Here is a 230,686-nt window from a genome sequence, read left to right on the forward strand (position 1 = left end):
CATTTTGAACGCAAAGTAAGCCCGCAGCGCGTACGGCAGATCCGCGCAGTCCGGATCGAGCACCGGCGCGTCGGGCCCTGCGTCGTCCTCGCCGCGGCCGAGGTGATCGTGCAGCAAATTCCGCTTCGGATCGCGGAGCGCCTCGTGCAGCGCCGGGAACGTGAGCGGCTCGCCGAGCGGCGCATCGAAGAGCGCCTCGATCCACGCCGCATACAGGTTCTCCGTCGCCTTCCCCCACGCCGTGGAGATCGGCCACATCCCGCGCGCGGCGCGCGGCGGCTCGTCCGCGTCGTCGATCGTCACGTCCTTGCATGCGCGCGCCGCCTGCGCCTCCGCGAGCACCACGCGCAGCGTCCCTGCCGCGGGCGCGGGCACGGTCACGTTCCAGAAGTACGGCCCTGCGCCGCGCCGCTCGTCCGCGCGAACGACCGTTTTTCCGCTCCCGTCCTGCACGACGAGCGCCCCCGCGCTCGCTTCGTCTGCGACCGCGATGATCCGCAGCGGCGTCCCAGGGCGCGGCTTGCGCGGCGAGACGAAGAGCGCGAACGCGGGCGAATCCGCGCACGTTTCGATCACCGGCGGCGGATCGTTCGTCGGGACAACCGCTGCGGCGGAGGCTTTCGGCAGCGCCGTCACGGCGAGCCCGCGGGCTGCCGTGAGCGGCGAGGCGCGCCCATCGGGCTCACCACAACCGGTGAGCGCCGTGAGCACGACGAAGGCCCCAAGCCGCAGCATGGCCGACACTTACCGCGGCGGAAAGTCGGGAAGCAATAACCTAGAAGCTATATTTGGCCCGGGTGAACACGGTCGACCCGCCCGTCTCCGGGGAGCCGAACTTCGTGTAGGGCTTGCCGAGCTGGAGCAGGGCGCCGGCCGCGAGCTCCAGGCCATTGCCGAAGTTGTAATCGAGCTCCGGGAAGATGACCATCGAGAACCCTTCCGCGCTGAGCGGCGAGATCGTCCGACGCACGCGTTTCCCCTGCTCGTCGTCCCACGTCTCCTCGACGAGCGGCGTCGCGTCGAGGATCGTGAACAGCCGGAACATGCCCGCCTGGTTCGCGAACTTGAAATCGGCCCCGAGCACCACGTAATCGCCGAGCCGCGGCCGCAGGATCTCCCGCGAGCACGTCTCGCCGTTTTTCGAGAGCGCGCAGGCGAGCACGTTCGACCCGTCGAGCGTGCCGCTTTGCCGGACCACGTACCCTTCCTTGATCCAGTCGCCCGCGCCGTACTCGTCGACGAGCCCGTGCACCCACATCGCGTTCACGTACACGTGCTCACCGAACGTATAATCGAGGCCGAGCACCCATTTCAAGAACGGTGTGTCGTCCACCACGAGCGGCTCTCGCCCGCCGGGCCCGCCGGGCTGCCCGTCGCCGTCGTAATCGTATTCGCCGGCGGCCTGCGGGATCCCGAGCGCGAGCTCGTCGTTCGTCAGCCGGATCGACTGGCTCTGCGGCACCACGAGCGCGCCCTCGAAGCGATACCCGATGCCGTTGATCTCCTCCGAGATCCACGAGAACGGGTTCACCTCGCCCGTGGCGTTCAGCCCGTAGACGTGCATCCGCGGATACTCGAGCGTCACGTCGGTGAGCAAAAGCCCCTCGACGCAATCGTTCGCATCGGTCGGGTTACAGCGCCGCCCGAGCGCCTGCCGCGTGTGGTTGCTCCGCGGCTGCGGGAAATCGGTGCGGCCGTTGTAATACGAGAGCGCGATGTCGTGCTCCTTGATCGTGCCCGCGATCCGGTAGGCGACCTGCATGTTGTCGAACGTCGGATCGGGCATCACGGGCGTCACGTTGCCGATGATCGTCGGATGCCCGAACAACGTCTGCGCCGCGGCCTGCTCGGCGACCACGCGCTGCCGGAGCGAATCCGAGACGAACGGCAATCGATCGAGCTGCGCCACCGCGAGCGAGCCGGAGAGCGGCAGCATCGCGGGCTTGAAGATCGGCACGACCACGCCGGAGATCGACCAGTCCTCCGAGATCCAGTAATCGGCCTTCACCATGAAATTGGCGATCTGCCGGCCGAAGAGCAGCGGATCACGCAGATCGTCGGAGTTCAGATTGTTCGTCGGGTTGAACTGGTCGCCGACGCCCCAGGACACGACCTGCTGGCCGATGCGCAGATCGAGCCCCTTCACGAAGAGGCCCTCGGCCTCCATGTAGACCGCGCGCGCTTCGAGGCGGTACGGGTCGGCCTTCTCGATCCGCGAGAGATCGCCGACGGCCGTCATTCGCTCGGGATAACCGCTCCACACGAAATCGACTGCCGCGACGCCGTGGAACCGCCCGTAATCCGCCTCGAGCTTCAGGCCGAGCGTATTCCAGTTGCGCTCGACGCCTGCCGGCAGCTCCTGCCGTGAATACCAGTCGCCCACGCCCACGGGCTGCATGCGGAAGCGCAGATCGCTCTGGATGCGGCCGCTCCAATCGAGCTCGAGCTCGTCGGCCTGGGCGCTCGGCGCTATGCCGAGCAGGAGGGCGAGAGCGCAGGCGATCGCGCTGCCCCGACGAACGTGGCGGTACATGCTTCGTTTGACCTCGGGTCCTTGAAATGCGTCGCGCCGCCCATCCCGTGAAGGGAGGAGGCGGCGCGGGTATCTACTCTATCTCGGGCGGGGCGAAATCTACTTTTCGAGGCTGCGCTTCGAGAAGAGGTCGTCGCCCATCTCCTCGTTCACCTTCCACGCCTTGCGGATCATCTTCGTCCAGTGGCCGCCCTTCGTGTGGTCGACCATCTTCAGCTCCTGCGGGCTGCAAACATTACCCTGGCAGTCGTAGGTCGTGCGCGTCTCGGTCTTCACGTGGTTGCCGGCCGCGTTGAAGTACTTGATCTCCGTCGGCAGGTTCTTGTCCTTCGCGACCTTGAACTCGATCTTGCCGTGGGGGACCGTTTGCCCCGCCTTCGCGGTAGCCACGAGCTTCATCTCGGCGGCCGCGTCGGACGCGAGCTGGGCGTCGTAGAGCGGCGCGTAACTCTGATTCGCGAGGTCGTCCTGGCTGAAGGCGAGGCCCATGAAGCCCTGGTCGGTCACGTGGCTCGCGATGCGTCGGATCTTCCCGAACGCCGGCAGGTACACGTACATCTGCGTGGGCGAGAGGATGAGGACCTTGGTCCCCTTCATGTCGGCCGGAGCGGTGAACTCCGTGAGGCGCTTTTCGCCCTTGATCCAGACCTTGAGCGCGAGCTTCTTCTCGGGCTTGCCGGGCTCCTGGTTCACGACCTCGTACTCGTAGTACTGGGTCTTGGCGCGGTTCATCGCCTCGTCCATCCCCTTCAAGGCCTTGTCGCCCGGGGGATCGGCGCTCGCGTGGCCCGCCCAGAGCAGGGCGGCGGCGAGGAGGGGGGCAGAGGCAGGAAGCCAGCTACGGAAGATTCTGCTCATCTCGAACCTCATTACGTTCAGGGGCTCGTGCTCGTGTCGAGAACTGCGTCCGACGCCTCGGACGAGGGAACGGCGGAAGGTATTCTAGATCCATCGCCGTAGTAGCGCGTTTTGCGCGCGAAAAGGGGGATCACCAGCATGGTCGCGAGGGCCGCCGTGACCATCGCCGCCGCGGTCAGGCCCCCGACGTTCTGCAGCGGACGCGCGTCGCCGAGGGTCAGCACGAAGAAGCCCGCCGCGACCATCAAGGCGTTCACCCAGATCGCCGGGCCCGTCTGCCGCGCGGCCGCCGTGGCCGACTCCGTCAGTGGGGACTTTTCGGGGGCGCTCCACGCGACCATCAGGTGCACCGCATAGTCCACTCCGGCCCCGATGATCAAGCTCGCCAGCATCGACGTGCCGATGTCGAGCCGCACGCCGACGAGGCCCATCCCGCCGTAGATCACCGCCATCGTCAGCACGATCGGCAGGATGCCGAGCAGGCCGCTCCAGAACGACCGGAACAGCGCCGCCATGATGACGAGCACGCAGCCGAGCGCGAAAAACAGGCTCTTCCACTGGTTCGACTCGACGCTTCGCGACAGGCCCGCATGCATCACGGGCAGGCCCGTCACCGAGACCACGAGCTTCTGCGCCGCGTCTCCCGCGGCCGGCGGGAGCGCGACCGACGGGGCGTCGAGGTCCATCAGCGCCATCGCGATCGCCGTATGAAAACGCTCGCCCTTCGGCCCCTCGGGCGCCGTGATCTTCGCCGCGGCGACGAACTCCTTCGCCCGCGCCATCGCCTCGCTCCGGCGCCAGATTTCCTCGAGCGGACGATCGACCGTGTCGGCGAGGTCGGTCACGAGCGTATCGCTCGTGGGTTTGCCCATGGCCTGCGCGATCGCTTCCGTGAGCTTTTCCGCCTCCGGGTGCGGGCCGAGCGCGGTGAGCGCGCTCGCGACCTTGTCGATCGCCTCAGGGCCTTCGAGCTCCACGCTGCACTCCTCCGAGCCGAGGAACCGCGTGAGCGCCGCCTTCGTGGCCGGAGGCGCGTCGGGTGCCTTCCCCGATCCGAGGTGCTCGCCGAGCTTCGGCTCCTCGGGCACGGAAACCTCGAATTGCCGGCCGATGGCCGTGATGCGGCTCGTCACGAGCGCCCGCGCCCGCGCCGCGACCTCGTCCTTCCGCGGCCCCTTCGCCTCGGCCACCGCGTACGTGGCCGCGATCGCCGTGCTCGTGACCGCGCGGATCTGCTCGATCAGCGGCTCGGTCTCCGCGGCGAGGTTCGTGTCGAGCTTGACCTGCAAGAGCGCCCTTTGCCGATCGTCCGTGACGAGCTGCGTGACGGCCTTTTTCCCTTCGAGGAAGCCGTAGAGCAGCTTCACCTTGGCGGCCGTGTCCGGGACGCGCCGGTCGCCTTCCATCGCCTCGTTGAGCTGCGCGATCACGGCGCCCACGTGGTTCACCGAGCTCACGTGGGGCAAGAGCGCGATGCGATCGGCGAGGATCCGGAGCTCGCGCAGCACGACCGGGTCGGTCATGTCGCCCTCGACCTGGATCTGCACGAACGAAGAGCCGCCGAAATGGTCGCGCAGAAACGTCTCGGCCTGATCGGGCGGGCTGTTCTTCGAGAAGAACGCCGCGTTGTCCATGCGGCTGTCGACCTTGCTCACGAAGATGCCGCTCGCGATCGCCACGGCCGCGAGCGCCGCGCCGACGACCATGCGCTGCCGCTGCGGCAGCGTCGTGAGCCACACGTGGAACCGCGCGGGGCCCTGCGCTTCGGCCGGCTTTCCCTTGAGCCGCACGAGGTAAATCACCGCGGGCACGAAGGTGAGCGAGAGGATGAGCGTGATCAGGATGCCGAGCGCCGTGAAAATGCCGAACGTGCGCAGCGGTGCGATGTCCATCACGAGGAAGGACAGAAGGCCCACCACGGTCGTCAGGCCGCTGGCGATGACCGGCGGTCCCACCTCGCAGAGCGTCCGGACGATGGCCGTCGCCGGATCTTTTTGCTCGTGGGCGACGGGATAATAGCGGGCGAGAATGTGCACGGCATACGCGCTACCGAGGGCGAACAGAATGACCGGCAAAGAGCCGAGCACGACGTTCACCGACACGCCGAGCGCGCCCATGAGCCCGAGGGACATCACGATGCCGAGCCCTGTCGAGAGCAGCGCGAGGCCGGCGCCGATGAAGTCGCGGAACGAGAGCACCGTGATGAGCACGATGACGAGCACCGCCCACGGCGCGAGCTTCCGCATGTCCTCCTGCGTGACGTCGTAGATGTACGTCGAAATGAACGGCGCCCCGCCCCAGTATTTCGCCTCGCGCGGAAAAGCCTCCTCCACCGCGGTGCGGACCTTCTGCGCCACGACCTTCGGCTCCGCCCCGTAGCCCGCGAAGCAATAGAGGAGCGTGGCCTTTCCGTCCGCCGAGATCAGGTTGCCCACCACGTGATCCCGCGAAAGCACCTTCTCGCGCAGCGCCGCTTGCTCCTCGGGCGTCTCCGGGATCTTGGCGATCAGGTAATCGGTCGTGATGCCGCCCTTCTGCGGATCCGCCACGAAATCGTCCACGTTCGTGAGGGTCATCGCGTAGCCGATGCCGTCCGTCTCGTTCAGCCGCTTCGTCAGGTCGCGCAGGCGCGTCAGGAAGGCGGGAGAGAGCGCATCGTCCGTGCTGATTCCGACGAGCGCAACGTCGAGGCTGCCAAAGCGCTTGCTCACGTCGTAGAAGACGCCGACCTCCGGGTTTTCCCGAGGCAGGAACGAAAGCACGTCGTCGTCGCGATCGACCCGAGACGCAAAAAACAGGCTCGCGAGCGAGAGCAATACGACCGCGAGGACGATGGTCCACGCCGTCGCTCGACGAACGAGAAGATGTGCGAAGGCTTGCATTGAGAGGGACTTCCTGGCTTCGGGGCGGTCGCGGAGCAAACCCAAGCCAAAAGGGGATGTCAAGCGCGCAAAGCGCCCAGGACGTGCGCATCGCGTGCTCACACGTGGTTGATGCAATGCAGCGTTATCGCGCTGCTATCGCAATGCAAGTGTCAGCGAGATGCCGGTGCGGCCGAAGGGGAAGGCGGCGCAGGGGTCGCCGTGCGTTTCGCGGACCAAGCGATGCCCCCGAGCACGCCCACGAGCGCAAGGACGCCGATCGCGAGGATCACGAAGCCGATCCATCGTCGCTCGGGCGGCGCCGGCTGCGCGGGCGGATAGGGCATGGCGACCTGATTCGGCCCCGTCATGGCTTGCCAGCTCGGCGGCGGCGCCTGCGGATTCGGCGCGCCCCACGCCCCCATGTGCGCCTCGGGCAAACGCTGCAAGGGCGCCGTTCCCTGCGGGCTCGGCATGCCGAGCGGCGCTGTCTGGTGCGGTCCGCCAGGCCAGCCGCTCTTCGGAGGCTCGGGCTGCGAAGGCGGCCCGCCCTGCGGATACGAGGGCGGCGGCCCCGGCATCTCCTTCATCGGCGCCGGCGCGCCCGGCATGGGGTTTCCCGTGAACGCCGCGAGCGGGATCGTCTTCGTCACCTTGTGGCTCGCCGGCGGCGACGCCGACGGCGGCCCCGACATCCCCGGCCGATACACCATCGTCACCGCGAGCCCGCCCTCGTCCCCGTCGTCCAAGGACGCATGAGACGGCGCGTTTCGCATTCGCTCGGTGAGCGTCTCCAGACGCGCGACGATCTCCGCGGCCGAGGCGATCCGCGCCCGTTTGTCGCGGACGATGCACCCGGCGACGAGCTCGTCGAGGGCCGGATCGATCCCGGGCATGATGTCGCGGAGCCGCGGGATCGGGGCCGTGAGCACGGCGTGGATCAGATCCGGGCCGCGGCCCGCGAACGGCCGCTGACCCGCGAAGAGCTCGAAGATGAGCACGCCGTACGACCAGATGTCCGTGCGTGGATCGAGGTCGGGCGCGCCGGCGATCTGCTCGGGGCTCATGTACGCGGGCGATCCGAGCAGGCCTCCGGGCGCGGTGAGCATCTCGTCGGCGCCCATCGGCTTGCAGAGGCCGAAATCGAGCACCTTCACGAGGTCCTCCGACGCGCCCGCCTCGCGGTGCAGGAAGACGTTCGCGGGCTTGAGATCGCGATGGATGATCCCCTGCGCATGCGCGGCGGCGAGCGCGCGGCCGACGTCCCGCGCGATGGGCAAAGCGCGCGCGAGATCCATGCGGCCGTCGCGCTTCACGTAGCCATACAGCGTGTCGCCCGAGAGCAGTTGCATGACGAGGAAGGGATCTTCCTCCGCGGTTTGCCCGACGTCGTAGACCTCGACCACGTTCCGGTGCGCGATCTGCCCGGCCGCGCGGGCCTCGCGCAAGAGGCGGGCCCGGAGGTTGTCCGTCGCGTTCACGATGAGCTTCACCGCGACGTGGCGGGAGGTCATCTCGTGCACGGCCTCCCAGACGACGCCCATCGCGCCCTGGCCGAGCCTACGAGCGAGGCGGTACTTGCCGCCGACCAGGTCACCGGCCTTCATGCGAGGCAGGCATCGTACCACCGCGACGACGTCCTCCGTGAGGAATCCGTCTTCGCCACTTCGGGATCCACTCGTCGTACAGTAGGCGACCATGCCGTCCCTGATCCGCCGTGTGGGCCCTTCAGCCCTCCTCGTATCGTTCGTCCTTGCCGCCGGCTGCCGCGACGAGCCGTCTCCCACCCCGGAGGGCCGTGCGTCCCAGGTGCCCGCGAACGAAAAGCCCGCGCCTACGTCCGTGTCTTCGGCGCGTCCGAAGGCCACGGCGCCTCCGCGTCCCACGCTCGTCGCCCCGCCCCCCGCGAGCGCGAGCGCCGCGCCCGCGCCGAGCGCCTCCGCGGCCGTCGTCGAGCCCCCGGCCTTGCCGCCCGATCCGCCCCTCGACTGTGACGTGATTCTCACGCCCGAGGAGATCAAGGACGCGTGCGGGATTGTGGTCGAGGCCGATTCGAAGCAACCCACCGAGGACATCGGTCCCGAGCGCACCTGCAGCCGTCGTTGGAACAGCAAGGATGCGGGTACGCTGAGCCTGCTCGTCGTGCGCCACGGGAGCGACGCCGAGGCGAAGGAGCGCTACAAGGACATCGAGGGCGAGGTGAGCGGGATCGAGGCGATCTCGGGCCTCGGCGACATCGCGCGTCGCTACGTGAAGAAGGGCGCGGGCGGGCACCCGATCTTCAACGTCGAGGTCGTGAAGGGTCGCTTCGATGTGCAGGTCTTCAACCCGAAGATCACGCTCGGCGACACGACCGTCGGCCCGGTGTGTGATCACGCGGGGCTCGAGAAGCTGCTCGCCAAGGCGGTCACACGCCTGCCTTGAGCGAGATCAGCCGCCGGTGCTCCGGATCGGCTGAACGAGCCCGTCCGCGCCGATGCGGATCGCCTTGATGCCGCTCACCGCGTGGAGGAGCAGGAGGGCCGCATCTCCCCGCGGAAAGAGCCGCATCGCGTGCAGCCTTCCCGCGCCGTTCACGTCCTGGCTCGCCTCGTCGTAGATCACGATGTCGGGCGCGGTCATGATCGACGCGGGCGTGGCGATCCGCGCGCGCACGCCCGCGTCCGGTGTCCGCCACACGACGAGGAGACGCTCGCCGAAGGACGCCGCGAGCACGGGGCTCTCGTCGTTCGCGGGCGGCGCAGGGCGCGACATCGGATCTCGACCCCGGAAGAGCTCGTCGAGAGCGAGGACGATCGGCTTGCACATGTCCTTCGTGCACGACGCGCGCCGCACCTCGTGGGTCGCGGTATCGCCGACGCCGTTCCGCAAGACGAGCGTCGTCTGCGCCGCGCGGTCGTCGCACGTGACGAGCTCGGAGACCACGACCGCGCCCGCGGGACGCGGCAGCTCGTCGGCGCGCACGACCGGAGATCCGCCGCGGGCATCTCGCCGCGTCATCCACACGGTTCCGCCGTCCCGCGCGACGATCACGAGGCCGTTCGGCGCGCGGCACGCCGCGAGGTGCACGGTGTCGTGTGGGAGCGCGCCGGCATCCTCGATCGCGCCCGGCGCGCCCTTGGCGGCGCCGAGCCTGCGCAAAAGAAGGTGCGGTTTGCCCGCGCGCGGCTCGATCCACACGAGCGCGTCGCCGAGGACGAACACGCTGGAGAACCGCACGCGCGGCGGCGGATCGATCCGCACGCGATCGAGCCGCCGCGTGCCCTCGCTCCGATCGATCCAGAGCGCGCGCTCCTCGCCCCGCTTGCCGAGCTCCATCTCGACGACGCCCACGACCTCCTTCGCGGCCGAAAATCCGCCGATCACGTGGTACGGCTCGCCGAACACTTGCCCCGTGTCCGCCCGGTAAAACGTCGATCGGGCCGAGCTCCGATCCGCGACCAGCGCCGGCCCCTCATCGTCGGCCGCGGGCCAGAGGTGTGGCCGCGGCAAACGGGCGCGCGGCGCGAGCGGCGTGCACGAGGCCGCGCCGAGGCCTTCCGGAAACGCGCACGCCATGGGCGGCCCGCCTCGATCGCCGCGGAACACGAGACGCAAGGTTCGTCCGGGAACGGCATCCGCCGAGTGGTCCCCGAACGCGATGCGCTCGGCGAGGTTCGGCGCGTCGAGATCCGCCGGGGACGCGGGCGCGGGCGGCAGCGGCACCTCCATCGGCCCGCCGTCCGAATCGCAGAGGCTCCAGAGCGACGGGAGCGGGAGGTCCGAGCGGGTATACATGTCCCGCGCTTTTTCGATCACGCGCGTCGCGAGATCGGGCGGCGGCGCGAACGCGGGGCGTCCCCTGCGTCGCTCGGCATCCGCGAGCGCTTCGGCGTGCGCGGCGCATCGTCCCGGCCATCCCGGGCCTGTCGTCGAGAGTCGCTCCGGATCCGACAACGAAACGGCCGTGAGCAGGATCCTCCGCAGCCGCTCGTCCGGCGTCTCGCTTGCGGTGGGCGGCTCGCCGAAGAGGCAACGGAAGAGCGCGGCGCCCGAGCGTTTCGCGTCCCGGGCTGCCGTGAAGCGCGGCACGCCGTATCGGATTCCCGCGACGGCCGCGGCGAGGCCGAGCATGCCGAGCGTGGCGAGCACGAGCTTCCGCCGCCGGCTCGTCCCGCCCTCGGGTTTGGCTTTGGCTGGGGTGGCTTCGCCCTCGGGTTTGTCTTCGCTCACGGCACGCGGCCCGCCCGCGGCAGGGGGCCTTCCAGGGACGGAGAATAGCCGGGAAACTGGACGAGATGGGAGGTCTCGTGCGCCAACCGTGGTGGGGGCCGGCCCAAGGCCCGCCGTTTGCGCGGGGCCCGATGATTACAATGCCATCATTGTTGCTCACGCGTCGGCCATCATTGTTATGAGCAAGAGGGGCGGCTCGCTGACCACCATGACGTGAGCCGTCGAGAGCGCACCGCCGAGCCGTTTCGGGGTCCGGCTTGACGCCCGACGTTTTTTGGCACTAATGCTGGGGGGGCAGCTCCCCCAGAAATCTCCGCACCGAGAGGTCGCTCATGACCGACCCCCGCATGGATCCGTACGAGGCCGTTGCTTATGGCCGCTTCACCGCGGCGCAGATCAACACGCTCTTGCTCGGGCTCGATCTCGAGCTCGACGGGACGCTCCGGCTCGTGGCCAGCCGCGTGGCCACGACCACCGAAACGCTCGAAGCCGCGCTCCTCCGCGCGGGTGTCCCCGAGCTCTTCCTCCACCGCGCCCCCGAAGGCAGCCCCGATCCGGTGCAGGCCGCGCGCGAGACGCTGCGGAGCCTGGTCCACTATGCCGAGCCCCTCCGCGAGGGCTACATGATCACTTCGCGCCTTTTGCAAGGAGAATCGCTCAGCACGGCGGTGCGTCGGACGCCGATGAAGCTGCTCGCGCGGCTGGAGCACGTGCGCGAGGCGATCGACAAGATGAACGACATGCTGCCCGAGTACGCGTCCTGGTCAGCCCGCGTGGAGCAAGCACGCGCAGCGCTCGAAGCGTTCGACGGCGAGGTGCACGCGGGGAGGGCGGAGCGACGGTCGATGACAGCAGACGTCGCCGCGGCGTGGAACGGGTGGCAGCGGGCGTACGCGTCCGCGAAGCACGTGGTGCTCGGGGTGCTGGCAGGCGTCGACAAGGTGGGGCTGATCCGGGAGGTATTCGACGACCTCGCGGAGGAGAGTCCGTCGCGGCTTAGTCAGCTTCCGCCCGTGCCCGTGATGTATTGACGGGAGCGGAGGCGGAGGCGGAGGCGGAAGCGGAGGCGGAGGCGCACGCGGAGGCGCACGCGCACGCGCAAACGCACGCGCGGACGGGGAACGGGACGCAGAGGCCATGCATAGCGTCGCGCTGAACCTGGCGGAGGGAATGGGCAATCACGCCGGGACGAAGCGCCAGCGCTACGCCTCCGCCCTCGGCTCGGCCCGGGAGGTGCTGGCCTGCGTCCAGGTCGCCCAGGCCATGCGGTACATCGGCGCAGCCGATGCGCGGGCGCTCGATCGAATGGACCACGTCATCGCCACCCTGAGCCGCCTCGTCTACCGGCGCGCCTCGTAAGGCAAAGCCGCCCTCGCCCCTCTCCCGGGACGGGAGAGGGGTTGGGGGTGAGGGACTTTCAGCCGCGCAGGATCACGGCTCCCATTCCAACGCCCCTCGCTCCATTCCCGGCGGATCGTGGGTTCTCCCGCGACGAACCAACCGGCAAACTTTACGGCGGCGCCCGCCCTCCTCGGGCGCCTTTACCTCGAACACCGCGATTTCTTGCGCCGCCTTCTTCTCGGCCAGGCCATCCCTCCCCGCGACGTCGAGGACGTGGTGCAAGATCTTCATCACGGCTGGAAGATCGGCCCACGCATCCGGGCGGTGGTGGTGCCGTACCTGGAGGGCCGTTCGATTCGGGAGATGGCAATCGCTCGGGCTGAACACGAAGACCGTCCACGGCCGCCTGCACCTCGCCCGGGAGCACCTGAAGACGCACGCGCTCGCGTAACTCCGCGTGCGCGTGCGCGTGCGCCTCCGCGTGCGCCTCCGCGTGCGCGTGCGCCTCCGCTTCCGCTCCCGCTCCCGCTTCCGCTTCCGCTTCCGCTTCCGCTCCCGCTCATGACCCCGCCCCCTCGCCGCCTGTCAATGTTGGCGGTCGCGGCTCAGCACACCCCTAGAAGCAACAAATCTCACCAATTCTCCCCTCCGCGCCCCCCGCGACGCCTCCACATCCCAAAAAATCCGCCTCTCGACGCCCGCGAAGCCGTCCTCTTCGAAGCGATCTCCCCGATCGACCCCCGCGCCTCCGCCGTGCCGGTACGAAAGCTCCGATCGACCCTCGCGATGCCGCCGATGCGTGAACGAACGTCCCGATCGAGCCCCGCGAAGCCGCCGTTTTGTGTACGGAACCACGGATCGGACCCCGCGACGCCGCCGTTTCAGTTGCGGAACGCCATCGCGACCGTCGCGATCGTGCCTCCCTTTTTGCGGGACGCGTCCGCGGCACGTCCAGGCTGGACAAGTGTAGGCTGCGTCGCGTAAGGTCTCTCGCTTCTGTGCCCGGTCGGGGGGCTCGGGGGCATTTCGTGAGGGAGGTCGTTCGTGGCGAAGAAGTCCAAGGTGATCGACAATCGGGTTCAATCGAGCGCGCACGTCATCGGCGCGGCGAAGACACACGCGGAGCAGGTCGCCGAGAGGCTCGCGGCGCGCGCGGTCTCCGTGCAAGGGGCGAATACGAAGGCAACGAAGGAGGTTTTTCTCGTCCTCCTCGCATACTTGACGGATACCCTCGCCGCCTCGGCCGCTTCCCTCGACGAGGCAGAGCATCGTGTCCTCGCGGAGCGCGCCGACGATGTGGGCCTGCGCGAGCAGCGCGACGCGGCCGCGAGCGACCTCGTCCGCTCCGCCGTGCGTATCAAATCAATGGTGTCGGATGCGCTCGGCCCGGAGGGCCTCGGCTCCTATGGCCTCGAGGGAGATACGCCGCGCGCGCCCCGCGAGCTCGTGAGCCACGTGCAGAGCGTCTCCAAGCTGATGAAGAAGAAGCCATTCCTCGTCACCGTCGAGGGCGTCACCTTCGACAGCGCCGCCATTGCGCAGACGCTCGACAAGAAGGCCGAGACCCTCGACAAGGCGCTCGTCACCATGCAACGCGAGGAGCAGGAGCTCGCCGATGAGATCGGCCGCCGCGAGCAGCAAGTGCTCGCGTGGATCGAGGACCACCAGGGCATCGCCGATACCCTCGTCGGCCTCTTCCGCCTGGCCGGTCGAAAAGACCTCTCCGAGCGTGTACGCCCGACGAGCCGCGCGCTCACGGGCGAAGAGGTCACGCCACCCGTCGGCACGACGAGTGAAGACCCGGGCGGGCCGGTCCTCGGCTGATACGCCTCCGAGAGCTCTCGACCTTCACGACAGCGTTCGTTTTCGATTCATCACCTGGGCGACGGTCGCGACGAACCCGAGCGGATCGATCGGCTTCGTCACGTGCGCGTCGTAGCCGGCCTCGAGCGATCGGGCCTTGTCCTCGGGGCGCGCGAATGCCGTCACCGCGACGGCGGGCAGATCGCCGAGCCCTGCGGCGCGGCGCGCGCGCACCTCTCGGATGAGGGCGAATCCATCCATCCCAGGCATCCCGAGGTCGCTCACCATCACATCCGGCTCGTTCTCGGGGTTCGCCAGCATTTCGAGCGCCTCGAATGCCGAGGCCGCCGTGATGACCTTCGCCTGGCTATCCTCCAGCAATCGCTCGACGAGCTCCCGCGCGTCTGGCTCGTCGTCCACGACGAGGACACGAATCCCCTCCAGGTTCGTCGTATCGGCGACTTGCGGGCGGGAGAGGCTCGGCCAGGGGTGCGAGAGCTCCTCGTGCTCGGGCCCCGGGGCATAGGCGCGCATCGTCGGCAGGTCGACCACGAATGTCGCCCCTTTCCCGAGCCCGGCGCTCTCCGCGTGCACGCACCCGCCGTGAAGCTCGACCAGGTGTTTGACGATCGAGAGCCCGAGGCCGAGCCCGCCATACCGGCGCGACGTGGACGAGTCGGCTTGACGGAAGCGGTCGAAGAGCAGCGGGAGAAACTCGGGCGTGATGCCTTGTCCCGTATCCGCGACCATGAGCCGCAAATGGCCATTCGACCGCGATAGCATGATGTCCACGCGGCCTTTCTGGGGCGTGAATTTGATCGCGTTCGCGACCAGATTCCACACGACCTGCTGCAGGCGATCCGGGTCCCCCATCACCGTCGTATCCGCTGGCTCGTACGTCGCGCGAAGCGCGATTCCTTTCACCTCGGCGGCGTGACGAACGGACTCGATCGCGGAATCGATCACCTTCGGCAGATCGACCCGCTGCACGTTGAGGCGCAGCTTCCCGGAGACGATCCGGCTCACGTCCAGGAGATCCGAGATGAGCTGTAGCTGCAGGCGCGCGTTCCGCTCGATCACGGACAAACCTTTTTCGACGTTCCCGGGGGCCTGCTGGGAGGTGCGGAGCAGCTCGATCCAGCCGAGGATGGGGGTGAGCGGCGTCCGGAGCTCGTGCGACATCGTGGCCAGGAATTCGTCTTTCATCCGGTTTGCTCGCTCGGCCTCGCTCCGCGCGGCCCGCTCGCTCACGAGGAGTGATTCGCGTTCCGCCTCCGCCGCCTCTCGCTCCGTGATGTCGCGGATGACGCCTGCAAAAAGCCTCCGCTCGCCCACGAAAAACTCGCTGACGGCGAGCTCGAGGGGAAACTCCGTCCCCTCCTTTCGCCGCCCGCGCACCTTGCGTCCGATTCCGATGATCTTTCGCACCCCCGTGCGCAGATAGTTCGCGAGGTACATGTCGTGCCCGCTTCGGTAGGGGTCGGGCATGACCATCTTGATGTTGTGGCCGATGAGCTCGTCCGCGCCGTAGCCGAACATCCGCTCGGCTGCGGGGTTCATCGTCTCGATCGTGCCGCGTTCGTCGATGGTGATGATGCCATCGACGGCGGTGTCCACGATGGCCCGGAGGCGCGCCGCGGCGGCCCGCGCCGCCTCGACGGCCTGTTTTCGTTCGGTCACGTCGCGCGTCAGATTCGCGAATCCGCGGAGCGCGCCGGTCTCGTCCCGCAGAGCCGTCAAGACGACGTTCGCCCAGAAGCGCGTGCCGTCCTTGCGAAGGTGCATCCCCTCGTCCTCGAAGCGCCCGTGCTTCGCCGCCAGGATGAGCAATCGATCCGGTTTGCCCTGCGCGACATCCTCGGCGGGGTAAAACTGCGAGAAATGCTGGCCGATGACCTCCGCGGCCGTATACCCTTTGAACCGCTCGGCGCCGGCGTTCCAGCTCTCCACGCGGCCCTCGGCGTCGAGCATGTAGATCGCGTAATCGCGCACGCTCTCGACCAGCAGGCGATACCGCTCCTCGCCCTCGCGCAGGGCCCGCTCGACCTGCCGTTGCCGCAGCGAGGCCGCCAGGATGTTCGCGATCGATTCGAGAAAGATGATGTCGTCGCGGGTGAAGATCCGCTTTCGCCGCGTGTGCGCGCCGAGCACGCCGAAAGGCCGGTCTTCTTCGCCGGCGATCGTCACGCTCATCCCGCTGACGACGCCGTGATCGAAGAGGAGCGGCGGCCCGCGGAATCGCTTCTCGGTCCGGAGGTCCTCCACGAGGATGGGCCCCTTCGATTGCAGCGTGTATCCGGCTTGCGAGTCCAGATCGGTCCCCACCGTCCCGTGCCCGACGAGGCCCGTCGCCCATCCCACGCCGGCGCGCAGCAGGAATCGTTTCTCGCCGGGCAACAATTCCAGGACCTTGCAGAGCTCGATGTCCAGCGTCTCGGTGACGAGCTCGACCGCGCGATCCATGAGGCGCTGGATGTTTCTTTCCACGAGCGCCATGTGCCCGAGCGCGGCCACGGCCGCCTGCTGGCGCGCCCGCGCGCGCGCTTGCTCTTCGGCCCGCTTCATCCCGGTGACCTCCAGGACGACGCAACCGACCGAGGCGACCGTTCCATCGGGCGCCTGGACCGGAAAACTCGCGGTCAGCCAATGCCGGCGTTCTCCGGGCTGGGCCGCGGTCTCTCCGCTGACCTCCACGCCCGCGACCGGCTCACCGGTCCGGAAGACGTCTTCCAGCGTCGTCATGACGGTGATGTTGGGCAGGATCTCGGCAATGGGACGGCCGAGGTGAGCCTCGACGGGCAGGCCATTGTTCGCGGCGAGCCACTCGTTGATGCGGAGGAATCGAGTTTCCCGATCGAAAAAGGCGAAGCCCACAGGCGCATGCAAAAACAGGGATTCGAGCTCGGCCGTGCGTCCGCTGAGACGCTGCTCGAGGGCGTCATTCTCCCGGCGGCTCGCCGCGAGGGCCCGGCGCATACGTTCGCCGAGGGTCGAAAGGACGAGGCCGACCGCGACGAACAGGGCGACGACGAGGCCTTCGAGCGGCTTGAAGAAATACGCTCCGGCGAGCGCTGCCATGGCCGTCGCGGCGAGCCCGGGGCCAAAACCGCCGTGCGCCGCGACGGTCACCCCGAGGACGAGCAGGAGCAGGAGCGCAGGAGCGCCCAGGACGGCCTGCAAGCTCAGGCAGAGCGACACGGCGGCCGCGGTCGCGGCGATTGCGACGCCGTAGCGGTACAGAAAACCCCGATTGTACATTTCCGATTTCAACGATGACGGCTCGTATTTCCGATCCGCCGTGATGGCGCGCCCCACCCGACGCGCTGGCCCTCTCCGCGATCCTCGTACGACAGATTGATTGAACGTACGATCTCGTACGACGACGAGCACGAAATTCGCGGGCGCGCGGGCGAGCTCCGGCGCGACGCGGCCGAGGACGTTCGGACGGGTATCAATGCAGCGGCGCCGGCACCCCGCCGAGCGGCAATCGCGCCACGGCCTCGTAACGCGCGCCCGCCGCCGAGAGTACGCTCTCGTAAAGCACGAGCTCTCGCACGTTCACCTCGCCGAACGATTCTCCGGCGAGCGCTCGGGCCGCGGCCCAGAGCCCCGCGTCCGTGCCGCCGAACCCGGCGCGGGCCAGGGTGAGGTGCGGCGAAAAGAGCCGCTCCTCCGGCACGTACCCGACTTCCGTGAGCGCCTCGGAGAGCTCTTTATGCACGAGCCCGAGCGCCGGCACGTCGCCCTCGACCCCGATCCACAAGACGCGCGGCTTTCGCCCGCCGAAGCACCCGGCGCCCTCGAATCGCAGCGTGAGCGGCGCGTGCCGGACCGCGACGCCTTCCACCTTCGCCACGACCGCGGGCACGAGCGATTCCTCCACCGCGCCGAGGAACACGAGCGTCACGTGAATGCCCTCGGTGCGTACCCATCGCGCCCGCGGGGCGTGCACGCGCGCCCGGCTCACGGCCTCGGCAATACGCGTGTGGCATTCGTCGCCGGGATCGACGGCGAGAAAGAGGCGCCTCGTCCCGAGGGCCACGTCATTCCCCCATGGCCTTGACCACCAGGCGCTTTCTGCGCTGGCCGTCGAATTCGGCGTAAAAGATCTGCTGCCAGGGGCCGAGGTCGAGCTTGCCTTTCGTGATGGGGACGATCACCTGGTGGTGGACGAGGATCGACTTGAGGTGCGCGTCGCCGTTGTCCTCGCCGGTACGGTGGTGCTTGTAATCGGGGCCGGCCGGGGCGAGCGTTTGCAGCCACGACCAGATGTCCTCCCAGAGCCCGGGCTCGTGGTCGTTCACGAAGACGCCCGCCGTGATGTGCATCGCGCTGACGAGGACCATGCCCTCGGCGATGTTGCTACCGGAGACGATGGTCTCGACGCGGTCCGTGATGTTGACGAGCTCGCGCCGCTGCTTGGTCTCGAACCAGAGGTATTCGGTGACGGATCGCATGTGCGGCGATCGTCGTCGCGCGGAGGGCGGGGAGCGTCAAGGGGCGTTTTTCGAACTTACTTCACGAACTTCGACAGCAGCCGGATGTACGCCACCTGGTAGCCGTTCGAGTTCTCGGTGACGGACCACGAGTTCAGCGGCCAGCTCGTGTTGAAGTCCTTGTACGACTTCTGCGCCGGCTGTCCCTTCGGCGGCGTGATCGTCTCCGACGAGCATGCGGCGTTGTTCTCGGCGCTGCCGCAGTTGTTCGGGCAGCAGCCGTCCCAGTCGTAGCTCGGGTTCGCGCCGCCCGTCAAAAAGCCCGGGGCCGGCCCGTACGTCGAGACGCCCACGCGATCCCATTGCGCGCTGCCGTTGTCGAACCACGTGTGATAGAACTCGTTCACGCTGTTCTCCGCGCCGACGTCGCCCATGTTCGAGAGGTAGACGAGCCCGAGCGGGTTCGTCCCGTGGATGTAATGGATGTACCGCGCCGCCGCCCGCTCCGCGGCCGTGTTTTTCGCCGGGTCGATGCCGTAGACGATGATGTCCTGGAACATGTTGCCCTGGTGCGACTTCGTCCCGTTGCTCCCCCAGACGTAGTCCTTCAGGGAAGCGCGATAGGGATCCGACTCGCCATTGATCGCCCCGAAGTTGTCGGTCCCGTTCATCGCGTCGTTGTAGGTGCTCCGGATGGCGGTCACGACGGCCTGCGTGGCGCCCGGCACCTTCGTGTAATAAAGGAGCGCGTCCTGCTGCTCGGCCTCGAACGGGTAGGCGTAGTTCCACTGGAACAGGTGGATCTGCGTGTAGTTCTGGTCGAAGAACTGGCGGTAGGTCGCCTTGTTGGTCGCGTGGAAGAGATACGCGGCGGCCTCGATCTTCTTGGAGAGACGGCCATAATCGTCCGTCTCCTGCTGGCCCGCGCCGAGGCCCTGCGAGCCGTTCGAGCTGTCGTTGTTGTTGAACGTGACGTTCGGGTTCGCGTTTGCCCAGGACCAGGCATTCTCGGCGCGCGCAACGAGATCGTCCGCATAGGCCGTGAACGCTCCGCCGAGCGAGCGGAAGACGATCGAGCCATACGCGAACGCCGCGGCGGCGCTCAGCGTGGACGAGGTGCTCGCCGTGCCGTACCGGCTCGGGCCCGTCGCCGCGGACGGCGGGCTCGCGTGCCCGACGCCCACGATGCTCAGCACCGAGCCGTTCGAGCTTTGCATCTTGATGAGCCAGTCCATGCCGAATTTCGCCTCGTCCACGACGTCGGGGACGCCGTTGCCGGATTCGGGGATCCCGTAATCGTCGGTGAACGCGGCCTTCGACTCGTCGTAGGCCATGAGCAGGCTGGTCACGTAGCGCGCGTGCCAGTTCGTGTACTTGTTGTAATCGCCCGCGTCGTACCAGCCGCCGGAGAGATCCCGCTCCGTCGACGCATCGTTCGGCGCATTGTAACGCCGGGCGTTCTTGTCCTGCCCCGAGCCCACGTGGCTCGCGCCGTCCGCCCAGCCCGCGCCCGCGTGCTCTGCGCTCTTCGCGACCCCGGCGCGTTGATAGAAGAACGTGCGCACCGCCGCCTTGAGCACGTCGCGGTACACGCTCGTCGCGATGCGGAACTCGTGCGAGCGCAGGTCCTTGCCCGTGTCGTGCACGTAATAGGTGCCAGGCGTCTGCACGGACGAAAAATCGAAATGCCAGGCCCGATCGCCCGACGAGGCGTCGACCATGCCGTTCTTCCACGCCGCCGGGGTCGCCGTGAGGACCTGCGCGCCCGTCTGCGCATTCACGAGCGCATACGTGCCCCCGGGCGAGAACGACTCCGCGGCGTCGAATCCAGTCTCCGGATCCCGGATCACCGCAACTTTCTGTCCATTCGGCAGATAGCCGAATTGATCAACGACGATGTACGGGGTCACGGGGGGCTTCACCTGGTTCATTCCACCACCGGCACCGCCGGCGCCGCCCGAACCGCCCGCCCCACCCGCGCCGCCCATTCCACCGGCGCCGCCCGAGCCCCCCGCGCCGCCGGAACCACCGACGCCGCCCATTCCACCGGTGCCACCGACGCCGCCCATTCCACCGGTGCCGCCAGAACCACCGATGCCGCCCGTGCCGCCGGTGCCACCCGTGCCGCCGGTCGCGCCCGCGCCGCCCGTTCCACCGGTCGCGCCTGCGCCTCCGCCGCCGGTGTTTCCCGAGGGATTCGAGCTCCCGTCGCTGCTGCAGGCGGCGAGCACGGCGAGGGAGAGCGCGGGAATCGAAGCCAAGAGCAAACGTCTCATGGTAAGACCTCCGCGCGCGATGGTACCTCAGAAGGGCGGCTCGGGAAGCTCGAACTCGGCGAGCGCGCTCCGGTCCTCGACCTCTCGTTTCTTGTTGCGCAAATATACCGCCTCGCGCCAGCCGTGATCGAGCACGGTCCAGGCCGCGAGCGTCGCCTTCGTGATCACGTCGATCCGCTTGCCGAAGCGCGCGACGACCTCCCAGTCGATCTCCACGCCGAGCCCCGGCTCGTCCGGAATCCGGATCCGGCCCTCGTCGTCCCGCGCGAAGCCATTGCGAAGGAACCGCGCCCATTGCGGCATTTGCCAATGGCGGTCGTGCGGCAGCTCGAAGAGGCCCCGCTCCTCCTGCGGGAGCAGGCCGAAGAGATGGAGGTTCACCGCAAAGCCGAGTCCGTTCGTCCAGGTGTGCGGCGTGTATCGAAGCGGCCGCGTTTCCGGCCCGCGGGCGGCGTTGCGCCGCCGGATCTCACGCACGAGCCAGCGGACGACGCTCACGCCGCCCGCATACGTGCCGCCCGCGAGCACCGCGTCGGGCTGGTAGATATCGAGGCTTCCGGCGTCGAGCATCGATCGGAATTCGCGCCACGAGGGCGTGATCTCGCCGCCCGCGATCGGGATCTTCGAGCGCGCGCGGAGCCGCGCGAGCCCCTCGTGATCGGCCCGGTGGAGCGGCTCTTCGAGCCAAGAGACTTGATACGGCTCGATCCTTTCGCTGAAGCGGGCCACAAAGTCCTCGTCCCAGCGCAGGCTCGGTTCGAGGAGCTCGACGGGCCAGCCGAGATTGGCGTCGACCATGAGCTCCATCGAATCGCCCGCCGCCTCGCGCGCGGCCGCGACGACGTCGACCATCTTCGCGAGCTCGTCGCTCTTCACGCGGATCTTGACGCCCGCGAAACCCTCGTTCCGGCGCTCGGTGACGAGCTCTGCCACGACGCGTGGATCGTGATCGTGGTTCGAGCCGAGCGAAGCATACGGCACGGCGAAGCCGCCCGTGCCGCCGAGGACTTTCCACAAGGGCTCGCGCCGATACTTGCCGACGAGATCCCAGAACGCGGCGTCGATCCATCCATTTCGCATGCCGAGGATCGAGAACTCCTCGATGCGCTGGTTCACGAGGCGCATGTCGAGCGGGTTCAATCCGAGCAGGTAGGCGCCGAGCAAGGCGCCGAGCGACTCGCGCTCGCGGCCCATCGCCGGGATCGCCGCGACGCCGTCGAGCCCCGCGTCGGTCACGAGGCGCAGGAGGTAAAAGCGCAGGTCGATCTGGTGGTAGCCGGGGATCCAGTTCGGTTCGAAGACGACCCGATCATCGAAGAACCCCGGCCGGTCTCCGGAGAGCGGGATCTTGACGTAGTAGAGCTCGATCCGCTCGATCTTCATGGTGGGCTCCTGCCTTTCCGGACAACGGCGGCTGCCCCTGGTTTCTGACACTTCTTCTTGGCGGCGCGCGGGCCCTTGGGCAAGATCCACGCGCTCGATCTCGTGCCTCGGAAGGTCTTCTTGCGCGTGTCCCTCGCCGCCCGCCTCGGGCTCCCTTTCGTGCTCCTTGCCTGCGGCAACGCCCCGCCGCCCGAGCCCATGCCCGTGCCGCGGCCGGTGCCCCCGGCTCTGCCCGGGGCGGCGAAGACGATGGCCGCGCCGCGGGTCGATCCTTCACGCCCGCTCGAAGGCCGCGCGCTCGAGAACGTGGTCGCATTCACGCAGCTCTACAATGACGTGCGTTTCTTCCATCCGAGCGACGAGGCCTTGCGGGCCGATTGGAACGCGATCGCCGTGGACGGCGCGAAACGCGTCGAAGGGGCCACGTCGGCCGAGGAGCTCGCGCAGATCCTCGGGGAGATCTTCACCCCCGTGGCGCCGACGCTCCGCGTCTTCCCGACGGGCCTGCGTCAAGACCTGCCCGAGGCGATCCTGCCGCCGAAGGACGGTTCGAAGCCAAAGATCGTCGCGTGGCGGCACGACGGGGTCGATCTGCGGATGGGAGTTCCGGTCTATCGGAGCGAGCGCGTGAACGACGCGGATCGGCTTCCGAGCGAGGTCTACGAGGCCGAGCTCGGCGGTGGTGTGTCGTGCCGGATGCCGATCACGCTGTATGCCGACGACCGCGGGACGTTGCCGCATGGAAATGCCGCGCCCTCCGAGCCGCCGCCGGGCGGCATTCCCCCGACGCTCGTGTATTCGCTGCGGGACCGGGAGACGCGCCTCGCCGACATCACGATCGCGTGGGGCGTCCTGCAGCATTTTTATCCCTACTTCGACATCGTCGGGACGGACTGGCCCGCGGTCCTGCGAAAGAGTTTGTCCGAGGCGGCCACGGCCCTCGACGAGCAGGGTATGGTCGCGGCCATGGAGCGCATGATCGCGAAGCTCCACGACGGCCACGGCCATGTGGTGCGGATGCTGAAGCAGCCCGAGGGACCGCCCATTCCCGAGGCGTCGACCCGCGGGTTCTTGCCGCTCGAGTTCGCCTGGGTCGAGGGGCAGCTCGTCGTGACGAACGTGCACCCGAGCGCGGGCGCCGAGGTTCGTCCGGGCGATATCGTGCTCGCGATCGACAACAAGCCGGTCGACGCGTGGATGGCCGTGTTCGAGCCGCGGACGTCGGCCGCGACGCCGGGCTGGAGGAGGCGCGTTGCGACGACGCAATTGCGCGCGGGGAAAAAGGGCGAGGTCGCCACCGTGACGCTGAAGCACCCGATCGGCGAGCCCGTGACGGTGCGCCTCGAGCGCTCGCTCGGATGGACGGATCGATTGCCGCAGGAGAAGAAGCCAGAGCCGGTCGCGGAAGTCGCGCCGGGGGTTTCGTACGTCGATCTCGAGCGGGTGAAGCCGGAGCAGTTCGACGCGGCTTTGCCGACGCTGGCGAAGGCGAGGGGCGTGATCTTCGATCTGCGCGGGGATCCGAAGATCGAGCCCGAGAAGCTCGGTCACCTTTCGTCGACGAAGCTCGTGGGCCCGGAATGGAAGGTCCCGCGGGTCGTCCGGCCAAACCGCGAGGGGATGACGTTCGAGGTGGAGCGGTGGTTCGTCGAGCCAAAGGCGCCGCGTATCCGCGGCCGGGTCGTGTTCCTGACGGACGAGCGGGCGATGAGCCAGGCCGAGACGTGGCTGAGCATGGTCGACCATGACAAGCTCGGCAAGATCGTGGGTGCGTCGACGGCGGGCACGAATGGGAACGTCAATTCGTTTGCCGTGCCCGGCGGGCTCGTGATCCACTGGACCGGGATGCGCGTCGATCGTTACGACGGCTCGCGTTTTCACGGCGTGGGCGTGCGACCGAACATCCCCGCGACGCGGACGGTGAAGGGCATCCGCGAGGGGCGCGACGAGGTTTTGGAGGTGGGGATCGAGGTCGTGACCGGAACGTCGAAATGACGGCTCAGGGATGGAGCCGCTCGCAGCGCCACCCGGCGCCTTCGCGGACGTAGACGAAGCGGTCGTGCAGGCGGCTGTCCTTGCCAAACCAGAATTCGATCCGGTCGGGGATCACGCGATACCCGCTCCAGTGCGGCGGCCTCGGGACGGGGCCGCCCTCGAAGCGCGTGGTCAACTCGGCGACGCGCGCTTCGAGCTCCTCGCGCGAGTGGAGCGGGCGGCTCTGCTCGGAGGCCCAGGCGCCGATCTGGCTGCCGCGCACGCGTGAGGCGAAGTAGGCGTCCGCTTCCTCGGCGGAGACGAGCTCGACGCGGCCCTCGACGCGGATCTGCTCGGCGGCCTTCGGCCAGTGAATGCAGAGCGCGGCGTAAGGGTTTTTCGCGAGCGCCTGGCCTTTGCGGCTCTCCAGGTTCGTGTAGAAAGAAAAGCCGCGCTCGTCCACGCCCTTCAAGAGCACCATACGCGCCGAGGGACGGCCGTTCTCGTCGACGGTGGCGAGGGTCATGGCCGTGGGATCGTGGTCCTCGTGGTCCTGGGCGCGGGCGAACGCCTCGCGGAACGCGGCAATGGGGTCCGATGCGGGATGACTCATCGCGGCGCAGCATAGGGGCCGGGTGCCCGTTGGAAAAGGGCGAAACGTCGCCCTCCCCCTGACAGGTGTGTCTCCCCGGAACGATGTGTTCGGAGGCGGGGAGGGCGTCATGATGTGGAAGGACCGAGAAGAGGCAGGCGAGCTGCTCGGGCAGCACCTGCGGGGCATCGGGGGGCTCGAGGGCGCGGTGGTGCTCGGCATTCCGCGCGGCGGCGTGGTCGTCGCAGCGGACGTGGCCGACGCGCTCGGGGGCGAGCTCGGCGTGATCGTGGCGCGCAAGCTGCGCGCGCCGCACCAGCCCGAGCTCGCGATTGGCGCGGTCACCTCCGACGGCTCGGTCTGGGTCGAGCCGCGCGCGCTCCGGGTGCTCGGCGTGGACCCGGAGTACCTCGAAGCCGAGCAAATGTATCAATCGGAAGAGGCGCGGCGGCGGGAGGCGCTCTTCGGCGGGCACCGGCCCTCGCTCGCCGGGCGGTCGGTGATCGTGGTGGACGACGGCATCGCGACAGGCGCGACGGCGATGGCGGCGCTGCGGGCCGCGCGGGCGGCGGGGGCGACGACGGTCGTGCTGGCGGCGCCGGTGGCCTCGCCCGAGCGGGCGGACATGCTCCGTGGGGAGGCGGATCTCGTGGTTTGCCTGATCGAGGATCCGAACCTCTATGCGGTGGGCCAGTATTACGAGGATTTCCGGGCCATCGAGGACGACGAGGTCATGAGCCTGCTTGAGAGCCACGGCAGGACGCCCTCGACGGAAAGGCGGACGTCGACGCGGGGCATGGCGCGTCGGCCGAGCGGCGCGTGAGGGCTCGCCTCGCCGCTCTGGTGGGGGTGCGGAAAGGAAATGTTCAGGAAAATGACGATTCGAAACGTGGGGGCCGACATCGCCCTTACCGTCATATCATTGCCGCGTCCGTTTTCCTTGTCGGGAGGGTCCGCAACCGGGTGCTCCGTTACACCCGAACGCTGTCCGGCGGCCCTGCATCCGTGGCGCACGAAACGCCCTTGACGCGGCGCTTCCCTGAACGGCGGGGCTGGGGTAGGGTGCGGGCCTTCGTGGAGGTCCGTCGATGAGGTTCGTTGCGCTCGCCGTGGTCACGCTCGCTGTGGCGTGGCCCGTCGTGAGCTACGCCGAAGCCTGAGGCGCTTGAAGCAATCCGAACCTGCCGGTCGGCGGGTCCGAAGTGCGAGCGTTCGAGCCCGGGAGGCTCGAAGTGCGCCTGGGTGCGTCCGGGCTCGCCGGTTCGGCGGGGCATCTCGCGGAGTGCCCCGACCTCGGGCCGGCGTGCGCCGAGACGCCGCCGCCCGTGCCGTACCACCACCACGTGGCGCTCTGGATGACGGACGTGACGGCGGACGTGTCGTACCAAATCACGCCGTGGCTCGCGGCCGAGGCGCGTTTGCTGCTGCGCGTCGTGGATACGTATCCCACGTACACGGAGCTCGATGGCACGCCGAAGCTCGTCCCCGACGACATTCACCATCACGATCGGACGATCGTGGGGCCCGGGGATCCGTGGCTCATCGCGCGCTTTTCGGGCAGCACGGGCAAGCTCTCGTCGGCGGCGCGGCTCGGACTATCGTTTCCGCTGGGGCGAACGGAGCCGGATCCGTATCGGCTCGGCGCGGCGGGGGAATGGCACGAGCATACACAGCTCGGGACGGGGACGTTTGTCCCCATCGTGGGCGTCGGGCTCACGTATGCGCTGGATCCCGTGGAGATTTCAGCCTCGGCGCTGGGGCTCTTCAGCGTGTACGAGAATGACCAGGGGTTTCGCGCCCCGACCCGCATTTTTGGCGGCGCGCGCGTGGGCGTGCCGCTGCTCGAAGGGAAGGTCACGCCGTATGCGACGGTGGATCTCGCCCACGAGAGCGCGGAGATCTGGAATGGCGCGTACGCGCTCGAAGGATTCAATGCGCGCACCGACCTGCTCGTCGGCGTGGGCGCGACGTGGGCGATCACGCCTGCGTGGAGGCTCGAAGGCAGCGTGCGGGCGCGGGTCTTGCGGCTGACGGACGCAGCGGCGTTCAATTATCCGGGAATGGCGCAAATCTCGATTTCACGTGCCTGGGATCTCGGCGGCGAAGACGAGGACGAACACGGGCACGGACACGAGGGCGAGGACGAACACGGGCACGGACACGGGCACTGAGCGGGCATTTCCACGGAGCGGGTACGCAGCCGCACGCCTAGCGCTTTTCGCCCTTCGCACCGCGTGCTCGCCGTGCTTCGCTCCGTCCGAGGAGGCCGAAAGACCCATGAAAGCCATGTCGCTCGTGCTCGTCGCCCTTGCAGCGCTTGCCCTCGCCGGTTGCGGAGACCAAGCCAAACCCTCGGCGGATACTGCCGCGGCGAAGCCCGCGCAGAGCGCCGCGCCGGCGGCGAGCGCCGCGCCCGCGGCCAAGCCCGCCTCGACGGGGGAGAGCGGCGGCTGGTAGGAATCGAAGCGCGGGTGATGCGCCGGCGTCTCGCGCTGCTCCTCCTTGGCCTCGCGCTCGGCGCGGGGTGCAAGCGGGAGGATCCGCCCGCCGAGGCGACGAGCGCAGCCGATCCGGATCCGCTGCCGGCGCTGCGCGCCTACGAGGCGGAGCGAAGGGCCGCGACCGATTTCGCGGCCCTGCCGCCGAGCGACGCCACGTTCGGCGCCGATCCGTACGCGCTCGCCGCGCTGCCGGGCGGCGAGCGGTTCGTGGCGCTGCTCCGCGGGCGGGACGCGATCGTGGTGCTCGACGCGTCGATGCGGGAGCTCGCGCGTTTGCCCGCGCCCGCTTCGCCGAGCGGGCTCGCGGTGACGCCCGATGGCCGCAGCGTGTTCGTCGTGGGCGAGCGCGACGCTGGCGTCCGGTGGTTCGAGATCCAGGAGACCGCGCCGTACCTCGCGCGGAGGTACGACGACCTGGTCACGAGTACGCGGGGGCTGCGGGACGTCGCCGCGGGGCCCGAGGGAGCGGTGTACGCGATCGAGGAGGACAAGGGGCGGCTCTTCACGCTCTGGCCCAACGTCCCAAACACGCAGGGAGAGGTCGCGACGATCGGCGGCGGGCCGATCCACGTCGAGCGCGTGGGCTCGTTCGTCGTGATCGACGCGCTCCACGCGCATGCGCTCGTGATCCGGCCCGTGGACGAGACAGGTCGCGTCCTGGAAGCGGGCGAAGCGCGCATCGTCCACGACGGCCCGATCTGGGGTTTTTCCGCGGTGCCCGACGGCGAGGGGCTGTTCGTGCTCGCGGGCGGCGTCGAGGATCGGCCGCTCGATCGGAAGGGCGGGTTCTTCGGCTACATCGACTCGTTCGTCTTCCTGTACCGCGTCGAGCGCGGCGCTGCGCGGCTGCTCTCCGCGGTGAACGTGGGCGAGCTCGGCGTGGTCACGCCGAAGGCGCTCGACCTCGCGAAGGAGAAGGACGGCACGCTCGCGGCGCTCGTCACGGGGTACGGCGGCGAGGCATCGGCGCGACTCGTGTTCGACGCGAGCGGGAAAACGCTCGCCATCCCGGCGAAAACGAGCCCCACGGTGCCGGGCATCCGAGACCTCGTGACGCTGCCCGGAGGCGGGTTCGTCGGGGCGAACCCTCTGCTCGATGCGTTCGTGCTCGTGCGTCCGGACGAACCACGCGAGACGATCGTGCCCGTCGTGGATCGGGGTGGCCCTGCGCCGCCGAGCCCGGAGGCGCGGCTCGGCGAGGCGCTCTTCTTCACGACGCTGATGGCCCCGGAGAACGGCACGGAGGACGCGCACAGCCGCTTCACCTGCGAAACGTGCCACTTCGAGGGCTACGTCGACGGGCGCATCCATCACACGGGCCGGGGCGAGGTGCGTGTCGTGACGAAGCCGCTCGTCGGCCTCTTCAACAATCGCCCGCATTTCTCGCGCGCGCTCGATCCGGATCTGTCCTCGGTCGCGCACGCCGAGTTCCGCGTGGCAGGCGCGGGGAGCGGGCATTCGCCTTGGTTTTCGCTCGACGCCCGGACGCATCCGGTGCTCGCCGCGCTTGGTCGATCGGAGGCCGAAGTCATCGAGCCGCTCGCGCTTCGCCGCGCACTCATGACGTTCCTCATGGGCTTCTCGCACCGGCAGAACCCGACGACCGTGAGGCGAACCTCGTTCTCGGAGCTCGAGCACGAGGGCGCGAAGCTCTTCGAGGCGCGCTGCGAGGGCTGCCACGAGGCGCGTCTCTCGGCCGACGAGAAGGGCAGTCGTGTGCCCTTCGACCGCTGGGAAAGCCTGATTTTCACGCCCGCGGGGCCGATCGTTTGGGGCTCGAACGAATACCGGAAGACGGGCGTCGTCCCGTACGTGCACGAGCGCGGCGCGCGTGTGCCGTCCTTGCGCAGGCTCGGCAAGAAACGCCCGTACCTGACGAGCGGCGCGGCGAAGGATCTCGCGGATCTGCTGACGCGGGCGCGCTGGGCCGCGGATGGCGTGTTCTTCCACGACGGCGCGTCCGAGGGCGCGTCGGGGCTCGAAGCGCGCGAGCGCGAGGCACTGCGGGCGTTCCTGGAGCTGCTCTAGGCCGCGTCTTCGAGCGGCAACGTGAACCAGAAACGCGTGCCCACGCCGGGCTCGCTCTCGACGTGGATCGTGCCGCCGTGCGCGCGCACGAGGCCGTCGGCGATGAAGAGGCCGAGCCCGGTGCCGGAGGCCTTGTTCGTCTCGGCGTGGAAGTACCGATCGAAGACGTGCGGCAGGTGATCACTCCGGATGCCCGGCCCGCTGTCGGCGACGTCGATGCGCACGCGCGCTCCTTCCCGCGCGAGGCGCAGGGTCACGAGGCCTCCCTCGGGCGTGAACTTGATCGCGTTGCCCACGAGGTTCCACAGAACCTGCAGCACGCGCTCGCGATCGATCTGCGCAAAGAGCGCCTCGTCCGGCAGCGACTCCTCGATCTGGATCCCCTTCGGCGTCGCGAGCGGCTTGAAGTGCTCGATCGCCTCACGCACGACCGCGCGCACGTCCTCGCGCCCGACCGAGAGCGCGAGCCCGCCCGTCTCGATCCGCGAGGCGTCGAGCAGGTCGCGGATCATGCGATCCATGCGGTCCGCCGAGCGCAGGATGAGCGCGGTCTTGTTCAGGATCCGCGCGTTATCCCCCGCATCCCGCCCGATCTGCGTGGCGCCGAGCTTGATGGCGACGAGCGGGTTTCGGAGATCGTGCGACACGATCGCGAGCAGGTCCTCGCGCGCCCGCACGGCCGCCTGCGACGCACGGTAGAGCCTATCGTTGTCCTCCCGCGCGCGTCGCTCGACGTCGTAGAGGCGCGCGCGTTCGAGCGCCTGCGCGCAGTGCTCCGCCACCGACTCCAAGAAGCGCTGCTCCGCCTCGTCGAGCCGCCGTGTCCCCGCGAGCGAGAGCCCGATCGCCCCGAGCACGCGATCGTGCGCGATGAGCGGGAGCGCCGCGAAGGCGAGGCTCTTCTGCTCGCGCTCCACCTGGCCGAGGATCGGGTAACGCGTGAGGAGCTCCTCGACCGTCGCGAGAAAGATCGGCTGGCGGGCCCGTACGACGTCCGTGAGCGGAACGCGCATCTCGAGCGGGATCACCTGGAAGGGCTCGACGATGTTGCCCGCATACCCCGCGGCACGCGCGACCACGAGCGCCCCGCGATCCTCGTCGAGCAGGCACACCGAGCCTGCATGCGCGCCCATCTCGGTGCGCGCCTGCTCCACGACCACCTCGGCCACCTGCGCGGTCGTGAGTGCGAGCGAGAGCCGCCGCGTGATCGAGTGCAGCCGCTTCGTCCGATCCATCGCCGCGCGCGCTGCCTGCGCCGCCTCGCGCTCGTCCCGCGTCGCTCGATCCGTCACCACGGCAAGCGCGATCCTTCGCGCGAGTTCCTCGGCGACCTTCACATCCGTGCTCACGACCCGCCGCTCCTTGCGGCTCGCCGCGAGCGTGAGGGCCCCGAGCGCTCGCCCCTGCCATACGATCGGCACGAGCATCCCCGCCGTGATGGTGACCGCGCGCAGAACCGCGAGCGCCTCGTCGTCGTCGATGGTCGCGGCGAGCATCGCGTCGGACGCCTCGGGCATGACCTGCGCCACGCCGCTGCGCATCACGTGCGCGAGCGGGCTTTTCGTCGAGTCGAGCGCCGGGCTCTTTTGCATGCACGGCTGCCGGAGGAGCGCCGACTTCACCGGGTCCTCGTGATCCACCGCGGCGAGCCGCGCGCCGCCTGCTTCGAGCAGGTGAACCAGGCAAAACCCTCGGATCCAGCGCGCTGCGCGCGAGGCCACCGCCGTGAGCCGCGACCCGAGCTCCGTCACGCTCCCGAGCGCTTGCCCCGCGTCGAGCAGGAGATCGAGCGATTCATCCACGCGGCCTCGCTCCTCGGCGCCGGAGATGCGCGCGAGACCGAGCGCGAGCGGCGCTTCGAGGGCGGCCATCACCCCGAGCTCCGGCGCATCCGGGACGCGCGTCTTTCGATCGTAGAGCTCGAGCACCCCGATGACCTCGCCGCCGAGGTGGATCGGGACCGCCACCGCCGTCCGGAGTCCTGCGGGCTCCGCGGCCGCGCGGCGCAGGAACAGCGGCTCGGCGGCGAGCTCGGGCACGAACGCCGTCGCGCCGCGCGCCCAGGTGAACCCGGGCAAACCCTCGCCGTATCCGAACGTGCGCCGCGACGAATCCGCCTCGAACGCGGGCGCGACGGGCCGATCCGGATCCTGCCACGCCCCGGCCCAGCGCAGCACGAAGGCCTCGCGATCGAGGCGCCACGCGATGGCCACCTCGAAGCCCGAGGTGATCACGGCCTCACGCAGGATCGATCGGATCGCGACATCGGGCGCCTCTTCGGAGAGGGCGCGCAGGGCTGCGATGGGCAGCTCGCGTGGCTCGACGTCGGCATTCAGCATGCGGAGGGAGGGATGGCATCGACGAAGCTGCGGGCCTTGCGAAGACGCAGCGCCCCTCGGCTACCGGGATCTCTTCCTAAGCTGGCCTTCTCCGCGTCGCAACCCGTTTCACCCGCCAACCGGTCGACGCGTGCCCGAATGCTTTGATCTGCAACAACTTAGCTCTGCCCGGCTGCTCGTCGTCAAGGCACCTTGGGGTGCAGGACGGCGATCGCGTCGAGATCGAATCCCGCATTCGGCGCCGCGCCGATGCCCTGGAGATCCCGGATGCGGACGAACCGAGCCTCGCCCACCCCGAGCTCCCCGAGGTCGAACGTATCACCTCCCGAAACGCTGGGATCGAGGGAGGAGACGCCCAGATCGCCGTTCGCGAAGACCGGCGAATACCCGGCGCATCCCGTGGGTGGCTTCGCGTCTTCCGCGCAAGGGAACGCGTGCCAGGTCTCCCCCTCGGCGCTCACGGAGACCTCGGCGAGCTCGGCGTACACGTTGTTCGGGTCGTCCGACACGTAGAACGGATTCTCGAACACCACGAAGTCCGGGCCTTCGCCATCGATGATCGCGTTTCCCCCGAAGCCGAGCACGATCGAGCCGCCTCGGCCGAGCGAGAGCACGTCGAGCCCGCCCGACGTCGTGCCGTTCCCGAGCGGCTCGCCGTAGACGACCTCGGGGAACCGATCCTCACCGAACCCTGCGTCATCGCCGGGCTCGAACGCGACCACGCACGACGCCGCTCGGGTCGGCGCGGCGTCCGCGGAGCAGCCGTACGGCTCGTTCGTGGTGCCCGCCTCGCTCGCGGGCCCCTCGTCCCCACACCCCACGCCGGCGAGGCCCAGCGCGCCCAGGAAGACAACCATGACGCGATGCACGGCCCCTCGATACCAGGCCGCACAGGGCGTGCAAAGGGGAGCGTCGCCGCGGCCCGAGATCCGTACTAGAAATCGATCGTGCTTCGTCGCGCGCCTTTCCCCCGACCCTCCGCAGCCGCCGTCGACAAGGCGCGGCGCTTGCTCGAGCGTGCCCTCGGGCCCTCGAAGGTGATCACCTCGCCCGACGGCTGTGAGGCGTACGCGGGCGACGAGTCCGATCAGGAGCCCGTGATCCCCGACGCGGTCGTCGTCGCCGAGACACCTGACGACATTCTCCGCGCGCTCGCGGCCGCAAGCGAAGCCGAGGTCCCGATCGTCCCGCGTGGCGCCGGCAGCGGCAAATCGGGCGGGGCGGTGCCCGTCGGCGGCGGCATCGTCGTCACCACGCTCGGCATGCGCAGCATCAAAGAGATCGATCGCGAGGAGCTCGTCGCGGTCGTCGAGCCGGGCGTGATCCTCGGCGACTTCCACGCCGCGGTCGAGGCCGAGGGCCTCTTCTATCCGCCCGATCCGAACTCGCTCAAGATGTGCGCCCTCGGCGGCAACCTCGCCGAGAACGCGGGCGGGCCGCGCGCCTTCAAGTACGGCGTCACGCGCGAATACGTGCTCGGCCTCGAAGCGCTGCTCGTCGATGGCACGCGCCTTCGCACCGGCCGCCGCACGGTCAAGGGCGTCACGGGCTACGACGTCACGAGCCTCCTCGTCGGCAGCGAGGGCACGCTCGCCGTCTTCACGGAGGCCACGCTCCAGCTCATCCCAAAGCCGCCGAGCGTCGCCACGCTCCTCGGCCTCTTCGACACCGCGCTCGCCTCCGGCCGCGCCGTCTCCGCCATCATCGCGGCAGGCCTCGTCCCGCGTTGCCTCGAACTCCTCGACGCGGGCGCCCTCTCTGCCGTCCGCGCCCGCGGCGTCCCTGTCGATGAACGCGCCGGCGCGCTCCTCCTCATCGAGGTCGACGGCGATCCCGCCTCGTGCGAGGCCGCGATGGAGCGCATCGGCGAGGCGTGTGTCGTCGAGGGCGCGCTCGACGTCCTCGTCGCACAGGACGCCGCGCAACGCGAACGCCTTTGGGAAGCGCGCCGTGCCCTCTCCCCGGCGACCCGTGCGATGGCCCGCTACAAGATCTCCGAGGACGTCGTCGTCCCTCGCACGCGCCTGCCCGACCTCCTTCGCGAGATCGATCGCATCAGCGAGGAGACCTCGATCCGCATGCTCTCCTACGGCCACGCGGGCGACGGCAACCTCCACGTGAACTTCCTCTGGGACGACCCCGACGCTGGCCCGCGTGTCGAGCGTGGCCTCGATCGTCTCTTCCGCGCCGTCGTTGGCATGCGCGGCACGCTCACGGGCGAGCATGGCGTCGGCACCTCCAAGGCCGAGTACCTCCCGCTCGAACAGGGCCCGGAGCTCATCGAGCTGCAGCGCCGCTTGAAGGCCGTCTTCGATCCGAAGCACCTCCTGAACCCCCACAAGATCTTCCCCCGCCGCGGCCACGGGGTCTGCTAGAACGCCCCGCGTGCGTGTCCTCGGCATCGATCCTGGCAGCCGTCACCTCGGGTGGGGCGTGCTCGAACGCGTCGGCACGCGGGTCGAGCATGTCGCCCACGGCGTCATCGACGTCGACCTCGACGGCACCTTCGCCGACCGCCTCGTCGACATCGACGACCGCCTCGGCGAGGTCATCGCAGCGCACGCGCCCTCGCACGCCGCGGTCGAAAGCATCTTTTTCTCCAAGGACGCGCAGAGCGCGGCCAAGCTCGGCCATGCGCGCGGCGTCGTCCTGCTCCGGCTCGCCCGCGCGTCACTCCAGACGTTCGAGTACCCGCCTGCGCTCGTGAAGCGCACCGTTGCGGGCAAGGGCGCGGCGGACAAGCGCCAGGTGGCCATGGTCGTGACGGCCATCCTCCGGCTCGGCACGCCGCCTCGGTCGGACGCCGCCGACGCCCTCGCCATCGCGCTCACGCACTGCAACGTCGTCGGTTTCCAGGCAGCCCTTGCCGCGTCCGCGCCCGCCCGCCCGCGTCGACGTCGTGCGAACGTCCCTTGATCTTGCATCGCCTGGGGGCGCCCTGCGTCCAACCCCGCGGCACCCTCGGTCCGGCCAACTACGCGGAACAGGAAGAAAATGATGCGTAAGGTAAGGTTCCTCTCGATCCCCTCCCTCCTCGCGGCGTGCGCGGTGGTCCCTGCTCTCCTGCTCTGCTCGACCGACGGCCACACCCAGGCCGCCGCGCCTGCCGCGCCTGCTGCGGCGCCTGCGAAGGGGCCTTCGGCCGAGGAGATCGGCCGCCGCGTCCAGGCGTTCTACGACTCCACGAAGACCTTCAAGGCCACGTTCGCGCAGACCTATACGATCAAGGTCCAGAACGTGAAGAAGGAGTCGAAGGGCACGGTCACCTTCGAGAAGCCCGGCAAGATGAGCTGGGCGTACGACGCGCCGAACGGCAACCGCGTCGTGTCCGACGGCAAGGTGATCCGCGTCTACGAGAAAGAAAACGAGCAGATGTTCGAGACGCCGGTCAAAAACTCGCAATACCCGGCGGCGCTCGCTTTCTTGATGGGCACGGGCCAGCTCGTGAAGGATTTCAACCTCAAGCTGCTCGACGCCGCGCAGATGAAGTTCGAGGGCGGATACGTGCTCGAGGGCACGCCCAAGGACGCGACGCCCGCTTACCAGAAGGTCCTCCTTTACGTCGACGCGCAGACGAACCAGGTTCGCCGCGTGCTCATCCTCGACGCGCAGGGCAACAAGAACCGGTTCGACTTCAGCGCGCCCGTCGTCAACCAGCCCGTCCCCAAGGGCGAGTTCGACTTCACGCCGCCGCCGGGCACGCGCGTCGTCAAGCCCTGAGCTCGCGACGTCGGAAAGAATGCAAGGGGGCGGAAAGTCTGGTAGATCGACAGGTGCTTGGAGGTGCGATGAACGCGCATAGCTGGATGGGTCGCGGGATGCTTTCGGTCGCCTTTGCGCTGCTCTTCGCGGCGTGTGGCGGCCCGCTCGAATACATGGCCAAGGGCACGCCGCGCGCGCCCGACGCCGACGCGAAGATCGTGGCCGAGGTCAACAGCAGCACGGTTCTGACCACCGTGAGCATCGAGGCGGAGCACCTCGCTCCCCCGGATCGGCTCATGCCGGGCGCCACGGCGTATGTCGTGTGGGCCCGCAAGGACTCGAGCAGCCAGTGGCAGCGCATCGGGTCGCTCGCGTACAACACGGACAAGCGGACGGGCTCGCTGCCCACGGCGACCGTGCCGCTCACGAGCTTCGAGCTCATCGTGAGCGCCGAGCAACAGAACGCGCCGACCTCGCCTTCGCCGCACGTGGTGATCCAGCAGAAGGTCGCCGACTGACCTCGCGCTCGCGGCGGCACAGACGGTAGGATGAGCGAACGCCCGGCCCTCGTGTCGGGCGTTCCGCCATGAACAACCCCTACGGACCGCCGCCCGGGCCCTACGGCCACGCTCCCTACCCGCAGCAGCAACCTCCGTATCCCGGCCAGGCGCCGTATCCACCGCAAGGCTACCGCGCGCCCCAGCCTCCCGTGACCACGGAGCCCGACCCGGACAAGCGCCGGCGCGCGGCGGGGCTCGCGATTTGGATCCTCGGCATGATCGCCGGCGTCGTGCTGAACATCCTGTTCACGCTGGCCGAGATCTTCCTGTCGAAGGCGCCGGGGCAGATGATGTCGGCGGTCCTGAAGGGCGCGCTCTTCGCGTTCCTGCCGCTCGGCTTCTACCTCTTCGTGCCCATGGTGCTCGATCGGTACGATCCCGAGCCGTGGTGGTGCCTCGCGATGGCGTTCCTCTGGGGCGCGGTCGTGGCGACGGGCTTCGCCGGCATGATCAACACGGGCGTGCACATCGTGTTCGCGGGCCTGTTCGGGCCCGCCGTCGGCAATTTCGTGACGACCGTCATGAGCGCGCCGCTCTCGGAAGAGTTCTTCAAAGGGCTCGCCATCCTGGGCTTTTTCTACTTCCTAAGGCGCGAGTTCGACGGCGTCGTCGACGGCATCATCTACGCGACATTCTGCGCGCTCGGGTTCGCGGCGGTCGAGAACGTCAGTTATTACGCCCGCGCGGACATGGCCGACCAGCTCGGCACGACCTTCTTCCTCCGCGGCGTCCTCGCGCCGTGGGGACACCCGCTCTACACGTCGATGACCGGCATCGGGTTCGGCATCGCGCGCGAGTCGAGCAAGACGTGGGTGCGGTGGCTCGCGCCGATCGGCGGGTTTTTCGCGGGCGTCTTCCTGCACGCGCTCTGGAACTTCGTGCCCACGGTCATCCCCGACGCGTTCGTCATCATGCTGCTCTTCTGGTTGCTCTTCGTGGCGATGTTCTTCTGCATCATCATCGCCCTCGTCATCCGCAAGGGCCGCACGATCCGCCAATTCCTCCGCGACGAGGTGCTGATCGGCAACCTGACGAACGAGGAGCTCGAGCTCGTCTGCTCGCCCGTCGGCCGCATCCAGTGCACGTTCTCGTGGCGCGGCGCCGAGGGGCGCGCGTTCATCCGCGCCGCGTCGCGGCTCGCGCTCAGCAAGTGGCACACCGCGCGCGCGATGAAAGGGCAGAAGCGCACCATCAGCGCCGATTTCATCGCCCCGCTCCGCCGCGAGCTCGCCACCTTGCGCGTCGCGCTCCTCGCCAAAGCTCCTCGCTGAAAAGCCCCCGACACGTCGCATTCACGAATTCGTCACGCGCGGGACGCGCCTCGCCGTTTCGACACGTCGCATTCACGAATTCGTCACGCACGCCGCATTTTCCCGCCAACCTGCAACACGGGCTTCATCGGGTCGTAACAGGAAGAGGATAAACACGGGTGCGATGGCACGCATCCTGGTCGTCGAGGACGAGCCCGCGCTCCTCAAGGTGCTCGATTACAACTTCCGGCAGGCGGGGCACGAGGTGCTGCTCGCGGCGCGCGGCGAGGAGGGGATCCGGCTCGCGCGCGAGCGGCGCCCGGACGTCATCCTGCTCGATATGATGCTCCCCGACATCCAGGGCACCGAGGTCTGCCGGAGCCTGCAGCAAAGCGAGGAGACCCGCGAGACCCCCGTCGTCATCGTGTCGGCGCGGGGCGACGAGGTCGACCGCGTCGTCGGCTTCGAGCTCGGCGCCGTCGATTACGTGGTCAAGCCCTTCAGCGTGCGCGAGCTCCTGCTCCGGGTGCAGGCGATCTTGCGGCGGGTGAAGGCGCGGACGACCGAGCGGCGTGTGCTCCAGTTCGGCCGGCTGCGCATCGACGACGAGGCGCACCGGGTATGGGTCGACGGCGTCGAGATCGAGCTCACGTTGCTCGAGTTCAAGCTCCTGCTCGCCCTTTACGAGAATCGCGAGCGCGTCCAGACACGCGGCGCGCTGCTCGAGGGCGTGTGGGGCATGGATGTCGATATCACGACCCGCACGGTGGACACGCACGTGAAGCGGCTGCGCGACAAGCTCGGGCCTGCCGGCGACTACGTGCAGACGGTGCGGGGGATCGGGTATCGATTCGGCGGTTCTCCCGATCTGTCCGGCTCGCATCCCGATTGAAAAATGCGTCATGCGGCGCGCACGTGAACGTTTCCCGACGTTCACGAGGTTGTCACGAACGATCGTCAAGGTGGGGGCCGAGGAAAGACGGCAATGGGCTTCGAGGCGTGGAGCGTCGGGGAGACCGATCCCGGGCGTGGCAAGAGGCTTCTGATCGGATACGCGACGGCGATTGCCATTTGCACGGCCGTCGGCGTCGTCGGGGCGACGATCAAATCGAGCGCGCCCGCCGTGGAAGAAGAGGAGGAGGAGGTCGTCGCCGTCGAGCTCACGCCCACCGTGGAGCCGCCGAAACCGCCGCCTCCGCCGCCGCCCGTGGACGCGGCTCCCAAAGCGCCGGAGCCGCCCGGGCCGAAACACAAGCCGATCGCGGTGCCCGTGGAAGTGCCGACGGAAATGCCCAAGGAGGCGGATCCGAGCAAGGCAAAGGCGAGCGACGACGATTATGGCGAGGGCTCGGGTGAGGGCTCGGGCGGTACACCCGGTGGAACGGGCACTGCAATGGCCGCAGCGCCCTCACCTCCGCCCCCGCCGCCTCCACCGCCGCCGCCTCCGCCGCCCAAAGCGGCGGGACCCATCGTCCTCGGCGAGGACGGCACGCCGCCTTCGCCGATATCGAAGCCGCAGCCTCCTTATCCCGAGGACCTGAAGAGCCAGGGGGTCGAGGGCACGATCATCGTACGGTTTGTCGTGACCGAATCGGGAGACGTCTCGAACGTGACCGTGGTGCGAGGGGATCCGCGGCTCGCCGCGCACGTGGTCGCGACCGTGAAGACCTGGCGCTTCAAGCCGGCCATGGTCGAGGGCCGCCCCGTGGCCACGTATCAGAACGCAAGGTTCAATTTCAAGATCAAGACCTAGTTCGTCGGGCATTACCGTTCGACAAGGAGCAAAACCATGCAATTCGATCTCGCGCACATCTGGGCGAGCATGGGCCTCGTCTCGAAGCTCATCGCCTTCGTGCTCGTGCTCATGTCGATCGCGACCATCGCGGTCGTCGTCGAGCGGGTGATCGCGCTCGCGCGCATGAACGCCGAGACGCGCGCCTTCGTGAAGGAAGCGCAGCCGCTGCTCGACGCCTGGGATACGGAGGCGCTCCTCCGGGTCTCGGACCGATATCGACTCTCGGCGCTTGCGCGGCTCGTCTCCTCGGCGATGCGGCGGTTTCTCCGCGCGGAGAGCGAGGGTGAAGGGAATCTGACGCCGGTCGAGCTCGCGCGGCGCGAGGTCGAGCGCAGGCGCGAGGCTCTTTCGGCGGATTTGCGCCGTGGGCTTTCGGTGCTCGCTTCGGTCGGATCGGTGGCGCCGTTCGTGGGGCTGCTCGGCACGGTCGTCGGTATCATCACGGCGTTCCAGAGCATCGCGACGACGGGCTCCGGCGGGCTCGGCGCGGTGAGCGCGGGCATTTCGGAGGCGCTCATCGAGACGGCGCTCGGCCTCTCGGTGGCCATTCCGTCGGTGCTCTTCTTCAATTACCTGACCGGCAAGATCACGGCGGTCGAGGCGGCGCTCGAGCGGAGCGCTGGCGAATTGCTCGACGACATGGAGAACCAGCATGGGCGCGCAAGTGAAGAGCGGCTCCTCGAAGAAGCAGCCTGAGCCGGACATCAATATCACGCCGCTCGTCGACGTGGTCCTGGTGCTGCTCATCATCTTCATGGTCATCGCGCCGGAGCTTGAGCACGGCGAGCGCGTGGAGCTGCCGACCGTGATTCAGCCGGACGAGAACAAATCGAAGCTCGACCCGATCACGGTGACGCTCACGGCGCGCGGCAACCTCTTCATTGAAAAAGAGGTCCTCGCGGACGTGCCGGCGCTCGAAGCGCGATTGAAAGCGATGCACGGGACGGAGCCGGATCGGCGTGTCGTCCTGAAGGGTGACGCGACGGTGCAATACGCGAAGATGCGTGACGCGTTCGCCGCCTGCCAGCGCGCCGGCTACACGGGCGTCGCGCTCAGCGTGAGCCAAAAAGGCAAGGGCGCGGGGGAGGAGAGCTAGCCATGGCGATGAACGTCTCCTCGGGCGGAAAAAACGGCGCCATCGCGCCGGCGATGAACGTCACGCCGCTCGTCGACGTGGTCCTCGTGCTGCTCATCATCTTCATGGTGGTGACGCCGCTGCTGAACAAGCAGCTATGGCTGAACCTGCCGAAGAAGGACGAAGACGCGAAGAACGAGCCGCCGCCGCCGGACGCGGACAAACCCGTGGTGGTCACGGTGGACGCGAAGGGCGCGATCCGCATCAACCAGACCGAGGTCTCGCGCGCCGAGCTGCGAGATCGGCTCACACGGATCTTCGCGGCCCGTGGCGACAAGCTCCTCTACTTCGACGCGGCCGACGACGCGCCGTACGGGATCACCGTCGAGGTGATGGATATCGCGAAGAGGGGCGGGGCCAAGGGCATTGCAATCTTGACCGAGAAGCTCGGCGGCTGACTTTTTCCCATGCGAAAAACCATTGCGACACTCGCCTCTGCGCTCACGCTCTTCTTGCCGGCGCTCTCGCTGGCCCAGGAAGGGGCGGACGAAGCGCTCCTCGGCGAGGAGGATCCGTCCCGCCCCGCGCCCGCCGGAAAAGGCGTCATCTGGGGCGTCGTGACGGACGCGAAGACGAAGGAGCCCGTGATCGACGCGCAAGTCTCGGTCGTCGGGACGAACAAGAAGGCGATCGCGGATTTCGACGGTCGATACCGGCTGGAGCTCGCGCCGGGTACCTACGAACTTCGCGTCTTTTATCAGCTCTACAAGGCGCAACGCGTGCAGAACGTGCGCGTCACGGCCGGCACGGTCGAGAAGGTCGACGTCACGCTATCGACGGAGGAGAGCAAGCAGGAGATCGTGGTCGAGATCGAGGCGGACCCGGACCGGGCCTCGGCCGCGGCGCAGACGCTCCTCCGAAAGAACGCGGCGCACACGGGCGACGCGGTGAGCGCACAGGAGATCGCGCGGACGCCGGATCGCAATGCGGCAGACGCGGCGCGGCGCGTGGTCGGCGCGTCCGTCGTCGGGCAGAGGTACGTGTACGTGCGTGGCCTCGGCGATCGGTACACGAATGCGCTCTTGAATGGCGTGCCGCTGCCGAGCCCCGAGCCGGATCGGCAGGCGGTGCCGTTCGATCTCTTCCCGACGACGGTCCTCAGCGATCTGACGATCGTCAAGACGTTCACGCCCGACATGCCGGGCGATTTCACGGGCGGTTCGGTGCGCGTGTCGACGCGCGAGCTGCCCGAGAAGTTCACGATCAGCGGTACGTTTTACCTCGGGGCCAACTCGGAGACGACGTTCCGGAGTCGGCTCACGTATGCGGGTGGCGGGACCGATTTCCTCGGCATCGATGACGGGACGCGGGCGCTGCCGCCGGGCATCCCCACCGATTACAAGGTCGGGAAGGGCGATGTGAAGCCGGATGGATCACTCGTCACCCAGCGCGAGGCCGACGAGTTCGGACGCATGCTCAATCGCCCGATGACGACCTCGCGCACGACCGCGTTGCCGAACATGAGCGGTAACTTCACGATCGGCAATACGCACCGGTTCGGCGACGAGCATGAGTTCGGCTACATGGCGGCGCTGACGTACGGGCGGCGATTCCAGGTCCGGAGCGGCGAGATCCTTCGGACGTTCACGATCGATACCAACATATCGAACGAGCTGGACCTGCAGAACGATTACCGCGTGGAGACGGGCCTCGACGTCGTGTCCTGGGGCGGCTTTGCGGGGCTCACCTACCGATATGCGAAGGACCACAAGGTCTCGCTCATCGGCTTGCACAGCCGTTCGTCGGAGAACGAGGCGCGCGAGATCGCTGGGCGCGCCGAGGAGGGCGGCCCGGGGCGCACTGCCTACGATACGCGCCTCCGCTTCGTGAGCCGCTCGCTCACGTTCGGTCAGCTCGCGGGCGAGCACAAGATTCGCAAGGCGAATGACGCGACGCTCGAATGGAACCTGACAGCGTCCGCCGCGACGAGCGACGAGCCGGATACGCGGGAGAACGTGTACCTGGCGGACGACGGGCGGAAGGCGTGGCAAAGCACGACGCTCTCCGGAATGCATTTCTACGCGAGCCAGGCCGAGACGGCCCTCGGCGGAGCCGTGCATTACACGCAGCCCATCCGGAAGGGAGATTCGCCGACGCGCGTGAAGGTGGGCGGCCTCGTGCAGGTTCGCAGCCGCGCCTTCGACGCGCGGCGCTTCCGGTACATCCCGACGCCGGAGACGACGGAAGAGGCCGCGGCGCTTTCGCTGCCGCCGGATCAGCTCTTCACGAACGAATACATCGGGAGCTCCCTCTCCCTGACGGAGTACACGCGGACGACGGACTCGTACGACGCGACGCAGCGCATGTTTTCGGGGTACTTCATGGCGGACACCTCGATCCGTCCGTGGATGCGCGTCGTGCTCGGCGCGCGGGTCGAGGCGTCGTCCCAGCGGCTCGATACGATCGATCCGTCGAAGCTCGTGCCCCAGCACGTCGAGCTCTCCACGACGGACCTGCTTCCCTCGCTCGGGCTCGTTTTCAAGACGAACGAGCGGTCGAACCTGCGCGCCTCCGTGACGCGCACGGTCGCGCGTCCGCAGCTACGCGAGCTCGCGCCGTTCTCGTTCACCGATTACTTCGGCGCCCGCGAGAACCAGGGCAACCCCGATCTCGACCGCACCACGATCGTGAACGCTGACCTGCGCTTCGAGTTTTTCCCGACGCTCGCCGAGGTCGCGGCGATCAGCGTGTTCTACAAGGATTTCACGAAGCCAATCGAGCAGATCATCATGCCGTCGAGCCGCGGCATCGTGTCGTACCGGAACGCGAAGGGGGCGCAGAACGCCGGCATCGAGCTCGAATTGCGGAAAAACCTCGCGTTCGTGAGCCCGATCCTCGCCGATCTCGGCGTGCTTGCGAATTTGACGCTCGTGCATTCGCGTGTCTCCCTCGAAGAAGGCGAGGGGGTGCAGACGAGCAACGTCCGCCCGCTCGCCGGGCAATCGCCGTACGTGGTGAACGCGGGGCTCGATTACGCGAGCGACAAGCGCGGGACGCGCGTCCGCGTGCTCTATAACGTCTACGGTCGGCGCATCGCGCAAGTGGGCATGGACGGACTCCCGGACGTCTACGAGCAGCCGCGCCACCTGCTCGACGTGACCGTGGCCCAGCGCGTCGGTAAATACGTGGACCTGAAGCTCTCGGCGGAGAATCTCCTGCTCGCGCCCGTCGTGTTCACGCAGGGGCCAAGCCAAGAAAACGTCGCCCACGAGGACATTCCCAACTTGACGAACGTCGTGCAGCAATTCCAGCCCGGTGCGACGTTCACCTTGAGCGCTACCTTCCAGAATTGACGGGTTGTCGCGAGATCGTTACGCGCGCCCTGCAATGGCGTCACGCAGTACCACCAGAATGCGCGGCCGGAGGAATCACCGACCATGCGATCGAAGGTATTGCTTGCGACGAGCGCGCTTTTGGCGGCCAGTCTGATCGGCTGCGGCGGGGACGAGAACGGACAAACCCCGGCGCCTCCCGCGAAGGGCAATGAGATCCCGGCGAACATCACGTCGGATCTGACGCTCACGGCCGACCAGGATTGGCTCCTGCGGGGAATCGTGCACGTGCGCGCGGGCGCGACGCTCACGATCGAGCCGGGCACCACGATCAAGGGCGACAAGTCCACGCTCGGCACGCTCGTCATCGACCCGGGCGCTCGTATCCACGCCGAGGGCACGAAGGACGAGCCCATCGTCTTCACGAGCCGCAGCGAGCCCGGCGACCGCTCTGCCGGCGATTGGGGCGGCGTCATCCTGCTCGGCAAAGCGCCGATCAACGTGACCGGCGGAAAAGCGAACGTCGAGGGAATCGAGGCGAGCGCGGAGACCGAATACGGCGGGACCGACCCGGCAGACAACAGCGGCGTGCTGAAATATGTGCGGATCGAATTCGGCGGAATTCTCCTTTCGACGGACAATGAGATCAACGGGCTCACGCTCGCCGGCGTCGGCAGCGGAACGACGATCGATTACGTCCAGGTCCGCTACACGCTCGACGATTGTTTCGAGTTCTTCGGCGGCACGGTGAACGCGAAGCACCTGGTTTGCACGTACAATCAGGACGACGGGATCGACTGGGATCTCGGGTATACCGGAAAACTCCAGTTCGTCGTGGTCCAGCAGGATCCGGCCGCGGTGGACGACACGAACGCCTTCGAGGGTGACAACGACGCGATGGGCACGACGAACGCGCCGATCTCGGAGCCCACGATCTACAACGCCACGCTCGTCGGCAAGAACGTGGACGTCGACAAGCAGCAGTACGCGATGCTTCTGCGCCGCGCGACGAAGGCGAGTCTGTACAACATCGTCGCCACGGGCTTCGAGGCCGGCATCGATGTCCGCGACGCGTCGACCGTGTCGCTCGAAGGGGCCATCTTCCACGGAAATCTCGCGCAAAACGTCGCGTACGTGGAGACGCCCGAAGGCGAAGGTTCCGAGAAGGACGACGATATGGGCTTCGACGAGGTCAAGTGGTTCACCGACAGCGGCAACGTCGAGGTCGACCCGATGCTTGTCGCTCCCTACGATCGCGAGGCGCCTGATTTCCGGCCGAAGGCGACGCTCACGACGGGCGCCGTGACGCCGCCGAGCGACGGCTTCTTCGACACGAAGGCGAGCTACGCGGGCGCGTTCTCGCAGGACGACACGTGGCTCGACGGCGCCTGGATCTCGTTCACGCCGAACTAGCCGAAAAAGCTCCGTAGAGTCCGCCCGCCAAACCGCCGCGCCCGCACGACCGCGCGTGATCGCGCCGTGGATCGCTCTTTGCGTGCGCGCCCCCGAGTGCGTTCGGCGATCATGAAGTGGCGCGCCCTCACCCGAGGGCGCGCGCCAATGGGACATGCTGGCAAGCCCTCTGGGCGCGCGGTGCACAGCGAGCAGCGCCTCAGGGTCGAGGTGGCTGGGCTCTTCGGAGAGCCCGTGCGCGCGAGGCGGATCGAGCGCGCCCTGGGCGAGTTGCCGGGCGTGACCGAGGCGCGAGCAAACGAGCATGCGGGCACCGTGCTCTGCGTGCTCGCGCCGAACGCGGAGACGTCACGCGCGGAGGTGCTCGCGCTCCTCGCGCAGCACGAGGACTCGCAGGGGCCGCCGCCGCCCTCGCTGTCACGGCTCGCCGAGAGCGCGGCCGCTTCGGTGCGCGACGTGATGCGCACGTACGGGGCGAACGGCAGCGCCGAGGACGAGGAGGAAGCGACCCCGACGACGCCATGGCACGCGCGCTCGATCGACGAGCTCACGCAGGCGTTTTCGGTGGATCTGGAGCGCGGCCTTTCGGCGATCGAGGCGCACCGGATCCTGCGCGAGGTCGGTCCGAACGTGCTCGCGGGCGTCGCACCGCGCACGTCGCTCGAGATCCTCGCGGGCCAGGTCTTCACGGTGCCGACGGCGCTGCTCGCAGGCGCCGCGGGCCTGTCCGTGCTGCTCGGCGATCTGCTCGAAGCAGGCGCGATCCTGCTCGTCGTGGGCTCGAACGTGGTCGTCGGATATTTTACGGAGTCGCGTGCGGAGGAGCTGCTCGACGCGTGGAGCAAGTTCCGCGTGGAGTGGGCGCGCGTGCTGCGCGACGGCGTGGAGACGACCGTCGCGGCGAGCGAGGTCGTTCCAGGCGACGTGCTCTGCGTGCGCGCCGGCGATGCGATCGCGGCGGACGCGCGGATCGTGGAAGCCTCGGATCTGTCGATCGACGAGAGCACGCTGACGGGCGAGAGCGAGCCCGCGGAGAAGGATACGGCCGCGGTGGCCGAGAGCGCTCCGCTCGCCGATCGGGACGACATGCTCTATGCGGGCACGGTCGTGGCGACGGGGAGCGCGCGCGCGATCGTCGTGGCGACGGGCAGGGCGACGGAGCTCGGCGCGATCCAGCGCGCGCTGTCGCACACGGCCGATCGTGCAGCGCCGCTCGAGCAGCAGCTCGATCAGCTCGGGCGCAGGGTCGCGACGCTCGCGTTCGGGAGCTCGATCGCGGTGACGGCGCTCGGCCTTCTGCGTGGTCAGCCTCTCGCGGCGCTCGCGCGCTCGGCCGTGGCGCTCGGCGTTGCGGCGATCCCCGAAGGTTTTCCCGCGGTGGGGACGACGGCGCTCGCACTCGCGAGCCAGCGGCTGAACCGCAAGGGCATCGTGATCCGCAGGCTCGCGGCGGCCGAGACGCTCGGCGCGGTGAGCGTGGTTTGCGCGGACAAGACGGGGACGCTCACCGAGAACCGCATGCGCGTCGCGGAGGTGTTCCTACCGGGCGAGGGGCTCGTGCGGGTCGAGTACGGCGCGACGTCGGTCGAGAACGGCGCGCCTCCGTCGCTCGGGCTCATCGGAGAAGACGGCCGGCGCGTGTCGGTCTCGTCGCTGCGGGAGATCGGGCGCATCGCGGCGTTGAACGCGGATGTGGAGCTCGACGAGCGGGACGAGATCACGAGCGGCAGCGGCACGGAGCGCGCGCTCGTCGAGTTCGCGATGGCGATCGGCTACCCGGTGCGGCGCCGAAGGGGCGCGGCGAAGCGGGTGCGCGAGGAGCGACGCAGCGCGGATCGGCCGTTCATGGTGACGGTGCACGAGCACCCGGATCTCGGCCGGATCGAGCTCGTGAAGGGCGCGCCCGAGCCGGTGATCGAGCGCGCGAGCGTGGACCCTGCCGAGCGCGCGCGGCTCCTCACGATGAACGAAGAGATGGCGTCGCGGGGCCTCCGCGTGCTCGCGCTCGCGTGGCGGAAGGACGGCGATCCGAAGAGGACCCACGAAGCGCCGCTCGTGCTCGCGGGCCTCGTGGGGATGCGTGATCCGCCGCGGCGCGGGGTACGTGAGGCGCTCGCGGTGCTCGCCGGTGCGGGCGTGCGGACGATGATGCTGACGGGCGATCAGGCGCGGACCGCGCAGGCGATCGGCGCCGAGCTCGGGATCAGCCCGGCCGATGTCTACAGCCGCGTGACACCCGAGGCGAAGCTCGACGTCGTGCGCGAGCTGCAGGACGCCGGCGCGATCGTGGCGATGACGGGCGACGGCGTGAACGACGGGCCGGCGCTGAAGGCCGCGGACGTCGGCGTGGCGATGGGCGAGCGCGGGACGGACATCGCGCGCGCGGTCGCGGACGTGGTGCTCGCGCACGACGATCTCGGCAGCCTCGCGGACGCGGTGAGCGAGGGCCGGAGGCTCTACGACAACGTGCGGCGCGCGATCGAGTACCTCGTCGCGACGAACGCGAGCGAGGTGATGGTCATGCTCGCCGGCTCGGTCGTCGGCGCCGAGCCGCTCGGCCCGCTGCAGCTCCTCTGGATCAACATGCTGACGGACGTCGCGCCCGCGCTCGCGCTGGCGATCGAGCCTGCGGACGCGGACGTGATGCGCAGGCCCCCGCGTGATCCGCAAGCGCCGCTCTTCGGGCCGGCGCGTGGAAAGAAGCTCGCGCGCGAGGCCGCGAAGATGGCGACGATCTCGCTCGCCGCGTATGGCATCGGGGCCGTCGGGCCCGGCGCGAGCTTGCCGCGGGCTCGCACGATGTCGTTCGCGTCGCTCGTCGTGGCGCAGCTCCTTCACGCGCGGTCGTGTCGATCGAGCGGATCGCTGCCGAACCCAGAGCTCCAGCGCGCGCTCGTGGCGAGCCTCGGCCTGCAGGCGGCGGCGCTCGGCCTGCCCGGCTTGCGTCGCGTGCTCGGCACGACGCCGCTCGGTCCGATCGATCTCTCGATCGCGGTGCTGCTCGGGCTGCTCCCGACGCTCGCGCGGGAAGGGAAAGCACTGTTCAACCCGGAGGCTCCGATCGTCGTGGAGCGACGCGACATGCCGGCGGGATCGACCCTGATCCAAGGGGCCGATCGGTACGCGCCGGGATCATGGGCGTCGTCGCCCGTGATGTTCGAGGAGGAGGCTCGTCGATGAAGTTTCACACGCCATCGTTCATTCTCGGATTCGGCAGCGCGGTCGTCGTGCTGGGGACCGCGCAGCGGCTCAAGCCTGCGGTCGTGGAGATCGCGGCGCTTGGCCTGCACCTCGCGCGGCTCGGTCGCGCCGTCGTGGAGCGGCAACGCGAGCACGCCGAGGACCTGTGGGCCGAGGTGGAAGAGCGCGCGCGTCACCTGCGCGAGGCGCCGCGTCGCCGTCGCGCGGGCGCGACCACGGGCAACGGCAAACACGTGCCGGGCGCGGCGAACGCGCAGCCCGGATCCGCGTCGCACTGAGTGAAGTCGAGCGAGAGGGAAGGGGAGGAGAGACGTGATACCCAGCGAGCAGTGGAGTGAGCTCGTCCATAGCCTTCCGCGCCGCGTGCGGCTGCGATCCCGGGCGATCGTGGGCCACCGCGACGCGTGCCTGCGCGTCGCGGAGAAGCTCGCGATGATGGATCCGAGCTGCGAGCGCGTGGAGATTCGTCCGTGGACGGGCTCGGTGATCGTGGAGCGCGAGGAAGGGACGCTCGACGCCGAGGCGGTGCGCGCGATGCTGGCGCGGCTCGTGGCCGAGGAGCGCGACGAGCAAGGCCGCAAGCTGACGGACCTCGGCCACGACGCGCTGCCGGGCCCGACGCGCGTGGCGAAGGCCGTGGCGCACGCGTTCGCCGAGATCAACAGCGACGTGCGGAGCGCGCTCGATCACCGCGCGGACCTCGGGACGCTGATGCCGGTGCTGTTCTTCTCACTCGGCCTGGTGGAGATCGGCGTGACGCGGAAGCTGCCGGCGCCGGCCTGGTTCAACCTGGTGTGGTGGTCGATCCGGTCGTTCATGACGTTCAACGCCGGAGCGGTGGAGCAGGAGGGAAGGGCGGTCGCTACGGATGGGGGGCTGGATTAGCGGCGAGCGGGCGGGGAGGGCGATGGACAAGGATGTCGCCCTTCCGCATACTCGCGCCGTGACGAGCCGCCTGAAGACGTTCCGGGAGTACATGGCGCGGCTGGATGCCGCGGCGAACCCGGAGCGCGCGCTGGAGCGTGGGTTTTACGTGGAGCGCCCCGGGCGGTCGGTGGGCAAGGAGATCACGGACCGGGTTGGGCTGCGGCCGGCTTCGACGCATCTACTCGTAGGTGGAGTTGGGTCGGGGAAAACCACGCAACTCCTTGTTGCCTGCAACCAACTGAACGAGCTCGAAGATACGTGGGCGAAGTACATTGACGTCAGCGAAACCTACGACCTCGAGATGCTCCGGCCGGGAGCGCTGCTTGACCTTGCGGAGTGCGCCCTCGGGGGCATGCCCGACGACAGCATCAATTACGGGCTGCCGGAGCAGGTCGATGAATTGCGCAAACTCCATGCGCGGCTGGCCCAAGAAAAGCCACACCAAACCATCTTCTTTGACTCGCTCGATCGCCTCGCGGATCCGGCCATGTTCGAGCAGATCGCGGAGCATGTCATCCGGGTGATCCGTTCGATAGGAATCGGCGTCGTCGTCGCGGGGCCGCTGCGCGCCCTCTACGGCCTCGATCGTCCCATCGCGGACCGCTTCGACTACTTTTACCACCAACCACCGGTCGACGTGCAGCAGGACCCCGACGGCCGTTCATTCCTCGTGAGCATCCTGCGCGCCCGCCTCTCAGCCAAAGTTCTCCCCGACGACACGTGTTTCCGCCTCGCCGCATGGTCCGGCGGCGTGCTCCGAGACCTCGTAGCCCTCGCTCAGTCAGCCTGCGAGGAGGCTTATGTCTCGGGCTCGGATACCATCACCGCCGCCGAAGCCGACCGCGCCGCTGATGCCTTCGGCCGCAAGCACCTGCTCGGCCTCGGGCCCGACGAGATCGAGGTCCTCCAGCGCGTCCGCAAGACGGGCAACTTCATCCAAGCCTCGGAGAAAGATCTCGCGCTGCTCGTCACGCGCCGCGTGCTCGAATATTCGGGCGGGCGCACGCGCTACGCCGTGCACCCGACCCTCGAACCGCTGCTCGCGCAGCTCGCGACCACTCCATGAGCACCACGCCGAACCCCATGGGCGCGGACGAGCTCGCCATGCGTGTCGTCGCGCGCTCGGTGCCCGGCGCGTTCTTCACGCTGCTCGCGCCCGACGCCGACGTTGCCCGCGCGGCGGCGGTGGTGAGCGAGGAGATTTCGTCATTCGGTGACGAAGCGGCTCTGCGCGTCGAGCCCAAGGACGCGCTGGCCTTCACGCGGCGCATCCAGGAACACGCGAGCGGGCCGGTCGTCGTCTCGGGCGTCGATGGGTTCACCGGGACAGAGTGGGCGCACCTCGATCTGTTGCGATCCCGTCTCGCGCACGACGGCGCGATCGTCCTCGTGATGGGCGAGCAATCCTTCGCGCGCCTGATGCGGGCTGCGCCGAACTTTGCGAGTTTCCTTGGAGGCTCTCTCTGGCGCTGGGATCGGTCCTCGTCGATCCTCTCGCACGAGGAGCGAGAAGCACGGCTGCGGGCCTTGCAGGCGTGGTCCGGCAGGACCAACGACGATGTCGTCAGCCTCGCGCAGCGAGGAGAGCTCCCGCGCGACCCCGAGTACGCCGAGTGGCTGGTCCTTCTCGACCGAGGGGATCTCCTTGAGCGCTGAGCTCCGCGAACGAAGGCATGCGCTCCAGGAACGGGTGACGGGGCTCGTGCCGCCCTTGCCAGAGAGCCCGGATGCGCTCTTCAAGGAGATTCGCCAGCACCTCTGGCAAGCCGCCGACCAGGGCGCGCTGAGGACGCCGCCGCAAGGGATCATGCGGCTCCTGAAGCGCACGTCGGAGGGCCAGCCGAGAGGACAGGTGGCCATCACGGGCGGCGAAAAGAACGAGAAGCGCACGAGGGATCGCGCGCACTTCGAGCGGGACGACGGAGCCTGGTTCGATTTCGCCATCACGGTTGCGTACGAGCCCGGAGTGCCGCTCGTCCTCCTCGGCTACAACTTCGAGATCCGCTTTCCGGACCTCCAGAGCCCCCTGTTCGTGCGCTTCGACGTGAACCTTCCGGGGCACGAGAACGAGGCGCTGGGCATTCGCTCGCACTTGCACCCGGGATCAGACGATTTGCAGGTCCCTGCGCCGTTCATGAGCCCTCTCGAAGTGCTCGATGACGTCGTCTACGGTTTGCGGCTGCGCGAAGGAAGAAAGCCGCGCGCGACCCGCGGCGCTTCGGCTTAGCCTCGAACCGTTTCGATCGCTGATGTGGCCCCGGCGAGGTGCCTTCAGAGCTTGGAGACGGCCCCTTCACCCGCCGTCCCCTCTTCGAGCCACTTCCCAACACCCCTTTCAAAACAAAACCGCCCTTCCAAACTCGTGAGCCCGTGTACACTCCCGCCCTGAAACGAAAGGACCCTCCATGGCTGAAGTCTCCAAGCTCGTCTCCGACCGGGTTGCGATCACGCGCACTTTGACCTCGGCGGTCTCCGTGCATGGCAATGAGACCGCCGAGCAGATCGAGCGGGCGTTGTTTCCGGAGGGCACGCCGCCCGGCTTTCAGATGTGCGTGTTCCTCCAGGCGCTCGGCGCGCTCGCGCAGCGCTCCGTGGACGAGCTCTCCGCGGCGAACCAGGCGCACGCGACCGAGCTCGCCGACGACGCCGAGCCGCGGGCCACGCGGGACTCGGCCAAGGACGAGCTCCGCGCGCGCATGATCGGCATCCGCAGCACGCTCTCGGGCGTGTACGGCGCGGCCATCCTGAGCGCGTATGGGCTCTCGGGCGAGACGCCGAGCGAAGCGGAGCACCTCATCGAGGCCGCCTGCACCACCGAGCGCCTCTTGCGCAACCGCCCTCTCACCGAGGCGCCGAAGCAGGAGGGCGTCTCGGTGGACCCGAAGGCGCTCGCCGACAGCCTGAAGGCGCGCGTCGACGCGCTTCGTACGGCGCTCGGCGACGTGCGCCGGGAGGAGCGCGAGGCCCAGGTGACGCTGCAGCGGCGGAACGCGGCGACCGCAGCTTGGAACGGGGTTTATCAGGGGGTCGCAGACACCCTGACGGGGCTCTTCGAGCTCGCGGGAAAGGGGGAGCTCGCAGACCGGGTGAGGCCCACGGCGCGCAGGCGGGCAGGTTTGACCGAGGCGGAGGACGTCGAGGGCGGAGCGGCAGGCGAGGGGTGACTTCGCGCTTGCGTCCCGCCGCCTCCCCACGCAGATCGCGTACGATGTCAAGCGGAACTTGCGCATGCGCCTCGTGATCGTCGCCGCCTGCGCTGTCACGCTCCTCCCCGCCTGCGGCTCCCACGCCGAATCCCAGCCTCTCGTCATCGACCCGCTCCCCCCGCGCCGCGGACGCTCCTCCGTCCCCGTCGTCGCTTCCGCCTCCGCCTCCGCGCCTGCCTCCGCCGCTGCCACAGCGCCCGCGCCCGTCCCCGATCCCGAGGCCACGCGCCTCTTCCTCGAGCGTTACGCCGCGCCGTCGCTTCCGCTCCTCCCTGACCTCAAGCCTTCACGCGTCCTCGCGCTTGCCTTTGATGGATCGGTGCGTGGCGAAACGGCGGGCATGTCCGCGGAGGGAGCCCGGTTCGGCGCGACGCTTGCCGAGGGAGAGCGCGCGTGGGTGCCCGTCTCGTATCCGGTTGGCGCTTGCGTCACCGTCGTCGCGCAGGGCGGCCTCGGCGTCGTCGAGGTCGACGCCTTCCTCACCACGGGCGAACCTGCGCCCGTGAAGATCGTCGCGCAGGACGTGCGCGATGGGCCCACCGCCGTCATCGGCGGCAGGGACGACTGCTTCCCCTTGCTCGAGCCCTTCATCGGCAACCTCTCGGTCACCGTGCGCAAGGGCTCCGGCATGGTCCTCGTCCAGCAGTTTCGACCGATCACGCGTGATCGTTGAGAGGGTGTTCCCCAAGCTGCTGCGCGGCTCGATGCGTCGGTCGGCCTCGCTCGACGTACGATGTACGCCTCGCTCGACCTTCCTAGCCTCGAGCCGCTCGCGACGCCTGGAGAACACCCTCTGCACGATTCCACGCAACTCGCGAGCGCCTGATGTCGATGGATGCGCGTGCCTCCCTCCATCGTCCTCGCGCCCGACGCGCCCGCGTACCCCGCTGTCCTCCGTGCCCTCGCCACCCCCGAGCGCGCTCCGCCGACCTTGTACCTGCGCGGCGCTCTTCCTACCTTGCCCGGCGTCGCCGTCGTCGGCCGCCGCGCGGCCAGCGCCGACGCTCGTGCTTTCACCCGCGTGCTCGTCCGCGACCTCGTCTCCGCTGGCTTCGCGATCTGGTCTGGCGGCGCGTTCGGCATCGACGCCGCTGCGCACGAGGCCGCGCTCGAAGCTTCCGGCCGCACCGTCGTCGTCACCGGCGCCGGGCTCGACTGCCCGTATCCCCTCGAGCACGTGCCCCTCTTCGATCGTGTCCTCGCCGCGGGCGGCGCGCTCCTCTCGCGCTTGCCTGATACGAGCCCCCCGCGTCCTCAGCATTTTCTCGCGCGAAACCACGTCCTTGCCGCGCTCACGCTCGCGACCGTCGTCGTCGAGGCGGGCCTGAAGAGCGGCGCTCGTTCGGCGGCTGCGGCGGCGCGCAAGCTCGGTCGGCCGCTCGGCGTTGTCCCGCATCCTCCGTGGTCCGAGGCTGGCGCGGGCTGCGCCGAGGAGCTAGCCATGGGGGCCCGCGCGGTCACTTGTGCGGCGGACGTCCTCGGCGCCGTGGGTCACGGCCCCTCTCCTCGCCGAAAGCGTACGGAGACGGAGCCCAGGCCCCCTGCTCGGGACCTCCCCCTTCCCTTCGAGGGGACCTTCGGCCCTCTCGAAAAAGCCGTTCTTGGTGTTTTGGGGGATACCCCTACGCACCTGGACGTGATCTGCGATACGGTCAGGGCGCCTCTTCCTGCGGTCGCTGGGGCGCTCTTGACGTTGACACTACAGGCCGTAGTAGTAGAGGGCCCCGCCGGCTCCTACCGGCGGGGCAAGCGCTAGATGGGCCCACCTGCTCGTTGTCGAGCGGAGCGGACCCACGGGTTTTCCCCTCGTCCTCACGCAATTTGCTCATCAGAAGGTGGTGATGGCCAAGACGCTCGTCATCGTGGAGTCGCCGGCCAAGGCGAAGACGATCAAGAAGTACCTCGGCTCGGGGTACGACGTCGTCGCCTCCAAGGGGCATTTGAAGGATCTGCCCAAGAACCAGAACGCCGTCGACGTCGCGAACGACTTCACCGAGAAGTACGAGGTCATCGTCGGGAAGGAGAAAGTCCTCCAGGAGCTGAAGGACGCGGCCAAGAAGGTGGACGCGGTGCTCCTGGCGACCGACCCTGATCGCGAGGGCGAGGCGATCGCTTGGCACATCCTCGAGGAGATCCAGGACGACAAGCTCCGGGTCGAGCGGGTGGAGTTCCACGAGATCACGAAGAAGGGCGTCGACCACGGCGTCCAGCACCCCCGGCCGCTCGACATCAACCTCTACGACGCCCAGCGCGCTCGCCGCGTGCTCGATCGCATCGTCGGCTACGACGTGTCCGCGCTCGTCTGGTCGAAGCTCGCCTTCGGTCTGTCCGCCGGCCGCGTGCAGTCCGTGGCGCTCCGGCTGATCGTCGATCGCGAGCGTGAGATCGAGGCGTTCGTCCCCGAGGAGTACTGGAACGTCTCGGCCGGACTCTCGGCGCCGAGCGGCGCGGCCTTCGTGGCCAAGCTCGCCGCGGCCGAGGGCGAGAAGATCGAGGTGAAGAACGGCGAGACCGCCGCCTTCGTGCGCGCCGATCTCGAGAGCGCGAGCTGCAAGGTCGCGAAGGTCACGCGCCGCGAGCAGAAGCGCAACCCGCCCGCGCCGTACACGACCTCGAAGCTCCAGCAGGACGCGACGAACATCCTGCATTTCGGCACGAAGCGCACGATGCAGGTCGCGCAGGGGCTCTACGAAGGCGTCGACCTCAAGCAGGACGGCGGCCCCGTCGGTCTCATCACCTACATCCGTACCGACTCGACGCGCGTCAGCGACGACGCCATCGCCGAGGTGCGCCAGGCGATCGAGAAGCGTTACGGCAAGTCCTTCGTCCCGGACAAACCGAACGTCTACAAGTCCAAGAAGAACGCGCAGGACGCACACGAGGCGATCCGACCGACGGACGTCAACATCCACCCGGACTCGGTCAAGAAGCACCTCAAGGACGAGCAGTACAAGCTGTACAAGCTCATCTGGAACCGCTTCGTCGCCTCGCAGATGACGCCCGCCGTCTACGATCGGACGACGGTCGAGATCCAGGCCGAGCCCACGCGCGGCGATGCCTCGCGCAAGTCGTACATGCTCCGCTCGACGGGGCGCGTGCTCAAGGACAAGGGCTGGCTCGAGGTCACCGAAGGGCAGCGTGATTTCGCGGGCGAGGAAGAGGCAGGGGCGGACGGTGAGGCCCCGGAGCCCACGGCCGCGGCGAAGGCCGCGCCGGTCGAGGAGGACAGCGACGCGCTCCTGCCCGAGATGAACGAGGGCGACGTGATCCGCCTCGCGACGCCGCCCGGCGTGGTGACGGAGCAGAAGTTCACGCAGCCGCCGGCGCGCTACAACGAAGGCTCGCTCGTGCGTGAGCTCGAGAAGCGCGGCATCGGCCGTCCTTCGACGTACGCCGAGATCATCAGCAAGGTGCAGCAGCGCGCGTACGTGGAGAAGCTGCCCGGCGGCGCGTTCCAGCCGACGCAGCTCGGCAAGTTCGTGGTCGAGGGCCTCGTGCGCTCGAACCTCGACTTCATGGATCCGAACTTCACCGCGCAGATGGAGGAGGAGCTCGACGAGGTCGGCGCCGGCAAGATCAAGCGCGAGCAGCTCCTCAAGCGGTTCTACAAGCGCTTCCGCCAGCAGCTCGAGCCGGCGAAGAAGCTCGCCTCGTGGAAGCCGCCGTCGGAGAAGACGGGCATCCCCTGCGAGGAGTGCGGCGAAGGGGAGATGATCAAGAAGTGGGGCAAAAACGGCTACTTCTTGAGCTGCAGCCGCTACCCCAAGTGCAAGGCCACGCGCGACCTTTCGAACAGCGCGCAGGCCGTGCGCGAGACGGACATCACCTGCGACAAGTGCGGCAAGCCCATGGTGATCCGCACCGGCCGCTACGGTGACTTCCTCTCCTGCACGGGCTACCCGGCCTGCAAGAACGCGCGCCCCGTGCCCCTCGGCGTCGCCTGCCCGCAGTGCGGCGGCGACATCATCGAGGTCCGGCCGCGCAAGAAGGGCGGGCGCACGTTCTACGGCTGCTCGAACTTCAACGCCGAGCAGAAGTGTGACTTCAAGCTCTGGGCGAAGCCCATCGCCACCCCGTGCCCGACCTGCGGCGCCAAGTTCCTGACCCGCACGGCCGGCAAGAAGCCGATGCTCGTCTGCGCGACGAAGGACTGCGGCTTCAAGCAAGAGGTGCCCGAGGAGGACGAGGCCGGCCTCGCCGGCGCCGCGCCCGAGGGCGCCGCGGGTGACGACGGGTCGGCCGAGGCCGACGCGCCGTCCGAGCCCAAGTCCCCGCCCAAGGCCAAGGCCGAGCCCAAGCCCGCGGCGAAGGCCGAGGAGAAGCCCAAGGCCGCGGCGAAGACCGCCGACAAGAAGGGCGCCACGAAGACGGCGTCGAAGTCGAAGAGCAACGGCCGAGCCTCGGCCTAATCAACCCCTCCCTCCCCCAAGGCGCGCCCGTTCGTCGCGGCGCGCCTCTTATTCCCCGACACCATGACCGAAGCTCGCTCCCACGACGTCACCATCGTCGGCGCCGGCCTTGCCGGCTGCGAGGCCGCCTTCCAGCTCGCCGAGCGCGGCCACCACGTGCGCCTGCTCGAAATGAAGCCCGCGCGCCGCACGCCCGCGCAGACGAGCGACTTCTTCGCCGAGCTCGTCTGTTCGAACTCCCTCCGCGGCGCGGCGCTCGCGAACGCTGTCGGCTTGCTCAAGGAGGAGCTCCGCCGCGTCGGATCGCTCGTCATGCGCGTCGCCGATCGAACGGCCGTGCCTGCGGGCGGCGCGCTCGCCGTGGATCGCGAGCGCTTCGGCGCCGAGATCACGACGACCATGCGCGAGCACCCGCGCATCACGGTCGAGACGCGCGAGGTCACGGAGATCCCGCAAGAGCGTCCCGTCATCCTCGCGACCGGCCCGCTCACCGCGGACGCGCTCGCCGCCGCGATCGCCGAGGCCGTCGGCACAAAGCACCTCGCGTACTACGACGCGATCGCGCCCATCCTGAGCGCCGAATCGATCAACTGGTCGAAGGTCTGGAAGCAGTCGCGCTGGGGCAAGGGCACGGCCGAGCGTGCGCAGGAGCCTGGCCGCAAGATGATGGCCGAGGACGCCGAGGAGAGTGGCGACGAGGCGTACGTCAACTGCCCGTTCGACGAGGAGACGTACCGCGCGTTTGTCGCGGCGCTCGTCGCGGCGGAGAAGGTCGCGCCGCGCGAGTTCGAGGACGTGCGTTACTTCGAGGGCTGCTTGCCTTGCGAGGTCATGGCCGAGCGCGGCGAGCGCACGCTCGCGTACGGGCCGATGAAGCCCGTCGGGCTCGTCGATCCGCGCACGGGAAGGCGGCCGTACGCCGTGATCCAGCTCCGGGCCGAGGACGCGGCCGCGACGGCGTACAACATGGTCGGCTTCCAGACGCGCATGAAGTACCCCGAACAGCTCCGCGTCTTCCGCATGGTCCCGGGCCTCGAAGAGGCGGAGTTCTTGCGGTTCGGCTCGGTGCATCGCAACACGTTCGTCGACGCGCCGAAGGTGCTTGGTCCGGGCATGGAGATGCGCGCGATGCCGGGCGTCTTCCTCGCGGGGCAGGTCGCGGGCGTCGAGGGCTACGTGGAGAGCGCGGCGGCGGGGTTTGTCTGCGCGGTGCTGCTCGCGCAGCGGCTCGCGGGCAAACCGCTCGTGCCGCCGCCGAAGACGACGGCGCTCGGCGGCATCCTCACGCACCTCGGCCGCGAGCAACCCTCGTATCAGCCCTCGAACATCACGTGGGCGCACGTGCCGCCGCTCGAAGGCACGAAGTCGAAGCTCACGAAGCGCGCGCGCTACGAGGCGATGGCCGAGCGCGCGCTCGCCGATCTCGATCCCTGGAAAAACACGGCGCTCTGATCGCCCCCGGATCATGCCTGGGCATACGCGCGTTTGGCGCGGGCGCATCCGTGTATCGTCCGGGCGTATCGCCGTATGAGCTGGGCATATTCGCGCCATTCAACCAGGGCGAACCATCGTTCGAACCCTTAGACGAAAAACCAAGAGATTTCCGCGGAATGGCGGGTTCATCCGGGAAATGCCGTCGGGGCTCTGGCATTCTACCTCCGGCGATCCGGAACCTCCTGAATCGATAACACTGGCGCAACCGACAGACAGGCGGCGACGACCCGCGTAGTGTCCTTTCTCGTCGCGGTCGCGGCGAATCGGAAATGCGCGAGGTGGCGCGTTTCTGCGCACTTCGGCGCGTCTCGGCGGGCGTTTGGGCGCCCCGGACGGCCATCGCGGCTTCATCTTGGAGGGGACGACCGATGTTGAACGTGGAGCAGGCAATCGCCGAGGTCGCGGGCGTGTATCAATCGATCACCGGGCGCGCCATCAAGCCGGGACGTTATGAGCTTCCGCCGGAGGTGGATCCCGCGTCCCATGCCGAGAGCAATTATCGGCAGTTCAAGGTGCTCCTCGAGCAGAAGGCGCGCGCCTCGGCGGAGCCGCGCGGCAAGAGTGAGCCTGCGTTCGCGCCTCCGGTCGACGTCGTCGAGCTCGAGCGCGAAGTGCGCGTGATGGTGGACGTGCCCGGCGTGACGCGCGAGCAGCTCGTCGTATCGATGACCGGCGACGCGCTCACGATTCGTGGCGAGCGTGGCGCATTGCGATCGGCAGCGGGCATGATGCGGCTGGAAGAGCGGCGCAAGGGGCCGATTCTCCGGACGATCGCGCTGCCGCCGCGGGCGCGGCGCGACGGGATCGAGGCGACGCTGCGGGACGGCGTCCTCACGGTCGTGATTCCCACGGACGGCCATGGGAACGACGTGACCGAGGTCCCGATCGACGTGAAATGAAGGTTTTCGGGTGCGGCGCCTGCGAGCGTTCCGCACCCGGCGAGAATTTCTGGCGCAGAGCGCTGGAAAGGTAGTGCCGCGTCGGGGCATAGGGCCTCGAGGCGGAGATTGTGCACGAGCCCTGATTCAAGGGGGGTATGACCATGGATCCCAAGACCTACGAGATCAACAACCTGCGCATCCTCAACGATTACCTCGCCCAGACGTGTGAGGTGCTGGCGCGCACGCAGCGGATCAGCCTCAATCGCGACTTCAACCGCGAGATGGCCGGCCTCTCCCATACCCCGTTCGGCGCGACCCCGTTCGGCACGACCCCGTTCGGGTTCGGCGTGCCGGTGCAGGGCATGGATCCGCGGACCGTGGATTACACGGGCGGCCTCGGGCACTCGCCGTACGGCGTGTATCCGTACAACTACGGGATGCAGTCGGTCCCGACGTGGACCGGCCCGCAGCACGTGGGCGGCCTGCCGACGAGCATCGACCCGTTCTACGCGCAGCGTAGCGGCCTGAGCCACACAACGGCCACACCGTGGACGGGGTGGAATCCCTTCACGGCCGAGATCGTGCGGCAGCGCGAGATCGCTCGTCAGCAGTACGAAGCCTGGTGTCGCTCCTGCGGCTTCTGATCGGATGCCATTGAGCGGGAGATCGGTCCTCCTCGGCCGGTCTCCCGGCGCGTCTCCACGCGCCATTGGGGTCTAGGCCGCCGTCGCCTTTCGCGTGACGGCGGCCGAGACCTTTTTTGTTTTCGCGTAGCGGCGTTCCATCGCGTGGCGATACGCCTCGGCTCGAAATGCCTCAAACCAGCTCGGGAAAAATCGCTTCGAGGACCTCGTCGAGCGTCCGCGCGAAGACGACCATGTGCTCGGCGATCTTGCGTGGCACGCGCTCGGCGTGTGTCACGTCGTCCCGGTTTTGCGCGGGCAGCACGATCCGCGAGAGGCGACGCTCGTAGGCGCCCTCGATTTTCGCGTCGACGTCGCCGATGCGGCCGAGCGACAGGACGTCGTGCGCGTCGCAGATCATGGCGCCCGAGAATGCGACGTCGGCCGGCGCGGAGAACCCGAGCATCACGCTCGCGAAAGCGACGGCTATCGGCAGGCCGGCGCTGTCGCCGGACGAGGGCTCGTCGTCTTTCGTGAAACGGAGGAGAAACCGGCGATCGTCGAGCTCGGGATCGACGCGGTGAGGATAACGGGCCCGGACGAAGGCGCGCACCGCCTGGAAAATGGAGACCGCGCGGGCGCGGAGGTCCGGCGCGACCGAGCCGAGCACGTCCTTTTCGTCGAGGCCGCCGCGGCCGCGTTTCGTGCGTCGGCTGTCGGCCCAGAGCTCGTGAATCACGCCGCGCACTTCGCCGCCGCGGCGCAATGCGGCGGCCGCGAGCACGTAGGGGCGCGGCGTGCGCGCGGCGTCCGCGAGGGCGCGGGCGTGGGCCTCGTATCGCGCCTTCGCGTCGAGCTCACCTTTCGCCTCGGCCACGCGCGCGAGCGCGAGCACGGCCGCGTGATCCTCCGGATGCGCTTTTCGCCGCGCCCGGAGCACCGATCCCGCCTCCGCGAGCCGCTCCGGCGATCCGAGCGCCTCGCGCGCATCCTCGAGACGCGCGTCCTCGTGCCCGAGCAGCCGCGTCAGCGCTGCGGCGTCCGGCCGTTCGAGCCCCGCGACCCCGCGCCGCCGCGCCAAACGCGCCCGCTCGTGCTCCCCGATCGCCTCCAGCGCATCCGCATAATAAAGCAAATCGACGGCCGTGGTTCGTCCTTCTCGATCGAGCTCCGCGTACATCGCCTCGGCGCGCGCCGGCTCGCCGGCCCAGAGCGACAGCGCGGCGGCGCGCCGGCGGTGCTCGGGGCGCTTTCGATCCCGGATTCGATCGAAGAGGTGCTGGACGGCGCGGTGTCCAAAGGGCAAGACGGACAAACCCTCGGGGGGCACGTACGCGGTCGGCAAGGCCCGCGCGGCCTCCCGGAGCGAGAGCACGTGCATGCGGCGGCGGAAGACTTCCAGATAACGCGCCTCGAACAGCTCCGCGAGGCGTGTATGCCCAAGCTTGCCCACGAGCCGCGCGACGCGCCGGAGCAGCGAGGGGCGCCGCGTGACGAGGTAGGCATATCGCACGGCCCGGAGCGCGCGGCGGATCCGCTCCGGCGTCCCTTCTCGTTCGTACAGGAGCGACAGGCAAAGCAATCGCTCCGCGTCGTTCGCGAGCCCGGGCTCGTCGGCGAGGCGCTCCAGCGTGGTGATCGCGCCCCGCACGTCCTGCGCCTGCTCCAGCAAAAAAGCGCGCTCCAGCATCGCGAGCTTGTACACGCTGCGCGCCTCGGTGCGCGCCCGCGCCGCGACCCGATCCACGATGCGCAGCGCCCCCTGCAAATTGCCTCCGAACGCCACGCGAAACGCGTGCTCGAGCTCCGACAAACCCGTCGTCGCTCCCGCCTCGGGGGCGACGTGCGGTCCGCGCGCGGATTGCGACTCTTCCCGCAAGCTCGCCTCGAAGAGCCGTCCGAGCGTTGCCAGCGCCGAAGGCTCGCCGCCCGCGCGGGCCGCCATTTCGGTGTGCAGCGTGATTGCAGCGCCGAGCTCGCCGCGCGCGTGGTGAATCGCCGCGAGCAGCCCCAGGGCCGCCTCGTCGTCGGGCGCGAGCGCGAGCGCCGCGTGCGCCTCCACCTCGGCCCGATCCGAGAGCCGCGCCTCGAACGACAGCCGCGCGATCACGATGTGCGCCGCGGCGCGCCGCCGCAGCGGCTCTTTGCGCGCGCGCCGCGGCGGATCCACGAGCTCCATGTCGAGCAGATGGCCGAGCTGGCGCAAGAGCTCGTCGTCGAGGCCTTCGGAGGCCAGGGCGGCGTCGAGCTCTCCTGCCCCGCCGGACTCCGAAGGGGGCCCGGCTGCCTGGTGTTTGTCCCGCGACATCCTGCTTTCAGCGCTCGTGGCTCGTCACGGACGCGCCGATCACGCCGTATGCATCCTGGGCCCCGAGGGCACCTTCCGGGGCTCGTTTCCGCGCTCCGCGACGCGCGGTTTCTCGATGACGCGGTCGATCGCGGCCAGCAACGTTTGCTCCGACGAACCCTTGGGCACCCATCCCACGCCGAGCTGCGCGAGCCGCTCCTCCAGCGCGCGCGAAATCGGCCCGCTCGTGACGACCGCGGGCACGCCGAGCGAGGCCGCGTCGAGGATCAGGCGAAAGCCGCCCTGAGAATGCCCCGACAAACCCAGATCGGCGACGACGAGATCGGGGTGCCGGACGAGCAGGGCTTCGAGCGCGGTGGGCACGCAGGAGGCTTCGAGGGCGACCGCGGGGGCGTATTTCTCGACGAGAAGGGCGCCGATGAGGCGCCTGCGGGTCGCGTCGTCGTCGGCCACGAGGATGCGCCGCACGTCTTTCGTCGCGCCGTCGCGATTCGTGGGAAGTCCCGGTCGGATACCAGAAGCAGAACGCATGGTCCCCCCTGCGAGCTTGCCGGATACCGAGTACGCCACGCACCGGGCCCCCTTGCCATCGGGGGCCCCGGTCAAGGGTCGTCGGGGCGAGTCCGAGGGAGAGAAGGGTTGGGACCGGGCGGATCACGCCCAAGCTGCATTCTTTGGAGACGCGCGCACACGCCTTGGAGACGCCTGCACGCGACTTCGAGACGCGCGCAGGCGACTTCGAGACGCGGCGCACGCGACTTCGAGGCGCGCGCACGCGACTTCGAGACGCCTTCAACCGACCCCACGCCGCGCGCAGGCGACTTCGAGACACGGCGCAGGCGACTTCGAGACGTGCGCAGGCGACTTCGAGACGTGCGCAGGCGACTTCGAGACGCGCACAGGCGACTTCGAGACGCGCGCAGGCGACTTCGAGACGCGCGCAGGCGACTTCGAGACGCGCGCAGGCGACTTCGAGACGCGCCTGTTTGTGGCTAGACCCACCAAAGGTGGGCGCTCACACCCCCGAAAGGTCGATCAGGCCGCCCGCCGTGCGAGCGCCTCGTCCAGAATCGCGAGGCACCCTTCCAGCGAGTCACACGCATTCAGCGCGCGCCGGAGCGCCGCCGCGCCCGGCAGACCGTGCAGATATCCCGCGAGGTGCCTTCGGGTCACGCGCACCCCGTGGGGCTCGCCGCGCTCCTCCGTGTTCATCACGAGGTGCTTCTTGCAGAGCGCGATCCGCTCCTCGGGCGTCGGCGCATCGATCCGCCGACCCTCTTCGAGCAGCGCCTTCGCCTCGCGGAAGATCCACGGGTGCTCGATCGCCCGGCGGCCGACCATCACGCCCTCGCAGCCCGTCTCCGCGAGCGCGCGCTCGGCGTCCTCCGCGCTCTTGATGTCGCCGTTCACGATCACCGGGATCCCGACCACGCTCCTCGCGCGCGCCGCCCAGGTCCAGTCCGCCGCCCCCGAGTGGCCCATCTGCGCCGTCCGGCAATGAATGGTCAATGCCGACACGCCCGCGCCTTCCAGCCGCTTCGCGAGCTCCACGATCGGCATCTCCGACTCCGGGCCCCAGCCGATCCGCGTCTTCACGGTCACCGGCATGGACACGCGGCGCACGACCATCGCGGCCATCTCGACCATCGCCGTCGGGTTCCGGAGCCAGCCCGCGCCTGCGCCGCGGCCCGCGATCTTCGGCACCCAGCAGCCGCAGTTGATGTCGACGAACGAAGGGCCCGCCGCCGCGGCGATCTCGGCGGCCTCGGCGAGGCGATCCGGATCCGAGCCGTAGATTTGGATGGCGGTCGGCTGATCGTCCGCGCCGAGCGTGATCTTGCGGCGCGCGTTGCGGCAGCCGCGCAAGAGGCCCTCGACGTTCACGAACTCCGTCACGCAGAGCTCGGCGCCGAGCTCGCGGCAGAGCTTGCGGAAGACGGCGTCGGAGACGTCCTCCATCGGCGCGAGGATCACGGGGCGGGACGAGAAGAGCTTCTGGAAAAGCGTTCGGTCGGGGGACACGGGGGGGAGAGGTTAGAGCACGCGGCAGACGGACGCGCCAGCGATCCAGCGCGTGATTGCGGGTAGACTCGCCGCCCCATGGCGAAACTCCAGCCCCTCCCGCTTCTGCTCGGTCTCCTCGCCACCGCGTGCGGCTCCGCCGGCGTCCCCGAGCCGAGCGCGCCTTCGCTCCTCTCGAGCGCGTCGTACGGGAGCGCCTCCTCGTTCTCCGCGCCGAGCGGCCCCTCGATCCCGAGCCACGGCGACGCGCGCGGCGCCCTCGTCGTGCGCCCGGACCTCGCGTGTGTTCCTTTCGTCCTGCGCGTCGAGCTCGGCGATCCGAAGGCCGGGCTCGATCTTCTGGAGAAAGCCACGCTCGCCCTCAAGGAGCGCTTCGGCGCGGCCACGGGCGGCGCGGCCACGATCGCCATGCTCGGCGCGAACACCACGGCCGCGGCCGAGTATTCGAAGGTGAAGGACGACGAGCCGCGGAAGACGCGCTTCGTCGTGACCGTGGACGGCGCCGTCGAGGTCCCGCTCGCCGCGGAGGCGGGTTACTGGGCGCGCGCGAAGATCGTCGCGGGGCTCGTCGAGGCCTCGAAGAAGCATGACGCGCTCGTGCCTTCGTCCGGGGAAGGCGCGCCCGAGATCGAGACCGCGTTCGGCTCGCCCGAGATCAAGCTCCGCGACCCCGAGTCGTTCCGACCCGAGCTCGTCAAGCGCTGGGTCGAGCGCGCGCGCGCCTTCGCCCGCGTCGCCGAGTCGCAGACCGTGCCCCTCCACCTCATCTCGTGCGAGCCGCCGAGCGCCATCACGCAGACGCCCATCTCCCTCGAGCAGGTCGGCCTCGCGCTCCCCGTCTCCTGCCGCATCGACGTGGCCCCGCCCGCACGTTGAGGAAAGCCCCGGGGCGCCCTCGCCCTGTGTGGCTCACTCTGGCGCAGCGTATTCCCTGAAAAAGGCGGCAATCGGGTCGGCATCGCTTTTGCTGAACCCGCCCGCGCCTTGGCTTGCTTTTCTTAAGGCTCCTACCCGAGAGGAGATCTTCCCCATGCGCTTCGGCTTCGTTGTCCCAGTTCTTGCCGCCACCCTTCTTGCTTCTCTTACGGCGACGAACGAAGCCGAGGCGTGTGGGGGATGCTTCGCGCCGCCGAGCCAGAGCACCGTCGTCTCGGCGCATCGCATGGCGCTCTCGATCTCGCCGAAGCAGACGGTGCTCTGGGATCAGATCCAGTACAACGGCGATCCCGAGAGCTTCGCGTGGGTCTTGCCGGTCAAGCCGGGCGCGGTGATCGAGGTCTCCACCGACGCCTGGTTCGACACGCTCGACGCCGCGACGACCACGCAGATCTTCCAGGCGCCCGTCGACTGCGGCAACGGAAGCAGCGGCGGCTTCGGCTGCAGCGAATCGCTCGCGGGCCGCGCGTTTTCGGACGCGGAGGGGGGCAGCAACGGCGGCGGCGGCCCGAGCGTCACGGTCGTCCACCGCGGCACCGTGGGCCCGTATCAGACCGTCACGCTGAGCACGGACACGCCCGGCGCGCTGAACACGTGGCTCGACGTCGCGGGCTACGACATCGATCCCTCGACGCAGCCGGTGATCGACGCCTACATCGCGGAGAAGTTCGACTTCATCGCGATCAAGCTCGTGCCGGGCAAGGACGTGAAGGCGATGACGCCCGTGCGTGTCGTGCAGCCAGGCATCAGCCCCACGCTGCCCCTGCGCATGGTGGCGATCGGCAGCGGCGCGAACGTGGCGATCACGCTCTTCATGATCACCGAGGGTCGCTGGGAGGCGAAGAACTTCAACAACGTCGTCGCGCCCGTCGACCTACTCTCGTGGGACTTCAAGACGCAGTCGTCGAACTACGGCGAGCTCCGCACGAAGGTGCTCGAGCAGAACGGCGGCGCGTCGTGGCTCACGGCGTTCGCGTTCGAGGGCGGCCTGCTCTCGCAGCTCCCCGGTCTCTTCAGCTTCCAGGGCTTCCGCACGTACACGACCGCCGGCAACGGCAACTTCGCCGACTCGATCGCGGCGGCCTACGTGCAGCAGGGCATCGCGAACGGCGAGACGGCAGACGGCTTCTGCTCGGAGTCCTTCGCGAACGTCGGCAAGAGCGGCCTCATGGTCTCGAACCCGTGCCCCGCGGGCGTGCCGCTCGACGATCCGTCCTGCGGCGAGGTCGCGTCGGGCGAGATCGACGCACGCACGCTGGCCTGCGGCCCGCTCGACGACCTCGCGGTCGCGCTGAACGGCCTGCATCCGAAGGACGTTTGGCTCACGCGGCTCGAAGCGAACCTGCCGCGCGCGGCGCTCGAGAGCGATCTCGTCCTGCAGCCCGCGGCCTCGCAGGAGACCGTCGACAACATGCACCAGGCCCGCATCGGCACGAACGTCGACGTGTTCTGCGGCGACGGCTCGGCCGCTCCGATCCCGGGCGGTGGCAAGAAGACCGGCGACGGACGCGGCCCGCTCGTCGTCGCGTTCGGCATGGCGCTCGCCGCGCTCGCCGCGGCTGCTCGCCGGCGCATGGGCATCACGAGGGCCTGAGCTCTCCTCTTTTCGATATGCTAGGCGCGAGAGCGCCATGGCAACCGTCCGCCCCTTCTCGTCCCCACCCCAGGCAAACCTCATCAAGCGCGTCGCCGTCGCGGCCATCGGGCTCGTGATCCTGGCGATCGCCCTCTCGTCGTGCGTCACGCGCGTCGACGCAGGGCACGTCGGCATCAAGGTCAAGCTCGCCGGCGACGAGCGCGGCGTCGACAAGAGCCCCACGGTGCAGGGCTGGGTGTTCTTCAACCCGCTGACCGAGCAAATCATCCTGTTCCCGACGAGCGTGCAGAACATCGTCTGGACGAAGGATCCGCACGAGGGCAACGCGCGCGACAGCTCGATCACGTTCTCGTCGCAGGAGGGCGTGAACATCAACGCGGACGTCGGGCTCTCGTTCCACATCGAGCCCACGCTCGCGCCCAAGCTCTACGGGCGGTTTCGCAAGTCGGACCTGATGGACCTCGCGAACGGCTACGTGCGCAACGCGATGCGCGAGAGCTTCAACATGCAAGCCTCGCAGATGCCGGTGCAGGAGATCTACGGCGCGGGCAAGGGCAAGCTCGTGGAGAACGTCGCGAAGCGCATGCAGGAGCAGCTCGGCCCGGACGGGTTCGTGATCGATCAGCTGACGATCAACGGCGCGCTGCGGTTGCCGGAGAACGTGGCGAACGCGATCAACCGCGCGATGGAGGCGACGCAGCAGGCGATCCAGGCGGAGAACCGGGTGCGCCAGGTGAAGGCAGAGGCGGAGCAGGCGGTCACGCAGGCCGAGGGGCAAGCGAAGGCGGCGCGGGCGCGCGCGCAAGGCGAGGCGGACGCGAAGCTCATCACGGCGAAGGCCGAGGCGCGGTCGAACCTGATCCTCAAGTACTCGATGACGCCGTCAGTGCTGCAGTACCGCGCGCTCGAGCGCTGGAACGGCAGGCTGCCCGTGATGAACGGCGGCGGCGCGATGCCGATGCTCACGTTCGACGCGTCGAAGCTCGGCAAGGGCGGCGACGACGACGAGAAGAAGCTTCTCGAGCTGCTCGGTCAGGAAGAGGAGTTGGAGCGCAAGGACGCCGAGCGCGAGAAGGCCGAGAAGGATGAGAAGGCCGACACCGGGAAAGCGCCCCCGGCGTCAACGCCGCCGGCCGAGCCATCGAAGCCGTAGTCTCATGTCGACGCCGCTGCGCTGGGGCGTTGCCCCAGGCCCCAGCGGGGGCTGTCCGCCCCTGCACCCGGACCAGCGCAAGCGCTGGACTCGTGGTCGATTAACTGCGCCCCCGCCCAGTTCATCGAACGGGCCCGGTCGAGACCGGCGACAGCAGCGCTGACGTCTCGACGGGCGGGGCGGTCCCACCGGCCTGCTGGGAGAACTGCGCACCGCGCAGTTCTCCCACAAAAGGTCCAGGGCTTGCCCTGGTTCGGGTCGAGGGGCGAATAGCCCCCGCGGGGCCCGGGGCAGCGCCCCGGCGCGGCGGGTGAGGGAGTCGAACTACAAACGCACGTCGAGGTGCGTGCGCTTCTTCAGCTCGTCGAGCCACTTGCGCTTCGCCTTCTCGAGGATCTCCGTCTGCAGGCGCTGCACCATCTCGCCCTTCGCCGCCTCGTATGTCGTGTACCGGGAGGGCTGACGCGAGACGAGCTTCATGATCACGAGGCCCTTCTCCACCTGGATCACATCGCTTACCTGACCGGGGTCGAGCGGCATCACCGCGTTCTCGAAATCGGGCGCGAGCGCCGGGCGCTGGCCCTGCTGGGCCTGCGGCGAGCCGGCCGGCGCGCGGATCCCGAGGTCGCCGCCCGCGTCGCGCGTGTTCGCCTCGTCCGAGTAGGCGCGCGCGAGCGCCGCGAAGTCCTCGCCGGCGCGGGCCCGCGTCACGAGCTCGGCCGCGAGCTTCTTTCGCTCGGCGATCGCCTCCGGGCTCGATCCCGGCATGATCTGCAGCACGATCCACGCGGCACGGTAGTCGCGGCGCTTGCGCTCCTCGCGAAGCGTGCGCTCGTACATCGCCTTCACGTCGTCCTCGGTGATGCGCACGCGCCCCTTCACGCGGAGCTGCAGCATCTTTCCTTCGAGGATCTGCCGCCGGATCTCGTCGCGGTACTCCTGCTCCGTGAGGCCCAAGCGCGCCTTCGCCTCGCGGAACATCTCGGCCGTCGTGAGACCTTGGGCGTTCGCGATGTTGCGGAAGGCGTTCTCGACCTCGTCGGGCGTCACCGTGATTCCCGCGCGCTCGGCGGCCTGCGCTTCGAGCCTCTGATCGATCATCACCTCGAGCGTGTCCTTGAAGACCTGCGACTCTGCGGCCGCTTGCTCGGCGCCGGGACGCACGCGCTGCTGGACCTGCAGGAGGGAGGGCTTGGCGCGGGCGCGGAGATCGGAGAGCAGGATCGGGTCGTCGCCTACGACCGCGACGATTCGCTCGACGACGATGGCTTCGGCCGGCTGCTGGGCGAGGGCGGCGGCGAGCACGAGACCAAGAGCGACGAGCCTTTGACGAGAGCGCATGCCGGGCACGACGTAGCACAAGTGCGGCCGTGGGTCCGCGGGCGAATCACCCGAGATCGTCCGTCCCCGTTGCGGCAGCCGTCGCCCTGGTTTATTGCGCGGCCATGCGCGAGTTCCCGAAGCCCACTGCGGGCGAAGCGATCACGATGTCCGCGTCCGGCCAGCTCCAGGTGCCGGACCAACCCATCATCCCGTTCATCGAAGGCGATGGCACCGGCCCCGACATCTGGCGGGCGAGCCAGCGCGTACTCGATGCGGCCGTGGAGAAGGCCTACGGCGGCAAGAGGAAGATCGCCTGGTACGAGGTGTACGCGGGCGAGAAGGCGTTCAACACGTTCGGCGAGTGGCTGCCCCAGGGTACGGTCGAGGCGTATCGCCAGTACCTCGTGGGCATCAAGGGCCCGCTGACGACCCCGATCGGCAAGGGCATCCGTTCGTTGAACGTGGCCCTCAGGCAGATGCTCGACCTCTACGTCTGCCTGCGCCCGGTGCGCTGGTACAAGGGCGTTCCTTCGCCGGTGAAGGATCCGGGCGCGGTCGACATGGTGATCTTCCGTGAGAACACGGAGGACATCTACGCCGGCATCGAGTGGGAGGCCGAGAGCCCCGAGGCGAAGAAGGTGATCGACTTCCTCCAGAACGAGATGGGGGTGAAGAAGATCCGCTTCCCGGCGACGAGCGGCATCGGCATCAAGCCGGTGAGCCGCGAGGGCACGGAGCGCCTGGTGCGCGCGGCGATCGAGTACGCGCTCCGGTTCAACCGGAAGAGCGTCACGTTCGTGCACAAGGGCAACATCATGAAGTTCACGGAAGGCGCGTTCAAGGCGTGGGGGTATTCGCTCGCGCAGCACGACTTCCGGAACAAGGTGGTGACCGAGCGCGAGACGTGGATCCTCGGGAACAAGGAGAAGAACCCGGAGATCACGGTCGAGCAGAACGCCAAGGAGATCGAGCCTGGCTACGACATGGCGCCGCCCGACATGCAGGCGGAGTTCCGCGCCGAGGTCGAGGAGGCGCTCAAGCTCTGGGACACGCACGGCGGCGGCAAGTGGAAGAAGATGCTCCGCGTCAAGGACTCGATCGCGGACATCACGCTGCAGCAGGTCCTCACGCGGCCGCGTGATTTCGACGTGATCGCGACCTTGAACCTGAACGGCGATTACCTCTCGGACGCGCTCGCCGCGCAGATCGGCGGCATCGGCATCGCGCCGGGCGGCAACATCAACTACGTGACGGGCCACGCGGTCTTCGAGGCCACGCACGGCACGGCGCCGAAGTACGCGAACCTCGACAAGGTGAACCCCGGCTCGGTCATCCTCTCGGGCGAGATGATGCTGCGGCACATGGGCTGGATCGAGGCCGCGGACCTCATCAACAAGGGCATGGACGGCGCGATCGGCGCGAAGACCGTGACCTACGACTTCGCGCGCCTCATGGAGGGCGCGAAGGAAGTGAAGTGCTCCGAGTTCGGTGACGCGATCATCGCGAACATGGGCTGAGCGCTTTCCCGCGTGACGTGCTGAAGCCCCCTCTTCCGGATCGGAGGAGGGGGCTTCATACTGTCGAGGGTTCTCGACGGGTGCCTACCCATGGACAAGAGCGTTCTCGTATTCCACAGCTTCGAGGAAGCCGAGCGGGCCGACGAAGCCTATTACGCGAGCCTCACGCCACAGGAGCGCGTCGACCTCTTGCTGGATCTCGTGGCCAGCTACCGGGAGTCCATGGGTGAAGCTGCAGCAGGATTTGAGAGAGTTTGTCGGGTTGTTGAACTCGAGCGGTGTTGAGTTCATCGTCGTCGGGGGACACGCCGTCGCGTTCCACGGACATCCCCGGTTCACCGGGGACATCGATTTCTTCGTTCGGCCGACGCGGGCGAACGCCGACCGAATCCTTGGGGCGCTCGCGACGTTCGGTTTTGGACAGCTCGCGTTGTCTGCCGACGACTTCATGCGGCCTAACGCGGTCGTGCAGCTCGGCCGTCCGCCCAACCGTATCGATTTGCTGACGTCGATCTCCGGCGTCGACTTCGATGAGGCCTGGGACAGCCGGGTGAGCGGCTCGCTCGACGGGCTGCCGGTGGCTTTCCTCGGGCTCGAAGCGTTGCTCAAGAACAAACGGGCCTCTGGGCGTGAGAAGGACGTCGCAGACGTGGCGAAGTTGATGGCGATCAAAGCCAAGACGCCATGACCTCGGCCGTGACCGCCGGCTGGCCGGCCATTCTTTCGAGCCTGAAGACGCTGCTCGAAACCGGGCAGCCGATGCCCATGACCACGCGCCGCTGGGGGGCGTGACGCCGATCAGCGGAGGGCCAGCTTCAGCGCATGCTCGGCCTGGTCCACCTCCGCGCGTAAAAACCCTCCGAACACATAACGATCCGGCCGCACGACCGCGAGCGTGGCGTCATACCGGACAAACCACCGTTCGAGCGCGCCGTCCTCGTCGACGAGCGCGCCTTCGCGCGCCTCGCTCCCCGCGGGAAGGATCCGGAAACACCGCGCGCCGAGCCCCGCCCAGAAAGGTTCGTCCCGGACCACCTCGCGTGGATCGAGCCCGAAGCCGAGCACGGCGAATCCCGTCCCGAGCACGTCGTCGAGCCGCACGCGCGCGCCCGCGGCGTCACGCACGAACGGCTGCGGGAAATACGTTCCTTCCGGGTAACGCGGGGTCACGCCCGGCGCTCTGTCGAAGCGCCCGCGCCGACGCCGCCCGCCGCGCATCATTCCCGCGTCGCACGTAGGCTTCGGCTTGAACTCCATGTTCCGGATGAATTTGCGCACGCGGCCCACCCGATCGAGCCCACGGAACACGGCGTCCCGCACCGCCGCCGCGCGCGCGTCGCGCACCAGAAAGACGTGCCCGAGCCGGATGCTGATTTCCGTCATCGCGAGCAGGTGCGGCCGCCGCTCCTCTTCGTACGTATCGAGCAGCCGCTCGCTCGCGCGCCCGGAGGCGCAAAGCGCGAGCTTCCACGCGAGGTTCGCCGCATCCCGGAGTCCCGACACGAGCCCTTGCCCCATGAACGGCGGCATCGTGTGCGCCGCGTCTCCCAGGAGGAAGACCCGACCTTTGCGCCATTGCGCCGCCGTCTTCGCCTCGAACGTGTACACGCTCGCTCGTTGAATTCGGATCTTCGCGGGATCCACATACGGCGCGATCAGCCGCGCGACCGACTCCGGCCTCTCGATGGCCTCCCGCGTCTCGCCCGCCTGCAGCATGAATTCCAGGCGGCACTGGTTCTCCGTCCCGCGCGCGACGAAGCCGGGCCGCGCCGGATCACATACGAAACGCGCGAGCGGCATCGTGTCCGGGATCTCGTCCATCACGCCGGAGATGGCGATCCACGGCTCCTCGTACCGGCGGCCCTCGTAAGCAATGCCCGAGAGCTTGCGAATCGTACTCTTGCGCCCGTCGCACCCGAGCACGTAACGCGCCCGCAATGCGCGCGTCTGTCCGCTCGGATCCCGCACCCGCAGCCGCACCCGCTCCGCATCCTGATCGATCGCGAGGACCTCGTGCCCGAGTCGCAACGACACGCCCTCGAATCGCTCGAGCCCTCGCCGTAGGATGGCCTCCAGCGTGGGCTGGTGAAAGAAGTTCAGCGCCGGAAAACCATTGCCGAAATCGAGCCCGCGGAAGACGAGCTTCGCGAAGGCGCGCCCGCTTCCGTCGGTGAACTCGGCCTCCGGGCAGGCGTACATCGTCTGCGCGAGCTCCCGATCGAGCCCGGCCTGCTGATAGACGCGCATCGCCTCGTCGTCGCAGGAGAATGCGCGCGGGGTGCCATGGGGCGTCGTCTCGCGCTCGAGCACGGCCACGCGGAGCCCGCGCCCGCCGAGCAGATTGGCCATCAGCGTGCCCACGGGACCCGCCCCCACGATCGCGACGTCGACGTCTTCGAGCATGCCCGAGTATCGCGATGGCGAGATGGCGCGGCAACCGGGGAGAGCTTCGCAGGGAGAACGTGATCAGGAGTAGAACGCGCGAATGCGATCCACCACGAACTGCTGCTGCTCCGGCGTCAAGGTCGGCGAAATGGGGAGCGAGAGCACCTCGCGGCAGGCGCGCTCGGCCTCGGGGAAATCGCCCGGGTGGTGGCCGAGGTGCGCGAAACAAGGCTGGAGATGCAGCGGGACCGGGTAGTAGACGGCGGTGCCGACCCCGGCGGATTCGAGGAAGGCGCGGAGAGCGTCGCGACGAACGGCGCGAATCGTGAATTGGTGGTAGACGTGGCGGCCCTCGGGATCGTCCTCGGCGGGGCGGACGAATTCGGAGAGGCCCGCCTCGGCGAAGAGGGCGCGATATCGATCGGCGATGGCGCGTCGCGCCTCGGTCCAGCCGTCGAGGTAGGGGAGCTTGGCGCGTAAAACCGCGGCCTGGATCGCGTCGAGGCGGCTGTTCATGCCGACCTCGTCGTGCCGGTACATCTTCTCGCCGCCGTGCGTGCGGAGACGGCGAATCCGGAGGGCTTTTTCGGGGTCGTTCGTCAAGACGAGCCCACCGTCGCCGAACGCCCCGAGGTTCTTGCTCGGGAAAAACGAGAGGCAGCCAAACGTGCCGATCGTGCCGGCCGCGTGCCCACCCCGCCGCGCGTCGATCGCCTGCGCCGCGTCCTCGACGACCGCGATGCCACGCGCCCGCGCTTCGTCGAGCCACGCTTCCATCCGCGCCACGCGGCCGTAGAGATGCACGGGCACGATCGCGCGCGTGCGCGGGCCGAGCGCCGCGAGCGCGCGCGTGGGATCGAGGTTCCAGGAGTCGGGCTCGATGTCGACGAACACGGGCCGCGCGCCGAGCCGCGCGATCGCGCCCGCGGTCGCGAAGAACGTGAACGGCGTGGTCACGACCTCGTCGCCCGGGCCCACGCCCGAAGCGACGAGCGAGAGCAGGAGCGCGTCGCTGCCCGAGGCCACGCCGATCGCGTGCGCGGCACCGAGGCGCGCGGCGATCGCCTCCTCGAAGAGGCGAACCTCTTCTCCGAGGACGAACGCCTGCGCCTCGACGACACGGGCGATGGCTTGATCGATCTCTTCGCGGATCGCGCGATGGAGCGCGCGCAGATCGAGGAGCGGGACCGTGATGTCCCGCATGGGGACACTCACGCGGCCGGCGTGTTCTTCACGACGTCGGTGATGCCCTGCACGCTCTTCGCGCTCTTCGCGAGCATCGCCTTCTCGTCGTCCGTCAGCTTGATCTCGAGGATCTTCTCGACGCCGCGGCCGCCGATGATGACGGGCACGCCCATGAAGAGGTCCTTGTAGCCGTACTCGCCGTCGAGGTAGACGGCGCTCGGCAGGAGGCGCTTCTGGTCGAGGAGGAACGCCTCGGCCATCGCGACCGCGGCCGAAGCCGGGGCGTAGTAGGCGCTCGTGCCCATGAGCTTGACGATCTCGCCGCCGCCCGTGCGCGTGCGGGCGATGATCGCGTCGAGCTTCTCGCGCGCGATGAGCTCGGTCGCGGCGACGCCGTTGATCGTGGTCGCGCTGAGCACGGGGACCATGTCGTCGCCGTGGCCGCCGAGCACCATGGCGCGCACGTCCTTGATGCTGACGTTGGCCTCGCGCGCGAGGAAGAGCTGGAAGCGGGCGCTGTCGAGCACGCCGGCCATGCCGACGACGCGCTCGCGGGGCAGGCCCGTGGCGCGCTTGAGCTCGTAGACCATCGCGTCGAGCGGGTTCGAGATGACGATCACGAACGCGTCCGGACAGTGCTCCTTCACGCCCGCCGCGACGCTGCGGATGATGGGCAGGTTCGTCGCGACGAGGTCGTCGCGGCTCTGGCCGGGCTTGCGCGGGATGCCCGCGGTGACGATCACGACGTCGGCGCCGGCGCAGTCCTTCCAGTCGCTCGTGCCGGTGATCTTCGCGTCGTAGCCGATGACGCTCGAGTTCTGCTCGAGATCGAGGGCCTTGCCCTTGGCGAAGTCGCTCTTCGCCGGGATGTCGAAGAGGACGATGTCGCCGAGCTCCTTGCGGGCGCAGAGCGCCGCGAGCTCGCCGCCGATGTTGCCGGCCCCGATGAGTGCGATCTTCTTCCGAGTGCTCATGCGCGGCCCTTTAGCATCCCGACGAGCTGAAAAGAACCGGCTTGCTGCGCCGCGCAAATCTTGCGCTAAGGTCCGGGCGACATGGTGGACGAAGACACCCTCAAGCGAGCGCTCCGGACGACCCTCGACCGCACGGATTTCGAGGCGCTCGGCGCGAAATACGAGGGGAAAGTCCGGGACAATTACACCACGAGCGATGGTCGGCGTTTCCTCGTGGCCACCGACCGCATCAGCGCGTTCGACCGCGTGCTCGGCACGCTGCCGCTGAAGGGGCAGGTCCTGAACCTGCTCGCGGCGCACTGGTTCGAGGCGACGAAGCACATCGCGCCGAACCACGTGATCTCCGTGCCGGATCCGAACGTGGTCGAGGCCGTCGAGTGCACGCCGCTGCCCGTGGAGATGGTCGTGCGCGCGTACGTCACGGGCGTGACCTCCACGAGCATCTGGACCCACTACGCCCGCGGCGAGCGCGTCTTCTGCGGCCACCACCTGCCGGACGGGCTGCGCAAGAACGACCGCTTGCCGGCGCCGATCCTGACGCCGAGCACGAAGGCGCCGAAGGGCGGGCACGACGTGTCGGCGTCGCGCGAGGAGATCCTCGCCGAGGGCGTGATCAGCGCGCGCGATTTCGACGAGGCGGCCGAGATGGTGATGGCGCTCTTCGCGTTCGGGCAGAAGCGCTGCGAGGAGCGCGGGCTCATCCTGGTCGACACGAAGTACGAGCTCGGCAAGACGAAGGACGGGCGGATCGTGGTGATCGACGAGATCCACACGCCGGACTCGTCCCGCTTCTGGTTTGCCCGGACGTACGACGAACGCCGCGCGCGGGGCGAGGAGCCCGAGTCGTTCGACAAGGAGTACGTGCGCCGCTGGCTCGCGGGCACGGGGTTCACGGGCGACGGGCCGATTCCTACGATCCCGGACGAAGTGCGCGTCGAGGCGGCGCGGCGGTACATCGAGGCGTTCGAGACGATCACGGGACAGGCGTTCGTGCCGAACCTCGAGGATCCGCACGCGCGGATCCGGCGGAACCTGAAGATCGCGGGCTAGGCGCTCGCGCGCTCCTCGTGCAGCGGGGGCGGGGACCAGAGGAGCCACGCGATGCAGCCTGGGAGGACCCAGGCGCCGACCGCCAGGAACGGGATCCTGTAGCCACCCGTGATGTCGATGAGCCGGCCGAGGACCGGGCTCGCGACGATGAGCGCGAGTGACTGCGCGGCTGCGCAGACGCCGCTCGCCGCGGAGGCGATCGAGGGCGGTACACGCGTGAGCATGTCTGCGGTGAGCATGGCGAAGACCCCGCCGCCGCCGGCCAAGCCGAGCCCGCCGAGCACCATCGATTCGACCGGCGTACGCCCGAACGCCGTCAGCGCGAGCATGACGTGGAGCGCGATCCCGATCGCAAAGAGCGGACGATCAGGCGCGCCGCCCACGCGCGCTCGGCCTCGCACACTGGCGAAGTGACCAAAGAGGATCGCCCCGGCGTCGAAGAGTACGAGCGGGATGATGAGGTAGGGGCCCACCTTCGCCTGTGGGATGCCGTGTCCGGCGGCGAGATACTTGGAGGCCCAATTGAGCAGGAAGCCGGTCGCCGGCGCCGACGCCATGATCGCGAGCGTCGCACGCAGCACCGCGGGGTGCGTCAGGACCGATCGTGCACGCGGGCGGTTCGCAGAAGGCGCGTGTGCGGCGTCGAGCACCTCACGCGCCGGGCTCCGCCACGCGAAGAGGAGCCAGAGCGGCACCCACAAGAGCCCCACGAGAGCCGTGCCGAGAAACGCGATCCGGAGGCCCCAGGTTTTCTCCAGGAACGGCGCGAGCTGCGGCGCGACGATGGCACCGAGGGAGCTGCCCGTGAACAGGAACCCGAAGCCGCGCGCGCGATCGGCCGGCGGGAGCACGCGCTGGATGGTCTGCGCGGCGCCCGGAAACGAAGGCGATTCGGTGAGGCCGAGCGCGACGCGCAAAATGAGCAGGCCCGTGAAGCTCGGCGCGAGCGCGTGCGCGGCGGCGACGAGCGACCACGCGACCACGGCGCCGAGCAGGCCCCGGCGCGCGCCGAGGTGATCGACGAGCCAGCCCGCGAACGGAGCCCCCGCGAGGTAAGCAACCGAGAAGGCCGAGACGAGCCAGCCGTACTGCGTGTCCGAGAGATCGAAGACCTTCGAGACGGTGGGCGCGAGCGCGGCGAGGGCCTGGCGATCGACGTAACTCACGGCCATCGTCAGCGTCGCGGTCAAGGCGAGGGCCCAAGCGTGGGGCCGCGAGAGGGCAGGGGAGGCGGAGGAGCTCGGGGCGTTCGTCACGGGCGGCAGGATGCTCGCACGGATCACGCATCCTCGGGCGGTTCATGGACGCGGCGCGTCCTCGCAGGTACATCCCCGGCATGCGCCAGCCGATCGCGATCGGGGTGGATCTGGGCGGCACGAAGATCGAGGCCGTCGTGCTTCGGGAGGCGGAGAAAGCCGCGCCGGCGGTCGACCTCCGCCGCCGCATCCCCACGCCACGCGAGCGTGGCTACGAGGGAATCCTCGAGGCGGTCGCGACGCTCGTGCGGGACGTCGCCGCGGAGGCGGGCCTCGACGCAAAGACGATCCCGCTCGGCGTGGGCATGCCGGGCGGCGTGACGGGCGCGGGCCTCGTGAAGAACTCGAACACGACTTGCCTCAACGGCGGCCCTTTCCGCCCGGATCTCGAGCGCCTGCTCGATCGATCCATCGCCTTCGACAACGACGCGAATTGCTTCGCGCTCGCCGAGGCGCGGCTCGGCGCGGCCGCGGCGTACGTGGGCGGCGTCGTCTTCGGTGTGATCCTCGGGACCGGCGTCGGCGGCGGCCTCGTCATCCGCGGGCAGGTTTGGCCGGGCGAACACGGCATCGCCGGCGAGTGGGGCCACCACGCCGTGTTCCCCGACCGCGGGCCCGTCTGTTACTGCGGGCATCGCGGCTGCCTCGAGCTCTTCGCGAGCGGCCCCGCCGTCGAGGCGGACTATGCGCGCCGCGCGGGCCGCTCGCTTTCGGCCTCCGAGATCGCCGCACGTCGCGCCGAGGATATTCACGCCGCGGCCGCGATCGAGGGTCTCCTTGAAGCGTTCGCCCGGGGCCTCGCCAACGTGATCGACATCGTCGATCCGACCGCGATCGTGCTCGGCGGCGGTCTGTCGAATTTGAACCTTCTCTACGACGAGGGTCGCGATCGCGTGGCCGCGATCGTCTTCAACGACGAGCTCCGCACGCCGATCTTGAAGAACAAACTCGGCGACAGCGCGGGCGTGATCGGTGCAGCCTTGCTGGCGATCTAGCTGAAGCGCGACGCTTCGGTGGGCTTCACGCCGAGCGATTCGAGCGCCGAGGCGAGCTTCGATCGGTGGATCGACACGACCGTCGGCATGCCGCCGGAGATCCCGAACTTCTCCAGGAAATTGATCCCGCTGTCGAACGCGGCCGCGAACGTCACGTTGTCCCCGTCGATCACGGCCGACACGCTCGCTCGCTCCTGACCAACGAGCAGGAGAAGCGTCTTGTCGTACGGACCTTTCCGCGTCGTCGCGTCGACGATCACGATGCCCGGCTCGATCCGCGCGAACGACTTCGCAAGCCTGCGCGACTCCGCCTCGAGCGGCGCGAGCTCCGCGCCGGCGGCGTCGATCGGCTGCCATAGCGACGCGTCCGTCAGACCCGTCGAAAGGTGCCGCACGATGAGCCCGAAGAGCGCATGATCCCTCGGCCGCGCGCGGAGCGCCCGATCGATGCGCTGCGCGATCGGGCCCGGCGTACCGATCCGCGTGTCGATCGCCCGAGCGTCCGCGTCGCAGCCGGGATACGGCTCCTCACCGCCGCGCAGCCACTTGGCGCCGCTCGCCAGGCCGTCGAAATCCACGTGGCAGACGAGCGTGTCGATACGGCCGGCGCGCGCGACGATCTCCGGCGTGATCATCTCCGGGCAAGCGCCGTGCTCGGCCTTCGTGGAGAGCACGAATCGCGCGTCCTCGGCATAACGCGCGTGATGCAAGCTGTCGTGGTGATCGACCCAGGCACGAAGCCGCGATCCGAGCGCCTCGATGAAGGGCAACGTTACCGTTTCGAAGCTCTTGCCCCCCGCCTCCGAGGCGAAGGCGATGTCCAGGACCACCACGTTTCCGCGGAGATCCTTGGGTTTGGGCAGCTTCCGTGGGGAAGCGAACGAAAGCTCGACGGATTGCATCATCCTTCGCTCGGTTGCGTCCTTCGTGTCATTCCCTGCATCCGACTTGGATAAACTCGCTCTGGGGAGACGGACATGAAGCGCGGATTCTTAGCATGTGGTGGGGCCCTCGTCGGTATCTGGCTCCTCGCCGTGCCCGGCGGCGCGCCCGCGGCCCACGCGGACGAGGCGCAGGCTACAGCGGAGCCCACGGTCACAGCGCCCACCTGCTCGATCAAAGGCACCTACCCTCCCTCCAAGAACACCAAACTCTTCGACGCGCCGAGCGGCGGCAACCTCATCGCCACGCTGAACGGCGCGTACATCCCCATGACGCTCAGCGAAATCCCGTTCGACCCCACGGCCGGTCGAGCGCGGCTCGCGACGTCGGCGGGCAGCGGCGCGATGCGGCTCGAAGGTTACGTCGCGCCCGCGGACATCTCGCTCTTCACGACGCGCGACATCTCGGTCTACGGCGGGCACGTCTGGATCGCGAGCGCGCAGAAGGTGAAGCTCGTCAAGGCCAGCCTGAACTCGCTCACCGTGGAGATCCCGGTTGGCGGCACGTTGAACCAGACCGTGCGGGCGACGGCGCCTTGCGACGCGTTCGCGCTCGCGAAGGGCACCGTGCAGCCGTTCGAGGTCCCCGGCAACGGCCGCGGTTACATGACGAAGAAGCAGAAGCTCGAGCTCTTCGACAAGCCGAACGGCGACGTGGTCCTCTCGCTCGACATGATGGAAGGCGCGGGGCAGCTCTTCTGGAGCACGGAGATGAAGCTCGGCTTCGTGCACGTGATGTCGCGCAGCGATCTCACCATCGACGCCTGGGCGCGCCTCCGTGACCTCGACCCGCTGAAGAAGGGCGAAATGATGGACCAGTACATCCCGCCCACCACGCAGATCGCCGGCGCGCAGCTCACGTTCGACAAGCCCCCGCCCCTCGTGCGCGTCACGAAGGAGATCCCGATCCGCGCGAAGCGCGACGACAAGGCGAAGCCGATCGGCGTGATCGAGGCGGAGAGCGAGGTCTACGTGCTCGAGACCGTCGCGGGCTGGACGAACATCCTGCCGAAGCACCTCGGGATCGTCCCGCCGGACGACGGCGGCTTCTGGATCCCGTCGAGCGAAGTCCCGAAGTAACCTCTGCCGTTGCAGCGCTGGCCCCATCGCGGCAAGGATGCGGCCATGCGGCTCCGCACAGCGCTCCCCGCCCTCGCCACCCTCGCCACCGGCACGTTCGTCCTCGCGACGTCCGAGGCCGCGCCCGATTCGAAGAGCTCGAAGGACGCGATCGTCGCCCCGGCCGTCGCCGGTCAGCAGGCGCTCGCCGTGCGCGCGTCGAAGGCGGGCATCGTCGCGCGTGTCTGCGCGAAAGAGGTCAACTGCAACGCGGAGTCGGGCACGACGATCGAGCTGCCCGCGGGGGCGCTCGAGCTCGTCGCGAAGGGCGCCGAGCTCGACACGAGGACGCTCGCGGGCGGGCGGCAGGTCGTGCGTGTCGTCGCCGGCGGGGGCCCGGGCGGCGCGAGCTTCGTGGCGCTCCTCGGCGCGCCGCTCGCGGGCAAAGGCGACGCGCCGATCACGCTCTGGACCGGCTTCACGGGCCTCGCGAAGGGCGAGCACGGCGAGGAACGCGCGAGCGTGCTGGTCGAGGAGCCGCTGGAGAAAGGCGTTCGGCTCGTGGTGGGCGAGCAACGCGACGACGTCACGGTGTGCGGCAGGCCCGCGCTCGTCTCGGCGCGCGAGGTCGATCCGCAGACGATGACGTTGAAGCGCGGCGCGAGCGTGCAGAACCTTTCCGGCAAGGAGCGCGCCGAGGCGACGAAGCTCGCGGCGACCCCGGTTTCCGGGGACAAACCGCGGCCGCTCGTGCCGCTGCTCGTGGCGCGGACGGCGTCGAGCGCGGTGGGAAAAGCGTTCGCGACGCTCACGGACGGGGATCCGGAGACGGCGTGGTCCGAGGCGAAGACGGGGGCGGGGCGCGGGGAGTTCGTGACGTTCTCGTCGGCGAGCGAGGTGCCGATCACGTCGCTCGACCTCGTTGTGCGCCCGCCCAAGGCCGAGGTGTCCGGGGGCGCCGCACCGAAGACGATCTACCTCGCCACGCCGGAAAAACTCTACGAGGTGAGCTTCCCGGAGGACGCGTTCAAGAAGGCCGGCGCGCGGTACGAGGTGAAGCTCCCCGAGCCGATCACGGCCACGTGTCTGTCGGTCGTGCTCGACACGGCGTACGCGCCGGAGAGCGCGGCGGACGCGCGCGTGACGATCGCCGAGATTACGGCGCGCACGGCGTTCGACGAGAGTTCGCCCGAGGCGCTCGTGGGCGCGCTCGCGGGCGGGAGCGATCGATCGAAGGGCGCGGCGGCGCTGCTCGCGCGGGGCGGGAGCGCCGCGGTGAAGGCGACGATCCAGGGCTACGACAAGCTCGACGACGCCGGCAAGAAGCTCGCCGAGGGCGTGATCGACGCGGCCCCGTGCGCCGACCAGGCGCCGTTCTGGACACGCGTGATGCAAGCCGAGCTCGAAAAGAAGGGGTCGAAGCGCGCCCCCGAGGAGCCGGTGCTCGTGCACGCGCGTGATCGCTTGCGCCGCTGCGGGCGCGCGTCAGCACCCTCGCTCGCCGAGCTCGTGGTGAAGGGCGAAGGCAAGGTCCGGATCGAGGCCGCGTCCGAGCTTTCGCTCCTCGCGCCGGCCGAGGCGATCCCCGTCCTCGTCGACGCGCTCGCGACCCCGGACGACGCGCTCCGGCGCGAGCTCCGCGGCTCGCTCGCGCACGCGGCCAAGAGTGATCGCGCGCTCGCGGCGCTCGGCGCGGAGCTCGAAAAGGAGCGGTTCGCGGGGCGCAGTGAGGTCGTGCGGATCGATCTGCTGCGGGCGCTCGGTGCGCGCATCGATCTCGTGCCGGGCGCGCGCGACGCGTTCGCTTCGCTCGCGACGGAAGGCGCTCCGTTCCGGACGCGTTACCTCCTGCTCGGCCCCGCGGCCGATCTCGCGCGCGCCGGCGACAAGCGCGCCGAGGCGTTCCTCGTCACGGCGCTGCGCAAGGATCCCGATCGGCACGTGCGGCTGCGCGCCGCCGAGGTCGCTCATCGCGCGCCGCTGGTGTTGCCTTCGCTCCTCGAAGCCTCCGAGGATCCGGAGGTGCGCGTGCGCGACGCCGCGGTCCTTTCGCTCGGCGCGCGCGGGCGAACGGACGAGGCGCCGTCTGCGGCGCTCGTGACCGCGCTCGGAAAGCGCCTCGCGCAGGACCCGTTCACGTTCGTACGGACGAACGCGGCCCGGAGCCTCGGGGAGATGCCGAGCACGAAGGCGGGGGACGCGGCGCTCGCGGCGGCGCTCGGCGACGCCTCGCCGGAGGTCCGTGGCCGCGCGCTCGATGGTCTCGGCATGCACCAGGCGACGGCCTACCTCGGCCCGATCCGCGAGCTCGCCGGGAACGACGAGGAGCAGGCCGAGGTGCGCGCGCGGGCCATCCTGGCGCTCGCGGCGATGTGTGACCGTTCCCAGGTGGACACGTGGACGAAGCTCGCGCGAAAAACGCCGTTTGCCATGAGCGAAGGGGAGCGCACCCTCGGCGCGGCGGGGATCGCGGCGCTTGGGGACATAAAACCGCAGGATCTCCGCGCGAGGCTCGCGCCGCTGCTCGATCCGAAGGTCCCGCGCAACGTGCGGGAGCTCGCGCGAGCGGCCCTCGAAGCAACCTCCAAGTGCAAGTGATCGCTGCTTTTTCGGGCGTCCTCGGCCCGGGACGGAGGCCCCGCCCGTCGGTACGCACCGCGCGGTAGCGGTTGCCCTGCGATCCGTGTAATTTCAGGGGAGGCAGGGATCGGAGGAACCAAGGCGCAAGTGAGTAACCCCGCCGAGAACATCAAGCCCGGCACCGTGATCGCCGATCGGTACCGCGTCGTGCGTCAGCTTGGGCGCGGCGGCATGGGCTCGGTGTTCCTCGTCGAGCACGTCCATACGGACGAACAGCTCGCCCTCAAGATCTTGCACTCGGCCGTGATCTCGGACGCCGTGGCGCTCGAGCGCTTCCGCCGCGAGGCGCGCACGCCGGCGCGGATCAACAGCGATCACGTGGTCCGCGTGACCGACGCGGACGTCGCGGCGAACCTGAACGGCGCGCCCTTCCTCGTGATGGAGTACCTGCGCGGCGAGGACCTCGATCAGCGCATCGAGCGCCTCGGGCCGCTCCCGCCGACCGACGTGGTCCTCTACCTGCGCCAGGCGGCCCGCGCGCTCGACAAGGCCCACGCCCTCGGCATCGTCCATCGCGATCTCAAGCCCGAGAACCTGTTTCTCACGACGCGCGAGGACGGCACGCCCTGCATCAAGATCCTCGACTTCGGCATCGCCAAGCTCACCGGCGAGGCCTCGCGCGAGCTCGTCCGCGCGGCCGCGACCACGACGGGGCAGATCTTCGGCACGCCGCTCTTCATGTCGCCCGAGCAGGCGAAGGGCGAGTCGTCCAAGATTTGTGGTCAAACGGATGTCTGGGCCCTCGGGCTCATCGCGCACCGTCTCCTCACGGGCCGCGACATCTGGACGGCCGAGACGATCACCCATCTGATCGCGCAGATCGCGTACGAGCCGATGCCCATCCCGAGCGAGCACGGCGCGCCCTTCGGCCACGACTACGACGACTGGTTCGCCGTGTGCTGCGCCCGCGACGTGAAGGTGCGCTACGCCTCGGCCGGCGAGGCGGTCACGGCGCTCGCGAAGTCGCTCGGTGTGATCGAGACGTTCCCCGGCCCGGGGAGCGGGCCGGATCGGATCACCGGTCGCTTCATCATCGACGCGAAGCACCTCACCCCGCCCCCGTCCACGGCGGCGGCCGCGACGCTCAGCGCCTCGCAGCTCACCTTGCTCGGCGAGCCTCCGCCCACCGATCCCGCGCCGCCGCCGACGCTCACGCCGCAAGAGACGCAGCGCAAGAGCTCCGCAGGGCCGCTCACGCTCACGGGCATGAAGCTCGGCACCGCGCCGTCCCGGAAGAACCGAGTGCTCCGCGCCGCGGCCGTCGCGCTCCTCGTGGGCGCGTCGCTCGGGGGCGCCATGCTCTGGTTCATGCGCCCTCCGCCCGTGAGCACGGACGATCCGAGCATGCGGCCTGCCTCGCCCGACGTGAAGACGACCGCATCCGCGTACCCGCCCACGGTCGTGCCGATGAACGATGCGCAGCACACCGTCATGAATCCAACACCTTCGCCTTCGCCGACGTTGGCGAACACGCAGATCGCAGACGCGGGGGTGAGCGACGCGGCGCCCACGGCGACCACGAGGCCGTTTCCCCATCCCACCACGACGACGACCTATCCGTTCAAGGGGACCGTGGGTCCGCGCAACAACAAGTCGTTCGATCCGCTGTCGGGCCGGCACTGAGACGCCCCTGCCGTTTCTTCGGCTTCCCCGGGGAGCTGGGGTATAGGGTACGCTGAAGTGCGAACGATGCTGCTCCCATGGGGGCGGTCTTCTCGGATGGAACACTCTCGCATGCAGGGCCCTCTGCCTGGTCGGACAACGCCACGCGCGTCACGCGCGCGCGGTGCAGCGCTGCGCGGGGGCTCGGCCCTAGCCCTTGGCGTCGGGCTCGTGATCTCTTCGTCCGTTGCACGGGCGAACGATCCGGCCGCCGCCGACGCTCTGTTCCAGGCCGCGAAGAAGCTCATGAGCGAGAAGCAGTACTTCGAGGCCTGCCCCAAGTTCGACGCGAGCTACAGGCTCGATCCGACGCTCGGCACGCTCCTCAACCTCGCCGACTGTTACGAGAAGCTCGGTCGCACCGCGACGGCGTGGTCGACGTGGGGCGAGGCCATGGAGAAGGCGCTGCGCGACGGGGACAAACGCGCCGACTTCGCCCGGAGCCGTCGCGACGCGCTCTTCCCGAAGCTGCCGAAGGTCGTCATCAACGTGCAGAACGAGGTCCCGGGCGTCGACATCCTGTGGGATCAGGTCAAGCTCGCGCCCGCGGTCTTCGGCGTGGAGCTGCCCGCGGACCCGGCCGAGCACGACCTCCTCGTCCTGCGCGACGACGGCATGAAGCTCAAGGAAGAGCGCGTTCGCGTCACCAAGGAAGGTGATCGCACCGAGATCACGCTCGACATCGAGGCGCTCGACAAGGCGAAGCCGCGAAAGGTCAAGGTCGTCGAGCCGCCGCCTCCTCCTCCTCCGCCGGGGTCGAGCAAGCAGCGCCTCGCGGGGTTCGTCGTCGGCGGCTTCGGCGCCGCGGGGCTCATCGCCGCGGGCGCGCTCGAAGGCGTGGCGCTCGCCAAGCGCGGCGCCGCGAGCGACAGGTCGGCCTGCGTGGAGAAGTTCTGCACGCCCGACGGTCTCGCCGCGATCTCCTCGGCGCAGGCGTTCGCCGAAGCCGGTCAGTGGATCGGCCTCGGCGGCATCGTCGCGGCCGCGGTCGGCGTGACGCTCCTCCTCACGGCGCCCCCAGCGGCACCGCCGCCTCGCCCCGCGACGGGCGTCGTCGTTCCGCGCCCTGTGTGGGTGGCCCCGTGGGCCGGGCCGAACGGCGGCGGGCTCGTCGTGGGGGGCGCGCTGTGAAGCGGCCCCTCGGCGTGAGGATCGCCGCGATCCTCGTCGCGTTTGGCCTCGTCGGCGGGTGCGCGACGGTGCTCGATCTCGAGGGCTACCAGGACGCCGCCGCCGCGCTCTGCACGTGCCCCGGCTTCGAACAAGTCACGTCGTGCGCGACGCGCGCGCAGGCGCGCATCACGGCCGCGTCGGAGGCCGAGCGCACGGCGTTCCTCGACACGTTCGAGAAGAAGCAGTGCGGCACGATCTGCGAGCACGCGGCCGAGTGTTACGCCGCGATCCCCGGCTGCAACGGCGAGAAGCCCGGGTGCGAGTGCTGTCCGTGGAACGACTCGGTGCTCATGTGCTCGACCTCGGACACCTGCCAGACGTGCCGCACGTGCTTCCAGATCGCCACCGAGCAGGGCGACGGGATGACGTACGAGTGCGCGTCCGGCCGGGGGCGGCTCAAGGAGCTCCGGGACTGCGCGTGCACCGTGTGCACCAACGACTGCACGGGGTTTTGCCAGAACATCGAGCTGCTCACGGCCGATCCGCAGGACACGTGCCACACGTGCCTCGAGCAGAACTGCAAGGCCCCGCTCGACACGTGCTTCGGCGACAAACCTTAGGGGGACTCGAACGTGCACGCCGGAGCGCCGCACCCCGAACCTTTGTCCTCTCGAAGCGCCATGCGCCGGCCTCGCCGCGTGCTCTCGGCGCTCCTCGCCGCGCTCGTCTCGATCGGCGCCGCGAGTTGCCTCGGCGTCCTCGATCTCGACGGCTACGCCTCCGCGCCCGAGGCGCTCTGCGATCTGCTCGGGCGTTGTTATGGCGACGCGGGTTTCGCCAAGTGCGAGGGGCACGTGAGCTCGCAGCTCGCGGTGGCGACTGCCGAGGGCAAGGCGAGTTTCCTCGATGGTCTCTCCGGCTGCCTCACGGATTGCAAGAGCGCGCGCCGTTGCCTCGACGTGCCCCCGATCTGCCGCAACCCCCGGCAGAGCTGCACGACGAACGAGCAGTGCTGCGGCTTCTCGGGTGGCGCCTCCGTCTGCAGCCGGCAGAGCTGCTGCGTGACGACGGGCTCGTCCTGCAAGGCCGACGTCGATTGCTGCACCGGCAAGTGTGAAGGCGATCCGCCGACCTGCGGCGGCACCCCGTGCGTCGTGCCCGGAGAGCCCTGCACCGACAGCTTCGAGTGCTGCAGCGGCGTCTGCCTCGCCTCGGGCGTGTGCAGCGCGGACACCTGTTTTCCCGACGGCTTCAACTGCATGGGCGACGTCGATTGTTGCTCGGGCCTCTGCGACGGAGGCATCTGCACGCAGCCCAAGTGCACGCCGGACGACGCGCCTTGTCTCGCGGACGGCGACTGCTGCAACGCCGCCGGCTGCGACGATACGCTCGGGATCTGTGGCAGCGCGGGCTGCCTGCCGCTCTCCGCACCCTGCTCTCCGACGGGGCCCGATCCGTGCTGCGGCGACCTCTTCTGCAAGCCCGGCATCGAGCGCTGCGTCGAGCCCTCGGCGTGCACCGAGACCGGCCAGCAATGCGACAACGACGACGAGTGCTGCACCCTTCACTGCCAGGGCACGTGCCAGTGCGCGAACGACGGCGAGGGTTGCTACGAGAGCTACACCTGCTGCAGCGGCTCGTGCATCAACGGCCAGTGCGGCCAGTGCAGGCAGGAAGGTAGCTTCTGCTCGAAGGCCACGGACTGCTGCGCAGGCATCTGCAGGGGGGGGTCCTGCTGCAAGAACGCCGGCTGCAACCACGGCATCTGCCAGCCCGGTGAAGCCCTGACCCCGACGAGCTGCGCCGAAAGCGCGGTCGAGATCCAGTGCATCCAGGCGATCTGCGACAACGACCCCTATTGCTGCTGCGATACCTGGGACAATAACTGCGTCGGGCAAGTCGCCGCCGTGTGTGGTCTTTCGTGCCCCGCGGGGCCCTGAGTTTTTCCGGCCTCGGGCCGCGCCGGTTTCGTCTTTTCGGCTCCGTGGCCTGGTGCTACGCCCTCGCCGTCATGGGCCCCTTCCGCACCCACCTCCGCCTCGCATGACGAAGACCGGCTGGACGATGCGCCTCGGGGAGGCGTGCGTGCTCGCGCTCGCGGTCGCGGCTTTTTCGGCCGTTCCCACCGCGCTCCGGACGAGCGGCGCGGGCGGGACGTTCCTCGACGGCTTGCTCGTGGGTACGGCAGCGCTCCTGCCCCTCGTCACGCTCTCCATCGTGCTCCTGCGCGCCGCAGGGCGTGGCCTCCGGGGCGTGCTCGGCGCGGGCGCCGGGCCCACGGCGGCGCTCGGGATCGCGCTCTGGATTGGACTTGCGCTCCCGGCGCTCGCGGTCCTTGCGGGCCTGCTCAAGGCCCTCACGCATCATCGTGGCCTCGGCGGCGCCACCTTCGGCGTGCTCGGCGCGTTCGTCGTGGTCGCCTGCGCGCTCGTCGCGCGCCGCATGGTCGAGATCGGCCAGGGGCTCGTCGCGCGCGGCGTTCGCCCGCTCCACGTCGCGGCGGGTGGCGCCGTCGTTTCGGTCCTGCCGCTGCTCGTCGTCGCGGCTTGGCTGTATCGCGCATCGGGCGGCACGGGCTCCGCGTCCGTCAGCGCGGCGCTCGTCGACCTCGCCATCGCCGTCCTCGCGACCGCGCTCGTCGCCTCGATCGAGCTCAGCGACAGGCTGCTCAAGCTCGCCTCCGCGTTCGGCGTTCCCTTCGCCGCGGTGCTCATGATCGCGGCCTCGGCGCGGCTCGAATCGTCGCCGCCGCTCGGGCGCGCGGTGCAGGCGGGCGGGGGACTCGCGGCGACGATGCTCTCGGCCCTCGAGCGCTGGACCGATCGCGACGGCGACGGCATGGGCGCGCATTTCGGCGGCGGCGATTGTGACGAAGGTGATCCGCGGCGCCACCCCGGCGCCGAGGACGTGCCCGGCGACGGCATCGATCAGGACTGCAGCGGCGCCGACACGCCTCGTCCCGACGCGCCGGCGAAAGCCCCCGCGGCCACACCCAGCTCCGCGCCGCCTCCGTCGTCCGCAACGCCTGCGCCCGCGCCTCGGCCGTCCGCGCCCGAGCCTGCGGGCAAGGCCCTCGATCCTTCACGCCCGGACATCCTGCTCATCACGCTCGACACCGTGCGCGCCGATCATACGAGCGCGTACGGTTACGACCAGAAGACCACGCCGCACCTCGAAGAGCTCGCCGCGCGTGGCGTCCTCTTCGAGCATGCGTATGCCACGGGCAGCGACACCCAGCGCGCGCTCGCGCCGCTCGTCTCGGGCAAACCCCTCTCGCAGACCCCGCACAACCGCCGCGAGTGGCCCACGCTGGCGGACGAGATCGACACCGTTGCCGAACGCATGAAGCGGGCCGGGTATGCGACGGCCGCCGTCGTCTCGTTCACGTGGCTCAGCGAGGATCGTGGCTTCGCGCAGGGGTTCGATCGGTTCGAGCCCGTCTATCGCGAGGAGCACCCCGAGCGCAGCGTCACGGGCGCGCTCGCCACGCGTGCGGCCCTCTCCGTCCTCGAAGACCTCGGCAAGAAGGACGCGCCGATCTTCCTCTGGATCCACCTCTTCGACGCCCACGAGCGTTACCTCGAGCACGCGGGTCTGCGCTTCGGCCGCGGCCAGGAAGGCCTCTACGACGGCGAGATCGCCTTCGTCGACAAGCAGATCGGGCAGATCGCGGCGTTCGTGTCGAAGTGGAGCCGCGCCTCGCGCGTCGCGTGGATCGTCCACGGCTCCCACGGCGAGGGTTTCGACGAGCACGGCGACAAGGGGCACGGCTCTTCGCTCTACGAGGAGATGATCCGCGTGCCTCTCGTCGTCGCGCTGCCCGGGGGACGCCCGGGTCGATACGGCGACGGCGCGGTCAGCACGCTCGACGTGGCTCCCACGGTGCTCGCCCTGGGCAATGCGCCGCTCGACGGCGTCTCGGGCGTCTCGCTTCTGCCGTACGCGCGCCTCGAACCGAGCGCGGCGCGCCGTCCTCCCGTTCTCGCGTATGCTTCGAAGCGGGTCGCCTTGATCGATTGGCCCCTCAAGCTCATGGTGATCGAGCGCAAGAAGCAGAACCGCAACTTCCTCTTCGATCTCGGGGCCGACCCGCGCGAGACGAAAGACCTCTCGGAAGGCCGTCCGGACGATGTGGCCCGGCTCGTGAAGCTCGCCGCCGAGATTGCACCATCACCCTAGCGAGGCGCGTCGAACCGTCATGCCCGCAGAAACCTCGTCCCCGCCGCCTGCCCCGGAGCCGACCCCGCGCGGATCACGCACCGTTCATGCCGTCGTCGGCGCGAGCGTGCTTGCCTGCGTCGTTGCTTCCGCCGTGGGCATCGTCAAGTTCGCCGCCAAGCAGGAGCTGCCGCTCTCGCTCGCGCTCGGCGCGATCCGCGGCATCGTCCCGCGCAAGCCCACCCATGAGTGGCGCCTCGTCGGGGGCAAGCACTGGCAGATCGTCGCGCCTTCCGTCGAGCCGACCGAGACCACGGACATGCTCGAGGCAAACCGCGGCGCCTGTCCGGGCGGCATGGTCGAGGTGAAGGGCACGATGAAGGTCGACCCCTCGGCGACGGCCGCCTACGACGGCAAATCGGTCGAGGAGCTGCAGAAGAAGACCTGCACGAAGTGGATCAACCGCGACTACCCCGAGCGCTGCGCCGAGTTCGACCGGGACCAGTGGCTCGCGCTCTCGAAGGAGCTGCCCACGAAGCCCATGCACTTCTGCATGGATCGCTTCGAGTACCCGAACCGGAAGGGTGATTATCCGGTCATCATGGTGAACTTCCACGAGGCGAACGAGCTTTGCGCCGAGCAGGGCAAGCGCCTCTGTGACGAGCTCGAATGGACGTTCGCCTGCGAGGGCGAGGAGGCGCAGCCCTATCCGTACGGCTACGTGCGCGACACCGAGGCGTGCGTCATCGACAACAAGTGGCGCCCCTACAACGAGCGCGCCATGCAGCCCCGCGACGGCCTCGCCGCCATGAACGAGCTCGACCGCCTCTGGCAGGGCGTCCCTTCGGGCTCGCGTCCGCGCTGCAAGAGTCCGTTCGGCCTCTACGACATGACGGGCAACGTCGACGAGTGGACCAAGAACGTCCGGAGCTGGGAGGCTCACGCCTCCATCCTGAAGGGCGGCTACTGGGGCCCCGTGCGCACGCGCTGCCGGCCTTCCACGCGCTCGCACGACGAGAACCACACCTTCTACCAGCAGGGCTTCCGCTGCTGCGCCGGGGTCGGGACCACGCTGGAGGCGAAGAGTTTCAGCGCGGATCCTGCGGTCGCGCCCCTGCCGCGGGAGCTCAAGTAGCCGCGGGACCTGCCGCGCCGCCCGCCCTGGCTTATCCTCGACCTCGTGACGACCTCCTCCGCGCCCCCGCCTCCTTCCCCCGAAGGCCGTGCTCCCGCGCCGCGCCCGGGGCGCTGGATCGACACGCTCACCACGCTCCTCCTCGTCGCGACCGCTTGCTTCGTCGCCGTCTCCGCGACGCCTGCGCTTTTCCGCGCCGCCGGCCTCGCGCCGTTTGGCCCTTCGGGCATGCTCCGCGCGCCTTTGGGAGGACCCGCGACCGAGCCGCACCCGATCGGGGCCGGGCTCGCCGAGGAGGACGCGGACGACGACGATCAGGGTAGCGACCCGCTCCTCGGCCCGCGCTTCGACCCTCTCCGCGACGGACCACGCGCCTCGGCCCGGTCTTCGGATTCCGCGGAGCAGCCCGACGAGGGCGCGCCGCGCGGCCGCATGCGGCCTGCCGTCGTGCGTCGCAAGGCGACCTTGCGCCTCTCGGCCGCGGAGGACGCCGATCCGACGGGGGAGGTGAACGTCGGGGATTCGGTCTTCGTCGTCCGGGAGCAGGGCGAGTGGGTTCTCGTCTTGCAAACCGGCGCCGAGGGTGTGCTCATGGGGTGGATGCAGAGGAGTCAGCTTGCGATTCGTTGACGATTCTCAGCTTTCCATGACGTGCGGCGCGAGAGGGGGGCGATCATGAAGCGTGCATTTCGCGGCAGGATCATGACCGCGTGTTCGGGCGGCGAGGGCCTCCGGTTCCTCGAAGACGGCGTCCTCGTGATCGGCGAAGACGGTCGCATCGAGGCCGTCGAGCCCTGGGCGGGCGCGCCGAATGGCACCCTCGTGCGTGACGTTCGTCCTTTCCTCCTCGTGCCCGGGTTTGTCGACGCGCACCTGCATTACCCGCAGACCCGCGTCATCGGCAGCGCCACGGGCCCACTCTTGCCTTGGCTCGAGCGCACCGTTTTCCCCGAGGAAGCGCGCTTCCTCGACGAGCGCCATGCCTCCGCCGTCGCCGCCGAGCTCACGCATCGCCTCGCGGCGGCCGGCACCACCACGGCCGTCCTTTATTCGAGCTCGAACCCTGCGGCCACGCGTGTCCTCTTCGAGGCCCTCGCGCGGAGCGGCCATCGCGCCTTCGCGGGCTTGACCCTCATGGATCAGCATTGCCCCGAACCCCTTCGCGTCGATGCGGATCGCGCGCTCGCCGCCTGCGCCGAGCTCGTCCAGGCCTACCACGGCTACGATCGAGGCCGCCTCTCCTTCGTGATCACCCCGCGCTTCGCGCCCACCTGCTCGCGCGCCTTGCTCGAAGGCGCGAGCCGGCTCGCCCGGGATCACAGCCTGTTCGTCCAGACGCACGTCTCGGAAAACCCCGACGAGTGCCGGGCGGCGCTCGCCGTGCACCCGTTCGCCACCGATTACCTCGACATTTACGACCGCACCGGCCTGCTCGGCGAGCGCACGCTCCTCGCGCACGCCATTCACCTCTCGCCGGACGAATGGGATCGGGTCCGGGCGCGTGGCGCGCGCATCGCGCATTGCCCCGATTCGAACTTCTTCCTCGGCAGCGGCCGCATGCGCCTCGACGAGGCGCGCACCCGCTCGATTCCCGTCGCCCTCGGCACGGATGTCGCTGCGGGTCGCACCTTCGACCTGCGGCGCATCATGTCCTCCACGTACGACAATGCGATGTGCATCGGCGATCCGATCACCCCGGAGGAGCTCTTCCGCTTGGGCACGCTCGGCGGCGCCGAGGCGCTCGGGATCGCGCCCGAGACCGGCAGCCTCGAGGCCGGCAAGGACGCGGATTTCTGCGTGATCGAGCTCCCGGCCTATGTGCAGGAGCGAAACGACGTGCTCTCGCGGATCGTCTTCAGCAGCGACACGACGCCCGTCCGGGAGACGTACGTGCGGGGGCGTCGTGTCGTGGGTGGGTGAGGGGCACGGCTCAATGTGATGGTCCGAAAAACGCGCCGCTCGTTCAGGCGGAGCGCCGCCCCTCGCTCACCATCTGCCACAAGGCCGCAATCAGCTCCGGCATCCCTTCCCCCGTCGCCGCGCTCACGAGGTGCAGGTCGATCTTCGCCCGCTTGAAGCGCTTCCGGATCGCCGGGTACGCCTCTTTCACCTCGGGCAGGTCCGCCTTCGAGAGCGCCACGATCTCCGGCCGCGCCGCGAGCGCCTCGCTGTATTTCGCGATTTCCTTCCGGATCGCCCGGTAATCCTTGAGCGGATCCCGCCCCTCGCCCGGATCGATCGTCACGAGGTGCAAGAGCGCCCCCGTCCGCTCGAGGTGCTTCAGGAATCGCGTCCCGAGCCCCACGCCTTCGCTCGCGCCCGGCACGAGGCCCGGGATGTCCGCGATCACGAAATGCGTGCCGCCCGACCGCCTCCCGCCGCCGATCTCCACGACCCCGAGCGTCGGCGTCAGCGTCGTGAACGGGTAGTCCGCGACCTTCGGCCGCGCCTTCGACACCGACGCGACGAACGTGCTCTTGCCTGCGTTCGGAAAGCCTACGAGCCCCACGTCCGCCAGCACTTTGAGCTCCAAGCGAAGCTCTCGCTCCTCGCCCGGGTCTCCCTTCTCCGCGCGCCGTGGAGCTCGCTCCTCCGCGCTCTTGAAGTGGATGTTGCCCCGACCCCCCTTGCCCCCGCGCGCCACGACCACACGCTGCTCATGCGCCGTCACGTCCGAGACGAGCTCGCCCGTCTCGGCGTCGTAGATCTGCGTACCGAGCGGCACACGCTCCACGCGGTCCGCGCCCCCGCGCCCATGGCAGTCCGAACCTTGACCGTGCTCGCCCCGCTCCGCCTCGATCGTCCGCGCGTAGACGAAGTCGAGCAGCGTGCTCATCCCTTCGTCGCCGACGAGCACGACGTCGCCTCCGCGGCCGCCGTCGCCGCCCGAGGGGCCCCCGAAGGGCACGTACTTCTCCCGGCGGAAGGCAACGGACCCGTTGCCGCCGCTGCCTGCTACCACCTTGACCCTACACTCGTCGACGAACCGCATGGCGGCGCGGCTTCTACCACAATGATAGGGATACGGGCAGCGGAGGAGAGGAAATTGGCGGCACGGATCCTCATCGTCGACGACAACCAAAGCCTCGCGAAGAACCTCCGGGACGTCCTCTCGGGGGATCCGGACCTCGACGTCGAGGTCTCGCTCGCCGAAACCGGCGCCGAGGCGCTCGGACGGGCCCAGAAGGACGGGTTCGAGGTCGCCGTCGTCGACGTCAAGCTTCCCGACGGCAGCGGCGTCGACCTCATCGGCCCCCTGCGCGAGGCCTGCCCCCACGGCGAGATCGTCCTCGTCACCGGCAACGCCACGGTCAACACGGCCATCGCCGCCCTCCGCGCCGGCGCCTTCGCGTTCATCCTGAAGAACTTCCGCCCCGCCGAGCTCATCTCCACCGTCGCGCAGGCCCTCGAAAAGATCGCCCTGAAGCGCGAGCGCGAGGAGTTCGAGCGCCGCTACCGCGCCATCGTCGACGCGGCGGACGTCCTCATCGTTGGCCTCGACGCCTCGGGTGACGTCACCCTCTGGAACCCGCGCCTCGCGGCCATGACCGGCGTCTCCACCGAGGCCGCGCTCGGCGGTGCCTTGCCGGACAACATCATCGACGAGGACGCGCGAAAGAAGTTCTGCCAGGCGTTCGTCGCCGTCCGCGATGGCGGCGGTGCGAACGAGATCGAGGTCGGCGTGCGCGACGCCATGGGCGCGATCCGGCGCGTTCGCTGGCACCTGAGCCCCGTCCGTGGATCGGGCAAGCGGATCGAGCTCGTCTACGGCATCGGGATCGACGTGACCGAGCGGCGCGCGCTCGAACGACGCGCGGCCGACGCGGAGGCCTTGAACGCGATGGCGCCGCTCGCGCTCGGGCTCGCGCATGAGATCCGAAACCCGCTGAACGCCGCCGTGCTCGAGCTCCATCTGCTCGCGCGGGGCATCGAGCGGCTCGAAGCGCCGGCCGCGCGGGATCCGATGCGGGCGCGCGTGCGCATCGTGGAGAGCGAGATCAAACGCCTCGAACGGTTGCTCACGGACTTCCTGGAGCTCGCGCGGCCGCGGGCGCCGCAGCGCGAGCCGCTGGATCTCGGCCGCGTCGTCGACGAGGTCCTCGACCTCGAGGCCGAGGCCATCGCCGCGCATGGGCTCGAGCTCGTGCGTGAGCTTGCGGCGGGCGTCGTTGCGCTCGGCGACGTCGAGAAGCTCAAGCAGGTCGTCTTGAACCTCGTGGTCAACGCGCTCGACGTGATGCCCCAGGGCGGCGCCTTGCGGGCGCGGGTGGGCGCGGACGAGCGCGAGGCGTGGCTCTCCATCGGCGACACCGGTCCGGGCGTCGACCCCAATATCCTCGCCGAGATCTTCGACCCGTTTTTCACGACAAAGGCCGCGGGGACCGGGCTCGGGCTCGCCATTGTCCGCAAAATCGTCGATCAGCATGGTGGCCGCGTCGTCGTCGACACGAAAAAGGGCGAAGGCACCACGGTCAAAGTGATTTTGCCGAGGGGCTAAGCGCGCGCGGTCCGTCAGGACAGCGCGCGTCAGGGAAAGCCTTCTGGCCTCAACGCTGGCCCTACAGTGCCGCACCGAGCGCGCGTCGCCGGTGCGGTATGCCCGCTCCCATTCCGTTCCCACGACGTGGAGAACCGCTCATACTGGATTCGTTTCATCCTCCTGTTTCGGCGGAAAGCGTTAATGCGCCATTGACAAGAGTTGCCGGTTTTCGCTATCCTGAAACATGGTGGCGCTCTTTGCTCCCTAACGCCGGAGAAGCTTATGAAGCTGGGTCATATTGCATGGTATGCAGCGATCCTCGTGGCGGGGACTGGGTGCGGCGGTGACGAGGGCGATGACCGGGACGAAGCCGATGTCGCCGCGGCGGAGCAGGCGGTCGGCAGCACGAATGGCTTCGCGGTCGTGAATGGCCTCGGGACGAGCAACGGCCTCGGGACGAGCAATGGCCTCGGGACGAGCAACGGCCTTGGGACGAGCAACGGCCTGCAGAATGGCGTCGGGTTGATGGCGTCGGCGCAGGGCCGCAACACCGTCGAGTACATCGTCAAGTGCGCGCTCCCGGCGGGCCGCACGATCATGAAGAACGACGAGACACTCACGAGCCACACCTTCGAAGGCCTGCTCGGCGTCGCCCCGGAGTGGGAGAACGACGCTTGTGACGCGGATTGCCAGGAGCGGATGACCGCGTGCCTCGGCGCACACCTCAACACGACCGGCACGCACGTCCCCATCTTCCTCGTCGCAAACGCGGCCGAGTTCCCCACCATCGGCCCGGACACGAGCCCGACGTATCCGACGCAGGAGGGCGCGTTCTTCGGCAACATCTTCAAGGACCCGCCGGAGTTCCATTATTGCAACAGCGCAGGCGCCCTGACGTCGCCGGTCGCGGGTCGCATCGGTTCGTCCGGGCAGAAGCAATACACGAATCCATTTTCCGGAGACGGAACCTGCGCGGACAACTGCGTCGCGGTCGATGGCGCCGACCCGTCGGCCGGCTGGAAGTCGTGCGGTGGGTTCGATAACGTGATCACCGTTTATCGGCAGTGATTCCATTCTCCCGCGGCGAACGCCCGACCAGAGACGGGCGTTCGCTTACGCAATGACTCCGCCAACGTGCATGGCAGCCGTGCGAGCGGCCGTGGTAACTTTTTTCGAAGCATGAATGGCGCGCGCAGCGACGAGATGGCGGACACGCTCGACGCGCGTGCGGCGAAGAGCCACACGCGTCTCGGCGCCGGCGGTAGCGGCGAGGACCGCGTCCCACCCGCTGCGCTGCGGGAGCGATACGAGGAGCTCCGCCTCATCGGCGAAGGCGCGATGGGCACCGTGTTCCGCGGCTGGGATCCGCGCCTCGGCCGCGCGGTCGCGCTGAAGCTCCTGAAGAGTGACGACCCCGACGACACGCGGCGTTTTCTGGCGGAGGCGCGGGCGCAGGCGCGCGTGCAGCACGACAACGTTTGTCGCGTGTACGAGGTCGGCGAGGCCGACGGCGAGCCGTACATCGCGATGGAGCTCATCGACGGCGTGCCCCTCGATCGCGCGCACCCCGAGATGACGCTCGAGCAGAAGGTGAAGGTCATTCGCGAGGTCGCCGCGGCGTTGCACGAGGCGCATCGGCTCGGCCTCGCCCATCGCGACGTCAAGCCCGGCAACATCATGGTGACGACGGCCGAGGACGGTTCGTTCAAGCCCTACGTCGTCGATTTCGGCCTCGCCCGCGAGGTGTCGAGCAGCAGCGGGGAGACGCTCAACAACGCCATCGTGGGCACGCCGTCCTACATGTCCCCCGAGCAGGCCGAGGGAAACACGACGCTGCTCGATCGGCGCACGGACGTCTACAGCCTGGGCGCCACGCTTTACGAGCTCATCGCGGGTCGGACACCGTTTGTCGGAGCAAACGCGATGTCGATTCTGACGAAGGTGATCCTCGAGGACGCGCCGGGGCTCGGGAGCATCCGGCGGGGCGTGCCGACCGAGCTCGAGACGATCGTGATGACGTGCCTGCAGCGGGATCCTTCGCGCCGGTACGAATCCGCGCGGGCGCTCGGGGACGATTTGCAGCGTTTCCTCGACGGCGAGCCGATCCAGGCGAAGCGGGCCTCCGTCACGTATGTCCTCTGGGCGAAGGCCCGGAAAAACCGGGCCGTGGTCCTCGTCGCGGGCATTGGCCTCTCGGTCGCGCTCGTCCTCGGGGGCATGTGGGTGAACGCCGCGCGGCATGCGTCGGAGCGGGCGAGGCTCGCGCGGGAGCTCGGCGAAGACGTGAAGTACGTCGAGCTCTTTCTTCGGAGCGCATATGGTTTTCCCGCGCACGACATCGAGCGCGAGCACCGCGTCGTGCGGGCGCGGCTCGCCGAAATCGAGCGCAGGATGGCGGCGGCCGGGCGCGTCGGCGAGGGCCCGGGCCATTACGCGCTCGGCCGCGGGCACCTCGCGCTGCACGAGTACGAGACGGCGCGAAAGCAACTCGAACGGGCGTTCGGCGCCGGATACACGAAGCCTGAGGTGCATTATGCGCTCGGGCTTGCGCTCGGCGGGCGTTATCAGGAGGAGCTCGACGGCGCGCGTCGCATCGAGGACGGGGCGGCGCGTGAGGCTGCGATCCGGAGGGCCGAGGCGAGCTTCCGCGATCCCGCGTTGCGACATCTCCGCGAGAGCGGCGGGACCGAGGTCGAATCGAGGGCCTACATCGAGGGGCTCGTCGCGCTTTACGAGAAGCGTTATGACGACGCCGCGGCGCAGGCGCGGCTCGCGGCGGAAGAGTCGCCCTGGCTTTACGAGGCGAAGAAGCTCGAAGGGGACGCGCGATTCGAGGCCGGCATCACGGCGAGCGAGAGCGGACGCCAGGAGGACGGGCGTCGCCTGTTTGCCATGGCGATCGATGCATATCAGGCGGCGTCGGCCATGGCCCGCAGCGACGCGGTCGTCCACGAGGCGCTCGCCGAAGCGTGGAACCAATGGCTCCTCCTCGACATCTGGGAGGGGCGCTCGCACCGCGCCTCGTTCGAGGCAGCGCTGGCGGCCTGCGATGCGGCACTCGCGTCGAATCCGAGGAGCGTCAGCGCGCTCCGGAAGAAGGGGCGCGCTCATTTCCACGTCGGCAATACCGAGCTTCGCCGCGGGGAAGATCCGCGCCCCACGCTGGAGTCTGGGATCGACATCTGGCTCTCCGCGAAGCGGCTCTCGCCCGAGGACGCGATCTCCGACGACGGCGTGGGCAATGCCTATACGTACATCGCGCAGCACGAGCGCAAGATCGGGCTCGATCCCATTCCTTCCCTCGAGCGCGCCATGAAGAGCTTCGACGAGGCGACGCGTATCGAGCCGACGCTCGTGTGGGCATGGAACGACGCCGGTTTCGCGTTGCTCGTGAGGGCCGACCACGAGAGGGACCGAGGCATCGATCCGAGGCCTTCCATCGATCGTGCCGTGGAGAGATTCCTGCGCGCCGCGAAGGAGGATTCGACGTACATCGGGTCCTATTCCAACACGGCATTCGTGCTTTCCATCCGCGCGAGCTACGAGCTCTCGATCGGCCAGGATCCGCGCCCGTCCGTGGAGCGCGCCGTCGAGGCTTGCGCGCGCGGCGCGGAGATCAACCCGAAATGGCTCCCCATGCTGAACAACCGCGGCTGGGCCGAGCTCGTCGCCGCGCAATACGAGGAGGCGACAGGCGCGGATCCCATCGCGACGCTCGATCGTGTCGAGGCGAGCTTTCAGGCCTCGCTCGATCTCAACAGGGACGAGGCCGACACCCATTTCGGCATGGGCGCTGCGAAGCACGTGCGCGCGCTCTACCTCCTCCGCACGAACGCCGATCCGCAAAAAGCTCTCGACGATGCCCGCGCCGAGCTCCGCCGCGCCGCGCAGCTCGACGCGCGGGAACCCGCCATTCGCCTCGAGCTCGGCCTGCTCACGATGGCCATGGCCCGGCGCGCGGCGCTTCGCGGCGAGGACGCCTCGGTTTTGCTCGACGAGGCCGAGCGTGTCCTCCGCGAGGGATTGCGCATCAATACCCGCCACGCCCCGCTCCACGCCGCGCTCGCCGAGCTCCTCGCGCTCCGCGCCGAAAGCCGTACCGTGGACGATGCGTCGCGTGAAAAACGCCTCGCGGAGGGCCTTGCCGCCGCCGACGAGGCGCTCCGGCACAACCCGAAATGGGCCCTCGCCATGGCCGCCAAGGGGGTCCTCCTCGCCCAGCGCGCCCGCGCCGAAGACACGCGGCTCGCCGTGGAATGGCTCGACAAGGCGATCGCGACGAACCCCCTCTTGCCGCGCCGCTTCATGGATCGGCGGGCCGACCTTCGCCGCGCCCCCTGATCCCTCTTGTGGCGCAAGCCGCGGACCCCGCGTCTACAGCCCCCGCTTCCCGTCCGCCCAGTAAGCCTTCGTTCGAATGCTCCGACGCGAAAAACCTCGTTGCAGCAGCCACTCGCGTATCCGGACGAGCGAGCCTGTATGCCCCGCGAGGTAAAAGCAGACGTCCGCGCTCTGCGCGGGCTCGTTCGCCTCGAGCCATTGCAAGAGCGCGTCGCCGCGTTCCCCCGTCCTCTCCGCGGCGGAGAGATCGAGACCCAGAAGCTCGGGCCAGCCGCCTCCTCCGCGAGCCACCTCGACCGCGCCGATGCATTGCCCCGGCGCTGCGCGCGCGAAGCACGCGAAGAGCCCGAGCGCGGTCTCGTCGCCGAGCAGCACGTGCTTGGAAGCGTCCCGCAACACGAAATTCCCGCCCGGCCCGAGCACGTTCGTGGTTTGCCCGCGGCGCAGATTCGCGGCCCAGTGCGAGCCTGGGCCTTGCCCGTGCAGGAAAAACACCACCTCCATGGCGCCCGCGCGCGCGTCGAATGCGGAGGGCGTGTAATGCCGGAACGCCCGATCACTCACGCGGAACTCCACCTCATGGCCGGCTTTGAAGGTGACGCCTCGGAGCGCCTCCCCCTCGAAGCGCACCTTGCGGAGCTTCGGCGCGAGGTCCGCTACTCCCGTCACCTCGGCGCGGCGGCCGAAGCGAGGCTCCAGGACATTGGCAAGAAAAGCAGGCATCTCGGGCATGGTCGGCACCCTCTGAGGCCGAACTCTACCCGCCGTTGATGAACATGACAATGAAAATCGTTTTCAATTACGGTCGAGATCGTGCTGGGGGGCACAGCCACAGGTCCCGGACTCCATCTCCCCCTAGATCCAGAGCTGCATCTGGAAGGTCAGCTTGTGGTTCGTACCGGCCGCGTACCCGTCGGCCGTCTTCGCGTCGGTGCGTAGCCACATGTAACGCAAGCCCATCTTGAGGTGGTTGCCGACGACGTACCCATTGAGCAGCCCCTCGACGCTGCGCTCGGTGTCCGGCTTCGACGTGTCCGGATCCATCACGCCCGCGCGCGCCGCGATCTCGAAGCGCTTCGGCACCACGAAATACCCCGCCTGCGCATATCCCCCGAATCCCTGGATTCGTTTGCCCTCGTCGGGCTGCACCTGCCTTGCATACGCCTCGCCGAGGAACGTGAACCGATCCCAGGCGATGAACACGTCCGCGCCCGCGGTGAGGCGCGTCTCGGCTGGCAAGGCCACGGTCGTTTGCTGGCCCGTCGCGGGGTCCGTCTGCTGCTTCGTCGGGTGCGCGCGATCGGCAATGCCATTGACGCCGATGGAGATCCCGAAAGGAACGGCGCCACGCAAAGAAGGCGTCTCGTCGTACGGCATGGCCCGCACCGGGCTCACCGCGAGGCGGCCGATGGCCATCACGGACGTGTCGTCGTTGCCGCCCTTGTCGATGCCGTTTCCATTGAATGCGCCCGCGTAATACTCGAGACGCCCCTTGCCGGTCGAGCCGAAGAGCATCATGCCGGTGTCGCGTCCCGCTCTGAATTTCTCGTTCACGCGCGAGAAATCGGGGAACTGGAGGATCGGCACCGGCGTGAAGAACGCCCGGCTGAACGGCGTCAAGAACTGGCCCACCTTGATGCCGAGCTCCGGCATCGGCTGCCAGGCGATTTCGAGGTCGAGCAGCTTCGGCGTGGCCGTGGCGAACTCGGGTTGCACGAAGAAGCGGACCTGATCGTGGAATGCGCGGGCCCGGATGTACGGGCGTACGACGGCCACGTTGAATCCATCACTCGAGAGCCCGTCGCTGTTCGAGATGAGATCGAAGCGCGTCTGGCTGAGCACGCCCGCGTCGAGGACGAATTTGTCCTGCTCGGTGCGGAATCCGAGCCCGTCCGCGAGCGAGGCGTGGAATTCGAACTTGTCGCTCTTCGCGGGCGCGTCGGCGCGGGCGGCGGGGAGCGCGAAAAAAGAGGCCATGGCGAGCGACGCGAGGCCGCTCGCGAGCGCGCGAATGCGATGAGACACGATACCTCCAGCGGTCCGCAGCGCGGACGTACCAGGACGAACGAGCGCGCCGCCAAACCCGGGTTGGCGCGGCAGGACGAGCCGGAGGCGGCGCGCAAAAGGGCGCGGCACCCCGGGGCCCGGATGGTTATCTTTCAATCAATGCGGCGCCGGGGTGTTCCCCGCCGCCGCAGTATTTCAATCGCGGCTGGCCGTCAGCACGAACTGCTCGCGGAGCGCGGCCTTCTTCGATTCGTGCCGGACGTGAATCTCGTAGCGGCCCGGGTGCGTGACGGCGACCCGCAAAGGCACGCCTCTCCCATTGTGATGCGTGAACTTGTGCACACAGCGCGCCTCGACACAATGCCGTTCGAGTTTCGCTTCGCTCTCCGACGGGAGCTGCACGCGCACGTGCGTGGGCACTTCGAGGCTCACGAGCGCCGGCTGATCGTCGTGGTGTTGCGTCTGCAGGTGGAGCTCGGTCCAGGCATGCCCCGCCTCTGGCAAGGCGACCGCGCGCTCCTCGACGAGCACGACCTCGTTGCCCTTCGAGCGCACGTGTCCCCAGACGCCATACACGAGCGCCGCCGCGAGGGCCATCGCGGGCACGAGGCGCACGAAGGCCGAGCCACCGCTCGGGCGGGGTTTGGCCGGGGCATTCGTCGTGCGACGCTCGGAGGTCGAGCGCTCGGGCAGACCCGAGAACGTGCGCTCGACGAGCGATTGCGGAGGCTTGACCTGGCGGAGGGCGCGGATCTCCTCCTCGAGCTTCTCGGGGAGCGGGGGCAGGTCTTTCGAGTTCATGTCGATTCCTCCTCCTCCTCCCTCGCCGGCGTTTCGGGCTTCGCCGCCACGAGCTTTTCATAGGCCACGCGCAGACGCGCGCGCCCGCGGGCATGTCGGCTTTTTACGGTCCCCTTGGGGACGCCGAGGATCTCGGCCACGCGATCGTATCCGAGCTCCTCGATGTCGCAGAGGACCACCACCGTGCGGAACTCCTCGGGCAACGTCTGCAAGCACGCGAGGAGCTGCCCCGCGTGCTCGTTCTGGATCACCATCGCCTCGGGGCTTTTTCGCTCGTCCTCCGCGCCGAACCCGAACGCCGACGCGCAAGCATCGACGAATTGCTCGAAGAGCCCGCGCCGCCGCGCCTCGGTCCGCCGCGCCTCCAGGTGCTCGTGCCGGGCAATCCCGCAAATCCAGACCACGAGGTCGCTCCGGCCCTCGAACGAGGCTGCGTTCGCGTAAGCCTTGATGAGCGTGTTCTGAAAGAGATCGTCGGCGCGGTCGCTGTCGCCCGAGAGAGCGAGGCAGAATCGATAGAGCCGTGGCAGGACCGGGCGAACCGCCGCCTCGAACTGCGCGCGGCCTTCCGCGAGGGACGTGGATTGCGGAGCGGCCATGGAGAACCCGTCGAGCATGGGCGACGACGACGGGGCCACTCTAGCGTAGTCGAGACGCGGGGCCACCCCCGGAAAGCGGAAGATGGGTCCTTCCGCGGAGAACGCCGGTGATTCGGAGGTGGCGCGCATGTCCGGAGTGGGACGGAACGAGCTCGGCCCGGGTTCCCGGGCGGGCGCGACGGGGCGCGTGATCACGGGTGGGCGGCGACGGCCGAGGTCGCCGGGCGCGCGAGGGCCTCGGCGCTCGGGCCCACGATCGCGAGCAAAGGCCGCGGATACAGGCCGACCACGAGCACGAGAATGGCGAGGCACCCGACGACGCCCCATTCGAGGGGCCGGAGGTCCTTCATCGAGGCGACGCGCGGGCGCGTCACGGGGCCGAGGAAGACCTGCTCGAAGACCCGGAGGACGTAGGCCGCGCCGAGGATCGTGCCGAGGAGCGCGAACCCGAGCAGCGGAAGGCTCGTTTCGTAGGCCGAGAGCAGGACGAGGTGCTCGCCGGGGAAGCCGCTCGTGCCGGGGACGCCGATGCCTGCGAGGCTCAAGAGCAAGAACATCACGGCCGCGCGTGGCGCTTTCTGGGCGACGCCGCCGAGCGCCGAGACCTCGGACGAGCCCACGCGGCTCTGCAAAAAGCCGGTCAGGAAAAACAGACCCGTCGCGGACAAACCCAGGTTGAGCATCGCGAGCACCGCGCCGGAGAGGCCCTCCGCTTTGCCCGACGAGATGCCGACGAGGACGATACCCACGTGGCTCAGGCACGAGAACGAGAGCATGCGCCGCAGGTTTGGCTGGACGAGCGCGACGAGCGCGCCGTACACGACGCCCGTGACGCCGATGGCGCCGAGGAGCCACGCATAACGCGCCGTGGCCTCGGGGAGCAGCGGCACGAGGAAGCGGAGCACCCCATAACTGCCGAGCTTGAGCCCGGTCAAAAGGACGCCAATCCCCACGGGGCACTCGCGTAGCATCGTGGGCATCCAGGTGTGGAGCGGGACGAAGGGGCCCTTGACGGCGAAGCCGGTGAGCATCGTGAAGAACACGATCGGGCCAATCGCCGCCGGGACCGGCCGCGCGCGGAGGACGAGCCAGTCGAAGGTGTACGGATCGGCCGGGTTTTGCCGGCCCCCGACCGCGAGCAGGATGATGCCGAGGAGGAGCGGCCCCGAGGCGGCGAGCATCGTGAGCACGAACTTCATCGCCGCATACCGGCGCTCGGGGCCCACGCCCCAGAGGCTCACGAGGAAATAAATGGGGACGAGCGACGCCTCCCAGAACACGAAAAAGAGGACGAGGTCGAGCGACGCGTAGATGCCCACGACGATCGCGGAGAGCGCGAGGAGAGACGCGCAGAAGCCGCGGGCGCGCGTCTTCACGTCGTGCCAGGAGGCGACGAGCACGAGCACCGTGAGCATCGAGGCGACGGGCAAAAAGAGGACGCTCATGCCATCGACGCCGAGGTGATAACTCGCGCCGAGCGTGGGCATCCACGGGCGCCGCTCGGCGAATTGCACGTCGGGCGTGCCGGGCGAAAACCGCGCGAGCACGAAGAGCGAGAGGAAAAGCTCGATCACGGCGCCGGTGAGCGCCGTCCACCGCGCGCGTCTTTCGTCGCCGATCGCGAGGACGAGGATCGCCCAGGCGAGGGGGAGGAAGATCAGCGTGGAGAGGACGGGAAAACCGACCTGATCTGCGGCGAAGATCTCGCGAATTTGCACGACGAAACGCCTCCCGAGCGCCCTTACGGGGCGCCCTCCCCGTGCATCACGAGGGACGAATGCGGTTTGGCGTGCTCGAGCCGCGTGGACATGGCGCGGACCGAGCCGTCCACGACCTCGAGCAAGGGGTGAGAAAAGAGCCCGAGGCCCACGATGATCGCGCCGACCGCGCCGGCAATGACGAGCTCACGCGCGCTCAGGTCACGCACGCTCTTGCCGCGCGTCGATTTCGCCTCGGCCGCGGGAGAGCCAGGCGGGGACGCGGCGGGGGCGAGGAAGGCGCGCTGGAAATAACGCAGCAAATAGGCGGCCCCGAGCAAGCTGCCGAGGCCGACCGCGATGGCCATGATGCCGTGCCGCGCGCCGAGCGCGCCCACGACGACGAGGTGCTCGGCCTCGAAGCCGCTCGTCCCCGGCATTCCGATCGTCGAGAGGCCAACGAGCAGGAACGTGAACGAGAGCAGAGGCGCGCGATGCGAAAGCCGCGCGGCGCGCTCGATCTCGGTCGAGCCGAGGCGGCGGTGCAAGAAGCCCGCGACGAAATAAAGCCCGGCCGCGCTCAGGCCGACGTTCAGCGTGACGAGCAGCGCGCCCGAGAGTCCTTCCACGTTGAGCGCCGAGAGCCCCACGAGCACGGCGCCCGTGTGCGCGAGGCAGGCGAATGCGACGAGGCGCCGTAGGTTTGTCTGGACGAGCGCGAGGAGGGCGCCGTAGAGCATCCCGACGACGCCGAGGATCGCCAGAATGGAACCGTGTCGATGCGCGGCGACGGGGAGGAGCGGGACCACGAATCGCAGAAGGCCGTACACGCCGAGCTTGGCGCCGACGAGGAAGACGCTCACGCCCACGACCGGGCCCTCGGCCATGACGGGCGGAAGCCATCCGTGGAAAGGAAAGAGCGGGATCCGGATGGCGAAGCCGAGGACGAAGAGCCAGAACGCGAGGGATTGCGCACGTGCCGGCGCGGGCATGTCGAGCAGCGCGTCGAAGGAGAATCGACCACCGGTGACGCGGCCGAGGACGAGCGCGCCCGCGAGGACGAGCAGGACGCCCATCGCATTGAGCGCCGCATACCGACGCGCCGCCGCGTGCCTCCCCGGCCCCGTGCCCCAGCTCCGCACGAGCAGCGTGCCGGGCACGAGCTCGAGCGCGGCGAACGCCCAGAAGAGCAGGAGATCGAGCGCGACGAACGCGCCCATGAGCGTCGACTGGAGGCAAAAGATGGCGGCGAGGTAATGGCCGGGCCGCTCTTTGGATGCAACCTGCGCGTGGAGGATGACGAGCAGCGCGAGCAGCGCCGTCAGCGGCAGAAAGAGGACGCTGATGCCGTCGACGCCGACGTGATAGGCGAAGTTGCCGAAGAGCGGGACACGCTCGACGAGCTGGAGCGCGGAGGTGTGCCGCTCGAATCGGGCCACGACCATGACGGCGAGGACGAGCTCGAGCGCGGCGCCGCCGAGGCCAATGGCATAGATGTGGCGCGCGTGTTTCAGGGAACGGACGAACGCCGCGGCGAGGAGCGGCACGAGGATGAGCGCGCCGAGGACCGGGAAGGGCAAGGCCGAGGAGTAGGGAATCTCGTTCATGGTCAAACGGCCCAGAGGACGACGACGAACAGGGAGAGGACGACGAGCGCCCCGACGACGACCGGCCTTTCGAGCAGCGCCTCGACGTGATCGAGGGTGCGTCCGATGAGGTCGCCGGTGATCGGAATGCCGCGGCCGATCGCGCGCCGCACGATGTGTTTTTCGACGAGGTGCGCGAGTGTCGCCGCGTATTGAAGGAGCCGGCCCGCGATCCCGCGGCCCCGCGCGAAATCGTCATCGGCGCTGGGCGCCGGGGGTGGCTCTTCGCCGTGGGTGATCGCGGCGCCGCCCGTGGTTTGGCGTTCGAGGGCCGCGCGTACGGCCGCGAAAGGATCGGCGTCGTCGATTTCACCGGCGAGGACCTTTTCCTGGAACGTCGCGAGCGGCGCGGGCGCGTCCTCGGGCGAGAGCGGGCGGCCAAAGGCGCGGTCGAGGAGCGAGGCGTCGAGGCGGTCGAGCGCGCGGCCGAGGCGGAGAATGGGCGCGAGGAGGAGGCGCTCGTAAAGAGGTTCGAGCCAGAATCGCGCGAGCGCCGTGACGTAGAGGCCACGCAGGCGCGTCGGCAGAATGCCCGGCCGCTCGGGCGCGGCGCGGTGGAAATAAAGCGCCGTCGCCCAGCCCGCGACGAGCAGGCACCCGAGCAGGAGCATGAGGCCGAAGGCCCAGAACGGATGCGCGGCGCGGCCGAGACCACCACGCTTCAGCAAAGGATCGAGGACGAGGTGGAAGAGGCCATGCGGCCGTCCGCCGGGCGCGAGGCCGAGCGAGAGGCTGACGGCGCCGACGACCGCGGGGGCGATCCACGCCGGGCCGAATTCGACGAACGAGGAGACGGTCTTCCACTCGGCGCCCTTGCCGGCATTCGCGAGGCCACGCTGCGCGAACCGGAGGAGATAATGGCCGCCGCAGAAGAGCGCCATTCCAGCGCCTGCCGCGGAAAGGAATGCGCCGGGAGAGAGCGGTGCGTCCGGGCCGGCCCAGATTTCCGTGAGGAAGGGCAATGCGAGCACGCCGAGCAGGCCCGCGAGCAAGAGCCAAAAGGCCGGCTCGACCTCGCCCGCGACGGGGCGCTCTTCACGGGATGGCTCGTCGCGCGTGACGAGGAGCAGGGTGCTCGGCGCCGTGAGGAATTGCGCGCCACGGAGGAGCGCGTGCGCGAAGAGGTGAAACAGCGCAATGCCGCGGGCCCCGAGGCCGACCGCGAGGAACATGAGCCCGAGCTGGCTCACCGTGGAGAAGATGAGCCCGCTTTTCGCGTCCGTCTGCACGAGGCTCACGAGGCCGCCATACAGCGCGGTTGCGGCGCCCATCGCAGCCATCGCGCGCAGCACGTCGGGCGCGTGCACGAGCACGGGGGTCATGCGCAGGACGAGGAAGAGGCCCGCCGTGACCATGACGGAACCGTAAAAGAGCGCGCTCGAAGGCGTCGGGCCCTCCATGGCGCGCGAGATCCATGGCGAAAATGGGAGCTGCGCGGATTTCGCGGCCGCCGCGACGAGCAGGCAGAACCCGAGAGCCGAGAGCGCCCCGTGGTTCGCGGTTTCCGCGACGTGGAAGAGCGACGAATAGCGGACCGTGCCGAGCTCGTGCCAGGCGATGAAGATCGCGCAGAGGAAGGCCGCGTCGCCGATGCGGTTCGTCACGAACCCGTACGTTGCGGCCCGCGCCGGCGCCTTGCGCTGGTAATGGTATCCGATGAGCAGGTACGACGCGAGGCCCGCGCCTTCCCAGCCCACGAACGTCATCACCAAGTTGCCGCCGAGGACGAGCAGCAACATGGAGGCGAGGAAAAAACACATCACCGCGAAGAACCGAGGGAAGCCGGCCTCGCGGTGCATGTAATTCGTCGAAAACTTGAGGACGAGCGCGCCGAACCCGCTGACGAGCAGCGCGAGCGACGCCGAGAGCGGATCGAGCAGGAGCTCGAGGGGCGCGCGATACGAGCCGCTTTCGATCCAGGGCGCGACGAAGAGCGTCGCGGGCGCGGCGCCGAGCGTGGAGCGCAAAAGGAGCGCTCCGGCGCCGAGGAAGGAGAGCAAAGCCGCGCCGAGGGCGAGCCGGCTCGTCGTGCGCTCCGGGAGCGGGCGCCCGCCGAGGGCGAAGAGGCCGATGAGGGTCGCCGCGACGAGCGGCAGCAGCGGAATCAGAATGGCAAAACGCTCAAGCATGGGCCACCGGGGAACGCGCCGGGCGTTCGTCCGGACGAATGAACGCCGGGGGGAGGAAATCGAGCGTGCCCGAATACCAGGCCGCGGAGCTCTTCACCGTCTTCACCGGGAGGCCCTGCGGCTCCCAGGGGACGAAGCCCTTTCCAGGCAGGAACGACATGCATTCGCCCGTCTCCGGATCCATCGCGACGAGGTGGACCCATGCGTTGCCCACGAGCTCGCGGACGATCGGCTGCTTTTCGTAGATCCTGCCGAGGATCTCGGTCTTCGCCACGACGAGCATCAGGAGCCGCATGGGCTCGTGGATCTCGATCATCTGTCGGGGCAAACCGGTCCTGAGATCCCCCGAGGCGCCCTCCATCACGCCGATGAGGCCCGCGACGTTGTGGGGGACCTTCGTCCCGCAGCCGTACGTCGTGTTGTCGACCGTGGAGAAGTAATACTCGAGGCTGATGCCCGCGCCGACGGGGCCGGCGGCGAGCAAGATGCCTTCGAGGATGGTGCCCTCGGAGTCGATGGACGGATCGTACGAGATCAAAAAACATCGGCGGTCGAGGAAGACGCCCTGCGAGATCGTTCGAGGTCCAATGATGGCGAACGCGTTCGTCGCATGGCCGAGTTCGGGGCGCGCCTGCGAGAGGTCCGCGGTGCGGCCGACCACGTGCCGAAGCGCGCGCGCCGGCGTGGGGTTTTTCGGGGCCGATTCGAACTTGCGGCACCGCTCGTGCGCCGAGCGTTCCCGGGCCTTCTGGAGCACGCCGCGGAGTTTGTCCACGGCGGGGCGGAAGGCGTGCGGGATGTCGACGAGGTCGAAATAGAGGATCTCGTCCGTCGCGGTGTTGTGCTCGGTTCCGAGGAACCAGGTGTCGTCCGGGATGTCGATGCCCCGCTCCCGCAGGATCGTGCGGACCTCGGGGTTGTTCGCCATGCGCGCGAAGACGCGGGCATTCGGGCCGCCGTGTTTGCCGCTGCAGGCGCCGCAGTCGTACGCGGAGAGGTGAGGGTTGTTGCGGCTCTCGGAGCCGTGACCCGAGAGCATGACGAGCGGCGCGAAGTCGCGGACGAGGCCGATGATCCGGAGGAGCGACGCCACGCGATCCGCCTGTTCGGCGAGGGTGAAATGGGTCTTCTGGAGCTCGCCTTGTTTTGGCTCCGAACCTTTTTCGCGCTCGCGATCGAGCGGCACCTCGGTCTCGACGGCGGGGAGCGCGGCGTCCTTCGCGCGGCGCGACATGCGATCGAACGCGCGCGGGAAGAGCAGCCGGCCGAGGACGGGGAAGAGCGAGAAGAACCCGAGGATGTCGATGACGAAATAGGAGGAGACCGGGTTCCGGGTGACCTCGCGGATGACGTCGCGGAGCGCCGCGAGCGCGCGCATGCGGAGCGAGCGTGAGGCCCACGCGGGCATCGCCTCGGGGCGCGGGACCTCGCAGAGCTCTGCCGCGGGCGTCGCGACGATCGGGCAAAGCGGCACGGCCTCGCGCGCGCCGAGCCCCTCGTACGCGATCGCCACGCCGAAAAAGCCCGCCGCGCCGAAGGTCTGGTACGAGGGCCGGAGCTCCTCGACGTGCCGGCGAATGCATTCCTCGCGCTCGTCGAAGCAGAAGACGATCTGCGCTTCGCGCCGGCCCACGTACGGCTTCTGCGCGCGGATGTTCGTGGTGAGCGCCTCGAGGACGGCGTCGCGGTAATGGATCTCGTAGGCGTTGTGCCAGATCGGCGTGATGGTGTCGGGTTCGCACGCGTCGAGCGTCGCGAGCAGGCGCGTGACCCCTTCGAGCGAGGTCGCGCGGAGCTCGCCCGGGGAGACGCCGAGGTGCTGCGCGAGCAAGAAGAGGCGGAATGCGTGGTGCCGCGCGGAATGCCCGGCGTTCACGTGCTCGGCGCTTTGCTTCAGGTCGAAGACCATGTCGGCCAGGCGGAGGAGCACCCCCGCGTCGCCGGCCGCGGCGGAGGCGGAGCGCGCCTCGAACAGGGCGCGGGCGCGCTCGGCAAGGAAATCGGGCAACTCGCCGAGGAAAAGCGCGTGCCGGACGAGCAGCTCCGGCAGGTGGTTCGAGAAGGAATGGCGGAAGGCGTCGATGTCGCCGTCGTGCCCGAAAGCGCGGAGCGACGCGCGCCGCACGAAGAGCACCTCGTAGAAAAGGCGCACGGCGAGGAACTGGATGAGGTTGATCGGATGCGCCCTTTGCGCCGGGTAGTTGGGGTGCGTCTCGCGCCAGTGCACCATGCCCGCGAGCCCGGGCAAACCCACGCAAATGCGGCGGAGATACGGCCCCCAGTGCGGCTCGGGCACGCCGAGGCGCTCGAGGCTCTGGAGGATCGCGTCGACGGCGAGCGGCGGCAGCTCCCGCAGCGCGTCGCGCGCGCCCGGCAAATCTTCGAGCTCGAAGAATCGGTCGTGCTCGGCCATCTTGCGGAACGCGTCGTAAAAGCCGAGCGAGCGGCCTGCGACGTGCCAGGCCGCGAGGCCCTCGTCGAGGAACGCCATGGTCACGCGCATGATCTGCGGGTGAATCTTCTCGTGGATGTCCTCGCCCGTGAGCGCGAGGAGCAAATCGCGGTGGCACGTCTCGGGGCCGACCTTGCCGATGTGCTCTTCCAATCGGCGCGCCGCGTGCTCCATCATCTGCTGGCGCGGATCCCGCGCGGTGAGCTCGGCGATCAGGCTCTCGCTCGACGGCGGCCCGCCGAACGCGGATTCGAGCGCCCGGAGCGCCTCGAACCCGCGCCGACGCAGGTGATCCGGGCCGAGGTCGTGGACGACGGTGAGGCAGAGGCGCGCGATTTCGCTGGTCGCCGCGCCCGCATGCGGACCAAGCGCGCCGTCCCGCTCTTCGAGGTGCGCGCGCACGGTATCGCGGATGCGTGAGGCGAGCTTGGCGTCGAGCGGAATGGCCGGGCCGCCCCAGGCTTCGAGGTGCTCGATGCGCTCGAAGAGCGCCTCGATCCGCGCGCCCACGGGCTCCTCGGGCGTGAGGTGCTCGGCGTGAATCGGCGAGAACGGGTCGGACAAACCAAAGCTCGCGAGGCTCGCGCGGAGCAAGGAGAGGACGGCGAGGCCCTCGGGATCACGTCGCACGCGCTCGGCGAGCGCGGGGAGCGTGCCTTCCACGCCGAAATGCGCGAGCAGCACCCGGCGCACCTTGCGCACCTCGGCTTCGAGCCAGCGCTCGGGGCGGTTTTTCGCGGCGCTCGCGGAGAGTTTGTCGCGGACGATGTCGAGGTATCCGGCCCGCGTCTCCTCCGGGATGCCCAGCGCGTCGAGGGCGCGCGTGACGGCGTCGGGATCGGCGCTCTCGTCCGTGGGGCCTTCGAGGCAAGCCTCTTCGAGCACGGCCGCGGGGACCGGCGTGGCGAGGAGATCGGCGAGGAGATCGGCCACCGTGAAATCGCGACCGACGCGGGCGAGCGCGGCCTCGAATTCGCGTTTCGCCGTGGCGAGCAGGCGCTCGCGGGATTCCTTGGAGAGCTCGGGGCGGAGCACGGAGAAGAAATCGGGCCCGAAGCGCGACTCGGCGTTCTCGCCGGGTTCGAGCGGGTCGAGGCCGTGCAGCAAAGCGAGGCGCTCGACGTCGCGCGTGGTGATCGTCCGATCGCCGATGCAGATCAGAGGCTCGGGTTCGGTCGCCCCATTTCGCTCGCGGCGCGCTCGTTCGAGGTCCTCATCGGTGATCCGCCCGATCGCGTAGAGCCGCCGGTACTCGTCGAGCGGCAGATATCCGCGCCCGCCGAGCACGCGGCGCGCCTCCAGGACGGCCTCCTCGAAATGCAGGTGCTGAAAGCCGTGCAGCGTATTGTGGTGGATGAACGTCTCGATCGGCCCCTGTCCGGGCAGAACGTGGGCGATGTGGTGGATCTCGTGTTCGAGGTGTTTTCTCGATTCGACCGAGATGCCGCGCGTGACGGCGGAAGGCAGTGCGCGCATACGAGTCTCATCCGTGGAAGAGCGTCGCCATGTGCGAGACCGTGGCGGCGAAGAGGTCGAGAGCGGCGCGCGGGGCGACGCCGAGCGCGACGATGAGCACCCCGAGCGGCGCGGCGGCGAGGAGCTCCCGCGGCTCGAGGTCCCGGAGGTGTTTCCAGCGGGGATTCAAGGGGCCGAAGAAGAGGCGGCCAATGGCGCGCATCGAATATCCGGCCGTGATGAGGACGCCGACGGTCGCGATTCCAGCAAAATATTCGTACCGCTGGAACGTGCCGACGAGCGTGGACAGCTCGCTGACGAAGCCGGCGAGCCCGGGCAAACCCATCGATCCGAGGAGCGCGAGGGACAGCGCCACGAAAAACCGCGGCGTGACGCTCGCGAGGCCGCCGTACTGGCGCAAATCGCGGGTCTTCGTGCGACGCTCGAGCGCGCCGACGAGGAGGAAGAGCGCGGCGCTGGAGACGCCGTGCGTGCACATCTGCATCGTGGCGCCCGTGAGCCCGGCGTCGTTCAGGGAGGAGACGCCGATCAAGACGAAGCCCATGTGGCTCATCGAGCCATAGGCCACCATGGTCTTGAGATCGGGCTGGCGAAACGCGAGGAGCGCGCCGTAGACGATATTGACGAGGCCGAGCAGGAAGAGGAGCGGCACGAGGGACTCCGCGCCGGCAGGCAAGAGCGCCGTGAGGCGGAGCAGGCCATACGCGCCCATCTTCGCGAGCACGGCCGAAAAGACCATGCTGACGGGCGGCTCGGATTCGACGTACGCGAGCGGGAGCCATCCATGCAGCGGGAAAACGGGGATCTTCACCGCGAGGCCCGCGAAGAGGCCGAGGAAGAGGAGGACCTGCGTCGCCCGGCCGAGCCCGGCGCTCGCGTTTTGCATCTCGACCATCCCGAAGCCGTGCTTCGGCACCGAGAGGTGCAGCGCGAGGATGGCGACGAGCATCAGGACCGAGCCGGCGAGCGTGTACAGGAAGAAGCTCATGCTCGCGGCCGACCGGTTTTTCCCGCCCCACACGCTGACCAGGAAAAACAGAGGGACGAGGGTGAGCTCCCAGAAGACGTAAAAGAGCGACCACGAGAGCGAGGTGAAGACGCCGAGGACCGCGAATTCGAGGAGCAAAAACCAGGCGAAATATCCCTTCACCCGGTGCGTGCCGTGGAGCGAGGCGACGAGCGCGACGAGCATCACGAGCGTCGTCAGGAGCACCATCGGAAAGGAGATTCCGTCGACGCCGAGCGCGGCGGAGCCGTCCGCATCCGGGGACCACGGGAATGGCGCGACGAATTGCAGCGCGGAGGTGGTCCGGTCGAACGACGGGACGAGGCTCCACGATGCGATGAATGCGAGCGCCGCGTGGAAGAGCGCGACGCCCTTGATCATCCGGGCTTTCCCGGGCGGAAGCAGAATGACGAAGATCGCGCCGAGCAAGGGCGGGAAAATCGTCAAGAGGAGACTTGGCATAAAACAATGGCTATCGCAGGGACGGGCGTCCTTGCGTGTGCTGCTTGCGTCGTGGGACGGGACGAGCTCCGAGTTGGTTCCCGGGAACCTGTCGGTCGCCTCGATCCGTCTTGTGGATCGGATCGCACGACCGAGGTCGTGGGGTACGGAATTTCGATGTCCGTGACCGATCCGCAGAGGGTTTTATGGACAAGCCGGACCAGAGCGCCGGTGTGCCCACGGGCGCGCCTTCCATCCGGAACGACCTCGTCGCCGGATTTCTCGTCTTTCTGATCGCATTACCGCTTTGCCTCGGCATCGCCATGGCGAGCGGTTTTCCGCCCGTGGCGGGCATCATCACGGCCGTCATCGGCGGCGTGATCGCCACATGGATAGGCAGCGCGACGCTCACCATCAAGGGGCCCGCCGCGGGGCTCATCGTCATCGCACTCGGCGCGGTCACGGAGCTCGGCAATGGTAACGGCTCGGTCGGTTATCGACGCGCCCTCGCCACGATCGTGGTGGCCGCCGTGCTCCAGATCGGGTTTGCCCTCGCGCGCGCCGGAGCCCTCGGCGATTTTTTCCCCTCGTCCGTGGTGCACGGGATGCTCGCGGCGATCGGCATCATCATTTGCTCGAAGCAGGTCCACGTGGCGCTCGGCGTGACGCCCGAGGCCAAGGAGCCGCTCCCCCTGCTCTTCGAGATCCCGCGGAGCCTCGGGCGCCTGAATCCGGAGATCGCGATCATCGGCGTCGCAAGCCTCGCGATCCTGTTCCTGTTCCCCGTCGTCTCGAAGCGCGTCCCAGCCCTCAAGAAGATCCCCGCCCCGCTTTTCGTCCTCGCCCTCGCGGTGCCGCTCGCGCACGTGTTCGACCTCGAGCACGAGCACACGTACACGTTCTCGATCAACCACCACGACTACAAGATCGGCCCGAACTTCCTGGTGAACCTCCCGGGAAACTTGCTCGCCGCGGTGACGACGCCGGACTTCAGCGCGGTGCTCTCGGGGACGTCGCTCAAGTACATCACGATGTTCGCGCTCGTCGGCAGCATCGAGAGCTTGCTCAGCGCCAAGGCCGTCGACGCGCTGGATCCGGAAAAGCGCCGCTCGAACCTCGACAAGGACCTGCTCGCGACGGGCGTGGGCAACCTCGTGGCGGGCCTCATCGGCGGCCTGCCCATGATCTCGGAGATCGTGCGCAGCTCGGCGAACATCGGCTACGGCGCGCGGTCGAAGCTGTCGAACTTCTTCCACGGGCTGTTCTTGCTGCTCTTCGTGGCGTTCTTGCCCGGCCTCATCCACCGCATCCCCCTCGCGGCCCTCGCGGCGATGCTGATCTACACGGGCACGCGCCTCGCCTCCCCCCACGAGTTCGTCAAGACGTTCCGCATCGGTCGCGAGCAGCTCCTCGTGTTCGTGTCGACGACCGTCGTGACGATCGCGACCGACCTGCTCGTCGGCGTGGCGGCTGGCATCGTGATCAAGATGGTCGTGCACGTCGTGAACGGGGCGCCCATCAAGAGCCTGTTCCGGCCCGACATCGAGGAGCGTTCGTTCGAGGATCGCGTCGTGCTCCGGATCCGGCACGCCGCGGTGTTCAGCAACTACCTCTCGATCAAGGGGAAGCTCGCGAAACACGAGGCGAAGCACGTGGTCGTCGACTTCGACCATGCCCGCCTCGTGGATCACACCGTGATGGAGAAGCTCCATGAGCTCCGGGGCGAGTTCGAGCGGAACGGGCGCGTGCTGGAGCTGATCGGCCTCGACCGGCACCGGAGCCTGTCGGAGCACCCGCTCGCGGCGCGGAGGAAGATCGCGCTGGAGCGCGCCGGCTCGACCCCCTGAGCCTACCCGGCCGAACGTAAAAACGAACGTCCCCCTTCCCAGCGCGCGCCGGGGAGGGGGACGTCGTGGTTTCGAAGCGAGGGCCGGGAGGGCCGGCCCGCTTCGGATCAGCCGCCGGCGGCGCGCATCGGGGGCTTGAGGGGCAGCGGGAGCGCGGCCATGGGGCCCGGCGTCGAGGGCGCGGCCTTCGGCGCGGCTTCGCCGTCGAGCGCGGCGAGGGCCAGCATGCAGCGGTCCATGCCGTGGTCGAGGGCGGCCTCGCGCTGGAAGACCTTCGACAGCTTCACGAGCTTCAGCGAGGTCTGCTTGCCGAAGTCGATCTCACGCTCGAGGAAAGCCTCGAACGAGCCGTAGCCCTTCGCCTGGAAGAGCTGTTGCTCCTGGATCTCGGCGAGGACCAGGCCGATGTCGAAGAACCCCTTCTCCATGCGCTTGCGCAGGGTGCGGATCTTCGTGGTCTGGTTGTGGAGCTCGGCGATCTTCGCCTTGATCGCGTCGGCCCCTTCCGGCACGCGGATCGTGGCGCGCGCGCTGCCCGGCGGGGCAGGCTCGGCGGCCCGGGCCCGCGCCTCGGCGGCATGCTTGGCCGCGTGGCGAGCGGCCCACGGCGCGGCTCCCCGCAGACCGAGCTTGCGCTTCGAGCCCTTGGCGTCGTCGTCCTTCTCCCGGGCCTTCGTCCCGGATTTCGGGGCGTCGCCGCTCGCGCGCGAGCTCGAATGTTTCTTCGCGGAGCGTTTCTCCGAGCTCTTCGTCTTTGTCGATTTCGCCATGTCGCTGCGTCCCGCTTCTGCGATAATCCCCGTCCCACGCGTATCGTCACGCGAACTGGGGCGCGCCGTACGGTTCGAGCCGGACGGCTGTCAAGTGCACGTGAAGGCTATACGCCCGTCGCCTTACCAAAATTTGAGCCAGTCCGTCCAGAAACTTCGGACGTATGGTCAGTTTGTGTCCGCGCGGGCGGGCGGGCAAGGCTAGGCGAAGCGGTTCCGGCGACGGGGGGGGCAGGCGGGGAAGAGGCCGTTTTCGTGCTAGATCCGCCGCCCATGGCCTCTCGCACCGACGCGCCCCTCCCCCCCGGAACGGACCTCGAGGCCACCTCGTCGAGGCCCGAAGGGCCGGCCCGGTCCGCCGGCCCGGCCCTGCCCCGCATCGCCGTGGTCGTCAACGGCAACGCCAAGAGCGTCACGGCGGAGGTCATCGAGACGCTCGATCAGATCCTCGACAGCGGCGATCTCTTCGTGTCGCGCAGCGTCGAGGAGAGCGAGGGCATCGCGCGGACCCTCGTCGATCGCGGCTACGAGACGATCCTCACCGGCGGCGGGGACGGGACGTTCACGTCGGTCGTCACGGCCGTCGTGAACGAAGCGAAGCGAAGGAACGCGCCGATGCCGCGCTTCGGTCTCTTGCGGCTCGGCACGGGCAACTCGCTCGCGTGGGTGCTCGGCGCGAGCGGCGCGGGCGAGAAAGGCTCGGGCGGGTTCCGCGGGCTCGCGGTGGATCTCTCGCGCCTGCGCGCCGACGCGGGGAGCCGGTGGCTTCGGCTCGTCGAGGCCGAGGGCGTGCTCTCGCCGTTCTGCGGCTTCGGCATCGATGCGGAGATGCTCAAGGACTACACGCGGGTGAAGGGCCTGCTCGCGCGTGGGCCCCTGAAGCGAATCGCGCCGGGCATCGTGTCGTACGCGATCGCGGCGACGACGAAGACCTTGCCGAGCTACTTCGTGCGCCGCACGCCGCACTGCCGCGTGATCAACACGGGGAGCGACGCCGTGCGCGTGGGCGAGAAGGGGGCGATCCTCGGCGCGCCGATCCGCAAGGGCGGCGTGATCTACGAGGGACCGGCGAAGCTCGCGTGTGTCGCGACGATCCCGTATTACGGCTTCGGTTTCCGCATGTTCCCGTACGCGGAGGACAGGCCGGACCGCATGCAGCTCCGCGTGACGAACCTCTCGCCCGTGGCCTTCGTGTCGAACTTCCAGACGATCTGGCGCGGCGAGTACGAGAACCTCGAGAACACGTTCGACTTCTTCGTCGACGACATCACGATCGAGATGGACCCGCCGACGGCGTTCCAGATCGGCGGCGACGTGCGAGGCGATCGTCAAAGCGTGCGGGTTCGTCTGACCGAACCGATCCGCATCGTCGACTTCTACGCGCCGCCGCGGGGCTAGCGGGCGCGAGCGCGCTTGTTCGTGGCGCCGGGCCGCGTCACGCTCGGCGGATGGACTGGAAGCTCTTCGCCTCGACGTTCGCCGCCATCTTCCTCGCGGAGATGGGCGACAAGACGCAGATCGCGACGCTCACGCTGGCCGGCAGCGGCTCGTCGCGCTGGGTGGTCTTCGCGGCTTCGGCGCTCGCACTGTGCGCGACGAGCGCGGTCGCGGTGCTCCTCGGGGAGGTCGTGAGCCGCCACGTGCCGGCGATCTGGGTGAAGCGCGCGGCGGGGCTCGTGTTCGTGCTGCTCGGCGTGATCTATCTGGTGGGCGCGAAGGAGGAGCCGGGGGCTCGTTCGGGCGAGCCCCCGGCGCGCAGCGATCAGTCGTAGTACTCGTTGCCGAGGTGGGTGATGAGGTCTTCGCCCATCATCCAGCGCATCGTGTTCTTGAGCTTCATCGACTGGATGAAGAGGTCGTGCTCCGGGTAGAGGTTCGGAGCGGTCATGGGGCTCTTGAAGTAGAAGCTCAGCCACTCCTGCGTGCCCGAGAAGCCCGCGCGCGAGGCGAGGTCCATGAGCAGCGCGAGGTCGAGCACGATCGGCGCGGCGAGGATCGAGTCGCGGCAGAGGAAGTTCACCTTGATCTGCATCGGATAGCCGAGCCATCCGAAGAGATCGATGTTGTCCCAGCCTTCCTTCGCGTCGCCGCGCGGCGGGTAATACTCGATGCGGACCTTGTGGTAGAGCTTGCTGTACAGGTCCTTGTACATGTGCGGCTGCAGGATGTACTCGAGGACGCCGAGCTTCGAGACTTCCTTGGACTTGAAACTATCGGGGTCGTCGAGCACCTCGCCGTCGCGGTTGCCGAGGATGTTCGTCGAGAACCAGCCCGAGAGGCCGAGCATGCGCGCCTTGAGGCCCGGCGCGATGATGGTCTTCATGAGCGTCTGGCCGGTCTTGAAGTCCTTGCCGGCGATGGGCACCTCGAGCTTCTTCGCGAGGTCCCACGCGGCGGGGAAGTCGACCGTGAGGTTCGGCGCGCCGTTCGCGTAGGGCACGCGCTCCTTGAGGCAGGCCCACGCGTAAATCTGCGAGTTCGAGATGCCCGGATCGTTTCGCGCGAGGCCGGCCTCGAAGGCGTCGATCGACGCGTGCACGTCGCCCGGCGGGAAGTAGACCTCCGTCGAGCCGCACCACACGGCGACGGCACGCGAGCAGCCCTTGGTCTTCAGGAACGTGCGGATGTCGTCGCGCACCTGCTCGACCATGTCGGCCTTCGTGGCGCCCGTCTTGACGTGCGGGCCGTGCAGGCGCTTGACGTACTCCGGGTAGAAGACCGCCTTCATCGGCGTGACCTGCGAGAGCTCGTCGCGCACCTGATCGAGGTGGCGCTGCTCGAGGACCTCGGCGTGCTTCGCGGACTCGTACGCCGTGTCCGGGAAGAGATCCCAGCCGCCGAACTCGAGCTGATCGAGCGACGCGAGCGGCAAGAACTCGCGGATGAGCGGCGAGCGATTGTCCGTGCGCTTGCCGAGCCGGATGGTCCCGAGCTGCGTCAGCGATCCGATCGGCAACGCCAGATTCTTGCGGGCCAGCATCACGCCGGCGATCGTCGTCGTCGCCACCGCACCGAGCCCCGGCAGGAGCACGCCGAGCTTGCCCTCTGCCTTCGTGATTTCTTTCGGCTGCTTCACTCCCGCTCCTCCGTATGTCCCGTCGATCGCCCCGAGGGGGGGCATGTCTAGGCCAACGCGACAGGACACTCAAGCGGTGCCTGCAAGCGTCGGCCCACGGAGCATGACGTGCCGCGCGGCGTGTGCACGGCATCTGCGCGATCCACGCGAAGACACGAACGACCACGGCGCGCGGGGTCTGACCCGAACGGGGCGGTCGCGGCGAGCGTCACGTTGCGGACGCGGGCTCACGCGGCTCGGATCGGCTGGCCGCGCGCTTCACGACGCTCGCTCGCGCGACGACGCGAACGTTCGACGGGGTCTGGCAACGACGTCGCACTGTCGCGCCACGCGCACGCTCGACCTCGCTCGTGTGCGTGCTCGTGAACGACGTTCCTGCGAAGTTTCAACGCGATTTTCTGGAGGCGCACGCGTGAGGTGCGAAGGCACGGTAGCGGCTCCGCTGGCCTCCGGCTTGCTTTGAATGGAGATGCGTCTCCCGCGCCTCGCACGCCGATACCCGTCGGATGTACGTGGCGATGCAGCTCGGCTTCGCGTGTCGAAGTCGGGCGGGTGTTGCGCTTTTGCAACACTGTGAGGCGCCGGAACACCGCCTTTAAAAGCGGACCGATGGGAATTGTTTCGCAGGCAGAAGGCGTGCTACGAGGGGCGTCTTCGGATTGGGCACCGCACCTTCCATGCTTGAAAAACAAACGATGGAGCGGGCGATCGTGCTCGCGGCAGGAACCGGCTCTCGCCTCGTGAGTGGCGAGATCGCACCCAAGCCCCTCAAGCCGGTCGCCGGGGTTCCGCTTCTGGTTCGCATCCTCCGGACGCTGCGCGCAGAGGGGATCCGCGAGGTCGTGGTGGTCACGGGGTACAAGGAAGAGCTCATTCGCGGCGCGCTCGCGGAGAGCTCCCTCGGCCTGTCGATCTCGTTCGTGAGCAACACGCAGTACGAGCGAAAGAACGGCGTGTCGCTGCTCGCCGCGCGTGAGCACGTCGTCCCGGGGACGCTGCTCACGATGGCCGATCACCTGTACGCGCCGGCGATCGTGCGTCGGCTCGCCGCGCTCGATCTGCCGAGTCGCGCGGCCGCGCTCGCCGTCGATTACGACATCCCGCGCTGCTTCGATCTCGACGACGCCACGAAGGTGCGCGTCGAGCGCGGGCGCATCGTGGACATCGGCAAGGAGATCCCGGCGTACGACGCGCTCGACACGGGCGTGTTCCGCATCGGCCCCTCGCTCGTCGAGGCGCTCGATCGCGTGTACGCGGCGAAGGGCGATTGCTCGCTCTCGGAGGGCGTACGCGCCCTCGCCGACGAAGGGATGTTCTTCGCGTGCGACGCGGGCGACGCGCGCTGGATCGATGTCGACACGCCGGCCGCGCTGGAGCAGGCCGAGCTGCTTTTGCGCATGTTCGGCGACGGTCTCGATCGCGACGTGTATCCGCGGCCCTCCGAGCGCGTGGCGCCGGTGAGCCGCTCGTGGGCCGCGGGGTATCAGCCGGCCGCGGACGCCGAGTAAAACCCGCCGCTCAGCGGTTCACGGGCCGGAGGCCCGCGCGCGCCAGGAACGCGGCGCACGCGGGCACGGCCATCCCCGGTCCTCCCGTGCCGCTCGCGAGATCACGCGCGAAACGATCGAGATCCGCGGGCGTGTCGATCTCGTACGTCGGCTTGAGGAGCAGCGTCTCCAGGCCGAGCTCCGCGGCGCGCTTCGTCGCGCGTTCGAGCACGCCGGGCGACGTCCAGTCCACGCCGTCGAAGAGCGCAGGCTCGTGGTGCGTCGTGCCGATGAGGTAAAGGCCCCCCGCCCCCGTCGGTCCGAGCAGAGCGCGCTTTCGCTTGGCGGCGAGCCAGAGCAGACCCTCGAAGACCTCGTCGATCGGCATGAACGGCGCGTCGGTCGTGACGATCGCCGCCGCCTCCGCGCCCGTCGTGAAGAGGTGCTCGAGCCCGTGGCCGAGCCGCTTCTCGAGCTGCATCGTGCCGGCCGAGACGACGTGTTGCCATCGCCCGGGCACGAGCTTTTGCAGCACCGCGCTCTCCTCGTCGGATACGCTGAGCACCGCGCGATACGCCATCGGCAAGATGGCCAGCATGTTCAGCGCGTCGCCGAGGAGCGCCGACGAGAGCTCCGCTGCGGCCTCGGGGGAGAGCGGTGGAGAGAGGCGAGGCTTCGCCGTGCCTGCGATCGGAGCGCGAGCAAGGACGCCGAGCGCGAGCCTCTGGGGGCGGACGGTGGGGCGGGCGCGATGGTCGGCCACGCCTCGTCGTACCACGAGTTTCGTATCCTTGGCCAAGCGAGAGGCGGTCGATTCGAAGGCGACCTTTCAAGCCGGCCTTTCTTTGTCCGGCCTCGATTGCGTGGGGGTGGATCCTCTGAGACCATGAGCGTGTCGGCTCGGCGCCCGAGGCGTGGGGGCAGGGGCGCCGGGAGGCCCGCGGCAGGGCGTCCCGCCGGCGAGGAGGTAGCCGTGTCCATATCGACCATCCTCGACGTCGCGATCGGGATCTCCTTCGTCTTCATGCTGCTCAGCGTGATCGCCTCGGCCGTCACCGAGGCGATCTCCGGCATCCTGTCGCTGCGCTCCGTCACGCTGCGGCAGGGCGTCGAGCGGCTCCTCAAGGACCGCACGCTGACGGACAAGGTCTACGCGCATCCGCTCATCGACGGTTTGACGAAGGACGACGACAGCGACCCCTCGTACATCCCGTCGGACCTTTTTGCGCGCGCGCTCGTCGACGCGGTCGCGGGCTGGAAGGACGGCACGGATCGATCGCGAAGGCCGGAGCGGATGGGGCTGCTTCGCGGCATCCTGTCCATCCCGCTCCGCGCGCTGAAAGGCTTCTTCCGCAGGCTCTGGCCGAAGGCCGAGGGCGGAGGCGAGGGCGCGACGAAGAAGGCCGCGGTGAGCCTCGACGACTTCAAGAAGCGCCTCGCCGAGGCCCAGGACTTCGAGGAGGACACGCGCGTCGCGCTCACGGCGCTCGTGTCGGACGCGAGCGTCAAGACGCTCGAGGACGCGACCCAGCAGATCGCCGCGTGGTTCGATCGCGCGATGGATAGCGTCTCCGGCTGGTACAAGCGGACGGCGCACACCCTGATTTCCGTCGTGGGGCTCTTCACGGCCGTCGTGCTGAACGTGGACACGTTCCTCGTGCTCGACAGCCTCAATCGCGACGCCGTGCTGCGCGAGTCCGTGGCGTCGGCGGTGGCCGAGAGCGTGAAGTCCGAATCGGCCGTGGTGAAGACGGCCTCGGAGGTCACGACAGAGCAGAAGGCGAACGCGAACGCGAAGCCGCCCGAGGTCTTCGTCGACGAAAAGAAGACCGAGGAGCTCGTGCGCAAGCGCGTCGTCGCGGTCAAGCGTGGCCTCGACGAGCTCACGTTGCCGATGGGCTGGCCCGAGGGGCGCGGGTTCTTTTGCACGCCAACCGCCGAGGTCACGTGTGATCGACGCGCGGTGCCGGCGACGCTCGGCGGATTCGGGCGTCGCTTCGGCGGGTGGCTCTTCACGGCGATCGCGATCGCGCTCGGCGCGCCGTTCTGGTTCGATCTCCTGAACAAGCTCATCAACCTGCGCGCGGCCGCGCCGCCGCCGGAAAAGGCCCGCCCCAAGGAGCGCACGGCGGCCGCCCAGCCGCAGCTCTCGGCCAGCTCGGTCGGCTCGAGCGCGAGTACGCCCGTGCGTGAACAGGAGAGCGTGCGTCCCGTCGCCGCGCGTAGCAGTGCTCCGCCTCCTCCGCTTTCCTGAGCCTCACGATTCGCGAGGCGCCGGCTCGATCCACAAAACATGGTACGGTGCGCGTCGTGCGTTCGGTCACGCGCTCGATCCGCATGCGTAGCCTCGTCCGAGCCGGCCTCCTCTCGCTTTCCGTCTCGCTCTCGCTCGTTTCGGGCGGAGCGGCCGAGGCGTTCGTCTGGCCCAACGTGCCCGAGCGCATCGCTCGCTCGCTCGCCTCGCCCGACGTCTCCGAGCGGCGCGCCGCGGCGCAACGGATCGGCGAGCTCCCCTCGGAGCTTGGTGTTCCGCTCGCGCAACGCGCGCTCGGCGATCCCGACGTCGAGGTGCGGCTCGCGGCGGCCGAGGCGGCCATCGCGCTGCGTTTGTCGCGCGCCGGTGATCTCGTCATCGGCTGGCTCGGCGAGGGCGACGCGCGGCTGCGGCTCGCGGCCTGTGACGTCATCCGCTCCTCGCCCACGGATCGCAGCGTCGTGGCGCTCGGCCGCGTGCTCGGCGATCCGGATTCGAAGGTCCGCGTCGCAGCGGCGTCGGCCATGGGCAGCTCGGGTTTGCCCGACGCGGTCTCGCCGCTGCTCGGGCACCTCGACGACAGCGCGCTCGAGGTGCGCGTCGAGGTGGCGCGCGCGCTCGGCAGACTCGCCGATCCACGCGCAGTCGTGCCGCTCATCGGCAAGGTCCAGGACGCGGTGCCGGAGGTGCGTCGCGCCGTCGCGCGCGCGCTCGGCGAGCTCGGGGATGCGCGGGCCACGAGCGCGCTCATGATCGCGCTCCAGGACGGCTCGCAGGACGTGCGCGTCGAGGCCGTCACCGCGCTCGGCAAGCTGCGTTCGGACGAGGCCACGGCAGCGATCGCACCGCTCCTCGAGGCGGGATCGGGGAGCGACGCTGTCCTCGCGCCCAGCATGCCCGGCGTGCGGCCGGGGCAGGGGAGCGCGGGCGCGGGCGAGGTGCGCACGGCGGCGCTGCGAGCGCTCGGCCGCATCGGCTCGGAGAGCGCGGTGCGCGCGCTCATCGGCGCGCTCGCGAAGGACGATCCCTCCGCGCCACGCTCTCCGGTCCGCGAGGCGCTCGTCATGGCGGGCAAGAGCGCGGCGCCGCAGCTCGTCGCGGTGCTGTCGGGCTCGCCCTCGCCCTCCACGGCGGCGGGCGCGGCGCTCGTGCTCGGCGCGCTCGGCGCGAAGGAGGGGCTCGATCCGACCGTGCGCGCGATGCAGCGCGGCGTCCTCCCGCTCAAGCATGGCCTCCGCGCGCTCGCGCTCCTCGGCTCGTCCGAGGCTCTCCCCGCGGTGCTCGAGCTCCTCTCCGACGCCGATCCCACCGTGCGACGCGAGGCCATTCGCGCGGCCTCGGAGCTGCTCGATCCGGCGCGGCCCGATGGGCGCGCGGTCGATCCGGCGCGCGCGATGCTGCTCGACGCGGCGACCCCGCCCGACGAGAAGATCGAGCTCGTGCGCCTCCTCGGCCGCACGGGCTCACCGCGCGCGCATGACGTGCTCTTGCCGCTCGCGACCACGAAGTCGCGAGCGTTCCGGCTCGCGGTGCTCGAAGCGCTCGGCGCGTACGCGCCCGCGCCGCCGAAGGTCGAGGCCGTGCTGCTCGACGCGATCGCCGACGACGCGGCGGACGTGCGGCTCGCGGCGGCGGCGTCTATCGCGCGCGCGGGTGGCCCTTCGGCCGCGGCGAAGCTCCTCGAGCGGCTCCAGGTCGCGGCCGAGCAAGACCGCGGGGCGATTGGCCTCGCGCTCGCGGGGGCGCTCTCGCGCGCCACCGATCCAGCTCTCGCCGAGCGTGTTGGTGCGGCTCTCCCGTCGTCGCCCGACGTCGCGCGTGATGCTTTGCTCGAAGGCCTCGGCCGCATGCGCGGCGAGGCGAGCGGCAAGGTCCTGCGCAAGTTCGTCGCGTCTGGCATCGACGATCGACGCAAGGTTGCCGAGGCGCTCGCGGGGCATCCGGAGGCCGCGACGGTGCTCGTCCCGCTGCTCGGCGACGCCGATCCCGGCGTGCGCGCGAACGCTGCCTGGTCGCTCGGCGCCGTCGGCAAGAAGGACGCCGTGGCAACGCTCACGCGTGCCGTGACGGATCCCGACGTCGCGGTCGCGGGCAATGCGGCGGGCGCGCTCGGCCGCGTCGCGGCACGCGAGGGCGCTGCAGCCGACGTGCAGGCCTCGCTCTGCCGTGCGGCCACCGATCCCCGGCCCTACGTGCGCGCCAACGCCGTCGTCGCGCTCGGGCTTGCGGGCGCCTCGTGCGAGCCGGGGCTCGTCATGGGCCTCTTGCAACGGGATCGCTCCGAGGCCGTACGCCTCGCGGCCGCTGAAGCGATCTGGCGTGACGTCTCGCGTGCGCAGACGGGCAAGGACCTCGAGCGTCGTGCGCTCGCGCGATGTGCGGGCGAGGATCGCAACGCCACCGTGGCGAACCGCTGCGCGCGTCTTCCCGTGCGTGCGCCGGGCACCGACGACGTGCTCGTCTTCGTCGCGCCCGACGGCAAGGACGAGCCGCTCGCGCGCGCGCCTTATGCGCTCGTGCGGGAGGACGGACTCCTCCGCATGGGGATCGCGGATCGGCGTGGCGCCTTCTTCGAGTTCGTGGTCCCGAAGGGCACGATTCGGCTCGCGGTCCCGGCGCAGCTCGCGCGGTAGGCAAGCGTCCTCCCAAAAAACCGGTTTACAGGACGAACCATTCCGTCCTCACAGCTCCCGCGCATCCACGCACGCGAATCGCGGCCGGCCGGGCCCTGGCTTCGCGCGTGGGCCTGTCTTTTTTCCCGGGACCTGTGTCATCTTGGGCCGGGGCGCGGCTCGTTTTTGGGGCTCGCGGCAGAGATGCCGGGGCGCGGAAGGGCACGGACCTTGCCACGCTTCCCTTCGCCTGGAGGTCTTGCATGAAGCGATCGTCTTTTCTTCCCTTCGTCTTCCCTGCGCTCTGCGCTGCCTGGATCGGTGGCATCGGCCTTGGGCTCGCCGCGTGCGCAGACGACTCGGCGCCGGGCGAGCCGACCGGCGGCGATGGGGGCAGCGGCGGCAAGCAGCAGGACGGCTCTGGCGGCGAGCCGCCGGGAGGCACCACCACCGGCCCTGGTCCCGACGAGCCGCCGCCCCACCCGGACGACACCCTCGTCAAGATCATCGAGGCTCCCAGGCCCATCGGCTGCGTGGGCGTCGATCAGTCCAAGCCGACCACCTTCTTCGTCTCGGCCGACGACTCGAACTCCATGGCGTCGCCGGTCCACGCCCGCGACCTGCTCCGGCTGGGCATGGAGCCTTACCCGAGCGAGATCCGCACGCACGAATTCTTGAATTACTACCAGATCCTGTATCCCGCGGCCCCGACGGGCCAGCTCACCCTCTTTCCCGAGCTCGAGGCCGAAAAGGATGCCCCGGAGCAGCTCTATTTCCAGGTCGCCCTCCGCTCCTTCAACGCGATCGAGCCGCGGAAGCCGATGAACATCACGTTCCTCGTCGACACCTCGGGCTCCATGCAGGGCCCGGGCCTCACGCGGGCGAAGGCCGCGGTCTCGGCCATCGCGTCGCAGCTCGCGGCCGGCGACCTCGTGGGAATCGTCACGTGGGGCGCGGCGAACAACGTCCTGCTCGCCGATCACGTGGCCACAGGCCCGAACGATCCGGCGATCCTCGCCGTCACTGACGCCCTCACGGCGAGCGGCGGCACGGATCTCAAGAGTGGCCTCCATGCGGGCTACGACCTTGCCCAGAAGCATTATGCCCCGGGGCGCTTGAACCGCGTCGTCCTCATCAGCGACGGCGGCGCGAACGTCGGCGTCACGGATGCCGACCGCATTGCGATGGCGGCCGAAGACGCCGACAAGGAGGGCATTTATCTCCTCGGCATCGCGACGGGCCCGGCGCTCACGCACAACGACGCGATCATGGACACGCTGACCGACAAGGGCCGCGGCGCGTACGTGTATCTCGATTCCACCGACGAGGCCACGAACATGTTCGTCAAGCGATTCGACGAGACCATGGACATCGCGGCCCGCAGCGTCAGCGTCGAGCTCACGCTCCCCTGGTACTTCGACATGCAGAAGTTTTACGGCGAGGAATACGCGACGGACAAGACGGAGGTGGCGCCGCAGCACCTCGCGCCGAACGACGCGATGATCTTCAGCCAGGTCCTCAAGACGTGCGACCCGATGGTCGTCAATCCGAGCGATCCGGTCACGATTCGCGCCGTCTGGACCACGCCGATCACCTACGCCAAGCAGACGACGGAGGTCACGACGACGATCGGCGAGCTCCTCGCCGCACAAAAGATGGGGCTGCCGAAGGGCAGGGTGATCGTCATGTATGCCGAGGCCCTGAAGCGTCCGGGCAAGGAGAGCCTCACCAAGGCGCGCGAAGCGGCCCTCGCGTATGACCCGGAGCTCGCCGATCCGGTGATCGCCGAGATCGTCTCACTCATCGAGAAGCACCCGCAATTCCCGGCGCCCTGAGCTTTGCGGACATCAGCCTCGCGCCACCGCGGGCTCGAGCCCCCGTCCGCTCCGGAACACCAGCCCCACGAAGACCACGGCGAGCGCGGCCAGCGCGGCGGCCAGCGTAAAATGCCCCGCATACCCCAGCGCCTTCGCGGAAAACCCGCTCGCCGCCGCCGCCAAGCCGCTCGCCGCCACCACCACCGAGGCTTGCACCGTGTAATCGGCCCCCGCGTGCTCCGGGCGGCATGAATTCATCATCGCCGTGAACAGCGAGACCGTCGCCATGCCGCCCGCAATGTGCTCGACGCCGCACACCACCGCGAGCGTCGACATCGAAGGCGAGTGCCTCGCCGCGAGCGCATACAGCAGCACCGCGAGCGCTTGCAGCGTCCCGAACCCGAGGAGCGCGCGCCGATATCCGAGCCTTCGCACGAGCCCGCCTCCGAGCATGGCGCCGACGAGCCCCGCGGTGATCCCCACGATGTTCAGCGTGCTCACCTGCGTGAGATCGAGCCCCGCGCCCTTTTCGTCCACGAAGAAAGGCTTCAGCATGGCCGTGGCGAAATGCTCGCCGGCCTTGTAGACGAAGAGCAGCCCGAACCACGCGAATGCGCCGGGACGCGTGAGCCAGTAGGACAAACTCGGCGCCTCGCGGGCCGGGGGCTGTGCGCTCTCCGGCTCGCGGAAGAGCGCGATCGGCAATGTGGCGACGAGCAGCAGCGCGCCGAGCGCCGTCAGCGTGACCCGGAAGCCCGTCGCGTGAAAGATCCGGAGCAGGAGGCCGCCGCCGAGGACCATTCCCATGCGATAGGCCGCCACCTGGAGCCCATTGCCCCAGCCGAGCTCGTGCTTCGCGAGCAGGTTCACGGCGAGGCCGTCGGTTGCGATGTCCTGCGTCGCCGCGAGCAGGTTGACGAAAAAGACGGAGGCGAGGAGCCACGTGATCGTCGGCCCGCCGTTCGCGGCGGCGACGCCGAAGACGAGCAACACCGAGAGGAGCTGGATCGGCAGGATCACGCCGCGCCGCCGCCCGAGCCGGCCCGCGCCGCGCCGATCCAGGTAGGGCGACCAGAGGAACTTCAGCGCCCAGGGCGCCGCGAGCAGGTAGGTCAGGCCAATGGCCGGCAAGGACAAACCCATCGTCTTGAGGATCGCCGGCAGCGCGTCCTGGAAGAAACCATAAGGCAAACCTTGCGAGAAATAGAGGCTCGACAGCAATCCGAGCTTCGTCAGCGTGCTCTTCGGGATCGTCACACGGCCTCCTTCGTATCTTCGGCCGCCTCGTCGAGCAGGCCCTTCGCCATGCGTTTCGCCGTGGCCGCGGCCGAGCCCTTGGGCGTGAGGCCGGGCGCCGCCGCGGCGAGCACGAAATACCCCTGAATCGTCGCAAAAAGCCCCGCCGCCACGCCCCGCGCCCGCCGCGCGCCGATCACCTCGGCGACCAAACCTTCCAGCCGCTCGAGATCCTCCCGCGCCACCTTCTCGTACGCCGCGCGCACCTCCGGCTGCTTCACGGCCTCCGCCGAGATCGTCACCCACGCGGCCACCGCGGCCGGATCCGCGTCCTTCCCCGTCGCGAGATACGCATCGAGGAACGCGTCGACCTTCGCCCGCGCGTGGTTTGCCCGCGCGACCCGCGCAGAAACCCGCGCCCGTGCCCGTGCCGCGAGCTCGTTCACGCCCACGAGCAAGATCTCCTGTTTGTCGTGGAAATGGTAGTGCACGAGCCCCGGCGAGAGCCCCGCCGCGCGCGCGACCTCCTGGATCGTGGCCCGCTCGTAGCCGCGCTCCGCCATCACGGCGAGCAGCCCCTCCACGATCTGCCTCCGGCGCTCCTCGGTGTTCGACGGTCGGGCCATCGGTCGCTCCGTTGTTTAGTTGACCAACCTATAAACGAAAAGGCGAGCGAGGTCAAGGCCGGGCCCCCCTCGCCTCGTCGATCAGAGCAAATTCAGGTGGAAATGCGGCTCCGGCCCGTCCCGCTCGTCCATGAGCGTCACGCCCGGCTCCTGCTTCACGGCCTCGCGCAACGCCTTCTCCAGCGCGCCGTCCATGTTCCACGACCGCACGTCGACCGCGCCCGATTTCAGGTGCTTCGACACGTACGTCCCGCGCCCGATCTGCGCCTCGATCACCTCGCGCATCGCGCGGATCGTCCCTTTTCGTTTCTCCCCGCGGGAGGCGGCCTCGCGATAGGCGCGCTGCACCTCGGTCGCCGCGGCCTTGTTCTCGTAGAGCGCCACCACGTCGTCGCCGCGCTTCAGCTTGTCGTACATGAGCTGCGCCTGCCTTTGCGGCGTGCGCGTCCCGCCCGTCACGACGAGCCGCTTCTTCGTCGCCTTGTGATACCGCGCCGCGATGCGCTCGAGCCGCTTCGCATTCGTGTCCGTGAGGCGCAGATCGCGGGCGAGCACCTCCATGTGGTTCGTGCCCGCCACCTTCTGCAGAGGCTCGGGCGTCGGGTCCTTGCCCTCGCCGGCGCCGTCCTGCGTCGTCACGCGGAAGCTCTTCACGTCGTCGTGGCCGCGGCACGCCTTGCACGATCCCGCCGCGTTCTCGCCATTCTTCAGCTTCACGTCGAGCTGCTCGACCGTGCCGCCTTTGGTCACGAGCTCGATGCGGACCTTGAGCGCGTCCTCGTAGCCGCTCTTGATCTCCACGGTGGACGCCGCGTCCTCGTCGTCCCCTTCGCTCTCGCCCTCGCTCTCGTCGCCCTCGGGCCGCGCGCACGTCCGGAGCTCGAGCTTCTCGTAGCCCTTGCCGGCCGCGCGCCATGTCGAGCAGCGCGGCGTGTCCCCGGCCCGCGCCTCGCCCGGCGACACGACCATGAAGGCGAGCAGCGCCGCGGACATGCCCCACGCACGCAACCACGATTCCCGGAGACCGAGCACGACGACATACCTTCCTGCCGGGCCCCTCCGGCGCCGGCACAGACGCTTTCGCGCGCTCGCCCGCTGCCACGAGTCACGCCGCGTGTCAAGCGTTATGGCGCGCACCGCGGGAAAACGCGGCTCATCGACCGACCTTCATCACGCTCCCGCCGTTCGTCGCGTCCACCCAGAAGATACACGCCTTTCCGAGCGCGAAACGCGAAAGGCCCGTCCGTCCGCTCACGTGCACGCGCGGCGCCTCGGCCCCGCACCCGGCCGCGGGACAGCTCCGGATCGCGCCGTCCGCCGTGTCGCTCCAGTAGACGCGCCCCCCGGAGACCGCAACGTCGAAAGGTTTTTCCCCGGCCTCCGCCGGCTTGATCGCCGGAGGCTCGCTGCAATAGCCGCTTTTCGGGCAACGGTGGACCGTCCCGCCCGGCCGCCACGACGGAAAATAAAAGGAGTCGTTGTCCACCGCGACGGACGAGGGGAACGCGAGCGCGCTCGCGACGGTCGTCGCGCTTCCCCCGGGCGAACCCTGATAGATCGCACCATTGGCGTTGCCATTGCCGAACTGGACCCAGAAGAGCTGGCCGCCGCTCGCGAGGATCGTGTCCGGTCGGAAGAGCCCCGTGGCATATTCCTTCGGCGTCGTACAGTCGCCCGGCGCGCAGCCGTACACGCGGCCGTCGCTCTCGGCCGTGCCGCGATCCGTCCAGTAGACCGAGGCCCCGTCGAACGCGATGCGCCCGATCGTGCCTTGCGCGACGGACGACGTGACCTTCTGCCGCGTCTGCATGCACGCGTCCGCCGAACAGGACCAGAGCCCCTCGTCGTCCCCGTAAAACACATTTCCGCCCCGCACCACGAGGCAACGCGGCGCGACCGCGGTCGTGAGCGTCTCCGGCGCATCCGCGGTCGAGACGAACCGCATGACCTCGCCGCCCTCCTGGTTCACCCAGTACACGCCGTCGCTATCGGCCACGAGATCCACGGCGCCGAGCGCGAACGCCGGCCCTTCCGCGACGGGTTCGGGACTGCACCCTCCCTCGGGACACGGATCACATTCGAGCACAGGCGCGCCCGTGCCGCCGCCGCCGGTGCCGCTCATGGTGCTACTCCCGACATTGCTACCGCCGCCGGCTGCGGCGCTCGGCAGGCCCGCGCCGAGGCGGTCGAGGTCGAGCCAACAGGCGGTCACTGGGAGCGCGATCGCCGCGAGCAAGAGGCCGGGAAGGAAGCTTGGGCGCGAAAGCATGGCCGCAGTGTAACCCGCTCGCGGCGTGGTCGTGGTAGCCTCGGCCGCGCATGATGTCGGAATCGGACGAGGAGATCGCCGCGCGGCGCATCGGCACGTCGATCGGAAGCTGGATGATCGAGCGCGTGATCGGCATCGGCGGCATGGCGAGCGTCTTTCTCGGCCGCCGCGCCGATGGATGCGTCGCGGCCATCAAGGTCCTCCACCCTTATCTGCTCGACGTGCGCGAGCTCCGAAAGCGCTTCCTCCGCGAAGGGCCCATCGGCAGCGCGCTCGCGGCCGTCGGCCCGCTCTGCGAAGGACTGCCGCAGGTCTACGAGTCGGGCGTGGCCGAGGACGGCGCGGCGTTCCTCGCGATGGAGCTGCTCGACGGCGAGACCGTCTTCGATCGCATGGCGCGCAAGGGCGTGCTCTCCGTCGACGAGGTTTTACGGATCGCGCACAAGGTCCTCGACGTGCTCGTCGTCGCGCATGCATTCGGCATCGTGCATCGCGACCTCAAGCCCGAGAACCTGCACGTCGGTAGGGACGCGCGGATCAAGGTGCTCGATTTCGGCATCGCCCGCGTCGACACGCTGCCCGAGGGCACCGCGGAGCTGCCCGAGAAGACGGCGACGCGGACGGGCGTCGCCATCGGCAGCTACGAGTACATGGCGCCCGAGCAGGCCATGGGGAGAAACCAGGAGCTCGACGGCCGGACCGACATCTTCGCACTCGGCGCGACGATGTTCCGTCTGCTCGGCGGCCGCTACGTGCACGGTGAGCTCGAAGGTGCGGTCCTCCTCGTCGCGGCGGCCACGCGACCCGCGCCGCCGCTCGCGTCCCTCGCGCCGCACATCCCCGCGCCGGTGTGCCGCGTCGTCGACATTGCGCTCGCGTTTCACAAGGAGGCGCGTTATCCCGATGCGGCGACGATGCGCTTCGACGTTTACTCGCTCCGCGCCGGCAAGGCGCCGCCGTACGCGACGGCCGTCGCCGAGGGGCGTATTCGCGCCGGGGATCGCCCGCCCCGCTGACCTTGACTTTCTGCGTTTCGCACGGTCCCATCGGCGCCCGTGGAAACGTTCCAGATGTGCGGCTGGCCCGCGTGGGTGATTCTGCTCTTCGCGTTCGTGGGGTTTGGCCTCGCGGCTCTCGGCTTTTTGCTCTCGCTCATGAAGAAGCCGCTCGGTGGCGCGATCGTGGGCGGGGTCGGGATCCTCGTGTCGCTCGGCTCGGTCGGGATGGGGCCCGTCGGCGCGATGCTGGGCCGATCCAGGACGGACACGGCGCTTGCCGGGGATTACATCGACGCATCCCAGAGGGCGCGTATCCAAGAGATGGGGTATGCCGAAGCCGACGGTTGCAAGGACGTCGGCCTGGCCCTCGGGACCGCGCCGCTCCTCGCGTCCATCGGCGCGCTCGCCCTCGGAATCGTCCTCCACGGCCGCAAGAAGGGCTGATTCAGGCCGCCGCGTCGAGCCCGATTGCCACGACGAACCTTTTCGCGAGCGCCTCCGTCTCCGCCGCGCCAGGCAAACCCAGGACCCGCAGCGCCTCCTCGCGCCCGGCATCCCGCGCCCGCGGGGCCAAGAGTGCATGTGCAGCTTCCCGGCGCGCGGACTCCACGCGCGCCCGCGCCGCAGGGCCGAGCCGCCGCTGTGCCCAGGCGTCGATCGCATGGGCGAGCGCCGCGTGGCGCGCCTCGTCGTCGGCGATCTGCGCCATTGCGGTACGCACCTCCAGATCCTCCGCGAACGTCGCTTGCCACCGCGCCACGAGGGCGCCGAACGCCTCGCGCACGCAACCTTCGACTGCGTTGTGCGTCGCGAGCTCCTCCAGCGAAGCGCGTCGCGTCACGCCCGTCGTTTGTCCCGGCACACGCGCCCCGTACCGCCGCGCGAGCGCCCGCGTGCGCCGCGTGTGCCTCTGCTCCTCCTCGGCCGCCCGCGAAGCCGCCCGGAGGAGCCTTCGCGGCGCTCCGAGCGCAGCTAGATCCCGCCGTAGCTCCCGGAAGGCGATCACCGACCCGGCTTCGAGCGCGGCCGCGTGCACGAGCCATTCGCCCGCCGCTCCGAGACCCTTGGTGTCCCAACGTTTTTCCGGGCCGCCCTTCCCGAGCGGCCGCCGCCCCGCGCTGCAATCCGCCATCTGCGTGCACTCGATCGCGGGCATCGACCCGCCGTCTTCGAGCGGGAGCGACGTCGGCACGCACGAGATCCCGTTCGGGCATTTGCGCTGGCATTCGTCGGCGAGCCAGTCCCCGGCGTCCTCGACGCCGCCGTCACTGCTCGGTGGCAGGACCGGGATCTGCGCCACGTTGTCTGGACAGGGCCCGCACGAGATCCCCCGCGCCCCGAGCGCCGTCGTGGCGATGATCATGCCGAGGAGTTTTTCGAGTTGCCTCTTGTTCATGGCGTCGTCCTCAGGGTGAGGTGGGGATCAGAATCGAGCGCGTTTGCATCCCGCCGGGCGCGGGCGCCGCGCCGAGCCCGGGCGCGATCGTCCCGCTCGACGCCGACCGCGTGACCCACACGCGGAAATCGCAATCCATCGTTCCGGGCTCGATCGCGAGATCCGCGGGCTGGATCGCATACACGCCGGGATCCTCCACGAAGTACCGCGAAATCGGCCATGACAAACACGGGGCCGTCACGTCGAGCCACGTCTCGAACGTGCCGTCCGCCGCGTCCCAGTGGATCGAGATGGGCGACGCGCGTGAGGCCGTCGCGCTCGGGACCACGATCGAAAAAGGCGGCGGCGCCACGAGCTTGCTCACGAATCGCTCGCTGCCGCGCGAAAAGACGAGATCGAACTCCGTGGCGGTCGTCTCGAGCTGCGCCACGTACCCGAACCCGCCGGGGACGAGGGTTTGCGCCGGCCCGCCCGGCGCCTCGAGGCTCAAGCGATCGGGGTTTTCCAGGGTGACGCTCGTCCCGTCGCCGAGCAGCGTGACCAGGACCTGGGCCGTGCCGCCGTTCGTGCGCAGCTCGGCGAAGAGCGAAAGCTCCGCCGGCGTGAACGTGGTCGATCCGCGCGGCTCGGAAGGTTCGCTGCACGCCGGGGCGGAGGCGAGGAGCAAAACGGCGAGGAGCGGCGAGCGCATCCCCGAAGCTTACCCGAAAATCGCCTCCGCCGGGAGCGTCAGCGCCGCACGGCGCCGTGGGGTTTGCCCTCGCCGTACCCCGCGAGCGTCTGCACCCCGATCACCGCCTTTTCGTGGAGCTCCGGTAGGCTCCGCGCGCCGGCGTACGTGCAGGCCGATTGCACGCCCGTGATCATGTCGACGAGCAGCGCGCCCACGCTCTCCTTTCCTTCCTGGATGTAAATGCGTGACGTCGAAATGCCCTCCCTGAAGAAGCCTTTTTTCGCGCGCTCGAACGGATCGATGTCCGCCGTCCGGTCGTGCACGGCGCGGGCGCTCGCCATGCCGTAATTCTCCTTGTAAAGCGCGCCCTCGCGGTCTTCTTTCACGTCGCCGGGGCTCTCGTACGTGCCCGCGAGCGCGGTGCCCACCATCACGCGCGACGCGCCGGCCGCAAGGTACAGCGCCACGTCGCGCGGGTATTTCACGCCGCCGTCGGCCCACACTTGTTTTCCGTGCGCGTGCGCCTCGCGCGCGCATGCGAGCACCGAGCTGAACGTCGGCCGGCCCGCGCCCGTTTGCATACGCGTCGTGCACATCGCGCCCGGGCCCACGTTGACCTTCACGATGTCGGCGCCCGCCTCCAGCAAATCACGCGTGCCTTCGGCCGTGCACACGTTGCCGGCGACGAGCGGCACGGCGGTCCCGATGGCCTTCCGCACGGCGCGGATGGCCTCGATCATGCGCCGCTGATGGCCGTGCGCCGTGTCGAGCACGATCGCCGAGACCCCGATGTCGACGAGCCGCCGGGCAAACTCCGGCGCATTCGCCGAAATGCCCACTGCGGCCGCGACCATGAGCTCGCCGTTCGCAGACAAACTCGGCCGGAGCAGCTCCAGCCGCACGGCGTCGTCCCGCGTCAAGACGCCCACGAGCTTGCCCTCGGCGTCGAGCGCGGGCACGGCCTTCACGCGCGCCTCTTCCATGAGGAGGAATGCGTCGCGGTTCGGCGTGCCCGCGGGGATCGTCACGAGGCGCGAGGACATCAGCGCCGAGGCGGGCGTGTACTGGTCTCGATCGCGCAAATCCGCGTGTGTGACGATGCCGAGCGGGCGGCGCTCGTCGTCCACGACGACGACCATGTCGTGGGATCGTTTGCGAATGATGCCTTGCACGTCGCGCAGGCTCTCGCGTGGTGAGACCGCGAGGGGCGTGTCGTAGCGCGGATCGGCGCTCTTGATGTGCCGGACGATCCGCTCGGTCGTATCGAGGGCCATGTCCTGGGGGAGCACGCCGAGCCCGCCGAAGCGGGCCATCGTCTCGGCCATGCGTTTGCCCGTGACGGCATTCATGTTTGCGGAGACGATCGGGTGCGACCCGCCCGGAAAATCGACCGGCCGGAGATCGACGTCGAGGCGCGACACGCCCTCGAAATACCCTGGCGTCAGGAAGACGTCTTCGAGCGCGAGCTCGAGGTTTTCGTCTCGCTCGGGATGGAGGAATCGCATGCGGCAACTGTAGCCGAATGCGGGGAAAGCGACGAGTGGATGCTATTGCGGCGCGGCGGGCGCGGCAGGCGCGGGCTCGGCAGGCGCCGCGGGCGCGGGCTCCTTGGCAGGCTCGGGCGCAGGCGTGGGCGCGGCCGGCGGCTCGCTCGGCAGGGGTTTCGTGGCCTCGGGCTCGTCCTTTGGCTTCTCTGGAGCGGGCAGGAGGTCGCCCGTGAGGTTCAGGGCGAGGATGATGTAGGGGACGGCCTGCGAGACGTCCTGGCCCGTGCGATAAGGCGATTTCAGCCACCAGTTCGCGACGAGCAGGATCGTCGGCTCGAGCGCGGCGCCGTCCGGCTTCTTGAACGTCCACGCTGCGATGGGGCCGATGCGATGGATCGCGCCGGGCGCGCGGGTCTTGTCGTCGCCGGGAGCAAAATGTTCGTCGTTGTAAAACGCCCGTCCCGTCGTCCAGCGCAGGCCCACGGTCAGGCGGTTGTCGAGGCCCTGGTAGAGGAGATCGGTGTCGTTCGAGTACCAGAGGCCGCCGTCGCCCACGAGCAGATCGTAGAAAATATCGTAAAAGACGCGGTCGCCCTGGCGCAGCTTCATGTCGGGGCGGCCGAAGCGGAAGAGGTTACGCGCCGCGACGGGGCCGAACTTGAACTGGAGGTTCGCGCCGGCGATGAGCTGCGTCCCGGTCGTCGAATAGTTCTTCTCGGGATTGCCTTTTTCGAGATCTCCGCGCCGCGCGAGCTCCGTGTCGCTGTAGTTCACCTTCGTCGCGTCCGCCGTGGGATACGATTGCAGGAAGTTGAACGCGCCGAAGTATCCGATCCCCTCGTAAAGCGCCCAGAGCTGGAGGAAGCTCGCCGGCTGGATCTGGATGGTGGGGCCGCCGCGGGCGAAGGCGCCGCTCAGGGAGGGCGCGAGTCCAATGCCGATGAAATTGTCCCGTAACGCCGTGCTCTCGCTCTTGTAAAGGCGGTATCGGTAGACGAAGCGGGCGTCCGTAATGAGGCCGAGCGGATTCCACCGGAACAGCGTCAAATCGGTATAGACGATCCGGTGCTGTGGGGGCGGCCCGTCGCGGTACGCCTGGGCCTCGGCGTCCGGGGCGGCCGATAGGGTGAAAAGCGCCGCGAGGGCGGCGAGCGAAGGGGCGAGGAAGCGGCGCATGAGGAGCTCCGTGGAGAGGCGGTTACCTCTTGAAATGGGCATCCTATGGCTTTCTATCATTGGAGGTCAAGCGTTCTGGACGTCCTGACACAGGCAACGCGCACCTGCCGTTGACGGAGCATGGCGCCGCACAACGATCTCGTTTGGAACGGGAGAAGGCGGACTGGCCCGGGGCTATGCCGCATCGCGTAAAGTGTCTCGGGCGGTCACGACCTCGTTTTCGTTCCGACGGAGATGCGCTCCATGCGGACCTCGACACGCTCCGGTTTCTGGCTCCTCTGCCTACCCCTCGTCGCTTGCGGGGGCGCCGCGAACAGCGAGGTTTTCGGCGTCGACCCGCCGGCCGAGGACGACGAGGCACAGCCGCCGCAAATTCTCGCGAATCGGTTCCTCCTCGCCCTTCCTGGTCCAGAGGTGACCGAGGAGATCACGCTGGAGCTCGACAAGTCAAAGGCGCTCGAAATGTTCGGCGAGGAGGCCGCGCGGCGCATTCGTATTCTCGACGTCGACTCCACGGCGTTGCTCGGCCACGTCCTCGACAGCATCCGCGATGCCTGCGGCACGGGCTGGAGGATCGATCGGAAAAACCCCGGATACGATTGCGCGCAAACGGCGCTCGGCCGGACGTTCGGGCCCATGTGGCGGACCTCGGCCGAATTCGGCCTCGTGCGGCTCCTCGGCATGACGCCTGCGAATACGGAGCTCTCGGGGACGAGCCTCGAGACGTTCGCGGCGCTCGTCGAGCAAAACCCGGGCACGTTCCGTTTCGATTTTCCCCAGGTGCTCGCCGAGAGCCTCGGCATCGGCCGCACGGATCCCGTCGTGCCCACGGATGCGCTCGTTCGTGCGCTCCAGGAGAACCTGCTCGGCACGCATCCGGGGATCGACAATTCCGCCGGAACACTCCCGGTGACCCTCTATGACGCCCTGAAAGACCTTTCGACGTTGCCCGAGAAATTCGGCCCCGTGCCGGGGGCGCATCCCGGCGTGCTCGTGCCGGACGACGCGTTTTTCGCCACGCGGAGCGACGTGCTCGGCCCCGATTTCCGGATGCGTGTGGTCGCCGAATCGCACCTGCGCCGCGTGCGCGGCGTCGACCTCTCGTCCGGCGGCGGCGACATGTTCGTGATGGAAGGCAGCACGCCGCTCTCGTTCGATTTCGAGGATCCCGAGCGGCTCGTGATCCAGGGCGTCGCGGACGTGCCCACGGTCGACATGCGGTTCGCGACCGTCGAGGCGGACCCTTTTATCCCGTCTTGCGAGGCCGATCCCCGCTGCCGCCCGTTTTTCCTGGAGTCGATCGTGACGAGCGGCGCGCGGCGCGCGTATGGCCGGCGTTCGTACGATCGTTGCTACGTCGAGCTGAACGGCGAATGCCTGGTCGGCGTGGAGATCGGGCAGGGCGGCGCGCCGCCGGGGTGGATCACGTTCGCGAATGCGATCCGGGGCGTGACCGTGCCGGAGCCACGATTCTTGTGGGATCTGCTCGCGGAGGTTGCGCAGATTTCGCTCCACGATCCGACGGGCGACGGCACGCCGGACATCCCCGAGGGCGCCGCGCGGCCGGTGTTCGCGCTCCAAAACGTGCCGATCGGGCCGAGCGGCGCCGAGCTCGTGCGAGCCATGCGTCCGACCTTGCAATCACAAGCGGACCTGATGGCGAACGTCATCGTCGGCAGGTTCTGGGAGAACAACCACGACCTCGATTTTTATGTGCGTCGCGGCGCGGAAGGCGGGCTGCCGCTCCTGTATTTCGTGGCGCCGTCCGATCGAAAGCCCGATCCGGCAGGATTCGATCGTCCGAAGCCGTATGCCTACGAGCGCCCCGGGTTCTTCACGAGCCCGGATCTCGCCGAGGGGAGCCGCATTTCCAGGCGGCAAATTCCGGGCGTCCTCGATACGGAGCACGAGAAGGTGCCACTTTCGCCGGGCGAGCTCGTGCTTTATGCGCAGGACGACACGCGCGACGTCTACGAGATCCGGATCCTGGTGCCCGAGGAGGAGGGACGCGACATGGTGGTCGATTTCGAGAAGGTCGCCTCGCGGAGGTCGCGATGACCACGAAACGATGCGCTGCCCTGCTCGCCCTCCTCGGCGCCTCGGCCGCGGGCTGCGTCGAGCCCGTCACGCTCGCGCCGCCCCCGCCCGAAGGCGAGCTCGCCGTGGGCGAGAGCCGCGAGGTCACCTTGCGGTTCTTGCGGCTCGACGTGGAGGATTTCGCGCAGACGCTCGGCCCGGAGGAGCTGCGTCGGTTGCCGCGAAAAACGCTCGAAGAAACCTGGCTCTTCGACATGGAGCTCCGGCCGCTCGTGGAGAATGCGCTCGATCGATTCACGCGGCTTCCCCTGGAGGAGGCGAAGGCGCTGCCGCAGCCCGCGTGGAACATGTTCGCGCTGCTCAACATGACGCCGGCGAGCGCGCGGCTCGATGGCACATCGCTCGCCGGGCTCACGGCCGTAGGCGAGGCGGTCGGGATCTCGCCGTCGCGGATCCTCGCGGATCTCGCGGGCGTGGGGCCGAACGAGCCGCTCGCTGCGCCCTCGGCCGTCACCGACGTCGTGCTCGATCAGGTTGTCGCGACGCACCCGCGCGCGCGCGTCCGCAGTGGCCCGGTGACCGCCGATCACCCCGAGGGGTTTTACGATGTGGAGAAGGGCAAGATCGCCCTGACCCTTTACGACGTGGCCACGGATTTTGCTTCCCTCTCGGAGCGGTTTGGCCGGGCGCCGCTCGATCCGGCGCGTCCGGAGGGCCCTGCGCACCCGGGGTTTCTCCGGTCCGCCTCCGGCCTCTCGACCGCCGAGGGTGGCTTCCGGATGACGGTGCGACTCGACGTGAATGCGCTGCCGTACCGGGGCATTGACGCCTCGCACGCCCGCGTCGCCAGTGTGAACTCGATCGGCGGGCAGATGGGCCACGCCTTCGATTTCTCGGATCCCCATTGGCTCGACGTTCAGGGGCTCGCGGAGGACCTCTCGATCCGGGAGATGACGATGACGATCGCGGAGGACCCGACCTACCTCGCGCCCGGGACGAGCCGCGATCCGCGGCCGCTCGGCAATTCGCCGGTCTGGAATGCAGCGCCGTGGGCCGAGGAGCGGGTCCTCGCCGAGACGGGGCGGCGCCTCGCGGCGCGGATTTCGCCCCATTGCACCACGTATTCGCCCGCGGGCGAGGTCTCCGATCCCTTCGAGGCCGTACGGGTGTGCATCGACGCGGAAGGCTGGGTGAAGATCGACGTGGATCCGAGCGTGATCCTCACAGTGCCGCCGCCGCAGCCATCCTATTACTGGGACATGCTGCTCGAAGTCGCGCAAGCGCGCATGCACGACGGCGGGCTCGTGGAGGGCGAGGCGAATGTGGTGATGCCCGTGCACGACGTGCCCGTCGGCGTGCGGACGGAGGAGGTCGTCGCGCGGATCCGGGAGAACATCGAGACGAACCCCGCGGCGCTCCGGGACATGGCCGAGGCGCTGACGCAAAACACCCGCGGCGACGCCGATTTCTTTTACGTGCAGCCCGAGGGCACCGCCGAGGATTGGCTCTATTTCGTGGCGCCCGAGGACATCCGCAAGGACGCGGAGGGCAAACCCGTCCGACCGTATGCTTACACGACCCCGGGTTTCTTCGCGGATCCCGCGCTCACGCGGAAGGTCTCCTCGCGTGTCGAGCTCGACGGGGACACCACGCACGAAAAGGTGCGTATCGAGCCGGGTGATCGGCTCTACGTGAAGGACGCCGAGGGGCGCGTCTTCGAGATTGTCGCGGAGGAGAAGCCGAGCCTGCACAGGCTCGCGCTCGTCGTGACGCGCGCGTCGTGAATCGATCGAAGGGGGAGAGCATCATGTCACGTCGTCCGCTGCGTATCGCGTCCCTGCCCCTCGTCCTCGGCTCGCTCGTCGCATCTCAAAGCGCGAGCGCCTCCGGGCTCGACGCGCCGCTCGTGGGGAGCGGGCAATCCGGGCCGACGATCTCCGATGGCGCAGCCATCCACTGGAACCCCGCGGCGCTCGCCGATATCGAGCGCCCCGAGCTTTTCGGCGGCGCGGGCCTCGTCGCAGGGAGGGTCGGGTATCGTCGCGAGCGGCGTGGGGTTTACCAGACGCCCGATAGTTTGCGATTGCGCGGCCCCATGGCGACCGGCGAGACGGACCCCGGCAAGCGAGGTTTTTCCGAGGAGGTGGCGGCGACGCCCCTCGCGCCGACAGGGGATCTTTTCTTCGCGTTGCCCATGGCTCAGCGCCGGCTCGTCCTCGGGCTCGGCGCGTACGTGCCTTATGCGGCAGCCCTCGACTTTCCGGCGAACGGTCCGCAGGCGTGGCAGCTCCAGCAGGCCTTCATCGTGGCGTCCTACGTGACCGCGAGCGCGGCCCTGCGCGTCCTGCCAAACCTCTCGTTCGGCGCGGGCGTCTCGTACGTGGGCGGGCTCGCGAGCCTCCGCAAGAAGCAAGATCTGGCGGAGCTGCCTGAAATCCAGCACGCGTTCTCGAATCCACCGATTGGCCAGCCAAACGAGTTCGGGCCGAACGCGCCTAGCCACGTGCGTGAGCTCGACGTGCTGTCTCGGCCCTTTTCGCTCACGAACGCCCTGAGCCACGGGGTCTCCTTCAATGTTGGCGTTCTGTATCAGCCCTCCGCGGACGTGCGCCTCGCGCTCGCCTACCAGCACGGCGCGCAGATGCGTTATCGCGGCCGCTTCGCGCTCGACAAGAACGATCCGTTTTTCACGCAGGACCTCGCCGCGCAGGGGCTCCGATATCCGCCCCTCGTGGAAGGAGACGCCGAGCTTGCGTTCCGGCTCCCGAAGCGGATCACGGCCGGCGCGTCGTATCAGGCGACGAGCGCCTTCCGCGTCGACGGGTTCGTCCAGTACGTCACCTATTCGGACGTGGACGCGTTCGTCGTGACGTCCCGATCGCCTTCGCTCGCGCAGCCGAAACTCGGGATCGGCCCCTCGGTGCGGGCGATCCTGCCGCGGAAATGGAACGACACGGTGTGGGTGGAGGCCAATGGGCGGTTCGCGATCTCGCGGCTTTTCACGATGTCGGCGACGGTCGGGTATCAATCGCCGGCCTCACCCGACGAGACGATCGACGTGGGCTCGCCGGACGGGCACCGTTTCATCGGCGGCCTCGGGGCCGTGGTCCGGGCGACGCAATGGCTCGACCTGCACGCCGACGCGCGCGCGCAGGGGATCCTGCCGCGGACGGTGACGACCTCGCGGAGCGACGTCGCCAATGGCAGGTACACGATGGCGATCGGATACCTCGGCGGGCATGCGAAAGCGCGGTTCTAGCGCCGCCGGCGTGCGCGTCGACATTCCGAAGGGCACCCGCGTGCTCTCTGCGCAATCGTTCCCGCACCCGCGGGACCGGACCTAGCACCTCGATAGGAGGGCCGCCGCTGTGCGCACGTGCTCGTCGAAGGCCGCCTCGATGAGCCGCCCGAGGCCCTCGTGCTGGCCTTCCCGGGCCGCCCGCTCGACGTCGGCGGAGCGGCGCGAGAGGCGCGTGGCGCCCATCATGCCGGCGCTGCCTTTGAGGTTGTGCGCGAGGCGCTCGAGCGTGCGGAAGTCCCCTTCCGAAAGCGCGGCGGCCATGTCCTCCACGGTGCGCCGCGAATCCCGGACGAAATCGGCGACCAGCGTCGCGAGCGGGTTTTCCTCGTCGAACGACGCGACGAGCCGGATCCGTTCGAAGGCCTCCTCGTCGAGGACAGGCTCGTCCGGGTCCCGTGGGGCCGGGATCTGCGAGGGCGCGAGCGTCTTCGGCCGTTCGAGGGCCGAGCGCGTGAGCGCGGCGACGAGCTCCTCGATACGAATGGGCTTGGAGACGAAATCGTCCATGCCCGCCGCGAGGCATTCCTTCTGGTCCTCGTGCATCGCGTTCGCCGTCATCGCGACGATGCGGGGCCTGCCCCGGAAGGGGCCCGGAGCGCGGAGGCGGCGGGTGGCTTCGAGGCCGTCCATTTCGGGCATCTGGACGTCCATGAAGACGACGTCGTATTCCTTGCGCGTGACGGCCTCGATGACCTCCAGGCCGTTCGCCGCGATGTCCACGCGATAGCCGAGCCGCTGGAGCAGGAGGCTCGCGACTTTCTGGTTGACCACGTTGTCCTCGGCGAGGAGGATCCGCAGCGGGTGGCGCTCGCCGAGCGAAGGATCCATCGCCGAGGCCCGCGGGGCGCGCGAGGGGCGCGCGACCGATTGCGAGAGCGCGCGCATGATCGCGTCGAAGAGGCTCGATTGTTTGATGGGCTTCGAGAGGCAGGTGGCGCCGAGCCGCGCCGCCTCCCGATGCGTGGCGAGGTCGCTCGACGTGAGCAAGAGGAAGGGCAGCTCCGCGAGCCGAGGATCCTGGCGAATGGCGGCGCCGAGCTCGAAGCCATTCATGCCCGGCATGGCGACGTCGAGCAGCGCCAGGGCGACCGGCAAGGGCTCGTCCGGCGGCAGGACCTCGGCGCGGCGCCGGAGCAGGTCGAGGGCCTCGTCGCCGGACGCGGCGAGCATCGGCGTGAGGCCAAAGGCGCGCGTCTGGTCGGCGAGGATGCGCCGGTTCGTGGCGCTGTCGTCGACGATGAGGACGTGTTTGCCCGAGAGATCCTGGCCCGCGATGGCGAGGGCCTCCGAGAGATCCCGCCCGACGTCGTGCGCGGGGGTGGTCTCGATCGTGAAATGGAACGTCGTGCCGACGCCCTCCTCGCTCTCGACCCGGATCTTCCCGTGCATGAGCTCGACGAGGCGCTTGCAGATCGCGAGGCCGAGGCCGGTGCCGCCATACCTGCGGGAGATCGAGGCGTCGACCTGGGAAAACGATTGAAACAGCCGCCCGAGGCGGTCTTTCGGGATGCCGATGCCGGTGTCGCGCACGGAAACCTGAAGGGCGAGTTTTCCGGGCGACGAGGGCTCGTTCGCGGGGACGATCTCCACGAGGACCTCACCCGCGGCGGTGAATTTGACCGCGTTGCCGAGGAGGTTCACCAGGATCTGCCGGAGGCGGGTCACGTCGCCGAAGATGCCGGGCGGCATGTGTGGGTCGATGAAGGCGCCGAGTTCGAGGCCCTTCTTGCGCGCCGCGACGGCCACGAGGTCGAGGGCCTCCTCCACGCAGGGGCGGAGCGCGAAGGGCTGCTCTTCGAGGTCCATCAGGCCCGCCTCGATCTTCGAGAAATCGAGGATGTCGTTGATGATGGTGAGCAGCGCCTCGCCGCTCTGACGGATGGTCTCGACGACGTCGCGCTGGTCCTCGCCGAGCGGGGTATCGAGCAAAAGCCCCGTCATGCCGAGGACGGCGTTCATGGGCGTCCGGATCTCGTGGCTCATCGTGGCGAGGAACCGCGATTTCGCCGCATTGGCGAGGTCCGCCTCCCGGCGCGCTCCTTCGAGCGCGGCGTTTTTCGCTTCGAGTTCCTCGCTCGCGAGGTGCTGCGCGGTGACGTCGATGAAGAGCCAGAGCCTGCCGCGGTGCTCGCGCTCGCCCGTGGCCGTGCTGGAGATGCTGAGGACGCGGCGCGGCGGCCCTGCGAAGACCCACCGCGCGTCGCGGAGCTCACCGTCCCGCTGGTTCATCACGGCAAGCGCGCTCCGCCGGAGGCCGGCGCGGTCCTCGGCGCGGCTCCAGAGGCCGGCCATCGCGCGGGCCACGCGGGCCGGCTCGTGCGCGCCCTCGGGCAGGCCGAGGAGCGCGGCCGCGGCCTCGTTCACCCACGCCTCGGACCCGCGGTCGTCCACGAAGACGAGGCCATGCGGGAGGGTCTGGAAGACGGCGTCGAAGCGGGCCGAGGCCGCCGCGGCAAGCTCGGTCTTCTGCACGTGCCGCACGAGCAGGTGGAGGAGGGGCAGGACGGAGACGAGGGCGCGCTGCTCCTCCTCCGAGAAGGGCGCGATCTCGCGGCGGACGAGGGCGAGGCCGCCCGCGTCCTCGGCAGACGACCAGGGCAGGATGGCGAGGCTGCCGCGGAGGCTCCGCGGCAAGCCCATCTCGCAGGTGACGACCGTGTTGAAGACGGGGCGGGCGGATTCGAGCGCGCCGGCGAAGATGGCGGCGTGCGTCATGCCATCCGGCAGGACGCCGGCCGGGGCGCTCGCGAGCGCGACGGCCGTGACGGGATCGATCCGGCGGAGCGCGAAGACCGCGTCGGCGTGGAAGCGCTCGTGGAGGACGGCGAGCACGCGGGGAAGCGCGGCGTCGGGCTCCCCGGCGCCGAGCGCGGCGAGCAGGGCTTCGGGCGTGCTCGTGGCCATCACGCGGAGGCGGCGAACGAGAGGATCGCGCTCGTCACCTGCTCCGGGGCGCTCCAGTGCGGCGTGTGGCCGGTCGCGTCGAGGACATGGAGCTCGGCGCGGGGAATGTGGCTCGCGAGGAACGTGCCGACCGACATGGGGACGGCGACGTCCGCCTGCGACTGGAGCACGAGCGTCGGGACCTCGAGGTTCGGGAGATCCGCGCGGTGGTCGGACTCGAAGATGATGTGGGCGACGGTGAGGGCGATGTCCGGCCGCATCGCGAGCAGGGTGTGGGCGAAGTCGCGGGCGAGGTCCGGTTTGTCGGGGTTACCCGTCACGATCGGGGCGAACCCACTGGCCCAGGCGTGGTAGTTCGTCTGCATCGCCTCGTAGAGCCCGTCGAGGTCGGCCCGCTTGAAGCCTCCCTCGTAGCCCTCGTCGTCGAGGTAGCGGGGCGAGGCGCCGAGCAGGACGAGCTTGCGGAAGCGGCGCGGCTCTTCGATCGCGGCGAGCAGGCCGATCATGCCGCTCATCGAGTGGCCGACGAAGACCACGTCTTCGAGGGCGAGCTCCTCCAGCAGGTTGAGCACGTCGATCGCGTAGCTGCGCAGGCTCTGGTAGCGGCGCGGGCTGTAGGCGGAGAGGTCCGAGCGCCCCGCGCCCACGTTGTCGAAGACGAGGACGCGGTGCCGTTCGGCGAGGGCGGGCATCTGGTGCCGCCATGCCGTCTGGTCGGTCCCGAACCCGTGGGCGAGGACGATCGTCGTGTCGCCAGCGCCGAGGATGCGCGCGTTGTTTTGCTGGGAAGGAGCGAGAGGCATGGGGGGCTCGTCGAGGTTACGAGCCCTGCGCGAGGAAAGGAAGGGAATGGCCGCGTGGAAAGGGGGCGAGGATCGTGCCCTCGCTTTCCCCGGAGGCGTCAAAATACGAGCGCGATCGCCAGGGCTTCCTCGACGTTGTGGATCGGCTGCTTGTTCACGAAGACCGGCGCGTAGGTGGCGCTGACCTTGGCGACGAACAGCGGCGCGATCCACCATTCGAGCTTGGCCGTGGCCTCGGGCGCGAGGGGAAAGCCGAGCGCTTCCTCGGTGCCGGCGTCGGGGGTCGTCTGGAAGTCCGCGTCGACGAGCTTTTGGCTCGCGGAGAAGCGGCCGATGCGCACGGCGGCGCCGAACACGAGGGCGATGGGCCAATCGAGCTCGCGCAGACGGAAGTTGATGCCGGGCGCGACCGAGAGCTGCGCGAAGTCGGGCACGCCGGCGTTCGGGTCGATGGCCGTCTGGAAGCGGGCGACGACCGGGATCGAAAAATGCGGTCCGAGGTGCAGCTCGAGCGCGGCGCGGGGGTAGATGCCCGGGACGAGCCCGCCTTGCCCGACGACCTGGTAGACGCCGGCGCCGGCCTCGATGTGGAAGCCGATGCCGGCCAGGCCGTACTTCGGCTTGAGCCGCCGCGGATCTTCATCGTCGTCGGCGCGGGCCGCGCTCGAAAAGAGCAGCAGGGCGGCGCAAGAGAGCGAGAGGAGGCCGGCTTTTCCCAGGCAAACGCCGCGTCGCATGGAGATTTAGTATCGAGGAGGGCTTCTCGGCGTCAAGGAGCGTTCGCCGAGACGATCACATTTTGGGGCGATGCGTCAGGGGCCTTCGAGGGTGAAGGTATCCCAGACGGCCCCTTTGTCGTCAATCACCTGGCCGGAGAGCGTCGTGCCCGTTGCGTCGAGGACGACGGCGTGGCGGACGGTGCCCGACGCGGCGCGCATCGCGCAGATGGGGCGATCGACGTTCTCGTCCACGTTCGCGAGCGAGGCGCCGCCGCCGCCCGTCGTGATCCACGTGATGTCGGGGAAAGCGAATCGCTCGTAGCCGTGCATGTGGGCCTGGATCACGAGCTTCACCCCGTGCTGCACGAAGAGCGGTTCGAGCTCGGCGCGTGTCGCGGGATCGTCGGATTTGTCCCCGCACGTGACGATCGGCTTGTGGAGAAAGACCACCGAGAATCGATACCCGGGCTTCGACGCCGCGTCGGCGAGGGATTGGGAGAGCCATTGTCCCTGTTCGGAGGCGAGGCCGAGGGGTTGTTCCGTGTCGAGGGAGAAGAACCACACGCCGCCCGATTCGAAGCGGTAATGGTCGCCCGCGCCGTCGAACCCGGCGTTGCCGAAGAAGCGTCGATAATAGGCCTCGTATTCCTCGGGGACCTCGAGCTCGTGATTGCCGAGGGCCGGGAAAAACGCGCCCTGCGCGAGCATGGGGCGCATGGCGGGGAACCAGGACGCGTAGGTCTCGAGGCCGGATTCGTAATATTGAATGTCGCCGCCGTGCAGCGTGAAATCGGGGTTCATCGGCAGGACCTTGTCGAGCACCTTCAAGGTGAGACGATTGAGGCCCGGGTTCGTGTCGCCGATGGCGAGGAAGCGGAGATCCGCGCCGTCGGGTTTGGCGGCGCAGACGCGGCCTTTCGCCGCGGGATCGGCGGCGAGGTGGTATTCGACGCAGGCGCCGGGCGTGAGGTTCGAAAGGACGGCCTCGTGGGTCCAGTAGGTGCCGGCCTCGTCGGGCGGCGCGCTCGGATCGAGGACCGCTTTGCGTGTCGTGGGGACCTCGTACGTCGTGACGGTCGAGGTCGCTTCGCGCGCCTCGCCGCCCTCGGGCGTGAAGACGACCCCGCCCGCGACGCCTTCCCGGCACGCCTCCCAGCGGACGACGGCGGAGGTGCGATCGACGCGGAGCGACCACGGTCCCTTGCTCACGCCGGTGCCCGGACAGCGATCGTCCGTGGGCGGGGGCGGAGCAGGAGGCTCGGCGGGGGAGGGATCGCTGCAACCTGCGGCGAGCGAGGCGGCGATTCCGAGGACGGCGAGGAGGCGAGGGGAAGGGGCGGGCGTCGGCATGCGCCCGCAGTGTACTCCCGCTCAGGGCGTCGAGGTGAACTTGCCGGTGCGAACTTGTTGGAGGACGAACGAGCTTTCGCTGTCGAAGGCGGAGTCCGGGGTGCCGCGGCGCGAGCGGGTCATCTCGATGTTGACGTCGCACGTGGGAGGCGGCTGGTCCATCGTGCCCGTGACCTTCAGCGAATTGGCCGGGATCGTGTGCTTGCCGGTGTCGCCGGGGACGTCGATGGTTTCGAGGAAGATGCAGGGGCCGTTGAGCTCGATGCGCACGTCGTCGTTTGAGCCGGACGGGGTCCAGGTGACCTCGAGAGCGGCGGCGCGCGAGGCGGACGTCTGGGCAAGGGTGAGCGTGAAGGGCGCGGGCAAGGTGCCGCGGCTCGAGGGCGCGTTGTCGCCGTCCGCGCGCTGGAGGTCGACGGCGAACTCGGTGCCTTCGGCGGCGGTGTCGAACTCGGCCTCGTAGACGCCGGTATCCTGGGTCTGCATCTCGACGCGCTTGTCACCCCCCGAGGCGAAGATGCGGTCGCCGCCCGAGAGGTCGACGTAGGTGTTGCTCTCGTCGCCGCCCACCTTGAGCGTGGCGATGAGGCGGGTCTCGGTATCGCTTTCGGCGGTGGCGGAGAGGATGGCCGCGATGCCGCCGGTCTTGACGTTCTGCGAGTCGACCGTCTCCTTGCAGCCCGAAAGGACGCCGAGGCCGACGAGGGCGAATGCGGTGAGGCAACGTGTATTCATGGAAAGCCACTCTTTCTTCAAGGGCGCCCGCGGGGCGGGGCGCTGCTCCGGTAAGAATACACGAATCACCGATCCCAGCGGGGGGCGACGAGCCTGCGGTTTCCCTCTGCGCTGCGCGGCGCGTCCGGATCGTCGAGATCCTGACGATCCCAGAGCTGGCAGGTGACCTGGCGGTGGCGCTGATCGAGCGCCTCGCAGTAATTCGAGTAGATGCAGCGTCGCACCTCGGCGCCGCGGCCTTCGCGGTGCTTCTGGAACCAGTCGGGATCGGCGAGGGATTGGCGCGCCGCGGCAATGAGATCGGCCTCGCCGCGGGCGAGGATCGATTCGGCCTGGACGAACGTGCCAATGCCGCCGGCGGCGACGGTGGGCGTTTCGAGGCCCTCGGCGCGGAGGGCGGCGCGAATGCGGGCCTGCTTTTCGACGTGGCGCGCGAAGGGGCCACGCGCGTCGGAGAGGGCGGTGGGCATGCACTCGTAGCCGCTCGGCCCGGTGTAGGGATAGGCGGCCTCGCCGACCTTGGGTTGCTTCGAATCCTCGAATTTGCCGCCCGTGGACAGGGAAATAAAATCCATGCCGGCGCGGGCGAAGAGGAGGGCGTAATGGATCGCGTCGTCGATGCGGCTGCCGCCTTCGATGATCTCGTCGCAGAGGAAGCGGCATCCGACGGTATACGAGCGGCCGACGGCCTCGCGCACGGCGGCATGGACCTCGAGCGGTAGGCGGGCGCGTGCGTCGCGCGAGCCGCCATAACCGTCCTTTCGATCGTTCCGGGCGGAGAGGAACGAGGCCATCGTGTAGGCGTGCGCGTAATGCAGCTCGACGCCGTCGAACCCGGCGTCCTTCGCGCGTTTTGCGGCCTCGGCGAAGAGCGAAGGCAGGGTGCGGGGAAGGTCGCGAATGTGGGGCTCGTGGACGTCGGTGACACGCTCGCGCGCCCCGAAGCGGAGCGCTTCGAGCTCGCGGGGATCGAGGATCCGATCGAGCATGTCGTCGCTTGTGGTCCGCAAAAACTCGCGGATGCTCGCGTCGGGGGCTTCGGCCCACCAGGCGTCGCCGGTCTCGCGCTCCAGGTTCTTCCGGTGCGCCGGGGTGAGGGCGAGGTGCGTCTCCAGGAATTTTTCGTGCGGCGGGCGCCTGCGGATGCGCAGGAAATCGATGATCTGGAGGAAGAGGCGGGTGCGGCCGCCGCTCGTTTCGCGGACGCGGCGCGTGAGCTCGGTGAGCCCGGGGACGAACCGATCGTGCCCGATGCGCAGGAGCGGCCCGCTCGGGACGTCCCGGATCCCGGTTGCCTCGACAACGAGCACGCCCGGCTGTCCCTCGGCGAAGCGGCCGTACCAGTCGAGCACGTCCTTCGTGACGAACCCCTCCTCCGTCGCGCGCCACGGGACCATGGCGGGCACCCAGGTGCGATCGGCGAGCGTGAGGCCGGAGGCGAGGGTGAGCGGCGAGAAGAGGCGCGAGCGAGCGGCCTCGTCGGCCATGGGAGGCCGGTCCTCGGGGAGGGGATGGCGGATGCGCTCCTTTGGCTTCCACATGGCGGGATGGGGGAGGAAAGACTCCGAACCACGTGCGGGCCGAAGCGCAAGGAAAAACCGGTAGGCGTCGCAAATTTGCCGCGCAACGCGCAGGGTTTTACCGTGGAGTTTCGCAGCGCCAAACCATGGAGTCCTTCGACCAGTCCCTGAAGTATTTGCTGCAGCACAGGCCCGAGGCCTTCCTGCAGTTCGGGCTCGGCGACCCGACGATCCAGGTGCTCGGCCCGTTACCGAGTGATCTGCCCGCGCGCGGGCGCGACATCGACGGCAGTTACCTGATCGTCCGCGATGGCACGCGCACCGTGGCGCACCTCGAGTTCCACCGCCGGCACCAGGGGAGCACCGAGCTCTCCATCGACATCGCCGAGGCGCAGATCCGCCTCTACCGCCGCGAGCGTCTCCCCGTGCTCTCGCAGGTCTGGGACCTCTATGGCGCCGCGGACGAACCCGTCGTGACCGAGTGCGGGCTTCGGTACGGCGCGTCCCTGGAGACGAGCGCATCGCAGGCGATTTACCAGCGGATCAACTTGCGCGCGCTCGGCTGGGAGGAGCTTCTCTCGCAGGCGCCGTTTCCGCTCTGGCCGCTGGTCACGTTGACGCGGAATGGCGCCGACCAGGAGGTGGTGCGCGAGGCGTGTGGTAGAATCGAGACGAAGACGGAGCTGAGTCCAGGCGAGCGCGCGGATTATCTGGCGGTGCTGTGGTTCGTGGCCGAGGCGGAAGACGTGCCGACCCGGCTGCTGAAGATGTACATCTCGGAGGAACGACTCATGGCAAGCGAGCTGTACCAGAGCATCTTCTCGAAAGGTGAGGCGAAGGGGGAGGCCACGGGCGAGATACGGATCCAAGCGGAGACGGTCATCCGGATCCTGAGCCGCCGTCTGGGCGTGCTCGAGCCGGCGGTTCGCGAGTGGATCCGACTGGCTTCCGATCGAGAGAGGCTGGGGACCTGGTACGACATGGCGCTCGTCGCCGACGACGCCGAGGCCGCGAATCGATTGGTCGAGACGATCCGGAAGGCGCAGCACCCCTGACGACGGCCGCTCCTCAGCCGAGGAGCGCCTTCGCGATGACGAGCTTCTGGATCTCCGTCGTCCCCTCGTAGATGCGCAGCGGCCGGATTTCCCGATAGAGCCGCTCCACCTCGCTCCCTTCGAGCACGCCGATCCCGCCGTGGAGCTGCACCGCCTTGTCGATGATGCGCTGCGCCGCCTCGGTCGCGTACATCTTGCCCATCGCGGCCAGGCTCGTGACGCGCTCGCCCGTGGTGTCGCGTCGATGCGCGGCGCGCGCCACGAGCAGACGCGCCGCGTCGAGCTCCGTCGCCATCTCCGCGAGGTACGCCTGCACGATCTGCCGATCCGCGAGCGGCGCGCCGAACTGGCGCCTGCGTTTCACGTGATCGAGCGTCGCCGTGAGCGCCCGCGCGGCCATCCCGTTCGCCGCCGCGCCCACCGAGATGCGGAACGCGTCGAGCGTCTCCATCGCGATGCGGAAGCCCGCGCCCACGTGCCCGAGCACGTGCTCGTTCGGCACCCGGCAGGCTTCGAGGCGCAGGCGGCCGATCGGATGCGGCACGCTCATCGGCAGCGGCTCGAGCGTCAGGCCCGGCGTGCCCTTGGGCACGTAGAACGCCGTGATCCCCTTCCGGCCGAGCGAGGGATCGGCGTTCGCGAAGACCACGTGATGGGAGGCGATGGGCACGTTCGAGATGAGCGTCTTTTCCCCGTCGAGCACCCAGCTCTCGCCGTCCTTGCGCGCGACCGTACGCAAGGAGGCGACGTCGCTGCCCGCTTCGGGCTCGGTGAGCGCGAACGCCCCGAGGCGACGGCCTCGGACGACGTCGGGCACGACCTCGGCGATGAGGTCCTGCGAGCCGCCGAGGAGGATCGGGTAGGTGCCGAGGCCCTGCACCGCGAAGATCGAGTCGGCCTGCGCGGAGATCTGGCCGAGCGCCTCGCGCACGAGGACGAGCGCGCGCATGTCGATGTACGCGAGGTCGACCGGGCGGCCCGTCGTGGCGCCGCCGTAGGCCTCGGGCACGAGGTACGCGTAGAGGCCGAGGGGATCGCCGAGGAGGCGCGCGATCTCGCCGGGATCCTCGGTCGTCGCGAGCACGTCGAGGTGCTCGCCCTGGAGCCGGGTCGCGAGCTCGTGGTGGCGTTGCTCGAAGAAGGGCGCGAGATCCGGGACCGAGAGTGTGAAGCGCGAGCTCATGTTTCGCTCCCTGCGTCGGCCTTCGGCGCGGCCGGCGGCGGATCGCAGATTTCCGCGCCGAGGAAGCGCGCCGGGCGCTTCACCTTGTTCGCCTCGTAGGCTTCGCGGAAATCGGGGTGCGCCATGCAGAGCGCCTGCGCCTGCGCCTCGGCCTCGATCGCGGCGGCGAGGGTCAGGCCGTGCTCGCTCTCGAGCATCTGCTTCGTCATGCGATGCGCGAAGGTCGGGCCCTTCGCGAGGCGCTCGGCCCAGCCGCGGGCCGTCGCGAGGACGTCGGCGTCGGGCACGACGCGGTTCGCAAGTCCGATGCGGTGGGCCTCCTCGGCGCCGACCAGATCCCCGAAGAACAGGAGCTCCGCGGCCCTCCCGCGGCCGACGATGCGGGGCAGGAGGAACGAGGCGCCCATGTCCGCGCCCGAGAGCCCGACGCGCGGGAAGATGAAGCCGATACGCGCGCTCTCCGCGAAGATGCGCAGATCGCACGCCGCGGCGATGACCGCGCCCGCGCCCACGGCGACGCCGTTCACCGCCGCGATCACGGGGCGACGCAGCTCCGCGATGCTCTGGATGAGGGCGCCCGTCACGCGCGTGAACTCGACGAGGCCCGTGATGTCGCGCGCGAAGAGCTCGGCGATGATGCCTTCGACGTCGCCGCCCGAGCAGAAGCCGCGGCCCTTGCCGGTGATCACCACGGCGCGCGCGTCGTCGGCCTTCTCCAGCGAGCGGAAGGTCTGGGCGAGCTCGCCGTACACCTCGAACGTGAGCGCGTTCAGGCGCTCGGGCCGGTTCAGGGTGATCTGGGCGATGCCGCGGGATATTTCGAGGTCAAAGGTCTTCGGCGAGAGGGTCACGTCTCTTCCTCGGATTTGGCGCGGGCGCGGCGCCTGCCCGTGCCGCGCTCGGGGGTGCGGCGTGCCTCGCCGCGCGGGCCGCGGACGGCCGAGAGCTCGGGTCCACGGATGGTTTGTCGTACCTTGTCGAGCATCCGCACGAGGCTCGACATCTCGTTGCCGCTGAGCGCGGAAAAGAGCTTGGAGACGCGCGCGGCGTGGCGGCGCTCGGCGCGCTGGAAGGCGAGCTGGCCCTTCGGGGTGAGGTGCACGCGCCAGGCGCGCCGATCGTTCGGATCGGCCCGGCGCTCGACGAGCCCGTCGCGCGCGGCGCGATCGACGAGGCCCGTGATGTTGCCCGCCGTCACCAGCATCGAGCGCGAGAGCGACGCGAGGGTCTGCCCGTCCTCGCGCACCAGGTTCGAGAGCAGATCGAAGCGCGGCAAGGTCATCTCGTGCTCGAGGTCGTCGCGGATCGCGGCGAGCGCGGCCTTTTGCACGGCGAGGATGCGCACCCACGCGCGCACGGCGGGGTTCTGCTCGCCCTTGCCCGCGGGCTGCGCGCTCACGGGCCTGCGGGTCGGCGCGCCTCGCCTCACGCGGGATCCTGAGCTCCACGAAGCACGGCCACGGCCTCGATCTCGACCTTGGCGCGTGGCTCCACGAGGCCCGCGACCCCGAGCAGCGCCATCGCGGGGAAGTGCTTGCCGAGCCGCGTGCGCCATGCCTGTCCGATCGCCTTCAGCGACCCGCGGTAGGCGTCGAGATCCGTCACGTACACGGTCATCTTGGCGAGATCCGTGGGGCTCCCGCCGGCGGCGCGCACGACGGCGATCACGTTGTCGAGCGCCTGCGCGAACTGCTCGGCGAGGTCGTCGGTCTCGAACTCGCACCGCGCGTTCCAGCCGACCTGGCCGGCCACGAAGAGCGTGGGCCCCGAGACCAGGGCGCCGTTCGAGTATCCCTTCGGAGGCAAGAAGCCCTCCGGGTTCACGAAAGTGAGCTTGTCGTTCATGGCCATCTCCGTTCGCCCTATTTCATGACCTGGCCGCCGTCGATGGGGATGGCCTGGCCGTGCACGCTGCGGGCCTCGTGCGCGCAGAGCATCGCAACGACGTGGGCGATCTCCTCCGGCTCGGCGAAGCGCTGCTGCGGCGACATGTTCGCGAGGATCTTGTGCGCGGCCTCGGCGCTGCGGCCGGTCTTCTGCGCGATCCGCGAGGTCGCCTCCTCGCCCATGCGTGTCCGCGTCCATCCCGGGCACACGGCGTTGACCGTGACGGGCGACTTCGCGATCTCCACGGCGAGCGCGCGCGTCATTCCGACCATCGCGTGCTTCGAAGCGCAGTAGGCCACGCTGTAGCCATACCCCACGAGGCCCGCGTTCGAGGCGACGTTGATCACGCGGCCGAAGCCACGCTCGATCATGCCGGGGACGAACGCACGGCAGAGCGCGAAGGCGCTCGTCACGTTCACCTCGAGCAGATTGTCCCAGAGCTCGTCCGTCGTGCGGTCGAAGGGCACGGACTCCGCGAAGCCCGCGTTGTTCACGAGCACGTCGACGGGACCCACGGCGTGGACGGCCTCGATCGCGGCCTTCACGCTCGCGCGATCGTTCGCGTCCATGCGCACGGCGACGCCGCCGATCTCGTTCGCGACCTCGTCGATCTCGGGCTGGGTGCGGCCTGTGACGAGAACGCGCGCGCCCTCGCGGGCGAGCCGCTCGGCGATGGCCCGGCCGATCCCGCGACCACCGCCCGTGACCAGGGCATTTTTTCCGGCGAGGTACATGGCGCACGTATAAAAGATTCACATCTAAAGTACAATGCGGCCGAGCGGGCGTGGGCGGGGAAGGACCGGAAAGGACGAAACGCCGGGGCCTGGATCGCTCCGCGCGGAGCGGACATTCACGCGCCGTGCGAAATCGAGAACGACCTGGGCGCTGCGGGGCGCGGAAATTGCGAGGTCGGGCGACACGAAAAGCAGGCGTCCCCGGCCTATCGCGGGCGGCTACCGTCATGCATACTTTTCCGTCATGCGCGACCTTCGGAGCTTCTCTTTTGCTCTCGTATCGTCCTCGGTCCTCCTCGGCGTCGCCGGATGTGGTCCCCAGCCGGCCGCGCCGCCCGAGGCCGCCTCGATCTGGGTGGCCCCGTCGTCGCTCACCGCGCCCGCGGACATGAGCTTTTTTGATCATCCGTGGCCGAGTGATCTGCGCCTCGAGGACGGCGTCGTGCCCCTCGAAGGGTTTCCGAACCCGCGCATCGTGCCGATCCTCTCCGAGTACATCTCGCTCATGGATCGCAAGCTCGACGGCTTCTCGCCGGCGGCCACGGGCTACCTGCGTTTCGATGGCCCGCTCGATCCAGCCTCGCTCCCGAAAAACCCGGGTCTCACACTCGACGCGCGCGCGTCAGTGCAGCTCCTCGACATCGATCCCGCATCGCCCGAGCGCGGCACGCGCAGGCTCGTCTCGCTGAAGTTCCGCGCGGAAGAGGGCGTGTATTACCCGACGAACACGCTCGCCTTCATGCCGACGCTGGGATTTCCCCTGCGGCCGCACACGCGGTACGCGCTCGTCGTGACCGACGCGGTGCGCGGGGTCGAGGGAGGCACGATCGCGAAGAGCTACGAGCTCGCGCAGGTGCTCGGCGAGCAAACCCCCGAGAGCGACGTGGCTCGGGTCGCGAAGGAGGAGCTCGCGCCCGCGGTGGCGGAGATCGAGAAGGCCGGGATCGAGCGCGCGCGCATCGTGCACCTCGCGATCTTCCGGACGAACGATCCGACCGAGGAGCTCTTCGCGGCGCGGGATCACCTGCGCGCGAACGTGCCCGCGCCCGTCGCGAACCCGACCGCGTGGATCATCGGCGGCACGTGGGACGCGCGCACCGAATACCTCGGCGTCTACGGGCCCTCGCCGAACTACCAGGAGGGCGAACTTCCCTTCGAGAAGCCGAGCGACGGAGGCGCCTTCAAGTACGAGAACGGCGCGCCCGCGGTCGTCGACACCTTCGACCTGCGCTTCTCGCTCACCGTGCCGAACTCGCCCGCGTGCCCCATGCCGCCGAACGGCTTCCCGATCGTGCTTTATGCGCACGGCACGGGCGGCGATTTTCGCAGCTACGTGTACGACGGCACCGCGCGGAGCCTGGCCGAGCAATGCATCGCCTCGATGGGGGTCGATCAGATCTTCCACGGCCGCAGGCCGGGCGCGCCCAAGGACGGCGATCCCTCGCGGATCTCGCTGCTCTTCTTCAACGTGAACAACGTCCTCGCGGCCCGGACGAACAGCCGGCAGTCGGCGCTCGACGAGGTGCAGCGCGCGCGGCTCTTCACGGAGTCGAAGATGGAGGTGCCCGCGAAGATCTCCGTGACGGGCCAGCCGATCCGCTTCGACGGCACGCGCCTCACGTACTTCGGCCACTCGCAGGGCGGGCTGAACGGGCCGCTCTTCCTTGCCTCGGACGATCAGGCGCGCGGTGGCGTGCTCTCGGGCTCATCGGCGGTCATGGCCATCACGCTGCTGGAGAAGACGAGCCCGTCGCCGAGCATCGCGCAGCTCGTGAAGACGGTGTTCTTGAGCCTGAAGGGTGAGGAGGAGGCGGAGCTCGACCTTTTCCATCCGGCGCTCTCGCTCGCGCAGATGCTCGTGGACACGACGGATCCGTTGCATTACGCGCAGCGTGTGGTCCTCTCGCCACGTGACGGGATGGCGCCGAAGAGCATCTACATGACCGAAGGCGTGAACTCCGACGGCTCGGGCGACAGCTACTCGCCGACGCGCGGGATCGAGACGCACGCGATCGCGATGGGCCTGCCGCTCGTCCTGCCGTCGCAGTGGCCGATTCCGGAGCTCGCGTGGGGCGGGCCGGGCACGGTGGAGATCCCGGCGTCGGGTCTTTCGGGCAACCTCGCCGACGGGAAGGCGACGGGCGTGCTCGCGCAATGGCCGGTGCCGGAGGACTCGGACGGTCACTTCGTGGTCTTCCGCGTGGCCGAGGCCCGATCGCAAGCTTCGATGTTCCTCCGTAGCCTGAGCGATGATCCGAAGGGGCAGGTCTCGAAGCCGTGACCGACGACGAAACGAGCGAGCGCGCGGCGCGGATTTGCGCCGCAGAAGCAGTCACGAAGCGACGCCCGCCGGCGCGAGGGGCGTGGGATCTCACGGGCGATCCACCCGAGGATCTCGCGGCGCTCTGGGCGCATGCAGGCGGGCTCGAGCTCGGCGACGGCACGCGCCTGCTCGGCCCCGAGGAAGTCGGTCCTGCAACGAAATGGCTGACGGAGGAGAAGTCGCTCGGCTGGGACGGCGATCTCTTCGTGATCGGCGAGCGCGACGATCTCGTGATCGTGCGGGATCTCGATCGCGCGGGCCTACGCGCGGGCGGCGGCGTGCTGGAGGCGCCTTCGGACGGGCTCGAGGCGTTCCGGCGGGTCGCGTGGGACGTGCTCGGGTATCTGGAGGCGCGTCTCGGGTTCGAGCCCGCGCCGCAGCCGACGCCGGAGATCGCGGTGCAGAAGGCGGCCTCGGAGAGGGACGCCGCGACGCTCACGAAGCTGCTGGCCGAGTCGTTTTACCCGGGCAGCGAGGCCGTGGCCGCGCACGCGGCGCTCGTGCTCGGCGAGATCCTGGCGGCCGCGGGGGACGACGTCGCGGCGATGCGTGCGTTCGTGCGGAGCGTGTCGTTTCGCGTGCAAGGCGCGCGTCGCGGGGCCGAGGCCCTGGAGCGCGCCGCGGGCTTCCGCGCGGCCGCGCGCGTGGCGGAGTCGGTGGGCGCCAAGGCCCTCGCCGAAGCATGCCTCACGCGCGTCGACGTTTGAGAGTGTGGTTCCCCAGGCTGCTGCGCGGCTCGCGACGCCTGTGGAACCCCCCTCTTCGTGTCACTCGAACTCGACCGACTCGTTCTCGCCCGCGATCCCCAGCATGCCGAGGATCTGCTCGACTTCGAGCCGTGCTTCGAGCTCGGGGTTCGACTTGAGGAACCCTTCGAGTTGCTTCTTCGCGGCCTTGCGGTTGCCCTTCGCGGCGTAGGCGAGGCCGGCGGCCTGCATCGCTTCGCCGTCGCCGGGGAACCTGCGCAAGGCTTCGTTCGCCTGCGACAGCGCGCCGTCGAGGTCGCCGAGCTGGCGCAAGAGGTGCGAGAGCGCGACGCGCGCGCCGAGGTAGTTCGGGGCGAGGCGGAGGGCCGCGCGGTAAGCCTCGCGCGCGGTCTCGCGCTCGCCCGTCTCGAAGAGGGCGGCGCCGAGGAAATGGAACGCGTAGGGGTTCCTCGGATCGGCCTTGATGACGTTGCGCAGGGCGACGAGCGCCTCGACGAAGCGCCCGTCGTTCATGAGCTCGGTCGCCTCTTCGACCGCGTCCCATCGGGCGGCGTCTTCTGCATCCACGGTCTGCGTTGCCATGCGCGAAGCATACGCGCGGAAAGCGCGGTGCGCCGTAGGGCGAGCGATCAGCGCTTCCGGCACCTCGTTTTTCGTGGTTAGTCCGGCTCGATGGTCAAAAGGCCCCGCGAGCCCGCGCTGTTTCCGGTCTTCGCGGCGATCCTCGTGATCGCTGTGGGCCTGGCGTTCTGGCTGCCCGGGTTCGAACGGACGGACGGGGTGTTCCCGGTCCCGCTCGACGACGTCTACATCCACTACGGATTCGCGCGGTCCGCGGCGCTCGGCCATCCGTTCGCGTGGCTGCCCGAGAACGGGTACTCCTCGGGCGGGACGAGCCTCACGTATCCGCTCGTGCTCGCGCCTGCGTGGGCGCTCGGCCTGCGAGGCGCGCGGCTCTCGTACTTCGCGGCCGCGATCACATGCGTGTGCTTGTGGGATCTGTGCCGCTCGGTGCGAGCCTTGCTCGAAGGCGCGCCGCGACGTGCAGCCTGGATCGCGGCACCCCTGCTCCTCGCGGTGCCGCTCGTCGATTGGAGCCTGTACGCGGGCATGGAGACCGCGCTCTTCGCCGGGATCCTCGGACGCCTGCTCGTTGCGGCGCGGCGCGCGACGACGGCGTCGCCGAACGAGCGTCCCTCCGCGCAGCTCCGCGCCGGGCTCTGGGGCGCGCTCCTCGTGGCCACACGGCCCGAGTCCGCGGCGCTCGTCGGGCCGCTCGGCGTGGCTGTCGTGTACGGCGCGCGTTCGCTCGGAACGGTGCCTTCGCTCCTCCGAGCGCTCGGGCCCATGGTGTTTTTCTTGGCCGCGCAGGCGTCGGCGAACCTCGTGTTCACCGGGGAAATCAGCCAGGCGGGCGCCGTCCGTAAGCTCGTCGGGACGAACCCGTATCTCACGCCGATCGAGGCGGCCGTGGAGGTGATCAAGAACCTCGCCGTGCTGCGGGCGCAGGCGTTCGACGTGGCGCTCGGGGGCCCATCGTTTTCGTTCGTCGTGCCGCTCCTCGCGCTCGTCGCGGCCTTCGCGCGGCGCACGCGTCTCCTCGCGATTCCGCTCGTCGCGGGCGCGATCGGCATGCTCCTGCTCGTGTCGCTGAACACGACGGCGCGGTACCAGAACTTCCGGTACGCGGTGCCTTCGCTCCTGTTCCTGCTCGTCGCCGCGGCGCTCGGCGCAGCGGAGTTGATGCGACGGGGGCGTGTGCTTCGTGCGCTCGGGGTCGGGCTTGCGCTCGTCACCACGCTCGCGCCTGCGCGGCTTTTTCCGCGGCAGATCGATCATTTCGCCCGCGCCTCGGGCAACATCGAGCAGCAGCAAGCCGAGGTCGCTCGTCGCCTCGCCGCGCTCTCGCCGCGTCCGCTTCGCGTCCTCGTCGGTGACGCGGGCGCGATCCCCTACCTCTCGGGTATTTCGGCGCTCGATGGCCTCGGCCTCGGCGGTTATCACGACCTGCCCTTCGCCCGCGCCTCGGTGCACGGGATCCCCGCGATCGTCGAGCTCATCGAGCGGATGCCGGCGAGCGAGCGGCCCGACGTGATGGCGATCTACCCGGGCTGGTTCCCCGACCTCGCTCGATCGTTTGGGCAGAAAATGTTTTCCGTGCAGATCGAGGACAACGTGATCTGCGCCGCGCCGGAGAAGGTCGTGTACGCGGCGGACTGGTCCACGCTAGCGGCGAGCGACGAGACGCGGGCGGGTTCGGTTTTCGAGGTCGACGTCGCGGATCTCGTGGACGAACGGGCGCACGGATACACGTTCCCGCGGCCGCAGGCCGGGTGGGTGATCGGCGCGACGTTGCGCGACGCGGCCGGGCATGCGCGGTTCGACGCAGGCCGCATCATCCCGCAGGGGCAAAGCGAGTCGTTTCGCGTCACGCCGCACGTCGCGCGAGGCCCCGCGACGCTCGTGCTCCGGACCGATGGAGGCGGACCGATCACGCTCCAGATCGAGCACGTCGTGCACGGGGAGCCCCTCGGGGGAGGCACGCAAACCGTGGAGATTCCCATGCGGGACGAGGCGACTTGGTTCGAGGCGCGTGTCCCGCTTTCCTCCATCGGCGGTCGTGATTCCGTGAAGATCACGGCGAAGCAAAACGCGTGGCGGAGCTTCCACGCGTGGCTCGTACGACCTTGAAGATCACGGGCGCCGTCCGTGGCATCCTCGCGGCATGGCGGATCGTCCCTTCTGGGCCCGCGCGCTCGTGAACGCGGGCCGCGAGGCCCTCGCGTTCGGGCGGCAGGCGTGGCTCCTGCGGCACGATCTCGAGGGAGCCGCGCCGCATGCCGAGGTACAGGACGGTGACGACGTCGTGGTGCTCCTCCACGGCCTCTTCGCGACGGCCGGCGGGCTCCGCCCCATGCGCCGCGCGATCACGCGTCACAAGGGCGTGCACGCCGCGGCGATGACGTATCCGCCAGGCCCGGGCGTCGAGGAGCTCGCCGAGCGGCTCGCGGCGCTCACCGCGGAGCTGCCCGGCGCGGCGCGCCTGCACCTCGTGGGGCACAGCCTCGGCGGCGTCGTGGCGCGGTTTTACGCGCAGGAGGCGGGGGATGCGCGGGTCGTGCAGACGATCTCGATGGCGAGCCCGTTCGCGGGCGTCGTCGGGGCGAGCGCGCTCGGGTTCGGCGCGGCGCGTGATCTCGCACCGGACAGCGCGGTCCTGCGCAGGATCCGTCTCGCCGCGTCGGCCACGGCGAACGTCCCGCACCTCTCGATCATCGCAAGGGCGGACGCCGTCCTGCGTTCGCCCGTGTCACACGCCCTGCCCGGCGGTGAGGTGATCGTGATGGAAGGCCAAGGGCACAACACGGTGCTCTTCGACGAGGAGGTCGCGCGGATCGTCGAGCGGCGGATCCTCGGCCGCCGCAGAAAAACGTGCTAGGTGCGGGTTCGTGCGTCGCAACGTGAAAGCTTCGTGGATCGGAGTCGCGCTCGCCTTCGGGGTCGCGCTCGCGCCGGACGTCGCGCGGGCCGACGCGTCGGCGTGGGCGTTCGCGGGGGCAGGGGCGCTCGCGTGGAAAGAGGGGACGGCGGCGCTCGCGCCGCGCGCGGCCTTCAACATCGATTACGGCGTGGGCACGACGCCGGACGGATCGTTCATCGTCGGCGGACTCGCGCGGCTCACGCCCGTGGTCGACGAGGGCCTCGACCTGTCCTTGCTCGCGCGCTTCGCCACGCACGGCTTTCAGGCGGGCAAGGTCGGCGTCGCGGTCGACGTGGGCGGCTACCAGAGGCTCTGGGGGACCTACTCGCGCGGCGTGGCCGGGGGCCTCACGCTCGGCTTGCCGCTCGGCTTTTCGATCGGCGTGCAAGGGCTCTACGGGACGGGCGATGCGCTCGCGTTCGGCGCGTTCGCCGGCATCGATTTCCTGCGCCTGACGATCTACCGGCAGTCGATGCTCGACGCGTGGCCGAACCCGTATCCGGCGCATCAAACGCCGGCGGCGACGGCCTCGTTCGGGCCGTCGCCGCGGTTCTTCTGAAGCTTGGGGGGCTTCCTCAGATCGACGCGAGAGCCTCGACCAGCCGGTCGAGGTCCGCACGCGTGTGGCGCTCGGTCACGGCGATGAGCAGCTCGCCCTTCCGATCGGCGCTGACGCGGCCGAGGTCGAAGCCGGGGATGATGTCCCGCGCGGCGAGCGTGTCGCAGACCTTCTTCGCGTCGCCGCCGCGCACGCGCACGACGAACTCGTTGAAGGTCGGAGCGCGGTACGGCAGCGAGTAGCCTTCGAGGCCCGCGATCGCCTGCTTCAGGTACTCGGCCTTGGCGAGGCACTGACGCGCGGCCTCCACGAAACCCTTCTTGCCGAGCATGCACATCTTGATGGTCATCGCGGTCGCGCAGAGGCCGCTGTTCGTGCAGATGTTGCTCGTGGCCCGCTCGCGGCGGATGTGCTGCTCACGCGTGGACAGCGTGAGCACGTAGCCGCGGTTGCCCGCTTTATCGACGGTCTCGCCGGCGATACGGCCGGGGATCTGCTGGAGGTACTTGCGGTCGTCGCGGCACGCGAAGAGCCCGACGCCGGGGCCGCCGAACTGCGGCGGGAGGCCGAGCGGCTGGCCCTCGCCCACGGCGATGTCGGCGCCGAGTGCGCCGGGCGACTCGAGAAGCGCGAGCGCATACGGATCCTGCGTCGCCGTGATCACGAGTGCGCCCTTGTCGTGCGCGGCCTCGGCCACCTTCCGGAGATCGCAGATCGAGCCGTAGAAGTTCGGGTACCCGACGACGACACACGCGGTCTCGTGCGTGATCGCGGCCGCGAGCGCATCGACGTCCGCGGCGCCGTCAGCGGCGAGGGGCACCGTCGTGAGCGAGGCCTTGCCCGTCCCGAGGCTATGCACGTGCGTCTCGATCGTCTCCAGATACTCGGGGTGGATGCCCGCGGAGATGACCGTGTGCTCGCGCCCGACGAGCCTGCGCGCCATGAGCACGGCCTCGGCGGCCGCGCTCGCGGCGTCGTACATCGACGCGTTCGCGAGCGGCAGGCCGAAGATTTCGCTGACGATCGTCTGGAACTCGAAGATGACCTGCAGCGTGCCCTGCGCGACCTCGGGCTGGTACGGCGTGTACGCCGTGTAGAACTCGCTGCGCAGGATGAGCTGGTCGGCGGCGGGCGGGAAATGATGCTCGTACGCGCCGGCGCCGAGGAACGAGAGCATGCCGGCCGCGCGGTTCTTGCGGGCGAGCTCTTCGAGGTGGCGCATGAGCGACGGCTCGTCGACCGGCGCGGGCAGGTCGAGCGGGCGATCGTAGCGGGCGCGTGCGGGGATCGATTCGTAGAGCGCCTCGAGCGACGGCAGGCCGACGGCCTCCAGCATCGAAGCGATCTCCTCGGGCGTATGAGGGAGGTATCGCATGGGTGTGGAGAGAGATGATGAGGAGGCCGCGGCCCGTCTCAGTGGCCGGCGGTCTTCAGCAGCTCAGTATAGGCAGTGACGTCGAGCAGGCCATTGAGCTCGTTCGGATCGGAGGGCTCCACGGCGATCATCCACCCGAGGTCGTAACAATCCTCGTTCACCTTCTCCGGCTGCTGCTCCAGGAGCTGGTTGATCTGCACGACCTTCCCGCTCACCGGGGCGAAGAGGTCGCTCAGCGACTTGACGCTCTCGATGGTCCCGAAGGCCTTGCCCTGGGTGACCGTCTCGCCGACCTTCACGTCGAGGTTCACGAGCGTGATGTCACCGAGCAGTTCCACGGCGTACGCCGTGATGCCCACGAGCACCCGGCCGTTCTCTTCCTTCGCCCACTCGTGATCCTTGCTGTACCGACGATCCGAACGAACATCATTGCTGCTCATACGAAGGCTCTCTCCTGTCCCCTGCTACGACGCTTCCGCTACGACGAACGCTTGTAAAACGGAGTCTTCACCACGACGGCGCTCACCGAGCGGCCGCGGCAGTCGACCTCGAACGATGTGCCCACCTCGGCGAGCGACGTGGGCAGGTAGCCGAGGCCGATGTTCTTGCCGACCGTGGGGCCGGGGCTGCCGCTCGTACACACGCCGACCTTGATCCCCACCTTGTCGAGGAGCGGGTAGCCGTGCCGCGCGATGCCGCGGCCGGTCATCTCGAAGCCGACGAGCTTGCGCGTCAGGCCCGCAGCCTTGAAGCGCTCGAGCGCCGTGCGACCCACGAAGTCGCCCTTGCCGAGCTTGACGACCCAGCTGAGGCCGGCTTCGAGCGGGTTCGTCGTCTCGTCGATCTCGTTTCCGTAGAGCGAGAGGCGCGCTTCGAGGCGGAGCGTGTCACGCGCGCCGAGGCCGGCCGGCTCGAGGCCGAGCGGGCCGCCGAGCTGGACGAGGGCGCGCCAGAGCTGCGCCGCGCCGTCCGTGGGACAGAAGATCTCGACGCCGTCCTCACCCGTGTAACCCGTGCGCGCCACCGTGCACGGGACGTTCGCCAGCGTGGCGTCGCGGAAGTGGAAGGCCGGCAGCTCCGCGAGCGCAGGGCCGTCGCCGCCCGCCTGCGCGAGCAGCGCGAGGGCCTTCGGGCCCTGCAGCGCGATGAGCGCCGTGCGATCGGAGGCGTCGTCGAAGTCGCAGTGGTTCACCGCGGCGGCCCGGAAATGCGCAGCCATCTTGTCGCGGTTCGAGGCGTTGCAGACGATGAGCCATTTGGTCTGCGACACGCGGTAGACGATGAGGTCGTCGAGGATCGTGCCCGCGTCGTTGCACGCGACGGTATAGAGCGCCTGTCCGTCCATGAGGCGCTTCGCGTCGTTCGTGATGAGGTAGTTGACCACGTCCGCCGCGTAGTCGCCGGAAAGGACGAGCTCGCCCATGTGGCAGACGTCGAAGATCCCCACGGCCGTGCGCACCGCGCGGTGCTCTTCCGTGACGCCCTTGTACTGCACGGGCATTTCCCAGCCCGCGAAGGGCACGAGGCGGCCGCCGAGCGCGACGTGCTCATCGTAAAGAGGGGTCCTGCGAAGCGGTACCTGGGGCTGATCCATGGTCGACACCCCGCGCGATGTAGTCCGATTCGGGGTCAAAGTCGATGGTCGTCCGGTACGGTCCAGCACGGACGCACGATCGCAGCTTGCACGATCGATGACGCGCCGCGCATCGGGCCGGAAAGCCTATTCGAGCTTGGTGGGGTCGAGGGGTTGTCCCTGCGGTGTGAGGCCGAGCTCGCGCCACCGCTCTTCCTCGGTCAGGCCATCCTTCGCGGGGGGGCGGGTCACGTCGCGCACGACGATTTCGGTGTGATCGTCCCGCTTGAGGACCTCGATGCCGAGGACACGCGCGGGCGCGGGCGCGGACTTCGCGGTCGCGCCGTGGAAGATCGTCTTCGGCGGAGCCGACTCGACACGCTCGGCGACGACGCGCTCTTTCACGTAGGTCGCGACGTCCTCGGCGCGCAGGCTGCCCCGGGCGAAGAAGGCGTCTGGGAACTGCGCGGTGACCGTCATGGCGCGCGGTAGTTTGAGCCCAAACGCATCGACCGTGCCCTCGGCGAGCTCGCCGGGCGCGAGCTGATCGGGACGCGGGGCCGGGGCCGCGGAGGGGGCGCCGGTGGGCGCGCGGCGTTCGTCACTCCCGCGGCAAGCCGAGAGCAGCACGAGCGCCGCGGCGGCGCAGAGGAGCGCGTGGTTCACTCGAGGACGAGGCCCCACGAGTCGATCCTCACCGAGGTGCGCGGAGGCGGCAGGCGTTTCGTCACGGTGTTCGTCTTCGAGTTCTCGCTCGACGTGCCGCCCTGGCCGGTCTGGAAAACGAGCTGGAACTCGCCCGCCGTCGAGTTGCTCACGGCCGTCATCGCCCCGAACGCGGGGTCGGCGAAGTTGAGCTCCCCGTAGCAGCTCGGCGTCTGCGTGACGGCCACGCCGAACACGACCGTGCCGGGCGGCTGGTTCTCGAAGTAGCTCAACGTCTGCGGCGCGTTCACCGGATCCTGCACGTACCGCGGGCAAGGCCAGTCCGTCGGCGGCGTGGGACCGTTGGCACTGCAAGCATTCTTCCGGTAGTAGTCGACACCCCACACGGCGCCGTAGCCATCGGCGCACGCGTTGCCTTGCAGGCCGGTCGGCGTGAACGTCGAGAAGTAGGCGACGCCGTTGAAGAGCGAGATCGGGCCGGTCACGCGCACGCCGTTCTCGAAGGGGATGACCCAGTTGGTCTTCGTGACGAACGTGCCCGAGCCGGTGAGCTCCTCGCGGATCGACCAGGCGCGCGTCTGCACGCCCGCGCTCGACGTGAACGTCTCCTGATCACCGGTCGAGAGGAGCACGACGGGGTTGCCGATCGGATCGATCGTGACGATCGGCGGCGTCTCGATGGGCTGGCGCGTCGCGGCCGTGTCGTTGCCGAACGAGTACGCGTCCCACGCGAGATCGACGGTCCACTTGTCGGGCTTCGGCGACGTGAGGTCGATGCGGTACAGCGTGCCGTCCGCGTCGCCGACGTAGATGCGATCGGAGACCTGGCCAGGCTGCGCGGGATACGGGACGGGGATGCCGGTGACGGGCGAGTCGAAGGAGTTTTCCTTCACCTTTGTCGAGGGCAGCACAGGGCCGTCGTCGGCCTTGCCGCGGAAGTTCATGAGCAGCTCGCCCGTGTCGAGGCGGACGACCGAGAGCGAGCGCGCCGCGCCAACCCTGCCGTTCGCGTCGTGCCAGCACCGCACCACGTCGCCGCTGACCTTGGGCTGGTACGCGTCGGACGACGAGACCTTCGTCGCCGACTTGAGGCGCGGGCAGCTCCCGCTCGCGAGCGTCGTCGTGCCGCCCGGGAGGATCGCGACGGCGACCTCCTTCACGTCGTTGTTGCCGTCGTCGACGGCGATCGTGGCGATCGCAGGCTTGATCGTGGTGGCCCCGAAGAGCGGCTCGCCGTTCGTGTTCGTCGAGAGCTGCCAGAGGAACTTCGGCTCCGCCGGTTTCGTCACGTCGAGCGCGTAGTAAAAACTGCCGCCGGGGCCGCCGGCCGCGACGAGCACGCTCCGCCACTGCGAGCCCGCCGCGCCGGCCTGCGCCTGCGCACGCGTGCGCTGGAAGATCACGTCCTTCACGACGGGGCTTCCATCGAGCAGGAACGCCTGCCGACCGTATGTGGGCAAAAGACCGGGGAGCACGTGCGGCGGGAGGAACGACCAGAGCTCGTTGTTCTCCAGCGTGTCGACGCGCTGCGTGTCGACCGGATCGTTCGACGCGACCTTGAAGGCGTGGAGCTGGCCGTCGGTCGTGGCCGCGAAGAGCACGAGCGGGCGCTTCTTGATCACGGGATCGGCGGCGAACGCGGCGTACGACTCGTCGCGGAGGTACTCGTTCGGCGCGCCCATCGTGACGGGCGAGGCGTGGTAGATGCTGCCGAAGCTGTTGCCGTACCGCGACTGCGGTACGCCGGGCATGCCGACCTCCCAGCGGATCACCGTGTCGGCGCAGGTGCTCGCGCTCGCGCCCGAGCCGGCGATCACCTTGCACGCGTCGGGCACGGGGCTCGACGGGATGTCGAGCGCGGGCGGCGTCGCCGCGAGCGTCGAAGCGAACGATGCGCCGTCGAGCAGACCCGTGCTCGCGCCGCCGTAAAGGCCGAGGCCGTCGTCCGTGGTGACGTCCGGCCGGAGCGAGCGGCGCGAGTGGATCTGCCCGTTCGCCTGCGGGCCGACGAGCGTGAAGAACTTGCGGCCGGGCGTGTTCGTGTTGAGGTTCGCCTCGAAGTCGTCGCCCTTGGCCGGCTCGATCGACGCGAGCACGGGCTTGAGGACGCCGGACTGGTTCTCGCAGATGTACCGCTTGCGCTCGAGGTTGCCGGTCCAGAGCGAGCCGACCGGCGCGTCGAAGGACGTGACGAACTGGTAGCCCTTGGCCTGGGCGTTGCCCTGGCTCGTGGCGCTGGCCGTGGAGAAGACGGGGAGCGTGCGGCTCGTCGAGCCGGACGAGACGACGGCGAGGACCTGATCGAGCGCGGTCTTGAGCGTAGGCAGGTCGTTCGCGAAGAACGCGCGCGTCGTGCCGCCCTCGTACGCGATGCGCGAGAGCGTGCAGCACGCCTTGAGCGTGCCCGTCGCGTTCGAGCAGAGGCCGCCGGGGCTCACGATGTCGTTCTGCGTGAGCGTGCTGCAGTCGGTGCCCCCCGCCTGCGACAAACCGAAGCCGATGGCGAAGGTCTTGATCGGGTTCGACAGCGTCGCGAGCTGGTGCGCGATCTCGTGCGGCCGCGCGTAGGGGCACTTGCCGTTGCCGGTTGCGCAGGACTCGCGCAGGTCGAGGTTCGGCTCGCCGTCCGAGAGCAGGATGATGAACTGGTTGCGGCACTGACCCGCGAAGTACGGATCGTTCTTCGGGCCGAAGGGTTTGCCCGTGGCCGGATCGTCCGAGCCGTCGTTGATCAGGTAGTCGCGCGCGTCGGCGAGGATGCCCGCGATCGGGGTCGCGCCGTAGGGCCGCATCGCGAGGAGCGAGGCCTGGATGCGATCGTTCGTCTGCTGCACCTGCGCGATGGGCGCGTCGTGCGCGCCGAAGCCGAGGAGGCGGCCTTCCCACGGCGGCGCGGCGGGGTTTCGCGCGCCAACCTCGAACGGCTGGTTCGCGCAGTTCGGGGGGTTGCCGTCCGCGGGCGAGCCGCCGGAGCTCCAGTTCGGGTAGTAGCTCCACATGCCCTTCGTGCCGTCGTTCGGCGTGGGCACGGAGCCGCTCGCGCCGGTGCCGGGATCGGGCAGCGTGTCGAACGTCATAAGGCCGAAGCGGACGCGATCGCGGTACGTGTCGAGCAAGCCGTCGTTCGCTTGCTGGAAGCCCGGCGATGCGCAGGCCTGGTTCGTGTTGTTCCACGCGTGCGTCTTCAGCGCGTTCGCGGGCCAGTCCCACCAGGCCGGGCCCATCGATCCCGGGCCGTAGGTGCAGCCGTTCGAGAGGATGCGGTGGAAGGGCAGGTAGTACTTGGAATCGTAGGGCTCGGGGCCGCTCGGCAGGGTGAACTCGTTGAGGAACGAGGTCGACGATCGATCCTGCGCGAAGCACGAGAAGTTCTGGATCGTCCCCGTCAGCACCGTGACCAGCGTGGCCCAGCGGTTCAGCGGCGTGGCCGTGCCGGGGACACACGTCGCGCCGGCCTCCTCGGGGCGCTTGCCGCTCGCCATGTTCTCCATCGACCCCGAGGTGTCGATGACGAGCAGCACGTTCGGCAGCGGCGGGTTGATGTCGATCTGCGCCTCGGCGACCGGCGCGAAGGACGCGATCGAGAGCAACGTTGCGGCGGCGATGGGCGGGGAGAGGACGCGGGTCAGGGTTCGCATGGGTCCTCCTTCAAGGTCCGGAGATCGGTCCGACGACGAGCTCGGCGCGGAAGGTGGTGCTCGAGAGGGTGCTCGCGACTCCGTTCGGCGGCGCGAGCCGGATGCGGCCCGTTCCATGGAGCATGACGCTCATGAAGTGGACGTTCGCCGCGCCCGCGGAGGTGTAGTCGAAGCCCGCGATGGGGCGATCGATGCGGTAGAGGTCGTTCATCTCGACGAGCAGATCGGCCGTCGCGTTCTCGCTGCGGCCGAGCGTGCCGTGATGCCCGGTCTGCGCGTCGTACGGCTGGAAGAGCGCGAAGCGGAGCTCCTGCTCGAGGTACGTCCGGCCGAACCGCGTGCAGTTCTGGTAGTACGGGTCGCCCGACATCCCGAGGCACTCCGTGGAGTTTTGCCGCGCGAGAAAGTCGATCTGCGCGCCGAGGTCGCGCGAGAGCTTCGCGGTGACGGCGTGCATCGCGCTCTCGCCGAAGTAGCGGCTCTGCGTGGTGACGCGCGAAATGCCGCTCGTGCTCGTGGCGATGGTGCTCGCCTGCGCGGCGAAGAGGCCGATGCCCGTGAGCATCGCGATGACGAGCACGACCACGAAGACCGTGGCCCCGCACTCGCCGCCGCGCGCGCGACGACGCGCGATCGCGCTCGGGGTTTTGCGGACGATCACGCTCACGACCCACCTCCCCGCGTGTTCACGAGCGCGAACTCGCGCTCAAGCGTGCGGACGCGCGCGAAACGCTCCGCGCCCTTCGCGTTCCCCACGAGAAAGCGGAACGGGCGACCCGCGGGCGAAGGGATCTGCGTGGGCCGATCGGGCGCGCGGGAACGTGTGGAGAGACGAACTTGCACCGAGCGCACGGCCTCGGGCCGGCTGCCTTGCACGTCGGGCGGGCCCGCGATCGCGTAGACCTGCGCGTCCGGCACGGGATCGGTGATCGGGAAGCGCTCGAGGACCGGCGCGTCCGGCTGCGAGGTGATGGCGAGCGCGGTGATGCCGAAGCGCAGCCCGACCGCGTACTCGGTGACGAGCTCCAGCGTGCCGGGGATCTCGGAGTCGTCGGGCGCGAGCTCGACGCGCACGAGCTCGGTGCGATCGACGTCGCCGGTGACGGGGTTCAGCGGCTGCACGTAATCGGCGAAGCTCGCGTCGGCCACGACGGACCGGAGCTCGTAACGGACGCGCGAGATCACGTGCACGGGATAGCCGCTTCCGAAGCCCTTGATCCCGCACGAGGGGCCCACGCTCTGCGAGGTCTGGATCGGCACGAGGGGCGTGTTTTCGATCGTGACCTGAATCGACTCGATCGGCGTGCCCGCCGCGGCAAACCCCTGGATGCGGCCGTAGTAGTCGTGCGTCGGGCCCTCGATGCGCAGGATGCGGCCGACGCGGAAGAGCTCGGCGAGCCTCGATGCGACGTTGCCGTTCTGCGTGAGCGCCGCGAGGCGGCGGATCGCGCGGCTCTGCGGCTGGAGCACGATCGTCGTGGTGCTCGCGCCGGGCAGCGTCGTGCTCATGACGAAGTTCTCGCCGGAGTCGAGATCGCCCGCGATCGTGATGCGCTCATTGCGCAGGTCATTGCCCGCGTTTTGCGGCAGATCGGGGCGGGCCTCGATGACGACGGGCGCGAGCCTGCGCATGCCGGCCGGCCAGTCGACGAAGCTCGGCTGGGCGCAGATGCGACGATCCGTGAAGGGGTTTCGCGTGGTGTTGCGGCCGGCGTGCTCGAGGTCCGTGCCCATGCGGCCGAGGCCCATCGCCACGGCGACCTGCGCGTACGAGATGCGCGCTTCCTCCTGGAAGATGCGCACGGCGTTCTTCGAAAGGAGCACGGCCGCAGCGGCGACGAGCGCGCCCGCGGTGATCGCGACGAGCAGCTCGACGAGCGTGAAGCCGCGCCGATCGGCATCGCGGAGGATGCGGTGTTTCGCGCGCATCAGTTCGAGGCCTCCTCCTGGCCGACCACGGTGGAGAGGTAATAGAAGCCGTACCGCGCGTCGTTTTCCTCGATGTTCGCGGGCGCCGTCGTGCGGCACTCCGTGAACGGCGCGAGGTCGCGGCGCCAGATCACACGCACGAGCGCGCGAACCGCGATCGGGTGCGTCGCGCCGACCAGCGAGAGAGGCTTCTGGACCGCGCGCGCCATCTGCAGGTGCGTGCAGAACACGCCGTTCGTCGTGGTGTCAGCGATGGGCACGTCCGCGCCGTGGATGTCGGCCACGGGCGAGCTCCAGCCGGGGACCTCGGGCGCGAGGACCCATTGCGCCGGACCGGGCGGATTCACGGGATCGTACGTACCCGAACCAGCGAGCCAGCGCGTCTCGCCGATGTCCGAGATGCCGAGCGGATCGTTCCACTGGAGCGCGTCGGTCTTGAGGCGCTCGGCCCACGTCGACGCCACCTGCCGCGCGCCGTCGCCGATCCGCGCGTTCGAGTTGCCGATCAGCGCGACCTTCTGCAGCGCGATCACGCCCGTCGCGCCGACCGCGAGGATCGCGAGGGCCATCATGACCTCGATGACCGTGTAGCCACGCGATGCCCGCTTCATTGGATCACCCTCGGCAGGCCGAACGACGGCACGAGCACGCGGCGAATCCGGCCGTTCGCGAGGTTCTTCACGGACAGCTTCGCCGCGCCGACCATCTGCACGAACGCGCCGTCGTTGTAACGGACGAACGCGGTGCGGCGCGCGAAGCAGACGTCGGCGATGTCCTGGATCGAGTTGTCGGGGCCGAGAAAGCCGACTTCGACGAGCGTCTTCTTGTCGGTCGAGGCGAACCGATAGGTTTGTCGCTCGAGGGCGGGGTCGTCCCAGTTGATCGTGTTGCAGCCGCGCGGCGAAATCAGCGTCGGCGTGGGCGTGTCGAGCGCGGCGCGCACGGTCTCGACCTGCACGGCGCCGCTCGGATTGCGGAAGCGCACGAGGAACGTGGCGCGCTCGGACGACTCGACGTAGCCGCGGCGGTAGAGCTCCGCGAGCTGCATCGTGAGCCGACTCATGCCGATGTCGCGCATGATCCGGATGAACGCAGGCGACGCGACCGCGGCGAGCAGCGCGATCATGAAGATGACCACGAGGATCTCGGTCAGCGTGAAGCCACGCGCCCGATCCGCCGCACCTGCGGTCCGCGTCCTGGGAAGCCGGCGAGAAAGGAAACGAGCCACCAACATGATTGGTAGCAAGCCTCGTGCCTCGAAGAAAAAGTTTTCGGGGAAGCGGAACGGGCCGAGAGCAAGGCCGGATGCGAGGTGCGGCGCGGGACGAGCCGCTACGGATTGCGACGCTCTGCAAAAGTTGCGGGATCCAGAGGGCCGGGGGCCTCGTGCCCTTGCACCGGTCTTCTGATCGTTGCATGTGCGGTCGACCATGATTCAACGGCACGCGGCAATCGGTTCCCTCCTCGCCCTCGCCCTCGTCAGCGCTTGCAAGAACGAGGAGCCTCGCGGCGCGGCGCCTCCGCCGCCTCCCGCGGCGAAACCCGCGGCCTGCGCGGGCGGCGGCGGGACCCTGTCCGACGCGCAGTCCGCGGCGTTTTTCCCGCGCACCACCGCGGGCTTTTGCCTCGACCCGAACGGCGGCGACAAGACGTACGGCGAAGGCGGCAGCCTCCCGCTCGATCAGATCTGCGACATGTTCGACGGCGAGTGCGAGATCTACAAAGGCTTCGGCGTTCGCCGCGTGGTCGAGCTCAGGTACGTCGACGGCAGCGGCAGCGCGGCGACGATCGACGTGCACCTCTCGAAGTTCGGCACGACCGAGGGCGCGTACGCGATGTTCACGAAGCGCGTCGTCGGTGATGGAGATCCCGCGGGCGAGGACACGCCGCGGCCCATCGAGGGCGGGGGCGCAGCGGCGCTCGGGCTCGGGACGGCGTACCTCTGGCGTGGCGCGCACCTCGCGGAGATCACGTACAACGACGAGGCCGCGGCAGAGCCCGCGATCAAGGCGCTCGGGGACAAACTGCTCGCGCCGCTCGTGAAGGAGATCGGGGCGAAGCTGCCGGGCGAGACGGCGCTCCCGCCGGCCGCGGCGGCGTTGCCCGAGGCGAACCGGATCCCGCTCGGCGTGCGCGTGGTGACCAAGGATCTCCTGGGGATCCCGAGCACGGGCGGCGGCGCGTTCGGCTACTACAAGGACGCGGACAAACGGTATCGGTTCGCCGTGATGGTGCGCGTGGACGACGAGCAGGCGAAGGACGTGCTCGCAACGCTCGGCAAGGGGCCCGGGGCGCAGAAAGAGAAGGGGATCGGCGACGGCGCCGTGCGCTTCATGAGCAAGGAAGGCGAGGCGCCCGCGGTCGAGTGGATCGTCGCGCGCACGGGCAGCCGGCTCGTGGGCATCGGCGACGAGGTGCGCGTGCTGCGCAGCGGGATGACGGCCGACGAGGTGGCGAAGGTCTCGCTCGGCAAGGATGAGAAGATCGCGCGGCTGAAGGACGCGATCGCCAAGAAGTGAGGGAGGCGCGGGGACGCGGCGTTCTCCCGCGTCCCCCTTCGCCGGTGACGAACTACTTCGTCCTCAAAATGACGTGGTAGCCGAAGGGCGTCTCGACGAGGCCGCTGACCTCGTTGACCTTCAGCTTCTCGACCGCTTCCTGGAAGGGACCGACCATCGCGCCCTTCGGGAAGAGGCCGAGGTCGCCGCCGCGGGCCCCCGCGTTCGGCTCGTCGCTGTACTCCCCGACGACGGTCTCGAACTTCGCGCCGTCCTTGACCTTCTTCAGGCCCTCCTCGGCGCGCGCCTTCGCCTCTTCCTTCGTGCGCGTGATGTTCGCAGGCGCGCGCATGCTGCCCTTGTACATCACGAGGAAGTGCTTTGCGCCGAACATCTCGCGCGGCGGCTGCTGCTGCGCAGGCGCCGTGGGGCGAGGCGGGGTTGCGGGCGTCGCCGGCGTGGCAGGCTGCGTCGCGGCCGTCTCCGTGTGCGCGGCGCCGCCCTGGGGCTTCGCGGCGAGGAAGCCGAGCGGCTTGTTGAACATGCCGAAGAAGCCGAGGATGCCGACGAGCACGAGCACGGCCAGGACGACGTGCGGCGTCCACCAGTAGGGATCCTCGTCGTCGCCGTGCGCGGCGGCGTCGTGGCCCTGGTGTTGCGCGTGCTCGTCTTCCTCTTCGTCCTCTTCTTCGTCTTCCTCTTCGTCCTCTTCCTCGTCGTCGGACTCGCCTTCCGCGCCCTCTTCCTCCTCGTCCTCTTCCTCTTCCTCCGCCTGCTCCTTGTCGAGCTCGGGATCCTGTTCGGCCTTGGGCTGCTTCTTGGTCTCTTTGCTCATGATGACTTCTTCAGAGAGAGGGCTTTGCCCCACCGTTCTTGCCGCGCGGGCGGCGATGACCCTGTGATCGGTCCGGTCGAGTTAGCACGCGCCTCGGCGGCTCGTCAGGCGATCTCCGCGTATCCGCCCGTCAGCACCGGGTCCGGTCTTCCCTTCACGCTCGCCTGGAGCGCCACCTTTCCACCTTCGAGCAAGTATCCCTTCGTGACGATCGTTTCCCCAGGCCAGACCGGCTTGCGGAATTGCGCGGACAAAGCCCTGAGGCGCGAGGCATCTCCCTCGAGGAGACCCTTCACCACGGCCCGCGCCGCGAACCCGTACGTCGCGAGCCCGTGCAGGATCGGGCCCTGCGGGAAGCCCACCGACGCAGCGAGCGCCGGATCGGCGTGCAGCGGGTTGATGTCGCCCGAGAGGCGATAGAGCAGGGCTTGCTCGGGGGACGTCGTCTCCTCGTAGGTGAACGTCGGCTCGCGATCCTTGGGGATCGAAGGTTCGTCCGGATCGGAGGGCGGGCGCGGGCCGCTGAAGCCACCTTCGCCGCGGTAGAGGATCGACCAGGTCGTCTCGTAGACGCGCTCGCCGCCTTCGAGCGTGGTCGTCGTGTCGATGACGACCTGCGCGAGCTTCTTCATGTCGTAGATGCCGCGGATCGTGGCGGTCGTGAGCAGCGTGCCCGAGGGCGGGATCGGCGCGAGGGCGCGGATCTTCTGGCCGCCGTGGACGACCATGGCGAAGTTGCCGCCCGTGCGCGCGAGCGACTTGAACACGGGCTCCGTCGCCGGAATCACGGCGAACGTCGGGTAAACTTTGAGCCCGCCTTCGGTGCCCTCGTAGAGGTAGGCGAGTTCTTCGCGCTTCGCGCCGATGCCGAGCGCGTAAAGCGCGAGTGTCTTCCAGTCGTAGGGGAGCGAGCTCGGCTCCGTGGTGGAGCCAAGACTCGAGAGATCGAGGGCCATTGCGCCTTCCGTAAGGATCGAGTCGGGGACACGTACCGATCTCGCGCGGACGCGTCAATTGTCTGTCGTGGGAGGCGCCTCGCTGGGGCGTTGCCCCAGGCCCCACCGGGGCTATCCGCCCCTGGACCTGGACCAGCGCAAGCGCTGGACCCGGGGTCGATGAACTGCGCGATGCGCAGTTCATCGAACAGGCCAGGTCAAGACCAACGACGACCCTGCCGGCGTTGACGATTCAACGGGCAACGTGCCCGTCGCCAGCGTGGAACGCACCTTCATGGTCTTGCCAGCGGCCTGTTGGAAGAACTGCGCGATGCGCAGTTCTTCCACGAACGGTCCAGGGCTTGCCCTGGTTCGGGTCGAGGGGCGAACAGCCCCCGCGGGGCCCGGGGCAGCGCCCCGGCGCGGCGGTTTGCGATGAGACCAATCAAAGCGCTAGCCGATACGCCACGAGCAAGCCGAACTCCAGCATGTCGACGCGGCCCGAGAGCGACGCGCTGTCGCCCGTGGGCGCTTGCACGGGCTCGGTCGGGAGGAACCAGCTCGCGTACCGCAGCGTGGTGCCGAGCGACCAGTTCGGGGCCACGGTCCACTCGCCGCCGATCGCCAGGCCTGCCGCGAGGCCTTCGGTCGAGAGCGTCGCGGAGCGCGGGCCGACGAAGGCCGTGTCCGCCGCGGGCTCACGATCCGTGGCCACGGTCCAGGCGTCGCGGATGATCACCGCGCCGAGCGTCGCGCCGCCCCACCACACCCATTTGTCGCTCTGGATGCCGTAGTAGCGGAGCTGCCCCTCGACGAGGAAGTAGCTGCGATCGTGCTCGCGATTGAGCTCGGCCGCGCCCGGGGCCGTGCCGCTGAGGAGCGAGCGCGCCCAGGAGATGCTCGCGCCGAGGCCGAAGCGGCCGATGTGGTACTGGTTGTAGACGCCGAGCGAGACGCTCGTCTCGCCCTTCTCGCAGCTCGTGCGCGAGCGCGGGCAGACGTTCGCCGCGGGCAGGCTGAGCAGGCCCGCGTTCACCGAGACGAGCGTGTGCGTGTAGTCCTGCGTGAGGGCCGCGGAGGCACGGCGCGCGGCGGCGGATTCCTGGCTCTGCGCGTGGGCGCTCGAAGGGCACGCCGCGAGCGCGACGAGCGCGGCGGACGTCGTCGCGAGGGCGACGTGCAGGCGGCGAGTCGCGCGCGTCAGAGCCATGGTCCACCGGTGGGTGTGGGCGCCGGATCGGTCGTCGGCAAGGGCGGCGGCGTGGGCGGAAGCACGGGGCCGTCGGGGCCCGTCGATGCGCCCGCGGGTCCCTTCGTCGTGGACGTCGGCGTGGGGGTCGCCGTGGGGCCGGGCGGCGTCGCGGCCGAGGCGCTCGGCAGTGGTTTGCCGTCCTTGCCCGTGGGGCGCGGCGCCGGGAAGCGGCCGTTCGGGCGGTGATCCGTGGGGACGGCGCGAGGCGCGCTGCTCGTCGCGGGCGCGAGGTCCGCGGGCGCCTTCGATTCGAGCTCGGCGACGAGGTGTTGCGCGGTCGTGAGCGAGGGGTTCAGCGAGACGGCGATGCGGGCGAGGTGCAAGGCCTCGGCGGGATCACCGGCGTACTTGCGCCCGAGCGCGCTCGTGACGAGGCGCTCGGCGGCCTCGCGGCGTAGCTCTTTGACGCGCGCGTCGCCGGGCCAGCGCGCGTGCGCGGTCTCGAGGATCTCTTTGACGTTGTCGCCGGGAGGAGCGTCCCAGGCCTGCCGCTTCATGGCCTCGCGCGCGGCTTCGAGGCGTCCATCGAGCGAGTCGGCCGAGGTCGCGCCGACGAGGCCGAGGCGCCTGCCACCCATAACGATCACGAGCGGCGCGGCGGCGAGGCAGAGGACGATCGCGACGATGCGCGTGAGGCGCGCGCGGCGCTTCGTGTCGGCCGGCGGAGGCAAGGAGAGCGGCGTCTCCGTGCCTTGCATGGTCGACTCGCGCGCGAACGGGGCCGCGGGCGAGGCGTGCGCGTCGAGATCCTGGGTCTCGCTTTCGTCGTCTTCGTCGATGCGTGTATCGCGTTGGATCGAAGGAGGCGCAGCGGTCGTCTCGTCCTCGTCGTCCAAGATCGCGGAGGACGACACCGCGCGGCCCACGGACGAGGTGGGCGGAGGCGGTACGAACGGCGCGGGCGAGCTCTCCGGATCGCCTTCGATGCGCGAGGAGATCGGCAGCGGGGTCGCGTCGGGGCGCGCGGGGACGCCGCCGATCTTCGAGGCGAGATCCGTGGAGAGCTCCAGCGACTTCGTGCGCTCCTTCGAGGGCAGTTTCACCGCGCCTTGCCGCGCGAAGAGCAAGCTCGATCGCGTGAGCTCGTCCGGATCGAGGCCACTCTGCCGCGCCGCCGCGTAGAGATCCTTGCCGAGCGCGCGCGCGTCTTCGGCGCGTGCTTCCGGCTTCTTCGCGAGGTTCTGCATGATCACCGCGGCGAGCGGCGCGGGGACGTAACTCGCGCGTGGGATGCTCCGCAGATCGGGCGGCGCGTCGTGCGTGTGCTGGATCAATAGCTGCACCGGCGATTCGCCTTCGAACGGCGTTCGGCCGGCGAGACACTGGTAGAGGATCGTCGCGATCGAGTAGACGTCGGCCGCGGGGCTCACGGGTTTGCCCTCGGCGCCCTCGGGCGAGATGTACTTCGCCGTGCCGAAGATCAGGCCCGCCTGCGTGGCCATCGAGCCGCCGCGATCGGCCCAGTCGAGCCGCGCGATGCCAAAGTCGAGGACCTTGACGAAGTCCGGGTCGTCGCCGCGACGCACGAGCATCACGTTCTCGGGCTTGAGATCACGGTGCACGATGCCTTGCGCGTGCGCCTCGCCGACCGCGTCGCAGATCTGCAGCGCGATGTGCATCGCGCGCGGCAAAGGCAGCGCCGAGGGCTCGCCGCCCGTGCCCGCCGCCGCGAGCGCGGAGAGCAGCGACATGCCGTCGAGGTACTCCATCACGAGGTACATCTCGCCGCCCGTGCGCGGATCGCCGCGTTGCGGGATCGTGCCGGTCATGAGGACCGAGACCACGCCGGGGTGCGCGAGCCGGCTCGCGATCTTGGCTTCGCGGTGGAAACGCCCGACGAGCTCGGCGTTGCCGCTGAGCTCGCGGTGGAGGATTTTCACGGCGACGTCGCGATCGATGCCGGCCTGGAAGGCGCGGTAGACGCGGCCCATCGAGCCGATGCCGATGAGGTGCTTGATGCGGATTTGCCCCGCGAGCTCGAGGCCCGCGTACGGGTCGACCTCGGGGCTCGAGAGCGAGGGCCCCTTCACGTTCACGAGGGGCGTGCCGTCCTGTGGGCAGAAGAGGACATCCGCGTCGTAGCGCTCGCCGCACGACGGGCAACTCTTCGTGGGGGACGGGGTCATCGGCGGGACGAGTGTAGCAGGAACGCGTGGATCCCACGCGGCCTCCGGATTACCGTCCGGGCCCAGGTGAGCAAGGCGAGGGCGAGCGCGGCGGGGAAGACCCAGGAGAAGGCGAAGGCCGCCCCTTCGTCCTCGCCCGCGAAGACACGCGAGCCGCGTGGCAAGCAGCCCGAGGCCCCGACGCCGATCCGCGAGGCGATGCCCGCGGCGACCGAGACGCAAGACAACGACAACGCCTACCGGATCGCGCTGCCCCAGTTCGAGGGCCCGCTCGACCTCCTGCTGCACCTCATCCAGCAGCACGAGCTCGATATCCTCGACATCCCCGTGAGCTTCATCACGCAGAAGTACCTCGAGTACCTCTCGATCATGCGGGCTTTGACGATCGATCTGGCAAGCGAGTACCTCGTGATGGCGGCGACGCTGACGCACATCAAGTCGAAGATGCTCCTGCCGGTGGTGCCCAAGGATCAGGACGGGGATGGGCTGCCGGAGGAGGAGGTCGATCCGCGGGAGGAGCTCGTCCGGCGGCTGCTCGAGTACCAGAAGTACAAGGCCGCGGCGGCGGACCTCGCGGACCGCGGGACGCTCGGCAAGGACATATTTCCGCGCGGCATCCCGGAGCCCGTGCCGGAGGGGCCGGCGCCGTTCGCGCCGGTCGGGGTGTTCTCGCTGTTCGAGTCGCTGGAGAAGCTGCTCAAGCGCACGAACATCAAGATCGAGCACCAGGTCAACTTCGATCGGATCACCATCACGGACCGGATCGTGCAGCTCACGGAGCGGCTGTCGGGGCGGCGGCGCGCGACGTTCGAGGAGCTCGTGCTCGACGATCCGGCGCGGAAAGGCGCGCCGCTGACGAAGTTCGACATTGTGATCACGTTCCTCGCGATCCTGGAGATGGCGAGGATGAAGCTGCTCCGGATCTACCAGTCGGATCCGCTCGCGACGATCCACCTGGAGCTGTCGGTGCAGGCGGGGACGAGCGAGGAGGAGGACGACAACCCGTTCCGTGAAGAGCGCAACGAGACCCGTGAAGAGCGCGGAGACACTCGTGAAGAGCGCGACGAGGCCCGTGAAGAGCGCGGAGACACTCGTGAAGAGCGCGACGAGGCCCGTGAAGAGCGCGACGAGGCCCGTGAAGAGCGCGACGAGGCCCGTGAAGAGCGCGACGAGGCCCGTGAAGAGCGCGGAGACACTCGTGAAGAGCGCGACGAGACCCGTGAAGAGCGCGGAGACACTCGTGAAGAGCGCGACGAGGCCCGTGAAGAGCGCGGAGACACTCGTGAAGAGCGCGACGAGGCCCGTGAAGAGCGCGGAGACACTCGTGAAGAGCTTGACGACACGGGTGAAGAGCGCGACGAGCCCGAGGTGAACGATGGCGACTGAGGGCGGATCGAAGCGGCGCGGGAAGTTGCGGCTCGTGCCGCCGCCGCAGCCGCAAGAGGAGGCCCCGCCGGACAGCGATTCACCCGAGCGGCTCCGCCGCGCGGCCTGGGCATGGTTCCACCCGAAGGCGGAGACGGAGCCGGTCGCGCAGGCGGAAGCGGTCGCGGAGACGGAGCCGGTCGCGGAGACGGAGCCGGTCGCGGAGACCGTCGCGGAGCCGGCGCCGGTCAAGCCGGCGAAGGGGAAGGGGAAGGCGAAGGCTGCGCCGGCCGCGGAGGCGCAGGCGGAAGCGGTCGCGGCGCCGGAAGCGGTCGCGGCGGCGGAAGCGGAAGCGGAAGCGGTCGCGGCGGCGGAAGCGGAAGCGGTCGCGGCGGCGGAAGCGGAAGCGGTCGCGGCGGCGGAAGCGGAAGCGGCGCCGGAAGCGGAAGCCGAAGCCACGCCGGCCGCGGAAGCATCGGCCGAGACGGCCGAGCCCAAGCGCAAGCGCGCGCCTCGCAAGCCGAAGCCCGCGCCGCTCTCGCCCGTCGAGCGGTTTCGGTCCCTCGCGGCCGCGTTCTTCCGTGCGCAGCGCCTCGTCGGCAAGGTGTCCGCGACCGCGACGAGCGGCGCCCCGGACGGCGCTCCCGACGGGCACGAAGATAACACCGTACAGGCGAGCGGTGCGGTCGCCCGCGCGCATCTGAAGGGTGTGCTGGAGGCTCTGATCTTTGCGTCCGAGCACCCGATGACGTCGCGCGACCTCGCTCGCGTGGCGAAGGCGGAGCACCGCCTCGTCGTGTCGCTGCTCGGCGAGCTCGGGGCCGAGTACCGCAACCGCGGGATCCGACTCGACGAGATCGCCGGCGGGTACGTGTTCCGGACGAGCCCTGCGTTCGCGCCGTTCGTGCGCGAGCAGGTCGCGAAGAAGCCGGTGAAGATGACGCGCGCGCAGATCGAGACGCTGGCGATCGTCGCGTACCGGCAGCCGATCACGCGGCCCGAGATCGACGAGGTGCGCGGCGTGGACTCGGGCGCGGTGCTCAAGTCGCTGCTCGAGCGGGACCTCGTGCGCATCCTCGGCAAGAAGGAAGAGCCGGGGCGGCCGATGCTCTACGGCACGAGCGCGCAGTTCCTCGAGTTCTTCGGCCTGCGTACGCTCTCGGACCTGCCGACGCTCCGCGAGTTCACCGAGCTTTCGGACGAGTCGCGGCGCGCGTACGAGCGCGAGATGGGCGAGGAGCCGCCGGACGCGGCGGTCGCCTTCACGGACACGTCGGCCGCAGCGAATGGCGGTCTGATGGGCGGCGAAGGAAGCTTTGGCGCTCGTGTCGTGCCGCCGGAGACGGCTGGCGATACGGAGAGCGAGACGCGTGACGAATTTGCATTTACGGACGAGGACCGGGCACAGATGGAGAGCGGCGGGGAGGAAGCGATGAACGACGTGCAAGCAGCGAGCGACGAGCAGGACGAGAAGGACGAGGTCGAGGAGCGTTTGGCCGCGGAGGAAGACGAGGACGAGGACGAGGACGAGGACGAGGACGAGGACGAGGACGAGGACGAGGACGAGGACGAAGACGAGGACGAGGACGAAGACGAGGACGAGGACGAGGACGAGGACGAAGACGAGGACGAGGACGAGGACGAGGACGAAGACGAGGACGAGGACGAGGACGAAGACGAGGACGAAGACGAAGACGAGGACGAGGACGAGGACGAGGACGAGGACGAGGACGAGGACGAGGACGAGTAGCCCTCGGCCTGGTCAGGTCACGTCACGTCGAGCCGGATTCCTCGGCGGGGTCCGGGTAGGCCTCGGCGAGCTTGCCGACTTCGCGGCGCAGCTCGGCGTGCGCGACGAGCTTCCGCACGAGCTTCCACGTCTCCGGATCCGCGAGCACGGCCATCGGCGACGCCGCCACGGCCCCGCGCCGCGGCTTGCGCACGATCGCCCCTTTCCCCTTGCTCCGAAGCTCCTCCATCTTCGTGACGAAGCGCTTCGTCGGGAAGAGGTCGCCCTTCTCCCACGCGAGCACCGTCTCCTGCTCGAGTCCGAGCGCCGCCGCGAGCTCCTTCGCCGTGCAATCGAGCTCCTTGCGGAGCGCCTTGATGTCATCGGGCGTCATCGGCGCGTAAACCTATCAATTTCACGCAACCGGCGGGGGCCCCGGTCGATGTACCGGCATGCAAAAGGTCGCATGCCCTCTCTTCGCCCTCGTCGTCGTCGCCTGTCGGCCTGATCTTCCGATTCCCGAAGCCGGACTTCGGCCGGCGACGCAGGCGGCCGGGATCACGGTCGCCTTCGAGCCGGAGGCGCCGGTCACCGCGGCGCCCCGCGTGCTTCGCGTGCACGTGGCCGCAGAGCCATCGCTCGACGAGGCGCGGCTCTTCCTCGTGCGCGGCGAGCTGCGCGACAGCCACCTCCGGCAGATCGAGCGGGACGACATCTCGAAGGCGCTCGCCGAGCGGTTCGTGCCGAGCGTCCGGTGGCGCGCGGACGATGGCTCGGTGGTGCTCGCGCCGACGGTGCCGCTCGACCCGGACGAGACGTACGCCGTGGCGAGCGGAGAGCCGCGGGCGAGCGTCGCGTTCGTGGTGGAGCCGGCCGAGGCGGCGCCGTTGCTCGTACGCGCGTGGCCGCCGGCCGAGGCGAGCGGCGCAGGCCTGTTCGGGCTCTACTGCGGCGACGTGACGCTGCCCGAGGTGTCGTTCGAGGCCACGCTCGCGCCGGACGGTCCCCTCGGCGCGTTCGGGCGGGGCGTCGCGCCGGCGGGCGCGGGGGGCGCGTGCCTGCGCTTCGTGGGTCGAGGGCTCGCCGCGGAGGGAGGGCCCTGGGTGCCGCCGCCCGTCGTGTGGCTGCCAGGCTTGCCCTGGCCGCTGCGGGTGGATCCGCGGCCCTTCGGGGGCGCGGGGAACGAGGACCTCGGCGAGGCGATCGAGGGGCCGCTCGACGAGGCTCGGCTCGAATGCGAGGCGTTCGAGGTTCCGTTCGGGCCGGGCTGCGTCGAGGTCGAGGACGATCGGCTGCTCGGGCGTGCGCCCGCGGCGGCGATGCTGTGGGGGATCGCGGGCGAGGGGCTCGACGTGGTGATGACGACGGGGAAAAACGAGCGGTTCGTCCTCAAGGGATTGCCTGCGGGGAAGGACGTTTCCCTCGACGTCGCGACGATCGACGTGCACGGACGGCAGCGGCGCCTGACCTTTTCCGCGACCACCCTGACGCCGATGCCACACGTCGTGTTGAACGAGGTGATGGCGAATCCGCTCGGGCCGGAGCCGGATCAGGAGTGGGTCGAGCTCTACAATGACGGGTCCGTGGAGGCGGCGCTCGGCGAGCTCGTGATCAGCGATATCGGGGGCGAAACCGTGCTGCCGGAAATAATGCTGCCGCCTGGGCGCTTTGCAGTGATCGTGAACGAGACGTTCGTCGTGGATGATGAGATCGACGTGCCGCCGGCCGAGGATGCTCTCTTGGTGCGTGTCCCCGCGCTCGGGAAAAGCGGACTTGGCAATGGGGGCGAGATCGTGCGGCTGCTCGATGAGCGTGGGCGCACGATTTCCAGGTTTCCAGCCATTCCTAAGCCGAAGGCTGGTCAAAGTGTGGTACGGCGGTCACCCGACGCACCAGATGGAGTGCGCGATTCTTTCCAGCTTGCGGAACCCACACCGGGGAGTGCGAACACAGCGTCATTCCTTTGACTACGGAAAAACCGTGCTCGGAGGTGGCCGTGATGGAGAAGGCGTCTTACTTGCCTACAAGAGCGAACGTTCCTTGCCTGTACAGACGGGCGGGGACGTCCGCAGGAGCGAGCAAGCGGTGTCGTTCCTACATCGGAGCCAGCGGCCTCAACCTTGCTGAATCAGCGAGTCCGGAGGCCCGAGCGAAGTGGACTGGAGTCAGGGCCTCGGGTGGGCTAGTTAACAAAGCCCGCACCTTCGCAAAAAAGTGCTAGGTTTGGATACAAAGAGCAACAGGGTGGGGGGCCACCCGCTGGTGTGGTCTGCTGGTCCGGAGGGCTGGACGGGTTGGCACACCTTTCGCGTGGAGTTCGGACGATGGCCGGAGTACGGGGAGAGAAACTGCTGACCGCGTCCGACCTCGCAGCGCTGTGCGAGGTCGATCTGAAGACCATCCATAATTGGGTGGATCGTGGCCGGATCGCACATTTTCGCACGCCAGGGCGGCATTTGCGTTTCCGCGCGGCCGACGTGGCGGAGTTCCTGCGAGCTTGGGGCTACAGCGTGCCCCGTGAGCTCGCGCGGGCGAGCGCGAAAAGCGGGCTCGTGGTGGGCTCGAAGGACACGCTCGCTCATGTCACCCGCGCGCTCGGGGACATGATGCCGCTCAGGGACGTGAAGCATCCATACGATGCACTCGTCCTCGCGGGATCAGACCCGCCGGACGTGTTCATCGTGGACGCGAAAGCGGCCGCGGCGGACGTGGACGTGGCGCACTGGATGGAAGCGCTCGAGCGGGCGTGTCGAGACGCGCGCTTCGTCGTGCTGAGCGACGAGGCGACGGGGTTGCCCCCCTTCGCGACGCGCGTAGGGCGGACGGACGCGCAAGGCCTGCGGACCTTGCTCGTGCCCGAGCCCGTGGCGCCCGCGGCCGCTGTGCCGGGCCAGGTGGCCGCCGCCGCGAATGCAAACGAGCCGGCTGCGGCCGCCCAGGAAGAGCTGCCGCCGCGCGCCGCAGGCGGTTCGTCACGGTAAAGGGACGAAAGCTCCGCTCGGCTGTCCGACGGAGGGCGAATTCGTGATTCGGGGGCCGTGCTCGTACGAGCCGAGCATGGCCCCCGAATACCGTGGATTCGTCGATCGAGGATCGATCAAAGACGCGAGCCGCGGTCGCGACACTCGGCGAGGTCGTTCGCGTCGCTGACGCAGGCGAGGAGATCGCCCGGGTCGGGGCCGAAAATGCCGGCCGTGCACCGATACTCCTCGATCACGCAGACGCTGAAATCCTCGTATTCGACGTCGCAGCCATAAATGGATGCCGTCTCCTCGGCCGCGTCGGCCTCGACGATGCACTCGTCATACTGACGGTCGTTGCAGTTCGTGCAATCGCAGGCGAGGTCGCAGACGTCCGCGGAGAGGCTGCCGCAGCCGGCGGCGAGGGGCGTGAGCGCGAGGCAGGCAAGAAGAATCCAGGGCGTTCGCATGGTCATCGCGCTCCTAATCTCCGACGCAATCGTTGAAACGGTTTCGCTCGTCGTCGCAGTCGCCCCGATGCGTCCAGGTATTGCCGCCGTCGCAGCGGAGCTCCAGCTCCAGGCACGTGAGGTAGTCGTCCCAGCGGTCCTCACAGCCGTAAATCGAGGCGACATCCTCCCGCGACTCGTATCCGACGATGCAGGCGTCGATGTCCGCGTCGTTGCCGTCGCGGCATAGCATCTCGTCCTCGCAGAGCGCGCCATACGGAGCGCACCCGAGACCAGTGCCGGCCAGCACCACGAGGGCGGCCAGACCCAAAGTTCGAGAAAGCGTTCTCATCGTTCGATTCTCCAACCTCCAAGGTCGGAGACTACGAGAAATTCCACGTCCGTGCGCGTCAAATTTACGCGCGCAAACGTGCTTTGTAGGGATTTTGGTCGGCTCAGGACGAGCCGGCGATTGTCATCGAAGAAATTCGCAGCGTGGGCGAAGCCGTAGAGCTCCGCAGGTCGAGGTCGTCGCCGACAGCGTCGATGCGCTGCCAGAGCTGATCGAGGTTCAGCGAGATGGTCACTTCACTGACAGGGAACGCAAGCTCGCCGTTTTCGATCCAGAATCCCGAGGCGCCGCGCGAGAAGTCGCCCGTGACGGAGTTGTAGCCGAAGCCCATCATCTCCGTGACGTAGAGGCCGCGCTGCGTGCTCTTCACGATGTCGGCGGCCTTCGTTTGCGTGGGCAGGAGCATGAAGTTCGAGGTGGAAGGCCCGACGCCGCCGCCGCCGCCACGCGAGGCGCTGCCCGTGGGCGCGCGGCCGAGCTTGCGGCCGCTGTAGCTGTCGCAGAGGTAGGTCTTCAGGATGCCCTGCTCGACGACGAGGTTCTTGCGCGCCGCGAGGCCCTCGCCGTCGAAGGGACGAGAGCCAGGGGCGCGGAGGACCAAGGGGTCGTCGACGATGGTGACGAGGTCACTCGCGACGCGCGTGCCCTCACGGCCGACGAGGTAGCTCGACTTGCGCCAGATGGAGCTGCCCATGATGGCGCCGGCGAGCAGGCCCAGGATGGCCCGCGCTGCGTCGGGGTCGAAGACGACCGGGGCCTCGCACGTGGGGACCTTGCGGGCGCCGAGCTTGCGCAGGGTGCGTCGCGTGGCCTCGCGGCCGACCGCCTCGGGCGCGTCGAGGGCGTCGAGGTGGCGCTTGGCCGTCCAGTGAAACCCGCGGCGCTTCTTGCCGCCCTCGTCGTCGGCGACGGGCGAGACGACGAGCGAGGCGTACGAGCCGGCATAACCGCCCGTGAAGCCGCCCGAGAGGACGAGCGCGAAGACGCCGGCGGTGCGGCTGAAGGTGGCGCCGTCGCTGTTCGTGATGCGCGGGTCGGCGTCGCGGGCCGCCTGCTCGCCGCGGCGCGCAATGTCGATGGCCTCGGCCGCGGTGACGTCACCACCCTTGGGGTCGTAGAGCTCGAGGTCGGGGAAGGGGCCGGTGGCGATGAGCGAGGGATCCGCCGGGCCAGCGAACGGGTCTTCCTGGGAGATGTCGACGAGCTCGAGGGCGTCGCGGACGAAGCGATCGAGGCCACGCGCGGTGAGGTCCGAGGTGGAGGTGAGGGCGACGCGGCCCTGCTTGATGACGCGCATGCCGAGGCTCTTGTGCGAGGCCTCCTCGACGAGCTCGGGTTCGCCGAGGCGGACCTTCGTGCTGAGCTCGGAGCCGGAGCGCGCGATGGCCTCGGCGACGTCCGCACCGCCCGCGCGGGCGCGGCGGACGACGTCCGCGGCGAGGTTTTTCAACTCTTCGATCTCGGTCTCGAGCCGGTTCGGCGCGGTCATCGTGGGGGCAGAGCGTGGTGGACAACCGGACGCTCGTCAATCAGCGTGGCTTCCGGGGTCGACCGAGGAAGCGCGGCGGCTCGTCCGAGGTGGGCTCGGACGGCAGCACCGGCGGCGCAGCCCGTCCAGGGCGTGCGGGGAGCACGGCGGAGACGTCGAAGGTTGACAACGTCCGCGCGGTGAAGACAGCCCCGGCGACGAGGATCGCGTCCATCCACAAGATGGCGTACCCGAGCGGGCTGCCCGGGAGCGGGCGGGTGCCGAAGTCGCTCTGGACCTGGTCGTAGGTGGCGTCGATGCCGAAGCGCGCGTGGAGCGTGACGAGGGGGATCAGGCCGGCGACGAGGGGGAGCGCGGCGAGCCATGCGAGAGCGGGGAGGGAGCGGCGGGCGAGGGCACGGCGGCCCGCGAGGAAGCCAAGGACGGGAGCGGCGGCGTCGAGGAGGACGAGCAGGAGCTCGAGTGCCGAGGGGATGGCGCGGCCGTCGACGAGGTAAGCGAACGACCAGTCGGCGGCGAAGACGGTGAAGTAGGCCGAGACCGGGGCGTAGACGAAGAGGGCGTAGAGGGCGACGGCGACGGTCGGGCGATCCCAGGACGAGGCGCCGGGGCGTTCGTCGGGGCCGTCCTCGGGGCGCGCGAGCCATGCGAGCAGGACGCCGAGCGTGAAGCCGAAGAGCGGGGCGAGGGGAGCGGGCATGGCAGACGCGGAGGGAGCCGGGCTAGCGCGGGTGAGCTGGGATGTCCACGGGGGGTTCGTTTATGCTGCGTCGTATGGAACAAGTGGACCTGGAAACCGAGCGGACAGGGCCTTACGAGCACGACAGCGCGCACGAGCGTCTCGCGCGGCTCGCGGGCGTGTGGCGAGGGACGGCGCGGACCATCATGGGGCCGGGCGCGGAGCCTCTCGAAGCGGCCTGGGAAGGGCGGATCGCGGTGATCCTGGGCGGGAGGTTCGTCCGGTTCACGTATCGATCGAGCGTCGAGGAGAAGCCGATCGCCGGGGAGATGCTGATCGCGTTCGAGTCGGGCGAGAAACTCTGGCGGACCTCGTGGGTGGACAGCTTCCACACGGGCACGATGATCCTCGTGTCCGAGGGCAGCGGGACGGACATCGACGTACGGGGCAGTTATTTCGCGGCGGAAGGGCACCCGCGCTGGGGGTGGCGCACCGTCGTCGACGACGCCCAGGCCGACAAGCTCACGATCCGCATGTACAACATCACGCCCGACGGACAGGAGTTTCTCGGGGTCGAGATCACGCTCGCACGCGCATGAGCGAGCGGCCGCGAGTGAGCGCGGGGACGTGGAGTCCCGGGTGCGTTGCGCGCGACCTGCCACCGGGCTAAGGGCTCCCGCGATGGATCCCAGGCGCGTGGAAGAGCTGCTCGATCGTGTCCGGCGTGGGGACGTGACGGTCGAGCAGGCGGTCGAGGCGCTCAAGAGTTTGCCGTTCCGCGACCTCGGGTACGCGACGGTCGATCATCACCGGGCGCTCCGGCAAGGCGTGCCCGAGGTGATCTTCGGCGAAGGGAAGAGCGGCGAGCAGATCGCGGGGATCGCCGAGGAGATGGTGCGCGCCGGGACGAACGTGCTCGTGACGCGGATCGACGCGCAGAAGGCGGCGATCGTGGGGCAGCGAGTGCCGAGCTTCCGGTTTGCGCCGCTCGCGCGGACGGGGAGCGTGGAGATCGCGCCGCCCCCGAAGCGTCCGTGCGCGCCGGTCGCGGTGGTGACGGCCGGGACGAGCGACAACGAGGTGGCCGAGGAGGCGGCGGAGACGCTGTCCGCGCTGGGGCTCGAGCCGCTCAGGATCTACGACATCGGGGTCGCGGGCATCCATCGGCTTCTGCATCGCATGGAGGATCTGCGGCGCGCGTCGGCGGCGATCGTGTGTGCGGGGATGGAAGGGGCGCTGCCGAGCGTGGTGGGCGGGATGATCTCGACGCCGGTCGTGGCCGTTCCGACGGCGGTGGGGTACGGGACGGCGCTCGGGGGATTCACGGCGCTGTTCGCGATGCTGACCTCGTGCGCGTCGGGGGTCTCGGTCGTGAACATCGGCAATGGGTTCGGCGCGGCGATGGCCGTGCACCGCATGATGCCGAAAGCCTCGCAAGCGACCGAGCAGCCGAAGACCGCAGGCTGAGCAAGGAGCACAGCACGTGCACGGACACGGACACGATCACGGGCATGGGCATGGCCACGGGCACGACCATGACCACGGGCACGATCACGACCATCACCATCACCACGATCACGCGCACGGCCACGTGCATCACGCGCACGATCACGGGCACGCGCATACGCACGATCGCCCGCATACGCACGCGCATGCGCCCGGGCCTTCGCACGATCACGCGCACGTGCACGGGCATGAGCACGGCCGCGGGCACGAGCATCCGGTGAGGACGCCGCTGCTGGAGCAGGGATCGGGCGTCGGCAAGATCCTCTTTTTCGACGCGTTCAGCGGCGTCGCGGGGGACATGACGATCGCGGCGCTGCTCGACCTCGGCGTGCCGCTGCTCGTGATCGAGCACGCGGTGGCGGCGTTGCCGCTCGAAGGCGTGTTCCTCGAGCGCGGGCACGTGCATCGGAGCGGCATCGTGGCGACCTCGTTCGAGGTGCACGTGGAGACGTCGCAGCCGGAGCGGACGTACGCGTCGATCGACGCGATGCTCACGTCGAGCCCGCTCGATCCCGAGGTGCGGACGCTCGCGCGCCGGATCTTCCGGCGGCTCGGTGAATCGGAGAGCGCGGTGCATCGGATGCCGCTCGACGAGGTGCATTTCCACGAGGTCGGAGCCGTCGACGCGATCGTGGACATCGTGGGCGCGGCCGCGGCGCTCGTGTACCTCGGGGCCGAGGTGCGGGGCGCGCCGCTGCCGATGGGGCGCGGGTTCGTCAAGGCACGTCACGGGATCCTGCCGCTGCCGCCGCCCGCGACGGTGGAGTGTCTGCGCGGGGTGCCGACGTACGGCGTGGATCTCGACGCGGAGCTCGTAACGCCGACGGGCGCGGCGATCGTCGCGACGGCGGCAGGGCGCTTCGAGCGGTGGCCCTCGTTCGCGCCGGAGCGCGTGGGCTGGGGCGCGGGGTCGCGGGAGCTGCCGGATCGGCCGAACCTGCTCAGGGTCGTGCTCGGGACGCGCGGGGGCGTCTCGGACGAGCCGCAAGTCGGCGCGTCGCACGTGGTGCTCGAGGCGAACGTGGACGACATGACGGGCGAGATGGCGGCGCACGCGATCGAGGCGCTCTTCGCGGCGGGAGCGCTCGACGCGTGGGCCGTGCCGATCACGATGAAGAAGGGGCGGCCGGCGCTGACGATCGCGGCGCTCGCGCCGGCTCCGCAAGCGGACGCCGTGGGCGCGACGCTCCTCCGCGAGACGACGTCGATCGGGATCCGGAAGATCCCGGTGACGCGGACCGAGCGGCCGCGGCGTACGGTGGCGGTGGAGACGGCCTACGGGCGGGTGCGCGTGAAGATCAGCGAGGGGCCGTTTGGTCCGCCGCAGATCAAGCCGGAGTTCGAGGACTGCGCGGCCGCGGCGAAGACGCACGGCGTGGCGCTGCGCGAGGTGGTCCAGGCGGCGCTCGCCGCGCTGGCGATCTGAGAGACTCCCTCACCCCCAGCCCCTCTCCCTCGCGGGAGAGGGGAGTCGGCCCGATCAATCCGGTCGTTCGATGGGAAGCCCCTCGGCTTCCCATCCGAGGAAGCCGTTCTCCAGGAACGCGATCGGCACGTCGCTCTTCGCGAGCGTCTCGGCGAGCGTCTTCGACTTGTCGCCGGCGCGGCAGTAGAGAACGGGCTCGCCCGGCAGCATGTGGAGCTCCGCGAGGCGCGTCTCGATCTCTTCGAGCGGGATGTGCACGGCGCCCGGGATGTGCGCGCGGTTGTAGGCAGCGGCCTCGCGCGTGTCCACGGGGACGACCTGATGTTGCTTGAGGGCCTGCGCGAGCTCCATCGCGCGGATCGCGCCTTCGGCCCGCGGGAGGAAGGGATCGAGCAGCTCGCGCAGGCGCGCCTTGCGCACGGCGCCTTGCTCGCCGGCGACGGGGCGGCCGCGGAAGAAGACCATGAACGTCGGCACCGCCTGCACGCGCATCGCCGCCGCGAGGCGCTTGCTCTGGTCGATGTTCACCTTGACGAACTTGGCCTTGCCTTCGAGCTCGCGCGAGAGCGCCTCGACCTCGGGCGCCACCGTTTTGCAGGGGCCGCACCAGTCGGCGTAGAAGTCGATCAGGACGGGGAGCTCGCTGCGCAGGACCTCGCGTTCGAAATCTTGCTCGGAGATGACGGGGACCGGCATGGGAGGAAGTCCATAGCGAGAGTCCCGGCCGATGGCGAGGGGTCTCGCCGCGTCCGCGCAAGCGAGCGGCGAATCGAGGCAAGGCCTTCGGTAGGATGTCCTCCGTGCAGGACACCCACGACGCCCAGCCGCCGCCTTCTTCGAAGAACCTGCCCTCGGTTCGAAAGCGACCCCGGCCGAGCTTGATCCTCTCGAACGAGCCCACGCCCGGCGCGCCGCCCGGCACGCTGCTCGTCGAGGATCCCAACAAGCCGAAGATCTACCTCATCGACTACTGCCAAGAGCACATCGTCGAGAAGTGGATCGACTCGGTGGACGAGGCCGTGCCTTACCTGACGGACGATCGCCCGAGCGTCACGTGGATCGACGTGCAGGGGATCGGGCACAAGCCGACGTTCGAGCGGCTCGGGGAGATCTTCGGCATCCACCCGCTCGCGCTGGAGGACGTGGTGAACGTCCCGCAGCGGCCGAAGAGCGACGTGTACCCGGGGCAGCAGGTGCTCATCTGCCGGATGGCGCAGTCCGACAAGAAGGGCGCGCTCGTGACCGAGCAGATCGCGATCGTGTTCGGCAAGGGCTTCGTGCTGACGGTGCAGGAGGAGCCGAGCTCGGACGTGCTCGAACCGGTGCGCGAGCGCATCCGCAAAGGAAGGCAGCTCATGCGGACGGGCGGCGCCGACTACCTCGCGTACGCGCTCTTCGACGCGATCATCGACGGCTTCTACCCCGTGCTCGAGAAGCTCGGCGACAAACTCGACGAGATCGAGCTCGATGCACTCTCCGGCAAGGACGGGACGGCGCGCCAGATCCACGACGTGAAGCGTGATCTGCTCGCGCTGCGCCGGACGATCTGGCCGCAACGCGAGGTCGCGAACTCGCTCCTCCGGGACGGATCGCCGCACATCCAGGAGCACACGCGGCTCTACCTGCGCGACACGTACGACCACGCGGTGCAGGTGATGGATATGGTCGAGACGTTCCGCGAGATCGCCTCGGGCCTCATGGATCTGCACCTCTCCGGCGTGTCGAACCGGATGAACGAGATCATGAAGGTGCTCACGATCATCTCGACGATCTTCCTGCCGCTCACGTTCATCGCGGGCGTGTACGGCATGAACTTCGACACGGACGTGTCGCCCTACAACATGCCGGAGCTCAAGTGGCGGTACGGCTATCCGGCCTCGATCGCGTTCATGCTGTTCAGCGTGGCGGGCCTCTTCGTCTTCTACTGGCGGAAGGGCTGGATCGGAAACCGCCGCCGCGAACCGTGAGTCTCGAATCGAAAGGCGACGGTTTGTTGCTCCCCTCCGGCCCCGGCGAAACGCGGCCGCGCGCCTGGGCATCTTCGCTTCGAGAGAGGGAAGAAACATGCATTCGTGGATGTCCTGCACGTCCGAGATTGGATGGAGACGCGCCGCGGTATGGGCCCCGATCCTCCTGGGGATGCTGTTCGGCCCGGGTTGTACCGAACCGACGGGCGATCCTGACGACGAAGAGGGAGAGGTCATCACGTCGGTCCAGGCGCTGAGCACGACGAACGGGCTCGCGCTGAACGGACTCGCGCTGAACGGGCTCGCGCTGAACGGGATCTCGCTGAACGGAATCTCGCTGAATGGTCTCGCGCTGAACGGGGTGTCGATCGAGGGGACGACGTTCGTCGGGAAGAAGGCGTCGGGCAAGCCGATGAAGCCGGAGGAGTTCGTCGGCGCGACCTTCACGGGCACGCTCAGCAATGGGCAGACGATCACGTTGCGGATCGAGGATCGCGTGGCGTCGACGCGACCCGATGTCTTCTTGTACGAGGTCGCGTACCTGTCGAGCCCAAGCCAGGGCGCGTGGAAGAGCCTTTGTGGCGAGACGTCGAGCGGCACGCTGCGCCGCGCGATCCCGCTCGCGGGCACCTGGGATTACTCGGAGCGGAAGCCGACGAGCGGCATGCACCTGGCGTCCGAGACGACCTTCACCTTCGCGTGCAGGCCGTACGCGATCGCGAAGTGCGTGGAGCTCGGATACAAGCCGTGGGGCGGCGTGAAGGAGTGCGTCGCGCCGGGCATATGCAAGGAGATCCCGGGCGTGCTCTTGCACCAGGCATGCACGCGCATGCTGCGCGCCGATTACTGCGGCGACGGCGTGCCGCACACGCAGGACGGGACGATCGTCGACGTGTGGGACGACTTCGGGATCCAGGCCTCCGTCGTGACGGACTTCGCGTTCGAAGCCGAGTGGACGCCGATGGGCGCGCGCTGCATCGAGCACACGCGGTGGCACGGCGATACGAGCGGCGCGACCACTTCGTATGTGGACAAACATTGTTCGTCGCGATGGTCGAGCGTGCAGCCGAGCTACGACTGCGGAGGGCCGAGCTCGACGCTGCACACGGCGAAGGGGTTCGCCATTCCGCCGCTCGTCCGTTCGCTCATCGGCAACGAGTCGGCGCTGCCCGGCGATTGACGTGTCAGCCCTTGCGACGGAGACGTTCGAGCACGGCGCGCGGCGACATCGTGGCGCGGTAGACGTAGATCTCGCCGGCCTCGTCCTCGCCGAGGACCTCCTCGCTCACGCGGAGCTGTTTGCCCACGGCGAGGAGGAACCGCGCAGGAAAACCCTTGCGCACGAGCTCGACGCGTTGCCAGACGGCCTGCCGGCTCCAGAAGCCGAAGGCCTCGAGGAAGACTTCCTCGCCGGTCGTCTCGCTGCGGAAGACGAGGTCGGGGACGCAGGCGATCTCGCCGGGGAGGGCGAAGATGTGATCGTTCTCGGCGACCGACCACTCGGAGCCGAGGCGTTCGAAGGCCTGCTTGAACACGTCGAGATCGGGGCCCGTGGAGGGGGCCTCGGCGACGTGCGAGACGAGGCCGTCTTCGGGGGTGATCTCGAGGACGGCACGTGTCCTGGCTTTGCCCCACGCGAGCTCGGCGCGGACGTGAAAGGAGCGGAACGCGAGGACCTGCGGAAGGAACATGGCGAGGCGCAGGCCATACTTCTGGACCGCGTCGAAGAGGCTCCACGGGCCGTCGAGCGTGATCGTGTAGCCCTCCTGCGGAGAGCCCTCGACGACATGAATGAGGCCGTGGAAGCGCGCGGCGCGGAAGAGGCGGCGGTATCGATCGGGGCTCTCGTCGGCGATGCGGATCGTGACGCGCGTGGCCTTGAGCAAGACGGCCTGGGCGAGGCCGAGGTCGTACCGTTCGAGCAGGGCGTCGGGGCCGATGGGGCGGAAGGCTTCGAGCTGCTCGTTTTCGCGCAGATCGGCGTAGAGCGCGGCGTCGATCTCCGCGGGGGTTTTTCCGAGGCGCGGGGCGAGCTCGGCGAGGACGCCGTCGCGATCGAACTCGCTGCGGACGTCGAGCGCGCGGTGGGCTTTTGCAGCGGCGAGGAAGACCTCGCGGCGTACTTCTTCCGGATCGACGCCGGTCGGAACGGTCCAGGTGCACTGGCCGTCGAGGACCTTGCGTAGGCCGTCGCCGACGAGGCGCGCGTCGGCGGGGACGGGGACCGCGTCGAGCGCGGCCTCGATCTCGTCGCGGCTTCGTCCGATGGAGCTCCCGAGGATGCGGACGAAGTCTTTCGCGAGCGTCTTGGCGAGCTCGGCATCGTCGCCGCGGAGGTAACGAGGCAGGACGCGTCCGCCTTTGCGGCGCACGCGGAGGAGATCACTTGTAAGCAACGTGCTCCCTCCGCTTGTCGCTCGTGTACTGCTCGGCCGTGTTCTCGGCGACGAGCTCGTAGAGCAGCGCGCGTTTGTCCTGTCCCTTGCGCAGGATGCGGCCGAGGCGCTGGACGTGCTCGCGGACCGAACCGTTGCCACTCAAAACGATGGCGACGTTCGCCTCGGGGACGTTGACGCCCTCGTTCAGGACCTTCGAGGTGACGACGGCCGTGAGGTCGCCGGCGTTGAGGGCCGCGAGGATCGCGCTGCGCTCCTTGACGCGGGTCTGGTGGGTGATCGCGGGCAGGAGGAAGCGGCGCGAGATTTGGTAGACGGTCGCGTTGTCCTCGGTGAAGACGATCGTGCGGTCGTGCCGGTGGTTGTGGAGCAAGCGGGCGAGGACGTTGATCTTGCCCGGCGCGGCGAGCGCGAGCGCGCGTTGCCTGCGGTAGGCGAGGAAGGCGCGGCGGCCCGCTTCGCTGCGCGAGGAGAGGTAGAGGAAGCGGCTCCAGCCGTCGGGGGCCGACATGCGGATGCCCTCTTCGCGGAGAAAGGCGACGTACTCGCCGCGGGCGGCGTCGTAGGCCTCGCGCTCCTCGGGCGAGAGAGGGACGCTGATTCGTTCGGTCTCGTAAGAAGCGAGGTACTCGCCGGAGAGCTCGGTGATGTCCTTGCGATAGACGATCGGGCCGATGAGCTCGTCGTACGCGCGGCCGTCCGTACGCTCGGGCGTGGCCGTGAGGCCGAGGCGGAAGGGCGCGATGCTCATGCGCGCGGCGAGCTGGTACGAGGGGCTCGGGAGGTGATGGCACTCGTCGAAGACGACGAGGCCGAAGCGTCCGCCGAGCCGATCCATGTGGAGGTGCGCGGAGTCGTAGGTGGTGACGGTGATCGGTTCGACTTCGTGGTAGCCGCCGCCGATGACGCCGATCGCGCGGCCGAACGCGGCGGCGAGGATGTCGTACCACTGGTTCAAGAGGTCGAGCGTGGGCACGACGACGAGCGTGGAGCGCTTGCGGCCGGCGATGGCCATGGTCGCGACGTAGGTTTTTCCCGCGCCCGTCGGCAGGACGACGACGCCGCGGAAGCGATGCGCGGCCCACGCGTCGAGCGCCTCGCGCTGATACGGGAAGGGCTCGTGACGCGCGGTGGGCTCGATGTCGAGCGTGTCGTACGCGCGCGCTTCGTCGTTGAACGTGAGCTTTTTCGCGCGGAGCCAGAGGACGATGTCCGCGTACGAAGACGCGGGGAGGCGGAAGGTGTTCTCGCGCGCGTCCCAGGCGCAGGCGGGCGGCAGGCTCGTCGCGTGGTCTTGCGCGAGGCCGTCGAGGCGCACCGTACCCCCCTGGAACGCGAGGCGGAGGCCGTCGCTCATCATCTCGGGGGCGGAGGTTAGCTCAAACCGAGGAAGGCGCGCGCGGGCGAGGGGCGATTGCGCGGAGGATCTCTTCGAGGTCCGCGGGCGAGAAGGGTTTTTCCAGGCACCGGTTCGGGGCCTGGGCCAGGAAACTCCGGGCATCCTGGGTGAAGGCGCCGCCCGTCATGTACACGATGCGCTCGGAGGACTCGGGCATCCGCTCGCAAAGCGAGCGGTGGATGTCGAACCCGGAGACGCCGGGCATCATCACGTCGCAGAGCACGGCATCGTAGGGTTTGTCCGCGAGCGCTTCGAGCGCGCCCTTCCAGCTCGTCCGTCCGTCGACGTCGTGGCTGCGCTCGAGCTGGCGCACGATGGCCGAGAGGAGCGCGGGCTCGTCGTCGACGACGAGGACCGTGAGGCGCGGCACGGGCGCGCGCTTCGGGATCTCGGAGCGAGGCTCCTGGCCGAGATCGATGCTCTCGGCGGGCAGGAGCGTGACGCGGACGACCGTGCCTTTGCCGACCTCGCTCTCGATCTCGATGCGGCCGCCGTGCGCGCTCACGATGCTGCGGCAGATCGAGAGGCCGAGGCCGCTGCCGACGCCGACGGGTTTGGTCGTGAAGAAGGGCTCGAAGACGCGGTTCAGGATCTCGGGCGGGATGCCGGGGCCGTTGTCGCGGATCTCGACGAGCGCGCTGCCGGAGACCTTGTGCGTGGCCGTGACGACGAGGATCTCGTTCGTCTGCGCCGATCCCTGCGGCAAGGCCTGGAGGGCGTTGACGAGCAGGTTCAAGAAGACCTGCCCGAGACGAGCCTCGTTCGCGTGGACGAGCGGGACCTCGCCGTAGCTGCGGACGAGGTGGCCGCGGTGGCGGATCTCGTTGTCGGCGACCTTGATGGAGGCGTCGAGGACGCGGCGCACGTCGATGGGGCGGCGCTCTTCCTGGTTCGCGCTGGAGAAGACGCGGAAGTCGCGCACGATCTGGGCGACGCGGTCGGTGCCGTCGAGGGCCTCGCCGCAGAAGCCGAGGAGCTCGCGCGCGAGCGATTGCGTTTCGGTGTCGCCGCGCGCGCCCGAGGCGCTCGCGAGATCTTCGAGCTTCTTCGTGACGAGCGCGATGTTGAGCGTGACGTAGGCGAGGGGGTTGTTGATCTCGTGGGCGACGCCAGCGGCGAGCGTGCCCATGGAGTTCATGAGGTTCGCCTGGTAGACGCGCGCCTCGGTCTCGATGCGCGTGGTGATGTCGCGGCAGAGGCTGATGATGGCGATGCCGCCCTCGAAGGGCGCGGGCGCGGAGGCGACCTCGACGGTGATCACGCTGCCGTCGCGGCGCATGAGGCGATAGGTGTAGAGTGGCGCGGCCTCGTTCGTGGCGAGCATGACGCGCACGCGGCGGTTCTCGCGCGTGACGTCTTCGGCATGGAGGATCTCGCCGAGAGGGCGGCCGTAGAGCGCCTCGGTGCTCTCGTGGCCGAGGCACGCGACGAGCGTGGGGTTCGCGTAGAGGATCTTGCCGCCGCGGTGCACGACGACGAGCTCACTCGTCTTCTCCACGATGAGGCGGAAGAGGCCCCGGACCCCCGCGAGAGCCTCCTCCACGGCGCCTTCGAAGCGCGAGGTCTGTGCGGCGTGATCGTCGTGCATGGCGTGGCCTATCCGAACGAACCTGAGCCATTCTAGAACGGAAGGCGGGCGCGTTTCGGGGATTCGTCGGGGCCGCGAAAAGCGGGCGCGGCGCGGGGGGAGTCAACGCGATGTCGGGAATACTGCCCGGCAGAAGGCGTCCTGGGTGTCGGCCCACGTGGGCAGCGTCGCCGCGCGGCGGAGGGCGGCGCGCTGCATGGCGTCGAGGTGGTGCTCGTCCTGCACGACGCGGACGAGCGCGCCTTCGAGGGCGCGAGGATCGCCGGGTGGTACGAGGAGGGCCTCTTCGCCGTGGCGGACGACTTCGGGGATCGCGCCGGCGTCGCACGACACGATGGCGAGGCCATGGGAGGCGGCCTCGGCGAGCACGATGCCGTAGCCCTCGTAGCGGCTCGGCAGGACGAGGACGTCGTGCGCACCGAGCTCGTCTGCGAGCGCGGCGTCGGTGAGGGCGCCCGTCACGCGCACGCGGGTGCCGTAACGTGACGCCGCGGCGAGCACGCGCGCGGCGTAGAGCGGGTCGCGATCGGCAGGTCCGGCGAGCGTGAGCACGGCGCGCGCGGCGACAGCGGGGAACGCTTCGAGCAACGCGAGCGGATCTTTGCGAGGTGTGAGCGCGCCGAGGAAGAGCAGGCGCACGGGGGCGCCGCGCGTGCGTGCTGGCGGCGCGGCGCGAGCGCCGAGCCGATCGCGGCCGGGGTGTACGACGGTGATTCGATCAGGCGCGATGCCGGCAGCGATGGCCACGCGTGCAGTGGTCTCGCTCGTGACCACGACGTGATCGGAGGCGGTGAGGAGTGTGCGTTCGAGGGCGAGGCGGAGTTTTGCAGAGACGCCCGTTCGTTCGCTCGCCGCGAGGTGATGGAGCAATGTGACGAGGCGGGGTGAAGCAGATGAGCGGGCGCGGAGCGCCGCAGCGAAGGCGGCGCGCGGGTGACAGAGCTCGTCGATGATGACGACGTCGTAGGCGCGCGGGGCGAGGAGGCGCAGGAGGCGAGTGTTCTCGCGCAGCGAGGCGAGAGGGCCACGCACGTCGAGGTTCACGACATCGACGTCGCAGCCGCGTGCTCTCAGGCCTTCGATGACGAGGCGATCGTAGAGGTAGCCGCCCGTCGGTTGATCTAGCGCGCCATCGACGACGAATGCGACGCGTGCCCCATCAAGCAACCCCGATCTCCGCGCCGGGCATGGTCGACGCATGGCGAATCGGCCCGCGGTACTTGGCCCATGCGTTCGGAGATTCGTCGAGCACGACGGTGAGCATCGTGCCCGCGCGGAGCGGGAGCACGTGTCCGAGCTCGCGGTGGATGTACCGCGCGATGACCTCGGTCGTGGATTTGCCAGGCGTGAAGCCCGGGTGCTCGTCGAGGTTTCTGTAGTCGAGCTGCTCGAGGACGCCGCGTAGCTTCGCGCGGAGCATGCCGATGTCGCAGACGACGCCATGCTCGTCGAGCTCCTCCTGCTCGACCTCGGCGCTGACCACGTAGGTCGCGCCGTGCATGCGTTGCGCGGGGCCGAAGAAGTCACCGTCGAGACGGTGAGCCACCATGATGTGATCACGAACGCCGACCGTGTACATGCGCCCAAGGATACCGCACGTGATGCAGATCAACGCGACGGATCGAGCACACGATGCGGTGGATTCCAGGCGTCGCCGGCAGCGAGCGACGCGTACAGGCGGGGCGCATCGGTGAAGGGAACGAGAGGTCCGACGAGGCGATCGAGGTGTTCGTCGTGGAGCAGTTCGTTCACGACGGAGAAGCGTCGCTCGAAGGTGAAGCGAGCGCGGCGCGCGGGCGGGATCGCGCCGACTTGGCTGGAGCGGATGGTGACGCGGTTCGGGTGGAAGCGGCCGCCGAGGGGCAAGGTGACGCCGTGCTCGCCGTACCAGGAGACGACGAGGATACGCGCTTCGTGCCCGGCAGACGCGACGAGCGCGGCGAGGGCTTCGGGGGAGCCGGAAGCTTCGATCAGGACGTCGGCCTCGGCGACGATCGCGGCGTCGATCGAGGGGAAGGCCGCGGCGCATCCGAGCTCGCGGGCGAGGGAGGCGCGACGTTCGTCCGGGTCGACGCACACGACGCGGCCACCGGCGCGCATGGCGAGCCGCGCGACGAGCTGACCCACGACGCCGAGGCCCACGACGACGACGCGTTCTCCGAGCGCGATTTCCGCATCCCACACGGCATTCAGCGCGGTTTCGAGGTTTGCCGCGAGCGTCGCGCGAGGTGCTGGGATGCCGCCCGGCAAACAGCGGAGGGCTTGTTCGTTTGAGATGAAACGATCGTGGTGCGGGTGGAGCGCGAAGACCGTACGGCCGAGCAGATCGGGCGAGGTGCCAGCGCCGATCGCCTCGACGACGCCGACGGCCGCGTAGCCGTAACTCGTCGGCAAATCGAACGAGCCGCGCTGCGTGGGCAGGGCCATGACGGCGCGGATGTCGGGCGGGACGCGGCCCGTGAGCACGAGCCGCTCGGTGCCAGCGCTGACGCCACACGCGAGCGTACGGACGAGGGCCTCGCGCGGGCCCGGATCGGGGAGGGGTTCGTCACGCAGAACCGCGACGCCAGGGCGCTCGAACCAGATCGCGCGTGCTCGGGTCACGAGGCCACCGCGGTGGGAGCGGGGAGCGAGAGCGGCAAGGGCGGCGCGCCTTCGCGGGCGAGCTCGAGCAGCACGTCGCCGCCGACATGGAGGACGCTGCGGAGCGCGAGGCGCATGGCCTGATCGAGCTTGCGGATGCCGAGATCGCCGACGGCCTCGATGCCCGCGCCGATGACGAGAGGCGCGACGGTGACGACGAGGCGATCGACGAGACCTTCGCGAAGGAAGGACGTGATCACGCCGCGGCCGCCTTCGACGAGGAGCTCGCGCGTGCCGCGCTCCGCGAGGGCGACGAGCAACGCGTCGAGGTGGATGCCTTCGCCGCTTTTTGCGAGAGGGAGCGAGCAACGCTCGACGTGAGACGGGAGCGCCGCACCCGGCGGCTGCCGCGTGACATGCAGCGTGCGTGTCGTCGTGTCGCGGAAGAGCTGCGCGGCGGGAGGCACGCGGCCTCGGGTGTCGAGCACGACACGCAAGGGCTGTTTTCCCGGTACATGTCGTACCGTCAGCCGCGGATCATCGGCGAGCGCCGTGCCGGATCCGACGAGGACTGCGTCTGCGGCGGCGCGCAGGGCGTGGGCGAAGCGCGTGGTCTCCTGGCCGCTGATCCAGCGGGAATCGCCGGTCGCGGTGGCGATGCGCCCGTCGAGGGATTGCGCGAAGTGCATGGTGACCCAGGGCCGTGTGCGAGGTCCTTCCGTGCGGTCGCGCATGGTGCGGAGCCTAGCGTCGCCCATCGCGTGGTGCGAGGCACGCGCGGAGGAGCAAGGTGCGGGCGCCCGCGCGAGCATGAATTCGATTAAGATGAGAACGGATGAAGAAAGCCCAACGCTCGCTCGCGCCCGGGTTCTTGATCGCTTCGCCTCCGCTCGGAGATCCGAACTTCGATCGGACGGTCGTGCTGCTCGCGATGCACAACGAGGACGGCGCGCTCGGGTTCGTGGTGAACCGCGTCGCCCCGATGTCGCTCGGCGAGGTGCTGAAGCTTGCGGGCTACAAAGGTCCCGAGTCGAAGGACGAGGGCCCCGTGTTTCTCGGGGGCCCGGTGGCGCCGACGATGGGCTGGATCCTCTGCGTGGATCCAGGCCTCGACGCGGAGCAGGAGGGCGTGCTCGCGGTGGACGCGCGGATCCGGATCACGTCGCGCCGGATGGCGTTCGACGAGCTCGTACAGGAACGGCTTTCGTTCGCGGGCGCTCCGGATCCGAAGCGGCGGATGGTGATGCTCGGCTACAGCGGCTGGGGGCCCGGGCAACTCGAACGGGAGATCGGGACGGGCGCGTGGTTACCCACGCCGCTCGACGAGGGCGTCCTCTTCGACGTGAATGTCGACGAACGATGGGAGCGCGCCTACGCGCTGCACGGACTCACGCCCGCCGTGATGATGTCGATGCGGAGCGTGGGCGAGGCGTAACACGCCGCGTGTTCAGGGGTTCGGCGCGGACAAACCCCGGAAGCGGCGGTCGTGCCAGCGGAGCATCTCCAGGGTGCCGACCTCGCGGAGCCAAGGTTGGTCGTGGGGTCCGGGCAAGACGATCCCGTCGTGCGGGACTTTGCGCTTCGTGAGCTCGGCGGAGAGAGCGACGTTGGCCGCGCGGAACGGATCCGCGGTACTCGTCTCGACGTGCACGCCGCGCGCGCCGTGGGCGGTGACGATCGAGGCGAGGCGATCGGCATACCCCGGGGCCCGATGTTCGCCGATCGCCGTCTGCACGACACCGAGCGCGCCGAAAGCATCGGGGCGGCGCGAAAAGACTTCGAGCGCGACGTAGCCTCCGAGCGAGCAACCATCGAGGGCCGTGCGAGCGACGTCGGTCGCCACGTGCGCTTCGCGGCGCGCGCGCGGCACGACGACCTCGGCGATCCAGCGCGCGTATCCGTCGAGCGCGGCCTTCGGGTTCGCCGCCTTGTTGACGTTCGGCGTGTAGGGGCAAGCGATCACGAAGCCGCGGAACGGCGCGCGCGTGAGCTCTTCGTTGACCGCGCGGAGATGTTCGTCGGTGAAGTCCAGCCGTTTCGACGTGCGCGCGATGGGCGGACGGCAGAGACGCGCGTACGCCGTCGCGAGTCCGTACCGTTCGAGCCAGGCATAGGCGCCCATGCGCTCGTCACCGGTCTCGCCGAGGCCATGCAAGAGGACGAGGAGCGGCGCCGGGGCCTTCGTGGGATCGAGGCCGCGCGGGATCGAAAGGGTCATGCGTCGGCCGAGCGCGCGATCGCCGGGAAGATCGAGATCGCGCACGTCGAGATCCGGGCCACCGGGATCGTTCGTTCGTTCGGCTTCGGCGCGTCGCGTCGTGCCGAGCGTCCACGCCGCCGCGGAGGCGCCGATCAGGAAGGCACGACGTGTCGTTCGCACGGTGACGCAGCGTAACCCACGCCCCCTGCGCGGGGCCACCCCGGGGGGCGAGTTGGCCGACCGGTCACCCCGGTTCCCGCTGCATTTCGGGATTTTGCCCGCGACCGATTCAGATCAATGCGATCCGTCCGAACGATCCTTGATACGTTCTCCGCCGCGCCGATTTTCCCCGGCGGCTCGGGAAGGGACATGCAGGAATCGAAGACCGGTCGCGCCGTACCGCAGCTGGACACCGTTGCCTCGGCCCTGGAACAGACGATCGAGAACGAGCCCGCGCTCCTGGATTTGCTCGCTCAGGCCCTCGCGAAGGGCGCGAGCCCCGGAGAGCTCTGGGACATGCTCCATCAGGCGGCACATCGCGACAACCGCATCGCCGAGCTCGCCGCTGCCTACGACGCGATTTGCCGCGACCGGAAGATTCGCCTGCTGCAGCCGGCCGCGCAGATCGAGCTGTTGCTCAGCGCCTCGGCGTTCCTCGTCGACTACGCCGGCGACGGCGCGACGGCGCAGCCGCACCTCGAGCGCGTCATGCAGCTCTCGCCGGGCAACGTCGACGCGTTCCAGCGCCTCGAAGCCATCCTGCGCGACCGCGAGGACTGGACGAAGCTCGCCGAGCTGTACACGCAGATGGCGGCGCACCGGCCGGACAAACAGGAGCAACTCGCGTTCCTCCGTGCCGCCGTGCAGATCCTCGCCGCGCTCCCGGGCGAGGAGGACAAGGCGTTCAAGCTCCACCAGCAGATCCTCCGGCTCGACCCGACCGACGCCGACAGCCGCAACGCGATGGCCGAGCGGTTCATCGCCGCGGGCCGCTTTGCCGACGTGGCGAAGCTCTACGAGCAAGCCATCGCCGCCGACCCGCCGCCGGCCGAGGAAGATCTCCTCGCGCTGCGTGAACAGGCCATCGAGCTCTACTCGGTCAGCCTGCACGAGATCGAGAAGGCGCTGCCGCACGCGGAGGAGGTGCTGAAGAAGAACCCCGACAGCGAGCTCGCGTGGCGCACGTGCGAACAGCTCCTCACGCACAAGACGCTCGCCGCGCGCGCCGCCGCCGCCATCGAGAACGTGTTCATGTCGCGCGAGCAGTACGAGGACGCCGCGCGCATGCTGACGATCCAGATCGACAGCGTGCGTGGCCCGCGGAGGCTCGAAGCGCAGAAGCGGCTCGCGGCCTTGCAGTACCAGCACCTCGGCGATCTCGGCGCCGCGTTCACGCTTTACGAGGGCATCCTCACGGTCGATCCGAACGACGACGAGGTGCGCGCGCGGTACCGCTCGATCGGCGCGGCGCTCGATCGCAGGCTCGACGTGACGCGCGTGCTCACGCGCGCGTCGGCCGGCGCGAAGGATCCGCTCGTGCGGGCGAAGATCGCCGCCGACCTCGGCGAGCTCTTCCTGGAGACGGGGGATCCGAAGCGCGCGCGTGCATCGTTCCAGAGCGCCGTGGACGCGGGGCTCGCGGAGGACGCGGGCGTGCGCGCGGCGCGGGCCCTCGTGGATCTATGCGAGCAGGCTTCCGATTGGAGCGCGCTCGCCGCGGCGCTCGATCGTCTGAGCGACATCGAGCCCGAGCCGGACGCGCGCGCGGGCGCGGCCGAGCGGCTCGCGCGACTGCGCGAGGAGACGCTCGGAGATGCACCGGGTGCGATCGCCGCGTACCGGAAGCTCGTCGGTACGTCGCTCGAGAGCGACGCTTTGCCCGCGCTCGAACGCCTCTACGAGGCCGCGGGGGACGAGGTTTCGCTGGCCGATGTCCTCGAACGTCGCGCAGCCCTCGAGACCGACAGGGAAGCCGCGCGTGACCTCGCGTTCCGCGCCGCCGATCTCCGCGCCGCGCGCTCGAACGATCTCGGCGCGGTGCTCGACGGCTGGCGCAGGTTCCTCCAGACGTACGGACCGACGCGCGAGATTCACGCGCGCATCCTGCCCTTGCTCGAACGCGAGCAGCGGTGGGAGGAGCTCGCGCAGACGCTCGACGCCGAGGCGGGCCTCGCGCCGTCGGAGGAGCGCATCGCCATCCTCGCCAAGCTCGCGCAGGTTCGTCTCAGCCGTCTCGCCGACGGCGCGGGCGCGCTCGACGCGTATCGCCAGGCGCTCGACCTCGATCGCTCCGACAAGACGTGCCGTCAGGCCGTGGAGCGTATGCTCGGCAGTGGCGATCATCGGCTCGGCGCGGCCGACGTCCTCGAACCGATCTACCGCGAGGAGGGCGCCGCGCAGGGCCTGCTCAAGATCCTCGAAGTGCGCGGCGACGTCGCGAAGGAGGCCTCCGATCGGCTCGCTGCGCTGCGTGAGGCCGCGCAGCTCGCGGAGGGGGATCTCGGAGACACGAAGCGCGCGTTGCAGTTCGCGGGCCTCGGCTTGCGCATCGCGACGAACGACATGGCCGACGACGTGCCCGAGTGGCTGTCGGTCGTGGAGCGTCTCGCGGGCGACGACGCCGCGCGCCGCGCGGGCATCCTGATCCAGGCCCTCGGCAACCGGAACGTCGATCATCCGGCGATCGCGGAGCTCGCCAAGGCCACGGGCGAGGCGCTCGCGATTTACGGCGACTTCGTCGGCGCGCTCTCCGTGTTCCGGAACGCGCTCGCCTTCGAGCCGTCGTCGCCCGACCTCATCACGCGCATCGACGCCCTGCTGCAGAAGCACGGCAACGCGCAGGAGCGGCTCGCGCTCTACAAGGGCGCGCTCGCCGCGACGACGGATCCGGATCGGCGCCGGCAGATCTTCCACTCGATCGGCACGATCGAGCGTCGCGGTCTGCGTGACCTCGCAGCGGCGGCGGCCACGTACCGTCGCGCGCTGGAAGAGGATGCGGGGGATCGGGGCGCGTACGAGGCGCTGCTCGACGTGCTGGAGGAAGGCTCGGATGCAGAGGGCCTCTACGCGGCGCTCGCCTCCGGCGTGGAGCGCGCGGCCGACGCGGAGGAGCGTGCGGCCATCACGCTCCGCATGGCGAACCTGTCCGCGTCGCGTGGGTGGATCGAGCGCGCACGGCAGCACTACAGGAGCCTGCTTGACGAGGGCACCACGCTCTCGGACGAGACGCTCGATCGGATCGCGGAGCTCGCTCGGAAAGCAGGCGACAACGATCTCTATCGTGTGCTGCTCGAACGGCGCATCTCGACCGCGGACGGCCCGCTCGCCGAGGCGCGCTGGCTCGAACACCTCGCCGCGCTGAAGGCCGAGGCGTTCGGGGACACGGCGGCCGCGATCGAGGACTACCGGCGCGCCGGCGACCTCGCCGACGGCGGTGGAGACGGCGCGCTCGCCGAGCGGCTCTTCGAACGCGTGCTCGCGCTCTCGGCCGACGATCGCGAGGCGGCCGAGCGGCTCGTCGATCTCTATCGGCGCTCCGAGGCGTGGGAAAAGCTGCCCGCGGTTTACGAGGTCCTCTTCCGCACCGCGGCCGACGCCGCGGAGCGCGCGGACAAACTGCTCGCGTTCGAGGACGCCGCCATCCACGCGAAGGCGACGACGCGGTTCGTGGGCGCGGCGGACGCGCTCCTCGCGGACGAGGGCGCGCTCGACGTCGGCCCGCGCGAGGCGCTCCAGGCGGCGCGGGCGCGTGTGCTCGCAGCCGACCCCGATCGCCAGGAGGACGCCGCGGCGGCGTACCGGAGCATGATCCAGGGCGCGTCCGACCCCTGGACCGCGGTCGAAGCGTTCGAGGCGTTCCTCGATCAGAGCCCGCCTGCGCAGGCGCGGCTCGAGGATCGCCGCTGGGTGCTCGGCTTCCGTCTGCAGCGCGCCGAGGGCGATCGTCGCATCGAGGCGCTGCTCGCGTGGGCGGCGGCCGAGGAGAACGTCTTCAAGGATCCGCGCGCGGCCGCGGACCTCTACGCCCGCGTGCTGGAGCAGGATCCGCAGAACGACGCGGCGCTCGCAGCGCGCGGCAGGCTCCTTCTGGACGTCGGCGACGTCGAGGGCGCAGCGGCGATGATGGCCGCGCGTCGTGATCTGCGTGAGGGCGCGGAGCGGACGGCGCTCGAGCTCGAGCTCGCGACGCTTCTGCTCGATCGTCTCGGCCGCGTGGACGAGGCGCTCGCCGCGGTGGAGCCGGTGCTCGAAGCCGAGCCGGGCAACGAGGGTGCGCTCGTGCTCCTCGAGCGTGCGCTCGCGCGGCCCGAGTCCCGCCGGCGCGCAGCCGAGCTGCTGGAGCGCGCCTGCGACACGACGGACGACGAGTCGATCGCGGCGCGGATCCTCAAGCTGCTCATCGCGACGCCCGCGGACGCGAGTGACCTCGTGGATCTCCGCGCGGGTTGGTTCACGCGGCTGCTCGACAGGCCCGGCGCCGCGCCGGAGATCGCCCTCGACCTCGCCGTGCGCGCGGTCGAGGAGCTGCCCTACGACGCCGCGTTGTGGGATCGCGCCGAGCAGCTCGGCCGCGACGCCGATCGGCCCGACCTCGTCGCCGAGGCCTACCGCAAGAAGCTCGAATCCGACTCCGTGCGCGAGCTCGATCCCGACACGCTCGACGACCTCGGGCGGCGCTCGGTCGACTATCACGAGGAGTTCTTCTTCGACGATCAGGACGCCGTCATGAAGCTCCTGCGTCGGGTCGTGGACGTCGCTCCCGACGCGCTCTGGGCGTTCGAGCGCTTGAAGCTCGCGTACAACCAGAACGAGCGCTGGGCGGACCTCTTCTCGCTCTACGACCAGGCCATCGAGCGCACTGACGACAAGTTCGCGCGCGTCGAGCTCCTGGAGGACGCGGCCGAGTCGGCGAAGGACCTCGCAGGCGATCCGGATCGCGCCGTGCAGTACCTGGAGCAGCTCCTGCCGCTCAAGCCGCGCGACAAGAAGATCCGCACCTCGCTCGAGCGGCTCTACGAGCGCCTCGGCCGTCACCGCCCGCTCATCGATCTGCTCTCGCACGAGCTCGCCTCGCTCGACGTCGAGGCGGCGCAGAAGCTCCGCGCGCGGATCGCCACGTTGTGGCTCGACGGCGTCGCCGAGCCCGACGCCGCCTTCCGCGTCGTCGAGGAGATGCTCTCCGTCGAGCCGTCGCGTGCCGAGGCGCTCGACCTCCTGGAGCGGGTCCTCGCCGCCACGGGCTCGGCCGAGCCGCTCTCGATCCGGCCGAGCGCGGAGGCCGAGAACACGGCTCGCCAGCGCGCGGCCGTCGTCCTCGAACGGCGCTACCGCAACGAGGAGCGCCACGAGGACCTCGCGCGCGTGCTCGCCGTCCGCCTCGAAGCCGCGGTCGATCCGACCGCGCGCGGCGCGCTCCTGCGCGAGATCGTCTCCCTGCGCGCCGATGTCCTCGACGACCCGGCGAGCGCGCTGGAGAGCCTCGCCGCGCTCGTCGCGCTGGAGCCCGCCGAGCCGAGCCACCGCGTCGAGCTCGAACGCCTCGCCGCGCGCGTCGATCGCTTCGATCGGCTCGCCGAGGTCCTCGTCACGGTCTCCGAGGGCGCCCCGGGCGCGCTCAAGATCGAACTCCTCTCGCGCGCTTCGGCGATCTACGTCGAGAAGCTCGGCGATCGCGGTCGCGCGATCGATCTCGGCCGGACGATCCTCTCGCTCGAACCGGAGCACCCCGAGCTCGTGGTCGGGCCTGCGCGTGACCTCGAGCGCCTCCTCGCGGAGGAGGGTCGCTCGGCGGAGCGCTGCGAGGTCCTCGAACGGCTCGCGCGCCTCGAAAAGGATCCCGACGCGCGCCGCGCCACATTGCTCGAGGTCGCGCGCATCGCGTCGAGCGAGCTCGGCGACAAACCGCGCGCCATCGCGGCGTATCGCGCTCGCCTCGCGGACGAGCCGCGTGACCTCGACGCGCTCGGCGGCCTTTCGCTCGACCTCGAATCCGAGAGCCGCTTCGGCGAGCTCGCGGAGGTCCTCGAGCGCCGCGCCGAGCTCACCGAGGGGGATGCCGCGCGGCAGGATCTGGTGCGCGTCGCGGCGATCTGCGACCAGGAGCTCCGCGACGTGGCCCGCGCGATCACCGTGTGGGAAGGCGTGCGCGCCCGCTTCGATGCCGACGACGAGAGCTGCGACGCGCTCGCCCGGCTCCTCGAAAAGGCAGCACGCTGGCCCGATCTCGTGGAGTTGCTCCGCACGAGCGCCACGCAGGCCGACGAGGCCGGGACCAACGTCGCCCGCGCGGCGGAGCTCTACCGCCGCCTCGGTGACGTGCAGCGAGATCGCACCGGGCAGTGGGCCGAGGCCGTCGCAAGCTACGAGGCCGCGATTCGTTGCGCCGATCCGGGTGGCCTCGCGCTCTCCGGCCTCGAATCGTTGCTCTCGCTGATCGACCTCGACGACGAGGCGCGTCGGCCCATCCTCGCGGCCGCGGTCCGTGTGCTCACGTCCGCGTATGCGGCCTCGGGCGACTGGCAGCGCACCATCGATCTGCTCGAGCCGCGCCTCGCCGCCGCGACGTCCGCCGCAGATCGTACGGCGATCCTCACGGAGACCGCGTCGCTGCACGAGCACCGCCGGAGCGACCCCTCCGCGGCGTTCGACGCGGTGTGGCGCGCGTTTGCCGCGGTGAAGACGCCCGAGCTCTCGGCCGAGGTCCTGCGCCTCGCCGCGACCGCGGACCGCTGGGCCGACGTGGCCGACGCGTTCCCGGCGATCGAGGCGCAAGGCGATGTCCCACCCGACGTCGCGCGGGCCCTCTGGTGGAGCGTCGCGCTCTGGCACCGCGATCGCCGCGGGGACGCGCGCGCCGCCGAGATCGCCATCGAGCGCGCGCTCACGTACGACCCGACGAACGCCGAGATGCTCGCGGCGCTCGTCGAGCTGCGTCGTCACACGCCCGGCAAGCCCCTCGTCGACGCGCTGCTGCGCCTCAGCGAGGTCTCCGCGGACGCGCTCCCGCTCCACCGCGAGGCCGTCACGGTCGCCAGCGACCACGTGGGCGACCCGAGCCTCGCGAAGAGCATCGCCGAGGCCATGCTTCAGAAGGCCGAAGCGCGCTGGCTCGGCGAGGGCTCGGACCCGCTCAGCGAGGCCGCGACCTTCGCCGCGTGGGCGCTCGACGTCCTCGTGCGCATCTGCCGCGACGAGGGTGACCTCGCGCGTGTCGTCGCGCTTTGCCTCGACGGCGCGAAGCTGCCCTTCGAGTCCTCGCGCCGCCGCTCGCTTCGCCTCGCTGCCGCCGAGATTTCCGACGCGCAGCCGGCGATCGCGATCTACGAGGAGCTCTTCGGCGAGGATCCGACCGACGAGCTCGTCGGCTCGCGCCTCGAAGAGCTCTATCGCAAGGAGGGGCGCCGCGCCGAGCTCCTCACCCTGCGCGAGCGCCAGATCTCCGTGACCGACGACGTCCTCGCGCGCGTCGATCTGCGCGTCGACCTCGCGTTCCTGCTCGTCGAGTCGGGCGACGCGGATCGCGCGATCGGGTCGCTCCGCAAGAACCTCGAAGAGAGCCCCTCGCACGCGCCCACCGTCGACAAACTCGCCGAGCTCTTCGGCGAGCGTGGTGATCACGGCGCACTCGCGGCGCTCTGGGAGGATCAGGCGGCGCGACGCGAGGCCGATCGCGACACGGCGGCGGCCGCCGAGCTGTGGCGACGGGCCGCCATCATCGCCGAGACGCGCGTCGGGGATCTCCCCCGCGCGATCAGCGATTACCGCCGTGCCGCGCGGTACCGCGACATGGCCTCGCTCGACGCGCTCGCGCGCCTCTTCACGGCGCGCGGCGATCACGCGGCCGCCGCGGAGGTCCTCGAGACCATCTGCACGGACGCGCCGGCCGACGCCTCGCCGCACCCGGTCCTGCGCCTCGCCGAGGCCTACATCGCCTCGGGCGAGCCCGCGCTCGCGCAGCAGCGCCTCGAAGAGGCACAAGGCCGCGTCGCCGACCCGGCGCCGCTTCGTGCTCGCCTCTCCGTCCTCTACCGCGAGGCGGAGGCGTGGGGCCCGCTCGCCGAGCTCATCGCCATCGAGGCCGCGCACACCGAGAACGCCGCGAAGCGCACGGCCCTCCTTCGCGAGGCCGCCGATCTGCACTTCTCGAAGCGGAACAAGCCGGAGGCGGCCGTCCCGCTGCTCGAGCAGGCGGCACAGCTCACGCCCGACGATCGCGCGATCAAGCTCTCGCTCTGCGACGCGCTGAGCGCCGCGGGTCGTTCGGACGAGGCCTCGAACATCCTTCGCCAGATCATCGACGCGTACGGCAGCCGTCGGCCGAAGGACCGCGCGATCGTGCACTACTACCTGGCGCGGGTCTTCCTGTCGTCGGGGGATCGCAAGGCCGCGCTCGCCGAGCTCGACGTCGCGCTCAAGATCGACCCGACGCACCCGGAGATCCTGCTCGCGCTCGCGCGCCTGTCCTTCGACGAGGGCCAGTTCGATCGGGCGCAGCGCACGTACCGCTCGCTGCTCATGATGGTGCGGCGCCTGCGCGACGAGCAGGGCACGCCCGCCGTCACGCGCACCGAGGTGCTCATCGCGCTCGCCGAGATCGCCGATCGCCAGGGCGATCCCGATCGCTCGGCCGAGCACGTGGAGTCCGCGTTCGAGGCCTCGCGCGAGAGCCCGGACGAGGCCGATCGCCTCGTGCGCGCCCTCCGCGGCCGTCAGAACCACGCGCTCCTCGCGCGCGCGCTCGAGCTCCGGCTCGAGGGCGCGGGCGGCGACGCGGCGGCCACGGCGCCCGTCCTCGCCGAGCTCGCCTCGCTCTACGAGCAGCACCTCGGCCGCGCCGAGGACGCGCTCTCGCTATGGCTGCGCGCGCTCGCCGTGCGGCCGACCTCCGCGGACGCGCATCGCTCGGCGCTCGGGCTTGCTCGCCGCCTCGGCGCGGTCGAGAGGTACCTCGACGCTCTGCGTAAACTCGTCGCCGCGACGACCGTCGATCCTCCGCTCGTCGACCTCCTCCTCCACCTCGGTCGTGCGCTCTCCGGCGAGGGGGGCGACGCGGCCCAGGCGGACGAGGCGTTCCGGCGCGCCGAGGCGCTCTTGCTGGAGCGGCCGGGCGATCGCCGGATCCACGAGGTCTGGCGCGCGCTTGAAGCCTCCTGCGAGCAGCGCGGTGATCGCGAGGGGCAGATCGCTCTGCTCGAAAAGCGGATCGCTGCCGCGAGCGAGAGCGCTCCGCCGGCCGAGCTGGCCGATGGCCTCTACCGCCTCGCCGAGCTCGCGCTGCGCGAGCCCGGCGGCGCGGCGCGCGGCGTGCCCGCGCTCGAGCGTGCTCTCTCGCTCGACGCGTCGCCCGATCGTGCCGAGGCGATCTTCCGCCTCGGCCTTCAGCGCGAGGAGAACGCGGCCCTGATCGCCCCGGTCTTCGAGCGCTTCGCGCGCAAGCACGAGCGCCCCCGTGCGCTCGTCGACGCGCTCGTCCTGCTCGCGCCCGAGCGCGGGGCCGACCTCTACCGCGAGGCCGTCTCCGTCGCCGAGGGGCTCGGGGACACGGCGCTCGTCGAGTCCGTCCTGCGGCGCGCGCTCACCCGCGAGGAGGGCGTCGCCGATACCTCGGACGACCTCTGGGCCCTCGTCGCGCTCGCCAAGGTGCGCGCCGCGGCCGAGGACTGGGCCGAGGCGCGTGCCCTCGAAGAGCGCGCCGCGCGCGTGTCCGCCCCCGGCGATGAGCGAGGCCACCTGCTCGCGGCCGCGTCGATCGCTCGCGACAAACTCGGCGACCTCGCCGGAGCCGCGCGGCTTTATGCCGAGCTCTTCGAGCGTGAGCCTGCCGATCGCGACCTCTGGGGTCCGCTCGCCGATCTCTACCGGAGCCTCGGCGAGGACGAGTCCCTCGGTCGCCTCATCGAGCAGGTCGTCCCGCTGCTCGAGACGGTCGAGGATCGCTCGCGCATGCGCCTCGAACGCGCGCGCCTCGCGCAGAAGCGTGAAGGCGGCGCCGACGAGGCGATCTCGGCCCTCACGGAGTTGCTCGACGACGATCCCGCGAACGAGGAGGCGGCGACGCTGCTCTCCGACTTGCTTTCGGCCGCGGGTCGCTTCGAGGATCTCGCCTCGCTCCTCGAGCGTCGCATCGACCTCGCCAAGGATCGCGAGGACACGGTGGGCGTCGCGTCGCTCTCGATGCGGCTCGGCGCGCTGCTCGAACAGCAAGGCGAGTCCGCCCGCGCCCGCGACGCCTACCACGGCATCCTCGACTGGGACGCGACGAATCTGGACGCGCTGCGCTCCATCGTGCGCATCTGCGAGAAGGCCGAGGATCCCTCGGAGCTCGCGGACGCCCTCGAAAAACTCCTCGGCGCCGAGAAGGGCGAGGCTGCGGAAGCCACGGCGCAGCGGCTCGCCGCGATCCGCGCCGAGCAGGGCGACGAGGACGGCGTGGATCGCGCGCTCGAAGCGGGTTACCGGGCGTTCCAGACGAGCACCGTCCTCGGCGTCAAGCTGAAGGAGCGCTTCGAGTCGCGGGAGGATTTCCGCAAGGTCGCGGACGTCTACCAGATCGAGGCCGAGGGCCGGACCTCGAAGGAAGACCGCGTCGGTTGCCTCCGCAAGGCCGCCGCGATCCTCCGCGACAAGGAGCAGGATCTCCCGGGCGCCATCGAGATCCTGAAGCGCGCGCTCGATATCGACCCGCTCGATCGCGCCCTCGTCGCCGAGCTCGTTGGGGCTCAAAGCGAGATGGGTGATCACCAGCTCGCGGCGGCCTCGATCGCTTCGGCGGCGGCGAACGTCGAGGGCGTGGCCGCGGTCGAGCTCCTGCTCCACGCAGCGCGCCTGCTCCTCGCGACGCCCGAGGGCGCGAGCGCTGCGGTCGAGCTCGTCGAGGATGCGCGTCGCCGGCAGCCGGACGCGTGGGAGCCCGTCATCGTGCTCGCCGAGGCGTACGTCGCGGCGGGTCGCGTCGACGAGGCGCGCCCGCTCGCCACGAACGCCGTCGCCGCGTACGAGGGCCGTCGGTCGAGGACGCTCGCGGCTGCGCACCGCGCGCTCGCGCACGTCGAGCGCGCGTCGGGCAACGACGACGCCGCGTTCGAGCAGCTCTCGAAGGCGTTCGACAACGACGCGGCCAGCGCCGAGATCGCGCTCGAGCTTGGTCAATTCGCGGTCGATCGTGGCGAGCACGACGTCGCTTCGCGCGCGCTTCGTGCGGTCACGATGATGAAGATCACGACGCCGGGCTCGGCCGAGGGCACGACGTCGCGAGGCCGCGCGCTCGCGTATTTCCACCTCGGAAGGCTCGCGGTTGCGCAGGGGGATCGCGGCAAGGCGCGCCTCCTCGTCGAGAAGGCTCTCGCCGAGGACGCGAACCTCGACGCCGCGCGTGACCTCGCGGACGAGCTCGCGAGCGGCTGATCCGGCTCATTTTCCGCCCTTCTGGAACCGCGCGCCGCACACCCCCGCGGCGCGCGCCCTCCTCCTCCTTCATCCCCGCTGCTGCGCCGAACTCTCGCCGAGGCCTGTTTTCAGGCGGTTTTCGGGCCTTTTTGTGGTCCTTCTCCTCGGCTGCTCGCCCCTCTTTCGGCCGGTTCACCGCCTGGTAGAGCGACTCTCCGCGGCGAAATCGCTATTTCCCCCCGAAGATTTCGCTTTTTTCGCGACGCACGCCGTGTATGGTTCACCCGAGCTGAGCGCGCGGCGAGGGGTCGCGCGCGACGCGGAGCTCGGAGGAATTTGCAATGGCGACCAAGAAGAGTGCTGGGGGCGGGGCGAAGAAGTCGTTGAGCAAGAGCGCTCTGATCCAGGCGATCACGGAGGCTGCTGGGGACGAGATCTCCCGCAAGCAGGTCAAGAGTGTGCTCGAGTCTCTGGTCACGGTCGGGCACCGTGAGCTGAAGAAGTCGGGCGTCTTCACGCTGCCGGGCTTCGCGAAGTTCCGGGTGGTGAAGCGGCCGGCGACGAAGGCACGCCAGGGCATCAACCCCTTCACCAAGCAGCCGATGACCTTCCCGGCCAAGCCCGCCAGCAAGTCGGTGCGTGCGCGCCCGATCAAGGCGATCAAGGACGCTCTCGCCTGATAAACCGCTGCTCCCCGTCGCGGCAGCAGCGCGCGACGAACGGCCCTCGCGATGCGCGTGGGCCGTTCGTTTTTTGTGCGCTCGAAAAACGAGCCCGCGAACCTTGGGGCTCCAACCATTCGCCGGGCCGACGCGCGGCGCGGCCCTCACCCGATGGAGAGCCGCGCCGCCGCGGGACGCTTCACTTCTTCTTCTTGTAGACCTGGATGGCCACGGGCCCCGTGCCCGTCTTCGCCGTCGCGTTGACCTTCACCATCGCCGGCACCGGCCACGGCCACGCGTAGCAGCTCGTCTTCTGGCCGATCGACGCCGATGCACCCGCCTCCTGATCCACCGCGAGCGTCGGGTTTGCCGCGAGCGCGCCGAGCTGCGCCGGCAGCGCCGTCGCCATGTCGAGCGTCAGCGCCAGGTTGAGCTCCGTCACGCCGCCCGCGCCCTGCCCGATCACCGTGTAACAGAAGCCCGGCTCGAGCATCATCGTCGGCGTCGAGGCCGTCTGCCCCTCGGGCACCACCATGCAGAGCTGCCCACCTTCGGGCTTCATGCCGGGCGCCTCCACCTTCCCGCGCCCCTCCACCATCGTCGTCAGCGCCAGCGACTGCACCGAATCACACGCCGCGACCGTCGGCGGGGGCGGGGGAGGCGGGGGAGGCGGGGGCGGCGGCGGGGGCATGAAGCCGGCATCCGGACCCGGCTGCGGCGGCGTCTCGGGCTCGCTGCCGCAGCCCGCCGACATCACCACGACCATCATCGACACGGCCGCCGCAGCGGCCCCCATGCACACCATCGAACGCGTCATCGGACCCTCCTCGAGGCTCGAGGGGCGCAAGAGGTGCGCCGCGCGAGACAGAGTCGCGCTCATACACCCGAAGCCTACGCGGGGCCACAATCGATGAGGCCGCTCGGGGCGGCTTCCGCCTCGGTCATCGCACGGGGACGCCGAGCTCCTCCATCTCTCGCTGGATGCAGATGCGGGCCACGATGAGCGCGCGGGCTCGGAGCGACGCGTCGAGGTGCGCGGCCGTGTTCGCGTCGTCGAGCGCCTCGCGCAGCATGCCGCGCTCGAGGTTCGCGATGGCCCGACACAGGTGGTACTCGGCGCGCTCCGCCGCGATCCCCATCCCCGCGCCTGGCTTGAGCTCTTCGTCCAGGAACCAGCGCCCGAACGTTCCGGGCGGAACGTCCGTCCCCTTCGACCCCCCGCTCCTGTCGCTCATGAACAAGTATTTAAAGTTACTTTGCTGAGGCGGGCAGGGGCCTGGTGCGCGGCGGGCGAGGGAGCGTGGGGACGAAAAACGGCTTTGGCCGATCCGCTGTTGCTTGACGCCCGTCCAATCCGTCGGGAAGGCAGTCGTAAGTTTCACGGGCTGCCCGCGTTGATTGATAGGGTAGGACCCAGCATTCGCCCGACTCCCGAGGAGGTCGCCTTGAATCGAACCATCGTCATCTCGTCCGCGCTGCTCGTCGCGCTCGCGCTTGCGACCGGCTGCGAGAAGTCCGACGACTCTCAGCCGGCCCAGACGGCCGCAAACCAGCAGAACCCCTACCAGCAGCAGCAGTATCCGCAGGGGCAATACCCGCAGGGGCAGTACCCGCAGGGGCAGTACCCGCAGGGCCAGTACCCGCAGGGGCAGTACCCGCAGCAGCAGCCGTATCCGCAGCAGCAGCCGTACCCGCAGCAACAGCCGTACCCGCAGCAGCAGCCGGCGCCTCAGCAGCCGGCCCCGCAGGGCACGACGCAGCAGCCGGGCGGCTTCCAGTTCCCCACGATCCCCGGCTTCCCCGCCCCGGGCGGCACCACGACGACGGGCGGCACGACCCAGACGAGCAGCGGCGCGCAGGCGCAGCGCATCGACCCGAACCTCGCCGGCGCGGCCACCTTGCCGCTCACGGCGTTCGCCCAGCAGTCGGCCCCGGGCATGCAGCGCGACGGCAACGTCGCCGCGGCGAACTTCTCCGAGGGCAGCATCCTCGAGGAGCCCGTCAACCTCCAGCCGGGCAAGTGCTACACGGTGCTCGCCGTCGGCGCGGGGCCGAGCGAGGTCGACATCCAGCTCGTCGCCACGACGCCCGTGCCCGGCATGAGCCCGGTCCTCGCGCAGGACAGCGGCAGCGGCCAGCAGGCCTCGCTCGGCGGCGGCGGCAATTGCTACAAGTGGCCGTGGCCGATGGCGGGGCAGGCCAAGTACGTCATCAAGGCGACGCGTGGATCGGGCGTCATCGCGGCGCAGCTCTACTCGAAGTGAAATGACGTAGCCTCGGATCGAGGCGAAAAGCGCGGGGGCGCGGCTCGACGGATCGAGCGGCGCCCCCGTGGTGTTTTGTGCGGCTGTTTGTCAGGAGAGGATGCCGGGCGCGGGGAAGCTCGTGCAGAGCTCCTTCACCTCGCCGGCGATACGCGCGATGCGCGCCTCGTCCTGCGGATGGTCGGCCACCTCGGCCATCCACCCCGCGATGAGCCCCATCTCCTTCGGGCCCATGCCACGCGACGAGATCGACGGCGTGCCGATGCGGAGCCCCGACGGATCCATGGGCTTGCGCGGATCGTTCGGGATCGCGTTGTAGTTGCCCACGAGCCCTGCGCGATCGAGCGCCTTCGCGTACGGCTTTCCGCCGATGTTCTTCGGCGTCATGTCGACGAGCAGGAGGTGGTTGTCCGTGCCGCCCGTGATGAGCCGGAAGCCCTTCGCTTCCAGCGCCTCGCCGAGCACCCGCGCGTTTTCCACCACGCGCGCAGCGTACTGCTTGAACGACGGCTCCATCGCCTCGCGCGCGGCGACCGCGATTGCGGCCGTCGTGTGGTTGTGCGGGCCGCCCTGCAGGCCGGGGAACACCGCGCGATCGATCGCGGAGGCGTGCTCGGCCTTGCACAGGATCGCCGCGCCGCGCGGGCCACGGAACGTCTTGTGCGTCGTCATCGTCACGACGTCCGCGATCCCGATCGGCGACGGATGCGCCCCGCCCGCGACGAGCCCCGCGATGTGCGCGATGTCCGCCGCGAGGATCGCGCCCACCTCGTCCGCGATGGCGCGGAACGCGGGGAAGTCGAGCGTGCGCGGGTAGGCCGTCGTGCCGCACCAGATGAGCTTCGGCCGGTGCTGCCTCGCGAGCTCGCGCACCTGGTCCATGTCGATGCGGTGATCCTCCGCGCGCACGCCGTAGGGCACGCTCGTGAAGAACTTGCCCGTGATGCTGACGTTCCAGCCGTGCGTCAGGTGCCCGCCCGCGGGCAGGCCGAGGCCCATGATCGTCTCGCCGGGCTTCACGAACGCGAGGTAGACGGCGAGGTTCGCAGGGCTGCCCGAGTAGGGCTGCACGTTGACGTGCTCGGCTCCGAACACCTGCTTCATGCGGTTCTTGGCCAGCTCCTCGACCTGATCGATCTGCTGCTGGCCCTCGTAGTACCGCTTGTGCGGGTAGCCCTCCGAGTACTTGTTCGTCAGGACCGACCCCGTCGCCTCGAGGACCGCGCGCGAGACGTAGTTCTCGCTCGCGATGAGCCGGATCGTGTCGGCCTCCGCGCGCTCTTCGCGGCGGATGAGCTCGGCGATCTCGGGATCGACCTCGGACAGCGGGCGATGGCCCTCGGGTTTGGTCGTCACGGCAGTCATCCGACTTCGAACTCCCCGCGGCTCAGAAGATCCGCGACGCGCCAGAGGAACGAGTTCGCCAGCACGCCGTCGACGATCCGGTGATCGTACGAGAGCGCCATGTACATGACCGGATGGATGGCGATCACGTCCTCGCCGTCGCGCGTCACTACGACAGGCCGCTTCTTGATCTCGCCCATGCGCAAGATGCCCACGTTCGGCTGCGAGATGATCGCGCCGCCAAAGAGGTTGCCCTTGAGGCCGGGGTTCGACACCGTGAACGTCGTGCCGGCGAGGTCGTCCGCGGTGATCTTGTTGGCGCGGGCGCGCGTGGCGAGATCGTCGATCTGCGCCGCGACGCCCCGCAGCGAGAGCTGATCGGCGTGCTTGATGCTCGGCACGATGAGGCCGCCGGGCGTGTCGACGGCGACGCCGAGGTTGATCTCCTTGAGCACGGCGAAGGAGTTGTCGAGCACGCGCGCGTTGAGGTGCGGGTGCTCGCGCAGCGCGCGGACCGTCGCGGCGCAGATGAAGGCGAGGAACGTGAGCGGCACGCCCTCCTTCTTGAAGCGATCCTTGTGCTGCTCGCGCAGCTTCGTGGTCGCCTGCAGATCGACCTCGGCCACCGTGACCACGTGCGGCGACGTGATCTTCGAGTACGCCATGTGATCGGCCGTGATGCGGCGGCGGCGCGAGAACGGAATGACCTCGTCGCCCGGTCGCGGCGTGTACGGCGGCACCTTGTACGCGCCGTACCCGACACCCGGGATCGGCGGGACAAACCCGCCGCCCGCCTGCACGAGCTGCGCGAGCTCCGGCGCGGCTGCGATCGGGGCGACGGGCACGGCCGCGGGGGCCGGCGGAGGCGCGGCAGGCGCGGGCGCGGCAGGCGCCGGCGGGGGCGTGGCATGGGCCACGCGGCGCACGTCGTCGTGCGTGATGCGCCCGTGCTCGCCCGTGCCTTGCACCTGGCTCAGATCGACGCCTTCTTCACGCGCGAGCTTGCGCGTCGAGGGCGAACCGAGCGGCTGCGCCGCGGCCTCGGCCTTCGTCTCTTTCGGCGCCTGCGGCTCGGCCGGCGCGGGGATGACGGGGCGCACCACGTCTGCGCCGGCGGTCGCCGTCTCGTCGATGCGGCAGAGCAGCCCGCCCTTCGGGACCACCGCCCCTACGGCCGCATCAATCTCGGCGACCCGCCCCGCGGTAGGCGAGGGGACCTCGGTGTCGGCCTTGTCCGTCGCGACCTCCAGGAGCGGCTGCTCCCGCTTCACGAAGTCGCCTACACGCACGAGCCACTTGGTCACCGTCCCCTCGGCCACGCTCTCACCGAGCTGGGGCATGACTACGTCGATCATGGAGTTCGCTCCTGGAAATCCCCGCGCTTTCGGGTCCGGCTTGCGGGGGGGCCGCTCGTATACGCCCGGCGCCTGGCGAGGGCAACGTGGGCGCACGCGCAGAGCGACGATCTTGGGCTTCTTCCGCTGTCAGAGCGCCGTGCCGGCGGACGCCTTCGCGAGCGCGCGGTCGACGGCGTGGGTGCTGAAGCCCACGAGGATCTGCCCGCGGATGTCGATGACCGGGATGCTGCCCCCGCGCTGGCCCGCCTTGTCGAGCTTGTCGCGCATCTCGAGGGCCGCCTCGGGGCTCGCCTCCACGTCCTTCTTCACGACACGCACTCCCTTGGAGCGCAAATAATCTTCCGCCTGGTGGCAGGGTTTGCACCAGTCCGCGCCGTAGACGATCACCGTCAGATCCGAGGCCACGACGGGCGGCTCGTCCGCCTTTTTCGGCCCCTGCGCCGCGCTCGGCGCGCCCGTCGGCGAGGGCTGCGGCGGAGGCGGGGCGATCTTCGCGAGGTACGCGCTCCGCCGCTTTTCCACCTCGGACTCCCACGCGCGCCGCGTCATCGTCCGCGTCGCGTACGTCCCGTCCTCGCGCTTCTTCGTCAGATCGACGACGTAAAACAGGCTTTTCGTGCCCTCCTCGCGATCACTCACGACGACACGCACGAGCGATCGACCCTCCGCCGGCACGTCCGCGGGCTTGAGCTCCACGTGCATGTCGCCCTTCTCGTCGATCCACGTGAGCAGGAGGTTCGGCGTGTCCTCGCCGATCGCGAGCGCCGGCAGCTCCTCCGTCGTCGCGAGCGGCGTCGTGCCGTCGTCTTCCTTTTTGGTCGAGCACGCGGCCGCGCTCGCCAGCGTGACGAGCGCGAGCATCGCCACGGCGCGGAGGCGCCTCACGCCGTCCTCCCCACGTCTTCTGCCGCGAGCTCCTCGCCGAGCGTCATCCACTCCGTCATCGACGTGTCCACGCGCTTCGCGAGCGCTTGCTCCTCGGCCACCATCTTCGCGAGTTTTTCCCAGTCCCCGCCCGGGTCCTGCTTGAGTACCTCGCGCATCCGCCCGAGCTCGGCCTCGCCCTTCGCGATCTCCTCTTCGAGCTCCTTCACGCGCTTGCGCTTTCGCTCGAGCGCCCGCGACGCGGCCTTCTCCGCCTCGAACGCGCGTTTCTTGTCGAGCGGCGACTCCGGCCCCTTCGCTTGCGCCACGACCGTCGACGCGCTCCGCTTCACCGCGCGCTTCGAGCGCCCATCATCCTGCGCACGCTCATCCTCGCGCGCGTCGTCGTCCTCCTCGGGTGGCGCGGCCGGCCGGGACAAACTCGCCTGGAAGTCGCGGTATCCGCCGGGGAAGAGCTCGATCTTGCCGCCGTTGAACGCGCAGATCCGCGTGGTCACCGCGTCGAGGAAGCGGCGATCGTGCGACACGAGCAGCACCGATCCCTCGAAGCTCGCGAGCGCCTCTTCGAGGATCTCGGCCGCAGGGATGTCGAGGTGGTTCGTCGGCTCGTCGAGAAAGAGCAGATTGCGAGGTTCGAGCAGGAGCTTTGCCAGGGCGAGCCGACTCCGCTCGCCGCCGGAAAAACCTTCTACTTTGCGCAGCGTGTCGTCGCCGTAGAACCGGAACCGCGCGAGGTACTGCCGCGCGGCGTCGACGTTCATGTCGCCGCGCACGCTGCGGATCTCCTCGACCGCGGTCTTGTTCGGGTCGAGCGAGCCGAGGTGCTGATCGAAGTACCCCTCGCACAGGTTCGTCCCGCGCTTGACCTCGCCCTGATCGTCTTCCGCGCCGCGGCCCGCGAGGATCTTCAAGAGCGTCGACTTGCCACACCCATTCTGCCCGAGGATCCCGATCCGCTCCCCGCGACGCACGAGCAAATCGAAGTCCGAAAAGAGCTGCCGCCCGCCTCGCTCTGCGGCGAGCCCGCGCGCGTCGAGCACGATGTCCCCGCTCCGCGGCGCCTGTACGAAGCGGAAGGCGACCTTCTCGGCCCGCGCCCACACGTCCTCCGGCCGGTCGACGGTCTCCATCTTGTCGAGCATCTTCCGCCGGCTCTGCGCCTGCTTCGTCTTCTGCCCCGCGATGTTCCGCCGGATGAACTCCTCGGTCTTCGCGACGAACGCCTCCTGCCGCTCGGCGAGCTCGCGCTCCCGCTCGAGATCCTCCTCCCGCGCCTCCGCGTATCGCGAGTACGCGAGCGGATACACGCGGAAACTCCGCCGCCCGAGCTCCATCGTGATCGGGCAGAGCGCGTCGAGGAACGCGCGATCGTGCGAAACCACGAGCATCGCGCTCGGCAGACCCGCGAGGTGCCGCTCGAGCCAGGCGATCGTCTCGATGTCGAGGTGATTCGTCGGCTCGTCGAGCAAGATCAGGTCCGGCGTGTTCGCGAGCGCCACGCCGAGGTGCAGCCGCCCTCGCTCCCCGCCGGACAGGCTCCCGAGCGCGCGGCCCATGTCCTCGTGCGAGAAGCCGAGGTGCGCCGCGAGCATTTCCACCCGCCGCTCCAGCGCGTCCCCGCCCGCCAGGTGGTACTTGTCCGTCGCGGTCGCCAGCCGATCGAGCGCTTGTTTCGTCCCGCTCGCGGCCGCGTGCGACGCCTCGTCGAGCTCCTTCCGCAAGGAGAGTAGCTCGTCGAACCCCGACAGGAACGCTTCGAGCACCGTGCCGACCTTCGGCAGCTCGTGCGACTGCCGGACGTACGCGACCCGCGTCCCCCGCTTGATCACGACCGAGCCCGCGTCCGGGACGAGCTCCCGCGCGATCAGCCGCATGAGCGTGGACTTTCCCGCGCCGTTCGGCGCCACGAGCGCGGCCCTCTCCCCCGGGGCGAGCGAGAACGTCACCCCCTGAAAGAGCTGATTTGCGCCGTACCCGAAGCCGAGTCCGGAGACCTGAAGGACGGTCATGGCCGGCAGTCTTAGCATGTAAGGCGGGGGGCACCCGACATCCGGCCCCAGGGGACGCCGGAACCTCGCGCCATCCGCCCCGAACCTGGATAGGATGTGCCCTGATGACGAACGCCACGGACCTCGAACCCACCGCCCTCGCCTGGACCGAGGAGCTCGCGCGCGCGCTTCAAACGCGCACGGCGTGGAGCCAGCTCGGCACCGTGGAAATCGTCGAGCACTCTGGCGCGGCCACGCTGGGCGGCGTCATCGATCGTCGCCTCATCCGCCTGGAACAGGGCAAGCCCGTCGAGGAGACGCTCGAGAAGTGGCGCGGCTCGGCGGATGGTCGCATCGTCGACCGGCTCGTCGTGCAGGCGAACACGATGCTCCTGCGCCGCTTGCCGCCGGCGCGCGTGGTCGAGTCCTTCGGCCCTGGATGGCTCGCCGACTTCGAACCGAAGGGCCCAATCGTCGTCCTCGGCACGGCCGCCGATCTCGTGAACGTCGTGCGCACGTTCCGCGACACGCCGCTCGGGAGCCGCATCCGCCCCTCGGCGGCGGATTGCAGGCCCGGATCGCTCGTGGCCGTGGCCGGCGAGGGGCTCACGGCGACGATGGTGTGCATGGTGTCCTTGTCACTGACCCCGCAGGGCATTCACGTCGTCAGCGTTGTCGACAACAAATCGCGAACGAACGCGAAACTCTCGCGCGCCGACGCCACGATCGCTGCCCAGCGCCCCGTCTGATTGCCAGAATCGTGCTCCGACCCGCGCGGGCACGATTCTAACGTTCCACGCACACCACATCTGTTTTTCGCGCCAGGCCGCTGGCGGTACGTGGAGTTGTGCGTTGTCAGTGAAAAGAATGGGATCCCATTCATTTAAATACATGGGATCCCATGGATTAAAATTGAATGGGATCCCATGCATTTGAGGGCCCGTTCCAGCTGCGTGGCCATTTCTTGGTGTAAGGTCGTGAAACGCCTCGCTCGGCGACCGGAAACGGTATAGATTCGATCTTATCTATTCGTCCCTGCCGATATGTTTTCGGCGGGCGAGCCGCCTGACGCATCGCAGCGCGCGACGGTATATCGCGCTGCGGCGCCAAACCCTGGCCGATCGAGGAGAATTGTATGTCCGGAGAGGCGAAGCATGAAACCAATAATGTGGGCTGGGATGCCATGCCGCCCTCGTCGCGCGCGCCGGCCTTCGTGACCACGCAGGAGGGGGTGAACAACCCCGATCGGAAAGGCGCCGAGGCGGCGCTGCACAACCTCAAGCTGGCCCAGGCCGAGCACCCGTTCTGGCGGAACCGCTTCTTCAAAGCGTGCACGGCCGGGCACCTCACGAAGGCCGATTTCCAGTTCTTTTTCGGCCAGTACTACCTCTACAACCGCAACTTCACCCGATACCTCGCCGCGCTGATGGCGAACTCGGACAACGATTACCATCGCGCGCGGCTGTCGGAGAACCTGTGGGAGGAGGGCGGCGGCCAGGAGACGGACAAACGCCACGCCGAGATCTTCCGCAAGTTCCTCCGCGATGGGCTCGAAATCGACATCGATAAGACCGACTATCTCGACGCCTCGCGCTTCTTCGTGCGCGAATTCCTCGATTTCTGCCTGCGCTCCCACCCCGCCGCGGGCTCCTCGTTCCTGTCGCTCGGCACCGAGGGCATCGTCTCGCGGATGTATACGATCATGGTCGAGGGCATGCTCAAGGCCGGGATCTCCGAGGAGTTCCTGACCTTCTTCCGCATTCACATCGGATGCGATGACGAGCACGCGGCGACGCTGGAGGACATGATGCTGTCCTACATGCACACGCCCGACTGGTACAACACGTGCCTGTCGTCGATGAATTACGCGCTGAGCCTGCGCCACCGCTTCTTCGAGAGCCTCTACGACGCCATCCAGGGTCGGAAGCTCCAGGGCGTGCTGAGCCGCATCCAGGCGCGCCGCTCCCTCGCCCCCCAGTTCCCCGAGTCCAGCCAGATCCGCTTCGCCTCCGGCCAGCGCGGCGTCGCGAGCTACGAAAACGAGTCCGTCGAGCGAATCCCCTTCAAGTCGGAGATCCTCGACACCCGCATCGTCCGCATCCCGCCCGGGAAGGTCAACGAGCGGCACAAGCACGCCCACGAGATGGTCCTCCACATCGCCGAGGGCACCGGCCGCGTGCAGGTGAACGAGTCGACCGTCGAGGTGAAGGCCGGCGATACGGTCTTCGTGCCCCGCTGGTCGCTCCACCAGACGCAGAACACGGGCGACGGCGAGCTCGTGATGCTGGCCTTCACGGATTACGGCCTCACGCGCCGCGCCTACCAGAACGAGCCCCCGCCGGCTCGCCCCGCCCCGCGCAAGGAAGAAGGCGTGATGGCGCAGGCCGTCGCCGACGCCGAGGAGTAAACGCGCCGCCTGGGGCGCAAAAACGAGAATGGCCCGGCCGAAACAGCCGGGCCATTCTTCATTTGGGGCCCAAGGGTTCGAGCCCGAAGCGATCCGTCAGAATCGCTTCGTCGGATCCTGGTCGAGCTTCTTCAGGTTGAGCTCGATGCGGCGGTTGCCCGGGTCGAGCTCCAGCGCCTGCTGCCAGAACTTGCGCGCGTCCTCGCGCTGGCCGTTGCGCAGCGCGGTGAAGCCCTGATCCATGAGCGTCGCGACCTCGCGCTCCTTGAGGCGCGCGGCGATCTCCTCCGGCGTCTCCTCGGGCGGCGGGGGAGGCGGCGGAGGCGGAGGCGGCGGGGGAGGCGGCGGAGGAGGCGGCGGGAACGCCTGCGACGAGAGCTCGCGCGGCACCGGCGGCGCGTTGAGCGCGTCGAGGCGCATACGCGCGTTCGTCGGGATCTGCGCCTTCTGCTGGAAGCCGGGGTCCGGCCCGAAGTCCCAGTCGTCCTTGCTGCCCTGCTGCTGCGTGATGCGGCCGGGCCGCACCGAGGGACGCGGCGCATCGTCGTCGGACGGGCCGAAGCGCGCCTTCTCGTCGAGCTTGCGCACGCCCTCCATCAGGATGTGCTGGTAGTCGCCGTTGATCGTGCGCTCGAAGTCCGGCGGGAACGGCGCCATGTTGAAGACGCCGTCCTCGACCGCGATCATCTCGTGCACCGCCTCCTCGCCGACGATGTTGTCCCAGACGGCGTGCACGATGTCGCCGTTATGGATGAGGATGATGCCCGAGACTTGGCCACGCGCGATGCGGAGCGCGGTCGTCTTGCGGCCGAGGCAGAGCATCTGGATGACGTCGACCGCCGAGAGCTCGGAGAGGCTCCCGAGCAGGCTGTCACGCGTCTCCATGGCCTGCAGGAGCGCCGCGCGGAGCTCGTGCAGGTCGAAGGGCTTGCGCATCAGCTTGAGACAGCCGACCGCGTGCGCCTTGTCGCGGATCGTCGCGACGTCGAACGCGGTCATCACGATCGCCCGCGTGTCCGGCGTCTCCACCGCGGCCCAGACGACGAGGTCCATGCCGCTCATGCCCGGCAGGTGGACGTCGGTCACCAGGACGTCGATCGGCGTCTCGCGCAGGATCTGCCGCCCGACCTCGGCGTTCTTGGCTAGGAGGACGTCGTATCGATGGTTGTCCTGGTACAGGAACCGATGGAGAGCGAGGACGATCCCGTCCTCGTCGTCGACGATCAGCACTCTGTGGCGTCGTTGAGCCATGGCTGTTCTACCTGCCGGTCATGATGGGCAACGTGATCGTGACGCACGTTCCCGAGACGTTTCCGCTCCGTCCGCCGATCGTGATCGAGCCACCGTGGTCGGTCACGATTCGATAACATATCGAGAGCCCGAGCCCCGTGCCCGTAGGCTTGGTCGTGAAGAACGAGTCGAAGACCTTGTCGACGAGTTCCTCCGGGATCCCGCTGCCCGTGTCCTCCACGTGCAGGACCATCCGCTCGTCCTCGATGCCCGCGTGGACCTTCAGCTCCCCGCCCTCCGGCATCGCGTCCGCCGCGTTGATGAAGAGGTTCAAAAGGACCTGCTGGAGCTGGTCCTGATCGATCCAGAGCGGGCGCAAAAGGCCGTAGCGCGTGCTGAAATGGATGTTGTTGAGCCGCCCCTCGGCCGCGCCGCGCGCGCGGTTCACGATGGTCGGCAGATCGGCCTTGGTGCGCCGGGGCGGCCGGTGGCGCACGAAGCCGAGGAGCTGGCCGAGCATGTTGTTCAGCCGGTCGATCTCGCGGTTTACCGCGTGTAGCGAATCGCCGAGCCCGGCCTCGGCGGCCTCGTGCTCAATCGACTGGATCGTCGCCTTGATCGCGGCGAGGGGGTTGCCGATCTCGTGCGCGACCATCGCGCATGCCTTGCCGACCTCGGAGAGTCGCTCGAGTTGCCTGCGTTCGGCCTGGAAGCGCTCGGTCTCCGTGACGTCGTGCATGGAGATGATCGTGCCGAGCCGGTTCGAGCGGATGAGGCGGTAGCCGACGATGGTCTTGTTGCCGGCTTCGTCGAAGGCCTCGACCGTGAGCTCTTTCGTGCGCGGCGGGCCGTCGCGCCCGAGCACGTTCTCCACGTGCTCGAAGATCTTGTTGATCAGCGGGGCGCCGCCCGCGCGTCGCGTGATCAGGTCGTCGGCGACGCGGTTCGTCACGACGACCTCGCCCCCCTCGTCCACGATCACGACACCCACCCCGATCTCGTCGAGCAGGGTGGTCCCCGATGAAAACGGTACGTTGGGACGGTTTTTCCTCATGGTTTGGAGGGGGGAGGCGCAGCGTAGGCGCAGCGATCGTCCATTCTACGACGCTCGCGCCACCCCCGCGGCTTGAACGTCAACCGTAGCCAAAGAGCTTGGTGACCGTCTTCACGACCTTCTCCTCGGCCGGATCCGGCGCCTCGTCGCGGAAGCCGAGGACGCTGAGCGCCAGCGTCTCGTCTGACCACCGCAGCCATCGCGTCCGCATGACCACGTTGTTCACGTCGAGGATGTGGATCACGTGAGGCTCGGCGATCGGCAGGAGGTTCCTCACCCGATCACTCACCTCGGACACGACCGAAGCCGCGGCCGCGAGCTCGTTCTGGTACCGAACCTCGCCAGCTGCCGCGATCACGAGACCACGCGTATCCGCGAGCACGACCGCACGTCCACCCGTGTCCTCGCGGAGCAGCGAGCTCATGCCTTCTTCGAGCAGCGTCTCCAGGCGTTTGTCCGTGTTGCGGAAGCTGATCGGAGCGGTGCTGATCGGCGCCTGGCTCGGCGGAGCCTTCTCCATCGAGCGCGCCGCCGTCATGGCGAAGGCCTGCGCCTCGAGGTCGATGATGCGCCGGCGCATGTTCTTCGCCTCGATCGCGATCGCCTCGAGCTCCTCGACACGCCTGCGGAGATCGCTGTTCTCGTTGGCGTAGTAGTCGAGCTCTGCGGCCTTCTGCTCGAGCGTGCGCACGCGGAGCGAGAGCTCGTTGTTCTTCTTGTTGAGCGCTTCGGCTTCCTTGCGCAGCTTGTCGGCCTCGGCCGCGCTCGCGCCGCCGCCGCTCGCCGCCGCGGGCGCGCTGGCAGAGGCCGCCTTGAGCTTCGCCTCGAGGTCCTGCACCTTCGCGCGCGCCGTGCCGAGCTCCATGCCGAGCTTCGCCGCCTCGTTCGCGGCTTGCTGCAACGTGGCGATCTGCGCCTGGAGCTGCTGCACCTTCGTCTTCTCGGCCGCGAGCTCCTGACCGACCTTGCCCGCGTCGCCCGTCGACTTCTGCGCCGCCGCGAGCTTCTGCTCGAGGTCGCGCACCTTGGTCTTCTCGGCCTGGATGTCCTGCGCGAGCTTGCTCGTGCTCTCGGCCGTCTTCTGCAGCGCCGCGACCTGCGTCTGGAGCTGCTGCACCTTGGCCTTCTCGGTCGCGAGCTCCGCCGAGAGCTTGTCCGAGCCGCCCTGGCGCGTCTTGAGCTGCGCGTTCTCCGCCGTGAGCTGCTCGACCCGCTGCGCCGACGCGCGAAGCTGATTCGCTTGCGCCTGCGCCTCGCGGAGCTGCGCCTGCGCGGCCTGCACCTGCGCGTTCGATTCGGCGAGACGGCGCTCGAGATCCTGCCGCGCGCCATCATCGCCGCGACCCGCTTGCGCCTGGGCCATCGCGGCTTGCAGGCGTTGCTCGAGGTCGTGGGCGCGAGTGCGCTCGGCTTGCAAGGCCTGCGCGGCTTGATCGGCCGCGGCCACGCGTTGCCGGAGCTCGGCGTTCTCCTGCCGCAGTTGGGCTTCCGCAGGCGAAGGACCGCTCGCAGCGGCGCGCGCGCGGTTGACCTCGGCCTGAAGCTGGTTCACCTGCTCGCGGAGCTTCTGCGCTTCACCCTGCGCCTTCTGCGCGGCCTCGGAGCGAGCTCTTTCCGCGGCCTCGGAGGCCGAGCGCGAGAGCTCGGCGTTCTGCTGCTGCAGGGTCGCGAGCTGGGTCTCGGCTTGCTGGCGTGCCTCTTTTTCGGCCTGGACGAGGCTCGTATCCGCGGCGGCGCCGTTCTTCGAAGGGAACGCCCTGCTCACGAGCAGGCCGGCCCCGAAAAACAGCCCGGCTCCAGCCGCGGAAGAAAGCCATATCGATTGGATCAGGTCCATTCCTTCCTCAAGTCCTCGGCTACCGCCACTCGATCTCGACGCGCCGGTTTAGGCTCCAGGCCGTGGGGGTGTTCGAGGCATCTGCGGGCTTCATGCCGCCCACGGCCTCGGTCGTGATCCTGGAGTGCGGAATGCCGTTCGCGTGGAAGAAGTTCTCCACCGCCGCGGCGCGCTTGCGGCTGAGCTCCAGGTTGTGCTCGCGCGATCCGAGTTGATCCGAATGCCCCCGGAGATGGATGCGCAGGCTCGGGTTCGCCTTCAGCTGCTTGAGGACCTCGTCGAGCGTGCTCTTGGCCGACAACGTCAAGAGATTCGAATCGATCTCGAAGAGGATGTCGGAGACCGCCGCGGGTTTGTCGCCGGAAGCCACCGCCGGGGGCGTGGGCTTCGTCGGCGGGGGCGTGGGCTCGGGCTCCGCCGTGGGGGCCGGCGGAGTCGCTGTGGCCACCGAGACCACCGGCAGCGCGGAGGTCGTCGCCGTGGGCTCGGGCGCCGTGGTCGGCGGCTCGGGCGTGGGGGTCGGTCGTGGAGGCGGCGCGACGGCGACGCTCGGGCCAGGCGTGGCCGTAGGCCTTTGCGCCGAGGCCTGCGCCGAGGTCGTTCCCCCCGGCCGTGCCCCGGTCACTTGGGCCTGCTTCGCTTGCTCCTCGGCGTATTCGGGCGCGAGCTTGAGGTTAATCAGCCCGAGGTCCGTGAGACCGAGGAGCAGCAGCCCACCAAAGGCCAGCCGAGCGTTTCCAGTCGAGTTAGCCATAACAAATCAGGCCGCCGTCATACGATCTTGGACAGCTCGGTCACGCGCCGGCGAATATCGAGGAACACGAGGCCGAGCTTCGCGTCCGGCGT

At 69.3% G+C, this 230,686-nt stretch carries 185 protein-coding genes (2 of these 185 cut by a window edge); 90 read left to right on the top strand and 95 right to left on the bottom strand.

Annotation, left to right across the window (positions count from 1 at the left end; translation table 11 throughout):
- The 5 genes from KEG38_RS09580 to KEG38_RS09600 form a co-directional block, all read right to left on the bottom strand.
- Positions 1-735, bottom strand: the beginning of a protein-coding gene (locus KEG38_RS09580) for a hypothetical protein (protein ID WP_272418830.1). 1,173 nt of this gene lie to the left of the window's left edge; only the first 735 of its 1,908 coding nucleotides appear in the window; its start codon is at positions 733-735; the stop codon falls past the left edge of the window.
- Positions 736-775: 40 nt separating this feature from the next.
- On the bottom strand, positions 776-2,533 hold the full coding sequence (locus KEG38_RS09585; protein ID WP_272418831.1) for a hypothetical protein: 1,758 nt from the start codon (positions 2,531-2,533) through the stop codon (positions 776-778).
- A gap of 99 nt (positions 2,534-2,632) precedes the next feature.
- Positions 2,633-3,391 (bottom strand): outer membrane lipoprotein-sorting protein, encoded by a 759-nt coding sequence (locus KEG38_RS09590; protein ID WP_272418832.1) that lies wholly within the window; start codon positions 3,389-3,391, stop codon positions 2,633-2,635.
- Positions 3,392-3,408: 17 nt separating this feature from the next.
- Entirely contained in the window at positions 3,409-6,273 is a 2,865-nt protein-coding gene (locus KEG38_RS09595) for an efflux RND transporter permease subunit (protein WP_272418833.1), read from the bottom strand.
- 152 nt (positions 6,274-6,425) lie between these two features.
- On the bottom strand, positions 6,426-7,859 hold the full coding sequence (locus KEG38_RS09600; protein WP_272418834.1) for a serine/threonine-protein kinase: 1,434 nt from the start codon (positions 7,857-7,859) through the stop codon (positions 6,426-6,428).
- Positions 7,860-7,950: 91 nt separating this feature from the next.
- On the opposite strand from KEG38_RS09600, the gene KEG38_RS09605 reads away from it, so the two are divergent.
- Entirely contained in the window at positions 7,951-8,676 is a 726-nt protein-coding gene (locus KEG38_RS09605) for a hypothetical protein (protein WP_272418836.1), read from the top strand.
- A 6-nt stretch (positions 8,677-8,682) separates the two neighbouring features.
- On the opposite strand, the gene KEG38_RS09610 is transcribed toward KEG38_RS09605, so the two are convergent.
- Positions 8,683-10,464, bottom strand: a complete 1,782-nt coding sequence (locus KEG38_RS09610; RefSeq protein WP_272418838.1) for a hypothetical protein — start codon at positions 10,462-10,464, stop codon at positions 8,683-8,685.
- Between the two features lie 332 nt (positions 10,465-10,796).
- On the opposite strand from KEG38_RS09610, the gene KEG38_RS09615 reads away from it, so the two are divergent.
- Together KEG38_RS09615 and KEG38_RS09620 are read left to right on the top strand one after the other, a co-directional pair.
- A complete protein-coding gene (locus KEG38_RS09615) occupies positions 10,797-11,495 on the top strand; it encodes a hypothetical protein (RefSeq protein WP_272418839.1) in 699 nt (232 codons plus the stop codon).
- Positions 11,496-11,601: 106 nt separating this feature from the next.
- Complete coding sequence (locus tag KEG38_RS09620; protein ID WP_272418841.1) at positions 11,602-11,823, top strand: four helix bundle protein; 222 nt, start codon at positions 11,602-11,604, stop codon at positions 11,821-11,823.
- A 72-nt stretch (positions 11,824-11,895) separates the two neighbouring features.
- On the opposite strand, the gene KEG38_RS09625 is transcribed toward KEG38_RS09620, so the two are convergent.
- Positions 11,896-12,099, bottom strand: coding sequence for a hypothetical protein (locus KEG38_RS09625; protein WP_272418842.1), 204 nt, complete (start codon positions 12,097-12,099; stop codon positions 11,896-11,898).
- 750 nt (positions 12,100-12,849) lie between these two features.
- On the opposite strand from KEG38_RS09625, the gene KEG38_RS09630 reads away from it, so the two are divergent.
- Positions 12,850-13,629, top strand: a complete 780-nt coding sequence (locus KEG38_RS09630) for a hypothetical protein (protein WP_272418843.1) — start codon at positions 12,850-12,852, stop codon at positions 13,627-13,629.
- A gap of 24 nt (positions 13,630-13,653) precedes the next feature.
- Here the strand turns inward: KEG38_RS09630 and KEG38_RS09635 are convergent, their stop codons facing one another.
- The 5 genes from KEG38_RS09635 to KEG38_RS09655 all read right to left on the bottom strand — a co-directional run bounded on the left by KEG38_RS09635 (position 13,654) and on the right by KEG38_RS09655 (position 21,703).
- Entirely contained in the window at positions 13,654-16,878 is a 3,225-nt protein-coding gene (locus tag KEG38_RS09635) for a PAS domain S-box protein (RefSeq protein WP_272418844.1), read from the bottom strand.
- Positions 16,879-17,059: 181 nt separating this feature from the next.
- Complete coding sequence (gene thpR, locus KEG38_RS09640; RefSeq protein WP_272418845.1) at positions 17,060-17,650, bottom strand: RNA 2',3'-cyclic phosphodiesterase; 591 nt, start codon at positions 17,648-17,650, stop codon at positions 17,060-17,062.
- A 1-nt stretch (position 17,651) separates the two neighbouring features.
- Entirely contained in the window at positions 17,652-18,065 is a 414-nt protein-coding gene (locus KEG38_RS09645; protein ID WP_272418846.1) for a secondary thiamine-phosphate synthase enzyme YjbQ, read from the bottom strand.
- 56 nt (positions 18,066-18,121) lie between these two features.
- On the bottom strand, positions 18,122-20,320 hold the full coding sequence (locus KEG38_RS09650) for a glycoside hydrolase family 9 protein (RefSeq protein WP_272418847.1): 2,199 nt from the start codon (positions 20,318-20,320) through the stop codon (positions 18,122-18,124).
- 27 nt (positions 20,321-20,347) lie between these two features.
- Positions 20,348-21,703, bottom strand: coding sequence for a mandelate racemase/muconate lactonizing enzyme family protein (locus tag KEG38_RS09655; RefSeq protein ID WP_272418848.1), 1,356 nt, complete (start codon positions 21,701-21,703; stop codon positions 20,348-20,350).
- Between the two features lie 75 nt (positions 21,704-21,778).
- Between KEG38_RS09655 and KEG38_RS09660 the strand changes: the two genes are divergently transcribed.
- Positions 21,779-23,698: a S41 family peptidase gene (locus KEG38_RS09660; RefSeq protein ID WP_272418849.1), complete on the top strand. Its 1,920-nt coding sequence runs from the start codon at positions 21,779-21,781 to the stop codon at positions 23,696-23,698.
- Between the two features lie 4 nt (positions 23,699-23,702).
- Here the strand turns inward: KEG38_RS09660 and pdxH are convergent, their stop codons facing one another.
- The gene (gene pdxH, locus KEG38_RS09665; protein WP_272418851.1) at positions 23,703-24,290 is read right to left on the bottom strand and encodes a pyridoxamine 5'-phosphate oxidase; all 588 of its coding nucleotides are present in this window, start codon (positions 24,288-24,290) and stop codon (positions 23,703-23,705) included.
- Positions 24,291-24,399: 109 nt separating this feature from the next.
- On the opposite strand from pdxH, the gene KEG38_RS09670 reads away from it, so the two are divergent.
- The 4 genes from KEG38_RS09670 to KEG38_RS09685 all read left to right on the top strand — a co-directional run bounded on the left by KEG38_RS09670 (position 24,400) and on the right by KEG38_RS09685 (position 28,798).
- Positions 24,400-25,092, top strand: a complete 693-nt coding sequence (locus KEG38_RS09670; RefSeq protein WP_272418852.1) for a phosphoribosyltransferase — start codon at positions 24,400-24,402, stop codon at positions 25,090-25,092.
- 409 nt (positions 25,093-25,501) lie between these two features.
- Positions 25,502-26,440, top strand: a complete 939-nt coding sequence (locus tag KEG38_RS09675) for a hypothetical protein (RefSeq protein ID WP_272418853.1) — start codon at positions 25,502-25,504, stop codon at positions 26,438-26,440.
- Between the two features lie 106 nt (positions 26,441-26,546).
- Entirely contained in the window at positions 26,547-26,726 is a 180-nt protein-coding gene (locus KEG38_RS09680) for a hypothetical protein (protein ID WP_272418855.1), read from the top strand.
- Positions 26,727-26,743: 17 nt separating this feature from the next.
- Entirely contained in the window at positions 26,744-28,798 is a 2,055-nt protein-coding gene (locus KEG38_RS09685; RefSeq protein WP_272418856.1) for a YncE family protein, read from the top strand.
- Here the strand turns inward: KEG38_RS09685 and KEG38_RS09690 are convergent.
- Both KEG38_RS09690 and KEG38_RS09695 read right to left on the bottom strand, forming a co-directional pair.
- The gene (locus tag KEG38_RS09690; RefSeq protein WP_272418858.1) at positions 28,795-31,137 is read right to left on the bottom strand and encodes a sensor histidine kinase; all 2,343 of its coding nucleotides are present in this window, start codon (positions 31,135-31,137) and stop codon (positions 28,795-28,797) included. The two genes, KEG38_RS09685 and KEG38_RS09690, sit on opposite strands and share 4 nt — an antisense overlap.
- A gap of 182 nt (positions 31,138-31,319) precedes the next feature.
- Entirely contained in the window at positions 31,320-32,006 is a 687-nt protein-coding gene (locus KEG38_RS09695) for a cell surface protein (RefSeq protein ID WP_272418860.1), read from the bottom strand.
- Between the two features lie 78 nt (positions 32,007-32,084).
- Between KEG38_RS09695 and KEG38_RS09700 the strand changes: the two genes are divergently transcribed.
- The 25 genes from KEG38_RS09700 (at position 32,085) to KEG38_RS09820 (ending at position 59,026) form a co-directional block, all read left to right on the top strand.
- The gene (locus KEG38_RS09700; RefSeq protein WP_272418861.1) at positions 32,085-33,512 is read left to right on the top strand and encodes an FAD-binding oxidoreductase; all 1,428 of its coding nucleotides are present in this window, start codon (positions 32,085-32,087) and stop codon (positions 33,510-33,512) included.
- Positions 33,513-33,522: 10 nt separating this feature from the next.
- Complete coding sequence (gene ruvC / locus KEG38_RS09705; RefSeq protein WP_272418862.1) at positions 33,523-34,053, top strand: crossover junction endodeoxyribonuclease RuvC; 531 nt, start codon at positions 33,523-33,525, stop codon at positions 34,051-34,053.
- A gap of 78 nt (positions 34,054-34,131) precedes the next feature.
- Positions 34,132-34,857 carry an outer membrane lipoprotein periplasmic chaperone LolA gene (gene lolA / locus KEG38_RS09710; RefSeq protein ID WP_272418864.1) on the top strand — a complete coding sequence of 242 codons (726 nt, stop codon included), beginning with the start codon at positions 34,132-34,134 and terminating at the stop codon, positions 34,855-34,857.
- A 68-nt stretch (positions 34,858-34,925) separates the two neighbouring features.
- A complete protein-coding gene (locus tag KEG38_RS09715) occupies positions 34,926-35,357 on the top strand; it encodes a hypothetical protein (RefSeq protein WP_272418865.1) in 432 nt (143 codons plus the stop codon).
- Positions 35,358-35,425: 68 nt separating this feature from the next.
- Positions 35,426-36,670: a PrsW family intramembrane metalloprotease gene (locus KEG38_RS09720; RefSeq protein ID WP_272418867.1), complete on the top strand. Its 1,245-nt coding sequence runs from the start codon at positions 35,426-35,428 to the stop codon at positions 36,668-36,670.
- A gap of 163 nt (positions 36,671-36,833) precedes the next feature.
- Entirely contained in the window at positions 36,834-37,541 is a 708-nt protein-coding gene (locus KEG38_RS09725; RefSeq protein ID WP_272418868.1) for a response regulator, read from the top strand.
- A gap of 93 nt (positions 37,542-37,634) precedes the next feature.
- Positions 37,635-38,402 (top strand): energy transducer TonB, encoded by a 768-nt coding sequence (locus KEG38_RS09730; protein ID WP_272418870.1) that lies wholly within the window; start codon positions 37,635-37,637, stop codon positions 38,400-38,402.
- A gap of 36 nt (positions 38,403-38,438) precedes the next feature.
- Entirely contained in the window at positions 38,439-39,140 is a 702-nt protein-coding gene (locus tag KEG38_RS09735; RefSeq protein WP_272418871.1) for a MotA/TolQ/ExbB proton channel family protein, read from the top strand.
- Positions 39,097-39,540 (top strand): ExbD/TolR family protein, encoded by a 444-nt coding sequence (locus KEG38_RS09740; protein ID WP_272418873.1) that lies wholly within the window; start codon positions 39,097-39,099, stop codon positions 39,538-39,540. Before KEG38_RS09735 ends, KEG38_RS09740 begins: the two co-directional genes overlap by 44 nt.
- A 2-nt stretch (positions 39,541-39,542) precedes the next feature.
- Complete coding sequence (locus KEG38_RS09745; RefSeq protein ID WP_272418874.1) at positions 39,543-39,977, top strand: ExbD/TolR family protein; 435 nt, start codon at positions 39,543-39,545, stop codon at positions 39,975-39,977.
- Positions 39,978-39,986: 9 nt separating this feature from the next.
- On the top strand, positions 39,987-42,872 hold the full coding sequence (locus tag KEG38_RS09750) for a TonB-dependent receptor (RefSeq protein ID WP_272418875.1): 2,886 nt from the start codon (positions 39,987-39,989) through the stop codon (positions 42,870-42,872).
- Between the two features lie 84 nt (positions 42,873-42,956).
- Positions 42,957-44,264: a beta-helix domain-containing protein gene (locus KEG38_RS09755; protein WP_272418876.1), complete on the top strand. Its 1,308-nt coding sequence runs from the start codon at positions 42,957-42,959 to the stop codon at positions 44,262-44,264.
- Between the two features lie 234 nt (positions 44,265-44,498).
- Positions 44,499-47,444 carry a cation-translocating P-type ATPase gene (locus tag KEG38_RS09760; protein WP_272418877.1) on the top strand — a complete coding sequence of 982 codons (2,946 nt, stop codon included), beginning with the start codon at positions 44,499-44,501 and terminating at the stop codon, positions 47,442-47,444.
- Complete coding sequence (locus KEG38_RS09765) at positions 47,441-47,743, top strand: hypothetical protein (protein WP_272418878.1); 303 nt, start codon at positions 47,441-47,443, stop codon at positions 47,741-47,743. The genes KEG38_RS09760 and KEG38_RS09765 overlap by 4 nt, the downstream gene beginning before the upstream one ends.
- Positions 47,744-47,777: 34 nt before the next feature.
- Positions 47,778-48,350, top strand: a complete 573-nt coding sequence (locus tag KEG38_RS09770) for an HMA2 domain-containing protein (RefSeq protein ID WP_272418879.1) — start codon at positions 47,778-47,780, stop codon at positions 48,348-48,350.
- Between the two features lie 58 nt (positions 48,351-48,408).
- A complete protein-coding gene (locus KEG38_RS09775) occupies positions 48,409-49,458 on the top strand; it encodes an ATP-binding protein (RefSeq protein WP_272418881.1) in 1,050 nt (349 codons plus the stop codon).
- Positions 49,455-50,048: a hypothetical protein gene (locus KEG38_RS09780; RefSeq protein ID WP_272418882.1), complete on the top strand. Its 594-nt coding sequence runs from the start codon at positions 49,455-49,457 to the stop codon at positions 50,046-50,048. The genes KEG38_RS09775 and KEG38_RS09780 overlap by 4 nt, the downstream gene beginning before the upstream one ends.
- A complete protein-coding gene (locus KEG38_RS09785) occupies positions 50,038-50,619 on the top strand; it encodes a hypothetical protein (protein WP_272418883.1) in 582 nt (193 codons plus the stop codon). The genes KEG38_RS09780 and KEG38_RS09785 overlap by 11 nt, the downstream gene beginning before the upstream one ends.
- 178 nt (positions 50,620-50,797) lie before the next feature.
- Positions 50,798-51,556, top strand: a complete 759-nt coding sequence (locus KEG38_RS09790) for a hypothetical protein (protein ID WP_272418884.1) — start codon at positions 50,798-50,800, stop codon at positions 51,554-51,556.
- A gap of 64 nt (positions 51,557-51,620) precedes the next feature.
- Positions 51,621-52,271, top strand: coding sequence for a hypothetical protein (locus KEG38_RS09795; RefSeq protein ID WP_272418885.1), 651 nt, complete (start codon positions 51,621-51,623; stop codon positions 52,269-52,271).
- A 168-nt stretch (positions 52,272-52,439) separates the two neighbouring features.
- Positions 52,440-53,354, top strand: coding sequence for a DNA-processing protein DprA (locus KEG38_RS09800; RefSeq protein ID WP_272418887.1), 915 nt, complete (start codon positions 52,440-52,442; stop codon positions 53,352-53,354).
- An 85-nt stretch (positions 53,355-53,439) separates the two neighbouring features.
- Positions 53,440-56,007: a type I DNA topoisomerase gene (gene topA, locus KEG38_RS09805; RefSeq protein WP_272418888.1), complete on the top strand. Its 2,568-nt coding sequence runs from the start codon at positions 53,440-53,442 to the stop codon at positions 56,005-56,007.
- Between the two features lie 63 nt (positions 56,008-56,070).
- The gene (gene trmFO, locus KEG38_RS09810) at positions 56,071-57,459 is read left to right on the top strand and encodes a methylenetetrahydrofolate--tRNA-(uracil(54)-C(5))-methyltransferase (FADH(2)-oxidizing) TrmFO (RefSeq protein ID WP_272418889.1); all 1,389 of its coding nucleotides are present in this window, start codon (positions 56,071-56,073) and stop codon (positions 57,457-57,459) included.
- Positions 57,460-57,869: 410 nt separating this feature from the next.
- Complete coding sequence (locus tag KEG38_RS09815) at positions 57,870-58,400, top strand: Hsp20/alpha crystallin family protein (RefSeq protein ID WP_272418890.1); 531 nt, start codon at positions 57,870-57,872, stop codon at positions 58,398-58,400.
- A 143-nt stretch (positions 58,401-58,543) separates the two neighbouring features.
- Positions 58,544-59,026, top strand: a complete 483-nt coding sequence (locus KEG38_RS09820) for a hypothetical protein (protein ID WP_272418891.1) — start codon at positions 58,544-58,546, stop codon at positions 59,024-59,026.
- Positions 59,027-59,198: 172 nt separating this feature from the next.
- Here KEG38_RS09820 and KEG38_RS09825 read toward each other — a convergent pair whose 3' ends face one another.
- The 3 genes from KEG38_RS09825 to dusB form a co-directional block, all read right to left on the bottom strand.
- Positions 59,199-61,313: a S16 family serine protease gene (locus KEG38_RS09825; protein ID WP_272418892.1), complete on the bottom strand. Its 2,115-nt coding sequence runs from the start codon at positions 61,311-61,313 to the stop codon at positions 59,199-59,201.
- 39 nt (positions 61,314-61,352) lie between these two features.
- Complete coding sequence (locus KEG38_RS09830; protein ID WP_272418893.1) at positions 61,353-61,844, bottom strand: response regulator; 492 nt, start codon at positions 61,842-61,844, stop codon at positions 61,353-61,355.
- A 504-nt stretch (positions 61,845-62,348) separates the two neighbouring features.
- Complete coding sequence (gene dusB / locus KEG38_RS09835; protein ID WP_272418894.1) at positions 62,349-63,335, bottom strand: tRNA dihydrouridine synthase DusB; 987 nt, start codon at positions 63,333-63,335, stop codon at positions 62,349-62,351.
- Between the two features lie 78 nt (positions 63,336-63,413).
- Here dusB and KEG38_RS09840 point away from each other — a divergent pair, with 78 nt between their 5' ends.
- From KEG38_RS09840 to KEG38_RS09850, 3 genes are all read left to right on the top strand, one after another.
- Positions 63,414-64,211: a hypothetical protein gene (locus KEG38_RS09840; RefSeq protein ID WP_272418895.1), complete on the top strand. Its 798-nt coding sequence runs from the start codon at positions 63,414-63,416 to the stop codon at positions 64,209-64,211.
- Between the two features lie 154 nt (positions 64,212-64,365).
- Positions 64,366-65,865, top strand: coding sequence for a DUF2330 domain-containing protein (locus KEG38_RS09845; RefSeq protein WP_272418896.1), 1,500 nt, complete (start codon positions 64,366-64,368; stop codon positions 65,863-65,865).
- 37 nt (positions 65,866-65,902) lie between these two features.
- Positions 65,903-67,021, top strand: coding sequence for a prohibitin family protein (locus KEG38_RS09850; RefSeq protein WP_272418897.1), 1,119 nt, complete (start codon positions 65,903-65,905; stop codon positions 67,019-67,021).
- A gap of 324 nt (positions 67,022-67,345) precedes the next feature.
- Here the strand turns inward: KEG38_RS09850 and KEG38_RS09855 are convergent, their stop codons facing one another.
- Positions 67,346-68,362 (bottom strand): peptidylprolyl isomerase, encoded by a 1,017-nt coding sequence (locus KEG38_RS09855; RefSeq protein ID WP_272418898.1) that lies wholly within the window; start codon positions 68,360-68,362, stop codon positions 67,346-67,348.
- A 104-nt stretch (positions 68,363-68,466) separates the two neighbouring features.
- Between KEG38_RS09855 and icd the strand changes: the two genes are divergently transcribed.
- The 3 genes from icd (at position 68,467) to KEG38_RS09870 (ending at position 70,549) form a co-directional block, all read left to right on the top strand.
- Positions 68,467-69,861, top strand: a complete 1,395-nt coding sequence (gene icd / locus KEG38_RS09860) for an NADP-dependent isocitrate dehydrogenase (protein WP_272418899.1) — start codon at positions 68,467-68,469, stop codon at positions 69,859-69,861.
- Between the two features lie 90 nt (positions 69,862-69,951).
- On the top strand, positions 69,952-70,146 hold the full coding sequence (locus KEG38_RS09865) for a hypothetical protein (protein WP_272418901.1): 195 nt from the start codon (positions 69,952-69,954) through the stop codon (positions 70,144-70,146).
- Complete coding sequence (locus KEG38_RS09870) at positions 70,088-70,549, top strand: nucleotidyltransferase (protein ID WP_272418902.1); 462 nt, start codon at positions 70,088-70,090, stop codon at positions 70,547-70,549. Before KEG38_RS09865 ends, KEG38_RS09870 begins: the two co-directional genes overlap by 59 nt.
- 110 nt (positions 70,550-70,659) lie before the next feature.
- Here KEG38_RS09870 and mhpA read toward each other — a convergent pair whose 3' ends face one another.
- From mhpA to mdh, 3 genes are all read right to left on the bottom strand, one after another.
- Positions 70,660-72,264, bottom strand: a complete 1,605-nt coding sequence (mhpA, locus tag KEG38_RS09875; RefSeq protein ID WP_272418903.1) for a bifunctional 3-(3-hydroxy-phenyl)propionate/3-hydroxycinnamic acid hydroxylase MhpA — start codon at positions 72,262-72,264, stop codon at positions 70,660-70,662.
- A 63-nt stretch (positions 72,265-72,327) separates the two neighbouring features.
- The gene (locus KEG38_RS09880; RefSeq protein WP_272418904.1) at positions 72,328-73,461 is read right to left on the bottom strand and encodes a DegT/DnrJ/EryC1/StrS family aminotransferase; all 1,134 of its coding nucleotides are present in this window, start codon (positions 73,459-73,461) and stop codon (positions 72,328-72,330) included.
- Complete coding sequence (mdh, locus tag KEG38_RS09885) at positions 73,458-74,405, bottom strand: malate dehydrogenase (RefSeq protein ID WP_272418905.1); 948 nt, start codon at positions 74,403-74,405, stop codon at positions 73,458-73,460. The genes KEG38_RS09880 and mdh overlap by 4 nt, the downstream gene beginning before the upstream one ends.
- Positions 74,406-74,486: 81 nt before the next feature.
- Here mdh and KEG38_RS09890 point away from each other — a divergent pair, with 81 nt between their 5' ends.
- Positions 74,487-75,455: a phosphoribosylaminoimidazolesuccinocarboxamide synthase gene (locus tag KEG38_RS09890; RefSeq protein WP_272418906.1), complete on the top strand. Its 969-nt coding sequence runs from the start codon at positions 74,487-74,489 to the stop codon at positions 75,453-75,455.
- Here KEG38_RS09890 and KEG38_RS09895 read toward each other — a convergent pair.
- On the bottom strand, positions 75,452-76,738 hold the full coding sequence (locus KEG38_RS09895; protein ID WP_272418907.1) for an MFS transporter: 1,287 nt from the start codon (positions 76,736-76,738) through the stop codon (positions 75,452-75,454). The genes KEG38_RS09890 and KEG38_RS09895 overlap by 4 nt on opposite strands.
- Before the next feature lie 53 nt (positions 76,739-76,791).
- On the opposite strand from KEG38_RS09895, the gene KEG38_RS09900 reads away from it, so the two are divergent.
- Positions 76,792-77,706, top strand: a complete 915-nt coding sequence (locus tag KEG38_RS09900; RefSeq protein ID WP_272418908.1) for an ROK family protein — start codon at positions 76,792-76,794, stop codon at positions 77,704-77,706.
- On the opposite strand, the gene KEG38_RS09905 is transcribed toward KEG38_RS09900, so the two are convergent.
- Positions 77,703-78,611: a hypothetical protein gene (locus KEG38_RS09905; RefSeq protein ID WP_272418909.1), complete on the bottom strand. Its 909-nt coding sequence runs from the start codon at positions 78,609-78,611 to the stop codon at positions 77,703-77,705. The two genes, KEG38_RS09900 and KEG38_RS09905, sit on opposite strands and share 4 nt — an antisense overlap.
- A 72-nt stretch (positions 78,612-78,683) precedes the next feature.
- On the opposite strand from KEG38_RS09905, the gene KEG38_RS09910 reads away from it, so the two are divergent.
- From KEG38_RS09910 to KEG38_RS09955, 10 genes are all read left to right on the top strand, one after another.
- Entirely contained in the window at positions 78,684-79,727 is a 1,044-nt protein-coding gene (locus tag KEG38_RS09910; protein WP_272418910.1) for a hypothetical protein, read from the top strand.
- A gap of 45 nt (positions 79,728-79,772) precedes the next feature.
- Complete coding sequence (locus tag KEG38_RS09915; protein WP_272418912.1) at positions 79,773-82,304, top strand: HEAT repeat domain-containing protein; 2,532 nt, start codon at positions 79,773-79,775, stop codon at positions 82,302-82,304.
- Between the two features lie 129 nt (positions 82,305-82,433).
- Positions 82,434-83,969, top strand: coding sequence for a serine/threonine protein kinase (locus tag KEG38_RS09920; protein WP_272418914.1), 1,536 nt, complete (start codon positions 82,434-82,436; stop codon positions 83,967-83,969).
- Positions 83,970-84,179: 210 nt separating this feature from the next.
- Positions 84,180-85,139 carry a hypothetical protein gene (locus KEG38_RS09925; RefSeq protein WP_272418915.1) on the top strand — a complete coding sequence of 320 codons (960 nt, stop codon included), beginning with the start codon at positions 84,180-84,182 and terminating at the stop codon, positions 85,137-85,139.
- Positions 85,136-85,741, top strand: a complete 606-nt coding sequence (locus KEG38_RS09930) for a hypothetical protein (RefSeq protein ID WP_272418916.1) — start codon at positions 85,136-85,138, stop codon at positions 85,739-85,741. Before KEG38_RS09925 ends, KEG38_RS09930 begins: the two co-directional genes overlap by 4 nt.
- 60 nt (positions 85,742-85,801) lie before the next feature.
- Complete coding sequence (locus KEG38_RS09935; protein ID WP_272418917.1) at positions 85,802-87,061, top strand: hypothetical protein; 1,260 nt, start codon at positions 85,802-85,804, stop codon at positions 87,059-87,061.
- 103 nt (positions 87,062-87,164) lie between these two features.
- Complete coding sequence (locus KEG38_RS09940; protein WP_272418918.1) at positions 87,165-89,300, top strand: sulfatase-like hydrolase/transferase; 2,136 nt, start codon at positions 87,165-87,167, stop codon at positions 89,298-89,300.
- 19 nt (positions 89,301-89,319) lie between these two features.
- Complete coding sequence (locus KEG38_RS09945) at positions 89,320-90,414, top strand: SUMF1/EgtB/PvdO family nonheme iron enzyme (RefSeq protein ID WP_272418919.1); 1,095 nt, start codon at positions 89,320-89,322, stop codon at positions 90,412-90,414.
- A gap of 45 nt (positions 90,415-90,459) precedes the next feature.
- Positions 90,460-91,044: a hypothetical protein gene (locus tag KEG38_RS09950; protein WP_272418920.1), complete on the top strand. Its 585-nt coding sequence runs from the start codon at positions 90,460-90,462 to the stop codon at positions 91,042-91,044.
- A 45-nt stretch (positions 91,045-91,089) separates the two neighbouring features.
- Positions 91,090-92,334 carry a guanine deaminase gene (locus KEG38_RS09955; protein WP_272418921.1) on the top strand — a complete coding sequence of 415 codons (1,245 nt, stop codon included), beginning with the start codon at positions 91,090-91,092 and terminating at the stop codon, positions 92,332-92,334.
- Between the two features lie 43 nt (positions 92,335-92,377).
- Here KEG38_RS09955 and obgE read toward each other — a convergent pair whose 3' ends face one another.
- A complete protein-coding gene (obgE, locus tag KEG38_RS09960) occupies positions 92,378-93,406 on the bottom strand; it encodes a GTPase ObgE (RefSeq protein WP_272418922.1) in 1,029 nt (342 codons plus the stop codon).
- A 54-nt stretch (positions 93,407-93,460) separates the two neighbouring features.
- Between obgE and KEG38_RS09965 the strand changes: the two genes are divergently transcribed.
- The 3 genes from KEG38_RS09965 (at position 93,461) to KEG38_RS09975 (ending at position 99,235) form a co-directional block, all read left to right on the top strand.
- Positions 93,461-94,912 (top strand): hybrid sensor histidine kinase/response regulator, encoded by a 1,452-nt coding sequence (locus tag KEG38_RS09965; protein WP_272418923.1) that lies wholly within the window; start codon positions 93,461-93,463, stop codon positions 94,910-94,912.
- A 264-nt stretch (positions 94,913-95,176) separates the two neighbouring features.
- Complete coding sequence (locus tag KEG38_RS09970; RefSeq protein ID WP_272418924.1) at positions 95,177-95,962, top strand: hypothetical protein; 786 nt, start codon at positions 95,177-95,179, stop codon at positions 95,960-95,962.
- Between the two features lie 111 nt (positions 95,963-96,073).
- A complete protein-coding gene (locus KEG38_RS09975) occupies positions 96,074-99,235 on the top strand; it encodes a serine/threonine-protein kinase (RefSeq protein ID WP_272418925.1) in 3,162 nt (1,053 codons plus the stop codon).
- 33 nt (positions 99,236-99,268) lie between these two features.
- Here KEG38_RS09975 and KEG38_RS09980 read toward each other — a convergent pair whose 3' ends face one another.
- The 9 genes from KEG38_RS09980 to KEG38_RS10020 all read right to left on the bottom strand — a co-directional run bounded on the left by KEG38_RS09980 (position 99,269) and on the right by KEG38_RS10020 (position 113,495).
- Positions 99,269-99,967: a siderophore-interacting protein gene (locus KEG38_RS09980; RefSeq protein ID WP_272418927.1), complete on the bottom strand. Its 699-nt coding sequence runs from the start codon at positions 99,965-99,967 to the stop codon at positions 99,269-99,271.
- A gap of 123 nt (positions 99,968-100,090) precedes the next feature.
- The gene (locus KEG38_RS09985; RefSeq protein WP_272418928.1) at positions 100,091-101,260 is read right to left on the bottom strand and encodes a porin; all 1,170 of its coding nucleotides are present in this window, start codon (positions 101,258-101,260) and stop codon (positions 100,091-100,093) included.
- Between the two features lie 177 nt (positions 101,261-101,437).
- Positions 101,438-102,043, bottom strand: a complete 606-nt coding sequence (locus KEG38_RS09990) for a hypothetical protein (RefSeq protein ID WP_272418929.1) — start codon at positions 102,041-102,043, stop codon at positions 101,438-101,440.
- Positions 102,040-102,642 carry an RNA polymerase sigma factor gene (locus KEG38_RS09995; protein ID WP_272418931.1) on the bottom strand — a complete coding sequence of 201 codons (603 nt, stop codon included), beginning with the start codon at positions 102,640-102,642 and terminating at the stop codon, positions 102,040-102,042. The genes KEG38_RS09990 and KEG38_RS09995 overlap by 4 nt, the downstream gene beginning before the upstream one ends.
- Before the next feature lie 191 nt (positions 102,643-102,833).
- Positions 102,834-104,360, bottom strand: a complete 1,527-nt coding sequence (locus KEG38_RS10000) for a complex I subunit 4 family protein (RefSeq protein WP_272418933.1) — start codon at positions 104,358-104,360, stop codon at positions 102,834-102,836.
- A 23-nt stretch (positions 104,361-104,383) separates the two neighbouring features.
- The gene (locus tag KEG38_RS10005) at positions 104,384-105,946 is read right to left on the bottom strand and encodes a complex I subunit 4 family protein (protein ID WP_272418934.1); all 1,563 of its coding nucleotides are present in this window, start codon (positions 105,944-105,946) and stop codon (positions 104,384-104,386) included.
- Positions 105,947-105,948: 2 nt separating this feature from the next.
- On the bottom strand, positions 105,949-108,114 hold the full coding sequence (locus tag KEG38_RS10010; RefSeq protein WP_272418935.1) for a proton-conducting transporter transmembrane domain-containing protein: 2,166 nt from the start codon (positions 108,112-108,114) through the stop codon (positions 105,949-105,951).
- A complete protein-coding gene (locus KEG38_RS10015; protein ID WP_272418937.1) occupies positions 108,107-112,042 on the bottom strand; it encodes a putative inorganic carbon transporter subunit DabA in 3,936 nt (1,311 codons plus the stop codon). The genes KEG38_RS10010 and KEG38_RS10015 overlap by 8 nt, the downstream gene beginning before the upstream one ends.
- A 7-nt stretch (positions 112,043-112,049) precedes the next feature.
- Positions 112,050-113,495, bottom strand: a complete 1,446-nt coding sequence (locus KEG38_RS10020; protein ID WP_272418939.1) for a complex I subunit 4 family protein — start codon at positions 113,493-113,495, stop codon at positions 112,050-112,052.
- A 200-nt stretch (positions 113,496-113,695) separates the two neighbouring features.
- Between KEG38_RS10020 and KEG38_RS10025 the strand changes: the two genes are divergently transcribed.
- Positions 113,696-115,336 (top strand): SulP family inorganic anion transporter, encoded by a 1,641-nt coding sequence (locus tag KEG38_RS10025; RefSeq protein ID WP_272418940.1) that lies wholly within the window; start codon positions 113,696-113,698, stop codon positions 115,334-115,336.
- A 107-nt stretch (positions 115,337-115,443) separates the two neighbouring features.
- Here KEG38_RS10025 and KEG38_RS10030 read toward each other — a convergent pair whose 3' ends face one another.
- Positions 115,444-116,106: a hypothetical protein gene (locus KEG38_RS10030; RefSeq protein WP_272418942.1), complete on the bottom strand. Its 663-nt coding sequence runs from the start codon at positions 116,104-116,106 to the stop codon at positions 115,444-115,446.
- Positions 116,107-116,379: 273 nt separating this feature from the next.
- Between KEG38_RS10030 and KEG38_RS10035 the strand changes: the two genes are divergently transcribed.
- Both KEG38_RS10035 and KEG38_RS10040 read left to right on the top strand, forming a co-directional pair.
- Entirely contained in the window at positions 116,380-117,504 is a 1,125-nt protein-coding gene (locus tag KEG38_RS10035) for a diacylglycerol/lipid kinase family protein (protein ID WP_272418944.1), read from the top strand.
- 50 nt (positions 117,505-117,554) lie between these two features.
- The gene (locus KEG38_RS10040; protein ID WP_272418946.1) at positions 117,555-117,878 is read left to right on the top strand and encodes a TMEM165/GDT1 family protein; all 324 of its coding nucleotides are present in this window, start codon (positions 117,555-117,557) and stop codon (positions 117,876-117,878) included.
- On the opposite strand, the gene KEG38_RS10045 is transcribed toward KEG38_RS10040, so the two are convergent.
- Positions 117,869-119,182: an inositol-3-phosphate synthase gene (locus KEG38_RS10045; RefSeq protein ID WP_272418947.1), complete on the bottom strand. Its 1,314-nt coding sequence runs from the start codon at positions 119,180-119,182 to the stop codon at positions 117,869-117,871. The two genes, KEG38_RS10040 and KEG38_RS10045, sit on opposite strands and share 10 nt — an antisense overlap.
- Positions 119,183-119,859: 677 nt before the next feature.
- Between KEG38_RS10045 and KEG38_RS10050 the strand changes: the two genes are divergently transcribed.
- Positions 119,860-120,690: a phosphocholine cytidylyltransferase family protein gene (locus KEG38_RS10050; protein ID WP_272418948.1), complete on the top strand. Its 831-nt coding sequence runs from the start codon at positions 119,860-119,862 to the stop codon at positions 120,688-120,690.
- Between the two features lie 10 nt (positions 120,691-120,700).
- Here the strand turns inward: KEG38_RS10050 and KEG38_RS10055 are convergent, their stop codons facing one another.
- Positions 120,701-121,447 (bottom strand): TIGR04282 family arsenosugar biosynthesis glycosyltransferase, encoded by a 747-nt coding sequence (locus KEG38_RS10055; protein WP_272418950.1) that lies wholly within the window; start codon positions 121,445-121,447, stop codon positions 120,701-120,703.
- A gap of 195 nt (positions 121,448-121,642) precedes the next feature.
- On the opposite strand from KEG38_RS10055, the gene KEG38_RS10060 reads away from it, so the two are divergent.
- The 3 genes from KEG38_RS10060 to KEG38_RS10070 all read left to right on the top strand — a co-directional run bounded on the left by KEG38_RS10060 (position 121,643) and on the right by KEG38_RS10070 (position 127,370).
- Positions 121,643-122,923: a hypothetical protein gene (locus tag KEG38_RS10060; RefSeq protein WP_272418952.1), complete on the top strand. Its 1,281-nt coding sequence runs from the start codon at positions 121,643-121,645 to the stop codon at positions 122,921-122,923.
- Between the two features lie 56 nt (positions 122,924-122,979).
- Entirely contained in the window at positions 122,980-125,556 is a 2,577-nt protein-coding gene (locus KEG38_RS10065; RefSeq protein ID WP_272418953.1) for a HEAT repeat domain-containing protein, read from the top strand.
- 242 nt (positions 125,557-125,798) lie between these two features.
- Positions 125,799-127,370, top strand: a complete 1,572-nt coding sequence (locus KEG38_RS10070; RefSeq protein WP_272418954.1) for a vWA domain-containing protein — start codon at positions 125,799-125,801, stop codon at positions 127,368-127,370.
- A gap of 12 nt (positions 127,371-127,382) precedes the next feature.
- Here KEG38_RS10070 and KEG38_RS10075 read toward each other — a convergent pair whose 3' ends face one another.
- From KEG38_RS10075 to KEG38_RS10090, 4 genes are all read right to left on the bottom strand, one after another.
- A complete protein-coding gene (locus tag KEG38_RS10075; protein ID WP_272418955.1) occupies positions 127,383-128,609 on the bottom strand; it encodes an MFS transporter in 1,227 nt (408 codons plus the stop codon).
- Positions 128,606-129,214 (bottom strand): TetR/AcrR family transcriptional regulator, encoded by a 609-nt coding sequence (locus KEG38_RS10080; protein ID WP_272418956.1) that lies wholly within the window; start codon positions 129,212-129,214, stop codon positions 128,606-128,608. Before KEG38_RS10080 ends, KEG38_RS10075 begins: the two co-directional genes overlap by 4 nt.
- A gap of 81 nt (positions 129,215-129,295) precedes the next feature.
- On the bottom strand, positions 129,296-130,246 hold the full coding sequence (locus KEG38_RS10085; protein ID WP_272418958.1) for a hypothetical protein: 951 nt from the start codon (positions 130,244-130,246) through the stop codon (positions 129,296-129,298).
- Positions 130,247-130,367: 121 nt separating this feature from the next.
- Positions 130,368-131,483 (bottom strand): hypothetical protein, encoded by a 1,116-nt coding sequence (locus KEG38_RS10090; RefSeq protein WP_272418959.1) that lies wholly within the window; start codon positions 131,481-131,483, stop codon positions 130,368-130,370.
- A 50-nt stretch (positions 131,484-131,533) separates the two neighbouring features.
- Here KEG38_RS10090 and KEG38_RS10095 point away from each other — a divergent pair, with 50 nt between their 5' ends.
- Together KEG38_RS10095 and KEG38_RS10100 are read left to right on the top strand one after the other, a co-directional pair.
- Positions 131,534-132,499: a serine/threonine-protein kinase gene (locus tag KEG38_RS10095; RefSeq protein ID WP_272418960.1), complete on the top strand. Its 966-nt coding sequence runs from the start codon at positions 131,534-131,536 to the stop codon at positions 132,497-132,499.
- Between the two features lie 39 nt (positions 132,500-132,538).
- Positions 132,539-132,925 carry a hypothetical protein gene (locus KEG38_RS10100; protein WP_272418961.1) on the top strand — a complete coding sequence of 129 codons (387 nt, stop codon included), beginning with the start codon at positions 132,539-132,541 and terminating at the stop codon, positions 132,923-132,925.
- A gap of 1 nt (position 132,926) precedes the next feature.
- Here the strand turns inward: KEG38_RS10100 and KEG38_RS10105 are convergent, their stop codons facing one another.
- Genes KEG38_RS10105 through KEG38_RS10120 form a run of 4 tightly spaced genes read right to left on the bottom strand, consistent with a single transcriptional unit; the run spans position 132,927 to position 137,255 of the window.
- A complete protein-coding gene (locus tag KEG38_RS10105; protein WP_272418963.1) occupies positions 132,927-133,877 on the bottom strand; it encodes a hypothetical protein in 951 nt (316 codons plus the stop codon).
- Positions 133,878-133,887: 10 nt separating this feature from the next.
- The gene (locus KEG38_RS10110; RefSeq protein WP_272418964.1) at positions 133,888-134,568 is read right to left on the bottom strand and encodes a hypothetical protein; all 681 of its coding nucleotides are present in this window, start codon (positions 134,566-134,568) and stop codon (positions 133,888-133,890) included.
- Positions 134,569-134,606: 38 nt separating this feature from the next.
- Positions 134,607-136,055, bottom strand: a complete 1,449-nt coding sequence (locus KEG38_RS10115; RefSeq protein ID WP_272418966.1) for a GuaB1 family IMP dehydrogenase-related protein — start codon at positions 136,053-136,055, stop codon at positions 134,607-134,609.
- 42 nt (positions 136,056-136,097) lie between these two features.
- Entirely contained in the window at positions 136,098-137,255 is a 1,158-nt protein-coding gene (locus KEG38_RS10120) for a hypothetical protein (protein WP_272418968.1), read from the bottom strand.
- 201 nt (positions 137,256-137,456) lie between these two features.
- On the opposite strand from KEG38_RS10120, the gene KEG38_RS10125 reads away from it, so the two are divergent.
- The 3 genes from KEG38_RS10125 to KEG38_RS10135 are packed head-to-tail and all read left to right on the top strand — an operon-like array spanning position 137,457 to position 142,509.
- Entirely contained in the window at positions 137,457-139,271 is a 1,815-nt protein-coding gene (locus tag KEG38_RS10125) for a hypothetical protein (RefSeq protein WP_272418969.1), read from the top strand.
- Entirely contained in the window at positions 139,268-141,034 is a 1,767-nt protein-coding gene (locus KEG38_RS10130) for an acetyltransferase (RefSeq protein WP_272418971.1), read from the top strand. Before KEG38_RS10125 ends, KEG38_RS10130 begins: the two co-directional genes overlap by 4 nt.
- Positions 141,035-141,057: 23 nt before the next feature.
- Positions 141,058-142,509 carry an OmpP1/FadL family transporter gene (locus KEG38_RS10135; protein WP_272418973.1) on the top strand — a complete coding sequence of 484 codons (1,452 nt, stop codon included), beginning with the start codon at positions 141,058-141,060 and terminating at the stop codon, positions 142,507-142,509.
- Positions 142,510-142,590: 81 nt separating this feature from the next.
- Here the strand turns inward: KEG38_RS10135 and KEG38_RS10140 are convergent, their stop codons facing one another.
- From KEG38_RS10140 to KEG38_RS10165, 6 genes are all read right to left on the bottom strand, one after another.
- The gene (locus KEG38_RS10140; protein ID WP_272418974.1) at positions 142,591-145,455 is read right to left on the bottom strand and encodes a hybrid sensor histidine kinase/response regulator; all 2,865 of its coding nucleotides are present in this window, start codon (positions 145,453-145,455) and stop codon (positions 142,591-142,593) included.
- Complete coding sequence (locus KEG38_RS10145; protein ID WP_272418976.1) at positions 145,455-146,258, bottom strand: alpha/beta fold hydrolase; 804 nt, start codon at positions 146,256-146,258, stop codon at positions 145,455-145,457. Before KEG38_RS10145 ends, KEG38_RS10140 begins: the two co-directional genes overlap by 1 nt.
- 98 nt (positions 146,259-146,356) lie before the next feature.
- The gene (locus KEG38_RS10150; RefSeq protein WP_272418977.1) at positions 146,357-146,995 is read right to left on the bottom strand and encodes a hypothetical protein; all 639 of its coding nucleotides are present in this window, start codon (positions 146,993-146,995) and stop codon (positions 146,357-146,359) included.
- Positions 146,996-147,070: 75 nt separating this feature from the next.
- A complete protein-coding gene (locus tag KEG38_RS10155; RefSeq protein ID WP_272418979.1) occupies positions 147,071-148,327 on the bottom strand; it encodes a metallophosphoesterase family protein in 1,257 nt (418 codons plus the stop codon).
- Positions 148,328-148,348: 21 nt separating this feature from the next.
- Entirely contained in the window at positions 148,349-149,062 is a 714-nt protein-coding gene (locus tag KEG38_RS10160; protein WP_272418980.1) for a hypothetical protein, read from the bottom strand.
- 65 nt (positions 149,063-149,127) lie between these two features.
- Entirely contained in the window at positions 149,128-150,549 is a 1,422-nt protein-coding gene (locus KEG38_RS10165; protein ID WP_272418981.1) for an oxidoreductase, read from the bottom strand.
- A 179-nt stretch (positions 150,550-150,728) separates the two neighbouring features.
- On the opposite strand from KEG38_RS10165, the gene KEG38_RS10170 reads away from it, so the two are divergent.
- The gene (locus KEG38_RS10170; RefSeq protein WP_272418982.1) at positions 150,729-151,637 is read left to right on the top strand and encodes an RpnC/YadD family protein; all 909 of its coding nucleotides are present in this window, start codon (positions 150,729-150,731) and stop codon (positions 151,635-151,637) included.
- A 13-nt stretch (positions 151,638-151,650) separates the two neighbouring features.
- On the opposite strand, the gene KEG38_RS10175 is transcribed toward KEG38_RS10170, so the two are convergent.
- Genes KEG38_RS10175 through KEG38_RS10195 form a run of 5 tightly spaced genes read right to left on the bottom strand, consistent with a single transcriptional unit; the run spans position 151,651 to position 155,441 of the window.
- Complete coding sequence (locus KEG38_RS10175; RefSeq protein ID WP_272418983.1) at positions 151,651-152,820, bottom strand: acyl-CoA dehydrogenase family protein; 1,170 nt, start codon at positions 152,818-152,820, stop codon at positions 151,651-151,653.
- Entirely contained in the window at positions 152,817-153,671 is an 855-nt protein-coding gene (locus KEG38_RS10180; protein ID WP_272418984.1) for an enoyl-CoA hydratase family protein, read from the bottom strand. The genes KEG38_RS10175 and KEG38_RS10180 overlap by 4 nt, the downstream gene beginning before the upstream one ends.
- Positions 153,668-154,249 carry a MarR family winged helix-turn-helix transcriptional regulator gene (locus tag KEG38_RS55455; RefSeq protein ID WP_272418986.1) on the bottom strand — a complete coding sequence of 194 codons (582 nt, stop codon included), beginning with the start codon at positions 154,247-154,249 and terminating at the stop codon, positions 153,668-153,670. Before KEG38_RS55455 ends, KEG38_RS10180 begins: the two co-directional genes overlap by 4 nt.
- Complete coding sequence (locus tag KEG38_RS10190) at positions 154,246-154,665, bottom strand: RidA family protein (RefSeq protein WP_272418988.1); 420 nt, start codon at positions 154,663-154,665, stop codon at positions 154,246-154,248. The genes KEG38_RS55455 and KEG38_RS10190 overlap by 4 nt, the downstream gene beginning before the upstream one ends.
- 17 nt (positions 154,666-154,682) lie before the next feature.
- Complete coding sequence (locus KEG38_RS10195) at positions 154,683-155,441, bottom strand: SDR family NAD(P)-dependent oxidoreductase (protein WP_272418989.1); 759 nt, start codon at positions 155,439-155,441, stop codon at positions 154,683-154,685.
- A gap of 244 nt (positions 155,442-155,685) precedes the next feature.
- Here KEG38_RS10195 and KEG38_RS10200 point away from each other — a divergent pair, with 244 nt between their 5' ends.
- Together KEG38_RS10200 and KEG38_RS10205 are read left to right on the top strand one after the other, a co-directional pair.
- Positions 155,686-157,722 (top strand): hypothetical protein, encoded by a 2,037-nt coding sequence (locus KEG38_RS10200; RefSeq protein ID WP_272418991.1) that lies wholly within the window; start codon positions 155,686-155,688, stop codon positions 157,720-157,722.
- Entirely contained in the window at positions 157,719-158,471 is a 753-nt protein-coding gene (locus KEG38_RS10205; protein ID WP_272418993.1) for a hypothetical protein, read from the top strand. Before KEG38_RS10200 ends, KEG38_RS10205 begins: the two co-directional genes overlap by 4 nt.
- A 60-nt stretch (positions 158,472-158,531) precedes the next feature.
- On the opposite strand, the gene KEG38_RS10210 is transcribed toward KEG38_RS10205, so the two are convergent.
- Positions 158,532-159,053, bottom strand: a complete 522-nt coding sequence (locus KEG38_RS10210) for a tetratricopeptide repeat protein (protein WP_272418994.1) — start codon at positions 159,051-159,053, stop codon at positions 158,532-158,534.
- Between the two features lie 90 nt (positions 159,054-159,143).
- On the opposite strand from KEG38_RS10210, the gene KEG38_RS10215 reads away from it, so the two are divergent.
- From KEG38_RS10215 to KEG38_RS10225, 3 genes are read left to right on the top strand one after another with little or no spacing between them, the layout of a single operon-like run.
- Positions 159,144-161,162 (top strand): DUF8728 domain-containing protein, encoded by a 2,019-nt coding sequence (locus tag KEG38_RS10215; protein WP_272418997.1) that lies wholly within the window; start codon positions 159,144-159,146, stop codon positions 161,160-161,162.
- Between the two features lie 34 nt (positions 161,163-161,196).
- Positions 161,197-161,910, top strand: a complete 714-nt coding sequence (locus tag KEG38_RS10220) for an esterase/lipase family protein (RefSeq protein ID WP_272418998.1) — start codon at positions 161,197-161,199, stop codon at positions 161,908-161,910.
- A 10-nt stretch (positions 161,911-161,920) separates the two neighbouring features.
- The gene (locus tag KEG38_RS10225; RefSeq protein WP_272418999.1) at positions 161,921-162,511 is read left to right on the top strand and encodes a hypothetical protein; all 591 of its coding nucleotides are present in this window, start codon (positions 161,921-161,923) and stop codon (positions 162,509-162,511) included.
- A gap of 16 nt (positions 162,512-162,527) precedes the next feature.
- Here KEG38_RS10225 and gcvPA read toward each other — a convergent pair whose 3' ends face one another.
- From gcvPA to KEG38_RS10270, 9 genes are all read right to left on the bottom strand, one after another.
- Positions 162,528-163,886, bottom strand: a complete 1,359-nt coding sequence (gcvPA, locus tag KEG38_RS10230) for an aminomethyl-transferring glycine dehydrogenase subunit GcvPA (RefSeq protein ID WP_272419000.1) — start codon at positions 163,884-163,886, stop codon at positions 162,528-162,530.
- A 38-nt stretch (positions 163,887-163,924) separates the two neighbouring features.
- Positions 163,925-164,326: a glycine cleavage system protein GcvH gene (gene gcvH / locus KEG38_RS10235; RefSeq protein ID WP_272419001.1), complete on the bottom strand. Its 402-nt coding sequence runs from the start codon at positions 164,324-164,326 to the stop codon at positions 163,925-163,927.
- Between the two features lie 38 nt (positions 164,327-164,364).
- A complete protein-coding gene (gcvT, locus tag KEG38_RS10240; protein WP_272419003.1) occupies positions 164,365-165,480 on the bottom strand; it encodes a glycine cleavage system aminomethyltransferase GcvT in 1,116 nt (371 codons plus the stop codon).
- A gap of 126 nt (positions 165,481-165,606) precedes the next feature.
- Complete coding sequence (locus KEG38_RS10245; protein ID WP_272419004.1) at positions 165,607-166,143, bottom strand: hypothetical protein; 537 nt, start codon at positions 166,141-166,143, stop codon at positions 165,607-165,609.
- Positions 166,122-169,763 carry a pilus assembly protein gene (locus tag KEG38_RS10250; RefSeq protein WP_272419005.1) on the bottom strand — a complete coding sequence of 1,214 codons (3,642 nt, stop codon included), beginning with the start codon at positions 169,761-169,763 and terminating at the stop codon, positions 166,122-166,124. The genes KEG38_RS10245 and KEG38_RS10250 overlap by 22 nt, the downstream gene beginning before the upstream one ends.
- Before the next feature lie 10 nt (positions 169,764-169,773).
- Positions 169,774-170,430 carry a hypothetical protein gene (locus KEG38_RS10255; protein ID WP_272419007.1) on the bottom strand — a complete coding sequence of 219 codons (657 nt, stop codon included), beginning with the start codon at positions 170,428-170,430 and terminating at the stop codon, positions 169,774-169,776.
- Complete coding sequence (locus tag KEG38_RS10260) at positions 170,427-171,692, bottom strand: prepilin-type N-terminal cleavage/methylation domain-containing protein (protein ID WP_272419010.1); 1,266 nt, start codon at positions 171,690-171,692, stop codon at positions 170,427-170,429. Before KEG38_RS10260 ends, KEG38_RS10255 begins: the two co-directional genes overlap by 4 nt.
- Positions 171,692-172,303: a type IV pilus modification PilV family protein gene (locus KEG38_RS10265; RefSeq protein ID WP_272419011.1), complete on the bottom strand. Its 612-nt coding sequence runs from the start codon at positions 172,301-172,303 to the stop codon at positions 171,692-171,694. Before KEG38_RS10265 ends, KEG38_RS10260 begins: the two co-directional genes overlap by 1 nt.
- Positions 172,300-172,926 carry a prepilin-type N-terminal cleavage/methylation domain-containing protein gene (locus KEG38_RS10270; RefSeq protein ID WP_272419012.1) on the bottom strand — a complete coding sequence of 209 codons (627 nt, stop codon included), beginning with the start codon at positions 172,924-172,926 and terminating at the stop codon, positions 172,300-172,302. The genes KEG38_RS10265 and KEG38_RS10270 overlap by 4 nt, the downstream gene beginning before the upstream one ends.
- Positions 172,927-173,122: 196 nt before the next feature.
- Between KEG38_RS10270 and KEG38_RS10275 the strand changes: the two genes are divergently transcribed.
- The gene (locus tag KEG38_RS10275; RefSeq protein ID WP_272419013.1) at positions 173,123-174,211 is read left to right on the top strand and encodes a DUF6599 family protein; all 1,089 of its coding nucleotides are present in this window, start codon (positions 173,123-173,125) and stop codon (positions 174,209-174,211) included.
- Between the two features lie 52 nt (positions 174,212-174,263).
- On the opposite strand, the gene KEG38_RS10280 is transcribed toward KEG38_RS10275, so the two are convergent.
- The 4 genes from KEG38_RS10280 to KEG38_RS10295 form a co-directional block, all read right to left on the bottom strand.
- Entirely contained in the window at positions 174,264-175,025 is a 762-nt protein-coding gene (locus KEG38_RS10280; RefSeq protein ID WP_272419015.1) for a peptidylprolyl isomerase, read from the bottom strand.
- Positions 175,026-175,129: 104 nt separating this feature from the next.
- Positions 175,130-175,981 (bottom strand): MaoC/PaaZ C-terminal domain-containing protein, encoded by an 852-nt coding sequence (locus KEG38_RS10285; RefSeq protein WP_272419016.1) that lies wholly within the window; start codon positions 175,979-175,981, stop codon positions 175,130-175,132.
- Positions 175,982-176,405: 424 nt separating this feature from the next.
- Positions 176,406-177,170: a hypothetical protein gene (locus KEG38_RS10290; RefSeq protein ID WP_272419018.1), complete on the bottom strand. Its 765-nt coding sequence runs from the start codon at positions 177,168-177,170 to the stop codon at positions 176,406-176,408.
- On the bottom strand, positions 177,161-179,338 hold the full coding sequence (locus KEG38_RS10295; RefSeq protein WP_272419019.1) for a serine/threonine-protein kinase: 2,178 nt from the start codon (positions 179,336-179,338) through the stop codon (positions 177,161-177,163). Before KEG38_RS10295 ends, KEG38_RS10290 begins: the two co-directional genes overlap by 10 nt.
- A gap of 66 nt (positions 179,339-179,404) precedes the next feature.
- On the opposite strand from KEG38_RS10295, the gene KEG38_RS10300 reads away from it, so the two are divergent.
- Entirely contained in the window at positions 179,405-180,724 is a 1,320-nt protein-coding gene (locus tag KEG38_RS10300; RefSeq protein WP_272419021.1) for a segregation and condensation protein A, read from the top strand.
- On the top strand, positions 180,714-182,453 hold the full coding sequence (gene scpB, locus KEG38_RS10305; protein WP_272419023.1) for an SMC-Scp complex subunit ScpB: 1,740 nt from the start codon (positions 180,714-180,716) through the stop codon (positions 182,451-182,453). The genes KEG38_RS10300 and scpB overlap by 11 nt, the downstream gene beginning before the upstream one ends.
- Before the next feature lie 22 nt (positions 182,454-182,475).
- Here the strand turns inward: scpB and KEG38_RS10310 are convergent, their stop codons facing one another.
- Positions 182,476-182,826 carry a helix-turn-helix domain-containing protein gene (locus tag KEG38_RS10310; protein ID WP_272419025.1) on the bottom strand — a complete coding sequence of 117 codons (351 nt, stop codon included), beginning with the start codon at positions 182,824-182,826 and terminating at the stop codon, positions 182,476-182,478.
- A 58-nt stretch (positions 182,827-182,884) separates the two neighbouring features.
- Here KEG38_RS10310 and KEG38_RS10315 point away from each other — a divergent pair, with 58 nt between their 5' ends.
- Together KEG38_RS10315 and KEG38_RS10320 are read left to right on the top strand one after the other, a co-directional pair.
- On the top strand, positions 182,885-184,399 hold the full coding sequence (locus KEG38_RS10315) for a lamin tail domain-containing protein (RefSeq protein WP_272419027.1): 1,515 nt from the start codon (positions 182,885-182,887) through the stop codon (positions 184,397-184,399).
- Between the two features lie 357 nt (positions 184,400-184,756).
- Positions 184,757-185,413, top strand: a complete 657-nt coding sequence (locus tag KEG38_RS10320) for a helix-turn-helix domain-containing protein (protein ID WP_272419029.1) — start codon at positions 184,757-184,759, stop codon at positions 185,411-185,413.
- Positions 185,414-185,529: 116 nt separating this feature from the next.
- Here the strand turns inward: KEG38_RS10320 and KEG38_RS10325 are convergent, their stop codons facing one another.
- The 4 genes from KEG38_RS10325 to KEG38_RS10340 all read right to left on the bottom strand — a co-directional run bounded on the left by KEG38_RS10325 (position 185,530) and on the right by KEG38_RS10340 (position 188,382).
- Positions 185,530-185,862, bottom strand: a complete 333-nt coding sequence (locus KEG38_RS10325) for a hypothetical protein (RefSeq protein WP_272419030.1) — start codon at positions 185,860-185,862, stop codon at positions 185,530-185,532.
- Between the two features lie 13 nt (positions 185,863-185,875).
- Complete coding sequence (locus KEG38_RS10330; RefSeq protein WP_272419032.1) at positions 185,876-186,193, bottom strand: hypothetical protein; 318 nt, start codon at positions 186,191-186,193, stop codon at positions 185,876-185,878.
- Positions 186,194-186,296: 103 nt separating this feature from the next.
- Positions 186,297-187,682, bottom strand: coding sequence for a TldD/PmbA family protein (locus KEG38_RS10335; RefSeq protein WP_272419034.1), 1,386 nt, complete (start codon positions 187,680-187,682; stop codon positions 186,297-186,299).
- Between the two features lie 40 nt (positions 187,683-187,722).
- Positions 187,723-188,382 (bottom strand): hypothetical protein, encoded by a 660-nt coding sequence (locus tag KEG38_RS10340; RefSeq protein WP_272419035.1) that lies wholly within the window; start codon positions 188,380-188,382, stop codon positions 187,723-187,725.
- Positions 188,383-188,456: 74 nt separating this feature from the next.
- Between KEG38_RS10340 and KEG38_RS10345 the strand changes: the two genes are divergently transcribed.
- From KEG38_RS10345 to larC, 4 genes are all read left to right on the top strand, one after another.
- Complete coding sequence (locus tag KEG38_RS10345) at positions 188,457-188,960, top strand: DUF1579 family protein (protein ID WP_272419037.1); 504 nt, start codon at positions 188,457-188,459, stop codon at positions 188,958-188,960.
- An 82-nt stretch (positions 188,961-189,042) separates the two neighbouring features.
- Positions 189,043-189,828 (top strand): nickel pincer cofactor biosynthesis protein LarB, encoded by a 786-nt coding sequence (gene larB, locus KEG38_RS10350; protein WP_272419039.1) that lies wholly within the window; start codon positions 189,043-189,045, stop codon positions 189,826-189,828.
- A gap of 44 nt (positions 189,829-189,872) precedes the next feature.
- The gene (locus KEG38_RS10355; RefSeq protein ID WP_272419040.1) at positions 189,873-190,088 is read left to right on the top strand and encodes a hypothetical protein; all 216 of its coding nucleotides are present in this window, start codon (positions 189,873-189,875) and stop codon (positions 190,086-190,088) included.
- The gene (larC, locus tag KEG38_RS10360) at positions 190,085-191,293 is read left to right on the top strand and encodes a nickel pincer cofactor biosynthesis protein LarC (protein WP_272419042.1); all 1,209 of its coding nucleotides are present in this window, start codon (positions 190,085-190,087) and stop codon (positions 191,291-191,293) included. The genes KEG38_RS10355 and larC overlap by 4 nt, the downstream gene beginning before the upstream one ends.
- 54 nt (positions 191,294-191,347) lie before the next feature.
- On the opposite strand, the gene trxA is transcribed toward larC, so the two are convergent.
- On the bottom strand, positions 191,348-191,989 hold the full coding sequence (gene trxA / locus KEG38_RS10365; RefSeq protein ID WP_272419044.1) for a thioredoxin: 642 nt from the start codon (positions 191,987-191,989) through the stop codon (positions 191,348-191,350).
- Between the two features lie 104 nt (positions 191,990-192,093).
- Between trxA and corA the strand changes: the two genes are divergently transcribed.
- Positions 192,094-193,260 (top strand): magnesium/cobalt transporter CorA, encoded by a 1,167-nt coding sequence (corA, locus tag KEG38_RS10370; protein ID WP_272419046.1) that lies wholly within the window; start codon positions 192,094-192,096, stop codon positions 193,258-193,260.
- A gap of 97 nt (positions 193,261-193,357) precedes the next feature.
- The gene (locus KEG38_RS10375) at positions 193,358-194,440 is read left to right on the top strand and encodes an ADYC domain-containing protein (protein WP_272419048.1); all 1,083 of its coding nucleotides are present in this window, start codon (positions 193,358-193,360) and stop codon (positions 194,438-194,440) included.
- 4 nt (positions 194,441-194,444) lie between these two features.
- Here the strand turns inward: KEG38_RS10375 and KEG38_RS10380 are convergent, their stop codons facing one another.
- From KEG38_RS10380 to KEG38_RS10410, 7 genes are all read right to left on the bottom strand, one after another.
- On the bottom strand, positions 194,445-195,656 hold the full coding sequence (locus tag KEG38_RS10380) for a DUF790 family protein (protein WP_272419049.1): 1,212 nt from the start codon (positions 195,654-195,656) through the stop codon (positions 194,445-194,447).
- Positions 195,643-197,016, bottom strand: coding sequence for a DEAD/DEAH box helicase family protein (locus tag KEG38_RS10385; RefSeq protein ID WP_272419050.1), 1,374 nt, complete (start codon positions 197,014-197,016; stop codon positions 195,643-195,645). Before KEG38_RS10385 ends, KEG38_RS10380 begins: the two co-directional genes overlap by 14 nt.
- A gap of 19 nt (positions 197,017-197,035) precedes the next feature.
- Positions 197,036-198,643 (bottom strand): hybrid sensor histidine kinase/response regulator, encoded by a 1,608-nt coding sequence (locus tag KEG38_RS10390; protein WP_272419051.1) that lies wholly within the window; start codon positions 198,641-198,643, stop codon positions 197,036-197,038.
- Positions 198,644-198,745: 102 nt separating this feature from the next.
- Positions 198,746-199,810, bottom strand: a complete 1,065-nt coding sequence (locus KEG38_RS10395) for a glycosyltransferase family 4 protein (protein WP_272419053.1) — start codon at positions 199,808-199,810, stop codon at positions 198,746-198,748.
- Positions 199,803-200,222: a 6-pyruvoyl trahydropterin synthase family protein gene (locus KEG38_RS10400; protein ID WP_272419055.1), complete on the bottom strand. Its 420-nt coding sequence runs from the start codon at positions 200,220-200,222 to the stop codon at positions 199,803-199,805. The genes KEG38_RS10395 and KEG38_RS10400 overlap by 8 nt, the downstream gene beginning before the upstream one ends.
- Positions 200,223-200,251: 29 nt before the next feature.
- The gene (locus KEG38_RS10405; protein ID WP_272419057.1) at positions 200,252-201,247 is read right to left on the bottom strand and encodes a zinc-binding dehydrogenase; all 996 of its coding nucleotides are present in this window, start codon (positions 201,245-201,247) and stop codon (positions 200,252-200,254) included.
- Positions 201,244-201,960 carry a RibD family protein gene (locus KEG38_RS10410; RefSeq protein WP_272419059.1) on the bottom strand — a complete coding sequence of 239 codons (717 nt, stop codon included), beginning with the start codon at positions 201,958-201,960 and terminating at the stop codon, positions 201,244-201,246. The genes KEG38_RS10405 and KEG38_RS10410 overlap by 4 nt, the downstream gene beginning before the upstream one ends.
- Before the next feature lie 101 nt (positions 201,961-202,061).
- On the opposite strand from KEG38_RS10410, the gene KEG38_RS10415 reads away from it, so the two are divergent.
- The gene (locus KEG38_RS10415) at positions 202,062-202,661 is read left to right on the top strand and encodes a YqgE/AlgH family protein (RefSeq protein WP_272419061.1); all 600 of its coding nucleotides are present in this window, start codon (positions 202,062-202,064) and stop codon (positions 202,659-202,661) included.
- 12 nt (positions 202,662-202,673) lie between these two features.
- Here KEG38_RS10415 and KEG38_RS10420 read toward each other — a convergent pair whose 3' ends face one another.
- The gene (locus KEG38_RS10420) at positions 202,674-203,606 is read right to left on the bottom strand and encodes an alpha/beta hydrolase (RefSeq protein ID WP_272419062.1); all 933 of its coding nucleotides are present in this window, start codon (positions 203,604-203,606) and stop codon (positions 202,674-202,676) included.
- A gap of 189 nt (positions 203,607-203,795) precedes the next feature.
- On the opposite strand from KEG38_RS10420, the gene KEG38_RS10425 reads away from it, so the two are divergent.
- Positions 203,796-214,829 carry a tetratricopeptide repeat protein gene (locus tag KEG38_RS10425; protein WP_272419064.1) on the top strand — a complete coding sequence of 3,678 codons (11,034 nt, stop codon included), beginning with the start codon at positions 203,796-203,798 and terminating at the stop codon, positions 214,827-214,829.
- Positions 214,830-215,152: 323 nt separating this feature from the next.
- On the top strand, positions 215,153-215,491 hold the full coding sequence (locus KEG38_RS10430) for an HU family DNA-binding protein (protein WP_153818780.1): 339 nt from the start codon (positions 215,153-215,155) through the stop codon (positions 215,489-215,491).
- A gap of 181 nt (positions 215,492-215,672) precedes the next feature.
- Here KEG38_RS10430 and KEG38_RS10435 read toward each other — a convergent pair whose 3' ends face one another.
- Complete coding sequence (locus KEG38_RS10435; RefSeq protein WP_272419067.1) at positions 215,673-216,290, bottom strand: hypothetical protein; 618 nt, start codon at positions 216,288-216,290, stop codon at positions 215,673-215,675.
- 124 nt (positions 216,291-216,414) lie between these two features.
- Positions 216,415-216,708 carry a hypothetical protein gene (locus KEG38_RS10440; RefSeq protein ID WP_272419069.1) on the bottom strand — a complete coding sequence of 98 codons (294 nt, stop codon included), beginning with the start codon at positions 216,706-216,708 and terminating at the stop codon, positions 216,415-216,417.
- 210 nt (positions 216,709-216,918) lie between these two features.
- Between KEG38_RS10440 and KEG38_RS10445 the strand changes: the two genes are divergently transcribed.
- Entirely contained in the window at positions 216,919-217,737 is an 819-nt protein-coding gene (locus KEG38_RS10445) for a hypothetical protein (protein ID WP_272419070.1), read from the top strand.
- Between the two features lie 90 nt (positions 217,738-217,827).
- Here KEG38_RS10445 and glyA read toward each other — a convergent pair whose 3' ends face one another.
- The 4 genes from glyA to KEG38_RS10465 all read right to left on the bottom strand — a co-directional run bounded on the left by glyA (position 217,828) and on the right by KEG38_RS10465 (position 223,333).
- Complete coding sequence (glyA, locus tag KEG38_RS10450; protein WP_372518167.1) at positions 217,828-219,093, bottom strand: serine hydroxymethyltransferase; 1,266 nt, start codon at positions 219,091-219,093, stop codon at positions 217,828-217,830.
- Between the two features lie 5 nt (positions 219,094-219,098).
- On the bottom strand, positions 219,099-220,436 hold the full coding sequence (locus KEG38_RS10455) for a dihydrolipoamide acetyltransferase family protein (protein WP_272419074.1): 1,338 nt from the start codon (positions 220,434-220,436) through the stop codon (positions 219,099-219,101).
- A 129-nt stretch (positions 220,437-220,565) separates the two neighbouring features.
- Positions 220,566-221,324: a glutaredoxin domain-containing protein gene (locus KEG38_RS10460; protein ID WP_272419076.1), complete on the bottom strand. Its 759-nt coding sequence runs from the start codon at positions 221,322-221,324 to the stop codon at positions 220,566-220,568.
- Positions 221,321-223,333, bottom strand: coding sequence for an ABC-F family ATP-binding cassette domain-containing protein (locus KEG38_RS10465; protein ID WP_272419078.1), 2,013 nt, complete (start codon positions 223,331-223,333; stop codon positions 221,321-221,323). Before KEG38_RS10465 ends, KEG38_RS10460 begins: the two co-directional genes overlap by 4 nt.
- Positions 223,334-223,437: 104 nt before the next feature.
- On the opposite strand from KEG38_RS10465, the gene KEG38_RS10470 reads away from it, so the two are divergent.
- Entirely contained in the window at positions 223,438-224,061 is a 624-nt protein-coding gene (locus tag KEG38_RS10470) for a hypothetical protein (protein WP_272419079.1), read from the top strand.
- Positions 224,062-224,447: 386 nt separating this feature from the next.
- Positions 224,448-225,719 carry an iron-containing redox enzyme family protein gene (locus KEG38_RS10475; protein WP_272419081.1) on the top strand — a complete coding sequence of 424 codons (1,272 nt, stop codon included), beginning with the start codon at positions 224,448-224,450 and terminating at the stop codon, positions 225,717-225,719.
- 96 nt (positions 225,720-225,815) lie between these two features.
- On the opposite strand, the gene KEG38_RS10480 is transcribed toward KEG38_RS10475, so the two are convergent.
- The 5 genes from KEG38_RS10480 to KEG38_RS10500 form a co-directional block, all read right to left on the bottom strand.
- Positions 225,816-226,970: a DUF4388 domain-containing protein gene (locus KEG38_RS10480; RefSeq protein ID WP_272419083.1), complete on the bottom strand. Its 1,155-nt coding sequence runs from the start codon at positions 226,968-226,970 to the stop codon at positions 225,816-225,818.
- Positions 226,971-226,977: 7 nt separating this feature from the next.
- Positions 226,978-228,003: a two-component system sensor histidine kinase NtrB gene (locus KEG38_RS10485; RefSeq protein WP_272419084.1), complete on the bottom strand. Its 1,026-nt coding sequence runs from the start codon at positions 228,001-228,003 to the stop codon at positions 226,978-226,980.
- Between the two features lie 79 nt (positions 228,004-228,082).
- Positions 228,083-229,840, bottom strand: a complete 1,758-nt coding sequence (locus KEG38_RS10490) for a coiled-coil domain-containing protein (RefSeq protein WP_272419086.1) — start codon at positions 229,838-229,840, stop codon at positions 228,083-228,085.
- Between the two features lie 19 nt (positions 229,841-229,859).
- Positions 229,860-230,594 carry an OmpA family protein gene (locus KEG38_RS10495; protein WP_272419088.1) on the bottom strand — a complete coding sequence of 245 codons (735 nt, stop codon included), beginning with the start codon at positions 230,592-230,594 and terminating at the stop codon, positions 229,860-229,862.
- A 17-nt stretch (positions 230,595-230,611) separates the two neighbouring features.
- On the bottom strand, positions 230,612-230,686 hold the final stretch of the coding sequence (locus tag KEG38_RS10500; protein ID WP_272419090.1) for a roadblock/LC7 domain-containing protein. The gene runs 300 nt beyond the window's last position; the window shows 75 of its 375 coding nt (coding positions 301-375); its start codon lies off the right edge, out of view — the gene reads right to left on this strand; its stop codon occupies positions 230,612-230,614.

This window comes from Polyangium jinanense (assembly GCF_028435265.1).
GTDB classification, from domain to species: domain Bacteria; phylum Myxococcota_A; class Polyangia; order Polyangiales; family Polyangiaceae; genus Polyangium; species Polyangium jinanense.

What these genes read in the sequence shown, in the direction of transcription:
- KEG38_RS09585 (WP_272418831.1), bottom strand. Translation starts at nt 2,533, where the DNA reads ATGTACCGCCACGTTCGTCGGGGCAGCGCGATCGCCTGCGCTCTCGCC.
- KEG38_RS09590 (WP_272418832.1), bottom strand. Translation starts at nt 3,391, where the DNA reads ATGAGCAGAATCTTCCGTAGCTGGCTTCCTGCCTCTGCCCCCCTCCTC.
- KEG38_RS09595 (WP_272418833.1), bottom strand. Translation starts at nt 6,273, where the DNA reads ATGCAAGCCTTCGCACATCTTCTCGTTCGTCGAGCGACGGCGTGGACC.
- KEG38_RS09600 (WP_272418834.1), bottom strand. Translation starts at nt 7,859, where the DNA reads ATGAAGGCCGGTGACCTGGTCGGCGGCAAGTACCGCCTCGCTCGTAGG.
- KEG38_RS09605 (WP_272418836.1), top strand. Translation starts at nt 7,951, where the DNA reads ATGCCGTCCCTGATCCGCCGTGTGGGCCCTTCAGCCCTCCTCGTATCG.
- KEG38_RS09615 (WP_272418839.1), top strand. Translation starts at nt 10,797, where the DNA reads ATGACCGACCCCCGCATGGATCCGTACGAGGCCGTTGCTTATGGCCGC.
- KEG38_RS09620 (WP_272418841.1), top strand. Translation starts at nt 11,602, where the DNA reads ATGCATAGCGTCGCGCTGAACCTGGCGGAGGGAATGGGCAATCACGCC.
- KEG38_RS09645 (WP_272418846.1), bottom strand. Translation starts at nt 18,065, where the DNA reads ATGCGATCCGTCACCGAATACCTCTGGTTCGAGACCAAGCAGCGGCGC.
- KEG38_RS09650 (WP_272418847.1), bottom strand. Translation starts at nt 20,320, where the DNA reads ATGAGACGTTTGCTCTTGGCTTCGATTCCCGCGCTCTCCCTCGCCGTG.
- KEG38_RS09655 (WP_272418848.1), bottom strand. Translation starts at nt 21,703, where the DNA reads ATGAAGATCGAGCGGATCGAGCTCTACTACGTCAAGATCCCGCTCTCC.
- pdxH (WP_272418851.1), bottom strand. Translation starts at nt 24,290, where the DNA reads ATGAGTCATCCCGCATCGGACCCCATTGCCGCGTTCCGCGAGGCGTTC.
- KEG38_RS09670 (WP_272418852.1), top strand. Translation starts at nt 24,400, where the DNA reads ATGATGTGGAAGGACCGAGAAGAGGCAGGCGAGCTGCTCGGGCAGCAC.
- KEG38_RS09680 (WP_272418855.1), top strand. Translation starts at nt 26,547, where the DNA reads ATGAAAGCCATGTCGCTCGTGCTCGTCGCCCTTGCAGCGCTTGCCCTC.
- KEG38_RS09685 (WP_272418856.1), top strand. Translation starts at nt 26,744, where the DNA reads ATGCGCCGGCGTCTCGCGCTGCTCCTCCTTGGCCTCGCGCTCGGCGCG.
- KEG38_RS09690 (WP_272418858.1), bottom strand. Translation starts at nt 31,137, where the DNA reads ATGCTGAATGCCGACGTCGAGCCACGCGAGCTGCCCATCGCAGCCCTG.
- lolA (WP_272418864.1), top strand. Translation starts at nt 34,132, where the DNA reads ATGATGCGTAAGGTAAGGTTCCTCTCGATCCCCTCCCTCCTCGCGGCG.
- KEG38_RS09715 (WP_272418865.1), top strand. Translation starts at nt 34,926, where the DNA reads ATGAACGCGCATAGCTGGATGGGTCGCGGGATGCTTTCGGTCGCCTTT.
- KEG38_RS09720 (WP_272418867.1), top strand. Translation starts at nt 35,426, where the DNA reads ATGAACAACCCCTACGGACCGCCGCCCGGGCCCTACGGCCACGCTCCC.
- KEG38_RS09725 (WP_272418868.1), top strand. Translation starts at nt 36,834, where the DNA reads ATGGCACGCATCCTGGTCGTCGAGGACGAGCCCGCGCTCCTCAAGGTG.
- KEG38_RS09730 (WP_272418870.1), top strand. Translation starts at nt 37,635, where the DNA reads ATGGGCTTCGAGGCGTGGAGCGTCGGGGAGACCGATCCCGGGCGTGGC.
- KEG38_RS09735 (WP_272418871.1), top strand. Translation starts at nt 38,439, where the DNA reads ATGCAATTCGATCTCGCGCACATCTGGGCGAGCATGGGCCTCGTCTCG.
- KEG38_RS09740 (WP_272418873.1), top strand. Translation starts at nt 39,097, where the DNA reads ATGGGCGCGCAAGTGAAGAGCGGCTCCTCGAAGAAGCAGCCTGAGCCG.
- KEG38_RS09745 (WP_272418874.1), top strand. Translation starts at nt 39,543, where the DNA reads ATGGCGATGAACGTCTCCTCGGGCGGAAAAAACGGCGCCATCGCGCCG.
- KEG38_RS09750 (WP_272418875.1), top strand. Translation starts at nt 39,987, where the DNA reads ATGCGAAAAACCATTGCGACACTCGCCTCTGCGCTCACGCTCTTCTTG.
- KEG38_RS09755 (WP_272418876.1), top strand. Translation starts at nt 42,957, where the DNA reads ATGCGATCGAAGGTATTGCTTGCGACGAGCGCGCTTTTGGCGGCCAGT.
- KEG38_RS09765 (WP_272418878.1), top strand. Translation starts at nt 47,441, where the DNA reads ATGAAGTTTCACACGCCATCGTTCATTCTCGGATTCGGCAGCGCGGTC.
- KEG38_RS09780 (WP_272418882.1), top strand. Translation starts at nt 49,455, where the DNA reads ATGAGCACCACGCCGAACCCCATGGGCGCGGACGAGCTCGCCATGCGT.
- KEG38_RS09790 (WP_272418884.1), top strand. Translation starts at nt 50,798, where the DNA reads ATGGCTGAAGTCTCCAAGCTCGTCTCCGACCGGGTTGCGATCACGCGC.
- KEG38_RS09795 (WP_272418885.1), top strand. Translation starts at nt 51,621, where the DNA reads ATGCGCCTCGTGATCGTCGCCGCCTGCGCTGTCACGCTCCTCCCCGCC.
- topA (WP_272418888.1), top strand. Translation starts at nt 53,440, where the DNA reads ATGGCCAAGACGCTCGTCATCGTGGAGTCGCCGGCCAAGGCGAAGACG.
- trmFO (WP_272418889.1), top strand. Translation starts at nt 56,071, where the DNA reads ATGACCGAAGCTCGCTCCCACGACGTCACCATCGTCGGCGCCGGCCTT.
- KEG38_RS09815 (WP_272418890.1), top strand. Translation starts at nt 57,870, where the DNA reads ATGTTGAACGTGGAGCAGGCAATCGCCGAGGTCGCGGGCGTGTATCAA.
- KEG38_RS09820 (WP_272418891.1), top strand. Translation starts at nt 58,544, where the DNA reads ATGGATCCCAAGACCTACGAGATCAACAACCTGCGCATCCTCAACGAT.
- KEG38_RS09825 (WP_272418892.1), bottom strand. Translation starts at nt 61,313, where the DNA reads ATGTCGCGGGACAAACACCAGGCAGCCGGGCCCCCTTCGGAGTCCGGC.
- KEG38_RS09830 (WP_272418893.1), bottom strand. Translation starts at nt 61,844, where the DNA reads ATGCGTTCTGCTTCTGGTATCCGACCGGGACTTCCCACGAATCGCGAC.
- KEG38_RS09840 (WP_272418895.1), top strand. Translation starts at nt 63,414, where the DNA reads ATGGCGAAACTCCAGCCCCTCCCGCTTCTGCTCGGTCTCCTCGCCACC.
- KEG38_RS09845 (WP_272418896.1), top strand. Translation starts at nt 64,366, where the DNA reads ATGCGCTTCGGCTTCGTTGTCCCAGTTCTTGCCGCCACCCTTCTTGCT.
- KEG38_RS09850 (WP_272418897.1), top strand. Translation starts at nt 65,903, where the DNA reads ATGGCAACCGTCCGCCCCTTCTCGTCCCCACCCCAGGCAAACCTCATC.
- KEG38_RS09855 (WP_272418898.1), bottom strand. Translation starts at nt 68,362, where the DNA reads ATGCGCTCTCGTCAAAGGCTCGTCGCTCTTGGTCTCGTGCTCGCCGCC.
- icd (WP_272418899.1), top strand. Translation starts at nt 68,467, where the DNA reads ATGCGCGAGTTCCCGAAGCCCACTGCGGGCGAAGCGATCACGATGTCC.
- KEG38_RS09865 (WP_272418901.1), top strand. Translation starts at nt 69,952, where the DNA reads ATGGACAAGAGCGTTCTCGTATTCCACAGCTTCGAGGAAGCCGAGCGG.
- mhpA (WP_272418903.1), bottom strand. Translation starts at nt 72,264, where the DNA reads ATGCTCGAAGACGTCGACGTCGCGATCGTGGGGGCGGGTCCCGTGGGC.
- mdh (WP_272418905.1), bottom strand. Translation starts at nt 74,405, where the DNA reads ATGAGCACTCGGAAGAAGATCGCACTCATCGGGGCCGGCAACATCGGC.
- KEG38_RS09890 (WP_272418906.1), top strand. Translation starts at nt 74,487, where the DNA reads ATGGTGGACGAAGACACCCTCAAGCGAGCGCTCCGGACGACCCTCGAC.
- KEG38_RS09900 (WP_272418908.1), top strand. Translation starts at nt 76,792, where the DNA reads ATGCGCCAGCCGATCGCGATCGGGGTGGATCTGGGCGGCACGAAGATC.
- KEG38_RS09905 (WP_272418909.1), bottom strand. Translation starts at nt 78,611, where the DNA reads ATGATGCAATCCGTCGAGCTTTCGTTCGCTTCCCCACGGAAGCTGCCC.
- KEG38_RS09910 (WP_272418910.1), top strand. Translation starts at nt 78,684, where the DNA reads ATGAAGCGCGGATTCTTAGCATGTGGTGGGGCCCTCGTCGGTATCTGG.
- KEG38_RS09915 (WP_272418912.1), top strand. Translation starts at nt 79,773, where the DNA reads ATGCGGCTCCGCACAGCGCTCCCCGCCCTCGCCACCCTCGCCACCGGC.
- KEG38_RS09935 (WP_272418917.1), top strand. Translation starts at nt 85,802, where the DNA reads ATGCGCCGGCCTCGCCGCGTGCTCTCGGCGCTCCTCGCCGCGCTCGTC.
- KEG38_RS09940 (WP_272418918.1), top strand. Translation starts at nt 87,165, where the DNA reads ATGACGAAGACCGGCTGGACGATGCGCCTCGGGGAGGCGTGCGTGCTC.
- KEG38_RS09945 (WP_272418919.1), top strand. Translation starts at nt 89,320, where the DNA reads ATGCCCGCAGAAACCTCGTCCCCGCCGCCTGCCCCGGAGCCGACCCCG.
- KEG38_RS09955 (WP_272418921.1), top strand. Translation starts at nt 91,090, where the DNA reads ATGAAGCGTGCATTTCGCGGCAGGATCATGACCGCGTGTTCGGGCGGC.
- obgE (WP_272418922.1), bottom strand. Translation starts at nt 93,406, where the DNA reads ATGCGGTTCGTCGACGAGTGTAGGGTCAAGGTGGTAGCAGGCAGCGGC.
- KEG38_RS09970 (WP_272418924.1), top strand. Translation starts at nt 95,177, where the DNA reads ATGAAGCTGGGTCATATTGCATGGTATGCAGCGATCCTCGTGGCGGGG.
- KEG38_RS09975 (WP_272418925.1), top strand. Translation starts at nt 96,074, where the DNA reads ATGAATGGCGCGCGCAGCGACGAGATGGCGGACACGCTCGACGCGCGT.
- KEG38_RS09980 (WP_272418927.1), bottom strand. Translation starts at nt 99,967, where the DNA reads ATGCCCGAGATGCCTGCTTTTCTTGCCAATGTCCTGGAGCCTCGCTTC.
- KEG38_RS09990 (WP_272418929.1), bottom strand. Translation starts at nt 102,043, where the DNA reads ATGAACTCGAAAGACCTGCCCCCGCTCCCCGAGAAGCTCGAGGAGGAG.
- KEG38_RS09995 (WP_272418931.1), bottom strand. Translation starts at nt 102,642, where the DNA reads ATGGCCGCTCCGCAATCCACGTCCCTCGCGGAAGGCCGCGCGCAGTTC.
- KEG38_RS10005 (WP_272418934.1), bottom strand. Translation starts at nt 105,946, where the DNA reads ATGAACGAGATTCCCTACTCCTCGGCCTTGCCCTTCCCGGTCCTCGGC.
- KEG38_RS10010 (WP_272418935.1), bottom strand. Translation starts at nt 108,114, where the DNA reads ATGCTTGAGCGTTTTGCCATTCTGATTCCGCTGCTGCCGCTCGTCGCG.
- KEG38_RS10015 (WP_272418937.1), bottom strand. Translation starts at nt 112,042, where the DNA reads ATGCGCGCACTGCCTTCCGCCGTCACGCGCGGCATCTCGGTCGAATCG.
- KEG38_RS10025 (WP_272418940.1), top strand. Translation starts at nt 113,696, where the DNA reads ATGGACAAGCCGGACCAGAGCGCCGGTGTGCCCACGGGCGCGCCTTCC.
- KEG38_RS10030 (WP_272418942.1), bottom strand. Translation starts at nt 116,106, where the DNA reads ATGGCGAAATCGACAAAGACGAAGAGCTCGGAGAAACGCTCCGCGAAG.
- KEG38_RS10035 (WP_272418944.1), top strand. Translation starts at nt 116,380, where the DNA reads ATGGCCTCTCGCACCGACGCGCCCCTCCCCCCCGGAACGGACCTCGAG.
- KEG38_RS10040 (WP_272418946.1), top strand. Translation starts at nt 117,555, where the DNA reads ATGGACTGGAAGCTCTTCGCCTCGACGTTCGCCGCCATCTTCCTCGCG.
- KEG38_RS10050 (WP_272418948.1), top strand. Translation starts at nt 119,860, where the DNA reads ATGCTTGAAAAACAAACGATGGAGCGGGCGATCGTGCTCGCGGCAGGA.
- KEG38_RS10070 (WP_272418954.1), top strand. Translation starts at nt 125,799, where the DNA reads ATGAAGCGATCGTCTTTTCTTCCCTTCGTCTTCCCTGCGCTCTGCGCT.
- KEG38_RS10080 (WP_272418956.1), bottom strand. Translation starts at nt 129,214, where the DNA reads ATGGCCCGACCGTCGAACACCGAGGAGCGCCGGAGGCAGATCGTGGAG.
- KEG38_RS10090 (WP_272418959.1), bottom strand. Translation starts at nt 131,483, where the DNA reads ATGCTTTCGCGCCCAAGCTTCCTTCCCGGCCTCTTGCTCGCGGCGATC.
- KEG38_RS10095 (WP_272418960.1), top strand. Translation starts at nt 131,534, where the DNA reads ATGATGTCGGAATCGGACGAGGAGATCGCCGCGCGGCGCATCGGCACG.
- KEG38_RS10105 (WP_272418963.1), bottom strand. Translation starts at nt 133,877, where the DNA reads ATGAACAAGAGGCAACTCGAAAAACTCCTCGGCATGATCATCGCCACG.
- KEG38_RS10110 (WP_272418964.1), bottom strand. Translation starts at nt 134,568, where the DNA reads ATGCGCTCGCCGCTCCTCGCCGTTTTGCTCCTCGCCTCCGCCCCGGCG.
- KEG38_RS10115 (WP_272418966.1), bottom strand. Translation starts at nt 136,055, where the DNA reads ATGCGATTCCTCCATCCCGAGCGAGACGAAAACCTCGAGCTCGCGCTC.
- KEG38_RS10120 (WP_272418968.1), bottom strand. Translation starts at nt 137,255, where the DNA reads ATGCCCATTTCAAGAGGTAACCGCCTCTCCACGGAGCTCCTCATGCGC.
- KEG38_RS10125 (WP_272418969.1), top strand. Translation starts at nt 137,457, where the DNA reads ATGCGGACCTCGACACGCTCCGGTTTCTGGCTCCTCTGCCTACCCCTC.
- KEG38_RS10130 (WP_272418971.1), top strand. Translation starts at nt 139,268, where the DNA reads ATGACCACGAAACGATGCGCTGCCCTGCTCGCCCTCCTCGGCGCCTCG.
- KEG38_RS10135 (WP_272418973.1), top strand. Translation starts at nt 141,058, where the DNA reads ATGTCACGTCGTCCGCTGCGTATCGCGTCCCTGCCCCTCGTCCTCGGC.
- KEG38_RS10140 (WP_272418974.1), bottom strand. Translation starts at nt 145,455, where the DNA reads ATGGCCACGAGCACGCCCGAAGCCCTGCTCGCCGCGCTCGGCGCCGGG.
- KEG38_RS10145 (WP_272418976.1), bottom strand. Translation starts at nt 146,258, where the DNA reads ATGCCTCTCGCTCCTTCCCAGCAAAACAACGCGCGCATCCTCGGCGCT.
- KEG38_RS10150 (WP_272418977.1), bottom strand. Translation starts at nt 146,995, where the DNA reads ATGCGACGCGGCGTTTGCCTGGGAAAAGCCGGCCTCCTCTCGCTCTCT.
- KEG38_RS10155 (WP_272418979.1), bottom strand. Translation starts at nt 148,327, where the DNA reads ATGCCGACGCCCGCCCCTTCCCCTCGCCTCCTCGCCGTCCTCGGAATC.
- KEG38_RS10160 (WP_272418980.1), bottom strand. Translation starts at nt 149,062, where the DNA reads ATGAATACACGTTGCCTCACCGCATTCGCCCTCGTCGGCCTCGGCGTC.
- KEG38_RS10165 (WP_272418981.1), bottom strand. Translation starts at nt 150,549, where the DNA reads ATGGCCGACGAGGCCGCTCGCTCGCGCCTCTTCTCGCCGCTCACCCTC.
- KEG38_RS10170 (WP_272418982.1), top strand. Translation starts at nt 150,729, where the DNA reads ATGGAGTCCTTCGACCAGTCCCTGAAGTATTTGCTGCAGCACAGGCCC.
- KEG38_RS10175 (WP_272418983.1), bottom strand. Translation starts at nt 152,820, where the DNA reads ATGAGCTCGCGCTTCACACTCTCGGTCCCGGATCTCGCGCCCTTCTTC.
- KEG38_RS10190 (WP_272418988.1), bottom strand. Translation starts at nt 154,665, where the DNA reads ATGAACGACAAGCTCACTTTCGTGAACCCGGAGGGCTTCTTGCCTCCG.
- KEG38_RS10195 (WP_272418989.1), bottom strand. Translation starts at nt 155,441, where the DNA reads ATGTACCTCGCCGGAAAAAATGCCCTGGTCACGGGCGGTGGTCGCGGG.
- KEG38_RS10200 (WP_272418991.1), top strand. Translation starts at nt 155,686, where the DNA reads ATGCGCGACCTTCGGAGCTTCTCTTTTGCTCTCGTATCGTCCTCGGTC.
- KEG38_RS10210 (WP_272418994.1), bottom strand. Translation starts at nt 159,053, where the DNA reads ATGGCAACGCAGACCGTGGATGCAGAAGACGCCGCCCGATGGGACGCG.
- KEG38_RS10215 (WP_272418997.1), top strand. Translation starts at nt 159,144, where the DNA reads ATGGTCAAAAGGCCCCGCGAGCCCGCGCTGTTTCCGGTCTTCGCGGCG.
- KEG38_RS10220 (WP_272418998.1), top strand. Translation starts at nt 161,197, where the DNA reads ATGGCGGATCGTCCCTTCTGGGCCCGCGCGCTCGTGAACGCGGGCCGC.
- gcvPA (WP_272419000.1), bottom strand. Translation starts at nt 163,886, where the DNA reads ATGCGATACCTCCCTCATACGCCCGAGGAGATCGCTTCGATGCTGGAG.
- gcvH (WP_272419001.1), bottom strand. Translation starts at nt 164,326, where the DNA reads ATGAGCAGCAATGATGTTCGTTCGGATCGTCGGTACAGCAAGGATCAC.
- gcvT (WP_272419003.1), bottom strand. Translation starts at nt 165,480, where the DNA reads ATGGATCAGCCCCAGGTACCGCTTCGCAGGACCCCTCTTTACGATGAG.
- KEG38_RS10250 (WP_272419005.1), bottom strand. Translation starts at nt 169,763, where the DNA reads ATGCGAACCCTGACCCGCGTCCTCTCCCCGCCCATCGCCGCCGCAACG.
- KEG38_RS10260 (WP_272419010.1), bottom strand. Translation starts at nt 171,692, where the DNA reads ATGCGCGCGAAACACCGCATCCTCCGCGATGCCGATCGGCGCGGCTTC.
- KEG38_RS10265 (WP_272419011.1), bottom strand. Translation starts at nt 172,303, where the DNA reads ATGAAGCGGGCATCGCGTGGCTACACGGTCATCGAGGTCATGATGGCC.
- KEG38_RS10270 (WP_272419012.1), bottom strand. Translation starts at nt 172,926, where the DNA reads ATGTTGGTGGCTCGTTTCCTTTCTCGCCGGCTTCCCAGGACGCGGACC.
- KEG38_RS10275 (WP_272419013.1), top strand. Translation starts at nt 173,123, where the DNA reads ATGATTCAACGGCACGCGGCAATCGGTTCCCTCCTCGCCCTCGCCCTC.
- KEG38_RS10280 (WP_272419015.1), bottom strand. Translation starts at nt 175,025, where the DNA reads ATGAGCAAAGAGACCAAGAAGCAGCCCAAGGCCGAACAGGATCCCGAG.
- KEG38_RS10285 (WP_272419016.1), bottom strand. Translation starts at nt 175,981, where the DNA reads ATGGCCCTCGATCTCTCGAGTCTTGGCTCCACCACGGAGCCGAGCTCG.
- KEG38_RS10290 (WP_272419018.1), bottom strand. Translation starts at nt 177,170, where the DNA reads ATGGCTCTGACGCGCGCGACTCGCCGCCTGCACGTCGCCCTCGCGACG.
- KEG38_RS10295 (WP_272419019.1), bottom strand. Translation starts at nt 179,338, where the DNA reads ATGACCCCGTCCCCCACGAAGAGTTGCCCGTCGTGCGGCGAGCGCTAC.
- scpB (WP_272419023.1), top strand. Translation starts at nt 180,714, where the DNA reads ATGGCGACTGAGGGCGGATCGAAGCGGCGCGGGAAGTTGCGGCTCGTG.
- KEG38_RS10310 (WP_272419025.1), bottom strand. Translation starts at nt 182,826, where the DNA reads ATGACGCCCGATGACATCAAGGCGCTCCGCAAGGAGCTCGATTGCACG.
- KEG38_RS10315 (WP_272419027.1), top strand. Translation starts at nt 182,885, where the DNA reads ATGCAAAAGGTCGCATGCCCTCTCTTCGCCCTCGTCGTCGTCGCCTGT.
- KEG38_RS10320 (WP_272419029.1), top strand. Translation starts at nt 184,757, where the DNA reads ATGGCCGGAGTACGGGGAGAGAAACTGCTGACCGCGTCCGACCTCGCA.
- KEG38_RS10325 (WP_272419030.1), bottom strand. Translation starts at nt 185,862, where the DNA reads ATGCGAACGCCCTGGATTCTTCTTGCCTGCCTCGCGCTCACGCCCCTC.
- KEG38_RS10330 (WP_272419032.1), bottom strand. Translation starts at nt 186,193, where the DNA reads ATGAGAACGCTTTCTCGAACTTTGGGTCTGGCCGCCCTCGTGGTGCTG.
- KEG38_RS10335 (WP_272419034.1), bottom strand. Translation starts at nt 187,682, where the DNA reads ATGACCGCGCCGAACCGGCTCGAGACCGAGATCGAAGAGTTGAAAAAC.
- KEG38_RS10340 (WP_272419035.1), bottom strand. Translation starts at nt 188,382, where the DNA reads ATGCCCGCTCCCCTCGCCCCGCTCTTCGGCTTCACGCTCGGCGTCCTG.
- KEG38_RS10345 (WP_272419037.1), top strand. Translation starts at nt 188,457, where the DNA reads ATGGAACAAGTGGACCTGGAAACCGAGCGGACAGGGCCTTACGAGCAC.
- larB (WP_272419039.1), top strand. Translation starts at nt 189,043, where the DNA reads ATGGATCCCAGGCGCGTGGAAGAGCTGCTCGATCGTGTCCGGCGTGGG.
- KEG38_RS10355 (WP_272419040.1), top strand. Translation starts at nt 189,873, where the DNA reads ATGGGCATGGCCACGGGCACGACCATGACCACGGGCACGATCACGACC.
- trxA (WP_272419044.1), bottom strand. Translation starts at nt 191,989, where the DNA reads ATGCCGGTCCCCGTCATCTCCGAGCAAGATTTCGAACGCGAGGTCCTG.
- KEG38_RS10375 (WP_272419048.1), top strand. Translation starts at nt 193,358, where the DNA reads ATGCATTCGTGGATGTCCTGCACGTCCGAGATTGGATGGAGACGCGCC.
- KEG38_RS10385 (WP_272419050.1), bottom strand. Translation starts at nt 197,016, where the DNA reads ATGATGAGCGACGGCCTCCGCCTCGCGTTCCAGGGGGGTACGGTGCGC.
- KEG38_RS10390 (WP_272419051.1), bottom strand. Translation starts at nt 198,643, where the DNA reads ATGCACGACGATCACGCCGCACAGACCTCGCGCTTCGAAGGCGCCGTG.
- KEG38_RS10400 (WP_272419055.1), bottom strand. Translation starts at nt 200,222, where the DNA reads ATGTACACGGTCGGCGTTCGTGATCACATCATGGTGGCTCACCGTCTC.
- KEG38_RS10410 (WP_272419059.1), bottom strand. Translation starts at nt 201,960, where the DNA reads ATGCGCGACCGCACGGAAGGACCTCGCACACGGCCCTGGGTCACCATG.
- KEG38_RS10415 (WP_272419061.1), top strand. Translation starts at nt 202,062, where the DNA reads ATGAAGAAAGCCCAACGCTCGCTCGCGCCCGGGTTCTTGATCGCTTCG.
- KEG38_RS10425 (WP_272419064.1), top strand. Translation starts at nt 203,796, where the DNA reads ATGCAGGAATCGAAGACCGGTCGCGCCGTACCGCAGCTGGACACCGTT.
- KEG38_RS10430 (WP_153818780.1), top strand. Translation starts at nt 215,153, where the DNA reads ATGGCGACCAAGAAGAGTGCTGGGGGCGGGGCGAAGAAGTCGTTGAGC.
- KEG38_RS10435 (WP_272419067.1), bottom strand. Translation starts at nt 216,290, where the DNA reads ATGACGCGTTCGATGGTGTGCATGGGGGCCGCTGCGGCGGCCGTGTCG.
- KEG38_RS10440 (WP_272419069.1), bottom strand. Translation starts at nt 216,708, where the DNA reads ATGAGCGACAGGAGCGGGGGGTCGAAGGGGACGGACGTTCCGCCCGGA.
- KEG38_RS10455 (WP_272419074.1), bottom strand. Translation starts at nt 220,436, where the DNA reads ATGATCGACGTAGTCATGCCCCAGCTCGGTGAGAGCGTGGCCGAGGGG.
- KEG38_RS10465 (WP_272419078.1), bottom strand. Translation starts at nt 223,333, where the DNA reads ATGACCGTCCTTCAGGTCTCCGGACTCGGCTTCGGGTACGGCGCAAAT.
- KEG38_RS10470 (WP_272419079.1), top strand. Translation starts at nt 223,438, where the DNA reads ATGACGAACGCCACGGACCTCGAACCCACCGCCCTCGCCTGGACCGAG.
- KEG38_RS10475 (WP_272419081.1), top strand. Translation starts at nt 224,448, where the DNA reads ATGTCCGGAGAGGCGAAGCATGAAACCAATAATGTGGGCTGGGATGCC.
- KEG38_RS10480 (WP_272419083.1), bottom strand. Translation starts at nt 226,970, where the DNA reads ATGGCTCAACGACGCCACAGAGTGCTGATCGTCGACGACGAGGACGGG.
- KEG38_RS10485 (WP_272419084.1), bottom strand. Translation starts at nt 228,003, where the DNA reads ATGAGGAAAAACCGTCCCAACGTACCGTTTTCATCGGGGACCACCCTG.
- KEG38_RS10490 (WP_272419086.1), bottom strand. Translation starts at nt 229,840, where the DNA reads ATGGACCTGATCCAATCGATATGGCTTTCTTCCGCGGCTGGAGCCGGG.
- KEG38_RS10495 (WP_272419088.1), bottom strand. Translation starts at nt 230,594, where the DNA reads ATGGCTAACTCGACTGGAAACGCTCGGCTGGCCTTTGGTGGGCTGCTG.